149 protein-coding genes and 2 pseudogenes (1 of these 151 only partly in view) are annotated in these 164,634 nt (G+C 71.1%); 52 read left to right on the top strand and 99 right to left on the bottom strand.

All coding sequences use genetic code 11. The features are described 5' to 3' along the window. Nucleotides 1-106 precede the first annotated feature (106 nt). Nucleotides 107-625: a hypothetical protein gene (locus HNQ79_RS08785; RefSeq protein WP_185028688.1), complete on the top strand. Its 519-nt coding sequence runs from the start codon at nucleotides 107-109 to the stop codon at nucleotides 623-625. Between the two features lie 12 nt (nucleotides 626-637). Here the strand turns inward: HNQ79_RS08785 and HNQ79_RS08780 are convergent, their stop codons facing one another. Beyond that, on the bottom strand, nucleotides 638-1,405 hold the full coding sequence (locus HNQ79_RS08780; RefSeq protein ID WP_185028686.1) for a hypothetical protein: 768 nt from the start codon (nucleotides 1,403-1,405) through the stop codon (nucleotides 638-640). Nucleotides 1,406-1,679: 274 nt separating this feature from the next. Between HNQ79_RS08780 and HNQ79_RS08775 the strand changes: the two genes are divergently transcribed. From HNQ79_RS08775 to HNQ79_RS08765, 3 genes are read left to right on the top strand one after another with little or no spacing between them, the layout of a single operon-like run. Beyond that, nucleotides 1,680-2,951: a magnesium transporter MgtE N-terminal domain-containing protein gene (locus HNQ79_RS08775; RefSeq protein ID WP_185028684.1), complete on the top strand. Its 1,272-nt coding sequence runs from the start codon at nucleotides 1,680-1,682 to the stop codon at nucleotides 2,949-2,951. Beyond that, on the top strand, nucleotides 2,941-3,528 hold the full coding sequence (locus HNQ79_RS08770; RefSeq protein ID WP_185028682.1) for a DUF1003 domain-containing protein: 588 nt from the start codon (nucleotides 2,941-2,943) through the stop codon (nucleotides 3,526-3,528). The genes HNQ79_RS08775 and HNQ79_RS08770 overlap by 11 nt, the downstream gene beginning before the upstream one ends. Nucleotides 3,529-3,571: 43 nt before the next feature. Then, nucleotides 3,572-4,705, top strand: coding sequence for an Mrp/NBP35 family ATP-binding protein (locus HNQ79_RS08765; RefSeq protein ID WP_185028680.1), 1,134 nt, complete (start codon nucleotides 3,572-3,574; stop codon nucleotides 4,703-4,705). Nucleotides 4,706-4,782: 77 nt separating this feature from the next. Here HNQ79_RS08765 and HNQ79_RS08760 read toward each other — a convergent pair whose 3' ends face one another. The 5 genes from HNQ79_RS08760 to sigE form a co-directional block, all read right to left on the bottom strand. Further along, complete coding sequence (locus HNQ79_RS08760) at nucleotides 4,783-5,457, bottom strand: hypothetical protein (protein WP_185028678.1); 675 nt, start codon at nucleotides 5,455-5,457, stop codon at nucleotides 4,783-4,785. A gap of 310 nt (nucleotides 5,458-5,767) precedes the next feature. Further along, nucleotides 5,768-6,307 (bottom strand): sec-independent translocase, encoded by a 540-nt coding sequence (locus HNQ79_RS08755; RefSeq protein ID WP_185028676.1) that lies wholly within the window; start codon nucleotides 6,305-6,307, stop codon nucleotides 5,768-5,770. Between the two features lie 122 nt (nucleotides 6,308-6,429). Then, nucleotides 6,430-8,211, bottom strand: coding sequence for a S1C family serine protease (locus HNQ79_RS08750; protein WP_185028813.1), 1,782 nt, complete (start codon nucleotides 8,209-8,211; stop codon nucleotides 6,430-6,432). A gap of 124 nt (nucleotides 8,212-8,335) precedes the next feature. Next, on the bottom strand, nucleotides 8,336-9,355 hold the full coding sequence (locus HNQ79_RS08745; protein WP_185028674.1) for an anti-sigma factor family protein: 1,020 nt from the start codon (nucleotides 9,353-9,355) through the stop codon (nucleotides 8,336-8,338). Continuing rightward, nucleotides 9,352-10,152: an RNA polymerase sigma factor SigE gene (sigE, locus tag HNQ79_RS08740; RefSeq protein ID WP_185028672.1), complete on the bottom strand. Its 801-nt coding sequence runs from the start codon at nucleotides 10,150-10,152 to the stop codon at nucleotides 9,352-9,354. The genes HNQ79_RS08745 and sigE overlap by 4 nt, the downstream gene beginning before the upstream one ends. A 151-nt stretch (nucleotides 10,153-10,303) precedes the next feature. Between sigE and HNQ79_RS08735 the strand changes: the two genes are divergently transcribed. Next, a complete protein-coding gene (locus tag HNQ79_RS08735) occupies nucleotides 10,304-10,969 on the top strand; it encodes an O-methyltransferase (protein WP_185028670.1) in 666 nt (221 codons plus the stop codon). A 216-nt stretch (nucleotides 10,970-11,185) separates the two neighbouring features. Here the strand turns inward: HNQ79_RS08735 and HNQ79_RS08730 are convergent, their stop codons facing one another. Then, nucleotides 11,186-11,353 carry a DUF3117 domain-containing protein gene (locus HNQ79_RS08730; RefSeq protein WP_003966491.1) on the bottom strand — a complete coding sequence of 56 codons (168 nt, stop codon included), beginning with the start codon at nucleotides 11,351-11,353 and terminating at the stop codon, nucleotides 11,186-11,188. A gap of 300 nt (nucleotides 11,354-11,653) precedes the next feature. Here HNQ79_RS08730 and chcB point away from each other — a divergent pair, with 300 nt between their 5' ends. Continuing rightward, a complete protein-coding gene (gene chcB, locus HNQ79_RS08725; protein ID WP_185028668.1) occupies nucleotides 11,654-12,454 on the top strand; it encodes a 2-cyclohexenylcarbonyl CoA isomerase in 801 nt (266 codons plus the stop codon). A 77-nt stretch (nucleotides 12,455-12,531) separates the two neighbouring features. Here chcB and HNQ79_RS08720 read toward each other — a convergent pair whose 3' ends face one another. Next, nucleotides 12,532-13,128, bottom strand: a complete 597-nt coding sequence (locus HNQ79_RS08720; RefSeq protein ID WP_185028666.1) for a DNA-3-methyladenine glycosylase I — start codon at nucleotides 13,126-13,128, stop codon at nucleotides 12,532-12,534. A gap of 365 nt (nucleotides 13,129-13,493) precedes the next feature. After that, nucleotides 13,494-13,802: pseudogene (locus tag HNQ79_RS08715) on the bottom strand (DivIVA domain-containing protein); the annotation flags it as partial. 159 nt (nucleotides 13,803-13,961) lie between these two features. Between HNQ79_RS08715 and folP the strand changes: the two are divergent. Beyond that, a complete protein-coding gene (gene folP / locus HNQ79_RS08710) occupies nucleotides 13,962-14,822 on the top strand; it encodes a dihydropteroate synthase (protein WP_185028811.1) in 861 nt (286 codons plus the stop codon). 207 nt (nucleotides 14,823-15,029) lie between these two features. Here folP and HNQ79_RS08705 read toward each other — a convergent pair whose 3' ends face one another. Together HNQ79_RS08705 and dapE are read right to left on the bottom strand one after the other, a co-directional pair. Beyond that, complete coding sequence (locus HNQ79_RS08705; protein WP_229923312.1) at nucleotides 15,030-15,869, bottom strand: LOG family protein; 840 nt, start codon at nucleotides 15,867-15,869, stop codon at nucleotides 15,030-15,032. An 81-nt stretch (nucleotides 15,870-15,950) separates the two neighbouring features. Next, nucleotides 15,951-17,030: a succinyl-diaminopimelate desuccinylase gene (gene dapE / locus HNQ79_RS08700; protein ID WP_185028664.1), complete on the bottom strand. Its 1,080-nt coding sequence runs from the start codon at nucleotides 17,028-17,030 to the stop codon at nucleotides 15,951-15,953. A gap of 139 nt (nucleotides 17,031-17,169) precedes the next feature. Here dapE and HNQ79_RS08695 point away from each other — a divergent pair, with 139 nt between their 5' ends. Together HNQ79_RS08695 and HNQ79_RS08690 are read left to right on the top strand one after the other, a co-directional pair. Beyond that, entirely contained in the window at nucleotides 17,170-18,144 is a 975-nt protein-coding gene (locus HNQ79_RS08695; RefSeq protein ID WP_185028662.1) for a VldE C-terminal domain-containing protein, read from the top strand. A gap of 491 nt (nucleotides 18,145-18,635) precedes the next feature. Then, nucleotides 18,636-19,067, top strand: coding sequence for an ATP-binding protein (locus tag HNQ79_RS08690; protein ID WP_185028658.1), 432 nt, complete (start codon nucleotides 18,636-18,638; stop codon nucleotides 19,065-19,067). A 91-nt stretch (nucleotides 19,068-19,158) separates the two neighbouring features. Here the strand turns inward: HNQ79_RS08690 and dapC are convergent, their stop codons facing one another. Together dapC and fdxA are read right to left on the bottom strand one after the other, a co-directional pair. Next, complete coding sequence (gene dapC, locus HNQ79_RS08685; protein ID WP_373312503.1) at nucleotides 19,159-20,304, bottom strand: succinyldiaminopimelate transaminase; 1,146 nt, start codon at nucleotides 20,302-20,304, stop codon at nucleotides 19,159-19,161. 156 nt (nucleotides 20,305-20,460) lie between these two features. Further along, nucleotides 20,461-20,781, bottom strand: a complete 321-nt coding sequence (gene fdxA, locus HNQ79_RS08680; protein ID WP_030669097.1) for a ferredoxin — start codon at nucleotides 20,779-20,781, stop codon at nucleotides 20,461-20,463. A 144-nt stretch (nucleotides 20,782-20,925) separates the two neighbouring features. Between fdxA and HNQ79_RS08675 the strand changes: the two genes are divergently transcribed. After that, nucleotides 20,926-21,924 (top strand): GNAT family N-acetyltransferase, encoded by a 999-nt coding sequence (locus HNQ79_RS08675; RefSeq protein ID WP_185028655.1) that lies wholly within the window; start codon nucleotides 20,926-20,928, stop codon nucleotides 21,922-21,924. Nucleotides 21,925-21,942: 18 nt separating this feature from the next. Continuing rightward, complete coding sequence (locus tag HNQ79_RS08670; protein WP_185028653.1) at nucleotides 21,943-22,800, top strand: transglutaminase family protein; 858 nt, start codon at nucleotides 21,943-21,945, stop codon at nucleotides 22,798-22,800. A 304-nt stretch (nucleotides 22,801-23,104) separates the two neighbouring features. Here HNQ79_RS08670 and HNQ79_RS08665 read toward each other — a convergent pair whose 3' ends face one another. The 18 genes from HNQ79_RS08665 to HNQ79_RS08580 form a co-directional block, all read right to left on the bottom strand. Continuing rightward, nucleotides 23,105-25,363 carry a hypothetical protein gene (locus tag HNQ79_RS08665; protein WP_185028651.1) on the bottom strand — a complete coding sequence of 753 codons (2,259 nt, stop codon included), beginning with the start codon at nucleotides 25,361-25,363 and terminating at the stop codon, nucleotides 23,105-23,107. 195 nt (nucleotides 25,364-25,558) lie between these two features. Next, nucleotides 25,559-25,936 carry a DUF6113 family protein gene (locus HNQ79_RS08660; RefSeq protein WP_185028650.1) on the bottom strand — a complete coding sequence of 126 codons (378 nt, stop codon included), beginning with the start codon at nucleotides 25,934-25,936 and terminating at the stop codon, nucleotides 25,559-25,561. Continuing rightward, on the bottom strand, nucleotides 25,936-26,835 hold the full coding sequence (gene mshB / locus HNQ79_RS08655) for an N-acetyl-1-D-myo-inositol-2-amino-2-deoxy-alpha-D-glucopyranoside deacetylase (protein ID WP_185028648.1): 900 nt from the start codon (nucleotides 26,833-26,835) through the stop codon (nucleotides 25,936-25,938). The genes HNQ79_RS08660 and mshB overlap by 1 nt, the downstream gene beginning before the upstream one ends. A 156-nt stretch (nucleotides 26,836-26,991) precedes the next feature. After that, the gene (locus HNQ79_RS08650; protein ID WP_185028646.1) at nucleotides 26,992-27,186 is read right to left on the bottom strand and encodes a hypothetical protein; all 195 of its coding nucleotides are present in this window, start codon (nucleotides 27,184-27,186) and stop codon (nucleotides 26,992-26,994) included. Between the two features lie 525 nt (nucleotides 27,187-27,711). Then, nucleotides 27,712-28,788 (bottom strand): hypothetical protein, encoded by a 1,077-nt coding sequence (locus HNQ79_RS08645; protein ID WP_185028644.1) that lies wholly within the window; start codon nucleotides 28,786-28,788, stop codon nucleotides 27,712-27,714. 332 nt (nucleotides 28,789-29,120) lie between these two features. Continuing rightward, the gene (locus tag HNQ79_RS08640; protein WP_185028642.1) at nucleotides 29,121-30,251 is read right to left on the bottom strand and encodes an ABC transporter ATP-binding protein; all 1,131 of its coding nucleotides are present in this window, start codon (nucleotides 30,249-30,251) and stop codon (nucleotides 29,121-29,123) included. Continuing rightward, entirely contained in the window at nucleotides 30,244-31,218 is a 975-nt protein-coding gene (locus tag HNQ79_RS08635) for an ABC transporter ATP-binding protein (RefSeq protein ID WP_185028640.1), read from the bottom strand. Before HNQ79_RS08635 ends, HNQ79_RS08640 begins: the two co-directional genes overlap by 8 nt. Nucleotides 31,219-31,232: 14 nt before the next feature. Further along, entirely contained in the window at nucleotides 31,233-32,237 is a 1,005-nt protein-coding gene (locus HNQ79_RS08630; RefSeq protein WP_185028638.1) for an ABC transporter permease, read from the bottom strand. Further along, nucleotides 32,230-33,153, bottom strand: a complete 924-nt coding sequence (locus HNQ79_RS08625; protein WP_185028636.1) for an ABC transporter permease — start codon at nucleotides 33,151-33,153, stop codon at nucleotides 32,230-32,232. Before HNQ79_RS08625 ends, HNQ79_RS08630 begins: the two co-directional genes overlap by 8 nt. Nucleotides 33,154-33,202: 49 nt before the next feature. Beyond that, on the bottom strand, nucleotides 33,203-34,831 hold the full coding sequence (locus HNQ79_RS08620) for a peptide ABC transporter substrate-binding protein (RefSeq protein WP_185028634.1): 1,629 nt from the start codon (nucleotides 34,829-34,831) through the stop codon (nucleotides 33,203-33,205). Between the two features lie 131 nt (nucleotides 34,832-34,962). Continuing rightward, entirely contained in the window at nucleotides 34,963-35,544 is a 582-nt protein-coding gene (locus HNQ79_RS08615; RefSeq protein ID WP_185028632.1) for a GNAT family N-acetyltransferase, read from the bottom strand. A 119-nt stretch (nucleotides 35,545-35,663) separates the two neighbouring features. Beyond that, nucleotides 35,664-36,815: an ABC transporter ATP-binding protein gene (locus HNQ79_RS08610; protein WP_185028630.1), complete on the bottom strand. Its 1,152-nt coding sequence runs from the start codon at nucleotides 36,813-36,815 to the stop codon at nucleotides 35,664-35,666. Then, complete coding sequence (locus tag HNQ79_RS08605; protein WP_185028627.1) at nucleotides 36,808-37,869, bottom strand: ABC transporter ATP-binding protein; 1,062 nt, start codon at nucleotides 37,867-37,869, stop codon at nucleotides 36,808-36,810. The genes HNQ79_RS08610 and HNQ79_RS08605 overlap by 8 nt, the downstream gene beginning before the upstream one ends. Nucleotides 37,870-37,880: 11 nt before the next feature. Next, complete coding sequence (locus tag HNQ79_RS08600; RefSeq protein ID WP_185028625.1) at nucleotides 37,881-38,819, bottom strand: ABC transporter permease; 939 nt, start codon at nucleotides 38,817-38,819, stop codon at nucleotides 37,881-37,883. Continuing rightward, on the bottom strand, nucleotides 38,812-39,741 hold the full coding sequence (locus HNQ79_RS08595; protein ID WP_185028623.1) for an ABC transporter permease: 930 nt from the start codon (nucleotides 39,739-39,741) through the stop codon (nucleotides 38,812-38,814). Before HNQ79_RS08595 ends, HNQ79_RS08600 begins: the two co-directional genes overlap by 8 nt. Before the next feature lie 120 nt (nucleotides 39,742-39,861). After that, nucleotides 39,862-41,490: a peptide ABC transporter substrate-binding protein gene (locus HNQ79_RS08590; protein ID WP_185028621.1), complete on the bottom strand. Its 1,629-nt coding sequence runs from the start codon at nucleotides 41,488-41,490 to the stop codon at nucleotides 39,862-39,864. 487 nt (nucleotides 41,491-41,977) lie between these two features. After that, nucleotides 41,978-43,849 carry a translational GTPase TypA gene (typA, locus tag HNQ79_RS08585; protein WP_185028619.1) on the bottom strand — a complete coding sequence of 624 codons (1,872 nt, stop codon included), beginning with the start codon at nucleotides 43,847-43,849 and terminating at the stop codon, nucleotides 41,978-41,980. A 313-nt stretch (nucleotides 43,850-44,162) separates the two neighbouring features. Continuing rightward, complete coding sequence (locus HNQ79_RS08580) at nucleotides 44,163-46,556, bottom strand: ABC transporter family substrate-binding protein (RefSeq protein ID WP_185028617.1); 2,394 nt, start codon at nucleotides 46,554-46,556, stop codon at nucleotides 44,163-44,165. A 324-nt stretch (nucleotides 46,557-46,880) separates the two neighbouring features. On the opposite strand from HNQ79_RS08580, the gene HNQ79_RS08575 reads away from it, so the two are divergent. The 6 genes from HNQ79_RS08575 to HNQ79_RS08550 all read left to right on the top strand — a co-directional run bounded on the left by HNQ79_RS08575 (nucleotide 46,881) and on the right by HNQ79_RS08550 (nucleotide 54,116). Further along, nucleotides 46,881-47,174, top strand: coding sequence for an Rv0250c family protein (locus HNQ79_RS08575; RefSeq protein ID WP_185028615.1), 294 nt, complete (start codon nucleotides 46,881-46,883; stop codon nucleotides 47,172-47,174). Nucleotides 47,175-47,346: 172 nt separating this feature from the next. Then, nucleotides 47,347-48,183, top strand: coding sequence for a succinate dehydrogenase subunit SdhC (sdhC, locus tag HNQ79_RS08570; protein ID WP_185028613.1), 837 nt, complete (start codon nucleotides 47,347-47,349; stop codon nucleotides 48,181-48,183). A 19-nt stretch (nucleotides 48,184-48,202) separates the two neighbouring features. Further along, nucleotides 48,203-50,167, top strand: a complete 1,965-nt coding sequence (locus HNQ79_RS08565; RefSeq protein WP_185028611.1) for a fumarate reductase/succinate dehydrogenase flavoprotein subunit — start codon at nucleotides 48,203-48,205, stop codon at nucleotides 50,165-50,167. Next, a complete protein-coding gene (locus HNQ79_RS08560; protein ID WP_185028609.1) occupies nucleotides 50,164-50,961 on the top strand; it encodes a succinate dehydrogenase/fumarate reductase iron-sulfur subunit in 798 nt (265 codons plus the stop codon). The genes HNQ79_RS08565 and HNQ79_RS08560 overlap by 4 nt, the downstream gene beginning before the upstream one ends. 28 nt (nucleotides 50,962-50,989) lie before the next feature. Beyond that, on the top strand, nucleotides 50,990-51,853 hold the full coding sequence (locus HNQ79_RS08555; RefSeq protein WP_185028607.1) for an arylamine N-acetyltransferase family protein: 864 nt from the start codon (nucleotides 50,990-50,992) through the stop codon (nucleotides 51,851-51,853). A gap of 148 nt (nucleotides 51,854-52,001) precedes the next feature. Continuing rightward, on the top strand, nucleotides 52,002-54,116 hold the full coding sequence (locus HNQ79_RS08550) for a TPM domain-containing protein (protein WP_229923313.1): 2,115 nt from the start codon (nucleotides 52,002-52,004) through the stop codon (nucleotides 54,114-54,116). Nucleotides 54,117-54,183: 67 nt separating this feature from the next. On the opposite strand, the gene HNQ79_RS08545 is transcribed toward HNQ79_RS08550, so the two are convergent. After that, entirely contained in the window at nucleotides 54,184-55,386 is a 1,203-nt protein-coding gene (locus HNQ79_RS08545; RefSeq protein WP_185028605.1) for an IS110 family RNA-guided transposase, read from the bottom strand. A 213-nt stretch (nucleotides 55,387-55,599) separates the two neighbouring features. On the opposite strand from HNQ79_RS08545, the gene HNQ79_RS08540 reads away from it, so the two are divergent. Further along, nucleotides 55,600-56,310 carry a PspA/IM30 family protein gene (locus HNQ79_RS08540; protein ID WP_185028603.1) on the top strand — a complete coding sequence of 237 codons (711 nt, stop codon included), beginning with the start codon at nucleotides 55,600-55,602 and terminating at the stop codon, nucleotides 56,308-56,310. A gap of 136 nt (nucleotides 56,311-56,446) precedes the next feature. Here HNQ79_RS08540 and HNQ79_RS08535 read toward each other — a convergent pair whose 3' ends face one another. The 6 genes from HNQ79_RS08535 to HNQ79_RS08510 form a co-directional block, all read right to left on the bottom strand. Continuing rightward, nucleotides 56,447-58,978: a SpoIIE family protein phosphatase gene (locus HNQ79_RS08535; RefSeq protein WP_185028805.1), complete on the bottom strand. Its 2,532-nt coding sequence runs from the start codon at nucleotides 58,976-58,978 to the stop codon at nucleotides 56,447-56,449. 287 nt (nucleotides 58,979-59,265) lie between these two features. Further along, nucleotides 59,266-59,703, bottom strand: a complete 438-nt coding sequence (locus HNQ79_RS08530; protein ID WP_185028601.1) for an ATP-binding protein — start codon at nucleotides 59,701-59,703, stop codon at nucleotides 59,266-59,268. A gap of 273 nt (nucleotides 59,704-59,976) precedes the next feature. Further along, a complete protein-coding gene (locus HNQ79_RS08525; RefSeq protein ID WP_185028599.1) occupies nucleotides 59,977-60,378 on the bottom strand; it encodes a (deoxy)nucleoside triphosphate pyrophosphohydrolase in 402 nt (133 codons plus the stop codon). Between the two features lie 121 nt (nucleotides 60,379-60,499). Beyond that, complete coding sequence (locus tag HNQ79_RS08520) at nucleotides 60,500-60,679, bottom strand: SPOR domain-containing protein (RefSeq protein WP_185028803.1); 180 nt, start codon at nucleotides 60,677-60,679, stop codon at nucleotides 60,500-60,502. Nucleotides 60,680-60,961: 282 nt separating this feature from the next. Continuing rightward, nucleotides 60,962-61,714 carry a GntR family transcriptional regulator gene (locus HNQ79_RS08515; RefSeq protein ID WP_185028597.1) on the bottom strand — a complete coding sequence of 251 codons (753 nt, stop codon included), beginning with the start codon at nucleotides 61,712-61,714 and terminating at the stop codon, nucleotides 60,962-60,964. A gap of 143 nt (nucleotides 61,715-61,857) precedes the next feature. Further along, nucleotides 61,858-62,895, bottom strand: a complete 1,038-nt coding sequence (locus HNQ79_RS08510; protein WP_185028595.1) for a DUF4190 domain-containing protein — start codon at nucleotides 62,893-62,895, stop codon at nucleotides 61,858-61,860. Nucleotides 62,896-63,088: 193 nt separating this feature from the next. Here HNQ79_RS08510 and HNQ79_RS08505 point away from each other — a divergent pair, with 193 nt between their 5' ends. Next, the gene (locus HNQ79_RS08505; RefSeq protein ID WP_185028593.1) at nucleotides 63,089-63,937 is read left to right on the top strand and encodes an isocitrate lyase/PEP mutase family protein; all 849 of its coding nucleotides are present in this window, start codon (nucleotides 63,089-63,091) and stop codon (nucleotides 63,935-63,937) included. A 136-nt stretch (nucleotides 63,938-64,073) separates the two neighbouring features. On the opposite strand, the gene HNQ79_RS08500 is transcribed toward HNQ79_RS08505, so the two are convergent. The 4 genes from HNQ79_RS08500 to HNQ79_RS08485 all read right to left on the bottom strand — a co-directional run bounded on the left by HNQ79_RS08500 (nucleotide 64,074) and on the right by HNQ79_RS08485 (nucleotide 69,463). Next, nucleotides 64,074-65,936, bottom strand: coding sequence for a sigma-70 family RNA polymerase sigma factor (locus HNQ79_RS08500; RefSeq protein WP_185028590.1), 1,863 nt, complete (start codon nucleotides 65,934-65,936; stop codon nucleotides 64,074-64,076). A 276-nt stretch (nucleotides 65,937-66,212) separates the two neighbouring features. After that, nucleotides 66,213-66,440, bottom strand: coding sequence for an exodeoxyribonuclease VII small subunit (locus HNQ79_RS08495; RefSeq protein ID WP_185028589.1), 228 nt, complete (start codon nucleotides 66,438-66,440; stop codon nucleotides 66,213-66,215). 89 nt (nucleotides 66,441-66,529) lie between these two features. Continuing rightward, nucleotides 66,530-67,756: an exodeoxyribonuclease VII large subunit gene (gene xseA, locus HNQ79_RS08490; RefSeq protein ID WP_185028586.1), complete on the bottom strand. Its 1,227-nt coding sequence runs from the start codon at nucleotides 67,754-67,756 to the stop codon at nucleotides 66,530-66,532. A 207-nt stretch (nucleotides 67,757-67,963) separates the two neighbouring features. Further along, nucleotides 67,964-69,463 carry an APC family permease gene (locus HNQ79_RS08485; RefSeq protein WP_260421531.1) on the bottom strand — a complete coding sequence of 500 codons (1,500 nt, stop codon included), beginning with the start codon at nucleotides 69,461-69,463 and terminating at the stop codon, nucleotides 67,964-67,966. 50 nt (nucleotides 69,464-69,513) lie between these two features. Here HNQ79_RS08485 and HNQ79_RS08480 point away from each other — a divergent pair, with 50 nt between their 5' ends. After that, nucleotides 69,514-70,503 (top strand): 4-hydroxy-3-methylbut-2-enyl diphosphate reductase, encoded by a 990-nt coding sequence (locus HNQ79_RS08480; RefSeq protein WP_185028582.1) that lies wholly within the window; start codon nucleotides 69,514-69,516, stop codon nucleotides 70,501-70,503. A gap of 54 nt (nucleotides 70,504-70,557) precedes the next feature. Continuing rightward, nucleotides 70,558-71,295, top strand: coding sequence for a polyphosphate--glucose phosphotransferase (gene ppgK, locus HNQ79_RS08475; protein WP_185028581.1), 738 nt, complete (start codon nucleotides 70,558-70,560; stop codon nucleotides 71,293-71,295). Between the two features lie 183 nt (nucleotides 71,296-71,478). Here ppgK and HNQ79_RS08470 read toward each other — a convergent pair whose 3' ends face one another. Then, nucleotides 71,479-72,150 (bottom strand): DUF6542 domain-containing protein, encoded by a 672-nt coding sequence (locus HNQ79_RS08470; RefSeq protein WP_373312504.1) that lies wholly within the window; start codon nucleotides 72,148-72,150, stop codon nucleotides 71,479-71,481. A gap of 251 nt (nucleotides 72,151-72,401) precedes the next feature. Between HNQ79_RS08470 and ychF the strand changes: the two genes are divergently transcribed. After that, complete coding sequence (gene ychF, locus HNQ79_RS08465) at nucleotides 72,402-73,490, top strand: redox-regulated ATPase YchF (protein ID WP_185028579.1); 1,089 nt, start codon at nucleotides 72,402-72,404, stop codon at nucleotides 73,488-73,490. A gap of 209 nt (nucleotides 73,491-73,699) precedes the next feature. Here the strand turns inward: ychF and HNQ79_RS08460 are convergent, their stop codons facing one another. The 14 genes from HNQ79_RS08460 to HNQ79_RS08400 form a co-directional block, all read right to left on the bottom strand. Then, nucleotides 73,700-73,906, bottom strand: a complete 207-nt coding sequence (locus HNQ79_RS08460) for a DUF397 domain-containing protein (RefSeq protein WP_185028577.1) — start codon at nucleotides 73,904-73,906, stop codon at nucleotides 73,700-73,702. A gap of 34 nt (nucleotides 73,907-73,940) precedes the next feature. Further along, complete coding sequence (locus HNQ79_RS08455) at nucleotides 73,941-74,357, bottom strand: PIN domain nuclease (protein ID WP_185028575.1); 417 nt, start codon at nucleotides 74,355-74,357, stop codon at nucleotides 73,941-73,943. After that, nucleotides 74,358-74,585, bottom strand: a complete 228-nt coding sequence (locus tag HNQ79_RS08450) for a type II toxin-antitoxin system VapB family antitoxin (protein ID WP_185028573.1) — start codon at nucleotides 74,583-74,585, stop codon at nucleotides 74,358-74,360. Between the two features lie 609 nt (nucleotides 74,586-75,194). Continuing rightward, nucleotides 75,195-76,187 carry an ATP-binding cassette domain-containing protein gene (locus HNQ79_RS33545; RefSeq protein ID WP_229923315.1) on the bottom strand — a complete coding sequence of 331 codons (993 nt, stop codon included), beginning with the start codon at nucleotides 76,185-76,187 and terminating at the stop codon, nucleotides 75,195-75,197. Nucleotides 76,188-76,194: 7 nt separating this feature from the next. Then, the gene (locus tag HNQ79_RS33540) at nucleotides 76,195-76,545 is read right to left on the bottom strand and encodes a hypothetical protein (protein ID WP_229923316.1); all 351 of its coding nucleotides are present in this window, start codon (nucleotides 76,543-76,545) and stop codon (nucleotides 76,195-76,197) included. A gap of 167 nt (nucleotides 76,546-76,712) precedes the next feature. Continuing rightward, nucleotides 76,713-77,960, bottom strand: a complete 1,248-nt coding sequence (locus HNQ79_RS08440; RefSeq protein ID WP_185028571.1) for an MFS transporter — start codon at nucleotides 77,958-77,960, stop codon at nucleotides 76,713-76,715. Beyond that, nucleotides 77,957-79,327, bottom strand: coding sequence for a type I glutamate--ammonia ligase (locus HNQ79_RS08435; protein ID WP_185028569.1), 1,371 nt, complete (start codon nucleotides 79,325-79,327; stop codon nucleotides 77,957-77,959). Before HNQ79_RS08435 ends, HNQ79_RS08440 begins: the two co-directional genes overlap by 4 nt. Next, on the bottom strand, nucleotides 79,324-81,135 hold the full coding sequence (locus HNQ79_RS08430; protein ID WP_221507460.1) for an IucA/IucC family protein: 1,812 nt from the start codon (nucleotides 81,133-81,135) through the stop codon (nucleotides 79,324-79,326). The genes HNQ79_RS08435 and HNQ79_RS08430 overlap by 4 nt, the downstream gene beginning before the upstream one ends. Continuing rightward, a complete protein-coding gene (locus HNQ79_RS08425) occupies nucleotides 81,132-82,529 on the bottom strand; it encodes a lysine N(6)-hydroxylase/L-ornithine N(5)-oxygenase family protein (RefSeq protein ID WP_185028567.1) in 1,398 nt (465 codons plus the stop codon). Before HNQ79_RS08425 ends, HNQ79_RS08430 begins: the two co-directional genes overlap by 4 nt. Beyond that, the gene (locus tag HNQ79_RS08420; RefSeq protein ID WP_185028565.1) at nucleotides 82,526-84,217 is read right to left on the bottom strand and encodes a pyridoxal phosphate-dependent decarboxylase family protein; all 1,692 of its coding nucleotides are present in this window, start codon (nucleotides 84,215-84,217) and stop codon (nucleotides 82,526-82,528) included. Before HNQ79_RS08420 ends, HNQ79_RS08425 begins: the two co-directional genes overlap by 4 nt. Beyond that, nucleotides 84,214-85,548 (bottom strand): diaminobutyrate--2-oxoglutarate transaminase family protein, encoded by a 1,335-nt coding sequence (locus HNQ79_RS08415; protein ID WP_185028563.1) that lies wholly within the window; start codon nucleotides 85,546-85,548, stop codon nucleotides 84,214-84,216. Before HNQ79_RS08415 ends, HNQ79_RS08420 begins: the two co-directional genes overlap by 4 nt. 136 nt (nucleotides 85,549-85,684) lie before the next feature. Next, a complete protein-coding gene (locus tag HNQ79_RS08410; RefSeq protein WP_185028561.1) occupies nucleotides 85,685-86,545 on the bottom strand; it encodes an ABC transporter ATP-binding protein in 861 nt (286 codons plus the stop codon). Further along, on the bottom strand, nucleotides 86,542-87,654 hold the full coding sequence (locus HNQ79_RS08405) for a FecCD family ABC transporter permease (RefSeq protein WP_185028559.1): 1,113 nt from the start codon (nucleotides 87,652-87,654) through the stop codon (nucleotides 86,542-86,544). The genes HNQ79_RS08410 and HNQ79_RS08405 overlap by 4 nt, the downstream gene beginning before the upstream one ends. A 26-nt stretch (nucleotides 87,655-87,680) precedes the next feature. Then, nucleotides 87,681-88,760: a FecCD family ABC transporter permease gene (locus HNQ79_RS08400; protein WP_185028557.1), complete on the bottom strand. Its 1,080-nt coding sequence runs from the start codon at nucleotides 88,758-88,760 to the stop codon at nucleotides 87,681-87,683. Nucleotides 88,761-88,816: 56 nt separating this feature from the next. Here HNQ79_RS08400 and HNQ79_RS08395 point away from each other — a divergent pair, with 56 nt between their 5' ends. Continuing rightward, nucleotides 88,817-89,830 (top strand): ABC transporter substrate-binding protein, encoded by a 1,014-nt coding sequence (locus HNQ79_RS08395; protein ID WP_185028555.1) that lies wholly within the window; start codon nucleotides 88,817-88,819, stop codon nucleotides 89,828-89,830. Nucleotides 89,831-89,928: 98 nt separating this feature from the next. Here the strand turns inward: HNQ79_RS08395 and HNQ79_RS08390 are convergent, their stop codons facing one another. Continuing rightward, the gene (locus HNQ79_RS08390; protein ID WP_229923318.1) at nucleotides 89,929-90,729 is read right to left on the bottom strand and encodes a (2Fe-2S)-binding protein; all 801 of its coding nucleotides are present in this window, start codon (nucleotides 90,727-90,729) and stop codon (nucleotides 89,929-89,931) included. A gap of 233 nt (nucleotides 90,730-90,962) precedes the next feature. On the opposite strand from HNQ79_RS08390, the gene HNQ79_RS08385 reads away from it, so the two are divergent. Further along, complete coding sequence (locus HNQ79_RS08385; RefSeq protein WP_185028551.1) at nucleotides 90,963-91,553, top strand: malonic semialdehyde reductase; 591 nt, start codon at nucleotides 90,963-90,965, stop codon at nucleotides 91,551-91,553. Between the two features lie 75 nt (nucleotides 91,554-91,628). On the opposite strand, the gene HNQ79_RS08380 is transcribed toward HNQ79_RS08385, so the two are convergent. Next, nucleotides 91,629-92,207 carry a DUF4245 domain-containing protein gene (locus HNQ79_RS08380; protein WP_185028549.1) on the bottom strand — a complete coding sequence of 193 codons (579 nt, stop codon included), beginning with the start codon at nucleotides 92,205-92,207 and terminating at the stop codon, nucleotides 91,629-91,631. A 193-nt stretch (nucleotides 92,208-92,400) separates the two neighbouring features. Between HNQ79_RS08380 and glpX the strand changes: the two genes are divergently transcribed. Beyond that, nucleotides 92,401-93,432: a class II fructose-bisphosphatase gene (gene glpX / locus HNQ79_RS08375; protein ID WP_185028547.1), complete on the top strand. Its 1,032-nt coding sequence runs from the start codon at nucleotides 92,401-92,403 to the stop codon at nucleotides 93,430-93,432. Nucleotides 93,433-93,505: 73 nt separating this feature from the next. Here the strand turns inward: glpX and HNQ79_RS08370 are convergent, their stop codons facing one another. Both HNQ79_RS08370 and HNQ79_RS08365 read right to left on the bottom strand, forming a co-directional pair. Next, nucleotides 93,506-93,889: a WhiB family transcriptional regulator gene (locus HNQ79_RS08370; RefSeq protein WP_185028545.1), complete on the bottom strand. Its 384-nt coding sequence runs from the start codon at nucleotides 93,887-93,889 to the stop codon at nucleotides 93,506-93,508. A gap of 126 nt (nucleotides 93,890-94,015) precedes the next feature. Next, nucleotides 94,016-94,720 (bottom strand): DUF1707 SHOCT-like domain-containing protein, encoded by a 705-nt coding sequence (locus tag HNQ79_RS08365; protein ID WP_185028543.1) that lies wholly within the window; start codon nucleotides 94,718-94,720, stop codon nucleotides 94,016-94,018. 198 nt (nucleotides 94,721-94,918) lie between these two features. Here HNQ79_RS08365 and HNQ79_RS08360 point away from each other — a divergent pair, with 198 nt between their 5' ends. Continuing rightward, the gene (locus tag HNQ79_RS08360; protein ID WP_185028541.1) at nucleotides 94,919-96,589 is read left to right on the top strand and encodes a fumarate hydratase; all 1,671 of its coding nucleotides are present in this window, start codon (nucleotides 94,919-94,921) and stop codon (nucleotides 96,587-96,589) included. A gap of 78 nt (nucleotides 96,590-96,667) precedes the next feature. Here the strand turns inward: HNQ79_RS08360 and HNQ79_RS08355 are convergent, their stop codons facing one another. Beyond that, on the bottom strand, nucleotides 96,668-97,576 hold the full coding sequence (locus tag HNQ79_RS08355) for an NAD(P)-dependent oxidoreductase (protein ID WP_185028539.1): 909 nt from the start codon (nucleotides 97,574-97,576) through the stop codon (nucleotides 96,668-96,670). 77 nt (nucleotides 97,577-97,653) lie between these two features. Between HNQ79_RS08355 and HNQ79_RS08350 the strand changes: the two genes are divergently transcribed. After that, the gene (locus HNQ79_RS08350; RefSeq protein ID WP_185028537.1) at nucleotides 97,654-98,031 is read left to right on the top strand and encodes a winged helix-turn-helix transcriptional regulator; all 378 of its coding nucleotides are present in this window, start codon (nucleotides 97,654-97,656) and stop codon (nucleotides 98,029-98,031) included. 344 nt (nucleotides 98,032-98,375) lie between these two features. On the opposite strand, the gene HNQ79_RS08345 is transcribed toward HNQ79_RS08350, so the two are convergent. After that, nucleotides 98,376-99,905 carry a ricin-type beta-trefoil lectin domain protein gene (locus HNQ79_RS08345; RefSeq protein ID WP_185028535.1) on the bottom strand — a complete coding sequence of 510 codons (1,530 nt, stop codon included), beginning with the start codon at nucleotides 99,903-99,905 and terminating at the stop codon, nucleotides 98,376-98,378. 106 nt (nucleotides 99,906-100,011) lie between these two features. Between HNQ79_RS08345 and HNQ79_RS08340 the strand changes: the two genes are divergently transcribed. The 3 genes from HNQ79_RS08340 (at nucleotide 100,012) to HNQ79_RS08330 (ending at nucleotide 104,499) form a co-directional block, all read left to right on the top strand. Beyond that, complete coding sequence (locus HNQ79_RS08340; RefSeq protein WP_185028533.1) at nucleotides 100,012-101,451, top strand: class II fumarate hydratase; 1,440 nt, start codon at nucleotides 100,012-100,014, stop codon at nucleotides 101,449-101,451. Between the two features lie 89 nt (nucleotides 101,452-101,540). Further along, nucleotides 101,541-102,233 (top strand): cytidylyl-2-hydroxypropylphosphonate hydrolase, encoded by a 693-nt coding sequence (gene fomD, locus HNQ79_RS08335; RefSeq protein WP_185028531.1) that lies wholly within the window; start codon nucleotides 101,541-101,543, stop codon nucleotides 102,231-102,233. Nucleotides 102,234-102,378: 145 nt separating this feature from the next. Further along, on the top strand, nucleotides 102,379-104,499 hold the full coding sequence (locus HNQ79_RS08330; RefSeq protein WP_185028529.1) for a SpoIIE family protein phosphatase: 2,121 nt from the start codon (nucleotides 102,379-102,381) through the stop codon (nucleotides 104,497-104,499). 182 nt (nucleotides 104,500-104,681) lie between these two features. On the opposite strand, the gene HNQ79_RS08325 is transcribed toward HNQ79_RS08330, so the two are convergent. Then, the gene (locus tag HNQ79_RS08325; RefSeq protein WP_185028527.1) at nucleotides 104,682-107,030 is read right to left on the bottom strand and encodes a transglycosylase domain-containing protein; all 2,349 of its coding nucleotides are present in this window, start codon (nucleotides 107,028-107,030) and stop codon (nucleotides 104,682-104,684) included. Nucleotides 107,031-107,494: 464 nt separating this feature from the next. On the opposite strand from HNQ79_RS08325, the gene HNQ79_RS08320 reads away from it, so the two are divergent. The 5 genes from HNQ79_RS08320 (at nucleotide 107,495) to HNQ79_RS08300 (ending at nucleotide 112,339) form a co-directional block, all read left to right on the top strand. Beyond that, a complete protein-coding gene (locus tag HNQ79_RS08320; protein ID WP_229923354.1) occupies nucleotides 107,495-108,388 on the top strand; it encodes an SPFH domain-containing protein in 894 nt (297 codons plus the stop codon). Then, the gene (locus HNQ79_RS33195) at nucleotides 108,385-108,684 is read left to right on the top strand and encodes a type II toxin-antitoxin system antitoxin (protein WP_229923320.1); all 300 of its coding nucleotides are present in this window, start codon (nucleotides 108,385-108,387) and stop codon (nucleotides 108,682-108,684) included. The genes HNQ79_RS08320 and HNQ79_RS33195 overlap by 4 nt, the downstream gene beginning before the upstream one ends. 87 nt (nucleotides 108,685-108,771) lie before the next feature. After that, complete coding sequence (locus tag HNQ79_RS08310) at nucleotides 108,772-109,296, top strand: PadR family transcriptional regulator (protein ID WP_185028521.1); 525 nt, start codon at nucleotides 108,772-108,774, stop codon at nucleotides 109,294-109,296. After that, nucleotides 109,293-110,021 carry an ABC transporter ATP-binding protein gene (locus HNQ79_RS08305; RefSeq protein WP_185028519.1) on the top strand — a complete coding sequence of 243 codons (729 nt, stop codon included), beginning with the start codon at nucleotides 109,293-109,295 and terminating at the stop codon, nucleotides 110,019-110,021. The genes HNQ79_RS08310 and HNQ79_RS08305 overlap by 4 nt, the downstream gene beginning before the upstream one ends. Next, nucleotides 110,018-112,339 carry an ABC transporter permease gene (locus HNQ79_RS08300; protein ID WP_185028517.1) on the top strand — a complete coding sequence of 774 codons (2,322 nt, stop codon included), beginning with the start codon at nucleotides 110,018-110,020 and terminating at the stop codon, nucleotides 112,337-112,339. The genes HNQ79_RS08305 and HNQ79_RS08300 overlap by 4 nt, the downstream gene beginning before the upstream one ends. 105 nt (nucleotides 112,340-112,444) lie before the next feature. Here HNQ79_RS08300 and HNQ79_RS08295 read toward each other — a convergent pair whose 3' ends face one another. Beyond that, nucleotides 112,445-113,407: a hydrogen peroxide-inducible genes activator gene (locus HNQ79_RS08295; RefSeq protein ID WP_185028515.1), complete on the bottom strand. Its 963-nt coding sequence runs from the start codon at nucleotides 113,405-113,407 to the stop codon at nucleotides 112,445-112,447. A 226-nt stretch (nucleotides 113,408-113,633) separates the two neighbouring features. On the opposite strand from HNQ79_RS08295, the gene HNQ79_RS08290 reads away from it, so the two are divergent. Together HNQ79_RS08290 and HNQ79_RS08285 are read left to right on the top strand one after the other, a co-directional pair. Then, nucleotides 113,634-114,188 (top strand): peroxiredoxin, encoded by a 555-nt coding sequence (locus HNQ79_RS08290; protein ID WP_185028513.1) that lies wholly within the window; start codon nucleotides 113,634-113,636, stop codon nucleotides 114,186-114,188. A 55-nt stretch (nucleotides 114,189-114,243) separates the two neighbouring features. Next, on the top strand, nucleotides 114,244-114,777 hold the full coding sequence (locus HNQ79_RS08285) for an alkyl hydroperoxide reductase (protein ID WP_185028511.1): 534 nt from the start codon (nucleotides 114,244-114,246) through the stop codon (nucleotides 114,775-114,777). A gap of 71 nt (nucleotides 114,778-114,848) precedes the next feature. Here HNQ79_RS08285 and HNQ79_RS08280 read toward each other — a convergent pair whose 3' ends face one another. From HNQ79_RS08280 to HNQ79_RS08260, 5 genes are all read right to left on the bottom strand, one after another. Next, a complete protein-coding gene (locus HNQ79_RS08280; protein WP_185028509.1) occupies nucleotides 114,849-115,571 on the bottom strand; it encodes a hypothetical protein in 723 nt (240 codons plus the stop codon). Further along, nucleotides 115,568-116,995: an AI-2E family transporter gene (locus tag HNQ79_RS08275; RefSeq protein WP_185028507.1), complete on the bottom strand. Its 1,428-nt coding sequence runs from the start codon at nucleotides 116,993-116,995 to the stop codon at nucleotides 115,568-115,570. The genes HNQ79_RS08280 and HNQ79_RS08275 overlap by 4 nt, the downstream gene beginning before the upstream one ends. A gap of 142 nt (nucleotides 116,996-117,137) precedes the next feature. Next, nucleotides 117,138-117,881, bottom strand: coding sequence for an aggregation-promoting factor C-terminal-like domain-containing protein (locus HNQ79_RS08270; protein WP_444545292.1), 744 nt, complete (start codon nucleotides 117,879-117,881; stop codon nucleotides 117,138-117,140). A 405-nt stretch (nucleotides 117,882-118,286) separates the two neighbouring features. Further along, the gene (gene phoH2, locus HNQ79_RS08265) at nucleotides 118,287-119,609 is read right to left on the bottom strand and encodes an RNA 5'-3' helicase PhoH2 (protein ID WP_185028505.1); all 1,323 of its coding nucleotides are present in this window, start codon (nucleotides 119,607-119,609) and stop codon (nucleotides 118,287-118,289) included. A gap of 316 nt (nucleotides 119,610-119,925) precedes the next feature. Next, complete coding sequence (locus HNQ79_RS08260) at nucleotides 119,926-120,687, bottom strand: isoprenyl transferase (protein ID WP_185028504.1); 762 nt, start codon at nucleotides 120,685-120,687, stop codon at nucleotides 119,926-119,928. Nucleotides 120,688-120,851: 164 nt separating this feature from the next. Between HNQ79_RS08260 and mgrA the strand changes: the two genes are divergently transcribed. Continuing rightward, nucleotides 120,852-121,892 (top strand): L-glyceraldehyde 3-phosphate reductase, encoded by a 1,041-nt coding sequence (gene mgrA, locus HNQ79_RS08255; protein WP_185028502.1) that lies wholly within the window; start codon nucleotides 120,852-120,854, stop codon nucleotides 121,890-121,892. A 444-nt stretch (nucleotides 121,893-122,336) separates the two neighbouring features. Here the strand turns inward: mgrA and HNQ79_RS34440 are convergent, their stop codons facing one another. Beyond that, on the bottom strand, nucleotides 122,337-123,446 hold the full coding sequence (locus tag HNQ79_RS34440; protein WP_185028500.1) for a baeRF3 domain-containing protein: 1,110 nt from the start codon (nucleotides 123,444-123,446) through the stop codon (nucleotides 122,337-122,339). A 235-nt stretch (nucleotides 123,447-123,681) separates the two neighbouring features. Beyond that, on the bottom strand, nucleotides 123,682-124,641 hold the full coding sequence (locus tag HNQ79_RS08245; protein WP_185028498.1) for a prepilin peptidase: 960 nt from the start codon (nucleotides 124,639-124,641) through the stop codon (nucleotides 123,682-123,684). A 139-nt stretch (nucleotides 124,642-124,780) separates the two neighbouring features. Here HNQ79_RS08245 and HNQ79_RS08240 point away from each other — a divergent pair. Continuing rightward, a pseudogene (locus tag HNQ79_RS08240) lies at nucleotides 124,781-125,128 on the top strand (DUF192 domain-containing protein); the annotation flags it as partial. Between the two features lie 48 nt (nucleotides 125,129-125,176). After that, the gene (locus HNQ79_RS08235) at nucleotides 125,177-125,407 is read left to right on the top strand and encodes a DUF4287 domain-containing protein (protein ID WP_185028795.1); all 231 of its coding nucleotides are present in this window, start codon (nucleotides 125,177-125,179) and stop codon (nucleotides 125,405-125,407) included. Nucleotides 125,408-125,434: 27 nt separating this feature from the next. Here the strand turns inward: HNQ79_RS08235 and HNQ79_RS08230 are convergent, their stop codons facing one another. Continuing rightward, nucleotides 125,435-126,049: a DUF1707 SHOCT-like domain-containing protein gene (locus tag HNQ79_RS08230; RefSeq protein WP_185028495.1), complete on the bottom strand. Its 615-nt coding sequence runs from the start codon at nucleotides 126,047-126,049 to the stop codon at nucleotides 125,435-125,437. A 95-nt stretch (nucleotides 126,050-126,144) separates the two neighbouring features. Here HNQ79_RS08230 and HNQ79_RS08225 point away from each other — a divergent pair, with 95 nt between their 5' ends. The 3 genes from HNQ79_RS08225 (at nucleotide 126,145) to HNQ79_RS08215 (ending at nucleotide 128,465) form a co-directional block, all read left to right on the top strand. Beyond that, on the top strand, nucleotides 126,145-126,783 hold the full coding sequence (locus HNQ79_RS08225) for a hypothetical protein (protein WP_185028493.1): 639 nt from the start codon (nucleotides 126,145-126,147) through the stop codon (nucleotides 126,781-126,783). A 121-nt stretch (nucleotides 126,784-126,904) separates the two neighbouring features. Further along, entirely contained in the window at nucleotides 126,905-127,483 is a 579-nt protein-coding gene (locus HNQ79_RS08220; protein ID WP_185028491.1) for a GNAT family N-acetyltransferase, read from the top strand. A gap of 169 nt (nucleotides 127,484-127,652) precedes the next feature. After that, entirely contained in the window at nucleotides 127,653-128,465 is an 813-nt protein-coding gene (locus HNQ79_RS08215) for a MerR family transcriptional regulator (RefSeq protein ID WP_185028489.1), read from the top strand. Nucleotides 128,466-128,638: 173 nt separating this feature from the next. Here the strand turns inward: HNQ79_RS08215 and HNQ79_RS08210 are convergent, their stop codons facing one another. From HNQ79_RS08210 to HNQ79_RS08200, 3 genes are all read right to left on the bottom strand, one after another. After that, complete coding sequence (locus HNQ79_RS08210; protein WP_185028487.1) at nucleotides 128,639-129,004, bottom strand: hypothetical protein; 366 nt, start codon at nucleotides 129,002-129,004, stop codon at nucleotides 128,639-128,641. Nucleotides 129,005-129,037: 33 nt separating this feature from the next. Continuing rightward, nucleotides 129,038-129,562 (bottom strand): hypothetical protein, encoded by a 525-nt coding sequence (locus tag HNQ79_RS08205; protein ID WP_185028485.1) that lies wholly within the window; start codon nucleotides 129,560-129,562, stop codon nucleotides 129,038-129,040. A 252-nt stretch (nucleotides 129,563-129,814) separates the two neighbouring features. Then, a complete protein-coding gene (locus HNQ79_RS08200) occupies nucleotides 129,815-130,366 on the bottom strand; it encodes a hypothetical protein (protein WP_185028483.1) in 552 nt (183 codons plus the stop codon). Between the two features lie 325 nt (nucleotides 130,367-130,691). On the opposite strand from HNQ79_RS08200, the gene HNQ79_RS08195 reads away from it, so the two are divergent. Both HNQ79_RS08195 and HNQ79_RS08190 read left to right on the top strand, forming a co-directional pair. Further along, nucleotides 130,692-133,544: an ABC transporter substrate-binding protein gene (locus HNQ79_RS08195; protein WP_185028481.1), complete on the top strand. Its 2,853-nt coding sequence runs from the start codon at nucleotides 130,692-130,694 to the stop codon at nucleotides 133,542-133,544. A 354-nt stretch (nucleotides 133,545-133,898) separates the two neighbouring features. Then, the gene (locus HNQ79_RS08190; RefSeq protein WP_185028793.1) at nucleotides 133,899-134,258 is read left to right on the top strand and encodes a VOC family protein; all 360 of its coding nucleotides are present in this window, start codon (nucleotides 133,899-133,901) and stop codon (nucleotides 134,256-134,258) included. Between the two features lie 198 nt (nucleotides 134,259-134,456). Here HNQ79_RS08190 and HNQ79_RS08185 read toward each other — a convergent pair whose 3' ends face one another. Both HNQ79_RS08185 and HNQ79_RS08180 read right to left on the bottom strand, forming a co-directional pair. After that, on the bottom strand, nucleotides 134,457-134,843 hold the full coding sequence (locus tag HNQ79_RS08185) for a VOC family protein (RefSeq protein ID WP_185028479.1): 387 nt from the start codon (nucleotides 134,841-134,843) through the stop codon (nucleotides 134,457-134,459). A gap of 200 nt (nucleotides 134,844-135,043) precedes the next feature. Further along, a complete protein-coding gene (locus HNQ79_RS08180) occupies nucleotides 135,044-135,484 on the bottom strand; it encodes an ATP-binding protein (protein ID WP_185028477.1) in 441 nt (146 codons plus the stop codon). A 329-nt stretch (nucleotides 135,485-135,813) separates the two neighbouring features. Here HNQ79_RS08180 and HNQ79_RS08175 point away from each other — a divergent pair, with 329 nt between their 5' ends. The 3 genes from HNQ79_RS08175 to HNQ79_RS08165 all read left to right on the top strand — a co-directional run bounded on the left by HNQ79_RS08175 (nucleotide 135,814) and on the right by HNQ79_RS08165 (nucleotide 138,862). Continuing rightward, complete coding sequence (locus HNQ79_RS08175; protein ID WP_185028475.1) at nucleotides 135,814-136,665, top strand: helix-turn-helix domain-containing protein; 852 nt, start codon at nucleotides 135,814-135,816, stop codon at nucleotides 136,663-136,665. An 11-nt stretch (nucleotides 136,666-136,676) separates the two neighbouring features. After that, a complete protein-coding gene (locus HNQ79_RS08170; protein WP_185028473.1) occupies nucleotides 136,677-136,868 on the top strand; it encodes a hypothetical protein in 192 nt (63 codons plus the stop codon). 776 nt (nucleotides 136,869-137,644) lie between these two features. Then, nucleotides 137,645-138,862: a hypothetical protein gene (locus tag HNQ79_RS08165; protein WP_185028471.1), complete on the top strand. Its 1,218-nt coding sequence runs from the start codon at nucleotides 137,645-137,647 to the stop codon at nucleotides 138,860-138,862. A gap of 288 nt (nucleotides 138,863-139,150) precedes the next feature. Here HNQ79_RS08165 and HNQ79_RS08160 read toward each other — a convergent pair whose 3' ends face one another. The 16 genes from HNQ79_RS08160 to HNQ79_RS08085 all read right to left on the bottom strand — a co-directional run bounded on the left by HNQ79_RS08160 (nucleotide 139,151) and on the right by HNQ79_RS08085 (nucleotide 153,744). Next, the gene (locus tag HNQ79_RS08160) at nucleotides 139,151-139,522 is read right to left on the bottom strand and encodes a hypothetical protein (RefSeq protein WP_221507459.1); all 372 of its coding nucleotides are present in this window, start codon (nucleotides 139,520-139,522) and stop codon (nucleotides 139,151-139,153) included. Nucleotides 139,523-139,624: 102 nt separating this feature from the next. After that, the gene (locus tag HNQ79_RS08155; protein ID WP_185028467.1) at nucleotides 139,625-140,008 is read right to left on the bottom strand and encodes a hypothetical protein; all 384 of its coding nucleotides are present in this window, start codon (nucleotides 140,006-140,008) and stop codon (nucleotides 139,625-139,627) included. Nucleotides 140,009-140,104: 96 nt separating this feature from the next. Further along, nucleotides 140,105-140,431: a hypothetical protein gene (locus HNQ79_RS08150; protein WP_185028465.1), complete on the bottom strand. Its 327-nt coding sequence runs from the start codon at nucleotides 140,429-140,431 to the stop codon at nucleotides 140,105-140,107. Nucleotides 140,432-141,340: 909 nt separating this feature from the next. Then, on the bottom strand, nucleotides 141,341-142,021 hold the full coding sequence (locus HNQ79_RS08145; protein WP_185028463.1) for an OmpA family protein: 681 nt from the start codon (nucleotides 142,019-142,021) through the stop codon (nucleotides 141,341-141,343). Between the two features lie 3 nt (nucleotides 142,022-142,024). After that, nucleotides 142,025-142,627 carry a hypothetical protein gene (locus tag HNQ79_RS08140; protein ID WP_185028461.1) on the bottom strand — a complete coding sequence of 201 codons (603 nt, stop codon included), beginning with the start codon at nucleotides 142,625-142,627 and terminating at the stop codon, nucleotides 142,025-142,027. Nucleotides 142,628-142,659: 32 nt separating this feature from the next. After that, nucleotides 142,660-143,274, bottom strand: a complete 615-nt coding sequence (locus HNQ79_RS08135; protein WP_373312517.1) for a pilus assembly protein TadG-related protein — start codon at nucleotides 143,272-143,274, stop codon at nucleotides 142,660-142,662. Then, complete coding sequence (locus tag HNQ79_RS08130) at nucleotides 143,271-143,483, bottom strand: hypothetical protein (RefSeq protein WP_185028458.1); 213 nt, start codon at nucleotides 143,481-143,483, stop codon at nucleotides 143,271-143,273. Before HNQ79_RS08130 ends, HNQ79_RS08135 begins: the two co-directional genes overlap by 4 nt. Nucleotides 143,484-143,698: 215 nt before the next feature. Further along, nucleotides 143,699-144,688: a response regulator gene (locus HNQ79_RS08125; RefSeq protein WP_373312505.1), complete on the bottom strand. Its 990-nt coding sequence runs from the start codon at nucleotides 144,686-144,688 to the stop codon at nucleotides 143,699-143,701. Nucleotides 144,689-144,794: 106 nt separating this feature from the next. Continuing rightward, nucleotides 144,795-146,333: a sensor histidine kinase gene (locus tag HNQ79_RS08120; protein WP_221507458.1), complete on the bottom strand. Its 1,539-nt coding sequence runs from the start codon at nucleotides 146,331-146,333 to the stop codon at nucleotides 144,795-144,797. A 1-nt stretch (nucleotide 146,334) separates the two neighbouring features. Further along, nucleotides 146,335-147,243, bottom strand: a complete 909-nt coding sequence (locus HNQ79_RS08115) for a DUF5936 domain-containing protein (RefSeq protein ID WP_185028454.1) — start codon at nucleotides 147,241-147,243, stop codon at nucleotides 146,335-146,337. 15 nt (nucleotides 147,244-147,258) lie between these two features. Further along, entirely contained in the window at nucleotides 147,259-148,212 is a 954-nt protein-coding gene (locus HNQ79_RS08110) for a type II secretion system F family protein (protein ID WP_185028452.1), read from the bottom strand. A gap of 8 nt (nucleotides 148,213-148,220) precedes the next feature. Beyond that, the gene (locus tag HNQ79_RS08105) at nucleotides 148,221-149,564 is read right to left on the bottom strand and encodes a TadA family conjugal transfer-associated ATPase (protein WP_185028450.1); all 1,344 of its coding nucleotides are present in this window, start codon (nucleotides 149,562-149,564) and stop codon (nucleotides 148,221-148,223) included. A gap of 93 nt (nucleotides 149,565-149,657) precedes the next feature. Then, nucleotides 149,658-149,996, bottom strand: coding sequence for a TadE family protein (locus HNQ79_RS34435; RefSeq protein ID WP_229923322.1), 339 nt, complete (start codon nucleotides 149,994-149,996; stop codon nucleotides 149,658-149,660). Between the two features lie 236 nt (nucleotides 149,997-150,232). Further along, the gene (locus HNQ79_RS08095; RefSeq protein WP_185028446.1) at nucleotides 150,233-151,873 is read right to left on the bottom strand and encodes a CpaE/TadZ family protein; all 1,641 of its coding nucleotides are present in this window, start codon (nucleotides 151,871-151,873) and stop codon (nucleotides 150,233-150,235) included. 199 nt (nucleotides 151,874-152,072) lie between these two features. Beyond that, nucleotides 152,073-152,792, bottom strand: a complete 720-nt coding sequence (cpaB, locus tag HNQ79_RS08090; protein ID WP_185028444.1) for a Flp pilus assembly protein CpaB — start codon at nucleotides 152,790-152,792, stop codon at nucleotides 152,073-152,075. A 100-nt stretch (nucleotides 152,793-152,892) separates the two neighbouring features. Then, nucleotides 152,893-153,744 carry a zinc ribbon domain-containing protein gene (locus HNQ79_RS08085; RefSeq protein WP_185028442.1) on the bottom strand — a complete coding sequence of 284 codons (852 nt, stop codon included), beginning with the start codon at nucleotides 153,742-153,744 and terminating at the stop codon, nucleotides 152,893-152,895. 423 nt (nucleotides 153,745-154,167) lie between these two features. On the opposite strand from HNQ79_RS08085, the gene HNQ79_RS08080 reads away from it, so the two are divergent. Further along, nucleotides 154,168-155,205: a chitinase gene (locus HNQ79_RS08080; protein ID WP_185028789.1), complete on the top strand. Its 1,038-nt coding sequence runs from the start codon at nucleotides 154,168-154,170 to the stop codon at nucleotides 155,203-155,205. A gap of 93 nt (nucleotides 155,206-155,298) precedes the next feature. On the opposite strand, the gene HNQ79_RS08075 is transcribed toward HNQ79_RS08080, so the two are convergent. The 5 genes from HNQ79_RS08075 to HNQ79_RS08055 form a co-directional block, all read right to left on the bottom strand. Further along, complete coding sequence (locus tag HNQ79_RS08075) at nucleotides 155,299-156,636, bottom strand: Nramp family divalent metal transporter (protein WP_185028440.1); 1,338 nt, start codon at nucleotides 156,634-156,636, stop codon at nucleotides 155,299-155,301. 197 nt (nucleotides 156,637-156,833) lie between these two features. Beyond that, a complete protein-coding gene (locus HNQ79_RS08070; protein WP_229923323.1) occupies nucleotides 156,834-158,357 on the bottom strand; it encodes a GntP family permease in 1,524 nt (507 codons plus the stop codon). Nucleotides 158,358-158,481: 124 nt separating this feature from the next. After that, nucleotides 158,482-158,898: a RidA family protein gene (locus HNQ79_RS08065; RefSeq protein WP_185028438.1), complete on the bottom strand. Its 417-nt coding sequence runs from the start codon at nucleotides 158,896-158,898 to the stop codon at nucleotides 158,482-158,484. Nucleotides 158,899-158,960: 62 nt separating this feature from the next. Continuing rightward, nucleotides 158,961-159,731, bottom strand: coding sequence for an IclR family transcriptional regulator (locus HNQ79_RS08060; RefSeq protein WP_185028436.1), 771 nt, complete (start codon nucleotides 159,729-159,731; stop codon nucleotides 158,961-158,963). Then, complete coding sequence (locus HNQ79_RS08055; RefSeq protein WP_268253548.1) at nucleotides 159,728-160,966, bottom strand: sugar kinase; 1,239 nt, start codon at nucleotides 160,964-160,966, stop codon at nucleotides 159,728-159,730. Before HNQ79_RS08055 ends, HNQ79_RS08060 begins: the two co-directional genes overlap by 4 nt. An 81-nt stretch (nucleotides 160,967-161,047) precedes the next feature. Here HNQ79_RS08055 and HNQ79_RS08050 point away from each other — a divergent pair, with 81 nt between their 5' ends. The 3 genes in view from HNQ79_RS08050 to HNQ79_RS08040 are tightly spaced (at most 54 nt apart) and all read left to right on the top strand, a layout consistent with a single transcriptional unit that may run on beyond the window. Further along, a complete protein-coding gene (locus HNQ79_RS08050) occupies nucleotides 161,048-162,385 on the top strand; it encodes an alanine racemase (protein ID WP_185028434.1) in 1,338 nt (445 codons plus the stop codon). A gap of 14 nt (nucleotides 162,386-162,399) precedes the next feature. Next, nucleotides 162,400-164,013 carry an N-acyl-D-amino-acid deacylase family protein gene (locus tag HNQ79_RS08045; protein ID WP_185028432.1) on the top strand — a complete coding sequence of 538 codons (1,614 nt, stop codon included), beginning with the start codon at nucleotides 162,400-162,402 and terminating at the stop codon, nucleotides 164,011-164,013. Between the two features lie 54 nt (nucleotides 164,014-164,067). After that, nucleotides 164,068-164,634: the 5' portion of a hypothetical protein gene (locus tag HNQ79_RS08040; protein ID WP_185028430.1), read on the top strand. It continues 1,176 nt past the right edge of the window; the window shows 567 of its 1,743 coding nt (coding positions 1-567); the start codon lies at nucleotides 164,068-164,070; its stop codon lies beyond the right edge, outside the window.

Genomic DNA, 164,634 nt, shown 5'->3' with positions numbered 1-164,634 from the left:
CGCCGCTGGCATCTGGCACAACTGGACCACCGACGCCGCAGTCAAACGCTCCCTGATCGCCTACGACCACTGAAGACATCGGACTCATTCATCTAGGCTGAGCCCCATGTCGTCGTCGCAGACCCCCCTCCTCGACCGGGCCCTCGTCGAGGAGGCCACCAAGAAGTCCGGCCTCGTCTGGGTGCGGGGTTCCGGGCCCGCCCGCCCCCTGTGGCACGTCTGGCTGGACGGCGCCGCCCACCTGGTCGGCGACGGTCCCGGCGAGCAGCCCTTCCCGGGCCTCGCGGACGGTACCGCCGCCCACGTCACCGTCCGCAGCAAGGACAAGGGCGGCCGGCTCGTCGCCTGGACGGCCGTCGTACGGGAGCTGACGCCGGGTACCGAGGAGTGGGACGCCGCCGTCGCCGAGCTCAAGGGCAAGCGGCTCAACGCCCCGGACGCCGAGCAGATGACCGACCGCTGGGCCCGTGAGTGCCGGGTGCTGCGGCTGACGCCGCAGGGGGACCTCGCGCCGCTCCCGGCGGACTCGCTGTCGGCGGCGCCCCTGCCCACCTCGGCGACGACCCGCCGGCCCGTCCCGGCCGCGCTGCCGAAGCTGCTCCTGCGCCGCCGGAAGAAGGCGTAGCGGGCCGGCGCGCTAGTCGCTCGTCCTCGGGAGCTTCCGCCCGTAGTCGACCGTCAGGTCCTTCGGCGGGCGGGTCAGGGGGAAGTCCTTCTCCCAGTCGGTGAGCTGGACGATTCCCGCGCCGCCCGCCCGGACGAGGCGCAGCGGGTAGGGCTTCTGCTCCAGGGAGACGTCCAGCGCCCCGCCCTGCCCGTCCGCGCCGCCGACGACCTTGATCGTGCGCAGGCCCGCGACCCGCTCGCGGTCGCCCTTGACGGGGTCGCCGTTGAGGCCGAGGAGACCGTCGAGGAGGACGGCCTTGTCCGTGAAGCCGCGGAACTGTTCGTACGCGGGGTCGCCCTTGGGGACCTTGACGTAACGGTCCTCCAGCTTGTCGGCGGCCTCCGCGTCCTCCTTCTTGAAGTCGGCACCCGGCTTGGTGGCGTCGTGCCGCCAGAAGTCGGCGCCCGCCTTCATGAAGAGTTCGTCCTCCACGCGCAGCAGTTCGAAGGTGGAGTCCTTGGTGGTGACGGAGCCGGTGCCACCGGTGTTCTTGAGGCGCATGTTCAGCTTGTACGTGCCGCCCCTGCTGACGAAGGTGCCGGTGAGCCGCACCGACCGCGCCGCCTTGGCGGTCGTGCGCGCCTTGTTCTCGATCTCCGCGGCGGTGAGCCTGCCGACCCCGTTCGTGCCCTCGTCCGGGTCCTCCGCGCATCCCGTGAGGCCGGCCGCGAGTCCGGCGCAGACCGCACCGACGAATACGGCCCTGCGTGCGCGGGCGGCCGGGGGAAATGCGGTCACGGGCGGCACTCTGCCTCTCCTGCGGGGATTCGGGGGAACGCGGGCGTTTTCGGGGTACGGGGTGCTCGGGTGTCCGGTCGGCAGAGGGCAGCGTACCCGGGCCGGCCACGTGGGGGGACGGAGAGCCGTCCGGACGCCCGCCGGAGCGTCGGTGATCTCCACGGGCTAGCCTGAAGCCGGTGTCCGGCCCACGCGCAGACGAGTTCCTCGCAGTCGGTGAGCGCCGGCAGTACCTCATCGAGAGCCAGCAGCACTTCAAGAGGAGGCGGTCAGGATGGCGGCAGGCGCGCCCCGCGTCTTCGTTTCGCACCTGGCGGGCGTGCCCGTCTTCGACCCCAATGGCGACCAGGTCGGCCGGGTCCGTGACCTCGTCGCCATGATGCGGGTCGGCGGACGGCCCCCGCGGCTGCTCGGCCTGGTCGTGGAAGTGGTCAGCCGCAGGCGCATCTTCCTGCCGATGACCCGGGTGACGGGCGTGGAGTCCGGCCAGGTCATCACCACCGGCGTCGTCAACATGCGGCGCTTCGAGCAGCGGCCGACCGAGCGGCTGGTGCTGGGCGAACTGCTGGACCGCCGGGTGCGGCTGGTGGAGGACGGTGAGGAGGTCACCGTCCTCGACGTGGCCATCGCGCAGCTCCCGGCCCGCCGTGACTGGGAGATCGACAAGGTCTTCGTACGCAAGGGCAAGGGCGGCGCGCTGCGCAGGAAGGGCGAGACGCTGACCGTGGAGTGGTCGGCGGTCACCGGCTTCTCCCTGGAGGAACACGGTCAGGGCGCCGAGAACCTCATCGCCGCCTACGAGCGGCTGCGCCCCGCCGACCTGGCGAACGCCCTGCACCACCTCACTCCCAAGCGCCGCGCCGAGGTGGCCTCCGCCCTGGACGACGACCGGCTCGCCGATGTACTCGAAGAGCTGCCCGAGGACGACTCGATCGAGATCCTGGGCAAGCTGAAGGAGGAGCGTGCCGCGGACGTGCTTGAGGCGATGGACCCGGACGACGCCGCCGACCTGCTGTCCGAACTGCCGGAGGCGGACAAGGAACGGCTGCTGACCCTGATGCGGCCGGACGACGCCACCAACGTGCGCAGGCTGCTCTCGTACGAGGAGCGGACGGCCGGCGGTCTGATGACGACCGAGCCGATCGTGCTGCGGCCGGACGCCACGGTGGCGGACGCGCTGGCCCGCGTACGGCAGCAGGACCTCTCCCCCGCGCTGGCTGCCCAGGTCTACGTGTGCCGCCCGCCGGACGAGACGCCGACGGGCAAGTACCTCGGCACGGTGCACTTCCAGCGGCTGCTGCGGGAGCCGCCCGGCACTCTGGTCAGCTCGGTGGTGGAGTCCGACCTTCCGCCGCTGTCGCCGGACACCGCGCTGCCCGCCGTGACGAGCTACCTCGCGGCGTACAACATGGTCGCCGCGCCCGTGGTGGACGAGGGCGGGGCGCTCCTGGGGGCCGTGACCGTCGACGACGTACTGGATCACCTCCTGCCGGACGACTGGCGGGAGACGGAGTTCAACCCGGGGGGTGTCGTCGGTGGCCGGTGAGCGCGGTGGCGAGGGCAAGGAGCGTACGCGGTCCACGACCGGCGCGAACGCGGCGGCGCGCGCCTCACGGGTGCGTCTGGATCAGCCGAAAGCGCCCCGCAAGCGCCTGCTGCCCGAATGGGACCCCGAGGCGTTCGGGCGGTATTCGGAGCGGATCGCACGGTTCCTGGGGACGGGCCGGTTCATCGTCTGGATGACGGCGGCGATCATCGTGTGGGTGCTCTGGAACATCTTCGCGCCCAAGGATCTGCGGTTCGACGAATTCCCTTTCATCTTCCTGACCTTGGCGCTGTCGCTCCAAGCCTCGTACGCCGCGCCGCTCATCCTGCTCGCGCAGAACCGGCAGGACGACCGGGACCGGGTCACCCACGAGCAGGACCGGAAGCAGAACGAGCGTTCCATCGCCGACACCGAATACCTCACACGGGAGATCGCGGCGCTGCGCATGAACCTCGGCGAGGTCGCCACCCGCGACTGGATCCGTTCCGAACTCCAGGACTTGGTCAAGGAGTTGGAGGAGCGAGGAACCGTATTCCCGGCCGGGCCGGCGAACCGGAGTGACGAAGGCGACCGTTGACCGGCCTTCCCGGTCGCCCGCCCCACCGCCGTACTATCGGAGCATGGCTACGGAAGACGCGGTGCGTGAAGCACTGGCGACGGTGAACGACCCAGAGATCCACCGACCGATCACAGAACTCGGCATGGTCAAATCGGTCGAGATCGGGGCGGACGGCGCGGTCGCCGTCGCGGTCTATCTGACCGTCTCCGGCTGCCCGATGCGCGAGACCATCACCTCCAATGTGCGCGAGGCCGTCGAGCGGGTCGAGGGCGTCACCGGCGTCACCGTCGAGCTCGACGTGATGAGCGACGAACAGCGCAAGGAACTGGCGGGCGCCCTGCGCGGCGGCACGGCGGAGCGCGAGGTGCCCTTCGCCCAGCCCGGCTCGCTGACCAGGGTGTACGCGGTCGCCTCCGGGAAGGGCGGCGTCGGCAAGTCCTCGGTGACGGTGAACCTGGCCGCGGCGATGGCGGCGGACGGCCTCAAGGTCGGCGTCGTCGACGCGGACATCTACGGCCACAGCGTGCCCCGCATGCTGGGCGTGGAGGGCAAGCCCACCCAGGTCGAGAACATGATCATGCCGCCGTCGGCGAACGGCGTGAAGGTCATCTCCATCGGCATGTTCACCCCGGGCAACGCGCCCGTCGTGTGGCGCGGCCCGATGCTGCACCGCGCGCTCCAGCAGTTCCTGGCGGACGTGTACTGGGGCGACCTCGACGTCCTCCTGCTCGACCTGCCGCCGGGCACCGGCGACATCGCGATCTCGGTCGCGCAACTGGTCCCGAACGCCGAGATCCTCGTCGTCACCACCCCGCAGCAGGCCGCCGCCGAGGTCGCCGAGCGGGCCGGGTCGATCGCCGTGCAGACGCACCAGAAGATCGTCGGCGTCGTCGAGAACATGTCCGGCATGCCGTGCCCGCACTGCGACGAGATCGTCGACGTGTTCGGCACCGGCGGCGGCGAGCGCGTCGCCGAGGGTCTGACCAGGACGACCGGCGCGACCGTTCCCGTCCTGGGCTCCATCCCCATCGACGTACGGCTGCGCGAGGGCGGCGACGACGGCCGTCCGGTCGTGCTGACCGACCCCGACTCCCCCGCCGGATCCGCGCTGCGGGCCATCGCGGGGAAGCTGGGCGGGCGGGCCCGCGGGCTGTCCGGGATGTCGCTGGGAATCACACCGCGCAACAAGTTCTGAGACTCCGGCGCACCCGCGGGTGCGCACACATGGGTGAGGGGCGGCCTCCTGGAGGCCGCCCCTCACCCATGTGCCGGTCAGGCGTACGCCTGGATGTCCTTCACCACGGAGAAACCCAGTCCGTACGCGCTCATGCCGCGCCCGTACGCGCCGAGGTGGACCCCCGAACCGGTGGAGCCGGCGAGCACCCAGCCGTACTCGGACTCGCGGTAGTGGAAGGGGGTGGGCACCCCGTCGACCGGCAGCGAGAGCGACGACCAGTCCTCGCCCTGGAGGTCGTCGGCCAGGTCGAAACAGACCTCGGTCTGCTGGGCGAGCCAGTTGTCGCGCATCGAGTGGTCGAGCTGCGCGGGCCAGGTCTGCGACAGCAGGCCGGAGCCGGCGAGCCAGGCCGCGGAGGAGACCGAGGTGGCCTCCAGCGTTCCGGTGCCGTCGCCGCTGCGGCGCACCGGGTTGGCGGCGACGGTCACGACGACCGCGAAGCGCTCCTTGTCCAGGCCGTCCTCCGCGGCTGCCCGTATCGTCGGCTCGTCGCCGTGGCCCACCGCACCGTGCTGGACGGTGCCGTCGGCGGCGGCGGTGACCTGCATCAGCCAGCGCGGCCCGGTGAAGGCCTCGTCCAGCCCGTACCAGGGAAACGGGGCGCTCAGATAACCGTCGACCGTACGCCGGGCTGCCGGCCCCCCTCCCGCGGTGGACCCACCGGGCGCACCGGTATCCTCCTGCGCCCCTGCCCGACTCGTCGTCTCCATCTGCCCGGCCGCCTCCTCTGATCGTCAGCGTCCGGAGCGGCCCACCCCCCTCGGGCGTCCTGCACCCGGACAGTTGGAGGATAGCCCGCGCCCCCCGACCCCCCGGGGCAACGGGGCCGCACACCGTGCGCCCCTTGGGCGGCGGGGCCGCCCCCCCAAGGGCGCGGGGGTCCCCCTGCACGAGCGAAGCCGAGTGCTTGGGGGAGGACGGGCAAGGGGGCGACTGCCCACCGCGAGGTGCATGCCCACCCCACGCCCCGCTACCGCTCAGCGCAGTTCCTGCCCCGCTCCACGCCGCCCCGGCGCCCACTCACGTCGCGTCCGGATCAAAGGCCGGCCGATCGTCCTTCCGCAGATTCGCCGCGCCGGCAGCCGGCCCGGCCTCGTCCTTGCGCAGGTTCGCCCGCGCACCGCCGGCCGACCCCTCGCCCTTGGTCAGATCCGCCCGAGCCCCAGCGTCTGCACCGGTCCCCGCTCCCGAGTCCGCCACGTCCGAAGGCGTCCGCGCCGTCGGCCGGGCCCGCCCGTTCACCACATCGGTGACCTCGCTGAGTTCTCCCCGCAGGTCGAAGCTCTCCCGGATCTCCTTCAGCCCGAGGTCGTCTCCCCCGTGCTCCGCCAGCTGCTTGCGGACGAAGGCCTTCGGGTTGAGGTCCTCGAACTCGAAGTCCTTGAACTCCGGGCCCAGCTCGCTACGGATGTCCTGCTTCGCGCTCTCCGAGAACTCGCGGATCTTGCGGATGGTCCGGGTGGCGTCCTGGATCATCTTCGGCAGCTTGTCCGGGCCGAAGATGAGCACGGCGAGGACCGCGAGCATCAGCAGCTCAAGTCCGCCTATGTCTGTGAACACCTTGCAGCTCCTTGAATTCTCCGGGCGCGTTCCACGGTACCCGCCCCAGCTGTCCGGACGGTACCTTCAGGTGACACCTGTCTGCCGTTCGCGCGTCCCCCGCACGTCCCTCCGGCACCCGGTCAGCGGTCCCCCGCCGAGCCGAGTCTGAGGGACACCTCGCGCTCCGTACCGTCCCGGCGCAGCGTGAGTTTCAGCAGGTCACCGGGTTTGCGCGCACGGATCTTCACGATCAGTTCCTCGCCGCTGCGCACGCGTCGGCCGTCGACACGGGTGATGACGTCGCCGGGCTCGACGCCGGCCCGGGCACCGGGGCCGCCGGGGGTGACCGAGGGAGCGCCGCCCGCACCCTTCGCGCCGACCTTGGCTCCGTCGCCCGGGTACTTCATGTCGAGGGAGACGCCGATCACCGGGTGGGTCGCCCTGCCGGTGTTGATGATCTCCTCGGCGACGCGTTTGGCCTGGTTGATCGGGATCGCGAAGCCGAGACCGATGCTGCCGCCCCGACCGCCTTCGAGGCCGGTGCCGCTGTCCGGGCCGCGGATGGCGCTGTTGACGCCGATGACCCGGGCCTGGCCGTCGACGAGCGGACCGCCGGAGTTGCCGGGGTTGATGGGGGCGTCGGTCTGGAGCGCGTCGACATAGCTGACGTCACTGCCGTCGCCCTTCTCGCCGCCCGCGGTGATGGGCCGCTGCTTGGCGCTGATGATGCCCGCGGTCACCGTGTTCTGCAGGTCGAAGGGCGCCCCGATCGCCACCACCGGGTCGCCCACGCGGACGTCGTCGGAGTTGCCCAGCGGCAGCGGCTTGAGACCGGAGACGCCGACGACCTTGACGACGGCGAGGTCGTACCCGCTGTCCTTGCCGACGAGTTCGGCCTTCGCGCTCTCGCCGCTGCTGAAGGTGAGGGAGATGACACCGGAGGATCCGGCCGGATCCACCACATGGTGGTTGGTGAGGATGTGGCCCTTGTTGTCGAGGACGAAGCCGGTGCCGGTGCCCTTGCCGCTGCCTCCGCTGACGTGAAAGGTGACGACGCTGGGCAGGGCGCTGGCCGCGATGCCCGCGACGGTGTCGGGGGCGCGGTCGCGCGGCGCGCTGTCCGCCTGCGGGAGCCGTACGGGGCCGCGCAGCCCGTCGTTGCGCTCGACGTACGCCCCGACGCCGCCGCCGACGCCGCCCGCGACCAGGGCGATCAGCAGGGCGCCGACGAACAGCCCGGCGCGCCGCGGCTTTCTGGGGGCACCGTGGTCGTCGCCGTACGACAGCGGCTGCTGCGGCGCGGCGCTCCACGGGTCGTACTGGAGCCACGGGGAGGGCGGGTACTGCTGCCGAGGCGGCGAGTACGGCCCTCCGGGGTACTGCGGCGGTACGGGTGTGCCGTGCGCCGGGGTCGGCATCTGCACCGGCGGTGCCGGGGCCCAGGGGCCGGGGCCTCCGTAGGGGGGCGTGTTGTACGGGTCGGGGTCGTGCAGCGGCTGCGGCCTCCCCTGCCCGCGGACCTCGCCGACGGTGTCCTCGGCGCCCGCCGGGTCCGTGCGGTCCTTCGCCGGTGCACGGTCCGCCACGTGCGCCGCCCGGTCAGCGGACTCCGGCGGTTCCACGGGCGCAGGCTGGTTCCTGGGCGAGGGCAGGTCCACCGGCGGGGGCGGGCTCCCCGGCGCGGACGGAACCCCCGACGAAGGCGGGTCCGCCGGCGGGGGCGGGTCCACCGGCGGGGGCGGGTTCCCGGGCGACCGCGGGTTCATCGGGGGAAGCGGAGTGTCGGGCTCCGCTGCCGAGGCGCCCGGTGCCGGGTTCGAAGCCGGTTCGGCCGGGTGGGGCTCGGACGTGGTCGCAGACGCCCCCCGCCCGGCACGGCTCCACCACTTCGCCCGTGGCCCGGCGGGCTTGCCCTCGTCCATGCTCTCCCCGCAACTGCCCTTGGCCCGTACGAGAAGTCCCGGAACCAGCCTCCGCGCCCGTGTGGCGGGCACCCCTTCCCTGGATTCAACCAGGTTTGCGATTGCGCGCGCAGAGTACCCGGGGTCAGCGTCCGCGTGAGACGGAGAGTTCGGGAGCCGGGGGTACGGCCAGGTGGCCGCCGGCGGTCGGCGCCGAGGGGGACGCAGTCGGTACCGACTGCACCGGCCCCGGCGGCGCGGACGTGGGGGAACCGGTGGGCAGATGGGCCGGGAAGGGCCGTATCGCGTGGTGCCGAAGCGGTCCGGTGCCCGACCCCGGCCCGTGGTTCGCCTGATCCCGTGGCGGCAGCGAGATCGGGAAGACCTTCAGGCCCTCCTGGTAGGGAACGGGGGGTGCCGTGGCGGCCCCGGCACCGACTCCGGCGGTCGCCGAGAGCACGCTCGTACCGCCGCCTGAGGAGCTGCCGCTCCCGCTGTCCCCGCGGACGCTCGACGCACCGCCCTGACGGCGGCTGTTGTCCGTACCGCTCGCCGGGGTGGCGGCGCGGGCGGGGGTGAAGCCGCCGGACCGCTCGCCCCTGTGGGAAGGGCTGCTGGCGCTGTCCGCGGGAAGGGCTCCGCCGAGGGCGATCGCGGCCAGTGAGACGGCGCTCGCCGCGGCGAAGGCGAACCTGCTCGGCCTGCGCCCGCCGGGCCGCTCGCCCTCCGGACGGCCCACTTCGTGGATGCGGAAGCCCCGGTCACCGGAGCCGCCGGGGAAGACCGGGCCGTGCGCGCCGGTCGGCTCGTACCCGATCCGGCTGCCGAACCTCAGGGTGTCGTCGGCGGAGAAGGCTCCAGGAGCTCCGTCCCCGAATCGTCCGCGGCCGAACGGCCCGCCGTCTCCGGGGCCGTCCTCGTCCCCGGAACCTCCGGGCAGACCCTGGAGGCGGGCCAGGAAGCCCGCGGAGGGGGCGGGGGACGCGGTGTGCGCGAAGACGTCCTTGAGCCTGCGCTGCGCATCGGCCTCGGCCTTGCACTTGGCGCACGTCGCCAGATGGGCCAGGACCCGCTCGCGCGAGTCGTGGCCCAGTTCGCCGTCCACCAGCGCGGCGAGCCGGTCCCCGAGGTGTTGCTCCGCCGGGGTGGGTCGAGATCCGCTCACCCGATTCCGCCCTCTCCGACCGCCGCCGGGAACCCGAGACCCGTGGCCGCGCCCACGGGCGCCATGGCGCGCTGCTCGGCGCGGGCCTCGGGGGAACGGTGCTTGAGCGCCTTGCGCAGGTGCGAGCGACCGCGGTGGATGCGGCTGCGCACGGTCCCGAGCTTGACGCCGAGCGTGGCGGCGATCTCCTCGTACGAAAGACCCTCGATGTCGCAGAGCACGACGGCGGCACGGAACTCGGGCGCCAGGGTGTCCAGGGCCTGCTGCACGTCCGCGTCGAAGTGGGTGTCCTGGAAGACCTGCTGGGGCGACGGGTCGCGGCTGGGCAGCCGCTCGGCCGCGTCGTCGCCGAGGGAGTCGAAGCGGATGCGCTGCTTGCGGCGCACCATGTCCAGGAAGAGGTTGGTCGTGATCCGGTGCAGCCAGCCCTCGAAGGTGCCGGGCGTGTACGTCGACAGCGAGCGGAAGACCCGGACGAAGACTTCCTGGGTCAGGTCCTCCGCGTCGTGCTGATTGCCGGTCAGGCGGTACGCCAGGCGGTAGACACGGGTGCTGTGCGTGCTGACGATCTCCTCCCAGGTGGGAGGGGTCCACGCCTCCTCCGCCTCGGAGAAGTCGGCGAAGGTGGCCGTCGCGGGGACGGAACGGGCGGTGGAGGCGGAACGGTCAGCGGTGTCGGTCACGGATTTCGGCTCGCCCGCAGACCTGAGAAAGCGCCGGAGCACTCCTCCCCGATCACCGGCCGCAGCCGCACCTCCCCTGTCGGCTCTGGTGGTGTCCAGTGGAGCCCCTACCATAACCACCTCGCCCGTTAGCTCCGGATAAGACTCTTTGCGTGAATTTTGGACCCGTTCCCGGGTCTGCCGCCTGTGCTCCATCCATCCCCCTGTCCCCTCACAACGACCGGTCCCATCTGCGAGTTCCCGACGCCAGCGGATACAGTCACGGTTGCGCCAACTACGGGGACAGGAGAGGGTCATTACCGCTGACCGGCAGACGAGCTGGGCGTTCGCCGACGCCTACGTCGCCGAGGACGACACTCTGCACTGGGCCCGGGACCGGGCCCGGGACGCGGGCGTCCCCTCGGTGTCCCCGGGTACCGGCGCCGCACTGCGGCTGCTGGCCGGAACGGCGGATGCCAAAGCCGTCGCCGAAATCGGCACGGGCACGGGCGTGTCCGGCATCTACCTCCTGCAGGGCATGCGCCCCGACGGCGTACTGACCACCGTGGACCTGGAGCCGGAGCGGCAGACCTTCGCGAAGCAGGCGTTCCGCTCGGCGGGCTTCGCCGGCAACCGGGCCCGTTTCATCCCGGGACGGGCCCTGGATGTGCTGCCCCGGCTCGCGGACGGCGGCTACGACCTCGTCTTCTGCGACGGCGACCGCCTGGAGTCCCTGGACTACCTCGCTGAATCGTTGCGGCTGCTGCGGCCGGGCGGTCTGGTCTGCTTCGAGGGAGTCTTCGCGGACGGCCGCACCGTCGACTCCGCCGCCCAGCCGGCCGAGGTGATCCGCCTGCGCGAACTGCTGCGCACGGTGCGGGAGTCCACGGAACTGGTGTCGTCGCTGCTGCCGGTGGGCGACGGCCTGCTGTGCGCCGTACGGCGGGGCTGAGTTCGCTCCGATCCTTACGGCCGGGCACTTCTGCCGTATGCCGCCCCGGCCTGGGTCCCTCCGTACCGCACGGCATGGGTCCTGTGTGTGCGCACGGCCGGGGTCTGCTGTTGTGTGGCGCACGGCCGGGGGCCTTGCGCACACACCACTGCCCCGGTTCACGCTCGCGCGTGGCCGGGGCAGTGGAGAGATAAGAGCGCTATCCGCCTTCAGGCGTTAACCGACGACCTTCTTCAGGGCGTCGCCGAGTGCATCGGCCTCGTCCGGAGTCAGCTCGACGACAAGTCGACCGCCGCCTTCGAGCGGAACGCGCATGACGATACCCCGCCCCTCCTTGGTCACCTCGAGCGGGCCGTCGCCCGTCCGCGGCTTCATGGCCGCCATGCTCGTTCCCCTTCCTGAAACCAGCTCACGCAGCCGACAACCCAGGTGTCACCGGCATCGAACACATTGCTTCCAGGCCATTATCCCGCATCGATGGACCCAATGACCAACATCGGTCGGCATCGCTTGTGCAACGCGCAGCCGCAAAACCACCTAATTCGGTGATCGGCCTGCGATACTTCGCCGCTTCGCACCCGCCGCAGGGGCGGATTTCTTTGACGCAGGTCACATGGGCAGAGCCCAAGATCTCCGACATGCTGGCCTGTGCATGCCCAATTTCGCTCTGTGAGGGGACCGACGATGGCCGACACCGTGCTCTACGAGGTGACCGACGGGCTCGCGACGATCACGCTCAATCGTCCCGACGCCATGAACGCGATGAACACCGAGGCCAAGGTCGCCCTCCGGGAGGCGGTTCAGGCCGCGGCCACCGATGCGGCCGTACGGGCGGTACTGCTGACCGCAACCGGCCGGGCGTTCTGCGTCGGCCAGGACCTCAAGGAGCACATCACCCTGCTCGCCGCGGACCGGGAGAACGGCACCGGACGGACGATGAGCACCGTGCGGGAGCACTACAACCCGGTCGTACGGGCGCTGACGGAGATGCCGAAGCCGGTCGTGGCAGGGGTCAACGGGGTCGCGGCCGGGGCCGGTTTCGGGTTCGCGCTGGCCGCCGACTACCGGATTGTCGCCGACACCGCCGCTTTCAACACCTCCTTCGCCGGCGTCGCACTCACCGCCGACTCGGGCGTGTCCTGGACGCTGCCGCGCCTGATCGGCCACGGCCGGGCCGCCGACCTGCTGCTCTTCCCTCGCTCGATCACCGCGCAGGAGGCGTTCGAGTTCGGCATCGCCCAGCGCGTGGTGCCGGCCGCCGCGCTCGCCGCCGAGGCCACGGCCGTCGCCCGCGCGCTGGCGGAGGGCCCGACGGTCGCCTACGCGGCGATCAAGGAGTCCCTGGCGTACGGGACCGAGCACTCGTTGCGCGAGACGCTGGAGAAGGAGGACGAGGTGCAGACCCGGGCGGGTGCCTCCGAGGACCACTCCATCGCCGTGCAGGCCTTCGTCGACAAGGCCCGGCCGAAGTACCTGGGCCGCTGACCCGCGGGTCCTCCGGCCGGTGACCGGCCGGCCCTCCGGCCGGCGGTCCGCAGGCCCCGGCCGGTGAAACCGCCCCTCTACCGGCCGGCGCCCCGGGCGACGCAGTCCGCGAGGTGGTCGTCGACGAGGCCGCAGGCCTGCATCAGGGCGTACGCCGTGGTGGGGCCGACGAAGCGGATGCCGCGCTTCTTGAGGTCCTTGGCCAGGGCGGACGACTCCGGGGTGACGGCGGGTACGTCCCCGAGCGTCCGGGGTACGGGGCGGACCGCAGGGTCGGGGGCGTACGACCAGATCAGACGGTCGAGTTCACCCTGCGGCCACTCGGCGAGGACCCTCGCGTTGGCGAGGGTGGCCTCGATCTTGGCGCGGTTGCGGATGATGCCGGGGTCGGCGAGCAGCCGGGCCGCGTCCGCCTCGGTGAAGGCCGCCACCTCGGCGATCACGAACCCCGCGAAGGCGGTACGGAAGCCCTCCCGGCGGCGCAGGATCGTCAGCCAGGACAGTCCGGACTGGAACGCCTCCAGGCAGAGCCGCTCGTACAGCGCGTCGTCCCCGTGGACCGGACGGCCCCATTCCGTGTCGTGGTAGGCCGTGTAGTCCTCGGTGGTGGTCCCCCACGGGCAACGCAGAGCGCCGTCGGGACCGGGGACGGCGGAACCGGGAGCGTCGGTCATCGTCCGGGGCCCTCCTGGGCACTGCCCGTGCCGGGACGCGGCGCGTCCTCGGGGGACGGTGCGTCGTCGGGAAGCCCGTGCCCCCCGGTCTCGTGACCGAGCCGGCCTCCTGGGCCGGACGCGGACGGCGGCTCCTCCCCGTCCCTGGCGGGTCGCTCGGTGGCCGGGCCGGCGGGGGCGGGGGCGTCCGGGCCGGGAACGGTTGGTGCGGTCGAGGCAGGAGTGGGCGCAGCCGGTGCCTCGAAGGCCGGAGTGGGCTCGTCCGGTTCGCCGGCGGAGCGGGTCGGCGCGGTCGGTTCCCACAGGGGACGGGGCGCGGCCCAGGAGCGAGGGGCCGGGTCGGCCGGGAGGGCGGTCCGGTCGTCGTGGGCCGTCCTCGTACCGGCCCCGGCGAGGGCCGCCTCCAGTTCGGCGATACGGGCGTCCCGTTCCGCGAGTTCGGCGCCCACGCGGCCCAGTACGTCGTCCACGTCGGCCATCCGGTAGCCGCGGGGCGCCAGCGGCAGGCGCAGCGCCTCGATGTCGGCGCGGCCCACCGGGCGGGTCAGCGGCAGCGGATCCGTCAGGTGGTCGGGGCCGGCCTCCGGGAGGGTTCCCTCGTCACCGCCCCCGACGACGGCGAGCGTCACCGCGGCGACGACCACCACCATCGCCAAGAGCAAGAAAAAGAACATCAACACGAGCGTCTCCCGGGGCGCGCACTCGGACACAAACCTACTGGCCCTGATCGTGCCATGCGGGTGTGACAGCTAAGGTCGCAGACGGTCCGCCGGAGGACCGGCAGGGGACCGTGAAAGGTCCGGCAGGGGTCCGTGACGAGGAGGAATCAGCAGATGCTGCGGCTGGGACGGCGTGTTTTCGAGACCCACGAGCCGGTGATCATGGCGATCGTGAACCGCACCCCGGACTCCTTCTACGACCAGGGGGCCACCTTCCGCGACGAGCCCGCGCTGGCCCGCGTGGAGCAGGCCGTGGCGGACGGGGCGGCCGTCATCGACATCGGCGGGGTCAAGGCGGGCCCCGGCGAAGAGGTGAGTGCCGAGGAGGAGGCGCGGCGCACGGTCGGTTTCGTCGCGGAGGTGCGGGCGCGGTACCCGGATGTCGTCATCAGTGTGGACACCTGGCGTCACGAGGTCGGCGCGGCGGTCTGCGAGGCGGGCGCGGACCTGCTCAACGACGCGTGGGGCGGGGTCGATCCGAAACTGGCGGAGGTCGCGGCGCGGTACGACGTGGGACTGGTGTGCACGCACGCGGGCGGCGCGGAGCCGCGGACCCGGCCGCACCGGCGGGAGTACGAGGACGTCATGGCCGACATCCTCGACGTGACCGTCGGGCTCGCCGAGCGGGCGGTCTCGCTCGGCGTGCGACGGGACGCGATCATGATCGATCCCGGCCACGACTTCGGGAAGAACACCCGGCACAGCCTGGAGGCGACGCGGCGGCTCGGGGAGATGGCGGCGACGGGGTGGCCGGTGCTGGTCTCGCTCTCCAACAAGGACTTCGTCGGGGAGACGCTGGACCGGCCGGTCAAGGAGCGGGTCATCGGGACGTTGGCGACGACGGCGGTATCGGCGTGGCTGGGGGCGCAGGTGTACCGGGTGCACGAGGTGGCGGAGACGCGGCAGGTGCTGGAGATGGTGGCGTCGATCGCGGGGTGGCGGGCGCCGGCGGTGGCGCGGAGGGGGTTGGCGTAGGGGCGGGGTGCGGGGCGGGTGCGACGAGGCTGGGGCGGGCGGGGGGGCGACGTCCGGTGGGGGCCGCCCCCTTGCCCGCCCTCCCCCAAGCACTCGGCTTCGCTCGTGCAGGGGTACCCCCGCGCCCCCCGGCGGGCGGGCCCCGCCGCCCAAGGGGCTAAGGCGCGCGGCCCCGCCGCCGAGGGGGGCTGCCGGGGGGTGGGCCGGTTACTTTCCTGTTTCTTTGGTGACCAGGGCGACCGCTTCCTCCACGTCGTCCGTGACGTGGAAGAGGAGGAGGTCCTTGGCGGAGGCCTTGCCCTGGGCCACGACCGTGTCGCGCAGCCAGTCGACCAGGCCGCTCCAGTACTCCGTACCGAAGAGGACGATCGGGAAGCGCGTCACCTTCTGCGTCTGGACCAGCGTGAGCGCCTCGAAGAGCTCGTCGAGCGTGCCGAGGCCGCCGGGCAGGACCACGAAGCCCTGCGCGTACTTCACGAACATCGTCTTGCGCACGAAGAAGTAGCGGAAGTTGACCCCGATGTCGACGTGCGCGTTGAGTCCCTGCTCGAAGGGCAGCTCGATGCCGAGGCCGACGGAGACGCCGTTCGCCTCGCGCGCACCCTTGTTCGCCGCTTCCATGGCGCCCGGACCGCCGCCGGTGATCACCGCGAAGCCCGCTTCGACGAGTGCGCGGCCGATCTGTACGCCCGATTCGTACTCCGGGGTGCCGGCGGGGGTGCGGGCCGAGCCGAACACGCTGATCGCGTCGGGCAGTTCGGCCAGCGCACCGAATCCCTCGACGAATTCCGACTGGATCCGCATGACCCGCCACGGGTCGGTGTGCACCCACTCGGAGTCGCCCTCGGTGTCGAGGAGACGCTGGTCGGTGGTGCCGGGCTGGACCTGGTCCCGGCGGCGCAGCACCGGACCGAGGCGCTGCTCCTCGGGCGCGCGGCCGTGCGGCGACCGGTCGTCGGCCGGTCGTCCCCCGGCCGGCCCTCGGTCCGGCGTCCGCCCGTCCGGCGTCACTTCCTCGGGCGTCCGTCCCTCTTCGGGATGCGTCATGCCGTACTCCCTCCGCTGCGGTGCACGGTGGCGTGCATTGTTCGGTCAGATTAGGTCCACAGATGTGACGAACGGTGAAATTCAGGTTGTCAGCCAGGCGTGGAGTCGCTCCTCGCAGTGGTGGATCTTCGCCACTTCGACGTGCTCGTCCCGCTTGTGGGCGAAGATCGGGTCGCCGGGGCCGTAGTTGACGGCCGGGATGCCGAGCGCGCTGAAACGCGCCACGTCCGTCCAGCCGAACTTGGGCTTCGGGCTGCCGCCGACCGCCTCCATGAAGGCCGCGGCGGCCGGGTGGGAGAGGCCGGGCATGGCCGCGCCCGAGTGGTCGTCGACGACGAACTCCGCGATGTCGCAGTCCGCGAAGACCTCCCGTACGTGGGCGATCGCGTCGGCCTGCGAACGGTCGGGGGCGTACCGGAAGTTGACGGTGACGGTGCAGGCGTCCGGGATGACGTTGTTGGCGACGCCCGCCTCGACGCGTACCGCGTTCAGACCTTCCCGGTACTCCAGGCCGTCGATCACGGTCCGCTTGGGCTCGTACGCGGCGAGGGCCGCCAGGATCGGCGCCGCCTTGTGGATCGCGTTGGAGCCCATCCAGCCGCGTGCGGAGTGGGCGCGTTCGCCGCTGGTGCGCAGGAGCACGCGCAGAGTGCCCTGGCAGCCGCCCTCCACCTCTGCGTAGGTGCCCTCCAGCAGGACGGCGAAGTCGCCCTCCAGCCAGTCGGGCCGGGCGTCGGCGATGTGGCCGAGGCCGTTGAGGTGCGCCGCGACCTCCTCGTTGTCGTAGAAGACGAAGGTGAGGTCGCGGTTGGGCCGGGTGACGGTGGCGGCCATGCGCAGCTGAAGGGCGACGCCGCCCTTCATGTCGGTGGTGCCGCAGCCCCAGAGGATGCCGTTGTCGTCGAGCCGCGAGGGGACGTTGTCGGCGATCGGGACGGTGTCGATGTGCCCGGCGAGGATCACGCGCTCGGCCAGCCCCAGTCGCGTACGGGCGACGACGTTGTTGCCGTACCGGTCGACTTCGAGGTGCGGCAGGGTGCGCAGCGCCTGCTCGATGGCGTCGGCGAGGGGCTTCTCGTTGCCGCTCTCGGAGGGGAAGTCGACGAGCCGGGCGGTCAGGGCTGCGGCGTCGAGGCTGAGGTCAAGCGGTGCGTCGGTCATGCGTCCGACCCTAACGGGGCGCCGACGGCGGAGGCCGGCCGAGCGCAGGGCGACGGGGGATCCGGCGCGGGTGGGTGCCCTGTGCGAAAGCGGGACCGGTGCGGGCGGACTGTTGTACGGGCTCCAGTACCGTGACTGTGTGCTCCAGCTCCCCCCTCACTCCCCCTTTCGCGGCCGTCCCCTCCGCATCGTCGCGGGTGTCGTCGTCCTGCTGGCGCTGGCCGGGTACGTCGCGGCGCATTTCCTCTCCGGCGGCCCGGCCAACACCCGTTGCGTCGTACGCGGTGGCGACGGTGCCCAGGGCGGCGGCGCGCGGTACGAACTGACGGCCGAACAGGCCGTCAACGCCTCCGTCATCTCCGCCGTCGGCACATCGCGGGGCATGCCGGAGCGCGCCGTCACCATCGCCCTGGCGACTGCGCTCCAGGAGTCCGCGCTGCGCAACATCGAGCACGGCGACCGCGATTCGCTCGGCCTGTTCCAGCAACGGCCCTCGCAGGGGTGGGGAACCGCCGATCAGATCCTCGACCCGGCCTACTCGGCCGGTCGCTTCTACCAGCACCTCAACGAGGTGCCCGGCTACTCGCGGCTGCCGCTGACGGTGGCCGCGCAGCGGGTGCAGAAGAGCGGCTTCCCGCAGGCGTACGCGAAGCACGAGACGGACGCGGCCCTGCTGGCCTCGGCGTTGACCGGGCGCACGCCTGCGTCTCTTTCGTGTGAGGCGAGCCAGGGCGGTACGGACGGGAGGGGCGGCGATCCGGCCGAGGTGCGCAAGCAGCTGACGGCGGCCTTCGGACCGGACGTGCTGCCCGCCGTACGGGGGGCCGGGGGGCCCGCGGCCGGGGGTGCCGGGGCGGCCGGGAAGACGGTTGTCGTGCCGGTGCCGGGTGCGTCGGCGGGGGACGGGCGCGAAGGGGCCCGTGGGGCCGGTGCGCAGCGGGGCTGGGAGGTGGCGCACTGGGCGATGGCGCACTCCGTGGAACTGCGGATCGCGCGGATCGCCTACGCGGGGCAGGAGTGGCGGGCGGACCAGGGCGACCGGGGATGGCGGCGGGTGCCGAACGCGGGGTCCGGGACGGATTCCGCGGAGGTCCGGATCACTACGGCCGGCTGACGGGGCCCCGGCGGGCGGGCCTCCCGGGGCGGGCGAGGCGGGGACCCGCCGGCGCCGTCGCAGCAGCGGGTCGGCCCCCCGGCCGCCGTCCCTGCGGCAGAGCCGCCCGCAAGCTCACACCCCGGCCATCCGGTCGATAACGGACGGATCACCTCCGGGTCACCGGACGATCAACGACCGCTCACCCGTCCGACCGTTCCCTCGAAAGGGGCAGGGCGGCCTTCGGAGCGGCCATCGGGGCGTCCGTCCCACCGGCGTCCTGTCGCACACCCGCAACACCTTGCGGCACAAGGGAAGCGGGCCCGCCAGGCCCCTGGTCGGCCCCCGGCGACTGCGGCTCCTTTGCCCGGTTTTTTCGCCCCGGATCATGCCCCGCCTTGCGAACTCTTTACCTTGGCCGACCGAAACCTCTCCCGCCCTCCGAGCGGTTGTCATGGTGTCCGATCGCCGGACAGACAGCGTTTCCTCGTCTTTTCCCGCTAAGGAGCACCATGTCCCTCCCCCTGGCTCGTCGGATCGCCCGCGCCGCCCTCATCAGTGCGGCAGGCGCCGCTTCCGTGATCGGTGCGACCGGCTCCGCCAGCGCGGTCGACCTTCCGCCGACCTCCAACCTCGGCAACCTGAGCACGCTGGACGGCGCGGGTCTCGGAGACACCGTCGACAGTGCGTCGCAGCAGACTTCGAACATGGCGGGCAACACCGGCGGCGCTGCCGTCAAGACGGCCGTTCCGGCGGCCGGCAAGACCGTGGGCAAGGCCGGAAAGACGGCCACCCCGGCCGCCCAGAAGGCAGCCGGCGACGTCGCGGGCAACGCCGGTGACGTGCTCGGCGAGACCGCCAAGTCCGCGACCGACAGCGGCCTGCCCACCACCGGCCTGCCGACCGGCGGCGACCTGCCCGTCAAGGCCCTGCCCCTCGGCTGAGCAGGTACTCGTACGCCACCACGTGGAGGGGCCCCGGGAGCACACGCTCCCGGGGCCCCTCCACGTGGTGGCAGGCCCGCGGCCGGAGGGATCAGCCGGTCAGCCGGGCGGCGGCCGCCGCCACCCGCTCGTCGGTGGCGGTGAGAGCCACCCGTACGAACTGCTGCCCCGCCTCCCCGTAGAAGTCACCGGGCGCCACCAGGATGCCGAGCGACGCAAGGTGGCCGACGGTGTCCCAGCAGTTCTCGCCGCGGGTCACCCACAGGTAGAGGCTGGCCTCACTGTGCTCGATGCGGAAGCCGTGCGCCAGGAGGGCTTCGCGCAGGGCGGTGCGCCGGGCCGCGTACCGGGCGCGCTGCTCGGCCACGTGCGTGTCGTCACCGAGGGCCGCGACGGTGGCCGCCTGGACCGGCGCGGCGGTCATCATCCCGCCGTGCTTGCGGATCTGGAGCAGGTCGCCCAGGACGGCGGAGTCGCCGGCGACGAAGGCCGCGCGGTAGCCCGCCAGGTTGGAGCGCTTGGAGAGGGAGTGGACGGCGACGAGGCCGTCGAAGCTGCCGCCGCAGACGTCCTCGTGGAGCACGGAGACGGGGTCGGCCTCCCAGCCCAGTTCCAGGTAGCACTCGTCGGCGACGAGGAGGACGCCGTGCTGCCGTGCCCAGCGGACGATCCGGATCAGTTCGTCCTTGGCGAGGACGCGACCGGTCGGGTTGGAGGGCGAGTTGAGCCAGAGCAGCTTGACGCGGTCCGGGTCGAGGTCGGTGGTCGGGTCGTCGTAGACGACGGCCTCCGCGCGGGCGAGGCGGGCGCCGACCTCGTACGTGGGGTAGGCGAGCCGGGGGTACGCGACCTGGTCACCGGGGCCGAGGCCGAGCTGGGTGGGCAGCCAGGCCACCAGTTCCTTCGAACCGACGACCGGCAGGACGTTGACGTGCGCCGCGTCCCGCGCGCCGAGCCGCCGCCGTACCCAGTCCACCAGCGCGTCGCGCAGCTCGGCCGTGCCCCACACCGTCGGGTAGCCGGGCGAGTCCGCCGCCGCGACGAGGGCCTTCTGGATCAGCTCCGGGACCGGGTCGACAGGGGTGCCGACGGAGAGGTCCACGAGTCCGCCGGGATGGGCCGCGGCCGTCTTGCGGTACGGCTCCAGCTTGTCCCAGGGGAAGACGGGCAGGCGGTCGCGCGGCGACTCGACGGAAGGGCGGCGGACGGCGGGCGGCGGGTCGGTGACTGGGGACACGGTGCGGTTCGCTTTCTCGTGGCTCTCTCGAAGCATTTCGTACGTACGAGGACGGATCGGGCGCCCGGACCCGGTACCGGAAAACGCCTCGGTCCCGTACGGCGGCAGAGGCCGTACGGGACCGGGGCGGCACCAAGTGCCTGGCGCGCGTACCGCTTACTGGTTCTGCGGCGGCAGTGCGGCGATGAAGGGGTGGTCGCGCTCGATCAGTCCGAGCTTGGAGGCACCACCGGGCGAGCCGAGCTCGTCGAAGAACTCGACGTTCGCCTTGTAGTAGTCCTTCCACTCCTCCGGGGTGTCGTCCTCGTAGAAAATGGCCTCGACCGGGCAGACCGGCTCACAGGCACCACAGTCGACGCATTCGTCCGGGTGGATGTACAAGGACCGCTGGCCCTCGTAGATGCAGTCGACCGGACACTCCTCGATGCACGCCTTGTCCTTCACGTCGACACAAGGCTGCGCGATGACGTAGGTCACGCTGTCGTTCCTCCTCGATAGGGCGCGGCGGGCCGAGCTATTCCGGCTCCGTCCACGGGCGCGCGGGAGCGCGGCGTCGTGCGATGCCCGCACCTAGTATCTCCGTTCCCGGGCACGATCCGAACAGGAGGGGTGGGCAGAGCCGTGGAATTCACTACCGGCGGACGACTTGAGGTGCGGCTGACGCCGGACGACGTGGGCAAACGGGTATCAGTCCGGCGTCTGACCGGGGACCGTGCGGCGGGCGAGCGGTTTACGGACGTGGTCGGCGTTCTCACATCGTGGGACGACGACGTGCTGTCGATCACACGAAGGGGTGGCGAGACGGTACGAATCGGCGCCTCGTCGCTCGTCGCCGCGAAGGTGGTGCCCGCGGCCCCCGCCCGGCGGCGCGGACCGGCGGCGGACTTCGCGGAGCTGGCGGCGGTGACGGCACGGGCCTGGCAGCCGGTCGAGAGCGAGCGGCTCGGCGGATGGACGCTACGGGCCGCGAACGGGTTCACGCGGCGTGCCAACTCCGTACTGCCGCAGGGCGAACCCGGGCTGCCGCTCGACGAGGCGCTGTCGTACGTACGGAAGTGGTACGCGGACCGGGGCCTGCCGGCATACGTCCAGGTGTCGACGGGCGCGCAGGGCACGCAGGAGCTGCTGGCGGCCGAACTCGCCGGGCGGGGCTGGGAGCCGACGGCGTCGGCGGAGGTACGGACCGGGGCACTGGCACCGGTCGGTGACCTGGACGCGGGCCGCACGGAGGTGACCCTGACGCGGTCGGCGGACGCGGCGTGGATGTCGCGGTACCAGCGCTTCGAGACGCCCGCCCCGGAGGCGGAGAAAGTGCTGTCCAGCGGGCCCTCGGTGTGGTTCGCGACCGTGCCGGGCGAGGACGGGGCGTCGCCGGCCGCGATCGGCCGGTGCGTGGTGGACGGCCGGTGGGCGGGATTCATGGCGGTGGAGGTCGGCCCGGCCTGCCGGCGCCGGGGGCTGGCGACGGCGGTCATGGCCGTCCTGGCCCGCCGGGCACTCGACGAGGGGGCGTCGGCGGCGTGGCTCCAGGTGGAGCACGGCAACGACGGAGCGCGTGCGCTCTACGACGGGATGGGCTTCACGACCCATCACCACTACCACCACTACCGCCGCGCGTAGCGCGGGTACGAGGCAGACATGAACGAACTCCCGGACAACCGCGAACTCTCGGACTGGCACAAGCAGTTCGCCCTGGAGGCGCGGTCCGAGCAGCCGGACCTGGCGACGCTGTGCCTGCTGATCGGGGCGGTGGCCGATCCCGGTCTCGGCCAGGCGGGCATCGACGAGGCGCAGATCGAACTCGACCGACTGGCCGGCCTGTTGCCGTTCCGTCCGGTCGGCCCGCGCTCGTGGGCGAGGGCGCTGGCCGAACTCCTCGGCGGGCAGTGCGGGTTCGAGGGTGCGCCCGGCGACTACCGCAGGCTGGAGTCCTCGTTGCTGCCAGAGGTGCTGCGGCGCAGGAGGGGGCTGCCGATCCTGCTGTCGGTGGTGTGGATGGAAGTGGCGAGGCGGGCGGGGGCTCCGGTGTACGGGGTGGCGCTGCCGGGCCACTTCGTCGTCGGCTTCGGGCGTCCGGGCGGGGCGCCGGAGGAGCAGGTGCTGGCGGACCCCTTCGACGCGGGGCGGCTGCTGAGCGGCCCGGACGCCCAGTTGCTGGTGGCGGGCGCCACCGGGGAACCGCTCGACCCCGCGATGCTCCGGGCGGCGGACCCGCTGGACATCGTGCTGCGCGTCCTGAACAACATCCGTGCGTGGGCGACGGCGCGTCCCGAGCGCACCGACGTTCGGCTGTGGGCCGTGGAGCTGTCCCTGCTGCTGCCCGCCCACCCGGCGGGACTGCGCTACGAGAGGGCACAACTCCTCGTCGCGCGCGGCGACTTCCTGGGCGGCGCGGCGGAGATGGAGACGTACGCGGAGCTGGTGGAGAAGGTGGAGCCCAGCACGGCGGAGACGATCAGGGGGCGGGCCAGGGCGGCCAGGGCGCGGCTCAACTGAGGGGGCGGACGGCCGCGTCGGCCGTACCCCGGTTGCTCGGGCGGTACTTGCGCGCGGGGCCGCTGGAGAGGCGCGTGCGGGGATCGGGCGGGGTGTGCCGGGGACGCCGGCATCCGCCCGCCCGATCCCGCGGCGGCTGCCCTGGATACGGATCGCTCCCTCGGCCCACGGCCCCAGCGCGGGCCGAGGGGTCGGCGGTGCGCCGACGAACGGGCGCGGGGCCGTGGTGCGCCGACGAACGGGCGCGGGGCCGTGGTGCTCCCCGGCCGGCCCTCGGAGGGCCGGCCGGTGACTGTCCCGCCCCTCAGGACTCCTTGAGGGGGATCGTCCGGGTCCGCTCGGTCTGCGTCGTGCCGACGAGCGCCTTGCTCATCGCTTCGCGGACGTCCTCCATGGTGACGGGGCTCTTCGTCCCGTCCGCCCTGGTGATCATGACGCTGTCGAAGGCTCCGTCGCACAGCTCCTTCAGCGCGGCCAGGTCGTACTGCGGGACCAGCTTTCCACCGCTCGGCTTCATGGAGAGGATCTTCGGCAGCGACTTCGCCGGGCCGAACGGGATCGACTTGCCGCCCGCCTGGATCGTGATCACGTCCGACATGGCCGGCTTCGCGAACTCGTTCATCGCCCGGTCGAGTTCGGCCTTGCTGATCGTCGGCTCCTTGGCGACGACCGGCAGCTGGATCGGCACTGCCTTTCCGCTCGCGACCTGCGCCCGGTAGGCCTCCTGCACCTTCGCCATCGACGCCTTGACGTCAAGCGCCTTGCCCGTCCTGCCGGGTACGGCGACGGCCTTGCCGGGCTCGAAGGCGATGGTCCCGTCGGACGCGGTGCCCGACGTGCCGGCGAGCGAGGTCAGCGCGACGGTCAGCTTCTCCTCGTCGACCGGGATGACCGGCTCGGCGACCCGCTCGCCGCCGAAGAGGGAGCCCACCACGGACACCGGGTTGTAGTCGCTGCCGGACGCGCCGCGCACCGTCTCCTGGCTGTCCAGGGTCAGTCCCGCGTTGGCGGGGGCCAGTTCCGTCTGCTTGCCGTCGACGGAGAGCTGCAGCGGCAGGACGGCCCGCTTGCCGAGGGCAGCGTCGAGCTTGACGACTGCTTCGTCCTTGGTGCCGCCGCCGATGTCGACGCCGAGGACCGTGGTCCCCTTCGGCACGTCCGAGTGGTTGAGCAGCAGCCCGGCGCCGTACACACCGCCTGCGGCGACGATCGCGGCCACGGCCAGCAGGACCAGCTTGGAGCGGCCCTTCTTGGCAGGCGCGGCGGGCTTCGGCGCGGGGGCGGGCTCGTTCCGTACGGGCTCGGGGTGGCCGAAGTCGGCGGCGCCCGGCGGGCCCGGCAGCCGGGGCGTGAGGTCGGGCCCGCCGGGGAACGGCGTGCGCGGCCCCTCCGGCTGTACGACCGGCACACCACTGGTCAGGGTGTCGCCCGAGACGTAGCCGGGCGGCGTCATCGGCCCCGCCACGGGCCCGGGGGCGGGGGCGCCGGGGCCCGCGCCCGGCAGGTCGTCGCGGGGGTCGGTCTGCGGGGTGAGGACGGCGGTGTCGTCGGTCGTGCCGACCGCACCGTTCGCCCCGGCCATCGGGCGCGGAGGCTCCGTACCGTACGGCGAACCGCCGCCTGCCCGGCCGGGCTTCACCTCGCGCCACGGGCCCGAACCGGAACCCTGGGCGGAGGACGGGGAAGATGTGCCGGGCGCCATCGGGCCGAGCGTGCCGCTGCCCAGGGCGGGGCCCGCCGTCGGCCCGGTGGGGGCGGCTGCGCCGGTGGGGCCGTGCGGGCCGTTGGCTCCGGTGCCCACGGCGTCGGCGACTCCCGAGCCGTCCGTGAAGAACGGCAGGTCGTCCCGGCTGCCTCCCGGCTCTCCCGCGCCGGGTGTGCCGGACTGCGCGGCGGGCGGGGGCGGGGGGGTGACGGGTGCCTTGCGCGGCGCGAACCAGTCGCTGGTGGCGGTCTCCTCGCCGGAGCCGGAGCCCGCGGCCGACCCGGCGCCCGGTACCGGTCCGGAAGCGGAACCGGAGGCGGAACCAGTCGCTCCGTCGCCCAGGTTGTCCCGCACGGTCGCCCCCTGGACACGCGTCGGCAGCGGCGGATGTCCGGACCCGCTCGACGGCGCCCCGGAGGCGCCGGACCTCGCGGAGGGCGCCGGACGTGCCGAGGACGCGGAGCGGGCAGCGGAGCCCGCGGCCACGGCGGAGGGCGCGTTGGACAGCGGTTCGGACGGCGGCCACACCGTCTCACCGGTGGTCGGCCCCTCGCCCGGCGCCCCGTCGGCCTCGGCGTCCGCACCGTTCATCGGTTTACGCATGACGACCGGCGGAATCGGCCGCGATCCGGGGATGTTGATCCGGATGCGGGTCGTCAGCGTCGTCTCGGTTCTGGGCTCGTCGGACTCCACGGCCGCGGTGGGCTCGTCGTCGGCCTCCGCGCCGGCGCCGTCCCGGCCGTCCGGGGGCAGCGAGGCGTACGGGCTGCTGGATCCGTACGGCGGCGTTCCCGAGGGGTACGCGGTTCCACCGCGCCCTTGCGCGCCGGAGGACGAACTGTCAGTTTCACGACTCAAGGCAGGTTCTCCCGGTTGGCTCCACCGCCCGTTCTCTTAACCTGTGCTGCGGGCGGCTCGGCGGCGCGCACCACCATACTGGCCGCGGCCGACGCGCACCCCCTCGGCCGTGGGAAGGGCACCTCTCCCACAACTGCCGGGCGTGGCAGACGTCACGGACACACAAAGGGATTCACGGGTGGATTTCCGGCGCAATCACCTGTCGGTCCTGGCGGCGGGAAGGCCCGTGGGCGACAGCCTCGGCAGGGTGGCGCAGATCATAGCCAGTGCGATGCCGCCCAGCAGGAAGACGCTCGCCACCGTGCCGCCGCCGATCAGAATGTCCCCTTCCGTGCGGCCGGACGCGCCCAGCATGACGGTGGCGACCCAGCCGATCCCGGGTGCCAGCGCGCCGCTTCGGGTGCCGAGCGCGTACGTACCGCCGTAGAAGAGGGCCCCGGCGCCGAGCAGGCCGAGCAGCAGACCGGCCGGGACGAGTGCGGCGGAGACGAGGGAACCAGCCAGCCCGGTGAGGGCGCCGACGACGAAGAGCAGCAGGTACAGCGGGGCGCGCTTCCAGTCGATGTCGCTCATCACGCGTCCTCGATCCCCTCGAAGAGGTCGCTCTCGCGGATGTCCTCGTCGGCCTCCTCCTCGGTACGGGGCGGCAGCACCCGCTCGTAGTACTCGGTGGCGAAGACCGGCTGGGCCAGCTCGTTGGAGAGCAGGAACCAGGGTTCGTGGACGCTGATCTGGGTGGCGTGCGCGCGCATCGCGGCGGTCTTGGCACCGGCGTACGCGCTGCCGTCGATCTCCGTGGTGATGTGCTCCTCGTCCACCACGCCGGGGACGTCGTCGACCGACGCGATGCCCGGGAATCCGGGGTCCTCGGCGCGCAGGTGTGCGAAGGCCTCGTCGGCGACAGGACGGGGGACGCGGTTCCAATACACCTTCTCGACGGCGTGCGGAAGACCGAAATCCGGCCGGTAGGTGGGCTCGGCGGCGAGTTCGGCGGCGCGCATCGCGACGCGGTGCGCCTGGATGTGGTCGGGGTGGCCGTAACCGCCGTCCGGGTCGTAGGTGATCAGGACCTGGGGGCGCACTTCGCGGAGCACGGTGACGAGGTACGAGGCGGCCGCGTCGACCTCGGCGTGCCAGAAGGCGTCCTCGCGGTGGTTCTGCGGGGCGCCCATCATGCCGGAGTCACGGAACCGGCCCTGCCCGCCCAGGAAACGGTGGTCGGCGACGCCCAGCTCCTTCATGGCGGCGGCCAGTTCGGCGGCCCGGTGCGGGCCGAGGGTGTCCTCCCGGTCCGCCGCGAGGTGGGCGAGGGCGGGCGGGATGATCTCGCCCTCCTCGCCCAGGGTGCAGGTCACCAGGGTGACCTGCACGCCCTCGGCGGCGTACTTGGCCATGGTCGCGCCGTTGTTGATCGACTCGTCGTCGGGATGGGCGTGGACCAGGAGCAGGCGGCGGGCGGGGAGCGAGGTCATGGGGACAGCGTACGAGGTGGGGGCGCGAACGGGCCGTTGCGCACCCTCCCGCGCCCTCCCCACCTGCCTCGCGCCCTCCCCACCTGCCTCGCGGCTGCCCCTGTGCCCCACAGCGGCCCCCGCCCGCCTCGCGCGCTCCGCGGTCGTTCCGCTCCGTCAGAAGTGGAAGCCGCCCAGTACGCCGGCCACGTTCGTGGTGACGTCCTTGATCGTGGGCGCGAAGGACGAGCTGGCGAGATAGAACCCGAGCAGCATGCAGACCACCGCGTGTCCGGCCTTCAGTCCGGATTTCCGGACCAGCAGGAAGACGACGATCGCCAGCAGCACCACCGCCGAAATCGAGAGTGCCACGGCGGTTCACCTCCACTTGAGTACGGTCGGAACGACGGGTTGGGTACGGGCAGCACTACGGGTACCAGCGGGTCTATACCCACCTAGCGCTACGGATCATAACTATCCGCATCCACGCATTGATCGGTGCACAGCAGCACGAGGGGCGCACGGGGGCGGCCAGTTGAGAATCTTGGCCGAATTTCGCCGGTACGCACAAGGCAGTTGAAGCACCCCGGCCCACCAGCCCACCCCTACGAGCCCCCCCCATAGCCCCCGCAACCCCCTGGGCGGCTAGGTCACCCGCCGGTCGTCCCCTTGGACGGCAGGGCCACCCGCCAGCCGTCCCCATGGGCGGCGGGGCCGCCCCCGGGGGCGGAACGGGCGGGCAAGGGGGCGGCCCCCAGCGGAGGTGCACCCCCGCCCTACGCCCCGCCCACCCGCCATTCGCCCCGCCCACCCGACGTACGCCCCCTACACCCGCCCCAGCCGTACATCCGCAACGGGCCACCCGCCCCAGCCCCCACACCCGCTGGCCCCCCGCCCCTACCACCCCGGCGGACGCGAAGCCGGCGGCGGCGGCCCGAAGGCCCCCGCCGCCGGCTCCGACCCCCCGTACCCGCCCCCGCGGCCCTCGCCGCCCCCGTACCCCCCTGCGCCGTCCCCGCCCCCGTACCCGTCGTAGACGTTCGGCGCCAGCCTCGGCGGCCCGCCCGCCGGGATCCCGCGACGCCCCAGCACGAGGACCAGGACCACCCCCGCCACCAGCCCGAACGCCCACCACCCGACCATGAGCTGCTCGACGGCGTCCAACCGGCCGAACGCGGCGAAGAGTTCGGCGCGGACCGCCACCGACACCCCCGCCGCCCCGCCCGCCCCGACGAGGACCGCCGCCACCAGCCCCAGCGGCCGCGAGTGCACGGCACCCGCGAGCGCCCCCACGGCGGCCGTCAGGCAGACGGCCGTGAGGAGGAGGGAGAGCCATCCGGCGGGCATGCCCAGGAGTTGGAGCGCTCCCCCGCTGCCGGTGAAGCGTTCCGCGTAGAGGGAGGAGGAGCCGGGGTTCTGGCGGAACCAGTGGATCTCCCACGCCGCCGCCGACGCCCCGGCCGGGCCGAGCAGAAGGAAACCGGTGAGGCGGGCGCCCCGGCCGGGCCGGGTGGGGGCACGCCCCGGGTCGCGCACCGGACGGCGGCCCGCCGCGACCACGATCAGCAGGACGGCGGCCAGCCCCAGCGCCACGAAGGTGCTGACCATCGCCCGCATCCGCAGACCGTGCGGATACACCTCGGCAAATCCCTCGACCCACAGAAGGGGCGCGCGCACGGCCAGCGTGACGAACGCGGTGACGGCGAGGGCCTGGGCGGCCACCGGCGAGCGCGGGACGACGAGTGCGACGACGACGTACACGCAGAGCAGGATGAGGTCATAGAGCGTGCTCGCGGTCAGGAAGCGTTCCGGGCCGCTGCCCGCCCAGGCCCACCACAGCCGGGCCGGGTCGTCGACGAGACGGAGGTCGCGGACGACCCAGAGCGCGGTGAGGGCGGCGAGCAGCAGGCACACCCCGCTGCCTGTGAAGCGCGCGCCGCGCGCGAGTGACTGAGGCTGACCCGTCGGTCCCATGGGTGAATGCTCCCCCGTGGTACGGGAGTTGAACAAGAGGACCAGGTTCGGCCGCACCGCCCCGGGGGGACGTGGTGCGACGGGCGGGGGGCGACCGGCCGGAGCGCATTGCTTCGCCCCGGCCGGTCCACGGCACCCGCACGGCCGCACGCGGTCCAGCTTCGCGCGTACGTATATCGGCGGCGGGTCGGCCCGGTTGCCCCGCTGTTACAGGTCCGCGTACAGAGCCCCGCTCGGAGCGCCGTCGCCCGCCCGTACCCCGCTGTCGGGTGCGGGCGGGCGCCCGCCCCCTCACCGTTTTGTTGCGGGCGCCCGCCCGTATCCCCGCCGCTTCAGTGCGGTACGACCGCCTTCTCCTCGGCGAAGTGGCATGCCGAGTCGTGCGCCGCCGGGGTGTCCACGCCCCGGAAGACGCTCGGCACCGCGAGCAGCGGCACCTCCTGCGCACACCTCTCCTGCGCCTTCCAGCAGCGGGTGCGGAACCGGCAGCCCGAGGGCGGGTTGGCGGGCGAGGGAACGTCGCCGGTGAGAATGATCCGCTCGCGGTGCTCGCGCGCCGTGGGGTCCGGGACGGGGACGGCGGACAGCAGCGCCTGCGTGTAGGGGTGGGTGGGGTGTTCGTAGATCTCGGTGTCGGTGCCGATCTCGACGATGCGGCCCAGATACATCACGCCGACCCGGTCGGAGATGTGCCGGACGATGGACAGGTCGTGCGCGATGAAGAGGTACGAGAGGTTGAACTCCTGCTGGAGGCCGTCGAGCAGGTTGATGACCTGGGCCTGGACGGACACGTCGAGGGCGGAGACGGGTTCGTCGGCGACGATGATCTCGGGGTTGAGGGCCAGGCCGCGGGCGATGCCGATGCGCTGGCGCTGACCGCCGGAGAACTGGTGCGGGTAGCGGTTGATGTACTCGGGGTTGAGCCCGACGACGTCCAGGAGGTCCTGCACCTTGCGCCGGCGGCTGCCCTTGGGTGCGACCTCCGGGTGGATCTCGTACGGCTCGCCGATGATGTCGCCGACCGTCATGCGCGGGTTCAGCGAGGTGTACGGGTCCTGGAAGACCATCTGGATGTTGCGGCGGACCGCCTTGAGCGCCCTGCCGGACAGCTTGGTGATGTCCTCGCCCTTGTAGCGGATGGCGCCCGCGGTGGGCTGTTCCAGCTGGACGAGCATCTTGGCGACGGTCGACTTGCCGCAGCCGGACTCCCCGACGATGCCGAGCGTCTCCCCCGCGCCGAGGTCGAAGGAGACGCCGTCGACGGCCTTGACCGCGCCGACCTGCTTCCTGCGCATGATGCCCTGCGTGAGGGGGTAGTGCTTGACCAGGTCACGGACTTCCAGGATGGTCTCGCCGCCGCCGGTCGCGGGGTCAACCGGAACGGCCCACGCCCCGGCCTCGGTGGCGCCCGCCTCCTCGTGCTCCGCCCGCGCGTGGGGGGAGGTTCGGATGATCTCAGCCATCGAGCGTCTCCTTCCAGAAGTGGCAGGCGCTCTGACGGCCCGCGGCCACGTCGTACAGCGGCGGCACATGGGTGCGGCAGACGTCCTGGGCCCTCGGGCAGCGCGGGTTGAAGGCGCAGCCCGGCGGGATGTTCAGGAGGTTGGGCGGCAGGCCCTTGATCGCGTACAGCTCCTGGCCCTTCTGGTCCAGGCGCGGGATCGACTCCAGCAGGCCCTTGGTGTACGGGTGGGCGGGGTTGCGGTAGATGTCGTGGACCGGGGCGGTCTCCACGATGCGGCCCGCGTACATGACGGCGATCTTGTCCGCGACGTCGGCGACCACGCCCAGGTCGTGGGTGATGAGGATGAGGCCCATGTGCAGTTCGCGCTGGAGTTCCGCGAGCAGGTCCATGACCTGGGCCTGGACGGTCACGTCGAGCGCGGTGGTCGGCTCGTCCGCGATGATCAGCTTCGGTTCCAGCGCGAGCGCCATCGCGATCATGATGCGCTGGCGCATGCCGCCGGAGAACTGGTGCGGGTACTGGCCGACCCGTTCCTTCGCGGCGGGGATGCGTACCCGCTCCATCAGTTCGACGGCCTTCGCCCGGGAGTCCTTCTTCGACATGCCGCGGTGGACGACGAACATCTCGCCGAGCTGCTCGCCGACGGAGAGGACCGGGTTCAGGGAGGACAGCGCGTCCTGGAAGATCATGGCCATGCCCGCGCCGCGGATCTTCCGCCGCCGGTCCTCCTTGAGTTTCAGGACGTCCTGGCCCTCGAAGAGGATCTCGCCCCGGGGGATGCGGCCGGGCGGCATGTCGAGAATGCCCATGACGGCCTGGGCGGTGACGGACTTGCCGGATCCGGACTCGCCGAGCACGGCGAGCGTCTCGCCCTCGTCGACGCTGTAGTTGACTCCGTTGACGGCTTTGGCGATGCCGTCCCGGGTTTTGAACTCCACGTGCAGGTCGCGTACTTCGAGCAGCATGTCAGCAGCACCCTCTATCGCAGCTTGGGGTCGAGGGCGTCGCGCACCGCGTCGCCGAGCATGATGAACGCGAGCACCGTGAGGGCGAGCGCACCGGCCGGCCACAGCAGCATGTGGGGCGCGTTGCGGACGTAACCCGAGGCGGAGGAGATGTCGATGCCCCAGGAGACGGTGGGGGCCTTCAGGCCGACGCCGAGATACGACAGGGTCGCCTCCAGCGCGATGTACGTGCCGAGCGCGATGGTGGCGACGACGATGACCGGGGCGATGGCGTTCGGGGTGATGTGCCGCAGCAGCATCCGGGAGTTGCCCGCGCCGAGCGCACGGGCCGCCTGCACGTAGTCGTTCTGTTTGGCGGTGATGACGGAGCCGCGGGCGATACGGGCGATCTGCGGCCAGCCGAGGAGAACGATGAAGGTGATGACGGGCCACACGGTGGTGCCGGGGACCACGGACAGGAAGACCAGACCGCCGAGGACGACGGGGATCGCGAAGAAGACGTCTGTGATGCGGGAGAGCAGCGAGTCGAACCACCCGCCGAAGAAGCCCGCGAGCCCGCCGAGGAGGCTGCCGAGCAGGGCGACCCCGAGGGTGGCGCAGACGCCGACGGTGACCGAGGCCCTGGCCCCGTAGACCGTGCGCGTGTAGACGTCGCAGCCCTGCCCGTTGAAGCCGAAGGGGTGGCCGGGCTGGGAGCCCTGCTGGGCCTTGGCGAGGTCGCAGGCGAGCGGGTCGCCGGACGCGATCGCCGACGGCCACAGCGAGATGAACACCAGGAACGCGATGATCAGTCCGGACACCAGGAAGACCGGGTTGCGGCGCAGGTCGTGCCAGGCGTCGGACCACAGGCTGCGGGCCCGGTCGCCGCCGCTCCGGCCGGGCTTCGGCGGCTTCTCCAGGCTCGCGCCCTCGGCGACCGCGAGATCCATGGCTCCGCCGGAGCCGCCGAGCGCGGAGATCGCGCCCTCGTCGTGGGGATTGCGCCCCTGCGGGTTCTGCGGGGTCGTGGGCTCAGGCATACCGGATCCTCGGGTCGAGAACGGCGTACAAGAGGTCGACGATCAGGTTCGCCACCAGGAAGACCAGCACCAGGACGGTCACGAAGCCGACGACGGTCTGCGAGCTCTGCCGGACGATGCCCTGGTAGAGCTGGTAGCCGACGCCGTGGATGTTGAAGATGCGCTCGGTGACGATCGCGCCGCCCATCAGGGCGCCGATGTCGGTACCGATGAAGGTGACGACGGGGATCAGCGAGTTGCGCAGCAGGTGCCGGGTGATGATCCGGCGGCGCGGCAGCCCCTTGGCGACGGCGGTGCGCACGTAGTCGGCGCGGGCGTTCTCGGCGACCGAGGTGCGGGTGAGGCGGGTGACGTATGCCAGCGAGACGGACGCCAGCACGAGTCCGGGGACGAGGAGTTCGTCGACCGTGGCGGCCGGGGAGACGGCCGGCTTGATGAGTCCCCACTTCACGCCGAGCAGCAGCTGGAGCAGCAGACCGGTGACGAAGGTGGGGACGGAGATGACGACGAGGGTGAGGATCAGGACCCCGCTGTCGACGGGGCGGCCCCGGCGGAGCCCGGTGAGGACGCCGAGGCTGATGCCCAGGACGATCTCGAAGACGATCGCCACCAGGGTGAGGCGGGCGGTGACGGGGAAGGCGGTGCCCATCAGTTCGGTGACCTGCTGGCCGTTGAAGGCCTTGCCGAAGTCGCCGGTGAACAGGTTTCCCATGTAGGTCAGGTATTGCTGCCAGACCGGCTTGTCGAGGCCGAAGTCCGCCTTGAGCTGTGCGGTGGTCGCCGGGTCGCAGGTGCGGTCGCCGCACAGCCCCGAGACGGGGTCGCCCATGACGTTGACCATCAGGAAGATCAGCAGCGTGGCGCCGAAGAAGACCGGGATCATCTGGAGCAGACGCCGGATCACATAACGTCCCATGAAGGGCTCCCGTGGTCGTCGTGACGGGTCGACTGGGCCTGGGCGGGCGTCAGCCGACCTTGACCTCGTTGTAGACCGGGATGCTGAACGGGTTCAGCGCCACGTTCGAGGTGCGCTCGGAGTAGGCGGCGGAGCCGTTCTGGTACCAGAGCGGGATGGCGGCCATCTCCTCGGCGACGACCTTCTCGGCCTCCTGGAACTTCGCGGTGGCCTTCGTGGTGTCGGGCTCCGCGTTGGCCTCCTTCAGCAGGCGGTCGAACTCCTTGTTGGACCACTTGCCGTCGTTGGAGGAGGCGCCCGTCGCGTACAGCGGCTCCAGGAAGTTCTGGATCAGCGGGTAGTCCATCTGCCAGCCCGCCCGGAACGGGCCGTCCAGCTTCTGCTGGGTGACCTGGTTGCGGTAGTCGGCGAAGGTGCCGACGGGGTTGCCGACGCAGGCCTTGTTGTCGCCCAGCGCCTTGTTGATGCTGTTGCAGACCGCTTCGACCCACTCCTTGTGGGAGCCGGTGTCCGCGTTGTACGAGATCTTCATCTGGCCGCCGGGGATGCCGCCGCCTTCGGCGACCAGCTTCTTGGCCTCGGCCGCGTTGTACTTGCAGGCCGCCCCGCACAGTCCGGCCTGGTAGCCGCCCGCCTCGCCGAGCACCGGGGAGGTCCAGTCGGTGGCGGGGGTGCGGGTCTTCTCGAAGATCGTGTCGGTGATCAGATCGCGGTTGATGGCCATGGACAGGCCCTTGCGCACCTTCTCCGAGCCGGGCTTGTTCCAGTCGGCGTCGTAGAAGGGGAAGGCGAGCGTCTGGATGATGCCGGCCGGGGTGTTGAGGTAGCGGCCGCCGACGTCGTTCTTGACGTTCTTGAGCTGGGCGGCGGGCACGTCGTCCAGCAGGTCGAGGTTGCCGGCCGTCAGGTCGGTGTAGGCGGTGCCGTAGTCGGTGTAGACCTTGAGGTCCACGCCCTCGTTCTGCGCCTTGTCGTCGCCCGGGTAGTCGGCCCACTTGCGCAGGCTCATCGCCGAGCCCTTGTCGTACGACTTCACGGTGTACGGGCCGTTGCCGACAGGCGTCTTCAGGAACGCGTCGTGGTCGTCGAAGAACACCTTCGGCAGCGGGGCGAACGCGGCGTAGCCGAGGGTCTCGGGCCAGGTGGAGAACTTCTGCGTGAGCTTCACGGTGAAGGTCTTGTCGTCCTTGACGACCAGGCCGGACATGGTGTCGGCGGTGGCCTGGCCCTCTTCGGGGTGGACCTTGTCGTAGCCCTCGATGTAGGCGAAGAAGGGGGCGTTCTTCTGCTTGTTCTTGACGTGTGCGCCGTAGTTCCAGGCGTCCACGAAGGACTTGGCGGTGACCTTCTCGCCGTTGCTGAACGTCCAGCCGTCCTTGAGGGTGACGGTGAAGTTCTGCGAGTCGGTGGTGTCGATCTTCTCGGCGAGCATGTCCTCGGCCGCGCCGGTCTTCGGGTTGTAACGCTTGAGGCCGCGGAAGATCATCTCCAGGACCTTGCCGCCCTGCACCTCGTTGGTGTTGGCGGGTTCCAGCGGGTTCTGCGGGTCACCCCACGACGCGCTCAGCACGCCCGCGTCACCGCTGCCGCCGCCGCTTCCTCCGCCGCCGCATGCGGTGGCGGCGAGAGCGACGGCTGTCGCGACTGCGGCCCACTTGGCGTGCCTGGCTCCGCGCATGGAGTGCCTCCTAGAGTCCCAAAGACGACTTAAGGCCTCATACCACCCCAGATAGGACACAGTTGCATCTTCACCGCACCCATCTGCGGTCCGGCATTACGCCACTTCGCCCCGCACCCTGCCCGCCCGCCTCACCGGGGCGCCGGGTCGGTCGCCAGCCGGGCGTGCACGTGCACGTCGTAGTGACCGTCCGGCTCGACCGCAGGCAGCGCGCCCCGCGCGACGCCCTCCGGCAGGTAGCCCGCACGCACGGCGACCCGGCACGACGCCTCGTTCTGCACCACGTGGTCGAGCTGGACCCGGTAGAGACCTGCCTCCTCGAAGGCCCAGCGGGTGCACAGCTCCACCGCCCGGGTGGCCACCCCCCTGCCCCGCGCCGCGGGCAGCACCCAGTACCCGATGCCGCCGGTCCCCCGCCGGGGGTCGATCTTGTGCAGGCCCACTCCGCCCAGGGCCTCGCCGGTGCCGGCGTCCTCGACGCAGAAATGGGCCTCGTCGCCGCGGTCCCACCCCTCGGCACGGGACCGCAGGTACGCCCGCGCCCCCGCCTCGTCCAGCGGCTCGCGCAGGGACGCGTTCCAGCGTCGCACGGCGGCATCGTTCATCCCCCGCAGAACCGGGTCCAGGTCCTGCGGCGTCCATATCCGCAACCGCAGCCCGGAGCCGGTGGGCTCGGTGCGGGGCAGCGGCGGCCGGTTCGCGTCGTCGCTCACGAGGGCTCCTCTTCGTACGCGGGGAGACGGCGGCAGGGATACGACCGTACGGGAACACGACGCCGCCCCCGGCCCGAGGGACTCGGAGCGGGGGCGGCGGGGAGGCGCGGGGCGCGCGGTCAGACCGCGCCCACCACGTCCTTCTCCTCGGCGAAGTGGCACGCCGACTCGTGGGCGGCCGGGGTGTCCTGGCCCTTGAACCGCTCGGGCACCGCCAGCAGCGGCACCTCCTCGGCGCACTTGGCCTCGGCCTTCCAGCAGCGGGTGCGGAAGCGGCAGCCCGACGGCGGGTTGGCCGGCGAGGGGACGTCGCCGGTGAGGATGATGCGCTCGCGGCCCTCGCGGGCGGACGGGTCCGGCACCGGCACCGCGGACAGCAGCGCCTGAGTGTAGGGGTGCGTCGGGTGGTCGTAGATCTGCTCGTCGGTGCCGATCTCCGCCATCTTGCCGAGGTACATCACGCCGACCCGGTCGGAGATGTGCCGGACGATGGACAGGTCGTGCGCGATGAAGAGGTAGGACAGGTTGAACTCGTCCTGGAGCTTCTCCATCAGGTTGATGACCTGTGCCTGGACGGACACGTCCAGGGCGGACACCGGCTCGTCGCAGATGATGATCTCGGGGTTCAGGGCCAGGCCGCGGGCGATGCCGATGCGCTGGCGCTGACCGCCGGAGAACTGGTGCGGGTAGCGGTTGATGTACTCCGGGTTGAGCCCGACGACGTCCAGGAGGTCCTGCACCTTGCGCCGGCGTTCCCCCTTGGGAGCCACCTCGGGGTGGATCTCGAAGGTCTCGCCGATGATGTCGCCGACCGTCATGCGCGGGTTCAGTGAGGTGTACGGGTCCTGGAAGACCATCTGGATGTTGCGGCGGACCGCCTTGAGCGCCCTGCCGGACAGCTTGGTGATGTCCTGGCCCTTGAAGAAGACCTCGCCCGCCGTGGCCGTCTCCAGGGTCATCAGCAGCTTGGCGACGGTGGACTTCCCACAGCCGGACTCGCCGACGATGCCCAGGGTCTCGCCCTGGTACAGGTCGAAGGAGATGCCGTCGACGGCCTTGACCGCGCCAACCTGCTTCTTGAAGAGGATGCCCTGGGTCAACGGGAAGTGCTTGACCAGGTTGCGGACCTGGAGGATCGGCTCCCCGCGCCCGGCCGGCTTCTCGACCGCCGCGACGGCGGCCGTCTCGGTGGCCGCGTCGACCTTGTCGACACCGGTCGTGCGGGGAGTCGCGTCGGCCACGGCCTCGCCGGACTTCTTGAACTCAGCCATGGATCTGCTCCTTCCAGAAGTGGCACGCGCTGCCGCGGCCGGGCAGTGCGCTGCCGTCCCGCTCGGTGACCTGCACCAGGGCGGGGATGTCCGTACGGCAGATGTCCTGCGCCTTGGGGCAGCGCGGGTTGAACGCACAGCCGGGCGGAATGCGGGTCAGGTTGGGCGGCAGACCCTTGATCGCGTACAGCTCCTGGCCCTTCTGGTCCAGGCGCGGGATCGAGTCCAGCAGTCCCCGGGTGTACGGGTGCGCCGGGCGGCTGTAGAGCTCGTGCACCGGAGCGGTCTCCACGATCCGGCCCGCGTACATGACCGCGATCTTGTCCGCGACGTCGGCGACCACGCCGAGGTCGTGGGTGATCAGGATCAGCCCCATGTTGTATTCGGTCTGGAGCTCCGCGAGGAGGTCCATGACCTGGGCCTGGACGGTCACGTCGAGCGCGGTGGTCGGCTCGTCCGCGATGATCAGGTCGGGCTCCAGGGCGAGCGCCATCGCGATCATGATGCGCTGGCGCATGCCGCCGGAGAACATGTGCGGGTAGTCGTTGACCCGCTCCTTGGCGGCGGGGATGCGCACCCGGTCCATCAGGTCGATGGCCTTGGCCTTGGCGTCCTTCTTGGACAGGCCCTGGTGGACGCGGAACATCTCGCCGAGCTGGTAGCCCACGGAGAGCACCGGGTTCAGCGAGGACAGCGCGTCCTGGAAGATCATCGCGATCTTCCGGCCGCGGATCTTCCTGCGCTCCTCGTAGCTCATCTTGAGCATGTCCTGGCCGCGGAAGAGGATCTCACCCTGCGGGATCCGGCCGGGCGGCATGTCGAGGATGCCCATGATGGCCTGCGCGGTGACGGACTTGCCGGACCCGGACTCGCCGAGGACGGCGAGGGTCTCGCCTGCGCTGACGTTGTAGTTGACGCCGTTGACGGCCTTGACGATGCCGTCGCGGGTCTTGAACTCCACGTGCAGGTCGCGGACGTCGAGCAGCGGTCCGCTGCCGTCGTCGGCGGGGCCCTTGGGGGCGGGAGCATCCGCTGTTGTGTCGATGATGGTCATGTACGCCTCCCTCAGCGCAGCTTGGGGTCGAGGGCGTTGCGTACCGCATCGCCGAGCATGATGAACGCGAGGACGGTGACCGACACCATGAACGACGGGATCATGAGGATGGAGGGCTGATTGCGCAGCTGCTCCTGACCCGAGGAGATGTCGACGCCCCACGACACGGTGGGCTCCGCGAGGCCGATGCCCAGGAAGGACAGGGTGGCCTCGGCCGAGATGTAGCCGCCGAGCGCGATCGTGGCGACGACGATCACCGGGGCGATGGCGTTGGGCACGATGTGCTTGAGCAGGATGCGCGGGGTGGAGGCGCCGAGCGCCTTCGCCGCCTGCACGTAGTCCGCGTTCTTGATGGTGAGTACGGAACCCCGGGCCACACGGGCGATCTGGGTCCAGCCGAGGAACGCGAGGGCCAGGATCACCACGTACAGCGCACGCACCTCGAAGGAGGTGAGGACGACCATGGCGCCCAGGATGAACGGGACGCCGAAGAAGATGTCCGTGATCCGGGAGAGCAGGGTGTCGATCCAGCCGCCGAAGTAGCCGGCCAGCATGCCGACCACGGTGCCCAGGAGCGTCACGATGGCGGTGACCGCGACGGCCACGGCGATCGAGGCACGGGCGCCGTAGATGACACGCGCGTAGATCGAGCGGCCCTGGACGTCGTAGCCGAGCCAGTCCTTGTCGAAGACGTTGCCCCACTTGGGCTTCTGGAGGTAGTAGTCCAGGTTCGCGTAGCGGGGGTCCGCGCTGGTGAACAGGCCCGGGAAGAAGGCCATCGTCAGCAGCAGCGCGATGAGGACCGCGGAGGCCACGAACAGCGGGTTGCGGCGCAGGTCGTGCCAGGCGTCGGACCAGAGGCTGCGCGGCTTGGCGGCCTTCTCGGGCGCGGGGGCCGCGGCCGTCGGCTCGGTGGCCTTCTCGTCCTTGACGGTGAGTGCCTCAGGCATAACGGATCCTCGGGTCCAGGACCGCGTAGAGCAGGTCGACGAGCAGGCTGGCGACAAGGTAGATGACCACGATGAGGGTCACGATGCCGACCACGGTGGAGCCTTCACGGCTCTTGAGCGCGCCGAAGACGGTGTAACCGACGCCCTTGACGTTGAAGATGCCCTCGGTGACGACGGCGCCGCCGAGCAGGGCACCCAGGTCGGTGCCGAGGAAGGTGACCACGGGGATGAGCGAGTTGCGCATCAGGTGGACGCCGATGATGCGGCGCTTGGGCAGACCCTTGGCGACCGCGGTGCGCATGTAGTCCGAGCGCAGGTTCTCCGCGACCGAGGTACGGGTCAGCCTCGCCACGTAGGCCAGGGAGAGGGAGGCCAGGACCGTCGCCGGGAGGATGAGTTCGCCCCAGGGGGCGGCGTCACTGACGTTGGGGTCGACCCAGCCCAACTGGTGGGCGAAGAACGACTGGGCGACGAGGCCCAGCACGAAGGAGGGGACCGAGATCAGGAGCAGCGTCAGGATGAGCAGCCCGCGGTCCCGGAGGGTGTCGGCTTTGAGACCGGCGAAGATGCCGATCGAGATGCCGGCCACCACGACGAACGTGAAGGCGAACAGGGCGAGCCTGATCGTGATCGGGAACGCCTCCGAGATGATCTCGGCCACCGGCCGCCCACTGGCGATCTGGGTGCCGAAGTCGCCCTGGAAGAGGTTCACCAGATAGTTCCAGTACTGGTGCCAGAGCGGAAGATCGAGCCCGAGGTCCTTCTTCAACGCGGCGATCTGCGCCGGGTCGACGGTCTGTTCGCCTGCGAGGGCGCGCACGGGGTCACCGGGCAGCGCGTACATCATGCAGAAGACCAGCAAGGTCGACCCGAGGAAGACCGGGATCATCTGGAGCAGTCGCCTCGCGACATAGCGCCCCATGTGTGCCTCCGTGTGAATACTGCGGCCCAGGGGCCGCTCCCGGTCGGGAGCGGCCCCTGGGCCTGCCGCCAGATGCGGTGGCGGGTAATGGCCGAGTGAGGGTGGCCCGCAGGCTGGGGGCTACTTGGTGGTGACGTCGGTCAGGACGTACTCACCGTGGAAGTCGAGGTCGACGTTCGCGACTTCCTTGGAGTGACCGCCGTTGGTGCGGTACTGCCACAGCGGGATCGCCGGCATCTTCTCGACGAGCATCTTCTCGGCGTCCTGGTACAGCTTGATGGACTCTTCCAGGGTCTTGGCGTTGTCACCCTTGCGGAAGGCCTCGTCGACGGCCTTGTCCTTGAAGCGGCCATTGTTCGACTCGGCGTTGCTGTCGTACAGCTCGCGCAGGAAGTTGACGTTCAGCGGGTAGTCCGCGATCCAGCCACCGCGGTAGGCGCTCTTGACCTTGTCGGCGTCGCGGGCCTCCAGGTCGGTCTGGAAGTCCGGCTTCGGGTCGCCGATGCAGTCGACTCCGGTCGCGTTGCGGATCGACTCGCAGACGGCCGTGACCCACTCCTTGTGGCCGCCGTCGGCGTTGTACTGGATCCACATCTTGTTGCCGGGGACGCCGCCGTTGTCCTTGACGAGCTGCTTGGCCTTCGTCGGGTTGAACGTGAAGACGTCCGTGTCCAGCTCCTGGTAGCCCTCGACGCCCTTCGGCGTGAAGCCCTTCAGCGGGGTACGGGTGTTGTTGAGCACCGTCTTGGTGATCTGGTCACGGTTGATCGCCATGGACAGACCCTGGATGACCTTCGGGTCGATGCCCTTGAAGGTCTTGCTGTAGAAGGCCGGCACCAGCGTCTGGACGCCCGCGAACTCCTTGTCGACCACCCGGTCACCGAGGTCCTGGTGGTACTTCGGGAGGTCCTTGGGGCCGACCTGCCTGATGATGTCCAACTTGCCGGACAGCAGGTCCTGGTACGCGGCCTCGACGGTCGAGTAGTTCTTGAACTGGATGCCCTTGTTCTTGGCCTTGTTCGGACCCTGGTAGTCCGGGTTGGCCTTGACCTGGATGAGCTTCTTGTGGTCCCACTTCTCGAAGATGTAGGGACCGTTGCCGATCGGCTTCTGGGCGAAGCCCTTCGGGTCGTTGTAGAAGACCTTGGGCAGCGGCGCGAAGGTCGAGTAACCGATCTTGTACTCGAAGTACGGGACCGGCTTCTCCAGCTCGATCGTGAACGTCGTCTCGTCGACGACCTTCAGGCCCTCCATCTTCTCGGAGGTGGCCGTCTTGCCCTCGCCCGGGTTGACCGACTTGAAGCCCTTGATGTCCGAGAACCAGGGCGCGTTCTGCACCTTGTTCTTGGCAGCGGCGTACCAGTTCCAGGCGTTGACGTACGACTCGGCGGTGACCGCCTCGCCGTTGTGGAACTTCCAGCCCTTCTTGAGCTTGACGGTCCACGTCTTGCTGTCGTCCGACTTCACGGACTCGGCGTTCGTGTAGACGATCTTGCCGGCCTCGTCGAACGTCAGGAGCTGCGTGAACACCGAGCGGATGACGTACGCGCCCTGGGACTCGTTCGTGTCACCCGGGTTGAGCGGCTTCTGCGGCTCCGTCAGGTCCATGGAGATGTAACCGGCGGGCTTGGACTTGTCCTTGCCGGTCGAGCCCGTGTCACCGCCGCCGTCCGAACCGCCGCAGGCCGTTGCCGAGAGAGCGACGACTATGGCACCTGCAACCCACTTGGCACTCTTTGCACCGCGCATGGGTTCCTCCTCATGAGTCCACTGATCACTTAAGAGGGGGTACAGGAGGATCTCGCCGACACCCCTGACGACGAAGGTTCCCGCACCCCGAGTGTGCTCGTGAGTCGGCGCTCCCCACAGCGCGTGACCCATTGACCCGAGCTCAATGGAGCCAACTATTAAGTACGCCCGGACCGTAAACCACACTTAACGGGTCTCGTTTTGACAACATCACTTACCACCGAGTGCCCGAAATACGGACAAAGCGAGCGTAGACAGACACCCCCGAAACGGACTGTTAACGCAACTTCCGGAGAGTGTGGACCGATATCCGGACACTCGGGTCATGAAAACGACTTGACCGACGGCGCGGATCGTCGACGTGAGCCCGTCCGGGCGTACGGAGGGCCCGGCACCCCTCGGGGTACCGGGCCCTCCGTGCATGGCGGGCGAAGCGGTCGGCCTGTGACGGCCGGTGCTCGGCGGCTGCGCGTGGCGCGCGGGACGCTTAGCGCTTGGCGCGCGAGGCGGTGCGGCCGCGCTCCTTGGCGTCCAGGACGACCTTGCGGATACGCACGGTCTCCGGGGTCACCTCGATGCACTCGTCCTCGCGGCAGAACTCCAGGGACTGCTCCAGGGAGAGCTTGCGGGCCGGAACCACGTTCTCCGTGGTGTCCGCGGAAGCCGCACGCATGTTGGTGAGCTTCTTCTCCTTGGTGATGTTCACGTCCATGTCGTCGGCCCGCGAGTTCTCACCGATGATCATGCCCTCGTACACCTCGGTGCCGGCCTCGGTGAAGATGACACCGCGCTCCTGGAGGTTGACCATCGCGAACGGCGTGACCGAGCCCGCGCGGTCGGCGACCAGCGAGCCGTTGTGACGGGTGCGCAGGTCGCCGAACCACGGCTCGTGGCCCTCGAAGATGGAGTGCGCGATGCCGGTGCCGCGGGTCTGCGTGAGGAACTCCGTACGGAAGCCGATGAGGCCGCGGGACGGGACGATCCACTCCATGCGGACCCAGCCGGAGCCGTGGTTCGTCATGGTCTCCATGCGGCCCTTGCGGGTCGCCATGAGCTGCGTGATGGCGCCGAGGTGCTCCTCCGGCGAGTCGATCGTCATGCGCTCGATCGGCTCGTGCTTCTTGCCGTCGATCTCCTTGGTGACCACCTCGGGCTTGCCGACGGTCAGCTCGAAGCCCTCGCGGCGCATCTGCTCGACCAGGATGGCCAGCGCCAGCTCACCGCGGCCCTGCACCTCCCAGGCGTCGGGGCGCTCGGTGTCCAGGACGCGCAGCGAGACGTTGCCGACCAGCTCGCGGTCGAGACGGTCCTTGATCTGGCGCGCGGTGACCTTGTGGCCCTTGCCGCCCTTGCCGACCAGCGGCGAGGTGTTGGCACCGATGGTCATCGAGATCGCCGGCTCGTCGACCGTGATCAGCGGCAGCGCGATCGGGTTCTCGGGGTCGGCCAGGGTCTCGCCGATCATGATGTCCGGGATACCGGCGATGGCGCAGATGTCGCCCGGGCCGGCCACCTCGGCGGGCTTGCGGGTGAGGGCCTCGGTCATCATCAGCTCGGTGATGCGGACGTTGGACATCGTGCCGTCGCGCTTGATCCAGGCCACGGTCTGGCCCTTGCGCAGCTCGCCCTGCTCCACGCGGCAGAGCGCGATGCGGCCGAGGAAGTTGTCGGCGTCGAGGTTGGTGACGTGCGCCTGAAGCGGGGCGGCCTCGTCGTACTCGGGTGCCGGGACGTGCTGGAGGATCGTGGTGAAGAACGGCTCCAGGTTCTCGCTGTCCGGCGGGACGGTGCCGTCCTCCGGCTTGGTCAGCGAGGCGACGCCGTCACGCGCGCAGGCGTAGACGATCGGGAACTCGATCTGGTCCTCGTCCGCGTCCAGGTCCAGGAACAGGTCGTACGTCTCGTCGACGACCTCGGCGATCCGGGAGTCCGGGCGGTCCGTCTTGTTGATGCAGAGGATGACCGGCATCTTCGCGGCCAGCGCCTTGCGCAGCACGAAGCGGGTCTGCGGCAGCGGGCCCTCGGACGCGTCGACCAGCAGGACGACCGCGTCGACCATCGACAGGCCGCGCTCGACCTCACCACCGAAGTCGGCGTGACCGGGGGTGTCGATGATGTTGATCGTGATGACGTCGCCGCCATCCTTCGGGTGGTACTTCACCGCGGTGTTCTTGGCCAGGATCGTGATGCCCTTCTCACGCTCCAGGTCGTTGCTGTCCATCATGCGGTCGTCGAGCGACTCAGCGGCGTGCGCGGCGAAGGCGCCGGCCTGCTTGAGCATGGCGTCGACCAGGGTGGTCTTGCCGTGGTCGACGTGGGCGACGATGGCAACGTTACGGATGTCGTGGCGCGTGGGCATAGGTGGCTTAACGCTTCTCTCGATCGGGGGATGCGGCGTCTCGTTCCTCGTACGCCCACCGGGCGGACGCGCCACGGCTTACCCCATGGTACGGGGCTGTCGCGGGACGGGCTTCCCGGGCCGATCGTGAGGGGGTACCGCGGGGGTGGGGTGGGGGTCCCGCGAGCTGGGGGGGGAGGCTGGGTTCCGGGTCAAGGAGTCAGTGACGACCTTGCCCGCCGGAATCCCGGCGGGCAAGGAAATTGAGCCGAAACTGAGCTGATTCTCAGATCCCGAGACGCATGCTGACCTGCAACTCCGCCCCTATTTGCGGTTACTTGCGCGCATCTTTGGCCGAATCGGGCTTCTTGAATCCGATGTCCTGGTAGCGGGGCGAGGAGAACCCGAAGGCGCCCGCGTTCACGAGGTTCGGCCTGACGGCGACCAGCTCGGGACGCTGGTAGAGCGGAATGGACCCCGCCGCCGCCCAGATCCGCTGGTCGGCCTTCCTGACCAGCTCGCGGGCCGCCTCCTCGTCGAGCTCGGCGGCGGCCTGGTCGAAGAGCTGGTCGATGTGGTCGGTGCCGACCCGGGTGTAGTTCTGCTCGACGAGCAGCGAGCCGTCCGCGGCGGGCTCGGGCTTGGCGAAGATCGGCCGCCCGTCGGTCGCGGGGTAGGCGGTGCCCGGCCAGGAGTAGAGCGCCAGGTCGAAGTCGCCGGAGGCGATGTGGTCCTTGAAGTAGCTCGCGTCCTCCACCTTGGTGATCTCGGTGCGTACGCCGATGGTCTCCAGCATCCGCGAGATCCGGGCGCCCACGGTGCGCAGCGCCGCCGAGCCGGGGTCGGCGGGCAGTACGAAGCGCAGCGACAGCGGTTTGCCGTTCTTGCCGACGAGGAGGGGCGCCTTCGCGGAGCCGGCCGCCGCGTCGCCCTCTCCGGCGGCGCGGGGGGCCGCCGTGCCGCGCGGGGCGTAGGCGCCGGCCATCCCGCCCTTCTTCTCCTGTGCCTCGGTCTTGCTGTCGGTGCGGTCGTCCTCCGCGTACGGGGCGCGTTGCCACTGCGGGGCGGCGAGGGTGTCGCGGCGTCCGGGCGCCGGGGCCAGGACGTAGGTCCCGGACCGGACGCGGAAGGGGTCGTCGCCGCTCTTCCCGTCGCCGCTCTTCCCGTCTGCGTCCCTGCCCGTGTCCTCGCCGCTCTTCCCGTCGTCCCCGACGATGTACATCCCGTCGTCGGACGCCGCGTCGCCGTCCTTCTTCGCCTGCTCCGGCTTCTTCTTCTGCTCGTCGGAACGGCTGCCCGCGCGGCCGGCGTCCGCCGTGCGGGCGGCCCCGTCCCGGGTCCAGCCCGCCTCGGCGAGCAGGGTCTGCGCGGCGCCGGTGTCCTGGCTGCCGAGTGCGTCGCTGCCGTCGGCGTACGAGTCCTGCCCGGCGAGGGCGAGGTGACTGCCGAGCGCGGCGGCGGGCAGTCCGAGCGGTTTCAGGACGGTCTCGGCGATCTCCTGGCGGTTCAGCGCACGGGCCACGGCGCGGCGCACCCGCTCGTCGGCGAGCGGACCGGAGGCGCCGTTCAGGGCGAGCTGGGTGTACGCGGGCTCCAGGGACTTCCGTACGGTGAAACCGCGCAGGGCGCGCTGCTCGTCCTCGTACTGCCGGCGGGCCGTACGGGCCTTCGCGCGAACCTCCTGTTCGGCCTCGGCCTCCTCCTCGTCGACGGCGCCGTGCGCCCGCGCCCAGGAGCGGAGCGCCTGGGCGGGCGTGGTGGAGGAGCCGGGACCGTGGGTCAGGCGGGCCTTGCCGCCCTCCTTGGCCGCGCGCTCGATGCGTTCCAGGGCGCTCGGGTCGATCTCGGCGATGTCGAGGCGGCCCGCGGCGAGCGCGGAGGCGCGCTTGTCGCGGGGGACCTCGCGCAGTACCAGTTTGTCGAGCTTCGCGGGCTTCCCCCACCAACGCGGGTTGCGTTCCAGGACCACGGAGCCGTCCTCGCGGTCGGGGTTCGCCGGGCGGAAGGGGCCCGCGGTCTGCTTGAGGCCGGCGCGCGAGCCGTCGTTGAAGGCGTTGGGGGTGCCCATCACGGCCTTCGGGTACAGCGGGGTGAACAGGGAACGCCAGTCGGCGTACGGCTTGGCGTAGGTGACCTTCACCTCAAGGTTGTCGGCGCCCTTCTCGATCTTCTCGATGCGCTCGTAGCCCGCGTTGCGCGCGGTCCAGAACGCCGAGTCCTCGCCGCGCAGCGCCCGCCACTGGGCGACGAAGTCGGCTGCCCCGATCTCCCGGCCGTCGCTCCACACCGCCTGCTGGTTGATCTTGTAGAGGACGACCTGCTTGGGTTCGCGCTCGATGATCGAGGCGTCTTCCAGGAAGTCCGGGTTGCGCTGCGGCCTGCCCGCCTCGTCGAGCACGAACAGGGACGGCAGCACCGCGCCCGCGACGCGCGCGGTGGTGGCGTCGGCGTCGGCCTGGAAGGCGTTGTAGGTGGGCGGCATCGAGTCGACGGCCCAGTCCAGGGTGCCCCCGTCGGCGACCTGCTCGCGCTGGGCCGCGGCGAGGTCCGCCGAAACCGCCGTCACCCCTCCCGTCGCCTCCTCGTCCTCGGATCCGCCGCACGCGGCCAGTGCGGGGAGCGCGAGCACACCGCTGGTGAGGAGCGCGAGCCCGCGGCGGGCGCGCGAGGACCTCCGGGGACTGAACCGGCGGCTGGGGCGCCCGCTGGGGAAGCCGACGTCGGACATGGCTGGACCTCCAGGCTGACCCGGTCCATTCCTTGCGGAATGGGCCGTTGCATTCGCGTTCGGTGGGTTATGAGCTGATCACATTTGTTCGTGCTGCTGGCCCACTGAAAGGGACCTCGCGCGGGCGGCGGCGACGACACGTCGGGCATCCGGGGAAGCCCACCCGTGCGGCCCAACGGGGCGGGCGGCGGGGCGTCGGCGGGGGCGCGCGGGACGGATGCGCTCCGCGCGGCGGCGTACGCACTCTTCACAAGGAGGGATGTGACGCGCGACACTCCAGGCGCGGATGCGTTGCCGACCGCACCGCGGAAGCGAGGGCAATTCATGTCCCTGAAAGACGAGTTGACGGACCTTCAGCAGTGCCTTGACCGACTGGACCGGACGGTCCTGCGGGTGGCGGCGGAGGTGGGCGACAGCCTGGAGATCCGCCGGATCCGCACGGACGCGGCACACCTGCGCGAGAGCGTGGCGCTGCTCGGGGCCCCGACGCCCGCAGCGGGTGCGGGCGGACCGCCACGGGTCGAACTGATCACGATCCCGGACGCGCCGTACGACAGCGCACTGTGGACGGACTCGGACGACGAGGGGCTGGGGGCTCGGGACCGGCACGCGCCGTGAGGGGGTGCGGCGGGGTGAGCGCGCGGCTTCGTCGCCCCGTGGCCCCCGAGGCGCGCAGCGTGCCCGTGTCCCCACGGGACTCGGGCGACAGCCCCCGTGCTCCCGCGCGCCCAGCCGTCCCGGCGTAGCGCCCGCCCGTATCCGTGACCGTCCCCGACCCCTGGAGCCCCCGTTGGCCACAGGCACCGATCCCGCAGCCCGTTCGCCGCGCACACCCGGCACGGGCGTGCGCGGCGCGTCCCGCGCCGCCATTTCCGCCCGCCACCTGCGCACCGACCGGTGGTGGCTGAGTCCGGCCCTGACCGCGGCCGGGCTGTTCGCCTTCGTCGTGTACTCGACCTGGCGGGCCTTCGCCAACGGCGACTACTACGCCGCCCCCTACGTCTCGCCCTTCTACTCCCCCTGCCTCGCCGAGAACTGCATCCCCATGAAGGGCGGGCCCAACTGGGAGATCTTCGGCAGCTGGTGGGGGCTCTCGCCCGCGCTGCTCATCCTCATCTTCCCGCTCGGATTCCGGCTGACCTGCTACTACTACCGGAAGGCCTACTACCGGGGGTTCTGGGCCTCGCCCCCCGCCTGCGCGGTCGCCGAGCCGCACAAGAAGTACTCCGGCGAGACCCGCTTCCCGCTGGTACTGCAGAACATCCACCGCTACTTCTTCTACGCGGCGGTGCCGGTCGCCGGAATCCTCACGTACGACACGGCGCTCGCCTTCCGGGACGAGAACTACGAGTGGGGCCACATGGGGCTCGGCACGCTCGTCCTCCTCGTCAACATCGCGCTGATCTGGGCGTACACCCTGTCCTGCCACTCCTGCCGGCACATCGTCGGAGGGCGGCTGAAGCACTTCTCCAAGCACCCGGTGCGTTACCGGCTGTGGGGCTGGGTGGGCAGGCTGAACGACCGTCACATGCACTTGGCGTGGGCGTCTTTGATCAGCGTGGCGGCCTCCGACTTCTACGTCTACCTGCTCGCTTCCGGCGCCTTCGAGGACCCGCGCTTCTTCTAACACTTGGAGCCTTCTCACAATGACTCAGCTGGAGCGGCAGGAGTGGGACGTCGTCGTGGTGGGCGCGGGCGGGGCCGGGCTGCGGGCCGCGATCGAGGCGCGCGAGCAGGGCGCCCGTACCGCCGTGATCTGCAAGTCCCTGTTCGGCAAGGCGCACACCGTGATGGCCGAGGGCGGCATCGCCGCGTCCATGGGGAACGTGAACTCCAAGGACAACTGGCAGGTGCACTTCCGCGACACCATGCGCGGCGGAAAGTTCCTGAACCAGTGGCGGATGGCGGAGCTGCACGCCCGTGAGGCACCGGACCGGGTGTGGGAGCTGGAGACATGGGGTGCGCTCTTCGACCGGACTCCGGACGGGCGGATCTCGCAGCGGAACTTCGGCGGCCACGAGTACCCGAGGCTGGCGCACGTCGGCGACCGTACGGGCCTGGAGCTGATCCGCACCCTTCAGCAGAAGATCGTGGCACTCCAGCAGGAGGACTTCCGGCAGAGCGGCGACTACGAGGCGCGCCTGAAGGTCTACCAGGAGTGCACGGTCACACGGGTGCTGCTCGACGAGGAGCGCGTCGCCGGCACATTCTGCTACGAGCGCGAGTCGGGGCGCTTCTTCGTCCTGGAGGCCCCGAGCGTGGTCATCGCCACCGGCGGCATCGGCAAGTCCTTCAAGGTGACGTCGAACTCGTGGGAGTACACCGGCGACGGCCACGCGCTGGCCCTGCTCGCGGGGGCGCCGCTGCTCAACATGGAGTTCGTGCAGTTCCACCCGACGGGCATGGTCTGGCCGCCGTCCGTGAAGGGCATCCTGGTCACCGAGTCGGTCCGCGGGGACGGCGGCGTACTGCGCAACTCCGAAGGCAAGCGGTTCATGTTCGACTACGTGCCGGACGTCTTCAAGGACAAGTACGCGCTGACCGAGGAGGAGGGCGACCGCTGGTACGAGGACCCGGACAGCAACCGGCGTCCGCCCGAGCTCCTCCCCCGCGACGAAGTCGCCCGTGCCATCAACTCCGAGGTGAAGGCGGGGCGCGGCACCCCGCACGGCGGGGTCTACCTGGATGTGTCGACGCGGATGCCCGCCGAGACGATCCGCCGCCGGCTGCCGTCCATGTACCACCAGTTCAAGGAACTGGCCGACGTCGACATCACCGCCGAGGCGATGGAGGTCGGGCCGACCTGCCACTACGTGATGGGCGGTATCGCCGTGGACTCCGACACGGCGGCGACCCGCGGCGTGCCGGGCCTCTACGCGGCCGGAGAGGTCGCCGGCGGTATGCACGGGTCGAACCGGCTCGGCGGGAACTCCCTGTCCGACCTGCTCGTCTTCGGACGCCGGGCCGGGCTGCACGCCGCGCAGCACGCGTTCGAGCACGCCGGCGCGCTGCGGCCCCGGGTGGACGAGGCCCAGGTCGACGCGGCGGCGGCCGAGGCGCTGCGGCCGTTCAGCGCGGAGGGTCCGGAGGCGGGCGCGGCGGAGACGGGGCGCCCGCCGGAGAACCCGTACACCCTCCACCAGGAACTCCAGCAGACGATGAACGACCTGGTCGGCATCATCCGCAAGGAGGGCGAGATGGCCCGCGCCCTGGAGAAACTGGCCGAGCTGCGGGTCCGGGCCCGGCGCGCGGGCGTCGAGGGGCACCGCCAGTTCAACCCGGGCTGGCACCTGGCGCTGGACCTGCGGAACATGCTGCTGGTCAGCGAGTGCATCGCCCGCGCCGCCCTGGAACGCACCGAGAGCCGCGGCGGCCACACCCGCGAGGACTTCCCCGCCATGGAGCGGTCCTGGCGGCCGGTGAACCTGCTGTGCCGGCTGACCGACCCGGCGGCCGGGGCGGTGGCCGCCGATCCGGCGCCGGTGGACCCCGCGCGCGGCCAGATCGAACTCACGTCGACGACCACCGAGCCCATCCGCCCGGACCTGCTCGCCCTCTTCGAGAAGGAGGAGCTGGTCAAGTACCTCGCCGAAGAGGAGCTTCACGAGTGACCACTTCTGCCTCTGCCAAGTACGTCGCCGACTTCAAGGTGTGGCGCGGGAATCAGGAGGGCGGCGGACTGGAGGACTACAGGGTCGCCGTGAACGAGGGCGAGGTCGTCCTGGACATCATCCACCGCCTCCAGGCCACCCAGGTGCCCGACCTGGCGGTGCGCTGGAACTGCAAGGCGGGCAAGTGCGGTTCGTGCAGCGCGGAGATCAACGGGCGGCCCCGGCTGCTGTGCATGACCCGGATGTCGACCTTCACACCGTCGGAGACCATCACGGTGACGCCGCTGCGCGCGTTCCCCGTCGTACGGGACCTGGTGACGGACGTGTCCTTCAACTACGCGAAGGCACGGGAGGTACCCGCCTTCGTCCCGCCCGAGGGGGTGGAGCCGGGTGCGTACCGGATGCAGCAGATGGACGTGGAGCGGTCGCAGGAGTTCCGCAAGTGCATCGAGTGCTTCCTGTGCCAGGACACCTGCCACGTGGTGCGTGACCACGAGGAGAACAAGGAGTCCTTCGCCGGGCCCCGTTTCCTGATGCGCATCGCCGAGCTGGACATGCATCCGCTGGACGCGGCGCACGAGGCCGGGCTCGACCGCAAGCGCACGGCCCAGGAGGAGCACGGGCTCGGCCTGTGCAACATCACCAAGTGCTGCACGGAGGTCTGCCCGGAGAACATCAGGATCACGGACAACGCGCTGATCCCGTTGAAGGAACGGGCCGCCGACCGCAAGTACGACCCGCTGGTCTGGCTGGGGAACCGGATTCGCCGCCGTCCGGCCGGGCGGACGGAATAGCTCCGGCAGCGGACACGCTGCACAGGGCATGTGGAACAGTGACGAACTCGACCTCGACGGCTACCTGACGCGGCTGGGGCACGAGGGGGACCGCTCCCCCACCCCGGCCAACCTGCGCGCCCTGCACCGCGCCCATGTGCTGAACGTCCGCTGGGACAACCTGTCCGCGTACCTCCACGGAGACGTTCCCCTGGACCTGGCCGCCCTCCAGCGGAAGATGGTCTCCGGCCGGGGCGGCGGCTACTGCTTCGAGCATGTGACGCTGTTCGCCGCCCTGCTCGAAGCCCTCGGGTACCGCTTCTTCGTGGTGCAGGGGCGGGTCGTCATGGGCAGTACGAAGATGCTGCCGACGACGCACGCGATGCTGGTCGTCGGGTTCGACGACGGGTCCCGGTGGCTGTGCGACGTGGGCTTCGGGGCGAGCATGCTGGAACCGGTCGAGCTGGTGGAGGGGCCGGAGGGCGTCGAGGTGGCGCAGGACGCGTGGACGTACCGGCTGCGGCGGCAGGAGGTCACGCCCGGTGCGGTCGGCTGGGCGATGTACCAGCCCGCCCAGGGCCCGGACACCGACGACGGCACCGGGTGGATGGTGCGGCACACGGTGACGCTCGACCCGCAGTACCCGGTCGACCTCCGCACCACCAACTTCTTCGTGGCGCTCAGCCCCCATTCCCCCTTCAGTCGCCGCCTCTTCGTGCAGCGGGTGCTGCCCGACCGGCTGCACGTCCTGGACCACCTGGAGCTCACGTCCAGCCACCCGGACCCGTCGCTGCCCACGGAGACCCGCGAGCTGGAACCGCACGAGGTGCCCAAGGTCCTGGCGGACGTCTTCGGCATCGAGCCGAGCGAGGAGGACGCGGCACTGCTGGTCGAGAAGCTGACCGCATCGTAGGCAGGCGGCCGGGGCGCGGCGCCGCGGGGGCCGTCCGTACGGGCACGCCTGCCCCGCGCCCGCGCGCACCCGGCTCGGGTCTCTCCGTGCCCCCACACGCGCCCGCACCCGGCTCGCGCCGGTCCGGGGCCCGTCATAGCCTCCCCCTGTGACGCTTCCCGAGTGCCGTTCCCGGATACCCGGCGCGGTCGGCAGCCTCCGGCCCGCCGCCCTGCTGGCCGTTCTCCTGGCCGTGGCCGCCTGCTGGCTGGCCGTCCCGCGGACCCCCGCACACGCCGTGCGCGCCGAAGGCCCCGTCCGTCTCTCGGACGGCCAGATCACCGACAAGGCCGGCGCCCTCGGCAACAGACGCGGCGAGGTCGCCGAAGCACTCGACCGGCTGTACGCGGACCACCGCATCCAGCTCTTCGTCGTCTACGTCCGTGACTTCTCCGGCAGGTCCTCGCAGAGCTGGGCCGACACCACCGCCACCCGCAACGGTCTCGGCCGCGACGACGTCCTCCTCGCGGTCGCCACCCGCGACCGCCAGTACGCGTACTCCGTGGACGACGCGTCCCGCCTCACCGACGCACAGCTCGCGGAGGTCTCCGCGAACGCGGTCAAGCCGGCCCTGCGGGAGAACGACTGGGCGGGCGCCGCCATCGGCGCGGCCAACGGGTACGCCGCCGTGCTCGTCGGGCAGGCCGTCCCGACACCCACCCTCGTCCCCGGCACCAGCGACCCCGGCGCCGAGGACGGTGCGGCCGGGGACCTGGTCCTCCCGGTCGTCGCGGTCGGCGGCGCGGGTGCGCTGGCCGCGTACGCGTACAGCAGGCGCAGGAACCGGAAGCGGAAGGACGGGACGGGCGTGGACGCCGCCGGGCGGGCCCCCGCTCCCGCCGCCACCCCGTTGCCCGAGCTCGACGGCCGCGCCAAGCAGGCGCTCGTCGAGACCGACGACGCCGTCCGCACGAGCGAGGAGGAACTCGGCTTCGCCACCGCCCAGTTCGGGGAGGAGGCGGCCCGCCCCTTCGCCGACGCACTCGCCTGCGCGAAGGGCGAGCTCACCGCCGCCTTCCGCATCCGCCAGCAGCTGGACGACGCCTGGCCCGAGGACGATCCGACGAAACGCAGGATGCTCGACGAGATCCTCGCCCGCTGCGCCGAGGCCAACCGCCGCCTCGACGCCGAGTCGGAGGGCTTCGACCGGCTGCGCGAGCTGGAACGCAACGCGCCCGCGGCCCTGGACGCCGCCGAGGCCGCCTTCCGGGAGCTGACCGGCCGTACGAGCACCGCCGAGGCCACGCTCGCCGCGATGTCCGGCCGGTACGCCGACTCCGCCGCCGCGCCGGTCGCCGGGCACGTCGAGCAGGCCAAGGACCGCCTGGTCTTCGCGACGGAGAACCTGAACCTGGCCCGGCAGGCGCTGGTGGCCGACGACAACGGCAGGGCCGCCGTCTTCGTGCGGGCCGCCGAGGGAGCCGTCGGTCAGGCGGCCACCCTGGTGGACGCGGTGGAGCGGCGCGCCCTCGAACTGGCCGAGGCGGTGGGTCACCTGGAGGGCGCGCTCACCGAGACCGACACCGATCTCGCGGACGCCCGCGGGCTGCTGGACGGTACGGCTCCGGGCGCGGGGACCGCAGACCTCCGGGGCCGCATCGCCCGCGCGGAGGCCGTCGCCGGGAGCGTTCGTGAGGAAGTGAGGGCGGGGCGGTACGACCCGATCGACGCGCTGCGCCGGGTCGAGGAGGCGGACGCCGCCCTCGACGCGGCCCTGGCCGGGGCGCGCGAGCGGGAGAGCACGGGCCGGCGGGCCAGGGACCTGCTCGGACAGGCGACGCTGACCGCGCGTGCGGCGATCGGCGCGGCGGCCGACTTCATCACCACGCACCGGGGCGCGGTCGGCAGTCAGGCCCGCACCCGCCTCGCGGAGGCCCAGCGCCACCTGGAGCTGTCCACCGCGCTGGCGGGGCAGGACAACGCACCGGACGCCCTCGCCGAGGCCCAGCAGGCGGACGCCCTCGCCCGGCAGGCCCAGGGCCTGGCCGAGCAGGACGTACGCGGGTACGGCGGCGGCTTCGGCGCCGGCGGCATGGGCGGCGGACAGGGCGGCGGCCTGAACGGCGCGGTCCTCGGCGGCATCATCCTGGGCGGGATCCTCAACGGCGGACGCGGCGGAGGGGGTTACGGGGGCGGTTTCGGCGGCGGCGGATTCGGCGGCGGCCCCGGCAGCTTCGGCGGCGGGGGCACGAGGGGGCGCAGGGGTGGTGGCGGCCGGTTCTAGACACGTACACGCACCACGTCACCTCCCCCAGCACCCGCGGAACCCCGAAGGAGTCTTAATGACGAAGTCAAGCCGCCTGCGTGACCGGCGGAGTGGAGGTGAAGATCCGTCCGTCACGCAGCAGTGCCCACAACACGCTCGCCCGTCGGCGGGCCAGGGCGATGACGGCCTGGACGTGTTTGCAGCCCTCGCCCCGCTTTTTGAGGTAGAAGTCCCGGTTGGGCCCCTCGCGGATGATGCTGGTCTGCGCGGACATGTAGAACACCCGGCGCAGGCGGCGGCTGTAGCGCTTGGGCCGGTGCAGGTTGCCCGTGCGGCGGCCGGAGTCGCGCGGGACGGGCACCAGTCCGGCCGCCGAGGCCAGGTGGCCGGCGTCGGTGTATGCCGACAGGTCGCCCGCGGCGACAACGAACTCGGCACCGAGTATCGGGCCCATGCCGGGCAGGGACTCGATGATCTCCGCCTGCGGATGGCTGCGGAATGTCTCGCGGATCTGCTTCTCGATCCGCTTGAGCCGGTCGTCCAGGGCCAGGATCTGCGCCGCCAGGTCGGCGACGATCTGAGCGGCGACATCCTCTCCGGGCAGCGCGGTCTGCTGGGCCTGCGCGGCCTCCAGGGCGGTCGCGGCAACCGTATCGGCACCCCGGACACTGCGGTTGGCCAACCACGCCGTAAGCCGAGCCCGCCCGCGGCGACGGATGGCGGCCGGGGTCTGGTAGCCGGTCAGCAGGACCAGGGCGCCCTTGTGCGCGCTGTAGTCGAAGGCCCGCTCCAGGGCGGGGAAGACGCCGGTCAGCACGTCGCGCAGCCGGTTGATCATCCTCACCCGGTCGGCCACCAAGTCGGATCGGTGGGCGGTCAGCAGAGCCAGGTCGGCGGCCAGCCGGGCTGGCACGTCGATCGAGGCGAAGTCGTTGCGGTGGCGAGCGGTTTCGGCGATGACGTAAGCGTCGCGGGCATCGGTCTTGGCCTCGCCCCGGTAGGCGCCCGACATGCGGTTGACAGTCCGGCCGGGCACGTAGACGGCCTGCTGGCCGTGGGCAGCCAGCAGGGCCAGCAGCAGCGCGGAGGACGTGCCGGAGATGTCCACCGCCCAGTGGACCTCGTCCGCCAGGCCCAGGATTTCGCCAAGCGCTGTGAGGATCGCCGACTCGTCGTTCTCGATCTTCTTCGACCACAGGGTCGCGCCGGTCCCGTCGACCACCGCCGCCCAGTGATGGCCTTTCCCCGCGTCGATGCCGGCCCAGACCTGGGCGTGCCGCTTACTCACTTGCCCCTCCTCGTTCCGCACAGCATGCCGTCAGCCCGAGGAACACCCCGCCGTCATCTCCGTAATCAGCGACCGCACACAGCGCGCACATCTCAATCAGCAGCCAGGGTGCCCCGGAGAGCCGGACGGCCACTCCTTCGGAGCCACAACTGGCAAGACCCGATCAGCCACATCCGGCCCTCCCGGGCCGCCCAACAACTTACGGAGCACCCGATGTCCAAGCAGACCGTACTCGGCCGTGTCACCCAGCTCGCGAAGGCCAACATCAACGCCCTCCTCGACCAGGCCGAGGACCCGCAGAAGATGCTCGACCAGCTGATCCGCGACTACACCAGCAACATCGCGGAGGCCGAGGAGGCCGTCGCCGCCACGATCGGCAATCTGCGGCTGCTGGAGCAGGACCACCGCGAGGATGTCGACGCGGCCCGGGAGTGGGGCGCCAAGGCGCTGGCCGCCAGCCGGAAGGCGGACGAGCTGCGGGCGGGCGGTTCGGCCCCCGACGCGGACAGGTTCGACGACCTCGCCAGGGTCGCCCTGCAACGGCAGCTCCAGGCGGAGAAGGAGGCGAAGACCGCCGAACCGACGATCGCCGCACAGACCGAGGTGGTGGCCGGTCTCAAGGACGGGCTCACCAGGATGAAGGCCAAGCTCGCCGAGCTGACGTCCAAACGGGACGAGCTGGTGGCGCGTGCGAAGTCCGCGCAGGCCCAGAACACGATGATGGACGCCGTCAAGAACATCGACGTCCTGGACCCGACGAGCGAGCTGAGCCGTTTCGAGGACAAGGTGCGGCGCGAGGAGGCGAGGGCGCTCGGCAAGCAGGAGCTGGCGGCGTCGTCGCTGGACGCACAGTTCGAGCAGTTGGACAGCCTGGGCGACGACGCGGAGATCGCGGCCCGGCTGGCCGCCCTGAAGAACACGTAGCGGGGACCGTCCCCCGGCACGGACGGCCGGGCGGCCCCGCCACCGCCCGGCCGGTGCCCGACGGCCCCGCCGCCCGGCCGCGCCCGACGGCCTTGTGGACCCGCATGCCCGGCCCGCACCCGGGGGCGCCGCGGCCTCAGTACATGCTCAGCAGCTGCTCCACGCTCAGCTCGGCCGCGTTCGGGGACTCGCCGTCCGGCAGGGCGAGTTCGAACCACACCGTCTTGCCCCGGGGGGTCCGCCGCGCCCCCCAGGCGGCGCTGAGCAGTCCGACCAGCTGGAGGCCGCGTCCGCCCTCGTCGGTGTCGCGGGCGCGCCGCCGCCGGGGCTGGACCAGGCCCGCGTCCCACACTTCGCACACCAGGGTGCGGTCGCGCAGCAGCCGCAGTCTGACCTCGCCCTCGCCGTACCGCAGTGCGTTCGTGACCAGTTCGCTGACCAGCAGCTCCGTGGTGTCGACCAGTTCTTCGAGGTCCCAGGACTGGAGCTGCGCACGGGCCAGTTCACGGGCCCGGCCCACCGAACGCGGCTCGCGCGGCAGCCGCCAGTCGCCGACGGCCTCCGCCGGGAGCCCCTGGATGCGGGCCATGAGGAGCGCGATGTCGTCCTCGCCGTGCCGGGTGTCGAGCGTGGTCAGTACGTGGTCGCAGACGTCCTCCAGAGGACGCACGGGCCCGCTCAGGGCCGTACGGAAGTCGCGCAGGCCCTCGTCGAGCGGGTGCTCGCGGGACTCGACCAGGCCGTCCGTGTAGAGGGCGAGCAGGGACCCCTCGGACAGCTCCACCTCCACCTCCTCGAAGGGTTCGCCGCCCACGCCCAGCGGCATGCCCGGCGGGACGTCCAGGAGCAGCGGCTCCTCCCCCGGCTCGACCACCACCGGCGGCAGGTGCCCCGCGTTGGCGAACGTGCAGCGGCGGGTGACCGGGTCGTACACCGCGTAGACGCAGGTCGCGAGGTACACCTCGGAGAGGTCCGCCTCGCGGGACTTGTGCGCGGCCCGGGACGCCTGCTGGGCCCCGCTCGGAGTGCCGAGGCCGCGCGCGATCTCGTCCAGCGCGGAGAGCACCTCGGCGGGTTCCAGGTCCAGGAGGGCCAGGGTCCGTACGGCGGTGCGCAGTTCACCCATCGCGACCGCGGCCCGCAGTCCCCTGCCCATGACGTCCCCGACCACCAGTGCCGTGCGGTGGCCCGGCAGTTCGATGACGTCGAACCAGTCGCCGCCGACCTCGGTCGCCGTGTTCCCGGGCAGGTAGCGGCAGGCGATGTCGAGTCCCGCCGCCTCCGGGTCCCCCGGCGGCAGCAGGCTGCGCTGGAGGATCAGGGCGCGTTCGTGCTCCCTGCGGTAGAGGCGGGCGTTGTCCATGCAGACGGCGGCACGCGACGCCAGTTCGGTGGCCAGTGCCCGGTCGCGCTCGCCGAAGGGTTCGCTGCCCTTCGTACGGGAGAACTGGACGAGTCCGATGACGGTGTCGTGGGCGACCATCGGCACGGCGAGCGTGGAGTGCACGAGGTCGCCCTCGTCGCCGTTGACCGCGCGGGCCCGGCCGGTGCGCAGCGCCTTCGCGCAGGGGGTGCCGGAGGGGTAGCGGTGGACCGAGCCCACCGTGATCTCGGCGGGGTCCTCGCCGGGCCCGACACAGCCGGGCATGGCCAGCGGGGCGTCGGAGACTGCGCTCGCGAAGGCGACCCGGCGCAGTTCGGCACTGCCGTCCGTGACGCCGGGCGGGGCCTCGTCGCCGGTGAGCAGCCCCTGGTAGAGGTCGACGGAGGCGAGGTCGCAGAAGCCGGGGACGGCCACGTCGAGGAGTTCGCGGGCGGTGGTCTCCAGGTCGAGGGAGTTCCCTATCCGGGCGCCGGCCTCGTTGAGGAGGGCGAGGTTGCGCCGGGCGTCGGCGGCCTCGCGGGCGGCCCGCTGGCGGCGGGTGACGTCGGTGGCGAGTCCCGCGACGCCGACGGGACGGCCGGAGCCGCTGTGCACCCGGTAGAGGTTGACCGACCAGTGGCGGCGTTCGGTGCTGCCGGGTTCGGTGCCGGTGATCTGGATGTCGGTGATGGACTCGCCGGTCTCCAGGACGCGGGCGAGCGCGGTGTGCACCCGGTCGGCCTCGGGGGCGGCCAGGTAGTCGTGCACGGAGCGGCCACGGTGGTCGTCGGCGGTGCCGCCGAACACCGAGGCGAAGCGGCGGTTGGTGCGCTGCACCGTGAGGTCCGTCCCGAACAGCAGGAAGCCGAAGGGAGATTGACCGAAAATTGCCTGCGAAGCAGCGAGGTCGGTTTCGATGCGGCGCAGGTCGGTGACGTCCACCACGAGACAGAGCGCACCGCGCTCCCCTTCGGGGGTCTCGCTCGGCATCACATAGATTTCCGCGATCCCCTCCGCACCGCGGGTGTCGCCCGCCGCGTTCGGGGCGTCCGGCATCCGGAACGGGACGAGCCCCGTCCACTCCTTGCCGTCCAGGATCTCGGCCACCTGCCGGTGCCCGTCCCCGCGGTGCCGCTCGGGCACGAAGACCTCGACCGGGTCGCGTCCCACGACCTGGCGCGCGGAGAGCCCGAAGAGTTCCTCGGCCCGCCGGCTCCACTGCTCGACCAGCCCGTCGGCCCCGAGCGAGAAGGACGCGAGCCGGATGTAGTCGTAGACGGACCCGGGCGGACTGCTCTGCCACAGGGCGGTGCCCGTCACGGCGCCCGCGAAGGCGTCCCGGGCGTCCGCAGCACCCTGCGTACCGCCTGTCCCCGCGTCGGGCTGACGCCCCTCCGCCGGTATCTCGTTCACACGACCGTCCCCTCCAGCTCACCTCACCGGAACCGGCCCGACCCGCAGTATTCAGCACTACGGGCCCGGGCGGCACGGCGTTCACGATCGCGACGTTCTCCCGGCTCTCTCCCGGCCCTTTTCGGCCGTCCTGGCGCCGCGCAGTCCGTGCCGTCGTGATCGAAAGTCCCTTCAGACTTCTAACCGGGCAGGGCCAGCTCGAACCACACCGTTTTCCCTGTCTTTCCACGCCGGGTGCCCCAGCGCCGTGCCGAGCAGGCCACCAGCTGCATCCCGCGCCCTCCCTCGTCGTCGGGGCCCGCTGCCCGTGCACGGGGCGGATCCGAGAGCGGATCCGAGACCTCCACCCGCAGGACGGCGCGGGCGGGCCCGGCGGTTCCGGCGGTGGGGGCCGGGGTGTCGAGCCTCACCAGCCGGACACCGATGGGCCCGGACGCGTGCTGCAGGGAGTTGGTCACCAACTCGCTGACCAGCAGTATGCTCACATCGGCCAGTTCGTCCAGCCCCCAGTCGTGCAAGGCGTCGCGGACGGCGTGCCGTGCGGTGCGCACCGCGTCGGGCTCGGCGGTAAAGGTCCAGTCGGCGCGGGCGCCTTCGGTGTCGAGCACGCCGACCACATCCCAGAGCAGCAGCAGCGGACCCCCATGAGGAACGTCCCTTTTTCGGGGGGTTAATCAGCACATACCCGATATCGGGCGCCCTCTATCCAGGGAACGGGTGCACTGTGGCACGAACGGCGTACGGTACGGCCCGCGCGCCGCATCCCGTTGCCCCGCTCGGCCCTCCGCGCGCCGGGCGCTGCCGGCCCGTGCGCCGCCGGAGAAACGGCCCACCGCGGTGCGGTGCGCCCGGGCGGCGCACACCCGCGCACGGACGCCGCCCGATACCCCCTACACCGGCGTCGTACGCAGCAGGCGCACGGCCTCGGCGACCGCCGGGCGGTCCTGGTCGAGCCAGTCCACCGTGTCGCCGTCCTCGGGGCCGAGCCAGCGCAGTTCGTCGTGGTCCTCCAGGGGGCGGGGTTCGCCGGACAGCAGCCGGGCGGTCCACACCTGGAAGACGTACCCGGGCTTCAGCGGCCACTGGCCCGGGATCCGCTCGACCGGCTCGATCTCCACGCCCAGTTCCTCGCGCAGTTCGCGCACCAGCGCCTGCTCGGGCGTCTCGCCCGGCTCGCACTTCCCGCCGGGCAGCTCCCAGCGGCCGGCCAGTTCCGGCGGGGAGCTTCGGCGGGCGGCCAGCAGCCGGCCGCGATGAAAAAGGGCTCCGCCCACGACAAGTCGTTCCGTCATGGGCGGAGCCTACGGGTGGAAGGCCACGTCTCGGTAAATTGATCGGATCCACCGAGGCGCATCGCCGCGCCCGCTCTCTCTCATACGCTCCTGCAGCCGGAGCGGTTCCGTGCTCGCTGGTTCAGGACCTTTTCACCCCGGCCTGTTCGATCAGATACAGCTGCTTGTGTCCGCGACTGTCGAGTTGGTCGGCCCGCCGCTCGGCCTCCGCCCGCGTGGCGTACGCGCCCACGCGGTAGCGGTTGCCGTTGTCGTCCTGCCGGACCACCAACCACGGAAGCCGGTCACCGCCGTCGTTCACCGCGTGATTCATCACGTGCCTCCGTCCGCCGGCGCATGCGCCGACAACGCCGTCAAGGATCCCCAGGAAACCTCAGTACGCATATGCCCGACCCTACGCCTGACCTTCACGGACCGGATACGCCTTTGCACAAAGAGGCACCGATCTGGCCAAGAAGCGCAGGGGAGTTGACGCAAGAAAGGGGGGCGCATCCATGTGGATGCGCCCCCCAGAGGTCCCAACCTGCTTGCAGGGGACAGCAGTTGACGAAGCGCTCAGTTCACCGGGGCCCGTCGTGCCGAGTCACTTCACCGGCAGACGGTAGGCGACCCGGTAGCGGTCGGCAGGCACCACCAGGTCCGCCGTCTCGACCGCCCGCCCGGAGGCGAAGTACGTCCGCTCGATGGTCAGCACGACGTGCCCCGGCACGCCGCCCAGCTCGGCCAGCTCCTCCGCGAGTCCGGGCCGCGCACCGACCTCCTCCGTCACGTTGTCCACCACGACGTCGATGGCGGCCATCCGCTCGACCACTCCGCAGCCGCCCAGCGGACCCTCCTCGGGCAGCATCACCGGCGTGCGCCCGGTCACCGCGAGGGGCTCCCAGGAGGTGGAGAGCATCAGCGGCTCCCCCGCGTCCCGGAAGACGTACCGGGTGCGCATCACACGGTCGCCCGGCTCGATGCCCAGCCGGGCGGCGATCCCGCCCGGCGCGACGGTCTGCTCGCTGCGCGACTCCCAGGTCCCACGGGTGCCCTCGGCCGCCTGCTCCTGACGGAAGGGCGTGGAGGTGCCCACCGCACGGTAGGCGGAGCGGGTCACGCTCCGCGGCACCGGCCGCTCCCGCACATACGTCCCCGAACCCGAGCGCCCCTCCACCAGGCCTTCCGCCATCAGGACCTTGCGTGCCTCCAGGGCGACCGTGTCCGACACGCCGTAGACCTCGCGGATGCGGGCCTGCGAGGGAAGGCGGGTGTGCGGCGGCAGCTTTCCGTCGGCGATCTGCCTCCGGAGATCCTTCGCCACGCGCAGGTAGGCGGGCTGCTCACCGAATGTCACTGGCCACTCCCATCAGGTTGACAGACAGCAACAGCGTGGCAACCGTGGGTCGACGGACACAAGCAAAGGCCAGGGTTTCACTCGAAGTGATGATTTGCCGTTACGCAGGCATGTTTCCGCGAGTAAGGCCACGACACCCCGGGTCAGACCTCCTCACCCTGGACGTCGTCCGTCCCATCCGTACTGTCCGCCCCACCCGTGCCACCCGAATCTCCGCTGCCGGTGCCGCGGAGGGAGCCGGTGAGACGGTCGCCCGACTCGTCGCCGAAGACGCAGGTGACCCCGCGGTCGCCGAGCCGCCAGCCGCGCGGGTCCGGCATCAGGTAGTACGAGTCGACGTCGGCCGCGCCCCCGCCGGTGTAGCTCTTCTCGGCGATGGCGCAGCGCTGGTCGGCGACCTTGCTGATCTTCTCGTCGCCGGGGTACGCCTTCGCGTCCGCGAGGTCGAAGGTGCCGAACACCTCGGCGTCGTGCGGCTTGTCGCAGCCGACGACCTCCACGTCGTACGTGGTGCCCTCCAGCGACCCGTCGGGAGTGTTGAAGCACTGCCCGATCCGCAGATCCTCCACGGACCTGTTGCTGCCGCTCGCCCCCTTCCGCAGCTCGTCGCCGAGCGAGTTCAGCCCGCCGGTGAGCAGGCCGACAAGCACCAGGACGACGCTCAGCGACGACAGCACGATGCCGGTGACCGCGAGCCCCTTGCCGGAGTCGCCGCGCTTCTTGATCTGCGCCAGGGCCATGAGGCCCAGGATCAGGCCGAGCGGCGGCACGCAGCAGACGATGCCGGTCACGAGGGAAGCGACGGCCAGCCCGTTGGCGGCGGGCGGCGCGGGTGGCGGACCATAGGGGTGGGCGGCGTACGGGGGCTGCCCGTAGGAGGGCTGCGGGTACGGGGACTGGCCGTACGAGGGCTGGCCGTACGAGGGCTGGCCGGGGGCCGGAGCACCGAAGGGGGGCGCGCCGTACGCCTGGGGCGGCGGGGCGTGGGGGGCATGCGGAGCGGTCGGGTCCTGCGGGGGCTGCGCGTCCTGCGAGCTCTGCGGGGCCTGTGCGCTTTGCGGCCCGTGGGGGCGATGCGGGACGGCCGGGGCCTGCCGGATCTCGGTGTCGTGCGGGACCTGCGGGGACGGCTGCCGGGGCCGGTCCCAGGGCTGTTCCGGGGGCGGCGGGGGTATCGCCATGGATGCGGAGCTCCTCGTCGGGGCGTTGCGGGGGTGCCGCGCGCATCGTACGCGGCACGGCCGAAAGCGGTCGTGCCACTTCTCGCGCACGCGCCCGGACCGCACGACGGGGGTGCGGACGGCGGGCGCGGCAGGCGCGGGTGAGGTCGGAAAATCACCAGCCTCCGGGCCCGCGAAGTGCTCCACTGTGCCCATGACTTCTGCGATTTCCCACACATCCGGCGGCCGGGCCGCCGGTCAGCGCGAGAAGGCCGAACTTCTCCACGCCCTGCACCACATCCCCGGCTCCCCGCTCCTGCTCGCCAACGCCTGGGACGTCGCCAGCGCGCTGGTCGTCGAGGCGGCCGGAGCGAGCGCCGTGGCCACCAGCAGTGCGGGCGTCGCCTGGAGCCTGGGCGCCCCGGACGGTGACGCACTCGACCGGGAGCGGGCGCTCGAACTCGTGGCGCGGGTGGCCGACGCGGTGAAGGTACCGGTGACGGCCGACATCGAGGGCGGCCTCGCGGACACCGCGGAGGGCGTCGGCGAGACGGTCGCCGCCGTGATCGCGGCGGGCGCGGTCGGCGTCAACCTGGAGGACGGGCACCGTACGCCCATGGAGCAGGCGGGCCGCATCGCCGCCGCCCGCAGCGCCGCCGACAAGGCCGGCATTCCCCTCTACCTCAACGCCCGCATCGACACCTATCTGTTCGGCATCGGCGAGGAGTCGGGCCGGCTGGAGGAGACGATCGGCCGGATGCACGCGTACGTCGGAGCGGGCGCCAGTGGCGTCTTCGTCCCCGGCGTCACCGACCCGGAGACACTCGCGGCCCTGGTGGCGGCCGTCGACGCACCGCTGAACGTGCTGGCCGGGCCGGGGTCCCCGGCCGTCGCCGAGCTGGCCGCACTGGGCGTGGCACGGATCAGCCTGGGCGGAAAGGTGGCGGGCGCGGCATACGCGGTGGCGCGCCGGGCCACCGAGGAGCTTCTGACGTCGGGGACGTACGACTCGGTGGCGGGCGCGGTCCCGCACGACGAACTCAACGCCCTCTTCGAGAACTGACGGGCGCCTTTCCGAGGCCGGGCCCCGCCCAGGGGGACGCCCACGCGCGCCCCCGCGGGCCGGCACCTCGGGCTCGCGCGGAGGTGCCGCGGGCCGGCGGGCCGGCGCACCCGGGTCCGCGGGGATCCGCGGGCGCCTACCGCGCGCCGAACACCTGCGTCCAGCGGATGCCTCCCGAGGCGTCCGCGATGCCGATGCCGACCTCCTTGAACGCGCAGTTGAGGATGTTGGCGCGGTGCCCGGGGCTCTTCATCCAGGTGTCCATGACGGCGGCGGGGGTCGCCTGCCCTGCGGCGATGTTCTCCCCGTACGTACTCCACTTGTACCCGGCGGCGGTCACGCGTTCGCCGGGACCGTCGCCGTCGGGGCTGATGTGGTCGAAGTAGCCGCGGGCGATCATGTCCTCGGAGTGCCGCTGCGCCGCGGTGCGGAGCAGGGCGTTGCCCCTGACCGGGCCGCATCCCGCCTTCGTCCGCTCGGAGTTGACCAGGGCGATCACCTCCTGCGCGGGCCCGGCGGGCGGTGCGGGCGGTGCGGGCGGCGGGGCGGGGCGCGTGGGCTCGGCGGCGCGGGTCGGCTTGGCGGGCGGCGCGGCGGCCTCGGACTTCGTCGGGGCGGGGGTTCTGTCGGGCGTCCTGCCCGGGGTGGCGGATTTGGTGGGCGACGCGGTCGTGGGCGAGGGCACGGCACTGCTGGGCGCTCTGGATGCGGTCGCGGTCGCGTCCGTCCCCGTGCCGGACAGGACGGGCCCGCTCGTCCGGGCTGCGTCCGCGACGGAGGTTCCGGCCGCGGCGTCGTCCCCGCCGGCGAACCACTGCACTGCCCCGATCCCGCCGCCGACGACCGCCAGCACGGCGACCGCCACCACGACCTGCCGCCTTCGCTGCCGGGTCCGGCGCCGGTCGCTGCGCGAGGGGCCGTCACCGACGGCGCTGCCGCCGGGCGTGCGCTTCCCGAGGTCCCCGCCCGGCCCGTCGGCACCCGCGCCCGCGCCGACGAGCGGCTCCGTCCCGGGGGTCCGGTCGGTCGCGGGGAGGGAGGTCGCGTCCGGATACGGGGCCGTGCCCGGGTCCGCGTGGGAGTACGGGTCCGCGTGCGGGTAGGGGACCGCGGTCGGTATCGGCTGGGTGTGTGCCGCGGATGCGGCGTCCGTCGCGTACGACACGCCGTACGCGTCGTACGCCCCGGTTGCCGCTGCGGGCCCGCCCCCGTTCCGTACCGCCAGGCTCACCAGCTCCACCAGTGCCCCGGCCACCGGCACCAGCCCGAACCCCGCCAGCAGTCCCTCCGCCGGGACGAGCCCGGCGCGGTGGCCCGAGCACGTCGCACAGTCCTTCGCGTGCCGCGATATTCGCTTCCGCCACAGCGCGGACGGTGTCCCGTCCCAGGCTGCGAGCACCTCCCGCAACTGCCCGCACAGCGGCACGGCGGCCAGTGCCCGTACCACCACCCGGGCCGCCTCCAGCTGGGACTTCATCCGCTGTACGCGTACGGCGGTGTGCTCCGGCGCGAGTTCCAGCGCCGTCGCCACCTCGGCCCGGGTCAGTTCACCTGCCGCCTCCAGCCACCACAGGGACAGCAGGGCCCGGTCGTCGCCGTCCAGCCAGCGGGTCGCCTCGACGGTCTCCTTGCGCTGTCCGGTCAGACCCATCCGGACGATGGTCAGGCCGACGAAGTCGGCTCCGGGGTCGGCGGGCTCGCGCTCCCCGGGCGCGGGAAGGCCGAGGGGCTGCTCGCGGTGCCAGTGCCGCCGCACCTCGTTCATGGCGATGGCCACCAGCCAGGACCGGAAACTCTCCGGGATACGGAGGGTCGGGAGGTTGGCGAGGGCACGCAGCATGGTGTCCTGCACGACGTCGTCGACATCGGCGTGACCGTCCAGCGCACGGCCGACGATGTTGTAGACGAGAGGCAGGTAGGCGGCGACAAGGGCGTCCTGCGCCTGCGGGTCACCGCTCTGCGCCGCTACGACTGTCGCGACTCCGTGGTCCCTGGTCACGGTTTCCCGCCTCTCTCACACCTGCTCGGCCCGTACACGCGTACGTACGGCACGCACACGCATCTTGCTCCACGGAACAGGAGACCGGGGCCGGGTTCCCGGATAACAGAAACCCGTTGACGAACTTCCCCCGTCCCGCGGAGGCGGGCGATCCGGCGCATCCGGATGTGCCTGCCGGCCCTCACGGGCCTGCGGCAGGACGCACCGGGGCGGCGGACACCCGGCCCCCGCAACCGAGTCCGAGGGCATGCCAGAGCTACGGTCCGGGCGCGGGGGTCAGCCCTCCCGCTGCCCCTCCGCCAGCGCCGCGTTCAGCCGAGCCCGAGCCCCTTCGAGCCACCCCCTGCACACCTTCGCCAGCTCCTCCCCGCGCTCCCACAGGGCCAGTGACTCCTCCAGCGTCGTACCGCCCGCCTCCAGGCGTCGTACGACCTCGATCAACTCGTCCCGAGCCTGCTCGTAGCCCACCTCGGCTCCGGCACCGGCTTCTTCCGTCTTGGCCATGCGATCCACCCTATGTGCGAGGTCCGACAACGACAGTGCAGCTCACCCGCCCCCCAGCGGCCCTCCCCGCTCCCCGTCAGCCGCCCCTGTCATTCCCCCTCGTCGCGCGCCGCCGCGACCCGTACCGCGAACTCCCCCTCGAAGACCCGCGCCCGCAGTTCGTCCCCGCCCGACACGTCGTCGGGCGAACGCACCACCGCCCCGTCGCCCCGTTGCAGCACCGCGTACCCCCGTTCCAGCGTGGCGGCCGGCGAGAGCGCCACGACCCGCGCCCGGGTGTGCGACAGCTCGGAGTCGGCCCGGTCCAGCAGGTGCCCCAGCGTCCGGCGGCTCCGTGCCACCAACGCGTCCACCTCCGCCTCCCGGTCCTCGACCATCCGTTGCGGCCGCTCCATCACGGGCCTGGCCAGCGCGGAAGCGAGGCCGCGCTCCTCCCGGTCGAGGAGACCCTGCACGATCCGCAGCGCCCGGTCGCGGAGCGCCTGGACCCGGTCGAGCTCCTCGCCCACGTCCGGTACGACCTTCTTCGCGGCGTCGGTGGGCGTGGAGGCCCGTACGTCGGCGACCAGGTCCAGCAGCGGCGAGTCCGGCTCGTGCCCGATGGCCGACACGACGGGCGTACGGGCCGCCGACACCGCCCGTACCAATTGCTCGTCCGAGAACGGCAGCAGGTCCTCGACGCTGCCGCCGCCGCGCGCCACGATGATCACGTCGACGTCCGGGAGGGCGTCCAGCTCCTGCACGGCCTGAACGACCTGCGGGACCGCGTGGACGCCCTGGACGGCCACGTTGCGCACCTCGAAGCGGACGGCGGGCCACCGCCGCCGCGCGTTCTCCAGGACGTCACGCTCCGCCGCACTGGCCCGCCCTGTCACCAGCCCGACCAGCTGCGGAAGGAACGGCAGGCTCCGCTTCCGGTCGAGTGCGAAGAGGCCCTCCGCGGCCAGGGACTTCTTCAGCTGCTCCAGCCGGGCGAGCAGTTCCCCGATGCCCACCGGTTTGATCTCGCTCGCCCGCAGCGACAACTGCCCGCGCGGCGCGTACCACTCGGGCTTGGCGTGGACGACGACGCGCGCGCCCTCCGAGACGACGTCGGCCACCGCGTCGAAGACCTGCCGGTAGCAGGTCACGGCCACGGAGATGTCGTTCGACGGATCACGCAGCGTCAGGAACACCACCCCCGCGCCCGGCCGCCGTGACAACTGTGTGATCTGCCCCTCGACCCACACGGCGCCGAGCCGGTCGATCCATCCCCCGATCAACCGGGAGACCTCACCGACCGGAAGGGGCGCGTCCGCTGACGTGTTGAGAGCCATGCCCCGAGGCTAGCCCGCAGCACCGACAACGGGGCCGCTTGCCGAGGAGCACGGCCTGCCCGGCGGCGAGCCGCACGGTCTCGCGGTGCACCCGCTCGGATCGACGTGGCCGTACGCACCTCGGGCCCGGACGTCGTGGCCGACCGGTGGCCGTCCCGCCGCCCCACGCCCCGCACCCGGCCCGGCCCCGACCACCCCGCGCCCCCTCTACCGCCGAACCGCCCGCCCCCGTTGGGCGAACAGGACCACCAGCCCCACCAGGAGCCACGCCGCGCCCACCACCTGCGCCGCCCGGCTCGCCTCCACGATGACGGCGACCGCGATCAGCGCCCCCAGCACGGGGGCGACGACGTGCCGCCACCACACCGGCGCCCCCGCCTTGCGCCGAACGGCGAACCACCCGATCACCGAGGCGTGCAGCAGGACGAAGGCGGTCAGCGCACCGATGTCGACGACCGACACCAGATGGTCCATGCCGTCCCCCCGCCGGGCCGCCCACACCGCCGCCACCAGCGTCACCACGGCCGCGAGCCCGAGCGCCACCCTCGGCACCCCGGACTTCGCGTCCACCCGCGCCAGCACGCCCGGCAGCCGCCGTTCCCGTGCCATCGCGAACAGCAGCCGCCCCGCCGCCGCCTGTCCCGCCAGTGCCGCGAACGCCGCGCCGATCGCCTTGCTCACCGCCACCAGGTCGTGCAGCCACGCCCCCACTGCCCCGTCCACCGCGTCGTAGAAGGCCGTGCCCTGTTTCGACGGGTCGGCCGCCAGCTCGGCCGCCGTCACCGGCGACAGCAGCGCCACCAGGTACGTCTGTACGACGAACAGCACGCCGACCAGCGCCAGACACATCAGCACCGCGCGCGCGACCCGTGCCGAGCCTCCCGTCACCTCCTCCGCGAACGAGGCGATCGCGTCGAAGCCCAGGTAGGACAGCACCGCCACCGACACCGCGCCGAGCACCGCCGCCAGCGAGAACGCCCCCATCGACCCGTCGCCGGTCAGCGGCGACAGCCAGTCGCGCTGGGCGCCGTCCCGCAGCAGCACCACGAGTGCGGCCACCACGAAGACCAGCAGCACCGCGATCTCCAGCGCCAGCACCGCGAACCCGACCCGCGCCGCGGCCCGTACGCCCGTCATGTTCAGCGCGGTGGTCACCAGCACGGCGAGCGCCGTCCACACCCACTGCGACACCGACGGGATCAGGGCGTTCAGCGCGATGCCCGAGAACAGGTACGCCACGGCCGGGATCAGCAGGTAGTCGAGCATCGCCATCCACCCGGCGACGAACCCCGGCCCCTCGCCGAGCCCGGCGCGCGCGTAGGCGAAGACGGAACCCGCCTGCGGGACCACCCGCACCATCTGCGCGTAGCTGAAGGCGGTGAACGCCATCGCCACCGTCGCGACGACGTAGACGAGCGCGACGGCGCCGTGCGACTTGGCGTCGAGGGTGCCGAAGACACCGACCGGGGCCATGGGCGCGATGAACAGCAGGCCGTAGACGACGAGATCCCGGAACCCGAGGCTCCTCCTGAGCTGCGGCCGCCCACCGGGCCTGCGTCCACGCGGCCCAGCGGCCTCGCCTGACCCGGCGGGTCCACCGGCACCCGCGGCGTCGGCGGCCTCCGTCGCCCCTGTCGTACCGGCCGTACCTTCGGTCCCGTCAGGACTCCCCGCCATCGTTCCTCCGTACGCGAGCCGGTCAACCATCCCAGTGTTCCCCCGCGGGCGATCTTTGGCCTCCCGGACACGGCCTTACGATGGGGTGCATGACTTCCTCCCCTGCCCGCCGTGTCCTGCTTGCCGCCCCCCGTGGCTACTGCGCGGGCGTGGACCGCGCCGTCATCGCCGTCGAGAAGGCCCTTGAGCAGTACGGTGCGCCGATCTACGTCCGGCACGAGATCGTCCACAACAAGTACGTCGTGCAGACCCTGGAGAAGAAGGGCGCGATCTTCGTCGAGCAGACCGCGGAGGTCCCGGAGGGCTCCATCGTGATGTTCTCCGCGCACGGCGTCGCCCCGACCGTCCACGCCGAGGCCGCCGAGCGGAAGCTCGCCACGATCGACGCCACCTGCCCCCTGGTCACCAAGGTGCACAAGGAAGCCGTCCGGTACGCCAAGGACGACTACGACATCCTGCTGATCGGCCACGAGGGCCACGAGGAGGTCATCGGCACCTCCGGCGAGGCCCCTGACCACATCACCCTGGTCGACGGCCCACAGGACGTGGAGAACGTCACCGTGCGCGACGAGTCGAAGGTCGTCTGGCTCTCCCAGACCACCCTGTCCGTCGACGAGACGATGGAGACGGTCGACGCCCTGAAGTCCAGGTTCCCCAACCTCCTCTCCCCTCCCAGCGACGACATCTGCTACGCCACCCAGAACCGCCAGATCGCGGTCAAGAAGCTGGCCGAGGACGCCGAACTCGTCATCGTCGTGGGCTCCAAGAACTCCTCGAACTCGATCCGGATGGTCGAGGTCGCCCTGGACGCCGGAGCCCCCGCCGCCCACCTGGTCGACTTCGCTGCGGAGATCGACGAATCCTGGCTGGAGGGAGTGACGACGGTCGGCCTCACCTCGGGCGCCTCCGTACCGGACGTCCTCGTCGACGGCGTCCTGGAGTGGCTCGCCGAGCGCGGCTACGCGGACGTCGAGACGGTCAGGACGGCCGACGAGTCGATCACCTTCTCGCTGCCCAAGGAACTCCGCCGCGACCTGCGCGCGGAGGCCGCCGCCCTCGGCAGCAGGTAGCCCTCCGCAGGACTCTCCGCCCGGTTGTCGGTGGTGCGTCGTACGGTGGTGTCCATGAACGTGTTCGGAGTGGACATCGGCGGTTCCGGCATCAAGGGCGCTCCCGTGGACCTGGCGCGGGGCGACCTTGCCGAGCCGCGGCACAAGGTACTGACCCCGCACCCGGCCACGCCGGACAGCGTGATCGACGGCGTGAAGGAGGTCGTCGACCACTTCGGCTGGTCGGGGCCGGTGGGCATCACCTTCCCCGGCGTCGTCACGGACGGCGTCACCCGTACGGCCGCCAACGTCGACAAGGGCTGGGTGGACCTCAACGCCCAGTCCGTGCTCGGCGAGCGCCTCGGCATGCCGGTCACCGTGCTGAACGACGCGGACGCGGCGGGCGTCGCCGAGATGACGTTCGGGGCGGGCGCGGGCCGCCAGGGCACGGTCTTCCTCCTCACCTTCGGCACCGGCATCGGCAGTGCCCTCTTCCTCGACGGCAAGCTCGTCCCCAACACCGAACTGGGCCACCTGGAACTCCACGGCCGCGAGGCCGAGAAGCACGCCTCCACGAAGGCCAAGGAGGACGAGGACCTGAGCTGGGAGCACTGGGCGAAGCGGGTCACCAAGTACTTGGCGCACCTGGAGATGCTCTTCTCGCCGTCCCTGTTCATCATCGGCGGAGGCGTCAGCCGCAAGGCGGACAAGTTCCTGCCCCTCATCGAGGGCATCCGCGCGGAGATCGTCCCGGCCCAGCTCCAGAACAACGCGGGGATCGTGGGCGCGGCCATGGCAGCCGCCAAGCGCTAGCTCCGCCGCCCCGCCCGCCCGGTCGCGGTGCGGGGGCGGCGTGCACGGCGAACGCGGGGTTCAGGCGCCGCGCGCGGGGATCCGGGACGCTCGGTCACCGCGCAGGAGACGGCACTTTCAGGCGCGAGCGGGAAACGGCGGCGGGTAACGGCGCCCCCGTCACCGCGCGGGGAGCTGTGCTCCTCAGTCGCCGTGCGGCGGCCGCTGAGGCTGTACGCCAGGCCGCCGCCGTACCCGCGGAGGCCGTGGTGCGCCCGGCGCCTGCGACCGTGCGACGGCGGGGGCGACCGGCACGGCGGCGGAACCCTCCCGCGCCGCGGCACGCTTGCCCGCCATCTGCCGGATCTTCCGCACGCTCGCGATGAGACCGGCCACCAGCGTGCCGCCGTAGAGCCAGCCCGCGTGCACGGCGAGTGCCGTGACGACCGCCATCAGCCGGCCGCCCACCCCGTCGGACCCGCCGGCGATGGGCAGCAGCCCGCAGGCGAAGGCGATCGGCACGGCGATCGGCGCGGTGACGAGGTCCGCGGTCCGCACCCACAGCGCGGTCAGCGCACAGACCGGCAGGAAGAGCACCCCGTAGACCACCGGCGAGCCTCCGAACAACAGCCTGTCCAGACACCCCAGCACGAACATGATCACGGAGGCGAAGAGCCCTCCGCCAAGGCCGGTCAGCCGGGGATTGGGCAGCCGTCGCAGCGCCGACACCACCGGCGCGACCGGCCGCTCGGGGCGGCCGGCCCCCCGGTACACGGGCGAGGTCTCGGCGGTGACCTCCTCCACGGCGATGCGGTGCGGCCTGCGCTGCGAGGGGCGCGGGCCGCCGGGGCGGGGTCGGGTCCTGGGTTGCTCCACCGGACCAACGTAGGTCGCCGGACTCATGAATTCGCGGCTTGGACACGCGTTTTGGCCGACCTTGGGGTTGAGTTCGACGGCATACGGCCGGGGGCCGGGCGGCCGGCGCCCCCGCGGAGCCCGGCAGCGTACCCAAGCGCCGCCCCTCCTCCCGTACGACACCCCCGCACCCCGCCCGTAAACTGGGAGACCGGTCGGCCCGCCCCGGGCCGCAACCAGCTCCTCTCTCTCCGCTACGGGAAGTCGCCAACGTGTCGCTCACGATCGGAATCGTCGGCCTGCCGAATGTCGGCAAGTCGACCCTTTTCAACGCCCTGACCAAGAACGACGTGCTGGCGGCCAACTACCCGTTCGCCACCATCGAGCCGAACGTCGGCGTCGTCGGCGTCCCCGACCCCCGCCTCGCGGTCCTCGCCGGCATCTTCGACTCCCAGAAGGTCCTGCCCGCCACGGTCGACTTCGTCGACATCGCGGGTATCGTGCGCGGCGCTTCCGAGGGCGAGGGCCTGGGCAACAAGTTCCTCGCGAACATCCGCGAGTCCGACGCGATCTGCCAGGTCATCCGCGCCTTCAAGGACGAGAACGTCGTCCACGTCGACGGCAAGGTGTCCCCCAAGGACGACATCGAGACGATCAACACCGAGCTGATCCTCGCCGACCTCCAGTCCGTCGAGAAGGCGGTGCCCCGCCTCACCAAGGAGTCCCGCCTCCAGAAGGAGAAGGTCGCCGTCCTCGCCGCCGTCGAGAAGGCCAAGGCCATTCTCGAAACCGGCCAGACCCTCTTCTCCGCCGGCATCACCAAGGGCACCGAGCAGGGCGACCTCCTGCACGAGCTGCACCTGCTGACCACCAAGCCCTTCCTCTACGTCTTCAACGTCGACGAGGACGAGCTGGTCGACGAGGACTTCAAGAACGAGCAGCGCGCACTCGTCGCCCCCGCCGAAGCGATCTTCCTCAACGCCAAGATCGAGTCCGAGCTCATCGAACTCGACGACGAGGAAGCCCTGGAACTCCTCCAGTCCATGGGCCAGGAGGAGCCCGGCCTCGCCACCCTGGGCCGCGTCGGCTTCGCCACCCTCGGCCTCCAGACCTACCTCACGGCAGGCCCCAAGGAGACCCGCGCCTGGACCATCCCGAAGGGCGCCACGGCCCCGGAGGCGGCCGGTGTGATCCACACCGACTTCCAGAAGGGCTTCATCAAGGCCGAGGTCATCTCCTTCGCCGACCTGGTCGAAACCGGCTCGGTCGCCGAGGCGCGCGCCAAGGGCAAGGCCCGCATGGAGGGCAAGGAGTACGTCATGCAGGACGGGGACGTGGTGGAGTTCCGCTTCAACGTGTAGGGCACGCGTTGGCGTGGATCACGCGAACTGGTCAAGTTCGCAGGTCAGACGGGGTCGGCCCGAGTGGGGGTCGGCCCCGTTCGCGTACCCGTGGCTGGATTTCGGCTGGACGACCTGACGCTCCGTCACCTGTCGTCATGCCTGGATGTCCGTACCGGTGCTGGATCTCTGTTGTACAGCCCCGGGGCGACGGCGGACGTGCGGGAGGTTCAGGGGGCAAGCGTTCCATCCCTGACGGCCGTGATGAAGGTGGTCCATCCGCCGGCCGGGACGAGGAGCGCGGGGCCATGCGGTTCCTTGGAGTCGCGGACGGGGACGGCCCGGGGAAATCCGTCGGCGATCTCGACGCACTCGCCGCCTTCGCCGTTGCTGTAGCTGGACTTGCGCCAGGTGGCGATGACATGGCCCGGAGCCACGCCGTCGTCGAATCCGACGGTGGAGCACGGTGCGTCAGTCGGCCGTTCCCGGCTCCACGACCCACTGGCAGCGCTGCCCGGTGATGCCGACGATCATGTCGTAGTCGGCGTCATGGTGGAGGACGATTGCGCCGCTCAGCTCGGCAGTCGCGGCGACGAGCAGATCCGGGAGGGACAGCGCGCGGTGGAAGCCGCGCTCAACAGCGGCACGCTGAACCTCCAGGGCACGATCGAAGACCCGGTCGTCGCCATAGAGGTAGTCGAAGCCCCGGAGCCACGCCGCGACGGCGGGGGCCTCGCTCTTTCCACGAATGCTGTACATGAGTTCGTACTCGACGGCGGGACAGATCGCCAGCAGCCCTCGTTCGTGGAGCGGGTCGAGAGCGGCGCCAACCGGCGGCAGGTGCCAACGGGCGAGGGCCGACTTGTCGACCAGGAACGGAGCAGTCACTCAGACTGCCCTCGCGTCCCGTCCGGCGTCCGTCACCTTCGTGTTCTCGACGATCTCCCCGAAGTCGAGCTCCCCCGCTTTGACGGCGTCGATGAACTGCTGGCGGAGACGACGCTTCACGGCATCCTCCACAGCCGCACGCACGGCGGCCGCCTTGGTCTTCGTGCCGTAGATCTCCTTGGCCTGCGCAACCATCTCGTCATCCAGGTCGATCATTGTCCGGGACATGCGCGGCTCCCCTCAGAGAAACAGACGACACCAAAGGGTAGCAGTAAATGGTGTCGTTCTCGCCGGGAGCCTTGGCGCAAGGGGCGGGCAGCCGCCAGGAACGGCCGGTCGTCGACCCGTCGTTACCGGCGGCTGGATCGTGGCTGGATCCGCACCGGCGCTCCGGTGTTTCCGCAGGTCAAAAACCTGGTTCCACTGTTTCGCTGCAACGCGTTGGGCACGCGAACTGGTCAACTTCGCAGGCCAGACGGGTCGGCCCGAGTGGGGGTCGGCCCCGTTCTCGTACCCGTGGCTGTATTTCGGTTGGACGACCTGACGTCCCGTCACCTGTCCGGCCGGGACGGTGGCGGACGCGCTGGAGGTTCAGGGGGTAAGCGTTCCGCCCCTTGACGGCCCCGCGCTCCTCGTCCCGGTCGACGGATGGACCACCTTCATCACCGATCAAGACGACGGTGGACGTGTACGGCCACCTCGTCCCCGCCTGCTGGGACCGCTGCCGAACGACCGTGCAGAACGCGCTACGGCCCGACACCCCGCCCACCGCCCCCCGTGGGGCAGCCGGGACCTCCGGCTGTTCTGGGGCCCCGGGGGAATCACCCATCACATCCGTCATGAACTGTCGCGTCCACATGAGGAGGTAAACCGGTCACCACACAGGACCTCCAACCGGATCCTGTTCGATCTGAAAGCGTGAACGCAGTTCCAACGGGGGGACGAGCAAGGAGCACCTGTGTGCATTCCCTCCTGCCCTGACCAATCAGGAGACGGTATGACGCACTTGAGCCGGATCTCGCCAAACTTCGCACAAATCATCCCTCCCGCCCCTCTGGCCGGCGACGGGAGTCGGACACCGGAGCTTTCTCGGCTCACCATCGGTGCCCCCCTCACGCCGTACCGGTGGGAGGCCTTCTGTTGATCCACACCCCACGGGCCGGTCTCCCCGACGGTTCCACCCCCTACACCGTGTGGAAAGAACCAGGGCTCGCCGCCCTCCCCACCCAGGCGACATCGGCCGACGCCCCCACTGAAGGACCTGATCCGTGCTTCGGCATCCTCGGGCAGTTCAGCGAGATCCTCTGGGACGACCCGCCGGTCTCGGCCACCGCGAACCTCCGCAGCCACGTGACCCGCGTCGCGCACGGTGCTCAGGTGGTGTGCGATGACGATGCGGGTGCAGTCGAGCTCCGAGAGGTTCTCGTGCACGATGGCCTCGGTGGTCGCGTCCAGGTGGCCGGTGGCCTCGTCCAGCAGCAGGACCCTCGGCCGGTGCACGACGGCCCGGGCCAGGGCCACGCGCTGTCGTTGCCCGCCGGAGAGGCCGTTGCCGCCCTCACCCAGGATCGTCTCGTACCCCATCGGCATGTGCGTGATGTCCTCGTGGACGGCCGCGAGGCGGGCCGCCGCGACGACATCGTCCAGGGTGGCGTCGGGCATGACCAGCGCAATGTTGGTCAGCACCGAGCCGCTGAAGATGTCCGCGTCCTGGGTGACGACACCGCACTGGCGGCGCAAATGACCGAGGTCGAGTTCGGTCAGCGGGGTGGAGCCGTAGGTGACCTCCCCGCCCGTCGGGTCGTGGAGCCCGAGGATGAGCCGGGCCAAGGTCGACTTACTTACCCGAACCGCTGCTGCCGACGATGGCGATCTTCTCGCCCGGCCGGACGGTGAGGGAGATGCCGGGCAGGGCCTCCGGTCCGTCCCCGGAGTAGCTGAAGCTGACGTCGGTGAGGGTGATCGGCTCGTTCAGGTCCACCTTCTCAGCGCCCTGCCCCAGGGACTCCGGGGGCTCGTTCAGCACGTCGCGCAGCCTGTCGAGGTGGACCCGGATGGTCTGGAACGTCTCGATGCTGCGGCCCGGTTGGGCCACCGGGGCGAGGGCGGCCACGAGGTCGACGACGGCCGAACCGAGAACCGCCCTCGTCACCCACCCGCGGGCCCTCTGCCCGCGCTGCACGCCCATCGGGAGCCCACCTCGTCCCGGAACGCCGCTCACCTGCGCAGTCTCGTTGCAGGTCCCGCCGGTGCGCCATGGATCTCTCCGCCCCGGCACTTGGGGCCAGTCCGCAGCACACCCATGAACGGCCGTCGGAGATCAGCCGGGGGCGGCTCCTCCAGGGGAGGATCTGCTCAACGCCGGTTCCCCGTCCCCCCGATCAGTGCCGTGGCGGCGCAGCACGCCGTCAGGGCGATGGCCGCTGCCGCTGTCGCTCCCCAGCGGTCGAGTACGGCTCCGGCCACGGGGTTGGCCACCGCGGAGGCGGCGGTGGTCGTGGCGGCGATCCAGCCGAAGGCCTCGGCACGGTGTGCGTCGCCCGCGAAGTCGGCGACGCTGTCGTAGAGGGCGGCGAGGGCGGGCGGGATGACGGTGCCGCCGAGGGCGAGGGCCGCGGCGACGGTCCAGGCGGTGCCGCCGCCGAGCCGTTCGGAGAGGGCGGGAAGCAGCAGGGCGACACCGACGGTGACGAGGACGAGGCGGCGCCACAGTACGGCCGCGCCGGTGAGCCAGAACGTGGCGGCGAGACCGCCGGCGGCCGAGGCGATGGCCCACACGCCGGTGAGGAGGCCGCCGAGTTCGGGCGCCCCGCGGGAGTGCGACCAGGAGATCAGGACGAAGTCGACGACCGAGAAGCCGGCGATGAGGACGGTGACGGCGGCGATCGCGCGTACCGCCGCCGGGTTGCGCAGCAGCGAGCTGCGCCCGGGCGGGGTCTCGCCGTCCGGCGCGGTGACGGGAATACGCACGGGGGGCGCGTCGACACCGGCGCGGCGTACGGCGCGCGCGAGGCCGAGCCCGCCGAGTGCGGCGAGCGCTCCGCAGACGGCGACGGAGGCGCGCGCGCCGACGAGGGCGATGCACAGGGACGCGGCTCCGGGGCCGGTGACCAGGACGAGTTCGTTGACGGTGGCCTGGAGGTTGTACGCGCGCTGCCGCAGGGTGCCCGCGGCGAGCTGGGCCACCTTGCAGCGCGAGACCTGGGTGGACGGTGGGCAGGCCAGGCCGACGACGAAGGCGACACCGGCCAGCGTCTGCCATCCGGCTGCCTCGGGTACGGCGGCGAGGCCGACGAGTCCCGCCCCGTACAGCAAGGAGGTCCAGACGAGGATGCGGGCGGCGGGGCGGCGGTCGACGGTACGGCCGCGGATCGGTCCCGTGATGCCCTGGCCGAGGACGAGTGCCCCGGTGACCAGGCCGGCGGTGGCGTAGGAGCCGGTGTTGTCGGCCGCGACGACGAGGAGCGCGACGAGGGTCGCCGACAGGTGGAGGCGGCCGACGAGGCTCCAGCCCAGCAGGGACAGCAGGGCCGGGGCCCCGGCGAGCTCCTTGAGGGGGCTCGCCGGGCGCTCCGGTACGGGCGTGGGGGCCGCGGCGGTCATGACCGCAGGGCGCCGCGCCTGCGGTGCCAGTCGGTGACCGCCTCGCACCAGGCGTCGAGTTCGGCGCCGAACAGCGCCGCGTAGTGGGCGACGAACTCCTCGCCGAGGAGGCGGGCCGGCAGCTTGGACGTGGAGAAACGTTCCAGCGCTTGCCAGGGGGTGGTGGCGAGGTGGTCGAGCGTCTCCCCGGCGGGCGGTGCCGGAAGGTCGTCCTCGATGCCCGACAGCCCGGCGGCCAGCAGCGCCGCGACGGCGAGGTGCGGCTGTGCGTCGGCGCCCGGGAAGCGGCATTCCAGGCGCAGCGACGGCCCGCTCCCGACGAGGCGTACGGCGGCCGTGCGGTCGTCGGCGCCCCAGCGGACCCGGGTGGGCGCGAAGTCCCCGGTGCGCAGCCGGACGTAGGAGTTGGTGGTGGGCGCCCAGATCGGGGTGAGGTCGGCGGCGGCGCGCAGCACCCCGGCGAGGAACGAGCCCAGCAGGCGGCTCGGACACCGCGGGTCGGTGCCGTCGGCGCCGAGGTTGTCGCCCTCCGGGCTGTTGAGGGAGAGGTGGACGTGGCACGAGCTGCCCTGTCCCGGTCCTTCGGCGGCGAGGTAGGAGGCCTGGACGGAGTGCCGGGCCGCCGTCTGCCGGACGAGGGTCTGCTGGATCATGGCGTCGTCGCAGGCCGCCAGTGCGTCGCGGTGCCGCAGGACGATCTCGTACTGTCCCGGGTGGCATTCGGCGCGTGCGGACTCCACGCCGAGGGCCGCCTCGCGGAGGGTGGCGCGCACGTCGCGCAGCAGCGGGGCGAGGGGTTCGGTGCCGCCGAGCGCGTAGTCGATGCCGTGCGCGGTGAGCGGTGTTCCGTCCGCACGGTAGAAGGTGACTTCGTGTTCGAGGCCGACGGAGGGGACGATGCCGAGTTCCTCGGCCGCCGTCAGCTGCGTGCGCAGGGCGGTGCGCGGGGCGACGTCGACGGGGGAACCGTCGGGCCAGGCCGCGTCGCAGACCACGTACCAGCTGCCGTCCTCGCCGGGCTGGGGCGTGAGGGTGGCCGGGTCGGGGTGGAGGACGAGATCGCCGTACGCGTCGTAGTAGCGCTGGAGTTCGGGGGCGGCCACGGTGCCGCGCTCGACGGTCCAGGCGTAGAGGTAGGTGCACGCGCCGTAGCCGTTGTCGAGTACCGAGTCGAGGGCGAATCCGCCGTCGAGGTCGACGGCAGCGAATCGGCCGTGCGGGTCCGGTGCGAGCAGGGTGAGCCGGTCCGGCGCCCGGCCGGCGAGTGCCGCACGTATGCGGTCGGCGGCCCGGCTGCGGTCGGCGAGGGTCCTGGGGCCGGCCGGCCGCTGCCAGAAGGCAGCGGCCGGCTGCTGGGCGTCGTTCACCAGGCGCCCTCCGGATCCGGTGCGGAGAGCGGGTTGGGGACGCGGCCGAAGCGGACGTCGAACTCCTCGTCGCGGTCGACTCGTTCGAAGCCCTCGCCCGCGAGGTGCTCGCGGTTCAGGCAGACGCGCTCGACGTCCGGGGCGAACAGGTCCAGGTCCGGGTAGCGCTTGGCGTCCTCGGGGAAGCGGTCGGCGTACGCGCGGATGACGGTGCGGACCTGCTCCCACATCTCGGCGCGCGGGTAGCCGAAGTCGTCGTGGGCGATCTCGGCGAGGAAGCGGATCTGGCCGGAGAAGACGGACGAGAACAGCGACTGGGCCATCAGCGGGGCGGGCCAGCGCAGCATGTCCTTGCGGGCCTCCTCAGCCAGCGTGTCGTGGACGGGCAGGTCGGCGTCGACGAGGTCCACGCCCTGCGCGAAGTCCTTGATCATGACGCGGAGGGGGCGGCCGTCCGGGTCGGTGATGAGGACGAGGTTCTGGCTGTGCGGGCAGTAGGCGACGCCGTAGCGGTACAGCCAGTGCAGCAGCGGGGTGAGGATGAGGTCGTACAGCTTGCCGAACCACTCCTGCGGGGACATGCCCGAGGTGGTGATCAGGTGCGCGACGACACTCCGGCCGTCGTGGTCGCGGTACGGGAGGGTGGCGAGCGAGATGGCCCGCTCGTTCTCGCCGACCCGGGTGCGCAGCGGCTCGCGCCACAGCACGCCGAGCGTCTCGTGGAAGCGGTAGGGCAGCTCTTCGAGCGAGCCGAAGAGCGGGTGGGTGACGGAGACGGCGGCGACCTCGCCGAGGAGGTCGAAGCGGTACTCGTCGCGCAGCAGCGCGTCGCTCTCGTGGATCGACAGCAACCACTCCGTGACGGCGGGTCCGGCGAGCGTGGCGGCGGAGTTGAGCCCCCGGTAGACGAGGGTGTTCCGCACGGAGCAGGCCGTCTTGACGTCACGCCGGGTGGGGTGTGTGACGTTCGCGAGGGTGCGCACGGTCTGGTGGGGCACGTAGGTGTCGGCCGAGTCACCGAGGAGCACGATGCGGCCGGTGGCTATCTCGGCGGCGTAGAGAGTGCCGACGATCTCGTCCCACTGCCAGGGGTGGATGGGCATCCAGACGTAGTCGGCCAGGTCCGCGCCGGTCGCCGCGAGACGCTCGGCGAACTCCTGGCGGGTCGCTTCGCCGAGCTCCTCCGCGAGCAGCGTCTGCTCGTCGAGACCGGCGACGGAGCGGAAGCTGGCGAGGTCGCGGTGGACGGCGGTCCAGCGGACGGCGAAGGGGTTGCGTGCCTCGGGGGCGAGGCGGGCCCGGTCGGCGGCGGAGAAGCCGACGCGGCCCTTGTTGACGACGATGCGGGGGTGGCCGGTGAGGTGGCCGTCGGCGAGGTCGTACGGGAGGGCCGCCAGCTCGGCCGCCGTGATGGGCCGCTCCAGGCGCATCGCCTCGTTGGCCACGGTGGCGGTGAGCTCGCTGAGTACGTCGGCGAGGCGCATGCCGCTGAGGCCCAGGACGGTACGGGCGTCCGTGACCAGGATGCGCGGGTCGTCGGCCGGGGCGTGCCCGTCCGCGGTGTGGCGGGTGGCGGAGCCGGGGGTGACGACCCAGCAGCGGAAGGCGCCGTGACGGGCCCGGAAGCGGTAGGTGACGTCACCGGGCAGGTCGAGACGCCAGGCGGGGTCGGCGCCTTCGGTGACCGGGCCGGTGTCGGCGACCGGCTCGAAGAGGTACTCGTAGGAGAGTTCTCCGAGCATCTTCTCGGTGATCAGGCTTCCGGCCCGCTTCCAGGCGGCGGCCTGCGGTGATGTCTGCACGGTCACGAACGTCCTCCGACGGTGGTGCTTGCGGTGAGCTGGTGGTCGCGGCCCCCGGCGGAGGTGCCGCCGAGGCCGAAGGTGGTGAAGGCGGTGCGCCGGGGCAGCGGGTAGGTGTCCCGGCCGGTGAGGGCGTTGAGGATGACGGCGCTGCGCCAGGCGGCGAGGCCCAGGTCGGGGGCGCCGACGCCGTGGGTGTGGCGTTCGGCGTTCTGCACGAAGACGGAGCCGGTGACGCTGCTGTCGAGGACCAGGCGCTGGTGCTCGTCGACCTGGTGGCGTCCGGCGCTGTCGTGGGCGATGTACTTCGCCAGCGGGGAGAGCAGCGCGTCGACGGGCCGCTCGCGGTAGCCGGTGGCCAGGACGACGGCGTCGGTGGTCAGGTGGGCGCGGGTGTCCTGCTCGCCGTGCTCCACGGCCAGTTCGATGCGTCCGCCGACGCGGGAGCCGCCCTGGACCGCGACGCCGGGCGTCAGCGTGACGTCGGGCCAGCCTCCGTCGACGGTGCGCCGGTAGAGCTCGTCGTGGATGTCACCGAGCGTCTCCTCGCTGACGCCCTTGTAGAGCTGCCACTGCGCGGGCAGCAGCCGGTCGCGGGTCTCCTCGGGCAGGCCGTGGAAGTAGCGGGTGTAGTCCGGGGTGAACTGCTCCAGGCCGATCTTCGAGTACTCCATCGGCGCGAACGCCGGGGTGCGGGCGAGCCAGGTAAGCCCCTCCGCGCCGCGCGGCCGGGCCCGCAGCAGGTCGAGCAGGACCTCGGCCCCGGACTGGCCGGAGCCCACGACGGTGACGTGGCGTGCGGCGAGCAGCCGGTCGCGCTGGGCCAGGTAGTCGGCCGAGTGCAGGACCAGTGCGCCGGGGTCGGCCGCCAGCTCGCGCAGCGGCTCGGGGATGTGCGGCGCCGTACCGACGCCGAGGGCCAGGTGGCGGGCGTACGTGCGGCCCACGGCCTCGGCGTCGCCCGCCGCGTCGAGTCGGGTGAAGTCCACTTCGAACGCACCGAGTTCGGCGTCCCAGCGGACGGTGTCCACCTGGTGGCCGAAGTGGCAGGAGGCCAGTTGCCCGCTGACCCAGCGGAGGTAGGCGTCGTACTCGGCCCGGTCGATGTGGAACTTCTCGGCGAAGTAGAACGGGAACATCCGCTCGCCGGTCTTGATGTAGTTGAGGAAGGACCAGGGGCTGGTCGGCTCGACGAGGCTCACCAGGTCGGCCAGGAACGGGACTTGGAGGGTCGCGCCTTCGATGAGCAGGCCGGGGTGCCAGCGGAAGGAGGGCCGCTGTTCGAGGAAGGCCGAGGTCAGGCCGGGCACCCCGTCGGCGAGGGCGGCCAGGGACAGGTTGAACGGCCCGGTGCCCACCCCCAGCAGGTCCAGGGGTGCGGTCTCGGCTCCGGGGATCATCTGGGTCCTCCGTGGGGACGTAGGGGGGCGGCCTGGCCGGGGAACGTCTGCCGGTGGGTGCCGTGGCCGCCGGCGTCCCGGCTGTCGGGCGTCGGGCCGACGGCGACGTTCCGCAGCAGGGGTTCGAGGTCGGCCGGCCGGGTCCGGGGGTGGAGCAGGGTGGCCTTGAGCCACAGGCGGGGTGTGCCGTCCGCGTCCTCGGCGACCGCCCGTCCGAGCACGGCCTGTCCGTCGAGCAGGAGGCGCCGGCGGATGCCCGCGACGAGCGCGTCGCCGTCCTCGTCCGGCAGCGCGTCGGCGGCGACCGGCCTGAAGAGCACCGTGCTGATGCCGATGTCGCCGGGGCGGCGGCGCAGCGCGGGGTCGGCGTCGATGCGGCGCGCCAGGTGCCCGGCGGTGTCGACGCAGTGCTCGACGAGAGCGCCGAGTCCGTCGCGGCCGAGGGCGCGCAGTGTGGCGGCGATCTTCAGCGCGTCGGGGCGGCGCGAGGTGCGGATGGACCGGCCCAGCAGGTCGGGCATTCCGGCCTCGGTGTCGTCGTCCGCGTTGAGGTAGTCGGCGGTCAGCGACAGCGGCCGGAGCGTGTCGGTGTCGGCGACCGCGAGGACGCCTGCGGCGACCGGTTGCCAGCCGAGCTTGTGCAGGTCGAAGGTGACCGACACGGCGGACTCGATGCCGTCCAGCCGGGGAGCGAGCCTGTCGCTGAACAGCAGAGGCCCGCCGTAGGCCGCGTCCACGTGCAGCTCGGCGCCGTGCGAGGCGGCGACCTGGGCCAGTTCCGGCAGCGGGTCGATCAGTCCTTCGTCGGTGGTGCCGGCGGTGGCCACCACGAGGGCGGGGGTGCCGGCGAGGCCGACCAGCGCCCGGTCCAGGGCCGCGGGCACCATGCGTCCGGCCCGGCACTCGACGGTGACCGGTGCGGGCAGGCCGAGGATCCAGGCGGCGCGGGCGATGCTGTGGTGGGCGTTGGTGCCACAGAGCACCTGCACGGGCCGTGCGCCCCTCGCGCGGGCGCGTTCCCGGGCCAGCAGCAGGGCCACCAGGTTGGACTCGGTGCCGCCGCTCGTGATCAGGGCGTCGGGTGCGGCCGCCCCGGGGTAGACCAGCGCGGCCAGTGCGGCGGTGGTCCGCTCCTCGACGACGGCGGCGGCGGGCGCCTGGTCCCAGGAGTCCATCGAGGGGTTGAGCGCGGAGGCGGCCAGGTCGGCGGCGGCCGCGACGGCGAGCGGCGGGCAGTGCAGGTGGGCGACGCAGGCGGGGTCGGCGGGGTCGGCGGCACCCTCGGCGACGGCGCGGACGAGCCCGTACAGGGCCGCCTCGGCGCCCACGCCCCGTTCGGGCAGCAGCGGGGTGCACACGGCCAGGACCCGCTCGGTCACCGCTTCCGGGCCGCCGGGCGGCAGCGGTCCGCCGCGTGCGGCGGCCCCGTCCGCGAGCGCGCCGAGCACGACGGTGGTCAACGACCGCAGGGCACCGGGCCCTTCGGTGCCGCCGGCGACCGCGGTGGAGAGGCGGTCCGCGGCCTGCTGACGGGCGGTGGCGTGGCCGTCCGGGGTGAACAGGCCCGCCGGGGAGTGGCCGTCCGGGGTGAGGTCCTCCGTGCCGTGCTGGGCCGCGGTGGCGTAGCCGTCCGTGCCGTGGCGGTCCTTGGCGTGCTGGTCGACGGTGGTCCGTCCGGGAGTGGTCATGCGGCGTGCTCCGTGTCGCGCAGGGCGTCGGCGATGCGCGCCAGTACCGAGTCGGCCTCGATGTCGCTGAGGATCAGCGGCGGCAGCAGCCGCAGCACGGTGTCGTCGCGACCGCCGAGCTCCAGGATCAGACCGTGGTCGAGGCAGGCGGCGCGCAGGGCCTTCGCGAGGGCCGGGTGCGGGGGGAGGGATCCCAGGCGGTCGGGTGCGCCGTCCGGGTCGACGAGTTCGACGCCGATCATGAGGCCGCGGCCCCGGACCTCGCCGAACACGGGGTGGTCGGCGGCCAGTTCGCGCAGTCCTTGCCGCAGGCGTTCGCCCAATTTCTCGGCGCGTTCGGTCAACTGCTGCTCGGCGACGGTCCGCAGGGTGATCTCTCCGGCCACCATGGCGAGGGTGTTGCCGCGGAACGTGCCGGTGTGGGCGCCGGGCTGCCAGGTGTCCAGATCCGAGCGGTAGGCGATCAGCGCGAGCGGCAGGCCGCCGCCCACCGCCTTGGACGTGACGAGCACGTCAGGGGTCACGCCGGCCCGTTCGCAGGCCCAGAAGTGCCCGGTGCGGCCGACGCCGGTCTGCACCTCGTCGACGATCAGGAGCACGCCGTGCGCGGCGGTGATCCGGCGGACTTCGCGCAGCCAGGCGTCGGGGCCTTCGACGACGCCGCCTTCGCCCTGGACGACCTCCAGGATCACCGCGGCGGGCTTGTCGACCCCGCTGCTCGGGTCGGTGATCAGGCTCTCCAGCAGCCGGGCCGAGAGCACCCCGGCCTGTTCCGCGCCGACGCCGAACGGACAGCGGTAGCCGTACGGGTAGGGCAGGCGGGTGACGGCCTGGGAGTCCGCGGGGCCGCCCGCGCGCATCCCCTCGGGGCCGGACACGGAGGCCGCGCCGAGCGTCATGCCGTGGTACGCGCCGGTGAAGGCGACGACGCCGCGCCGACCGGTCGCCTGGCGGGCGAGCTTCAGCGCCGCCTCGACGGCGTCGGTCCCGGCCGGGCTGCAGAAGTGCAGCCGGGCATCGTCGCGCAGCTCGCCGGGGAGGCGGCCGAGCAACTCGGTGCTGAACGTGTCCTTCTGCGGCGTGATCATGTCCAGGCTGTGCAGCAGGGCGCCGGAGCCGAGGGTCGACTGGAGGGCCGCGACGACCTCGGGGTGGTTGTGCCCGAGGGCGAGCGTGCCGGCGCCCGAGAGGCAGTCGAGGTAGGTGCGTCCGTCGACGCCCGTGACGACGGCTCCGGCTGCCTTGGCCGGCGCCACGGGCAGGTTGCGGGCATAGGTGCGAGCAGAGGACTCCCGCCGTGCCTGGCGGTCGAGAAGTGTGGCGCGCAGCATGGCAGTCGTGCCCTTCGTCGTATGCGGAACGCGGTTAGGTTAGCCTAACCTTCATATTTCGTGAAGAGCTGTTCCGGACGTCGTGCTCGCCGCGCGGGTCACGACCCCCGCGGCGAGCACGGCACTTGAGGCGACGTCACACAGTGGCCTCCAGCCGGTCGCGGTCCCGGCCGAGCGGGATGACGAGCAGGGAGCCGCTCTCCTCGTCCCGTCGCACACGGGCACGCAGCCCGAAGACCTCCCGCAGCAGGTCCTCCGTCAGGACGTCCTCGGGCGCCCCCTGGGCCACGATCCGGCCGTCCTTCATCGCCACCAGCCGCTCGGCGTACCGCGCGGCCAGGGCCAGTTCGTGCAGCACCATCACGATGGTCCGCCCGGTCTCCCGGTGCAGCTCGCCGACCAGCTCAAGGACGTCGATCTGGTGGGCCAGGTCCAGGTGGGTGGTCGGCTCGTCGAGCAGCAGCATCTCGGTGTCCTGGGCCAGCGCCATGGCGATCCACGCGCGCTGGCGCTGACCGCCCGACAGTTCGTCCAGCGTGCGCTCGGCCAGCTCGTACGTGCCCGTCCGGCGCAGCGCCCGTTCGACGGCCTTCTCGTCCTCGGAGGACCAGCGCCGGTACCAGGTCTGGTGCGGGTGCCGGCCGCGTGCCACCAGGTCGGCCACGGTGAGCCCCTCGGGCGCCGTCGGAGACTGCGGCAACAGGCCGACCAGCGCCGCCACTTCCCTGGTGGGCATGGCGTGGACCGAAGTGCCGTCCAGCAGCACCTGTCCGCTCATGGGCTTGAGCAGCCGGCCGAACGAACGCAACAACGTCGACTTCCCGCATCCGTTGGGACCGATCACCGCGGTGACCGAGCCGTCCGGGATGTCCAGGTCGATGCCGTGGACGACCGTGCGGTCGCCGTAGCCCAGAGTGAGCCCTTCGGCCCGCAGCCGCACCGCGGGCTGTCCGGGTCCCGGCTCCGCGAGGTCCTTGATGTCGACCGTCTCCGTCATGTCCTTCTGGCCTTTCCGCTCCGGGCGAGCAGGTAGAGGAGGTAGGGGGCGCCGACCGCCGCGGTGAGAATGCCGACGGGCAGCTCGATGGAGCCGAAGGCGGTACGGCCCAGCACGTCGGCCCACACCGTCACGGCCGCGCCCAGCAGGGCCGAAGCGAGCAGCGGCGGTGTGCCGGTACGCAGCAGCCGCACCGCCAGCTGGGGGCAGGCCAGCGCCACGAAGGCGACCGGCCCCGCCGCGGACGTCGCGGTCGCGGTGAGCAGTACCGCGGTCACCAGCAGCGCGGCGCGCGCGGCGTCGATCCGTACACCGAGTCCGCGGGCGGTGTCGTCGTCGAAGTTCAGCGCACCGAAGGGGAAGGACAGCACCAGCGCGACGGGCAGCAGTACGAGCAGCGCCCAGCCGACCGCACGGGCGTTGTCCCAGGTGCTGGCGTTGAGGCTGCCGGTCAGCCAGAGGATGGCCCGTCCCGCGTCCACGATCGAGGCCTTCACCAGCAGCCAGGAGATCAGGCTGGAGAGCACGGCCTGGACTCCGACGCCGACGAGCAGGACGCGGTAGCCGGACAGCCCGCGCCGTACGGCCAGGGCGTAGACGAGGACCGCGGCCAGCAGCCCTCCGAGGACGGAGGCGGCCGGTACGCCGATCTCGGCGAGCGGGCCGCTGACGCTGCCGTACTCCCCGCCGAGGACGATGACCGCGACCGCGCCGGTACCCGCGCCCGCGGTGATGCCGAGAATGTCCGGACTGGCCAGCGGGTTGCGGGAGATGCCCTGCACGATCGCCCCGGCCAGCCCGAGCGCGGCGCCCACCAGCGCGCCCACGACCGAGCGCGGCATACGGAATTCCAGCACCACCATGCGGGAGGCGGAGTCACCGCCGCCGAACAGCACGTCGACGACTTCCGGCACGGAGATCGGGAAGTCGCCGCGGCCGGTGTTGACCACGACCGCCGCGAACAGCGCGAGAGCCGCGGCGAGGGGGACGAACACGTCCCGCGCGCGCCACACCCCGGAGACGGGGCCGACTCTGACGGCCTTGCGGCCCGGGACGGACGACGGCTCGCGGGATCTGCGCGCGGTGGGCTCGACGGACGGTTTCAGCATCGACGGTGTCCCCTGGTTCGCGTCGTTCACAGTCGCACCGGCTTGCGGCGGCGTACGAGGTAGATGAAGACCGGTGCGCCGATGAACGCGAGCATGATGCCCACCGGCAGCTCCCCGGGCTTGGCCACGACCCGGCCCAGGACGTCCGCGCCGACCATCAGCACGGCCCCGAGCAGCCCCGCGTACACGAGCACCCACCGGTAGTCGGGTCCGGTGTACGCGCGGCCGATGTGGGTGGCCATCAGGCCGACGAACCCGATCGGCCCGCAGGCGGCGACCGCGACACCGGTGAGCAGGGTGATCGCGGCCATCCCGGTCAGCCGGGTGAGGGCGATCCGCACTCCGAGGGCGCGCGCGATGTCCTCGCCGAGCGAAAGGGCGTTCAGCCCGCGTGCGTTGGCGGCGGCGAGGAGCAGCCCGACGGCGACGAACGGCAGCATCTGGAGCGTGATGTCCGCCGGCCGTCCGGCGACCGATCCGACGGTCCAGAACCGGTACGTGTCCAGGGCCTGCTCGTCGAGGACGAGCATGCCCGCGGTGAGGGCGGTGAACAGCGCGTGGATGGCGGCGCCGCCCAGCGCGAGGGTGACCGGCGTGGCGCCGCCCCGCGCGTACGTGCCGACGAGGTAGACGGCGGTGGAGGCGAGCAGCGCCCCGGCGAAGCCGAACCACACGTACCCGTACAGCGTGGTGACGCCGAGGAAGAAGATGGCCCCGGCGACGAACATGCCGGCGCCCGCGCTCACGCCGAGCAGTACCGGGTCGGCGATCGGGTTGCGGGTGTGACCCTGCATCAGCGCTCCGGCGACGCCGAGAGCGCAGCCGGCGACGACGGCGAGGGCGGTGCGCGGCAGCCGCAGCGAGCGGATGATGATGTCGCCCTCGGTGCCGGTCGCACTCCACAGCCCGTGCCAGACCTGTTGCAGGCTCAGGGACTTGGTGCCGAAGACGATGCTCAGCAGGATCGCCACCACCAGCGTTGCGGACAGCACGAGCAACCCCAGCCAGTGCCTCCGGGCATGACTGAGCGCCACGCCGCGTGGTGCCTCCGTGGACGGGGGCGCAGGTAGCGCTTGGGTCACGATCTCCTCCGTGGCCGAAAACATTTAGTTAGGTGAGCCTATCCTTGCATCGCTCTGGTCAGTGAAGAAGGGATCCGCCCATGAAAACCCGTTGGGTCAGCCGTTTCAGCCGTACAGCCACCGCCGCAGCCATCGCCGTGGGTCTGCTCGCCACCGCCGCCTGTGGCGGCGACGCGGACAAGAAGAACGACAGCAAGGACGCCAAGACCCCGGCCGCTTCGGACTCCGCGTACCCTCGCACGGTCACGCACGCCATGGGCTCGGCGGAGCTGAAGGCGCAGCCCAAGCGGGTCGTCGCTCTCGACATGACTTTCGTGGACGCCTCCCTCGCGCTGGAGGCCGAGGTCGTGGGATTCACGACCCTGTCGGGCGGCGGGGACAAGCTGCCGGCCTACTTCGGCGCCGACTCGCAGAAGTTCGCGCCGAAGGCCACCCCGGTCGGCACCCTTGAGGAGCCCAGCCTCGAGAAGATCATCGCACTGAAGCCCGATCTCATCCTTTCGGCCAAGGTCCGCCACGAGAAGCTCTACAAGCAGCTCAGCGGTATCGCTCCGACGGTCTTCTCGGAGACCACCGGCGGCACGTGGAAGGACAACGTCCAGCTCGTCGGCAAGGCCCTCGGCAAGGAGGACCTGGCCAAGCAGAAGGTCCAGGACTTCGAGAAGCGCGCGAAGACGATCGGCGACTCGGTCCGCAAGGCCAAGGGTGCCAACCCCGAGGTGTCGGTGGTCCGGTTCGTCGACGGGCCGACCCGCATCTACAAGGAGGACACCTACACCGGCGTGATCGTGAAGGACCTCGGGTTCGGCAAGCCGGCGGCCGCGACCGGCACCGGCTTCAACACGGAGATCTCCGACGAGGAGATCAAGAAGATGGACGCCGACGACATCTTCATCTCCCTGTACGCCGACGAGGCGGGCCTGAGCAAGAAGACCAAGGAGAAGTTCCAGGCCAACCCGCTCTGGAAGCAGCTCAAGGGTTCCATCCACGAGGTCGACGACAAGATCTGGATGAGCGCCGTGGGCCTGTACGGCGCGAACGCGGTCCTGGACGACGTCGCCAAGACGTACAAGGTGGACGCCGCGAAGGCGTAACCGCCGCACGGAACACGGGCTGTGCGGCCGGGTGATGTCCGGCCGCACAGCCCGTGTTCCGGTTTCTGCGCCCGCTTCCGGGCAGGGCCGGCGGTCCGTCAGCGGGAGAGCCGCGGGCAGGTGTCGCAGACCTCGTCGGGGCGGATCGTGTAGAAGAAGCAGCAGCCGGCCCGGGTACGGGTCGCCTCTCCGTTCGGGCCCTCGGGGGTACGGAACCCCGCGCGGCCAAAGTACGGAGCCGTGCCGCCGGGCAGCAGTGCCTCGGCGGCCCCGACGGCGGCGCGCTGATCGCCGAGCACACGCCCCAAGTGCCAGATGCCCTCGGCGAGTTCGTCGGTCGCCATGCCCCACAGCGCTCGGGCCCCGCGGCGTATCACCGGCCGGAACGCCTCCAGGACGGGCGCCAGGTGATCGGCCACGGCGGCGCGCAACTCCGCGCGCAGCGACTCCTCGTCGGCCACCGTACGCACGCCGGGCGACTGCGCGGCGGGATCCCCCGGCAGACAGCTCACGCCTTCCGCCCCGGCCACCGAGATCGCGCGCGTCCGCCAGTCGTAGGCGACGGCGTCCGGGGTGAGCCGCGGCACCCTGCGGTCGAGGTACCAGGGGCCGCTCATCGCGAGCACAGCGGTGAACGCGTAGCGGTGCAGCACCCAGGTGGCGGCGACGTCACGCCTCGCGCGCACCCCGTAGACGTCCCGGATGCGCAACTCCTCGGCCGCGACGAGCAGCTCCAGCACACCCTGGTCCTCGGCCAGTCGCCGCCCGGTGATCCAGTCGCCGTCCGGCCCGGGAAGCCCCGCCCCGATGTTCAGCAGCGGGGAGGCGGCACGCAAGCGGCGGTAGACGTCGGCAAGCAGCGCGGTACTTCGCATGGGGGAGGTGACTGCGAGTGGCATGCGCATCCCTAATCATTAGGTAAGCCTTCCCTCATTATTACCAGCTGCCACGCCACGGCAAGTCAGACCCGCCCGCCTCGCGCGCCCCAGGGGAAGTCCACCTGCCGCGACCAGCGCGGCACCGCCGCACGTGACCCCCGTCACGAAGAACCGGTTTAGTTGAAACTTAACCTAAAACGGGGTTACGGTGTCCGGTATCGCTTGATCCCACGCACGTCCGGAAGGCACCACGCATGTCCCTCGTTCTTGACCCCGCCGCCCAGGACCTCCTCTTCCGCGAGGCCCGCACCGCCAACACGTTCTCCGACGAGCCGGTGACCGAGGAGCAGGTCCGGGCGATCTACGACCTGGTCAAGTACGGCCCGACCGCGTTCAACCAGTCGCCGCTGCGCATCACCCTGGTCCGCTCCCCCGAAGCCCGCGAGCGCCTGGTCGGCCTGATGGCCGAGGGCAACCGGCCGAAGACCGCGACCGCCCCGCTGGTCGCCATCCTGTCCGCCGACAACGAGTTCCACGAGGAGCTCCCGGCGCTGTTCCCGCACTTCCCGCAGGCCAAGGACGCCTTCTTCGCCGAGCGCCCGGTCCGTGAGCAGGCCGCCCTGGTCAACGGCACCCTCCAGGCCGGCTACTTCCTCATCGGCGTCCGCGCCGCCGGTCTGGCCGCGGGCCCGATGACCGGCTTCGACTTCGCGGGCGTCCAGAAGGAGTTCCTGGACGACGACCACACCCCGCTGATGGTCGTCAACATCGGCAAGCCGGGCGAGAACCCCTGGTTCCCCCGCTCCCCGCGCCTGGCCCACGACGAGGTCATCACGACCGTCTGAGCACGAGCAATACGCAGGGGCCGTAGCACCGAAGGGTGCGGCGGCCCCTTCCCGTACCCGGGGCCGCTCCGCGCGCTAGGACTTCTTCGGTTCCGGGGACCCCGTCGGCTCCGGCTGCTGCGGCTTCAGGGCGGCGGCCATCTCCGCCAGCCGCTCGTCGGACGCCGTGCCGAGGACGACCGTCGTGGCGTTCTTGTCGGTACGCACCAGGGCGTCGTACTTCTCGCCCTTCCAGACCTGCCACGTCACGCCGCCGGCCTGCTTGGTCCGCCCGCTGTCCTTCGCCGAGAAGGTGACCTTCGGCACGTACTTCGCGGGGTCGGCGGTGGACTGCTCGACCGCGACGTACTCCGTGTCCGGGTCCAGGAAGCCCAGGTGCCAGGCCTTGTCCTCGTTGCCGCGGTACGTCACCGAGGTCGCGCGCCACCCCTCGGGCAGGCCCTGCGGGGCGAGCACCGGGTACGGGGCGGAACGCTGCGCCGTGGTGACTTCGACGCGGTAGTCGACCGTCTTGAGGGGGTCGGCGTCCTCGTCGTGCGGGACCGCGGTGTAGACGACGGCGACCACACCGCCGATGACGGCCATCGAGAGCACCATGTCCCGGATCTTCTGATTGCCACGCTTCGCTGCTGCCACGCCCCCATGGTCCCCCATCGCCCGGCGGACCCCGCCATCGGGCGGCCGTCGGCGGGACGTGCCGGACATGCCGCTCATACGTGCCCCGCTCTGCTCATTTTGTCGATGTACGGATAGAGTCACATGACCGTCCTCATCCTGGTTTCCGGGTCCTCCCCGGTACCTCCACCGGCCGTCGCCGCCGTAGCCCGTACAGAAAGGTGCGCACCCGATGACCGAGCACCAGCTCCCCTCACCGCTCGATGTTCCCGCCGAGGCCCCCGACCGCAACCTGGCCCTTGAGCTCGTCCGCGTCACGGAGGCCGCCGCCATGGCCGCCGGGCGCTGGGTCGGCCGCGGCGACAAGATCGGTGCGGACGGCGCGGCGGTGAACGCCATGCGCACCCTCGTCTCGACCGTGTCCATGAACGGCGTCGTCGTGATCGGCGAGGGCGAGAAGGACGAAGCGCCGATGCTCTTCAACGGGGAGCGGATCGGTGACGGCACCGGCGCCGAGGTCGACATCGCGGTGGACCCGATCGACGGCACGACGCTGAACGCGAAGGGCATGCCCAACGCGATCGCCGTGCTGGCGGCGGCCGACCGCGGCACGATGTTCGACCCGTCGGCGGTGTTCTACATGGACAAGCTGGTCACGGGCCCCGAGGCCGCCGACTTCGTCGACATCAACGCGCCCGTGTCGGTCAACATCCGCCGCGTGGCCAAGGCCAAGAACTCCACCCCCGAGGACGTCACGGTCGTCATCCTGGACCGGCCCCGTCACGAGGGGATAGTGAAGGAGATCCGGGAGACCGGCGCCCGCATCAAGTTCATCTCGGACGGCGACGTCGCCGGTTCGATCATGGCGGTACGGGAGGGCACGGGCGTCGACCTCCTGATGGGCATCGGCGGCACCCCCGAGGGCATCATCAGCGCCTGCGCCATCAAGTGCCTCGGCGGCACCATCCAGGGCAAGCTCTGGCCCAAGGACGAGGCCGAGCGTCAGCGGGCCCTGGACGCCGGCCACGACCTGGACCGCGTGCTGCACACCGCCGACCTGGTCAGCGGCGACAACGTGTTCTTCGTCGCGACCGGCATCACCGACGGCGAACTCCTGCGCGGCGTCCGCTACCGCTCGGCGACCGCCACCACGCAGTCGCTCGTCATGCGCTCCAAGTCCGGCACGATCCGCCAGATCGACTCCACGCACCGTCTCTCGAAGCTGCGCGCGTACAGCGCGATCGACTTCGACCGCGCGAAGTAACCCGCCACGCACCACTCGGGGCGGCCACCTCTGCACAGAGGTGGCCGCCCCGACCGGTGTGCGCGAAAAACGTTCAGCCCGCTATGCGTTGGTCGCCGGCGCCGGGCACCGCCTTCAGCTCCATCTCGCGCCTGCGCCGGCGGGCGAGCACCACGCGCCGTTCGGCAGCGGTGAGGCCGCCCCAGACGCCGTACGGTTCCGGCTGGAGCAGGGCGTGTTCCCGGCACTCGATCATCACCGGGCAGCGGGCACAGACCCTCTTGGCGGCCTCCTCGCGGGCCAGCCGGGAAGCGGTCGGCTCCTTCGACGGGGCGAAGAACAGCCCGGCTTCGTCCCGGCGGCACACCGCCTCCGTGTGCCAGGGGCCGGCCTGGTCCCGCTGATCACGGACCGGTACCGGCGCGCGCTGCGCGGGCACGGCGGCGACCTGCAAGGACTGATGCGGCGGTTGCAGCACGGTCTACTCCTGACGACGGCTTCGCGAGCGAGCGACGATGCGCAGTCCCTACCCGCTGTGCCGACGCCTATGCACAGGGTTTCGAACCATGTCCAGTACGCGTCAAGAACGTCGTCGTCCCGTTTGTCAGTGCCCGAGGTGTTTGCGCAGACGATCCTGCAGGTCGGCGGTGAGCTTGCCGCGCTTGGGCTTCGCCTCGATGTTGCCGAACACGGCGTACCCGTTGACGACCACGACGGGGGCCTCGGGGTCTGCGGCCTCCAGTGTGCGGACCTCGAAGTTGCCGAGGATCCCGTTGCCGTTGCCGCGCAGCGTGATGTTCTCCGGCACACGGACCTCGACGTTGCCGAAGACCGCGGTGGCGTCGATGGTGGTCAGGCGCTGGGAGAACAGGGCCTCGGTGAGGTCGATCTCGATGTTCCCGAAGAACGCGAAGGCGCGCGTGCGGGGCGCGATGCGCCAACGGCCCTTGCGGGTCGAGCTGCTGAGCACGGCGACGAGACTGTCGGTCACCGGCAGGCCGTCCGCCCCTGTTCCGTGCGGGTCGTACGCCGCGGTGGGGGCACCGCCCGGCGAGGTCCGGTGGCCGTCGCCGGGGGCGGGCAGGTCCCGTACCAGTGGCTCCAGTTCGGCCTGCGTCTTGGCCCGGTAGACGGCGTCGACGCGCTCGCTGTGCTCCTCGGCGTCGAGACGGCCCTCGGCCATGGCGTCCCGCAGGATGTCCGCGACGCGGTCCCGGTCGGCGTCGGAGGCGCGCAGCGGGGTCCGCTGCCCCGCGGGGGCGGACGCGTTGGACTGAAGGGGCGGCTGCGGCTTCTTTTCGAGGTCCACCTCCCCACCGTACCGAAACGCGATAGATCGCGACTAGGGGGCGGAGGGGTCCGGCTTCCGTCCCGCCCGGCCGGCCCCGGGCGCAGGTGAGGCCGACCTCACCCCCGGCCCGGCGCCCGCGCGTCATACGCTGGTGGGCGCGGTGCGCCAACGGAGGCGTGGGCCGCTGTCCGCCTGCCTAGTGAGGGATTGGCCGTAATGCCAGAGTTCGAGTACTCCGATCTGCTGCCGCTGGGAGAGGACTCCACGCCGTACCGGCTGGTGACCTCCGAGGGTGTCTCCACCTTCGAGGCCGACGGGCGTACGTTCCTCAAGGTCGCGCCCGAGGCGCTGCGCACCCTCGCCGCAGAGGCGATGCACGACATCTCGCACTATCTGCGCCCCGCCCACCTCGCCCAGCTGCGCCGCATCATCGACGACCCGGAGGCGTCCGGCAACGACAAGTTCGTCGCCCTGGACCTGCTGAAGAACGCGAACATCGCGGCCGCGGGCGTCCTGCCGATGTGCCAGGACACCGGCACGGCGATCGTCATGGGCAAGCGCGGACAGAACGTGCTCACCGAGGGCGGGGACGAGGAGGCGCTGTCGCACGGCATCTTCGACGCCTACACCAAGCTGAACCTGCGGTACTCGCAGATGGCCCCGCTGACCATGTGGGACGAGAAGAACACCGGCTCGAACCTGCCCGCGCAGATCGAGCTGTACGCGACCGACGGCGGCGCGTACAAGTTCCTGTTCATGGCGAAGGGCGGCGGGTCCGCCAACAAGTCGTTCCTGTTCCAGGAGACGAAGGCGGTGCTCAACGAGGCCTCCATGATGAAGTTCCTGGAGGAGAAGATCCGGTCGCTGGGGACCGCCGCCTGCCCGCCGTACCACCTGGCCATCGTGGTCGGCGGCACGAGCGCCGAGTTCGCCCTGAAGACCGCGAAGTACGCGTCCGCGCACTACCTGGACGAGCTGCCGTCCGAGGGCTCGCCCACCGGGCACGGCTTCCGGGACCAGGAGCTGGAGCAGAAGGTCTTCGAGCTGACGCAGAAGATCGGGATCGGCGCCCAGTTCGGCGGCAAGTACTTCTGCCACGACGTGCGCGTGGTGCGGCTGCCGCGGCACGGGGCGTCGCTGCCGGTGGCCATCGCCGTCTCCTGCTCGGCGGACCGCCAGGCCACCGCGAAGATCACCGCGGAGGGGGTCTTCCTGGAGGAGCTGGAGAAGGACCCGGCGCGGTTCCTGCCGGACACGACGGACGAGCACCTGTCGTCGTCCGACGAGGGCGTCGTACGGATCGACCTCAACCGGCCCATGGACGAGGTCCTCGCCGAGCTGACCAAGTACCCGGTCAAGACCAGGCTCTCGCTCACCGGCCCGCTGGTCGTCGCGCGCGACATCGCGCACGCGAAGATCAAGGAGCGGCTGGACGCGGGCGAGGAGATGCCGCAGTACCTCAAGGACCACCCGGTGTACTACGCCGGCCCGGCGAAGACGCCCGAGGGGTACGCGTCGGGATCGTTCGGGCCTACCACGGCCGGGCGGATGGACTCCTACGTCGAGCAGTTCCAGGCGGCCGGCGGGTCGAAGGTGATGCTCGCGAAGGGCAACCGCTCCCAGCAGGTCACGGATGCCTGCGCCGCGCACGGCGGCTTCTACCTCGGGTCGATCGGCGGGCCCGCGGCGAGGCTGGCGCAGGACTGCATCAAGAAGGTCGAGGTCGTCGAGTACGAGGAGCTCGGGATGGAGGCCGTGTGGAAGATCGAGGTCGAGGACTTCCCGGCGTTCGTCGTGGTCGACGACAAGGGCAATGACTTCTTCACGGCGCCGGCGGGGGCGCCGCTGGTGACGAGTATTCCGGTGCGGGGGCCGGGGATGGCGTAGGGGTCGGGGGTCACCGGGGCTACCGGGGGGTGGGCCTCCCCTCCCCGGTAGCCCAAGGGGACAGACGGAGGGCGCGTGTCAGGGGGTGGGGCGGGTTATCGCGGCCAGCATGCCGAGCATGTTGTCTTGGCCGTGGCCCGCTGCGACCGCCCGGTCCGCGACGTTCTGGGCCGCCCGCAGCACCGTCGCGTCCAGTCCGGCCTCCTCGGTGGCGTGGGCGATATGGGCCATGGCGGTGGCTGCCGAGGCCAGGTCGCTCTCGTCGCCCGGGTACTCCCCCGAGTCGGCGTCCTTCGCCAGTTCGTCGACGAAACCGGTGACGAGGTTGCCGATGTCCTTGGCGAACGGGGCCAGGTCGGTCGCGGCCACCCCGTACGCGCGGGCGAGCGCGAAGCTGTGCACGAGTCCGCTGATCGACGTCCACCACAGGTCGAGGAGGGCCACCTCGTGGGAGGCGGCGCGCGTGGGGTCCGGGCCGAGGTGGGTCGCGGTACCGCCGAGGGCACCGAGGGTGGCCCGGTGCGCCTCGTACGCGTCGGCCGGTCCGCTGTGGAGGAAGACCGCGTGCGGGGTGCCGATGGTGCCGGTCGGGGTCATGATCGCCCCGTCGAGGTAGGTGACCCCGCGCGCCTGCGCCCAGTCCGCCGCCTCGCGGGCGCGGACGGGGGTGTCGGCGGTGAGGTTGACGACCGTACGGCCCTTGAGCGCGTCGCCCGCGGTGTCCAGGATCGCGAGGGCCGCTTCGTGGTTGAGGACGCAGACGACGACCAGGCCGGAGGCGTGCGCCGCCTCGGCGGGGGTGGCGGCACGTACGGCCCCCGCGGCGACGAGGGAATCGGCGCGGGAGGGGGTGCGGTTCCATACGGTGGTGGGATGTCCCGCCACGAGGAAGGCACGGGCGAGGGCCTGCCCCATGGGGCCGAGCCCGAGGACGGTGACGGCCGCCCTCACGGGAGCGTCGACGGCGTTGTCGGTGGTGGCGTTCATGATGGATTCCAGACGTGGCGAAGGCATGCGTGGGCAAGGCGTGCGGGCATGCGGGGACGAGGGGCGGGTGTGCTGAGTTGAAGAAGCTGCCGTATCAGTGCGGGCTGGACGCGGCGATCGACGTCGTCGACGGCAAGTGGAAGGTGTTGATCCTGTGGGCGCTGCACGAGGGGCCGCGCCGTTTCGGGGAGACCCGGCGGGAGCTGCCGGGCATCAGCGAGAAGGTGCTCACCGAGCAACTGCGTGAGCTGGAGGCCGACCTGGTGGTGCACAGGGAGGTGTACGCGGACACGGCGGTGCCGCGCGTCGAGTACTCCCTGACGGAGTTCGGACAGGAGTTGAACGAGGCACTGGGCCCGTTGGGCGCGTGGGGTCAGCGTCGGCTGCTCAAGCTGGCCGAACTGGAAGAGGCCGAAAAGGAGTTGAGCGGGGTGGCGTCCTCGGCTGCCGGGTAGGGGGCGGGGATGTCTCCAGCCTCCACCCGGCGGACGGGGCGATCAAGTACGCACAAAGAGGTGGGTGGTTACCCGTATGTAAGGACGCGCGGCGACCGGAGCATCCGTGTCCGTCCGCGCCTCCGCGCCTGGCGCCGGGATCCGTCGCCGTTGCCGCGTCCGCGCCCCCGTTCCCCTCGCGACCGCCTCCCGCGCCCGGTCAGCGGTCCGCGTACCACGGCGAACGGCCCCGGCGTCCTCCCCGCGTGGGGTGCGGGGAGGACGCCGGGGCCGCAGGGCGCCGGGTCGCGGTGAGGGCCGCGACGGTCACCGGTGCTGTTCCGCTGCTGCTCCGGCGGCAGGGGCTACGCGAACTGCTGGCCCGCCGAGCCGTCGCAGGTCCGCAGCCTCAGCGGGTCCTTGGCGGCGGACAGGGTGACGCACAGGCTGCTCGCGGCGGCCGGACGCAGCGTGCTGCCCTGCCGTACGAACTGCTGGTTGGCGGCTCCCGAACAGTTCCAGACCACCAGTCCCGCGCCGGGCTCGTACTTGGCGCCGGGTACGTCAAGACAGCGGTCGTGGCTCAGCTCGGTGCGCAGCGACTTCTGGGCGGTGTCGTACCACCAGCCCTGGTTGCGTCCGCCGTGGCAGTCCCAGCCGCCGACGGCCGTGCCGTTGCGGGTGACGGAGGCGGGCACGTCGACGCACGCCCCGGTCCCGGTGTTCCTCAGCGGTTTGTACGCGTCGTCCCACGCGCCCGGGGTGAGGACGGCGTTGCCCGTGGACGCCGGGTCGGCGCAACCGGCCTCACGCAGACCGGAGTGGTAGAGCTGGGTGAGGCAGGAGGCGAAGGCGGCGTGGCCGCGGATGTTGGGGTGGAAGGACTGCCGGACGGAGTTCTCGTCCGGGAGGCCCGGCTTGGAGAGGTCGATGTAGAGGCCGCGCGCCCAGGCGTCGTCCATGCAGACCTCGTGGCCGTGGAAGAGGCGCGAGTTGTCGAGGTAGGTGGCGCCGGTGGAGGACGCCGCCCTGCGGATGCCGCGCTCGAAGGCGGGGACGGCGACGTTGCGGCCCCAGGCGGTGTCGGAGTCGTAGCCGAGACCGCCGCAGGCGACCTTGCCGGGGAAGCGGGGGTTGTCCTTGAAGTCGGGGCCGATGGGGCTGGGGTAGCTCATCACGACGAGCTTGTAGTCGGAGTCGGCGTATCCGGCGCCGGTCATGGTCGTCCGCAGGTCGCGGACGGTCTGCTCGACCTTGGGCACGAGCCCGTCCACGCGGGCCTGCCAGCCGGCGGCGTACTTGCTCTCGCACGGGCCCTGCAGGGTGAGGTACCGCGTCACGCAGTCGGTCATGACGGGGCCGAACTGGAGGTCGTCGTTGGCTCCGGCGACCAGCAGCACCATCTTGATCTTCGTATTGCGGGCCTTGATGGCGAGGCTGTCGCTCTGTACGAGCTCGTCGGCGTACTGCTTGGTGCCGCCGATCCTGATGTTTCCGGTCGCACCGCCCGAGCAGGAGACGTTGTACGTCACGTCCGCGGGGATGGAGGTCCGGTGGATCGCGGCGTCCGGCGAGCGGTGGCACCAGTTCGTGGGCCCGTTGGTGGGCGGTTCGTACGTGCCGACGCCCTCGCCGGAGATCTCGCTGTCGCCGAGCGAGATGAGTCCGGTCCTGCGCTGGTCCATGGGCCGTTCGGCGGGGCTGCCGTACAGCTTGGTCGCCTCCGCGGCGCGGATGGCCTCCAGCTCGGGCGGAAGGGGGGTGGAGGGTGCGGCTGCCCTGGCCGTGCCGTCGTCGGCCGCGGCGGCGGTGGTCGCCGTCAGACCGCCGACGGCTACCGCGAGTGCGGCGGTCATGGCGAGAGTGCTGCGGAATCTGTACCTGGTGCGCGGCATTGCGCCTCCCCGGGTGTGGTTACCCGAGGTATTTACTGGCCGGTAGCCCAGATGGGAATACCCAGGACAGGACAACCGCTCAACTTTCACAGGAGGTACGACGACGATGACGACCGACGACGCACAGGATTTCCGGATCGAGCACGACTCCATGGGTGAGGTACGGGTCCCCGCCCACGCCAAGTGGCGTGCGCAGACACAGCGGGCCGTGGAGAACTTCCCCATCTCCGGCCAGCGCCTGGAACGCGCCCACATCGAGGCCCTCGCCCACATCAAGGCGGCGGCCGCGAAGGTCAACGCCGAACTGGGCGTCCTGGACAAGGACGTGGCGGAGGCGGTCGCCGATGCGGCACGGGAGGTGGCGCGCGGCGACTGGGACGAGCACTTCCCGGTGGACGTCTTCCAGACCGGCTCCGGCACGTCCTCGAACATGAACATGAACGAGGTCGTCGCCACCCTCGCGACCGAGCGGCTGAAAAGCGCCCACGCCTCCCTCGGCCAGGCGGACTCGTCCAGCGGCTCCGTCCACCCCAACGACCACGTCAACGCCTCCCAGTCCTCCAACGACGTGTTCCCGTCCTCGATCCACATCGCCGCGACGGCCGCCGTCACCCACGACCTGATCCCCGCCCTCGAACACCTCGCCGCCGCCCTGGAGAGCAAGTCGGCCGAGTTCGCGGACGTGGTGAAGTCCGGTCGTACGCACCTGATGGACGCCACCCCAGTCACCCTCGGCCAGGAGTTCGGCGGCTACGCGGCGCAGGTGCGGTACGGCGTCGAGCGCCTCCGCTCCTCCCTCCCCCGGCTCGCCGAGCTCCCGCTGGGCGGCACGGCCGTCGGTACGGGCATCAACACCCCGCCCGGTTTCTCCGCCGCCGTCATCGCCGAGGTCGCCCGCACCACCGGCCTGCCCCTCACCGAGGCCCGCGACCACTTCGAGGCCCAGGGCGCCCGGGACGGCCTCGTCGAGACGTCCGGCCAGCTCCGCACGATCGCCGTCTCCCTCACCAAGATCGCCAACGATCTGCGGTGGATGGCCAGCGGCCCGCGCACCGGACTGGCCGAAATCAACCTGCCCGACCTCCAGCCCGGCTCGTCGATCATGCCGGGCAAGGTCAACCCGGTGGTCCCCGAGGCGGTCCTGATGGTGGCGGCCCAGGTCACCGGCAACGACACGACGGTCGCCGTCGCGGGCGCGGCGGGCAACTTCGAGCTGAACGTGATGCTCCCGGTCATCGCCAAGAACGTCCTGGAGTCCGTCCGTCTCCTCGCCAACTCCACCCGCCTGCTGGCCGACCGCACCGTCGACGGCATCACGGCGAACCGCGAGCGCGCCCTGGAGTACGCGGAGTCCTCCCCCTCCGTGGTGACCCCCCTCAACAAGTACCTCGGGTACGAGGAGGCCGCGAAGGTCGCCAAGAAGGCGGTCGCCGAACGCAGGACGATCCGCGAGGTCGTCGTCGAGGGCGGCTACGTGGAGCGCGGCAACCTCACGGAGGAGCAGCTGGACGCCGCCCTGGACGTGCTGAGCATGACGCGGCCGTGACGCCGGACGAGCCGGGGCGGGCGGGGGCGCGGCGGCGTCCCGTGATCCAAATCGCTGCGCCACCGCCCCCGCCCTCCTAAAATCCGTTCATGACAGAGCACGTGGACGTGGACACGAACGGGGCCGGGGCGGTCGGCGGCAGGTGGGCCGCCGGGGACCGGATCCTCTGGCGGTACCGGGACAACGCCTCCGCCGGCCTGCACATCTGCCGTCCCGTGACGGTGGTGCAGGACACGGACGAGCTGCTCGCGGTGTGGATGGCGCCGGGGACCGAGTGCGTCAAGCCCGTGTTGCTGGACGGCACTTCGGTGCATCAGGAGCCGCTCGCGACGCGGTACACGAAGGCGCGGACGACGACCACGTCGCGGTGGTTCGGCACCGGGGTGCTCAAGCTCGCGCGGCCCGGCGATCCGTGGTCGGTGTGGCTGTTCTGGGAACGCGGATGGCGGTTCAAGAACTGGTACGTGAACCTGGAGGAGCCCCGGTCGCGGTGGTCGGGCGGGGTGGATTCGCAGGACCACTTCCTGGACATCGCGGTCGCGCCGGACGGGCGCTGGATGTGGCTGGACGAGGACGAGTTCGCCGAGGCGCTGCGGGTCGGGCTGATGGACGAGGAGCAGGCCGCACGCGTACGGGAGGCCGGGCGGGCGGCCGTGCGGCAGATCGAGACATGGGGGACGCCGTTCCGTGACGGCTGGGAGGACTGGCGGCCGGATCCGCGCTGGGGCGTGCCCGAGCTGCCGGACGACTGGGACCGCACCCCGGCCCGCATGGCGACGTGAGACTCTTGATGCGCCCCCGGGGTCCAAACGTAGGATCGTCCTCCGGAAGGCCGCGCACGCAGTGGTCGGATGCTTCAACTACCGGGTGTGGAGCACCACCTGACCGTATGTCACCACAGGGGGGTGGTTCTGTGAACCTGCACAAATGTGCGTGCGGTTCTGTAACGTTCACAGGCCACCGTTCTGTCGACGCCGCCCGCAGAGCGGGTATACCGCAGGCAGCGATTGCATCGCACGAGCTCCCCGGACGGACGGAACCCCACGCGTGACGGAGCAGCAGTCCACCTCGCACGAAGGCCGGCAGCCGTTGGCTGCCGGGCCGCAGGAACGCGCCCGGCCACGGCAGGAGCCGCAGGAGGAGGGCGCGCGGCCGACGACGGCCGCGGTGCCCGCCCCGGCAGGACCGGCGGCCCCGGGCGGACCGGGCAAACCGGGCGCCCCCACGGGCCCCGGCGGTCCGGGCGGCCCCACCGGCCCCGGCGGCCCGGGTGCCCCCGGCGGTCCCGCGGGGCCCGGCGGGCACAGCACGCCCGCCCAGCCAGCCCGTACCGAGGGCGACCGGCTCCGGTTCGTCGGGGCCGCGACCCGGCGGATCGCCCGCGGCATCGACCTGGACGAGATCGTGCTCGGGCTGTGCCGGGCGACCGTGCCGACGTTCTCGGACGCGATCCTGGTGTATCTGCGCGATCCGCTGCCCGTCGGGGACGAGCGGCCCGCCGTGCCCTTCATGCTGCGGCTGCGGCGCACGGACCGGCTGCGGCCCGGTGACCTCGGCGAGTCACCGGAGGCCGTCGAGGAGCTGGACGCCGTGGTCGGCGACGGTTCGCCCGCGCAGCAGCTCTGCGAGGTGCTCAGCGGCGGCGCGCTGGCCGAGGTGCTGCGCGGCGTGCGGCCGGTGTTCGGGGACGCGTCGGCGGCCCGGATCGCCCTGCCGGAGCTGCTCGGCCGGGAGTGCGCGCTGCCCGACGGGCGGCGCGCGATACTCGCCCCGCTCCGGGGCCGCCGCCGGGTGATCGGTGCGGCCGTCTTCCTGCGCAGGCCCGAGCGGTCCGCGTTCGAGACCAATGACCTGCTGGTCGCGGCGCAGTTGGCGACGCACACCGCGCTGGGCATCGACAAGGCCGTTCTGTACGGGCGCGAGGCGTACATCGCGGACGAGTTGCAGCGGACGATGCTGCCGGACTCGCTGCCGAAGCCGACCGGCGTCAAGCTCGCGTCGCGCTACCTCCCGGCCGCCGAGACCGCTCGGGTGGGCGGGGACTGGTACGACGCGATTCCGCTGCCGGGCAGCCGGGTGGCGCTGGTGGTGGGCGACGTCATGGGGCACTCCATGACCTCGGCGGCGATCATGGGGCAGTTCCGTACGACGGCCCAGACCCTCGCCGGACTGGACCTGCCGCCGCAGGAGGTGCTCCACCACCTCGACGAGCAGGCGCAGCGGCTCGGCACCGACCGCATGGCGACCTGCATGTACGCCGTGTACGACCCGGTGTCGCACCGGATCACCATCGCCAACGCCGGGCACCCGCCGCCCATCCTGCTGCACCTGGGAGGGCGCGCGGAGGTGCTGCGGGTGCCGCCGGGGGCGCCGATCGGGGTCGGCGGCGTCGACTTCGAGGCCGTGGAGCTGGACGCTCCGGCCGGCGCGACGCTGCTCCTGTACACCGACGGCCTGGTCGAGTCCCGGCTGCGGGACGTGTGGACGGGCATCGAGCAACTGAGGGAACGCCTCGCCGCCACCGCCCAGTTGACCGGCCCCGACCACCCGCCGCCCCTTGAGGCGCTCTGCGACGACGTGCTCGACATGCTCGGGCCCGGTGACCGGGACGACGACATCGCGCTGCTGGCCGCCCGGTTCGACGGGATCGCGCCGAGCGACGTCGCGTACTGGTTCCTGGAACCGGAGGAGCAGGCTCCGGGGCGGGCGCGGCGTCTGGCCCGGCGCGCGCTGGAGCGCTGGGGCCTGGAGGAGCTGTCGGACTCGGTGGAACTGCTCGTCAGCGAGGTCGTGACGAATGCGGTGCGCTACGCGGAGCGCCCGGTGACGCTGCGGCTGCTGCGTACGGACGTGCTGCGGTGCGAGGTCGGCGACGACTCGCCGCAGCTGCCCCGGCAGCGGCGGGCACGGGACACCGACGAGGGCGGGCGGGGCCTGTTCCTGGTGAACCGGCTGGCCCGCAAGTGGGGCGCGACCCGCTTGAGCAGCGGCAAGGTCGTGTGGTTCGAGCTGGGGCTGCCGGGGTCGGCGGCGGAGCCGCCGCACTGAATGCCCGCTCGCCGCACCCGGCGGGCGACGGCACGGACAACCGCGGGGCCCGTCCTGGTACGCACAGGACGGGCCCCGCCGTCGTACGGGATCGAGCGGAGTGCCGCACGGTACGGAGGCGGCGGGCCCCGCCCCGGGTCGGGGTGGGGCCCGCCGTCGTCAGCGCCCTGCGTGCGGGCCGGCTACGGCTGCGGGGGCCACTGCCCGTCGCCGCCGTTGACGTTGCCGCCCGGTTTGCCGACCGTGTCGCCGCCCTGGTTGGCGCCGCCGGGCTGGCCGGTGCCCGGGTCCGGATCGGTGCCCGGGTCGGGGTCGGGCGGGGTGCCGCCGTTGTCGCCGCCGCCCTCGCCTCCGTTGGCGTTGCCGCCACCGTTGCCGTTGCCGCCGTCGCCCGGCGGGGTGCGGGTCGGCGGGGGCGTGTACTTCGGCGGCTCGGGTGTGTCGGTCACCGGCGGGGGCGTCGTCGCCTCCTGGGTGGGCGTCTCGGTGGCCGGCGGGGGCGTGGTGGGCGGCGGCGGGGGCGGTGTCCGGAAGTCGGCGCCCGCCCTGACCTCCAGGTCGAACTGGGCGGCCTTTTCCTTGCTGCTGAGCGCGCCCAGCGTGTAGTCGCGCCAGATTCGGGCGGGGAAGCCGCCGCCGTTGGCGCGGCCCGCGCTGGCGGTGCCGGTGAGGGAGACCTGGCGGCCGGTCTTGGGGTCCTGGCCGAAGAGGGCGACGGCGGTGGCGAGCCTGGGGGTGTACCCGGCGAACCAGGCCGCCCGGTTGTTCTCGGAGGTTCCGGTCTTGCCCGCCGCGTTGTACTCGCCGCTGTCGGCGTTCACGCCCGAGCCCTCCTTCATCACGTTCTGCAGGACGGAGGTCACGGTGTCGGCGGTCTCCCGCTGGAGGCCCCCGGCGTCCTTGAGCGCCTCGGGCCGGATCTTCGCGAGGTCCTTGTGCTCGGCCTCCTTGATGATCGAGGGGATGATCTTCTTGCCGTGGGCGGCGAGGGAGCCGTACGCGCCCGCCATGTCCATGGTGCTGGCGCGCATGGTGCCGAGCGACATCGCGGGGACCTCGCCGAAGTCGCCCCGCTCGCGCATGCCGGCCCGCAGCGCGACCTCCTTCGTGAGCTTGGGCCCGACGTCCACGATCATCTGCGCGAAGACGGAGTTGACGGACTTGGCCATCGCCGTCTGGACGGTGATGTCGCCGTAGCTCTCGTTGTCCTCGTTCTCCGGGGCGAACGGGATCTCGCTGCCTTCGACGGGACGCTTGCTCTTGCCGCTGTAGACGGTGTTCGCCGTGATCGGTTCGCCGTCCTGCGTCTCGGAGTTGTTCTCCAGTGCGGCGGCGAAGATGAACGGCTTGAAGGTGGAGGCGGGCTGGTAGTCGGTGCGGGTCGCGTTGCTGACCTGGTGCGTGAGGAAGTCCGCTCCGCCGTACAGCGCGACGACGTTGCCGGTCCTGGGGTCCACCGAGGTGGCGCCCGCCTGGACGGTCGAGTCGACCTTGTTGCCCTTGCGGTCGAGCTTGGACTCCAACTGGCGCTGAACGGCCTTCTCCAGGGCCTGCTGCCGCTTCTTGTCGATGTTGAGGGTGATCTGCCAGCCGCCGGCCGCGAGCTGCTTCTCGTCGACCTTCTCGCGCACCTTCAGCTGCTGCTCGGCCGCCTGGACGAGGTAGCCGGTCTGGCCCTTGAGCCCGGGGTCGGCCCGGACGGGCTCGGGCATCGGGAACTTCATTCCGGCCCGGTCGGCCTGCTTCAGCTCGCCCATCTTGACCATGTTGTCCAGGACGTAGTTCCAGCGGTCCATGACGAGCTTCTTGTTCGTCGGCGTCGCGTTCAGCACGTCGTAGCTGCTGGGCGCCTGGAGCAGGGCCGCCAGGTAGGCACCCTCCTCGACGGTGAGCTTCTCGGCGTCCTTGCGGTAGTACGCCTGGGCGGCGGCCTGGATCCCGGCGGCGCCGCGCCCGTAGTAGCTGGTGTTGATGTACCCGAGGAGGATCGTGTTCTTGTCGTACTTGTTGTCGACCTTGAGGGAAATCACCAGCTCCTTGAGCTTGCGGCTGACCGTCTGCTCAGGGGTGAGGTAGTAGTTCTTCACGTACTGCTGGGTAATCGTCGAACCACCCTGCTTGCCCTTGCCGGTGAGGGTGTTGAGCACGCCTCGGGCCGTGCCCTTGAAGTCGATGCCCTCGTCCTCGTAGAACGACATGTTCTCGGCGGCGACGAAGGTCTTCTGGACCTTCTCGGGGATCTTGTCGAGCGAGACGTTCTCACGGTCGTACGCGCCGTCCTGGCCGGTGCGTGCGAAAACCTCGCCGTCGCTGTACTTGTAGACGTTGCTCTGGACCTTCGCCGCCGCGTTGCCCGCGGGGATCTCGGTGAGCATGTAGAGGGCGACGAAGCCCGCCATCCCGAGCAGGCAGAGTCCGACAAAAGTACCGAGCACCTTCTTCCAGGTGAAGAAGCGGCGTATGCCGGTCCTCTCCGTCTGCGCCCGGCGCGACCCACGCTGCCGGGCCTTTCGCGCATCCGCACGGCCCATTGGTCAGTTGCTCCGCTTCTCAGTCATCGCTCGCATAGCTCGCCCATACTCACCGAACTATCGCCGGATCAGCTCAGAAAGCTAACACCGTCGACTTGGACAAATAGCCGCAGATCACGCCTTTTGCGGACGTGACAATCAGCACCTCCCCCCAAGGAACCGACGAACGGGGAGCCTCAAAGGTTGCCAGGAGTGAGCGAAGTTGAGGAAACGAGTCCGATTCACCTCCTGATCCTTCCGGACGGGGGCGGCACACCTCTGGGCAGGCACGGCGGGACGCGTTAAAGTGATATCACTTTGCTAGCTCAGCAGTGACCGTGGCCGGCAGAGCGACGCCCATGCGTGAAGTGCTTCAGAGAACGGGGAACCGCATGACCCACACAGCCAACGGACCGTCCCACGACCCCTCCGACCCCACCCGCCCCACCGACAGCTCCGACACCCGCTCGCCGGACCTCCCGGAGATGCCCGCACCCCGCGTCACCGAGTTCCCGGCGCACAGCATCCCCGGCGGGCTCGCCCTGCTGCTGGGCCTGCTCGGCGTCGTCGCGGCCGTGGCACTGGTGGTGCTCGGCGCCTCGATCGCCGCCGCCGGCGGAAAGTTCGCCCTCATCGGCATCGGCATCCTGCTCTTTCTCGGGTCGCTGCTCGCCATGAGCGGCCTGAACATGGTCGCGCCGGGCGAGGCCCGCGTGGTCCAGCTCTTCGGCCGCTACCGGGGCACCATCCGCACCGACGGACTGCGCTGGGTGAACCCCCTCACCACCCGCAACAAGATCTCCACCCGCGTCCGCAACCACGAGACCGCCGTCCTCAAGGTCAACGACGCGTACGGCAACCCGATCGAGCTGGCGGCGGTCGTCGTGTGGCGGGTCGAGGACACCGCCCAGGCCCTCTTCGAGGTGGACGACTTCCTGGAGTTCGTCTCCACCCAGACCGAGGCGGCCGTCCGGCACATCGCCATCGAGTACCCGTACGACGCGCACGAGGAGGCCGGGCTCTCGCTGCGCGGCAACGCCGAGGAAATCACCGAGAAGCTGGCCGTCGAGCTGCACGCGCGCGTGGAAGCGGCGGGCGTCCACATCGTCGAGTCCCGCTTCACCCACCTCGCGTACGCGCCGGAGATCGCCTCCGCGATGCTCCAGCGCCAGCAGGCGGGCGCGGTGGTCGCCGCCCGCAAGCTGATCGTCGAGGGGGCGGTCGGCATGGTCGAGCAGGCGCTCGCCCGCATCACCGAGCAGGACATCGTCGAACTCGACGAGGAGCGCAAAGCGGCGATGGTCAGCAACCTGCTGGTCGTGCTGTGCGGAGACCGCGCCACCCAGCCGGTCATCAACACGGGGTCGCTCTACCAGTGAGCGACGACGCGGGGCCGGAGCGGGCGGACGCGGCGGCCGAGGACCGGGCGGCCGGAGCGCGGAACTCCGCGCCCGGGCCACGGCGCGAGGCCCGCAAGCAGGTACTGCTCCGGCTCGACCCCAAGGTGTACGACGCCCTGGCGCGCTGGGCCTCCGACGAGCTGCGCAGCACGAACGCCCAGATCGAGTTCCTGCTGCGCACCTCGCTCTCGGACGCGGGACGCCTTCCCAGGCACACGGGCCCGCTGCCGCGACGGGGCCGCCCGCCCAAACGGCCGCCAGAGGACGAGAACTAGCAGGTGGGGACCCTTTTGCGAGGGTCCCCACTCCTTTTTTCCGACTGCTATGCACTGCATGTATACACGCCGTGTACAGTGCTCGACATGTCCATCGGTCACACCCTGCTCGGCCTCCTGGAGGCCGGCCCACGCCACGGCTACGACCTCAAGCGGGCCTTCGACGAGAAGTTCGGCCACGACCGCCCCCTGCACTACGGGCAGGTCTACTCCACCATGTCCCGCCTCCTGAAGAACGGCCTCGTCGAGGTCGACGGCACCGAATCCGGAGCCGGCCCCGAACGCAAGCGGTACGCCATCACCGACGCGGGCATCACCGACGTCGAACAGTGGCTGGCGGAGCCCGAGAAGCCCGAGCCGTACCTCCAGTCGACCCTCTACACCAAGGTCGTCCTCGCCCTGCTCACCGGCCGCAGCGCCGACACCCTGCTGGACACCCAGCGCGCCGAACACCTGCGCCTCATGCGCATACTCACCGACCGCAAACGCGGCGGCGACCTCGCCGACCAGCTGATCTGCGACCACGCCCTGTTCCACCTCGAAGCGGACCTGCGGTGGCTGGAACTGACCGCCGCCCGCCTGGACCGCCTCGCCACGGAGATACGACGTTGAGCAATCAGCCCCCGCAGAACAACACCCCCGGCCACGCCCCCGCGGGCTCCCTCCTCACCGCCACCGACCTGCGCAAGACGTACGGCACCACCGCCGCCCTGGACGGCGCGCACTTCTCCATCCACCCCGGCGAGGTCGTCGCCGTCATGGGCCCCTCCGGGTCCGGCAAATCCACCCTGCTGCACTGCCTCGCCGGAATCGTCACCCCGGACTCCGGCACCCTCACCTACGACGGCCGCGACCTGTCCGCCATGTCCGACCGCGAACGCAGCGCCCTGCGCCGCAGCGAGTTCGGCTTCGTCTTCCAGTTCGGCCAGCTCGTCCCCGAACTGACCTGCGTCGAGAACGTCGCACTCCCCCTCCGCCTGGCCGGCACCCCCCGCAAGGACGCCGAACGCACCGCCCTGTCCTGGATGGAACGCCTGGAAGTCGACGATCTCGGCCCCAAACGCCCCGGCGAGGTCTCCGGCGGCCAGGGCCAGCGCGTCGCCGTCGCCCGCGCCCTGGCCTGCGGACCCCGCGTACTGTTCGCCGACGAGCCCACCGGCGCCCTGGACTCCCTCAACGGCGAACGCGTCATGCAGCTGCTCACCGAGGCCGCCCGCTCCACCAACGCCGCCGTCGTCCTGGTCACCCACGAGGCACGGGTCGCCGCCTACTCCGACCGCGAGATCGTCGTACGGGACGGCACATCGCGCGACGTCAGTATGGAGTTCACCCGATGAGCGCACTCGACGACCTGCGCCTCGGGGTCAAGTTCGCCGTCAACGGCGGACGCGAGGGCTGGACCCGCACGCTCCTCACCGCCGTGGGCGTCGGCCTCGGCGTCGCCCTGCTGCTGATCACCTCCGCCATCCCCAACGCCCTGACCGCCCGCGACCAGCGCAGCGCCGCACGCGGCGAGTTCGGCGGCCACTCGGTCGAGAAGGCCGGGCCGGACACCCTCCTCGTCGGTTCCTTCTCCACCGATTTCCTCGACCACCCGGTCCAGGCCCGCATGCTGCGGCCCGAGGGGCCCCGGGCGCCCCTGCCACCCGGCCTGACCGCCTTCCCGAAACCGGGCGAACTGGCGGTCTCCCCCGCCCTGAAGGAACTCATGGAGTCCGGTGGGGGCGAACTGCTGCGGAAGCGGCTGAACGGCCCCGTCACCGCCGTCATCGGCGACGAAGGCCTCCTGGGACCCCACGAACTCCTCTACTACCAGGGCAGCGACGACCTCGCCCACCGCCCGGGATCGACCCACCGCATCTCCTCCTTCCAGGGCGTGGAACAGGAGGGTCTGGACCCGGTCCTGCTGCTCCTGGTACTGGTGGCCTGCGTCGTCCTGCTCGCCCCCGTCGCCGTCCTCATCGCCGCGGCCGTGCGCTTCGGCGGCGACCGACGCGACCGGAGGCTCGCCGCACTGCGGCTGGTCGGCGCCGACGGAAGGATGACCCGGCGGATCGCGGCGGGCGAGGCGCTGGCGGGCGCCCTGATCGGACTGGCGGTCGGTGCCGGACTGTTCTTCGCGATCCGCTCCACGGCCGGACTGATCACCCTGGAGCGGATCAGCGTCTTCCCCGCCGACCTCGTGCCGCTGCCCTGGGTGGTGCTTCTGATCTGCCTCGCCGTGCCCGCGTCGGGGGTCCTGGTGACACTGCTCGCGCTGCGCGGCGTCGTCATCGAACCGCTCGGCGTGGTCCGCACCACGAAACCGGTACGCCGTCGGCTCTGGTGGCGGCTGCTGCTGCCGGCCGTCGGACTGGCCCTGCTGCTGCCGATGTTCGGGCAGGGCGGCGACGGCGGCGACTTCAACCGCCCACAAGTCATCGGCGGCACCGCACTGCTGCTGATCGGCGTCACCGCACTGCTGCCCTGGCTGGTCGAAGCAGTCGTCGCCCAACTCGGCAGTGGACCTGTCTCCTGGCAACTCGCCGTGCGGCGCATGCAGTTGAGCAGCGGAACCGCAGCACGCACGGTCAACGGCATCGCGGTCGCGGTCGCCGGAGCCATCGCCCTCCAGATGCTCCTCAGCGGCATCACCGGCCGCTACACCGACGACACCGGGGCCGACACCTCCCGGGCGAACATGTCGTTAAACCTCCGCCCGGACAGCCGGGCCCATAACAAAGCCGGCGAACTGACCGAACGGCTCGCCGGCATCCCCGGAGTGGCCCGCGCCCTCGCCGTCGACCAGGCGTTCCTGGGCGGCAGCTCCGAAGCGTCGGACGTATTCTCCGAACTGACCGTGGGCGACTGTACGGCCCTGCGCGAGTTCGGTGCCGTGACGTCCTGCAAGGACGGCGACGTCTTCCTGACACGCGGCAACGAGACGGACGGCACCAGCACACCCGCGGGCTTCAGGCCCGGCGGTCGCTACTACATCGACCCCACGGTCGGCCCGACGACCGGCCTGGCCCTTCCGTGGACCCTGCCCACCGGCATGCCGACCGTCGAGAGCAAGGAAGGCCCGGAGGGCTACCGGCGCGGCGGCATCCTCGCCACCCCCGGCGCGGTCCCCGCGGCGGCCCGCGAGGCCTACGTCCGTGCCATCTACGTCAAGTTCGACGGCTCCGTGCCGGACGCACCCGACCTGGTGCGCAACGCCGTCTACACGGCCGACCCGCTGATCCACGTCTCTGTCCTGTCGGAGACGAGGACCGCGAATCGCTTCGAGCAGATCCAGCGCGGGATGTTCGCCGGGGCGGCGTGCGTGCTGCTGCTGATCGGCGCGAGCCTCCTGGTCTCCCAGCTGGAACAGCTGAGGGAACGCAAGAAGCTTCTCGCAGCCCTGGTCGCGTTCGGCACCCGGCGCTCGACGCTGGGCTGGTCGGTGCTGTGGCAGACAGCGGTGCCGGTGACCCTGGGCCTGGCCCTGGCGATCGGGGTCGGCGTGGTCCTGGGCATGGTGCTGCAGAGGATGACGGCCGTGTCGGTCGGCATCGACTGGGGCCCGATCGCGATCATGTCGGGCATCGCGGGAGGCGTGGTGCTCCTGGTAACGGCCCTGAGCATGCCGGTCCTGCTACGCCTCATGCGCCCCGACGGCCTCCGCACGGAATAGCCCCCGGCAACCCCTTCGGGCGCCCCGCCACCCGCGTCCCCCGCGGGCGGCGGGGCCGCATGCCGTACCCCCGTAGCCCCCCGTGCCCGCCCGACCCCACCTCCCCTAAAGCATCCGCACCGGCAACCCCTCCAACGCCCCCCTCAACGCCCCCGCGAACTCCGCGAACTCCTCCCCCCGCGCCGCCCCCGCCCGCATCACCAACGCCACCCGCCGCGACGGCGCCGGATCGGCGAAGTAGCCGGTCACCAGCGCCGGATTCCGCCCCGCCTCCACCTGCACCGCCGTCCGCGGCAGCAGCGTCACCCCCAGCCCCCCGGCCACCAACTGCACCAGCGTGGACAGCCCGGCCGCCGTCGTCGTGACCGGCCCGCCGTCCTCCCGCCCCGCCTCCCGGCACACGTCCAGCGCCTGGTCCCGCAGACAGTGCCCCTCGTCCAGCAGCAGCAGATGCAGATCCCGCAGCGCCTCGCGCGGAATGTCCTCCCGCCCCGCCAGCCAGTGGTCGTCCGGCATCACCAGCACGAAGTCCTCGTCGAACAGGGGGAGTTCCACCACCCCCTGGACCCCGAGCGGCACCGCCAGCAACAAAAGGTCCAGCCGCCCGGCCGCCAGCCCGTCCACCAGCGACGACGTCTGCTCCTCGTACACCTGCAGATCCAGCTCGGGATAGGCGCCCCGCACCAGCCGCAGCACCGTCGGCAACAGGTACGGCGCGACCGTCGGAATCACCCCGAGCCGCAGCACCCCCGTGAACGGCGCCCGCACCGCCTCCGCCTCCTCCAGCAGCTCCCCCACCGCCTCCAGCACCACCCGCGCGCGCACCGCCAGCCGCTCCCCCGCCGCCGACAGCAGCACCTTGCGCGTGGTCCGCTCGACGAGCTGCACACCCAGCGTCTCCTCCAGCGCGGAGACCGCCCCGGAAAGCGCCGGCTGACTCATCCCGATCGCAGCCGCCGCATCCCGGAAGTGCAAGGACTCCGCCACCGCGACGAAGGCCCTGAGCTGGGCCAGGGTGGGCTGCTTCTTGGCGCTGTTGGCGGCGATGACTGTGCTCCGTATCGGCATCTGGCGGTGCGGGGTCCGGGCTTCTCTCCCCGGAGGGGGGATGCGACGGCAGTCGATCCGGACCTCCGCGTGCGCGTCGACGAGCTCTAGATCAATAACCCTCGTCGATCAAAGTCTACACTTCACCCGATTTCACTGATCAGTGACTCCATGGCAGGCTGATCAAAGTCCAACCCCCCAGAAATGCTGCGAAAGCGGCCTTTCCTCTCCGTCCAAGAGGAGCCCCATGCTTACCGTTGGTGACAAGCTTCCCCCGTTCGAACTGAGCGCCTGCGTCTCTCTGGAGAAGGGCAAGGAGTTCGAGCAGATCACCCACAAGTCGTTCGAGGGTCGCTGGCTTGTTCTGTTCGCCTGGCCGAAGGACTTCACCTTCGTCTGCCCGACCGAGATCGCCGCGTTCGGCAAGCTGAACGAGGAGTTCGCGGACCGCGACGCGCAGATCCTGGGCTTCTCCGGCGACTCCGAGTTCGTGCACCACGCCTGGCGCAAGGACCACCCGGACCTGACCGACCTGCCCTTCCCGATGCTCGCCGACTCGAAGCACGAACTCATGCGCGACCTCGGCATCGAGGGCGCGGACGGCTTCGCCCAGCGCGCCGTCTTCATCATCGACCCGAACGGCGAGATCCAGTTCACCATGGTCACCGCCGGTTCCGTCGGCCGTAACCCCAAGGAGGTCCTCCGGGTCCTCGACGCGCTGCAGACGGACGAGCTGTGCCCGTGCAACTGGACCAAGGGCGAGGACACCCTGGACCCGGTCGCGCTGCTCTCGGGCGAGTAAGAACCCCCGACACCAGCACGCCCGCGCACGGACCACGGAACGGAACCCATCTGACATGGCACTCGACGAACTGAAGTCCGCCGTACCGGACTACGCCAAGGACCTCCGCCTGAACCTGGGCTCGGTCATCGGCAACAGCGACCTCCCGCAGCAGCAGCTCTGGGGCACCGTCCTCGCCTGCGCGATCGCCTCGCGCTCGCCGAAGGTGCTGCGCGAGCTGGAGCCGGAGGCGAAGGCGAACCTCTCCGCCGAGGCGTACACGGCCGCCAAGTCGGCCGCCGCCATCATGGCGATGAACAACGTCTTCTACCGCACGCGCCACCTGCTCTCCGACCCGGAGTACGGGACGCTGCGCGCGGGCCTGCGGATGAACGTGATCGGCAACCCCGGCGTCGAGAAGGTCGACTTCGAGCTGTGGTCCCTCGCGGTCTCCGCGATCAACGGCTGCGGCCAGTGCCTGGACTCGCACGAGCAGGTCCTGCGCAAGGCCGACGTCTCCCGCGAGACCATCCAGGAGGCCGTCAAGATCGCCTCGGTGATCCAGGCGGTCGGCGTCACCCTCGACTCCGAGGCCGTACTGGCCGAGTAGTGCCGAGTACGTACGTGTGAAGGGGCCCACCGGCTGTTCGGACAGCCGGTGGGCCCCTTCACGTATACCCGCTACTTCTTGAGCATCGTCATCAGCTCGCGCATGTCGCTCTCCAGGAGTTCCGGCACACCGGCGTAGGTGGGCGTGACCTCCTCCCCCTCACCCTCGAAGTCGACGCTGCCGTCGATCGAGAGGACGAGGACGACGCCGCCGTCCTGCACCACGAGTTGCCTGTCGTCCTGGACGTAGTAGTCCTCCGTGAACGTCAGGTGGAAAGCCCGGTCACCCAGCCCCTCCACCGGCGTCACGTCCGGCTTGGTGCCGTACTCGCCGGCGGTGAGCCGGGCCTCCAGCTCCGGCCCCGGGTCGGTTCTGCGGTGCTGCTCGATGACGAGCCCGGCCCGATAGGTGGTCGGCCAGCCCTGGGTGTGCTGGTCCGTCGACTTCAGGCCTATCTGGCAGACCGACCGGTCGTAGGCCGGGTCCTCGAACCGCTCGGAGCTGTCGGCGGGCCGGTCCCGTGCGCCGAACCGCTCGGTGATCGCGCTCAGCGGCGCCTTCTCACAGGTTTCCGCCGTGACCCCGTAGCCCCGCTGGTCGGGTCCCCCGTCGCGTTCGAAGGCGTACAGCCCGCCCGCCCACAGCGCCGACGCGAGCACGGCCCCGCCGACTGCCCACAGCCAGGGCCGGCGCGGTTCCTCCTGGGTGCGCGGAGCGGGGTCGCCGCCCGAGTGGAGGGTTTCGAGCGGTGGCGACACGTCCGCTCCGCCGACGAGTTCGGGCTCGGATATCACCGGGTGTCGCCGTCCGGCGCGCCCGGGGAGGGCGGTGCCGGGGAGGGCGCGCCCGGTGCCGGTGTCGGCCCCGCGCCCGGTGTCGTGATCGTCGCGGTCGGGGCCGGTGTCGGGGTCGGTGTCGGCGCCACGTCGATCGCTGTCGCCCCGTGCGGCTTCGGCGCGGCCCGCAGGGCGCTTTCCTTGGCGTGCGAGCGCAGGTAGCCGATGGCCGTGTTGAGGACGGCGACTATCGGTACCGCGACCACCGCTCCGCCGATCCCGGCGACGAGGCCGCCTGCCGCGACCGAGAGGACCACGGCGAGCGGGTGCACCCGTACCGCTCGGCCCAGGATGAACGGCTGGAGGATGTGACCCTCGATCTGCTGCACCGCGAGGACCACGATCAGCACCATGAGGGCGATGAACGGCCCGTTGGTGACGATCGCGACGACGACCGCCAGCGCGCCGGAGATGACCGCGCCGACCAGCGGGATGAACGCGAACAGGAAGATCAGGACGGCGAGCGGCACCGCCATCGGCACGTCGAGGAAGTGCAGGCCGAGCCCGATGAAGATGGCGTCGATCAGGGCGACGATCACCGTGCCGCGTACGTACGCGGTGAGGGTGCGCCAGGCGCGCGGGCCGGCGCCCGCCATGCCGGGGCGGGCCTGGGTGGGGATCAGTTTGAGCGTCCACTCCCAGATCCGCTTGCCGTCGTACAGCAGGAAGAGGGTGGAGAACATCGCGAGCAGCATTCCGGTCATCATCTCGACGATGACGGTGACGCCCTGGAGTCCCGCGCTGGTGATCTCCTGGGTGTTGGTGCCGATGGCGTCGCTGAGGTTCTTGGTGATGTCGTTGATCTGCTGTTCGGTGACGTGGAACGGGCTGTTCAGCAGCCAGGTCCGCAGGTCCTGGAGGCCCTGTTGGACCTGTGCCGAGAGGTCTTCGGCGTTGTCCATGATCTGCCAGACCACGAACCAGCCGATCAGGCCGATCACGACGAAGCCGAGGATCGCGGTGAGCGCGGTCGCCAGTCCCCGCGGCAGGCCCACCCTCTTCAGCGCGGCCACGGTGGGCTGGAGCAGTGCGGTGATCAGGAGGGCGCCCATGAAGGCGAAGGCGACCAGCTGGACCTGGCTGATGATCTGGCCGAGTACCCAGATGGTGCCCGCGAGGACCAGCAGCCGCCAGCCGGCTTCGGCGGCGACCCTCATGCCCCAGGGGACCGCGTCGGCGGGTTCGGGCCTGGCGCGGACGGCGGGGGCGTAGTCCGGGGGCGGCGGGACGTGTTCGAGGTCGTGGTGGTCGGGTACGCCGTTCTCCGGGACGGCGACCGCGTCCGGGTCGGCGTCGGCCTCGGCGCGGCGTTCCTCCAGCCGGTCTCCCATGTGGGTCAGCCGCGACCCGAGCCCGCCGAGCCATCCAGGCGTCTTCGACATGATGTTTCCTCTTCCCACCCCGACGCCCCACGGCGAATTTGGTCGGACCCGACCGTACACGTGCGGAGCCCCCCACCGTATGACGGTGGGGGGCTCCGCGGAGTTGAGTGCCCGGGTGATCGAGTACCCGTATTCGGCGCTGTCAGTACCAGCGGTTGTCCTGCCAGAAGTCCCAGGCTCCGCAGGGGCTGCCGTAGCGCTCGTTCATGTAGTTGAGCCCCCACTGGATCTGGGTGGCCGGGTTGGTCCGCCAGTCCGGGGCGACCGAGGCCATCTTGGAGCCCGGGTTGGACTGGACGAGGCCGTAGGCGCCCGAGGAGGGGTTCACGGCCTTGTAGTTCCACGTGGACTCGTGGTTCACGATGGTGCTGAAGCACTGGAACTGGCCGGCCGGGACGATCTGGCGGGCGATCGCCTTGACCTCGGCGACGGTGTAGGAGGTCTGCGGCTCGAAGGAGGAGGCGTCGCGGGATGCCGAGCGGGAGGCGACTTCGCCCTGCTCCTGGCGCTCCTTGGCTTCCTTCTCGGCCTTTTCGGCCTTCTCCTTGGCCGCCTTCTCGTCGGCGGCCTTCTTGTCGGCCGCTTCCTTCTTGGCCTTGGCGTCGGAGGCGGCCTGGATGCGGGCCGCTTCCTCGGCGTTCTTCTTCGCGGCTTCGTCGACGGCGGCGGCCTGGACGTCGGCCTGCTGCGCCAGGGAGGCGGTCGCCACCTGCGCGTGCTGACCGGCGGGGATTTCCGCGAGGAGAGTCGTGTCGGCGGCGGCTGCCTCGAAGTTGTTGTCGCTCGACGACTGCGGGTCGCCCGATGCGACGCCCACGACGGCGCCGACTGTGGTGACTGCGGTGGCGGAGGCCACTGCGAATCCCCGAACCGAGATCCGGCTCACACGGTTTCCTTCCAGCAGCGTCCGAACCGGTGACCCTCGCGGACGCAATCGCACCCCTGGCGCTGGCACTCCCTTTTGGTACGTCACGGGAGGCGCGGACCCGGTGGGCAACTCCCGTGGGAGTGCTCCGTGTTACTCGGGCGGCATACGGCGCAATCTGTTGAATTAGGTGGTGTTGCACCTCTGGAGGTGCGGGTGTGCCGTATGCGGGGCCTGACGGAAGCAAGACTCTGCCGGAAGGGCATGCCGGTAATCAATTCTTGGTTGCGTGTGAAACGTCACATCGATTTTGTGGCTGTTGTTTCAGGGAAGTACTCGCGTCGCGCGACGCCGCCCGGCTAGGATCTCGCGCTTCTCGCGAGTCCGGCCGGGCGGCGCAACTTCCGTGCGTTTATGCCTTTTCGGTCAGATCTGGCGGTCCTCCAGCATTTCGGTCACGAGGGCGGCGATCTGCGAGCGCTCGGACCTGGTGAGGGTGACGTGGGCGAACAGCGGGTGTCCCTTCAGCTTCTCCACGACGGCGACCACCCCGTCGTACCGGCCGACCCGGAGGTTGTCTCGCTGGGCCACGTCGTGGGTGAGGACCACCCGCGAGTTCGCCCCGATCCTGGACAGGACCGTCAGGAGGACGTTCCGTTCCAGGGATTGGGCCTCGTCGACGATGACGAACGCGTCGTGCAGCGAGCGTCCCCGGATGTGGGTGAGCGGCAGGACCTCCAGCATGCCGCGTCCCAGTACCTCTTCGATGACTTCCTTGCCCGCGACGGCCGAGAGGGTGTCGAAGACGGCCTGCGCCCACGGTGACATCTTCTCGGACTCGGAGCCGGGGAGGTAGCCGAGTTCCTGCCCGCCGACCGCGTACAGCGGCCGGAAGACCATCACCTTCTTGTGCTCCTGCCGCTCCAGTACGGCTTCCAGGCCCGCGCACAGGGCCAGGGCGGACTTTCCGGTGCCGGCCCGTCCGCCGAGGGAGACGATGCCGACCTCGGGGTCGAGCAGCAGATCGAGCGCGATGCGCTGCTCGGCGCTGCGGCCGTGGATGCCGAACGCGCCTCTGTCGCCCCGTACGAGACGGACCTGACCGTCCGGGGTGACCCGTGCCAGGGCCTTGCCGCGCTCCGAGGAGACGACGAGGCCGGTGTGGACGGGGAGGTCGGCGGCCTCGGGCACGTAGAGCCGTTCCTCGGTGAAGAGGAGGTCCACCTGGTCGGCTTCGAGGGTCAGTTCGGCCATTCCGGTCCAGCCGGAGTCGGTGATGGCCAGTTCCGCGCGGTACTCCTCGGCGAGCAGACCCACCGAGGAGGCTTTGATGCGCAGCGGGAGGTCCTTGGAGACGACGGTGACGTCGAACCCCTCGGCCTGGAGGTTGCGTGCGACGGCGAGGATCCGTGAGTCGTTGTCCCCCAACCGGTAGCCGGCGGGAAGGACGCCGGGATCGGAGTGGTTGAGTTCGACGCGCAGCGAACCGCCGAGGTCCCCGATCGGGATCGGGGCGTCGAGACGGCCGAACCGGATGCGGTAGTCGTCCAGCATGCGCAGGGCCTGCCGGGCGAAGTAACCGAGTTCCGGGTGGTGCCGCTTGGCCTCCAGTTCGGTGATGACGACGATCGGGAGCACGACTTCGTGCTCTTCGAAGCGGGTCATCGAGCTGGGGTCGGCCAGCAGGACGCTGGTGTCGAGAACGTAGGTGCGCCTGTCGGGAAGGCGGCGCTTAGAGCTGTTCACCACGGAAGGACGTACCCCCTCGGACTGAGGTCGGGGTGCGACGACGTCGCGGGCGGAAGGGACCGGTTCCGGCCGCTCTGCGCGGGCCGGTGACCGGCCCTTGCCACCACTACCGCGTCATTTCTGGCGTGGTCGTCCTGGTGCAAAGGGCCTCCCGGGCGGGCGGCATCGAGCCGTCCGCTGAGATGCGGCGTCCGTGGACCGGACGCCGACCTGGAGGGGGTATTCCCTCGAACATGCGCGGCCATGCCTGGTCATGGCCAAGGCATATGACGTCTCTTCGCGCATGTTCGGTACGCCGAGGGGGTACGGGCAGCGGTCAGGAACCGTAACGCCGGTGCCTGGCCGCGTAGTCGCGCAGGGCGCGCAGGAAGTCGACCTTGCGGAAGGCGGGCCAGAAGACCTCGCAGAAGTAGTACTCCGAATGAGCGCTCTGCCACAGCATGAAACCGGACAACCGCTGCTCACCGCTGGTGCGGATGACGAGGTCCGGGTCGGGCTGGCCGCGGGTGTAGAGGTGTTCCGAGATGTGCTCGACGTCGACGATCTCGGCGAGTTCCTCGAAGGAGGTCCCCTTGTCGGCGTGTTCGAGGAGCAGCGAGCGGACGGCGTCGGCGATTTCCTGGCGGCCGCCGTAGCCCACGGCGACGTTGACCAGTATTCCCTTGTTGTCCGCCGTCGACTGCTCGGCCTCCTTCAGTACACCCTGCGTTCGGGCGGGGAGGATGTCCATGGTGCCGACGTGGTGGACCCGCCAGCGGCCGTCGGCGGCGAGAGCCTTGACGGCGCCCTCGATGATGGAGAGCAGGGGGGTGAGTTCGGCCTCGGGCCGGTCGAGGTTCTCGGTGGAGAGCATCCACAGGGTGACGACCTCGACGTCCGTCTCCGCGCACCAGCCGAGAAGTTCCTGGATCTTGCTCGCGCCGGCCTTGTGCCCCTGCTCCGTGGTGCCGCCGGCTGCCTTCGCCCATCGTCTGTTGCCGTCGAGGATGACGCCGATGTGCTTGGGCACCTGGGCGTGGTCGAGACGGCCCTCCACGCGGCGTGCGTACAGCCGATACACCAGGTCGCGCAGGTTCACAGCGTTCCACCCTCTCGTCTTCCCGGGCGCCCGGACCTCTGGGGGTCGGCCGGTATGTGCTCCGGTGCTGTTTTCCGGGGGCCCGAGCGCGTCACATTACTGCGCGCGGGTCCCGGCGGCCCAACCCGGTCTGTCACAAGTGCGTACGTGATAGGGAGGTGATCGTGACTGACGACTCTCTGCACTACCGCGCATCCGACGACCGCTACGACACGATGCAGTACCGGCGCTCCGGCCGCAGCGGCCTCAAGCTCCCGGCCGTCTCGCTGGGCCTGTGGCACAACTTCGGCGACGACCGCAGCCTCGACTCGCAGCGCGCCATCCTGCGCCGCGCCTTCGACCTGGGTGTGACCCACTTCGACCTGGCGAACAACTACGGCCCGCCGGCCGGCTCGGCGGAGTCCAACTTCGGCAAGATCTTCGCGCAGGACTTCGCGCCGTACCGCGACGAGTTGCTCGTCTCGACGAAGGCGGGTTACGGGATGCACCCCGGCCCGTACGGCGAGTGGGGCTCCCGCAAGTACCTGCTGTCCTCACTGGACGCGTCGCTGAACCGCATGGGTCTCGACTACGTCGACATCTTCTACTCGCACCGCTTCGACCCGGACACTCCTCTTGAGGAGACCATGGGAGCGCTCGCATCGGCCGTCCAGCAGGGCAAGGCGCTGTACGTGGGCGTCTCGTCGTACAACAGCGAGCAGACCGCAGAGGCCGCGCGGCTGCTGCGTGAGATGGGGGTGCGCCCGCTCATCCACCAGCCCTCGTACTCGATGATCAACCGCTGGACGGAGGACGACGGCCTGCTCGACACCCTGGAGGAGGCGGGCATGGGCTGCATCTCGTTCGTGCCGCTGGCGCAGGGCCTGCTGACGAACAAGTACCTGAAGGGCATCCCGGAGGGCTCACGTGCCACCCAGGGCAAGTCCCTGGACCCGGGTCTGCTGAGCGAGGAGGTCCTGCGCCGTCTCAACGGCCTGAACGACATCGCCTCGCGGCGTGGCCAGTCCCTCGCGCAGCTCGCGCTGTCGTGGGTGCTGCGGGACGAGCGGATGACGTCGGCGCTCATCGGGGCGTCCAGCGTGAAGCAGCTGGAGGAGAACGTGGCGGCGCTCGGGGCTCCGGCGCTCACGGACGCGGAGCTGAAGGAGATCGACTCCTTCGCGGTGTCCACGCCCGGCACGAACATCTGGGCCGACCGGGGCTGACACGCCCGGGGGGTGCGGCTGCGTGGGAAGGGACGTTCGGCGCGTTACGGGTCCTTTCGGAACCGTGGGGCGCCGAACGGAGACAAAAAACGGGCCGGTCCGTGGGGGGGATACGGACCGGCCCGAGGGGGGGTTTCCACCATAACCCTTCGTAAGTGATGCTGCGCACCAGGACGCCGAATAATTACTCTCCGGAGTTGCCGGTGTGCACCCCGCAAGGGGCGGAATCCCTTGTGGCAGCTGGCATCCGGGCGCCTTTCGGCCGCTCGGGCGGGCGGTCGGACTTCCACCCGTCGGGGGTGTCGCCAACGTCGCGGGATTGACGTTTCTGCTCCCGCTCGGGGATTTCCGCCCCGCCCGCCGGCTCAGGCACCCGTGCCCGGCGGCTCCGGCACCCGTGCCCGGCGGCTGCGGCGCCCACGCCGGACCGTTCCCGCGCCCGGCTCAGTAGCGCAGGGCCGCCGCGATCCCCCCGGCCTCGCCCAGCGCGCCCTCCGGTACGAACGTCACGTCGCCGTCCGCCTCCAGCACCAGCTCGACCAGCGAGTCCACGATGTCGTCCTCGGCCCCTTCGGAGTCGGGCCCGGTCAGGACCAGGGAGGCCCGTGGGGCCCCTTCGACCTCTTCCGGCCGCGCGGAGACCCGGAACGTCTCCTCCACCACCAGGTGCCCGATCCGCCCCTCGCGGGCCGTCTGCCAGCAGTCCTGGACGCCGGCGGAGTAGCGCCGCCCGCTGCGTGCCGCGTCCAGCGCCTTCAACGCCTCCTCGGCGTCGATGGCGGCGAGCGCGGACCGCGCCGGGGCGAGCTGCTCGACGAGTTCGGCAGCAGTCGTCTGGAGCAGTCCGCCCACCTCCAGGTCCGTCGCCAGCACCGCCCCGTGCCGGGACAGCTCGCGGAAGGTGGCGATGTGCTGCCGCAGCCCGACGAGCACCACCGGAAGCGCCGCTTCCTGGAGCAGCGGGGTGAGCTTGCGGTCGGCTTCGGCGAGCATGTTGCGGAAGTCCTGTTCGGCGGCGTGGTCGCCGCTCCTGGTGGGCGCGCCGTCGCGTTCCGCGCCGGAGGAGACGACCGGGAAGCCCGCCTCGTCGTGGTCGAGTTCGTGCAGTTCGTACCCGACGCCGTGCCACAGCCGCACTTCCCCGGTGCTGAGGATCAGCGCGAGGTACGGGATCTGCCGCGCGGAGGCGGCCACCAGGTTGCGGGTCAGGTACGAGTCGCCGATCACGATGCGCTCGGGCACCTCCGCGCTGACCAGGTACGTACGGGCCTCGTCGGCGGCGGCGAACAGCACCAGGCCTTCCAGGAAGTGCTCCGGGTCCAGCTCGTCGACGGCTTCGGTCAGCTGCCGCACGACGGCGGCGGCCTGCTCGCGGCTCACCTCCGGGTCGTCGGCCAGCCGCTTCTCGACCTCACCGAGGAGGTTGCGCAGCCGGATGTGGTCCTGCTGGTTCTCCGGCCGGTGGCGGTGGGTGGGAAGGGTGACGGAGACCGCCGGGTAGGGGCGGGGGCGGCGCAGTTCGGCGAGCAGGTCCGACTCGTCCTCGTCAGTCATGAACTCTCACTCCACTCGGTGGAACTCGGGGGCACTCGGGATGGTCGCGGAAGAGGGGCGCAGAGCGGGTGCCGCGGATGCGACGCGTACGGCGCATGCGGCGCGTGCACGGCGGCCGAGGCCGCCCGCCGACGCCCCGGGGCCGACCCTCCTTCGCAATTTCTCACGAATGGCCGCGGTTCGCCCCCTCGCGGAGACTTCCGCCGCACGCGTCCCCCGGGCTCTCTGTCGACTTTCAGCCTGCCGCCCCCAGGCCCCCCAGCAGCAGTCCCGCCCACGCCCCGGCCAGCATGAACGGCCCGAACGGAATCGCCGTCCTGCGCCCGCCGCGCCGCGTGAGGATGAGCCCGAGCCCGTACAGCGCCCCCAGGACGAACCCGGCCATCGCCCCGGCGAAGAGGACGGACCAGCCGTACCAGCCGAGCACAGTCCCGATGCCCAGTGCGAGCTTCACGTCCCCGAAGCCCATACCGGCCGGATTGATGAGGAACAGGACGAAGTACATGGCGCCGAGACCGGTCCCGCCGAGCAGCGCGCCGAACCAGGACCCGCCGTCGCCGGGCAGCAGCCCGGCCACCCCCAGGAGACCGGCCGCGGCGCCCGCCAGCGGCAGCGTCAGCACGTCCGGCAGCCGGTGCACCCGCCGGTCGACGACGGCGAGAAGCAGCGCGAAGGGTGCGAGCAGCAGCCACACGGCCAGTTCGGGCCGGGGGCCGGTGGCGAAGGCGAGGGAACCGCAGACGATGCCCCCGAGCAGCACGAAGCGGAGGGTCTTCTCGTACGGGGGGCTGCAGGGGGCGTCGGGCGGGGCAGCGGGCGGGGCGTCGCGCGGAAGGGCGCCCGGCGGGGTGCGGGGCGGGAGGGAGCCCTTGCGGGTGCCGGGCGGGAGGGGCCCACTCCGGGTGCTGGGTCGGCCCCCGGGAGGGAGGGGGCCACTGCGGGTGCCGGGCGGAACGGGCCCAGGTGACGGTCGCGCGCGCCCCGCCGCCACTCTCGCCGCTCCCACGCAGTCCACGCAGCGCACGGTGCCCAGCCAGCCCCCGGCGACCCCGGTGAAGGGGTGTCCGGCGGGGCAGACGGCGCGCCAGGGTTCGTCGGGCTCGACGGAGAGCCGGTGGGCGGCGCGCGGCACGAGGAGCCCCGCGGCGGCCCCCCACAGGACGGCGGCCGTGGTCAGGGCGACGGTGACGGACACGCGTCAACCCTAGGGCCGGGGGCGGCGGTGGTCATGGGCCCGTGGACCCATAGCCGCCTGCCCCACGCCTATTTGGCCACACGCCTGCTGAGCCCACGCCCCCTTGGCCCCCGCGTCCGAGCGCGCCTACGCTCCCGCCATGCGTCCGCCCGAAGTACCGGCTCCCGGAATCCTGACCGTCGGGGCCGACACGACACCCGTTCCCCTGGAGATCGCCGCCACCCGTCGCACCCGCGCACGCGGCCTTCTCGGCCGGTCCGGTATCGAGGGGGCGATGCTGCTGACGCCCGCGCACAGCGTCCACACGTTCGGGATGAGCTTTCCGCTCGAAGTTGCCTACCTGGGACGTGATTTGCGCGTACTGGCGGTACGGACGATGCCCACGGGGCGGCTGGGCATGCCGCGACTGCGGGCGCGGCACGTACTGGAGGCGGAGGCAGGGGCTCTGACCCGGTGGGGCGTGCGGCTGGGGGTCCGGGTGAGGATCGATTCCGTTCCGGAGGTCGTTGTCAGTGGTGGGTGCCAGGATGCGTCCATGACCGAGAACACACACGCCAAGCCGGCCGTCAAGGGCCCCGCCAGCTACTTCCCTTCCATCGAGGCGAAGTACGGCCGCCCCGTCGCCGAGTGGCAGGACATGGTCCGCAGCTCGCCGCTGACCAAGCACATGGAGCTGGTCGCGTGGCTGAAGTCCGAGCACGGCTTGGGTCACGGGCACGCGAACGCCCTGGTGGCGCACACGTTGGCGGAGGACAAGGCCAAGTAGACCGGCCCACCGACGCGCCCTTCGGCCTCAACTACCCAGCTGCTTGCGCAGCTTCCGCCGTTCCCAGGGGCCCGGGTGGCGGGCGGTCACACCTGCCGCGCCGCCCGCGCCGACGAGCCGGATCAAGGGGGTGCCGGGACGGCGTTCTCCCGTGACCTTGTTCCGCATGCCGCCCAGGCCCGGGTCGACGCCGTCGCTGTCCACGGCCCAGCCCTCGGGGACGACGACGGTGACCCCCGCCATCTCTCCGTAGACCTCCACCTCGACCTCCGCCAGCCGCACTCGGGTGCGGGTGAAGTCGAGCTTGACGCCGCCCATGCCGCCGCGCGCGACGATCTTCGACGGGACGTTCCAGCCGCCGACCCGCGAGACGCCGTGGACGCCGCCCTTGAGGACCAGCGGGTCGGCCGCGACCAGGGCGCCGCCCGGCGGCCCGTCCGGTACCAGGTCTTCGGTGAGCGGCCCGAGTTCGGCGACGGTCTTGGCGGTGAGGGCCGCTTCCAGCCGCTCGTCCAGTTCGTCGAGGTCGAGCCGGCCCTCGGCGGCCGCCTCCCTCAGCAGTTCGACGGTGGCGTCGCGGTCGGCGTCGGAAGCGCGCAACGGACGGCGACGCGCGGGGGTACCTGCGGACTCGGCAGTCATGCGTCCGATGATACGAAGCCGTCGCACGGGGTGGCCGACACCTGTGTAGGTTGCCCGTTGTACGCATGTGAGGCAGAGATGAAGAGGTACGTGTGATGGGCTCCCGGCGAATCTGGGTGGGCACGGCGACGGCAGCCCTCCTGCTGGCCATGTCGGCATGCAGCGGTACATCCGACGAGCCCGGCGCCGAGGACGGCAAGGGCGGCTCCCAGCTCCAGTCGGAACAGCCCCACCTCCCCGACCCTGCCACGTCTTTCAAGGACGCCAAGGCACTCGCCGCCGTCCTCCTCCGCGGCGAGGACCTGCCCACGGGCTGGACGGAGGACGCCGAGGGCGACAACGGCGGCATCACGGCACAGCCCGCCTCCTGCGAGGGCCCGTGCGAGGGCCTGACCTTCGAGGGCGTCGGCAACTACACGGACAGCTCGGGGGCGCTGGTCGGTACGAGCGTCAAGGCGTACGGCAGCAAGGACGCGGCGGTCACCGGGTACACCCGGCAGACCGAACTCGCGGACGACGCGCGCCGGGAGGACGGGCCCCCGGTCGGGAACGCGTACACCTATGTGAAGGCCGGCGAGGACGACACCAACGCTCTGCGCGTCATCCACTTCCGGGTCGGTACGACGGTGGTCGCGATCTCGCAGGAGTACCGGAGCGAGGACGCGGAGGGCCTGCAACACTTCGCGGAGGACCAGGCGAAGCGCGTCGAGAAGGCGCTGGCGGGAGGCCAGTAGCACCCGGCCCTCGCACCCGCGGCCCGCGCCTCCCCCGGCCCCCGCTCCTCCCCCGGCCCCCGCTTCACCCTCGTACCCGAATCCACTGGCCTCCCCTCTTCGCTCCCGCGAGGATCGCCGTATGCAGACCGTGCCCTTCCTGACGACCGACCGCCTCGTCCTGCGGCCCTTCACGGACACCGAGGCCGACCTCGACCACCTCGTCGCCCTCGACAACGATCCCGCCGTGATGCGCTTCATCAACGGCGGCGAACCCACCGCCCGCGAGACGATCCGCAGCCGCTCACTCCCCCGCCTGTTGCACACCCATCCGTGCACGGGCGAGCGCGGGTTCTGGGCGGCCGAGGAGCGGGCCACCGGGGCCTTCCTCGGCTGGTTCGAGTTCCGGCCGCTGTCGGACGACGACGCCACCGTCGTGGAGCTGGGCTACCGGCTCAACAAGACCTCCTGGGGCCGCGGTTACGCGACGGAGGGTTCGCGCGCACTGATCGACAAGGGCTTCACGGACCTCGGCACGGAGCGGGTGACGGCGAACACGATGACCGTGAACACCGGCTCCCGGCGCGTGATGGAGAAGTCCGGCCTGACCTTCCTGCGGCACTTCACCGGGGAGTGGCCGGACCCCATCGCAGGCTCTGAGCAGGGCGAGGTCGAGTACGAGCTGACCCACGGGCAATGGGAACAGCTGCGACAGCGGTGAGCGGAAAGGCTCCGCGGCCCGCCCTCACCTACCGGCACGTTGGCCTCCTACCGGCACGGTCGGCGGCAACGGCTCGAAGTCGGCCACCCCCGCGCCCTCTTGACCGAGGGCCGGACCTGCCCGGCGGCTTGACTCTCACACCGTGTCAGGCGGTCAGCTCGGAGACATCATGTTCACCATCGGAGACTTCGCCCGGCTCGGGCGGGTGTCGGTCCGGATGCTGCGTCACTACGACGCGACCGGCCTGCTGCACCCCGCCCGGGTCGACCCCGCCACCGGCTACCGGCACTACACCGCCGCCCAGCTCGCCCGTCTCAACCGGGTCATCGCGCTGAAGGACCTCGGCTTCACCCTGTCGCAGGTCCGGGAGATCCTGGACGAGAAGGTCACCGTCGAGGAACTGCGCGCCATGCTGCGGCTGCGGCAGGCCGAGCTGGAGGCGGCGATGACGGCGGCGGCGGACAGGCTGACGCAGGTCGAGGCGAGGCTCCGGTCGATCGAGAGCGAGGGGCACATGCCCACGAACGATGTCGTCGTGAAGAGCCTGCCGAGCATCCGGATCGCCGAACTCAGGGGCCTGGCAACGGGGTTCGACAACGTCGCAGCGGTCATCCAGCCGCTGTACGAGGAACTCTTCGCGCTCCTCGGCGAGGCGGGCATCACCCCGTCCGGACCCGGCGTCACGTACTACGAGGACGTTCCCGGGAGCGGCATCCTCGTCCACGCGGGCGTGCAGGTGGCGGTTCCCGTACGGGACGACGGCAGGTTGCGGGTCGTGGACCTGCCGCCCGTGGAGTCGGCGGCGACGATTGTGCACCGGGGGCCGATGGCGGCCGTCCTGACGCCGGTGCAGACGCTGGGCCGCTGGATCGACGCCCACGGCCACCGCTCCGCCGGCCACCCCCGCGAGGTCAACCTGGAGTGCCCGGCGGACCAGAACGACTGGGTGACGGAACTCCAGGCACCGATCGCCCGGTCCTGACCGGGCCCGACGGACCGACAGGCAGGAACGGACATGGGACCCCGCACGCGTACTGGCAGGCCGAACGGCGTCTCACCAACAGCGCGCTTCCGCCGCGGAGTTCAGACCCTCGCCGCATCCACGTGACACGGCGATGCCCCCAGGACCGGGCCCGGTCCTGGGGGCATCTTCGTTCAGCGCCGGCCGGAGCCGCCGAGGTGCTTGATCTTCTCGAAGGGGTACGCCCCCACGATCACCACGACCAGGCCGTAGAGGGCGAAGACCGCGAGGCCCCAGGTGGAGACCGACTTGCCGCCGTCGCTCAGGATGACGCTCCCGATCGGTACCAGAGGAGCGAAGCTGAGGGCCGCGGCCCCGGTGCACCAGAACGCCACCAGGCTGTTCGCCCGCTTCCGCAGCGCGGGATCGGACTTCACCTCGGCGGGGACCTCGTACCCGTCGGACCTGTCGCAGACGGTTCCCCGGTACCCCACGCGCGCCGCCAGCGAACTGACTACGCCCAGCAGGAGGAAGCAGCCGAAAATGAACATGTAGGCCATGCTTACCTCATGAGCTCGTCGTGCCGGGCGATGCTAGCGGATGTACTTGATGATGAAGGCGATCACCATGTTGATGGCCTTGTTCTTCACCCAGCCGGGCAGGAACTTCCAGACGACGCCGCCGATTTCGCCGCCGATGCAGCCGATGATGGCGTTCCGGACGTAGGTCTTCTTGCTGGACGCCTTGCCTGCCGCGATGTCGCTGAGGACCGACGTCGGGATGCTGGCCAGAGCGCCCTTCGCGCACCAGGCGGCCGCACCGATGGCGACGGCGGCGATCGGGAACGCGCGGGTCTGGATGCCGCCGGACGGGTTCTGGCTCATCCCCTTCTCGATTTCGGCGAGGGCCTCCGGGCCCATCCCGTCCTCGATGAACCGGCGCTGCTCGGCGGTGATCGCCGGCGTCTGCGCGTCGGCGGCCACGGCCGCCGTAGTGGTGTTCCCCCGGGTGGTGCGGTCGGCGGCCATGGCATTGGGAGCCACGGTGGCGAGCATGGCGGCGCTGGTGACAGCGGCGATTCCGGACAGCGCTATACGACGTGTGGTGGTCTTGCGCACGTGTGTTTTCCCCTGTTGTTCGATACCTCGCCCCCGGGTCAGGGAGGCGAGTTCGTGGTCCGCCCCCCTGGTCGGGGAGGGCGATGACACATGGACCCTCACATCCCGGAGCGCGGGTGGAAAAGGGTGATCACGTGTGAAAGAGATCACGTGCGTCGGCTGAACCCGCACCTCGCGTCGGCCGTGCCTTCTGGGAGAAGAATTCCCGTTGACGGTGGCCCAGTCCGCCTGTTTTCCTCAGCCGGGGGGTGATCAGCGGTAGTCGTCCGGGTGTCCCTGCATCCACGTGTTGATCTTGTCGCGGGTGCCGAGCAACGAGGTCTTGTGCTTCGTGAGGTTCGCCGTCCCGCGGTCGGTGCCGAGCTTCGCGTCGAGCGCCTTGATCCAGGCGAGGGGCTCGGAGAAGTGGCCGGGGCCCTTGGGGTCGGCCTTCATCGACGCCTTGAGGCCCATGAGTTCCTCATTGACGCGCCCCAGGAAGTACCCGCAGCCGCCCGGCGTCTCGCACGAGTCGTTGAGCGTCGCCTGGAGTCCGGCGAAGGCGTCCCGTACTCGTTCGGGTCCGGGCGTCACCGCGGCCTCTGCCCCGGTGTCGGGCACTGCCCCCTCACCGGCCGCGCGGTCGCCCCCGGCACTCGGGACCTCGGACGGCGAACCGGCGTCGGACGGTGCCGCTGTGGCCGCGTCGGCCGAGGGCGCTGCGGTCGCCGACCCTTCCGGCGAGGACGTGGGTCCGCAGGACACGGTGAGCGCGGCAAGGGCCGCGCCGAGGACGGCGGCGCGACGGACAGTGGCTATGAGCATGGTTTCCCCCGGAATCAGTGAGTCGCCCGATCCTAGCCAGCCATCGGCCGAGCGGCGGGAGCCGGTCCCGGAGGCCCGCGCCGCTCCTGGGCGGGTGCGTCACCGACGGCCGGTCGTGTATCGAGTCGTGATCGGTTTGCGGGATTCGCCCTCCTGTCGGGGACGGATCCGGTAATCCGTTGTGCAGCGCCCGGCGGTGGAGCACCGAGCGGGAGAACAGGGGACGGGGACAGGCACGTTCAGGGGGTGCACAGTGGGCAGGTGCGCGTTCCCACCGACGGACGTGGTGGAGTGCACGTTCCCACTGGCGGATGAGGGCGGGTTGATGCGGGGCTCGGTTCTGGACGGGCGGTACGCGCTGGTCGAACGTGTCGGTGCGGGAGGCATGGGTGAGGTGTGGCGGGCCGAGGACGTGCGCCTGCGTCGACAGGTCGCCGTCAAGGTCCTCAACATGCCGCCCGGCACGTCGCCCGCCGAGGGGCAGCGGCTGCTCGCGATGTTCGAGCGGGAGGCACGCGCCGCCGCTGCTCTCGACAGCTCGTACATCGTGCCCGTCTACGACCACGGGACGGCGGACGGCGTCCCGTACCTGGTGATGCCGCTGCTGTCCGGCCGGACCGTGCGGGATCTCCTGAGGGACGCGGGCCCCCCGCCGCTCGTCCGGGTCGCCGCGATCGGCGCGCAGGTCTGCCGCGCACTGGTCACCGCCCACCGGGCCGGCATCGTGCACAGGGACATCAAGCCCGCGAACGTGGTGGTGACGGACGAGGGCACGGCCAAGGTCCTTGACTTCGGCATCGCCAAGTTCCTCGACGCCACAGCCGGGGCCGGGTATCTGACCGGGACTTCGGACGCTCCGGTGGGAACGTTGCACTACATGGCACCGGAACGTTTCACCCGGGCCTCGGACGACGGCCGCTCCGACGTGTACTCGCTCGGCTGCATGGTCCACCAACTGCTGGTCGGTGAGCCGCCGTTCGACACCGGTTCGGCTGCCTCGCTCATGCACTGCCACGTGTACGAGACCCCGCAGGCCCCCTCGGTGCGCCGCCCGGACCTGCCCCCCGCATGGGACGAACTCGTCGTGCGGATGCTGGCCAAACAGCCGCGCGACCGGCCGGACGCCCAGCAGGCGCTGGAGGCCTTCGAGTCGCTGGGCGGCGCGTCGGCCCCCGCCGGGCCTCCCGCACCGGTACCGGCACCTGCTCCGTCCCCCGACACCGACTCCTTCCGCCTCGCCCCGCCGCTGCCCCCGATGCCCCAGGCGCCGCCGGCCCCCGCGTCGTCGCCGCCCGCCGCGTTCCCCCGCACGATCTCGCCGCCGCCGACCGTGACGGCACCCACCGCACCGTCCTCCGCCACGTCCCGGGACCCGGGCTCCGTCGACCCGCCGCCCCCGCAGCGCGGTTCGCGCACCAGGGCCCGGTGGGTGGGCGCGGGCGTGGCGGTGGCCGTCGGCGCGCTGGTGGCGACCCTCGTGGTGGTCGACCCGTTCAAGGGGGGCACGGGCCGAGGCGGTGGCGGCAGCGCTTCCGACGCGGCTGCTCCCGGCGCCAGTGTGTCCCCGGTGGCAAGGACCAGGTACCTCAGCATCGGCTCCGCGGACGACTCCCAGGGTCCCGCCCCCGTCGTCGACGGAGCGCGCAAGGGAGGCACAGTCACCGTCCTCGAACCGAACGCCCTCGCCACGATCGATCCGGGCCGCATGGCACCGGGCACCCACCAGCAGGTGGCCGACCTCCTCCATCGGCGTCTCACCGCCTTCAAGACCGACGAGAGCGGGTACGTGAAACTCGTCGGCGACCTCGCGACGGACGCGGGCCGTTCGACGGACGGCCGGGAGTGGACGTTCACGCTCAAGCCCGGTCTCGTCTACAGCGACGGAACCCCCGTACGCGCCAGGGACTTCAGGTACGCCATCGAGCGGACCACCAGGCCGGAGCTGTCGGAGGGCGACCGTACGGTACGGGACTTCCTCTACGGCCCGAAGACGGGCGCGGTGCGGCGCGGTGCGATCGAGACGCCGGACGACCGCACCGTCGTCTTCCATCTCGACGATGCGCGTTGGGACTTCAACGTCGCCCTCGCGAGTCCGACGGCCGCGCCGATGCCCGAGGGGGCCGCCGATTCCGGGCAGGACGCGAAGGCCGGCGCCGGGCTGCCGAGCACCGGCCCGTACCAGGCCGCGGCCTTCACCGCCGGCAAGGCCCTCACCCTCACCCGCAACCCCCGTTGGCAGCGGAACACCGATCCGGTCCGCACCGCGTACCCCGACGGCTACACGGTGGAGACGGGAATCCCCCTCCCGCAGCTCCGCTTCCGCCTCGCCGCGGAGTCGGCGAAGGGCAGGGCCGTGGCGACCTTCAGCGGCTCCGACGAGCCTCTCTTCACGGCCGGACAGGCGGGCACCGAGGGCGGCGCGCTGAAGTCCGTCCAGGGCCCCACCTGGTACGTCCAGTCGTACGTGATCAATGCCGCCCGGGTGAAGAACCACAAGGCTCGGCTGGCCATCGCGGCCGCGCTCCCCGCCGAGGACGTCCGCCGCGCCAGTGGCGGGAACGGCACTCCGGCCGAGGGCCTGGTGCCGCCCGACGTCGTCGGGGCGCCCGGACACCGGCTGGGCGGATGGGGCCCGAACGGCAGCCCCGCCGAGGGCCGGAAGTTCCTCATCGAGAGCGGTCTGACCGGTCTCCGCCTGACACTCGCCCTCCGGGACGACAGCGTCGCCGACGCGCACCGCGCCGAGGCGGTCAAGGCGGGGCTGAAGAAGGCCGGAATCGACGTGACCATCAAGAAGGTCGGCAGAACCGAGTTCTGGGACGGCATCCGCGACGGCAAGTACGACCTGTACCGCATCGCCGTCGGCAGCGGGCTGCCCACCGCGTCCACCTTCCTGCCCGACTACTTCGACGGCCGCCACCCGCCCTACCCGGCATCGAGCAACTACGGCCGCTTCAACAACGAGGAGGTCAACGAGAGGATCGACGCCGCCCGGAACGTGGAGTCCCTCAGCGACGCGGGCAGCCAGTGGTCCTACGTGAACGAACTGCTGCTGGCACAGGTGGCGGCCGTCCCCGCGTACGTGCCGACACGCACGTACCTCCACTCGGCGAAGCTGCGGGGTCTGCAGGTCAGCATGACCGGCCTCTCCCCTCTGAGGGCCTTCGTGGCCAAATGAGACCCCACCGCCCCCTGCGGCCCTGCCCTCCGGTGTCTCGCGGCCGGGCGTCAGACGAGCAGGCGACGACGGTGGCCCTCAGACGAGCAGGCGACGACGGTAGCCCTCGGCCACCGCCGAGGCACGGTCACGCACGCCGAGAGGTATCCGACCGCGCCCACCTCGATCGCCGGCAGTACGTCGCTCTCGCTGTCGAAGGGGGTAAGGATCAACACCCGGGTGTTCGGCGCCCGCTCGCGCAGGGCCGCGGGCGACGTGCTGCCCGTAGCGCTTGCGCAGATGTCGAAAGACAGCTGCCTTAAGGTGTGTGCCACGAAGATCCGTCAGCGGCCTGGAGGCGACGCGTCCATGCAGATGAAGTTGAGTGCGATAACCCTCGACTGCCCTGATCCGCCGGCCCTGGCGACCTTCTATCAGCAGGCCACCGGCCTCGCACCGCACCCGAAGTCGAACGCCGACTTCGCGAGTCTCCACCGGGAGGGTCACGTCCTCGTCGGCTTCCAACGGGTCGACGGCTACCGCGCTCCGAGCTGGCCCGACCCGGACGTCCCGCAGCAGCTCCATCTCTGCTTCGAGGTCGAGGCGGACCTGGACGAGGCCGAGACCCGCCTGCTGGAGCTGGGGGCGAAGAAGCCGGATCAGCAGCCCCACCCGGAGAGGTGGCGGGTCCTCACCGACCCGGCCGGGCATCCCTTCTGCATCGTCAGAGGCTGAGACCGCCTCCCCGCCGGGGCCGCAGCCGTTGTGCCGCAGGTCAGGCTTGCGCGGCGTTGCCTGCCCGTGGCGGGCGCACCATGAAGACGTCGGTCGGATCCTGGGCCTCCACGAGAAATCACTGCCTGCCTTCGGACGCTGTACGGCGACGACGCCGTGGTGTGTGACGATCAGCCGCCGCTCGTCGACACCGGAGTGTCAGGACGTCTCCTTGTGGACGGCTTCGATGTTGTTGCCGTCCGGATCACTGACGAACGCACAGTAGGCGCGGTACTCCCCCCACGCGCGGGGCGCGTGCCGGGAGACTCCCCCGGCCGCCACCGCAGCCGCATGGAAGGCGTCCACGGTCTCGCGGCTGTCGGCCGTGAACGCGAGGTGCACCCCCGTGGTGACGGTGTTCCTCGCGCGTTCCAGGGACAACGACGGCGTGTCCCGCTCCGGACGCCAGTACTCGGTGACGCCGTCGGCCCGGTAGCCGACTCCGACCCCCAGAGCTCCCAGCGCGGCGGTGTAGAACCGTTCGCTGGCCTCGAAGTCCGAGGCGAACACCCCGAGGTGATGGACGAAGGACGCCGTTGTCTCCATGACCGCCGAGCCTACGGAACAACAGCTCGCGCGGCCGCTCCGACGCTCGTCGCCGCTCCGGATGACCTCCCGGTCACGGTGCCGGTACCAAGGTGCCGCCGCCTCGGGCGTCCCGGGTGCGTCCGTAGCATCCGTCGGGCGGCGCCCGCGCCGGGGCCCGTCCCGTCCCAGGGAGCACCGTGCGGTCCCTGCGCCCCACGTCAGCGTGGCAACGTCACCCAGGACTTGACGCCCCGGTGCGGTGGCAGCGCCTCCTCCACGCCCCAGTCCCCGCCCCAGTCCTCGACCGCCTCCGACGTGAGCCACAGGGCACGTCGCCGCCGTACGAAGCACAGCGACGCCGCGTCCGGCTCCGCGTGTGGCGGATGCTGGTCCCAGACGACCAGGCGCAAGGAACCGTCCCGGTGTCGCAGGGAGACGTACAGGTCCGCGCGGTCCGTCAATCTGCAAGCCGCGGCGATCAGTTCGGTGACCGCGAGCGTCGCCACCAGCCCGTACCGGTCCAGGCCGTGGGCGTGCAGGGCGGCGTTCATGGCTGTTCGTACGATCCCGGCACTGCGGGCCTCGCCCGGGACGGTCAGGCTCAGCGCGAGGCCGTCGGCCTCCGCGTGAGTGGTTCTGGCCGGGGCAGTGTCCGGCATGGCGGCCACCGGACAGAGAAGCGGGTTCGACGTCGTCGACGTCATCATTGGACTCCCTTGCTGGGCATGGGTGTTGCGCGTCGCCCCGGTACGTCGTCGAGCAGTGGCCTGTCTCCCTGGCGCGAGGCTGCCCCTCCCAGGGATGGAGGTTCGGGCAGGCTCGCGCGATGCACTTCCAACTCGGTCGCGTAGTCGGTGCGTTACTGACTGTAGGGCATCTCACGGTACATGTACCGTGGAATGGCAAATACTCTCCGTACGTAAGTGGACCGGCCGAGCGACGCCGAGGCAGACTGAGCCAGACTTTTATGCCTGACAAGAGGGGGCTCATGTCGCCGAGAGGAACACCCACCGAGCGCCAGCGACGCGTGGGTTCCGAACTGCGGAAGATGCGGATCGACGCGGGCATGACCGTGGAGTTCGCTGCCGGACTACTCGGCGTACCTCGCACCAACGTGCCCAACATGGAATCCGGGCGGGTGGGTGTCAGCGCCGTGCGGGTGCGCACCCTGGCGGCCAACTATGGCTGCTCGGACCAGGACTACGTCGAAGCGCTGGTACGCATGGCGACCACTCGCGGAAAGGGCTGGTGGGAGTCGTACCGGGGACAACTGCCGGCCGCGATCCTCGACATCGACGAGATGGAGTGGCACGCGCGCCGTCTCCGTATCGCCCTGTCAGTACACATGCCTGGCCTGCTGGACACCGAGGAGCACGCCCGCGCGGTGTTCGAGCAGGTCATCCCTCCGATCCCGCGCCGTGAGATCGATATCCGAGTCGCCCATCGGCTGGCCCGCCAGCGCGCGCTGGACAAGCCCGACCCTCCTGCTGTCGACCTGGTCATTCACGAGGCTGCTCTGCGCATGGAGTTCGGGGGCCCCAAGGTCGCGAGGAGGCAACTCGAACACGTACTGAAAGTGTCGGAGCGAGACAACGTGACCGTCCAAGTGGTGCCCTTCAAAGCGGGCGGCTTCCCCGGCGCGGGGCAATCTGTCATCTACGCGGAGGGTGAGGTCCCACAACTGGACGTCGTGGAGTTGGACAGCACGCACGGGCCCGAGTTCCTCAATTCGGACATGCAGCTCCGGAAGTACCGTGCCCTGCTGGACCGGATGCACGAAGTGGCCCTCAGCCCTCGCGAATCACACGCCTTCGTCCGTACCATCGCCGACCAGCTCTAGGAGATTCCGGCATGCCGACCATCCACTGGGACGAAGCCTTCTGCGGTGAAGGCGCGAACTGCTTCCGTATAGGGACCGACGACGCCGACAACGCGTACATCGCCGTCCTCGGACAGGAGGACACCCCTCTCACCGACACCCGCGAAGCTCTCCGCAACCTCATCCTCGACATCAAGGCCGGCAAGGCCGACCACCTCCTCTGACGCGCGCCGCCACGACTCCGCGAACTTCGCGTGCGAGGGAAAGGCTTCGGGCAGCCCGCCCCGCTGGCCCGGAGTCGCGGCGACTCCGGTTCCGCCCGAGTGCCGACGACCCGATGAGAAGCCGGTGTCATCGACGATCAAGGCGGTGACGCTCGATCAACTACCGCAGCCCGGCCGAGGCGGCCCTCACATCAGCCGCCCTGGCATGGGCTGGAAGTGATGGGCCCTCCCCCAGCCGCAGCCCGCGCAAATACCCCCAGCAACACCGGTCCGCCCGCGCAAGCATCTCGCACTGTTCCGCCACGCAGTCCTTCGGATACCACCGGACCACGGCCAGCTTCGGCACGCCGCTCGGGAACAGGACACACCCACGTCCACGGAAGCCCTCGGAGAACCCACACGAAACGGCGCGTCGGAGATATCCCTGCCCGAAACCGGAAAAAGTGGGTGCAGTGGTGGGGCTATCAGGAGTTCATTGACCAGTCGATCATCCTGGCATACGATCGGCGCCGATCGGGTGGAACTGCTCTGCGCTTTGACGGAGTTAGCTATTCCGAAACTCCGCAGAGAAGGCAGGAAAAGCCCCTCGGGTCCGTTTGCACGCACAGCTGCGACTGGTGTCGCTGTCGCTACGACATTCCTCGCTACGACGTCTGCAATTCGGCGCAACATGGGCTGTGGACTGGGAAGACAGACATAGGGCCATCTGCATCGCAAATAACGATGGCGGCGACTCCGAATGCATTGGCCACTCTGCCCCCTTTGAAGGTACCGAAGTGAAATTTGATCAGGCGACCCCCGCGACCTCCGAGGAGAGCGCCCCTCAGGTACCCCCGTCCAATGGCAGCAACAAGCGGGAACAGCGGCCGTCGCGCCGCGGGGCGTATGTTGCGGCAGGCATCGTCGCAGCGGTCGTTGCAGCAGCGGCAATTGCCGTGACTCTGACCATGGGCGGCAACGGCGAACAAGGGCAGCAATCCAGCGCCAAGTCCGCCGGCCCGGACGTTACGGCCCGTCCGGATCAGTCACCGCCGCGGGACCTGATCGCGGCGGGAAAGATTGCCCTCTCGGCCTACCACACCACAAAGGATGTGAAGCAGCCGAACGGGGACGTCATTCGCACGTACAACTGGCGGTTGCTCAATACGAACACCGGGCGGTACGAGGAAACCGATTGGGCCTGGCTCTCAGTTGCTCCCGGGATGCAGACAGCCGCCGTGCTGGAGCGGGGGCTGCCTGCGAAGCGCGTTGGGCTGTTGAGCCTGGCCACCGGCAAGGTGACGCGCTGGATCGACGTCGACAAGGGTGTCGGTGGCGTGCAGTTCTCACCGGACGGCAAGAAACTGCTGGCAACGGCATACGGCCTCAACCCGGACCGGATGTTCATGGACACGCCTCAACAGGTGAACGGGAAGAAGCAGCCGGGGCCGAAAGCGAGCCGCACCGGCTTCTACGCCATCGACGTCGCTACCGGCAAGGCGGACTTCGCCGATCGACCGGCCGACAAGACCGCGGTGCTGATGCCGGGCGGTGGGCGCAAGGACTTCCGCTGGAGCCATGACAGCAAGCTGCTGTGGGAGTACCGGACCGACAATCCCGGCAGGATCTTCTACACCCTGAAGGGCAGCGAGACCCAGGCTCCGAAGGCGGAGGCGCATCTGGACTACGCGGAGGCGGGTCTGTCTCCCGATGGGAATCTGGTGGCCGGCTCGTTCGCGGGGAAGAAGGGTCAGATCATCTCCGAGGTGCTGGATGCCAGGACCGGTAAGCGAGCCGCACTGGTACCCGGGCAGCAGTTGCTCGCGTGGGCGGACGACAAGCACCTCGTTGCCTGGAGCTGCGATCCCGAGCAGTGCGACCCCGGCCGGGGGGAGTTCCGCAACCAGCTGATCCTGGTCGGTCCGGAGGACGAGACCGTGACGCCGCTCTCCGGTTTCCGCGAGGCGAAGCTCCACTACGACGGCCGCTGGAATCCGGTGTTCACGAGGCGCTGAGCTGCGCAGCACCGGCTACTGCAAGGGTCCTTGCCCTCGGTCGTGCGGGTCAGCCCGCCGCCCGGGCACCGGCACGCAGCGCCGTCCGCCCACCGTGGCCGAAGGGAACCGGGCCGGGGCCTGGACAACGCGGCCTTCGCGAAAGCGCGGTTGACGACCGTGTCCCGCTGGACTCCTGCTCAGGAGGGTCGCTCTGGTCGACCCACCTCCCGGGCAGGAGTCCTCCCCGGTCTCACAACAACGGCTCAGAGCCGCGGTTGTTTTCCGGTCAAGCGGCCCGCGGCCGATCTACTCGTTGAACCTTCCGGACTTGCGGACGATGCCGTCACCCGACCACCAGAAGTGCATCACGTAGTAGTTCGCGCCGATGTCGTACCCCTTCTTGTCGCAGCCTTTGTCGCCGCCGTCGTCGAGGTACAGGTAGGTGGTGCCGGTGAAGTAGTCGACCAACTGGCCTTCCACACCGTGCCCGTCCGCATTGGTGTCACAGATCTCGAAGACATCCCCGTCATCATGGAAGAGCATGTAGCCGCGACTGCTCTTGACGAAGATGTCGGTGTTACTGGCGCGGGAGGCACCCGCCTCGCCCGCCTCGACGGCGTGGGCCGGCGATGCCACTGTGCCGAGCACCGTGGCGAGCGCGGCAGCGCCCACAGCCAATCGCCTGAATGAACTGCTCAACGAATCTTCCCCTTGGAATGCGCTGACCCGAAAGAACGGGTCCCCTCTGATCGACGCCAAACTTTCTGGGACGCAGGTGCGCTATTCCCGGAACGACTTCGACGCCAACGTGCCGCCACCACCATTCCAGTGGAGCCTCATCTGATAGGTGTACGATGGGGACTTCTGGACGTCGTGACCCTTCTTGTCACAACCGGCGTCGCCACCGTCGTCAACCCGGAGAATCTCGCCGAATCCCGGCACAGGGCTGTTGTCGTTGTTCTCCAGCAGCACGCCCGTGACGCCGTGGCCGTCCGCCTTGGTGTCGCAGACCTCGAACACGTCGCCATTGTCGTGGTAGAGGAAATAGCCGTGCTGGAACTTCAGGATGATGTCGGAGTCGGCCAGGGCCGGAGTCGCCGTAGCGGCTAGCAACGTGGCGGCGGCTGCGCCGGTGACGGCTACGCGGGTGAACGATCTACGCATTGCTTCCTCATTCTCTACTGGACTGCCCGGCAGCCCAATGGAAGACGCACTTCTTGTCGAGCGGAGAAGGACGCAGGGCAGACTGCGTCGGCAGGCCTACTCGCTGAAGTACCTGGAGTACTGGACGGGGCCGCCACCGTCCCAAAAAAAGCTCATACGGTACTGCGCGGAGTCCACGTTGTAACCCTGCTTGTCGCAGTTCTCGTCACCACCGTCGTCGATGTGCATGACGTTCCCCGTGCCCGTTTTCGTCAGAAGTCCATGGACCCCGTGGCCGTCGGGGTTCATGTCGCAGATCTGGAAGACGTCCACACTGTCCTTGTACGTCATGTAGCCACGATTGCTGTTGAGCGTGATGTCGGAGTCGGCCAGAGCCGGAGTCGCTGTCGCGACGAGCGTCGCGGCAACAGCCGCTCCTGTCACAGCTATACGAGCAAAAGTCTTCTTCACTTGTTCTTCACTTTCCCCACGTGACTGCAGAATATTTTGAGAGAGCTCGGGAAAGTTCCCCCGGTGGGCGCTGATCATAGGTGAGGGAAATCAAGTGGTAAAGGACGGGTCGAGCTCGCTGGTGCATTCACTCGCAGAGGGTGACAGAGGTGGGGGGAATCAAATTGGACCATGAATCCGACATGAGCCAATAAGAGGTGCCAGGGCGAGTGGGAACATCGCATGCGTGCACACGGTGGGTAGCGGCCAGGCGCCCCTGTGATGTGCGTCACGGCATGCAAGGTTCTGTGCTTTGGGGGCAGGTGAGCCTGTTTCGGTGTTTCCGAGAGCCGCGACAGGCCCAGCGCGACTGCTGGCGTGCGACTGGCCGGGTCCGGGGAGCACAGGACGAACGCACCGTGACCTGCGGCGAGGGGAGTTCTTCGCGTTGAGTGCCTTCTCGCGGGCCTTCGCCCGGGGCGAGTTCGCCGACTGAGATCGTCGGCCGGAAGTGCACCTGCCGCCTGGCCGGGGGCGTCTGGACTGGTCGTCGTTGCCAGGGTTCTGCGCGAGGGGTGAGCGGGGCGGGGTCGCCGACAGTGACGCGTCCGCGGTCTCCGGGGTCATCGAGCCCGTGCGGCCACGGGCTCGGTCGGGCCGGTCCCTGCCTCTGTTCCGTACTGGTGGTCCGTGGCACCGGACGGTGGCCGGGTCGCGGTCCTGGGCGGTATAAGCGCTCTGCGGCGCGCTCCTTCGTTCTCTTGCTGTCGCTCGTACAGCGGCGGCCGGCACGGTGCATGAACGGGGCGCTCCGAGGCCGACTTGGTGACCTTCCTGTTCGCCTGCGGGGCGCTCGGGCCGGACGACCGGCTGCCGTCGGGCCGCTCGTCCGGCCGGTGAGCCTCAGGTGCCGGTACCCGCGCCGGAATCGGTGTTGGCGTTCGGGCCTTCGCCGCGCGGGAAGGAGACTTCGACGCGTCGGTTTTTCTTGCGGCCCTCTTCGTTGCTGTTGTCTGCGATCGGGTAGTCCTCGCTGTAACCGCGCACCTCGAAGGTGACGTTGGAACCGAGGGTTCTGTTCAACTCGATCTGAACCATGTCGGCCCGCTTCTTGGACAACACCTTGCCGTGCTCGTAGGAGCCGAGGTTGTCCGTGAACCCGAAGACGCGGACCTTCGTCGCCTTGTTCGCCTGCGCCTCCTGCGCGATGGCCTTGATGCGGGCGGAGGCCTCGGGCATCAGCTTGGCGCTGTCCTTGGGGAAGAGGACTTCGGCCTGGAGGGCGAACTTGACGTCCGAGTTGGTGTCTTCACGGCGCTCTTCGCCGCCGAGGTCTTCGACGACGGATTTGATGTCGATGACTCGGGCGGGGGCTAGAGTGCCGCCGTCGCTGATCTTGAGGCCGGGGGCGTTGGCATCGACCTTGGGGGGTTCTTGGGTGGTCGTGCTGCCGGGGGGCTGGCTGGTGTCGGGGGTGGGTTCGGCGTAGGCGTTAGCAGCCCAAACAGTTGAAATTACCAGAGCCGTCGCGAGCGTCGATACCGTCAGCGGGGCTGGGCGACTTCGCGCGAGAGGAAACGGCATTGGTTACTCCCCCTCGGAGATTTCGATGGCAGCGGGGGGCAGGTCCGCAATCTGGAAGTCTACCTTCGTAGTGGTTGCCGGTGGAGCTGGGAACTGCGCGAAGAACGATTTTTCCTCACCAGCCTTGAAGCCGCCACCAAACTTGGTGCACAGACAACGACCATCAGTGTCCCGAAGGACTAGGTACTTCTTCTTTCCGACCCCATCCACCAATGACGCGCCGGCCATGGAGGCGGAATTTCCAGAAAGCTCTTTCTCCGTTCCTTTCCAATCCGCCGGATTCCAGAAACCGCCTTTTCCGTTCTTTACCTTGCCGCTGATGGTTACAAACCCACCGGCATCACGAACGGCTGAGTTGATAGTGAGAGTGTGGTTGTCACCACCCTTGACCTCAGCCAGCACCGCGTCACTCGTAGGCGGTTGCGGAGTGACCTCCTCAGGCTTCTGGTCAGGCTGCTCGCCGGGCCCCTGAGACGGCGAGCTGGCAGTCTTCGGCTTGTCCCCTCCCTCATCACCACCGCATCCGGCCACCGAGAAACCCAAGCCAGTCGTGATCGCCACCGCGGTCAGTGCCCTTCGGGCCTTCATGGTGCGCCGCATACTCATCAACAGTTATTCCTTTGCTTGTCGTTCGCTCGCTACTTGACCAGATGAACGTTGAACAGGTCTTTCGGCTCCGGCAACAGGCCCGGCAGGTCCACGACCTTTTTCGGGTCGACCTCCCAGATCATTTCGTCCTCACAGTGGACGAAGACCAACTTAAGTGGATCACTTTCCGGGCCGATGAAGCAGCGGGGCTCAATCACCGCAGTAGCTTCGGCCTCGGCCGTGCTGGTCTCGATATCGGGGATGACCGAGTCACCGCCCGTAAAACGGGTCTCGATTCTCACCTGCCGAGTAGGAGAATTGTCCTCGAACCCTGAGTTCGGCCCGGCAATCACATCCGACTGGTTCTGGTTGGCAAGTGCTGTTGCTCCGTCCGCACCGTTGGTCACATCGCCCTGGCCTCGCAGCCATTGGCCCCACGTCCCTGGATCGGCGATATCGCGGAAGAAGTTTTCGGCGTACTCGTCCCGAGCTTCCTGCGCGGCCGCAAGTGCTGACGCGTCGGCAGCAGACTGGCCGCCACTGCGGGCAGAGGCGGCCTGGGCGAAGACGAAGAGGGCAAACGCGACAAAGAGCAGGAGCCCCACCGACATGATGTAGATGGGGAACGCCTGCCCTCGGTCGCGTTGCTTGCTAGCGACTGTCAGCCACCGCCAGTGATGTCGGCAACCGCCTCGCCGATTGCCGTCGAGATCGTCGTATCCAAGTTCAACGCATTCACCGCCACCACGATCAGCGCGATGATCACCACCAAGCCCGCGTACTCCACCACGCTCGCGCCCTCGTCCGCGCGCTCCCGCATCTTGCTGACGACCGTGTTGCGCCACGTGTTGATGGCGACCAACGTTTTCTGCATGCGGTGCCCCTCCGGGTCCCAAGGTCTCTCGGCCAGTAGCGCCGCTCGCGTCCCCGCTCGTCTCCCGGGCCGTCTCGCTCGCGACGTACGGAACGTATGCCGGGAGGCGGGTCCCGGCGCAGGGTCCGTGGGCCCAAATGCGGGCCCAAAGCGTGTGGTGGGCCGGGCCCGGGGTGCGGGGCGGGAGTGTGTGCAGGCCCGTATCGTTTCTCGGTTCAGCCATGACCGATCACCCCTCCCCCGCTGCCGATGCCGCCCGTCGCCGTACGGGTCCCGATCCACGTCGCGATGGCTTCGCTGCGGCTGGCACTGTGCAGCTTCGCGAAGATGCGGTTGATGTGGTTCTTGACCGTTTTCTCGCTGATGAAGCAGGTGACGGCGATTTGCTGGTTGCTCATACCGGCCGCAATCAGGTCCATGACCTCCACCTCCCTCGAACTCAGGCCAAACTGCCGCTTGTTGACCGTGCTCCTCGTATGCCTCGACGAATAATGTGCCACAACCGGTTGCACCTGCGAAGCGGTTTGGCGGGATGACTTAGAACTTGAGACAGGTGGCTCCCAACCGTGGCCTCCGCTGTTCTGTGCAGTCGTGGTGCGCCCGCCGTGCGGGACGGCCGTCGTGTATGCCGTGCCGAGGCCGTCCGGGAGGGGGTGGGCGCCTGCCGTCGCCGTGCCGCCTTCGTGCCGGTCGGCTCGCATGTGGGCGAGCAGGGCGTTCTGGGCGGAGGTCGTGAAGTAAGCCCGACCGGCCTGTAAGTCACGCACCGCGGCGACCAGTTGGTCGGCGGTGAACTCGCCGTGGACCACGTAGCCACCGGCGCCCAGGCGGAGGGCCTCCTGCACGACCTCGTTCTCGCTGCTGTACGTCAGCATCATCACCGGGGCGACCTTCGCGAGGTGCGGGAGGGCGGAGATGCCGTCGACGCCCGGCATCCGTACGTCGAGCAGGACCACGTCCGGGCGGGAGCGTTCGGCGGCGGCGAGGGCCTCTTGGCCGTCGGTGGCCTCCGCCACCACGTGGATGTCCTCGCGGGCGTCGAGGAGGGCGGTCAGGCCGGCCCGTACTACGGGGTTGTCGTCGGCGATGAGGATGCGGAGGGGGGTTGGGGAGGTGGGCATTGGGGCCTCCTCTCGGGGAGGGGGTGCGGGGTGGGCGAGCGGGGGGCGTACGTGGGGTGGCGGGGCGTGGGGTGGGGGGTGCACCGTCCGGTGGGGCCGCCCCCTTGCCCGCCCGTTTTGCCCCCGGGGGGCGGCCCCGCCGCCCAAGGGGCTACAGGGGTAGGGCGGGCGGCCCCGCCACCCAAGGCGACTACGGCGGGAGGGCCGCCAGGGGGAGCTCCAGGCGGACTTCGGTGCCGGCGGGGGAACGGCCTCGGCCGATGCGGAGGCGGGCGCCGATGCCTGCCGCGCGTTCCACCATGCCAAGCAGGCCGAAGTGGCCCGACTTGCGCAGGTCGTCCAGGCTCAGGTCCTTCGGCAGACCCGTGCCGTCGTCGCGGATGCTGATGCGCAACACGTTGTCCAGGGCGGCCAGCTCGACGGTGACGTGCTGTGCTCGCGCGTGGCGGTGGCTGTTGTCCAGGGCCTCGGTGGTGATGGTGACGAGCTGGCGGGCCACCGCGTACGGGACGGAGAGCGTTCCGGGCTCGGGGAGGCGGTTGAGGAGGGCTGTCGGGACGCCCGTGCGGGCCTCGAAGTCCTTGGTGCGGGCCGCGAGTTCCTCCCGTAGGTCCACTCCGGAATCGTTGGGGTCCGTGCGGCGGCGCAGGTCGGAGAGGATCTCGCGGGACTCGGCCGCCGCGCGGCGGGCGGAACGGGCGACCAGGCCCGCCTGGTGTTTGACCGTACGGGCGTCCATGCGGTCGGCGGAGGCGGCGAGGCCGTCGGCGGCGAGGGCCACTCCGTGCAGGGTCTTCGCCACCGAGTCGTGCATCTCGCGGGCCAGGCGCGCGCGCTCCTCGCCGACGGCGTCCGTGACGGCGAGGCGGGCCTTGACCTCCGAGAGGGCGACGGTGGCTTCGCCGAAGCGGAACACCAGGTTGCGCAGCGTCACGCCGACCACCCCGGCGGCCACGCAGAAGCCGCTGATGAGGAGCGTGCTGGCCGGGCCCGACATGCGGGCCGCCCAGGCCGCGTACACCGCGAGCAGGATCAGGATCTGCACGGCGGCGAAGATGCCCGCGCCGCGCCAGCCGTAGAGCAGTCCGGCGAGCAGGGGCGTGCACACGGTGGCGTAGCCGAGGGCGGAGTCGGGGGACGCGGTGAGGAGCAGGACGGAACCGAAGACGAGGTCGGCGGCCATGAGCGAGCGGTACTTGATGAGGAGGGGTGCGAAGGTCTCCCAGTCGCGGAGCATGGCGTAACTGCCGACGACCGTGACGATGACGGCTCCGCCGACGAGGTATGTGCCGAAGGGGCCCTGGGCACGGCTCAGGGCGAGGGGCGCACCGAGGGCGATCATGGCCAGCCGGAAGCCGAAGAGCTGGCGGCAGAGGGCTTGCAGGGCGTTGATCTGGATCGGGAGGGAGGGGGCGGGTGCGTCGTCGGCGAGAGCGGATGCGGCGAGGGCGTCTCCGACGAGAGCAGAGGGCGCGGGGGCGCCGTCGGCGAGAGCGGAAGGGCCGGGGAGCGGGGCGGGGCCGGTGGGGGCGTTGAATCCCCGGAGAGCGGAGGCGGCCGGAGGGGAGGGCTCGGGGTGGGTGGCGGGGTCGGTGGGAGCGCCGGGCCCCGGGAGGGCGGAGGCGGCCAGGGGGCGGCGTTCCGGGCGGGTGGCGGGGTCGGAGGGCGGGGGAGGTTCTGGAGGGCAGGGGGGCTCCGGGAAGCGGGGTGGTTCGGCGGGGGCGGGCATGTCAGCCTCCGAAGATGGAGCCGAAGTCCGCGCCGGAGCCGAGGAACATGTTGGCGACGATGAGGAGCAACGTCGCCGGGACCATGAAGGTGAGGGTCACCACGGTGGTTTTCGGGATCGCCTTGGCGGCCCGGCGGCGGGAGTTCTGGGCGTCCGTGCGGCGCATGTCGTTTGCGATCTGGATGAGGGTGTCGGCGATGGGTGCGCCGAGTTCCTCGCCCTGCTGGAGAGCGGTGACGAACTGGGAGACCTGTTCGGACTCGTTGCGCCTGCGCAGTTCCTCGAAGGCGATGCGGCGGCTGACGCCCATGTCCATCTGCCGCAGGGTGATGCGCAGTTCGTCGGCCCAGGGGCCTTCGTACCGTTCGGCGACCCGGTCGAGGGCCTGCCGGAAGCCGAGGCCGGCGGAGACGACGACGGCGAGGACGTCGAGGAAGTCCGGGAGGGTGCGTTCGATGACGTCCTTGCGGGCGCGGATCGCCTGCCAGATCAGCGCGTCCGCCGCGAACCACCCGTACGCCAGGCAGAACACGGCGAACAGCGTGAAGCCGTTGACCAGGCACAGGAAGGCGGTGACGCCGCCGAACAGGCCGTACGCGGCGCGGCGGGCGGCGTAGCGGTCGATGGTGAGGCCGCCGGGGTTTCCGGCCGTGTCGATCTTGCGGCGCTTCTTGTCGACGAGGGTGGGGCCCATGGCGGAGAGGACCGCCGGGGCGAAGCGCATGCCGAAGCGGTCGATGACGGATTCCGTCGCGGAGACGCGGGAGGCGCCCACTTCCAGGGCGACGGCGAGGTCTCCGGGGACTTTGGCCTCGGCGCGGTAGAGCTTGATGCCGTACGCGATCCCCGCGACGCTCAGCCCGACGGCGAGGGCGAGGAGCAGGCCGGTCAGGCCGCTGAGTGGTGACATGTCGGGCGCGCCTCCTCAGACGTCGATCTTGCCGAGTCGGCGCATCGCGATGAAGCCGAGGGCGTAGAGGCCGACGGCGACCGCGACGACGATCTGGCCGACGGGGCTGCCGGTCATCTTCGCCATCGAGCCGGGGGTCATGGTGTTGAGCATGATCATGGCGCCGAGGCCGAGCAGCGGGACCGTGTAGGCGGTCGCGTTGACCTCGGAGAGCATCGTGCGGACCTCGCGCCGGGTCTCCTTGCGCTCCTCCAGGGTCTCGGTGAGGTTGCGCAGGGAGCCGACGACGGTGCCGCCCGCCCGGTTGGACAGGACGAGGGTGGTGACGAGGACGACGAGTTCGCGGGAGGGCAGGCGTTCGGCGAGTTCACCGAGGGCGTCGTCGATGGAACGGCCGACGGACAACTGGTTGGCGACGGTCGCGAGTTCCTCGCCCGCCGGTGCCTCCAGCTCCTCCGCCGCCATGCTCAGCGCCGTACGGAGGGCAAGGCCCGCTGCGGTGGCGTTGGCGAGGATGCGGGAGAGGTCGGGGAGCTGGTTGATGAACGCCTCGATGCGCTTCTGACGCTGCCAGTTGAGGAACGTGGACGCCGCCCAGATCGCCACCAGACCCGCGATCGGTCCGAAGAAGGGCGCGAGAACGGAAGAGGCGATCAGCCACAGCGCGACGACGCCCCCCAGTACGTACACGAAGAACTCGCCGGGCGTGACGTCCAGTCCGGTGGCGGCCAGCCGGTGCTGGAGACGCTTGCCGAGAGCCGTCCTGCGCAGCCGGCGGTCCAGGCCGCGGAAGTTGCGGCGGCGGCCGGTGTCGTGTCCGGTGGTGAGCGCGAGGCGGTTCTCCAGGGCGGCGCGCTGGGCCCGGCCGGAGGTGTACGAGTGCACGCCGATGGTGGCGAGCACGCAGGCGAGGAGCGTGGCGCCGACCGCCAGGAGGGCGGGGTTGCTGAGGTTCGGATCGATACCCATGGCCGTACCTACTGGGCCTCTCGGACGTAGAGGGAGTCTTGGAGCGGGTCGTCGACCACGCCGAACGCGGGCGGGATCGGCTCGCCCGCGAGGTAGAGGCGCTCCGCGACGCGGCGGGGCAGCGGGAGGTGCTCGAACCGGCCGTGGACCACCCGGTCGGGGCTCATCGCCTGGGCGAGGAAGCGGGAGACCGTCGCGATCTGGAACTGCTCGCGGCCGTGGCTGACGAGGATGACGATCTCGCTGATCTTGCGGGTGCCGTCGGCCATGCGGCTGAGCTGGACGATCACGTCGATGGCGCTGTTGATCTGGTCCTTCAGGGCTTCGAAGGGGATCTCCACCTCCGACATGGAGCCGAGGGTCTGGAGCCGCATCAGGGCGTCCTCGGCGCTGTTGGAGTGGACGGTGGCGAGGGAGCCGTCGTGGCCCGTCGACATGGCCTGGAGCATGTCGAGGGTCTCGCCGCCGCGGACCTCGCCGACGATGATGCGGTCGGGGCGCATGCGCAGCGAGTTGCGGACGAGGTCGCGGATGGTGATCTGGCCCTTGCCCTCGACGTTCGGCGGGCGGGTTTCCAGGCGGATGACGTGCGCCTGCTGGAGCTGCAGTTCGGCGGCGTCCTCGACGGTGATGATGCGCTCGTGGTCGGGGATGAGGCCGGAGAGGGCGTTGAGGAGGGTGGTCTTCCCGGAGCCGGTGCCGCCGGAGACGATCACGTTGAAGCGGGACCGTACGAACGCCGACAGGAGCATCAGCATCTGGTGGTCCAGGGTGCCCAGGCCGATCAGCTCGTCCAGGCGGTAGGCCTTGGGGAAGCGGCGGATGGTGAGGGTGGGGCCGGTCAGCGACAGCGGTGGAATGATCACGTTGACGCGCTCGCCGGAGGGCAGGCGGGCGTCGACCATCGGATTCGACTCGTCGACGCGGCGGTTGACCGTGGAGACGATGCGCTCGATGGTCTGCATGAGCTGCTCGTTCGACGCGAAGCGCATCGGGAGCTGCTCCACGCGGCCGGCCCGCTCGACGAATATCGAGTCCGGGCCGTTGACCATGATCTCGGTGATGGAGGCGTCTTCGAGGAGCGGTTCGAGGACGCCCAGGCCGAGGGCTTCGTCGACGACGCGGCGGATCAGCTGGGAGCGCTCGGAGGTGGAGAGGACGGGGCCCTCGCGGCTGATGATGTGGCCGAGGACGCGTTCGAGGCGGGCGCGGCGTTCGGCGGCAGCGAGGGAGGACATCTCCGCGAGGTCGATCTCTTCGAGCAGCTTTCCCCGGTAGGTGGCGACCAGATGGCCGTCCTCCCGGCCCCCGCCGGACTCCTCGGGGGCGGCGATGCGTTGCCGCAGGCTCATGGGGGGCTCCTCGGGTTTTCGCGGTGTGGTGCGGGGGTGCGGGGGCGGGGGCTGGTTCCTGGCGGGGTGGGTGGGGTGGGAGTGCTGGTCCTTTTACGGGACGTCGTCGGAGGGCATGGCGACGGACTTCTCGATGGGGCCGAAGGTGAAGCCGGGGATCAGGGACGGGACCGGGACCGTCGCGGTGGCGGTGACGATGTCCCCGTCACTGCACGTGACAGTGCCGCCGCGGGAGACCAGCCAACCGCTCATGGCTGCCTCGCCGGCAGCCGTGCACTGGCCCCGGTAGGCCTCCTGGGACTCGATGCGGGCGCCGGCGCGGGCGGCGGAGTTGGCCTGGAGGGAGGCGTATCCGGCGATGCCGAGCTGGATGGCGGCGAGGGCGACGAGGAGGAGGATGGGGAGGAAGCCGGCGAATTCGATGGCGGCCACGCCTTGGTCGCGGGGCGCTCGGGGGTGGGTGGGGGCGGGGGTGGCGGACGTGGGCGTACGGGGGTGGCGGGGCGTACGGCGGTGGGGTGCACCTCCGGTGGGGGGCCGCCCCCTTGCCCGCCCGTTCCGCCCCCGGGGGGCGGCCCCGCCGCCCAAGGCGGCTACCGGGGAGAGGGCGTGCGGCCCGAGGGGGCGGCAGCGCCGTCCAAGGCGGCGGGCGTAGGTGTGGGAATGCATTAGTTGTCTCCCTCCAGGGCTGCGCCTGCTTCGCCTTCGCTTTCCCAGCCGAAGTTGCCCACGCCCGGGAAGAGGATCGGGGTCGTCAGGGTGACCTTGGCTTTGTAGAGGTTGCCTGCGGGGTTGCAGTCGGTGTTCGCGACCTCCCAGTTGCCCGGGAGGTGGCGGCGGATCGCTGCCTCGCATTCCGCGTTGCCGGTGCCTCCCGCCCCGTACGCCGCCGTGCCCGCCCGCGCCCCCTCGTCCGCCGCGTTGCCCGCCAGGGAGTACGTGTAGCCCCAGACGGCCGCCTGCCACATGATCACCATCACGAGCAGGATCAGCGGGAACATCCCGGCGAATTCGGCGGAGACGGCCCCCTTGTCGCCGTGCGGGCCGCGGGCCCGTTCCTTGCGGCCGAGGAAGCCGATGGAGCCCCGGTCGTTGGTGCGGGCGGCGCGGCTCCCTCTGCCGCCCGACGACGTTTCCGCTGCCTTCACGAGCCCCAGCTCCCCTGCGAGTGCCCAGATGCTCTGCTTGACGGTGCTGCGGCTGTCCAGGTCCTGGAGGCGGCCCGCGTCGGCCGCCGACTGGAGTTCCTTGTAGTGGGAGGGGATCGCGCTGCGCGCGACCTTCGTGCCGGTGATGCGTTCCACCAGGGGTGGCTGGATTTCGGTGTTGCGGGTGTGACGGTTGACGACCGTCACGGTCTCCTCCGCCTTGCGGATCTGGAGGCGGTCCCAGAGCCGGACCATGCGCTTGGCGGCGCGTACGGCGATCACGTCCGGGGTGACGACGAGCAGCGCCTGGTCCGCCATCTCGACGGCGGCGGCGTTCGCGCTGTTCATCTGGGTGCCGCAGTCGACGACCACGACCTCGTACCGGTTGCGCAGGGCGCTGACGACCTGGCGGGCCACCCGGTCGGTGACCTCCTCGCCGCGTTCGCCCTCCGCCGGGGCGAGCAGCAGGCCGATGCCGGTGGCGTGGGTGAACAGGGCGTCCTGGAGGACGCGCGGCGAGATGTCGGAGATCCCGGCGAGGTCGACGATCGAGCGGCGGAACTGTACGTCGAGGTAGGAGGCGACGTCCCCGGACTGGAGGTCCAGGTCGACGAGGGCGACCGTCTTGCCGGACGCCCGCGCGGCGAGGGCGAGTTGGACGGAGATCAGGGTGGCGCCCATGCCGCCCTTCGCGCCGGTCACCGTGACGACGCTGCCGCCCGGCCCGCTGAAGACGTCCGCCCCGGCTCCGAGGTGGCGTCGCACCCCCACCGACCAGGACGCCGCGTTCTGCACGCGGACCGCCAGCTCCTCGTAACCCAGCGGCAGTCCGACGAGCCCTCTGGCCCCCGAGTCCATCGCGGCGGTGAACAGGTGCGGGCTGGTGTCGGCGGAGATGAGGACGACGCCGACCGCCGGGAAGCGCAGGGCGACCTCGCGGATCACCTCCAACGCCGGTACCGGGCCGATGCGTTCGTGGACGAGGACGACCTCGGGCAGCTCGTCGAGGGACTCCGAGGCCAGTCTCGCGAGGGTGTCCAGGAGCGAGGTGGAGTCGGGCGCCGGGGAGGCCGGCTCGGCGTCGGGGAGCTGGCTGAGGAGCGTGGTGATGGCGCGGGCGGCGTCCGGGTCGCCCACCGCCGGGAGGATACGAGTCGTCATGCGGGCGTCCTCACTACTTGTCCGCAAGTCACTGCCGGTACGTCCTGCCCGTGCGTTTCCGCCGGGGGTTCCTGCCCGCACGTCACCGCGGGGATGCCCTGTCCCCGCGTCCACGCCGGGGCCACGTGCTCCCGCGTCCGCGCCGGGACCGACCGCCCGCGCGTCGACGCCGGGGTGCGGGACGGTGCCTGGGGCCAGGTCACGACCTGTCCCCGGGGAGGTCGTAGATCCGGTCGCGCGGGGTGACGTTCGGGTCGCTGCCGTCGGGGATGCGGGCCAGCCGTACGTGCTCGGCGAACGTCTCGGCGTAGGCGATGCGCTGGGCGTCGCGGGTGTTGAGCGCGAAGGTGATCGGGACGGCGTCCTTCATCTTGCGGTTGCGGTCGTCCTTGCCCGGCTCCAGCGGGGTGATCTTGCCGACGTCGATGACACGTGCTCCCGTGACGATCACCCAGGACTCGTTCACCGCTTTCTGTGCCTTCGACTCGTCGCCCTCGAAGGTGGCGTACACATTGACCTTCGAACCCGGGGTGATCTTGCCCGCGACGCCCGTCTCGGCGTCGATCATGATGGCGATCTCCTGTTCGCCCGCCTGGAGTTCGGGCTTCTTCACCAGCATGTCGGTCTGGAGCAGGGAGCCCGCTTTGAGCTGGGTGACGGCGATCTTGCCGCGGATCTCGGAGATGTCGGTGACCGCGTTGTCGGAGAGCCACCGTTTGGGCATCTCGACCTTCTCGAACTGCGCCTCGCTGAGCTTGCGGTACGGGGCCACGTCCCCCTTGAGCCGGTACGCCGTCACCTCCGGGCCGACCTTCGAGTTCACGTCGCGGATCACCGAGAGCACGCCGACGAACGCGCCGACGGCGCACAGGACCGACAGGAGCAGCAGGATGATGCCGCGACGCTGACGTGAGTTCATGTGGCGTGCTACCTCGATCAGGAACGTGGGACCCGGTGCGGATCGACGGACGGTGAGCGTGGTGGTGCGCGTGCGGCGGGGCGGGAGCGGTACGGGAGGTCTAGGTGGGCCCGCGGTGGAGGACACCGACGGCGTGCGGATGGTTCTCGTTCGGGGCGACCGGGGCGGAGCAGAATCCGCAGCGGTCCCCTATCAGCTGTATGCCGCACCAGTGGCACTGCTCGCGCCGTACGGAGGACACCAGCTGGTACAGGACCGAGATCTCCGGCAGGAAGGCGGCGAACTCGACCAGCTTGGTCGTCCCCCACCAGGCCGGGGAGGCGGCCGGGAGGTCGACCTCCTGGGCGCGCTGGACCTGCCAGCCGGGGGCGAGGGTCTCGGTGACCCAGTCGGAGGCCTGCTGTCCGCGGGCGAAGGCGAGCTGGGTGGCGAACTCGGGGCCGGACAGGGTGGTGTCCTCGCCGCCGAGCTTGATCAGCTGCGGTTCCGGGTTCGCGAGTACGGCGAACTGGCTGCCCGGCATCCACGACTTGGCGTGCGACTTGAGGCTGACCGGGATGCGGTCGAGCTTGGCGACGGAGGAGAGCAGGGCGCCCGCGTACACGTAGTGGGACAGCAGGCGGGCCGCGGAGGCGACGACACCCGCACTGAAGTCGCACACGGAGAGCTGGCGGAGCTGACGGGCGAGGACCGCGATGCCGAGCGGCGGCAGGTCGATCTTGAGGAGGGCGATGCGGTCGGTCTCCATGACCGAGCGGACCGCGTGCATGCGCCGCTCGTGGGCGGCGGGGATCGACGCCGGGTAGAGGGCGACGACGTGGCCGTGCCGCTCCAGCAGCACGTTCATGTCGGCGAGGGCCTCGTCCAGGGACTGGGTGCCGGGGCCCTGGAGGACGGCGGCCGTCGGGGTCTGCGGATCGGTCGGGGGCAGCACCAGGTCCGCGCTGGTCACGGCTATCGCTGTCGGCACGTCGCTGACCCCGCTCCCCCGTTGCCCGTCCGTTCCGGTACCCGCACCTGTTCTCGTTCACTCATTCGCTCAGCACAGGGTGCCTCAGCACTTTAACCACGTCATACGTGGCAGAGAACAGGTTCCATCGATCCCGCACGTCACTCGAACTGCCCCCGATCGCCGAAGAGTTGATCTTGATGCGCTTGGGTTTTCGTTCCGTTTGCTCGTTGTGGAACCTGGCGACCGCACGTCACTGCGTTACTACCGCTTGTGATCATGCGTTCCGTTTGGGGTTCGCGGGAGAGGGTTTCGGGCCAAGTTTCGACGCCGGGGCGCGATGCAGCCGACAATGGGGGCCGTGATCCGTCCGTGACGACCTGGAGGCAGAACGTGCCGAGCACCACCCGAACCCGCCGGCTCACGATGGGTGCGGCGGTGGTCGCCCTGTGCACCGGGGCCCTCGGGGCGTGCTCGTCCCCCGGCGCCCCGAACGACGCCGGCACCTCCGGCAGCAGCGCGCCCGCCTCGAAGCCCGTCCCGGATCCGGCCGGGCGCAAGGCCCTGGGGGCGCCGCAGGTCCCCGCGCACGCCCTCACCGGCTACTGGCAGAACTTCGCCAACGAGTCGAAGGTGCAGAAGCTGAGCGAGGTGCCCGACGCGTACGACATCATCGCCGTCTCCTTCGCCGACCTGGCGGGCGAGCGCGGCGAGGTGGGCTTCAAGCTGAACTCCAAGGCGCTCGGCGGATACACCGTCGAGCAGTTCAAGGCGGACATCGCCGCCAAGCGCGCGGCCGGCAAGTCGGTGATCATCTCGGTGGGCGGCGAACACGGCAAGGTCGAGGTGGACGGCGGGGTGGCCGCGCAGCGCTTCACGGACTCCGTGCACAAGCTGATGACGGAGTACGGCTTCGACGGCGTCGACATCGACCTGGAGAACGGCCTCAACGCCGAGTACATGACGCGGGCCCTCAAGGCCCTGCACCGGAAGGCCGGCCCCGAGCTGGTCGTCACGATGGCTCCGCAGACCGTCGACATGCAGTCCAAGGACAGCGACTACTTCAAGACCGCGCTCAACATCAAGGACTTCCTCACGGTCGTCAACACCCAGTTCTACAACTCGGGTTCGATGAAGGGCTGCGACGGCAGGACCTACCAGCAGGGCACCGTCGACTTCCTCACCGCGCAGGCCTGCATCCAGCTCACCGGCGGCCTCGACCCGTCCCAGGTGGGCCTGGGACTGCCCACCAACAAGGGCAACAAGGACGCGGGGTACGTCGAGCCCGCCGTGGTCAACCAGGCGCTGGACTGCCTGACGCTCGGCACCGGCTGCGGGAAGTTCACCCCGGAGAAGAAGTACCCGACCCTGCGCGGCGCGATGGCCTGGTCCACGAACTGGGACGCGGCGTACGGCAACGAGTGGTCGCGGTCGGTGGGCGCGCGGGTGCGCGCGATGCGGTAGCGGCACCGGCCGGACGGGACGGCGCCGGGACTTCGTACGGTACGGGTCCCGGCGGTACGGAGGCGGGGGTGCGGGCCCCGCCTCCGTCCCCCGCTACTTGTTGAACACCTCGATGATCTGCTGCACGCACAACACCACGAACAGCAGCCCGCTCGCCGCCAGCAGTACGTTGCTGAGGATGCCGTTGCGCCACTCGCCGGGTGTGCGCGAGGAGTTGAGCAGCCACAGCAGGGTCAGAGCGAGGAACGGCATGAAGAACGCGCCGAGCACCCCGTAGACGACGACCAGCCCGAACGGCTGGTCCAGCCACAGCAGTGCCATCGGCGGGAACGTCAGCCACAGCAGGTACCAGCGGAAGTACTTCGACTTCTCCCGCTTGCCCTCCGCGACCTCCGCCGCCGTGCCCAGCTCGACCGGTGCGCCCTCGCGGTCGCGGCGGAAACGCTCCACGAAGTCCGCGAACATCAGGCTCACGCCGTGCCACACCCCGATGAGGGAGGAGAAGGAGGTGGCGAAGAAGCCGACGAGGAACAGCTTGGACGTGACCGTGCCGAACCGGTCCTCCAGGACCTTGCCCAGGTCGATCAGCCCCCGGTCGCCCTTGGTGAGCGCCAGGTTCGCGGAGTGCAGCAGTTCCGCGCCGACGATCAGCATGGCGATGACGAAGATGCCGGTGGTGAGGTAGGCGACCCGGTTGTCCAGGCGCATCACCTTCATCCAGGAGGAGTTGGTCATGCCCTTGGCGTTCACCCAGTACCCGTACGCGGCCATGGTGATGGTGCCGCCGACGCCACCGATCAGGCCGAGCGTGTAGAGCAGCGAGCCGTCCGGCAGGACCGGGGCCAGGCCCGCGAAGGACTTGCCGACGGACGGGCCGACCCGGATCGCCACGTACACGACCACTACGAACATGATCCCGACCAGGACCGTCATGACCTTCTCGAAGACGGCGTACCTGTTGAACCAGACGAAGACCAGACCGGCCAGCCCGCAGACGATGGCCCAGAACTTCAGGCTCGGCCCGTCCGGGAACAGCGCCACGACGGGCAGGGCGGACGAGGACATCGCCGTCGCCCCGTAGATGAAGCCCCAGATCACGACGTACACCGCGAAGTACCAGGTGGTCCACTGGCCGAGGCTGCGCCAGCCCTCGAAGAGGGTGCGGCCGGTGGACAGGTGCCAGCGGCCGGTGGCCTCGGCGAGCGCGATCTTCACGACGCAGCCGATGACGGCCGCCCACATGAGGGTGTACCCGAACTTGCTGCCCGCGATCAGTGTCGCGACCAGGTCACCCGCGCCGACGCCGGTGGCGGCGACCACGATGCCGGGGCCGATGTACTTCCAGCTCGACTTGCGGGGACGGGACGCCTCGCCCGCGTCCGCTCCCGGCGGCACTCCGGTGCTGCCGCTGCCCTGCACGCTGTCGGCCATGGTGCGTTCCTCCCGCTCGTCCCCCTGATGATCTGGATCACCTAAAGGGGGACGGGCGGGCCCGCGCAAGGGGGCGGCGGGATTCGTCGCCTTATCGCAGCACTGGACGGCACGTGGCGCGCGTACCGCCCCGCGGACACCGCGCCACGTCAACTGACGTGCGGGAGGCAGCGGTTGCGGGCGCGCGGGGCATCCGGCTAGATCACCAGGCTCAGCAGCGCCGCCACCGCGAAGCCCGCGACGGACAGGACCGTCTCCAGGACCGTCCACGACTTCAGCGTGTCGCGCTCGGAGATGCCGAAGTACTTCGCGACCATCCAGAAGCCCCCGTCGTTGACGTGCGAGGCGAAGATCGAACCCGCCGAGATCGCCATGATGATCAGGGCGAGGTGCGCCTGGGACAGGTCCTGGCCGTCGACCAGGGGGACGACGATGCCGGACGTGGCGACGATGGCGACCGTGGCGGAGCCCTGGGCGACGCGCAGGACCACGGAGATCAGCCAGGCCAGCAGGATGACGGGCAGACCGACGTCCTGGAAGGTGTCGGCGAGCGCGTCGGCGATGCCGCTGCCCTTGAGGACGGCACCGAACACCCCGCCCGCGCCGACGACCAGCAGGATGTTGCCGATCGGCTTGAGGGAGGCGGTGGAGACGCGTTCCAGGGACTTGCGCGACCAGCCGCGCCGGATGCCGAGCAGGTAGTACGCGAGCAGCAGGGCGATCGTCAGGGCCACGAACGGGTTGCCGAAGAACTCGATGACCGAACGCGGCGTCGACTCGGACAGGGTGATCGAGGAGAACGTCGCGCCCAGGATCAGGACCAGCGGGGTGCCGATGATGGCGAGGACCGTGACGAGGGAGACGGGGTGCTCTGGCGGAACGACGCCCGCCTCGCGCTGCTCTGCGGCGACCGCCTCCTTCGCCTCCTGGGCCGCCTCCAGCATGTCCTGCGGTACGGGCACGAAGAGGCGGCGGCCGATCCAGGCCGCGTACGCCCACGCGGCGAGGACCGCCGGGATGCCCACCACGACGCCCATCAGGATGACCCAGCCGAGGGAGACCTCGAACAGGCCCGCCGCGGCGACCGGCCCGGGGTGCGGGGGCAGGAACGCGTGCGTCATGGACAGACCGGCGAGCAGTGGCATGGCGTACAGGACGATCGACTTGCCCGAACGCTTGGCTGCGGCGTAGACGATCGGGGCGAGCACGAAGATGCCGACGTCGAAGAAGACCGGGACGCCGAAGATCAGGCCGGTCAGGCCCATCGCGAGCGGTGCGCGCTTCTCACCGAAGAGGGCGAGCAGCTTGGAGGCCAGCACCTGCGCGCCGCCGCTGACTTCGAGGATGGCGCCGAGCATCGTGCCGAGTCCGATGATGATCGCGACGTGACCGAGGATGCCGCCCATGCCGGATTCGATGACGGAGGGGATCGCCGACTTTTGCACGGTGCCGAAGAGTTCGGTGACCGAGAGGCCGGCGCCGAGGCCCACGGCGATGGAGACGGCGAGCAGCGCCACGAACGGCTGGATCCTGACCTTGATGATCAGGAGGAGGAGCAGGGCGATGCCGAGGACGGCGACGGTCAGCAGACCGGCCGTACCGTCGATGAGGTGCAGGAGGCCCCCGGTGTGCGGGACCTCGGCGGGGGCCGCGGCCGGTGCGGCGAGGGGCGGGCGGAGGGGGTGGGCGAGGGGTATCGGGAAGGCTGCGGCGAGCTGCATGTGCGGTCGACTCCGGTCGGTCCTGAGGGACTTCGGGGCAGGGTGGAGCGCGGCACGGCGCGCCCGCCGGGTGGCGGGGCGCCGTGCCGGAAAGCACGTGGGGGGCGGAGTGGGGGTGCAGGATTCAGCCGAGGACGGCGAGCGCGTCGATCTCGATGAGCAGGCCCGCCGGCAGGCCCACGTACACGGTGGTGCGCGCCGACGGGGCTTCCTTCAGGTCGGCGAAGTACTCGTTGTAGAGGTCGTTCAGCTCGGCGAAGTGCGCGGTGTCGGTGAGGTAGACGCGCATCATCATCACGTCCTCCCAGCTCGCGCCGCCCTCCTCCAGGATCGCCTTGACGTTGGCGAAGGTCTGCAGGGTCTGCTCGCGCAGGGTGGGTCCGGCGGGCGTCGGCGCCCGGCCGTCGGCGGCGGGCAGGAAGCCGACCTGGCCGGCGACCTGGAGGATGTTCCCCTTGCGGACTCCGTGCGAGAACCTCGCGGGCGGTGCGGTGTGGGTGGGCGGGGTGAGGGCGGTCTTGGTGAGCTTGGCTTCGGACATGGACTTGCTTTCTCCTAAGGAGTGTTGGGGCCGCCCCTCGTGTGGGTGGCGGGGTCGGGCTCCTACGGGGCGGCGGTGGCCGCCGGGGGCTCTCCGGTTCCGGAGTACTCGCGGCTGATGGCCTCCGCCGTACGGCGTACCAGCGGGAGCAGGGCGAGCAGTTCCTCCGCGGTGACGACGACGTTCGGCGCGGAGACGGACATGGCGGCGACAACACTGCCGTCGGTGCCCCGGATCGGAGCGCCGACACAGTTGATGGACTCCTCGTGGCCGCCGAGGTCGGTGGCCCAGCCCTGCTCCCGTACGAGCGCCAGCTCCCGCAGGAAGGCGGCCGGGTTGGGGGTGGAGCGGGCGGTGTACTGGGGGTAGTCCAGCTGCTCGGCGATCTCGCGGCGCTCCTGCTCCGGGAGGTCGGCGAGGAGGAGTTTGGCGACGGCGGCGACGGTGATCGCGACGGGCTTGCCGATCCGGGAGTACATCCGTACCGGGTAGCGGCTCTCGACCTTGTCGATGTAGAGCACCTCGCCCTCCTCGCGCACGGCCAGGTGCACGGTGTGCCCGCACTCGGCGTTCAGCTCCTTGAGGTACGGGTGCGCGATGTCCCGTACGTCCAGGTTCTCCACGGCTTCCTGGGCGAGCGCGAACAGTCGCGCGCCGAGCCGGTAGCGCTGGTCCTGCTGGCGGTGCACGAGGCCGTGCTCGTGCAGGGTGCGCAGCAGGCGCAGGGCGGTCGACTTGTGCACATCGAGGCGCGCGGCGACCTGGCCGAGGTCGGCGGGGCCCTGCGCGAGCAGGGGAAGAATGCTGAGCGCGCGGTCGACGGTCTGGCTCATGCTCGTGCCTCCTGAGGTCTCCCCGTCCACCCGGGGCCGAGACGAAGTCTCCCCCAGGCGTCCGGGCCGAGCGCCGCGAGCTCGTCGGCGTACTCGCGCGGCGGCGGTACGGCGACATCCCCGGGCACGGTGAGGGCGGCGGCGGCCATCAGGTGCCCGTGCCGCAGCCGCAGCGGTACGTGAAGTCCGCGCAGGGTCGCGGACAGGAACCCGGCGGCGAAGGCGTCGCCGGCTCCGACGGGGGCGACCGGGGTGACGAGGGGGGCGGGGACGTGGTGGGTCTCGGTCTCGTTGCCGGCCGCGCGCACGAACGCGGTCGCGCCCGCCGCGCCCTGCTTCACCACCAGTACCGCAGGTTCCGGCAGCGCCGCGCGGATCGCCGCGGGCCCGCCGCGGATGCCCCAGGCGTCCGCCGCCTCGTCCTCGCCGACGAAGACGAGGTCCGCGCCGCGGGCCAGTTCGAGGAGGACCGGCGCGCCGTCGTCGCCGGAAGCCCACAGCCCGGGGCGGTGGTTGACGTCGAAGGACAGGAGGGGCCGGTCGGTGGAACGGGCGCACAGGGTGCGCATCAGGGCCAGGCAGCCGGGCGACAGGGCCGCGGTGATGCCCGACAGGTGCAGGACGCGGGTCGCGCGGAGGTCCGCGAGCGGGACGGTGTCGGGGGACATCGCGGAGGCCGCCGAGCCCGCCCGGTAGTAGACGACCTCGTGACTCGCGTCGGCGCGGTCGTCCGCGGTGCGGAAGTACACGCCGGTGGGGCGGTGCGGGTCGCGGACGACGGAGCGGACGTCGACCCCGTACGCGGCGAGGGCGTCCAGCAGGTGCGTGCCGAAGCCGTCCGCGCCGACCCGGCCGACCCACTTCGCGGCGTGCCCGGACAGGGCCAGCGCGCAGGCAACGTTGGACTCCGCGCCCCCGATGGCACGGTGGAACGACGGCACGTCGGCGAGGGGCCCGGGGCCGGAGGGCAGGAAAGTCACCATGGACTCGCCGAGACAGACGACGTCGGCGAGCCCGGCGGCACCGGAGACTGCGGGAACACCCGCGGCCTCGGGGACATCCGTAGCCGCGGGGACACCCGTGGCCGCGGGGGCGGTGGCCGGTCCGCGTGCTCCGGCTGCTGCGGGGGACCCGGCGGGCCGTACGTCGGCGGGCGCGGGCGTCCCGGGGGCGGCGGCCTCGGCGGGGCCGGGGGCGTCGGCGGTTTCGGGTGGCTGGGGCTGTTGTGCGGGCACGGCTCGGATGTTAGACATCGGTGAGCGATATACGCAATGGTCGTTGCACTCTTCGCAACGACTCGAAGAAGGGAGCCCGTCATGGGAGTTGACCAGGGACCGTCGGACTCGGGGCGACAGCCGTCCCGCAAACCTGCCGACGCCCTCGCGTCCCTCGCGCGGGAACCCGTGACCTTCCGCTTCAAGGGGCTCCCGCCGGACGCCGAAGCCGCCGGTCTCGACGTCGGCGCGCTCGCCGCCCAGCGCCGCAACCTCTTCGACGGCGGCTTCACCACTCCGCTGCTCGCCCTGTCCGCAGAGTCCCTCGACCACAACCTCGCGCTGCTGGGGCACTACGCCGAGCAGCACTCCCTCGCCTTCGCCCCGCACGGCAAAACCTCCATGTCCCCGCAGCTCTTCGCCCGCCAGCTGGAGCACGGGGCATGGGGCATCACCGCCGCAGTCCCGCACCAGGCGCGGGTCTACCGGGCGTACGGCATCCAGCGGATCTTCCTCGCGAACGAGGTCGTCGACCCGGCGGCCCTGCGCTGGATCGCGGGCGAACTGGACGCCGACCCCGATTTCCGGCTCGTCGTGTACGTGGACTCCGTGCGCGGCGTCGAGCTGATGGACCAGGCGCTGCGGGACGCCGGGGCGCGCCGGCCGCTGGACGTGGTCGTGGAGCTGGGCGCGGGCGAGGGGGCGCGCACCGGCGCCCGTACGGCCGCGGACTGCGCGGCGGTCGCCGACGCGGTGGCCGCCACGGGGACGCTGCGGCTGGTCGGCGTCGCCGGGTACGAGGGCGAGGTGCCGCAGGCCGACGAGCGGCGGGTCCAGGCGTGGCTGCGCCGGCTCGTGGAGCTGGCAGCGGAGTTCGACCGGGCGGGCCGGTTCGCCGGGTCGCTGGACGAGATCGTGGTCAGTGCGGGCGGCAGCGCCTGGTTCGACGCCGTCGCGCTCGTGTTCGCGGAGATCCCGGAGCTGTCCCGTCCCGTGCTCAAGCTGCTGCGCTCCGGCGCGTACGTCTCCCACGACGACGGCCACTACCAGGAGCTGACTCCCTTCAACCGGGTCCCCGACGAGGGCGCGCTGCGGCCCGCGTTCCGGCTCTGGGCGCAGGTCGTCTCGCGGCCCACCCCCACGCAGGCCTTCGTCAACGCGGGCAAGCGCGACGCCGCACACGACCTCCACCTGCCCCGGGCCCAGGTCGTACGGTCCGCCCGCGACGGAAAGATCCGCCCGGCCGACGGCATCACCGTCACCGGGCTCTCCGACCAGCACGGCTGGCTGCGCACGGACGAGCCGGCCGCCGCGCTGGAGGTCGGCGACTGGGTGGGGCTCGGCCTCTCCCACCCCTGCACGATCTTCGACAAGTGGCAGTTGATCCCGGTCACCGACGCGGACGGCACCGTCGTCGACTTCGTCCGCACCTTCTTCTAGAGAGGCCCGCACCCATGGATCTCGCGATACGCGGCGCCCGGGTCGTCGACGGCTCGGGCGGCCCCTCCTACCGGGCGGACGTCGGCATCACCGACGGCCGCATCAGCACGATCAGCACGGCCGAACGCCTCACGGCAGCGCGGGTGCTGGACGCCGACGGCCTCGCCCTCTCCCCCGGCTTCGTCGACATGCACGCCCACTCCGACCTCGCCCTGCTCCGCGACCCGGACCACAGCGCGAAGGCCGCGCAGGGCGTGACCCTGGAAGTCCTCGGGCAGGACGGGCTGTCGTACGCCCCCGTCGACGACCGCACCCTGGCCGCCGTCCGCACCGCCATCACCGGCTGGAACGGCGACGGGTCCGACATCGACTTCGACTGGCGGACGGTGGGCGGGTACCTGGACCGGCTGGACCGGAACTTCGGCGGTCAGGGCATCGCCGTCAACGCCGCGTACCTCGTCCCGCAGGGCACCGTTCGGATGCACGCCGTCGGCTGGGACGACCGGCCCGCCACCGCCCGACAGCTCGACCGGATGCGGCAGCTGGTGGCCGAGGGGCTGGAACAGGGCGCGGTCGGCATGTCGTCGGGGCTGACGTACACGCCCGGCATGTACGCCGACGACGCCGAGCTGACGGAGCTGTGCCGGGTGGTCGCCGCCCACGACGGCTACTACTGCCCGCACCACCGCTCCTACGGGGCGGGCGCGCTCGCCGCGTACGAGGAGATGGTCGCCCTGACCCGCAACGCGGGCTGCGCGCTGCACCTCGCCCACGCGACCATGAACTTCGGCGTGAACAAGGGCAGGGCCCCCGACCTCCTCGCCCTCCTGGACGACGCCCTCGCGGCCGGCGCGGACATCAGCCTCGACACCTACCCCTACACCCCCGGCTGCACCACCCTGGTCGCGGTACTGCCCAGCTGGGCGGGCGAGGGCGGGCCGGACGCCATCCTGGACAGACTCGCGGACGACGCGACCGCCGAGAGGATCCGCCACCACCTGGAGGAGATCGGCTCGGACGGCTGCCACGGGGTACCGGTCGAGTGGGACACCATCGAGATATCCGGCGTCACCTCGGACGAGCTCGGCGACTACGTCGGGCGGACCGTCGCCGCCTCGGCCGCCGCGCGCGGCGAGGCCCCGTGGACCACCGCCCGCCGCCTGCTGCTCGCCGACCGCCTCGGCTCGACGATCCTCCAGCACGTCGGGCACGAGGAGAACGTACGGACGATCATGCGTCACCGGGTCCACACCGGCGGCAGCGACGGCATCCTCCAGGGCGACAAGCCACACCCCCGCGCGTACGGGACCTTCCCGCACTACCTGGGCCGCTACGCGCGGGAGCTCGGCGTCCTCACCCTTGAGGAGGCGGTCGCCCATCTCACCTCCCGGCCGGCCGCCCGGCTCCGCCTCGAGGACCGCGGTCTGGTCCGCGAGGGGTTCGTGGCGGACCTCGTCCTCTTCGACCCGGAGACGGTCGCCGCCGGTGCCACCTTCGACGCCCCGCGCACGCCGCCCGTCGGAATCCCGCACGTACTGATCGGCGGGAAGTACGTGATGAAGGACGGCCGGCGCACGGACGTCCTGGCGGGCCGGTCGATACGGAGGACTCCCCGTACCGGACAGTGAACACCCGCGCACACAAAGCGCCACCAAAAGGGTGCATAGCGTAACTTTCCGAACATGACTGGATCCCCTTCGGCGCTCCTCTCCCGCCCCGCCCCTCCGTCACCGCCCCGCACCCCCGCCCCGGCGCCCGGCGCCTCCCGGCTCGGGCGCCGCCCCGCTCCCGTCGAGGCGGCGGCCGTCGCCGTCGGCACCGCTCTCACGGCCCTCCACGCCTCCCGGCTCGGCCACTGGCTGGTGGACGACGCGGCGATCACCTTCGCGTACGCACGGAGCATCGACGAGGGGTACGGGCCCGTCCAGCAGCAGGGCGCCGAGGCGGTGGAGGGGTACTCCAACCCGTCCTGGCTGCTGCTCCTCGTCCTCGGGCGCCGCCTGGGCCTCTTCGACAGCGGGACCTCGGTGCTCGGGGTCGCCGACCTGGTCTGGTATCCCAAGCTCCTCGCCCTGGCCTGCGTGGCGGGGATGCTTCTCGCGGTCACCTGGGCGGCCCGTGCCGTCTTCCGCCCACGGGTCGTGCCGGTGGTCACGCTCCTCGCGGGGGCGGCCGTGGCGGGGAACTTTTCCCTGGTGGCCTGGCTCTTCTCCGGGCTGGAGAACCCGCTGTACGCGCTGGCGGCGACC

Origin of the sequence: Streptomyces candidus (genome assembly GCF_014207445.1) — a bacterium.
In the GTDB taxonomy this organism is placed as follows: Bacteria; Actinomycetota; Actinomycetes; order Streptomycetales; family Streptomycetaceae; genus Streptomyces; species Streptomyces candidus.
Note: the sequence above shows the minus strand (reverse complement) of the source record. Positions and strands in the feature narration are given on the sequence as shown.

Coding starts and splice junctions, on each gene's coding strand:
- HNQ79_RS08555 (WP_185028607.1), top strand. CDS start 50,990: ATGTGGAACAGTGACGAACTCGACCTCGACGGCTACCTGACGCGGCTG.
- chcB (WP_185028668.1), top strand. CDS start 11,654: ATGGCCGACACCGTGCTCTACGAGGTGACCGACGGGCTCGCGACGATC.
- HNQ79_RS08540 (WP_185028603.1), top strand. CDS start 55,600: ATGTCCAAGCAGACCGTACTCGGCCGTGTCACCCAGCTCGCGAAGGCC.
- HNQ79_RS08050 (WP_185028434.1), top strand. CDS start 161,048: ATGGGAGTTGACCAGGGACCGTCGGACTCGGGGCGACAGCCGTCCCGC.
- HNQ79_RS08720 (WP_185028666.1), bottom strand. CDS start 13,128: ATGACCGACGCTCCCGGTTCCGCCGTCCCCGGTCCCGACGGCGCTCTG.
- fomD (WP_185028531.1), top strand. CDS start 101,541: ATGACAGAGCACGTGGACGTGGACACGAACGGGGCCGGGGCGGTCGGC.
- HNQ79_RS08360 (WP_185028541.1), top strand. CDS start 94,919: ATGCCAGAGTTCGAGTACTCCGATCTGCTGCCGCTGGGAGAGGACTCC.
- HNQ79_RS08320 (WP_229923354.1), top strand. CDS start 107,495: ATGCCCGCACCCCGCGTCACCGAGTTCCCGGCGCACAGCATCCCCGGC.
- HNQ79_RS08775 (WP_185028684.1), top strand. CDS start 1,680: ATGGCGGCAGGCGCGCCCCGCGTCTTCGTTTCGCACCTGGCGGGCGTG.
- HNQ79_RS08495 (WP_185028589.1), bottom strand. CDS start 66,440: ATGGCCAAGACGGAAGAAGCCGGTGCCGGAGCCGAGGTGGGCTACGAG.
- HNQ79_RS08175 (WP_185028475.1), top strand. CDS start 135,814: ATGTCGCCGAGAGGAACACCCACCGAGCGCCAGCGACGCGTGGGTTCC.
- HNQ79_RS08705 (WP_229923312.1), bottom strand. CDS start 15,869: ATGACGCATCCCGAAGAGGGACGGACGCCCGAGGAAGTGACGCCGGAC.
- HNQ79_RS08300 (WP_185028517.1), top strand. CDS start 110,018: ATGAGCGCACTCGACGACCTGCGCCTCGGGGTCAAGTTCGCCGTCAAC.
- HNQ79_RS08660 (WP_185028650.1), bottom strand. CDS start 25,936: ATGAGCGACATCGACTGGAAGCGCGCCCCGCTGTACCTGCTGCTCTTC.
- HNQ79_RS08620 (WP_185028634.1), bottom strand. CDS start 34,831: ATGCGCGGAGCCAGGCACGCCAAGTGGGCCGCAGTCGCGACAGCCGTC.
- mshB (WP_185028648.1), bottom strand. CDS start 26,835: ATGACCTCGCTCCCCGCCCGCCGCCTGCTCCTGGTCCACGCCCATCCC.
- HNQ79_RS08140 (WP_185028461.1), bottom strand. CDS start 142,627: ATGAGTATGCGGCGCACCATGAAGGCCCGAAGGGCACTGACCGCGGTG.
- HNQ79_RS08415 (WP_185028563.1), bottom strand. CDS start 85,548: ATGCTGCGCGCCACACTTCTCGACCGCCAGGCACGGCGGGAGTCCTCT.
- HNQ79_RS08330 (WP_185028529.1), top strand. CDS start 102,379: ATGTGCGTGCGGTTCTGTAACGTTCACAGGCCACCGTTCTGTCGACGC.
- HNQ79_RS08595 (WP_185028623.1), bottom strand. CDS start 39,741: ATGGGGCGCTATGTCGCGAGGCGACTGCTCCAGATGATCCCGGTCTTC.
- HNQ79_RS08640 (WP_185028642.1), bottom strand. CDS start 30,251: ATGGCTGAGATCATCCGAACCTCCCCCCACGCGCGGGCGGAGCACGAG.
- HNQ79_RS08485 (WP_260421531.1), bottom strand. CDS start 69,463: ATGGTTGACCGGCTCGCGTACGGAGGAACGATGGCGGGGAGTCCTGAC.
- HNQ79_RS08105 (WP_185028450.1), bottom strand. CDS start 149,564: ATGAGCCTGCGGCAACGCATCGCCGCCCCCGAGGAGTCCGGCGGGGGC.
- HNQ79_RS08060 (WP_185028436.1), bottom strand. CDS start 159,731: ATGAGCCAGACCGTCGACCGCGCGCTCAGCATTCTTCCCCTGCTCGCG.
- HNQ79_RS08385 (WP_185028551.1), top strand. CDS start 90,963: ATGTCCCTCGTTCTTGACCCCGCCGCCCAGGACCTCCTCTTCCGCGAG.
- HNQ79_RS08605 (WP_185028627.1), bottom strand. CDS start 37,869: ATGACCATCATCGACACAACAGCGGATGCTCCCGCCCCCAAGGGCCCC.
- HNQ79_RS08340 (WP_185028533.1), top strand. CDS start 100,012: ATGACGACCGACGACGCACAGGATTTCCGGATCGAGCACGACTCCATG.
- HNQ79_RS08310 (WP_185028521.1), top strand. CDS start 108,772: ATGTCCATCGGTCACACCCTGCTCGGCCTCCTGGAGGCCGGCCCACGC.
- HNQ79_RS08220 (WP_185028491.1), top strand. CDS start 126,905: ATGCAGACCGTGCCCTTCCTGACGACCGACCGCCTCGTCCTGCGGCCC.
- HNQ79_RS08285 (WP_185028511.1), top strand. CDS start 114,244: ATGGCACTCGACGAACTGAAGTCCGCCGTACCGGACTACGCCAAGGAC.
- HNQ79_RS08070 (WP_229923323.1), bottom strand. CDS start 158,357: ATGCAGCTCGCCGCAGCCTTCCCGATACCCCTCGCCCACCCCCTCCGC.
- HNQ79_RS08095 (WP_185028446.1), bottom strand. CDS start 151,873: ATGACGACTCGTATCCTCCCGGCGGTGGGCGACCCGGACGCCGCCCGC.
- HNQ79_RS08130 (WP_185028458.1), bottom strand. CDS start 143,483: ATGCAGAAAACGTTGGTCGCCATCAACACGTGGCGCAACACGGTCGTC.
- xseA (WP_185028586.1), bottom strand. CDS start 67,756: ATGGCTCTCAACACGTCAGCGGACGCGCCCCTTCCGGTCGGTGAGGTC.
- HNQ79_RS08145 (WP_185028463.1), bottom strand. CDS start 142,021: ATGCCGTTTCCTCTCGCGCGAAGTCGCCCAGCCCCGCTGACGGTATCG.
- HNQ79_RS08325 (WP_185028527.1), bottom strand. CDS start 107,030: ATGGGCCGTGCGGATGCGCGAAAGGCCCGGCAGCGTGGGTCGCGCCGG.
- HNQ79_RS08355 (WP_185028539.1), bottom strand. CDS start 97,576: ATGAACGCCACCACCGACAACGCCGTCGACGCTCCCGTGAGGGCGGCC.
- HNQ79_RS08290 (WP_185028513.1), top strand. CDS start 113,634: ATGCTTACCGTTGGTGACAAGCTTCCCCCGTTCGAACTGAGCGCCTGC.
- HNQ79_RS08225 (WP_185028493.1), top strand. CDS start 126,145: ATGGGCTCCCGGCGAATCTGGGTGGGCACGGCGACGGCAGCCCTCCTG.
- HNQ79_RS08295 (WP_185028515.1), bottom strand. CDS start 113,407: ATGCCGATACGGAGCACAGTCATCGCCGCCAACAGCGCCAAGAAGCAG.
- folP (WP_185028811.1), top strand. CDS start 13,962: ATGCTGCGGCTGGGACGGCGTGTTTTCGAGACCCACGAGCCGGTGATC.
- HNQ79_RS08080 (WP_185028789.1), top strand. CDS start 154,168: ATGGGTGCGGCGGTGGTCGCCCTGTGCACCGGGGCCCTCGGGGCGTGC.
- HNQ79_RS08420 (WP_185028565.1), bottom strand. CDS start 84,217: ATGACCACTCCCGGACGGACCACCGTCGACCAGCACGCCAAGGACCGC.
- HNQ79_RS08480 (WP_185028582.1), top strand. CDS start 69,514: ATGGGGTGCATGACTTCCTCCCCTGCCCGCCGTGTCCTGCTTGCCGCC.
- HNQ79_RS08200 (WP_185028483.1), bottom strand. CDS start 130,366: ATGCTCATAGCCACTGTCCGTCGCGCCGCCGTCCTCGGCGCGGCCCTT.
- HNQ79_RS08275 (WP_185028507.1), bottom strand. CDS start 116,995: ATGTCGAAGACGCCTGGATGGCTCGGCGGGCTCGGGTCGCGGCTGACC.
- HNQ79_RS08405 (WP_185028559.1), bottom strand. CDS start 87,654: ATGCTGAAACCGTCCGTCGAGCCCACCGCGCGCAGATCCCGCGAGCCG.
- HNQ79_RS08110 (WP_185028452.1), bottom strand. CDS start 148,212: ATGGGTATCGATCCGAACCTCAGCAACCCCGCCCTCCTGGCGGTCGGC.
- HNQ79_RS08670 (WP_185028653.1), top strand. CDS start 21,943: ATGAACGAACTCCCGGACAACCGCGAACTCTCGGACTGGCACAAGCAG.
- HNQ79_RS08180 (WP_185028477.1), bottom strand. CDS start 135,484: ATGCCGGACACTGCCCCGGCCAGAACCACTCACGCGGAGGCCGACGGC.
- HNQ79_RS08190 (WP_185028793.1), top strand. CDS start 133,899: ATGAAGTTGAGTGCGATAACCCTCGACTGCCCTGATCCGCCGGCCCTG.
- HNQ79_RS08235 (WP_185028795.1), top strand. CDS start 125,177: ATGACCGAGAACACACACGCCAAGCCGGCCGTCAAGGGCCCCGCCAGC.
- HNQ79_RS08765 (WP_185028680.1), top strand. CDS start 3,572: ATGGCTACGGAAGACGCGGTGCGTGAAGCACTGGCGACGGTGAACGAC.
- HNQ79_RS08630 (WP_185028638.1), bottom strand. CDS start 32,237: ATGCCTGAGCCCACGACCCCGCAGAACCCGCAGGGGCGCAATCCCCAC.
- HNQ79_RS08155 (WP_185028467.1), bottom strand. CDS start 140,008: ATGCGTAGATCGTTCACCCGCGTAGCCGTCACCGGCGCAGCCGCCGCC.
- cpaB (WP_185028444.1), bottom strand. CDS start 152,792: ATGAACTCACGTCAGCGTCGCGGCATCATCCTGCTGCTCCTGTCGGTC.
- HNQ79_RS08590 (WP_185028621.1), bottom strand. CDS start 41,490: ATGCGCGGTGCAAAGAGTGCCAAGTGGGTTGCAGGTGCCATAGTCGTC.
- HNQ79_RS08380 (WP_185028549.1), bottom strand. CDS start 92,207: ATGGGGGACCATGGGGGCGTGGCAGCAGCGAAGCGTGGCAATCAGAAG.
- HNQ79_RS08565 (WP_185028611.1), top strand. CDS start 48,203: ATGACTCAGCTGGAGCGGCAGGAGTGGGACGTCGTCGTGGTGGGCGCG.
- HNQ79_RS08525 (WP_185028599.1), bottom strand. CDS start 60,378: ATGACGGAACGACTTGTCGTGGGCGGAGCCCTTTTTCATCGCGGCCGG.
- HNQ79_RS08510 (WP_185028595.1), bottom strand. CDS start 62,895: ATGGCGATACCCCCGCCGCCCCCGGAACAGCCCTGGGACCGGCCCCGG.
- HNQ79_RS08625 (WP_185028636.1), bottom strand. CDS start 33,153: ATGGGACGTTATGTGATCCGGCGTCTGCTCCAGATGATCCCGGTCTTC.
- HNQ79_RS33540 (WP_229923316.1), bottom strand. CDS start 76,545: ATGGGCGTGCAGCGCGGGCAGAGGGCCCGCGGGTGGGTGACGAGGGCG.
- HNQ79_RS08425 (WP_185028567.1), bottom strand. CDS start 82,529: ATGATCCCCGGAGCCGAGACCGCACCCCTGGACCTGCTGGGGGTGGGC.
- HNQ79_RS34440 (WP_185028500.1), bottom strand. CDS start 123,446: ATGACTGACGAGGACGAGTCGGACCTGCTCGCCGAACTGCGCCGCCCC.
- HNQ79_RS08580 (WP_185028617.1), bottom strand. CDS start 46,556: ATGTCCGACGTCGGCTTCCCCAGCGGGCGCCCCAGCCGCCGGTTCAGT.
- HNQ79_RS08045 (WP_185028432.1), top strand. CDS start 162,400: ATGGATCTCGCGATACGCGGCGCCCGGGTCGTCGACGGCTCGGGCGGC.
- HNQ79_RS08785 (WP_185028688.1), top strand. CDS start 107: ATGTCGTCGTCGCAGACCCCCCTCCTCGACCGGGCCCTCGTCGAGGAG.
- HNQ79_RS08345 (WP_185028535.1), bottom strand. CDS start 99,905: ATGCCGCGCACCAGGTACAGATTCCGCAGCACTCTCGCCATGACCGCC.
- HNQ79_RS08730 (WP_003966491.1), bottom strand. CDS start 11,353: ATGGCGGCCATGAAGCCGCGGACGGGCGACGGCCCGCTCGAGGTGACC.
- dapE (WP_185028664.1), bottom strand. CDS start 17,030: ATGACCGACGCACCGCTTGACCTCAGCCTCGACGCCGCAGCCCTGACC.
- HNQ79_RS08065 (WP_185028438.1), bottom strand. CDS start 158,898: ATGTCCGAAGCCAAGCTCACCAAGACCGCCCTCACCCCGCCCACCCAC.
- HNQ79_RS08400 (WP_185028557.1), bottom strand. CDS start 88,760: ATGTTTTCGGCCACGGAGGAGATCGTGACCCAAGCGCTACCTGCGCCC.
- HNQ79_RS08440 (WP_185028571.1), bottom strand. CDS start 77,960: ATGACCGCCGCGGCCCCCACGCCCGTACCGGAGCGCCCGGCGAGCCCC.
- HNQ79_RS08210 (WP_185028487.1), bottom strand. CDS start 129,004: ATGGCCTACATGTTCATTTTCGGCTGCTTCCTCCTGCTGGGCGTAGTC.
- HNQ79_RS08610 (WP_185028630.1), bottom strand. CDS start 36,815: ATGGCTGAGTTCAAGAAGTCCGGCGAGGCCGTGGCCGACGCGACTCCC.
- HNQ79_RS08750 (WP_185028813.1), bottom strand. CDS start 8,211: ATGGACGAGGGCAAGCCCGCCGGGCCACGGGCGAAGTGGTGGAGCCGT.
- HNQ79_RS08390 (WP_229923318.1), bottom strand. CDS start 90,729: ATGCCACTCGCAGTCACCTCCCCCATGCGAAGTACCGCGCTGCTTGCC.
- HNQ79_RS08230 (WP_185028495.1), bottom strand. CDS start 126,049: ATGACTGCCGAGTCCGCAGGTACCCCCGCGCGTCGCCGTCCGTTGCGC.
- HNQ79_RS08600 (WP_185028625.1), bottom strand. CDS start 38,819: ATGCCTGAGGCACTCACCGTCAAGGACGAGAAGGCCACCGAGCCGACG.
- HNQ79_RS08185 (WP_185028479.1), bottom strand. CDS start 134,843: ATGGAGACAACGGCGTCCTTCGTCCATCACCTCGGGGTGTTCGCCTCG.
- typA (WP_185028619.1), bottom strand. CDS start 43,849: ATGCCCACGCGCCACGACATCCGTAACGTTGCCATCGTCGCCCACGTC.
- HNQ79_RS08645 (WP_185028644.1), bottom strand. CDS start 28,788: ATGGGACCGACGGGTCAGCCTCAGTCACTCGCGCGCGGCGCGCGCTTC.
- glpX (WP_185028547.1), top strand. CDS start 92,401: ATGACCGAGCACCAGCTCCCCTCACCGCTCGATGTTCCCGCCGAGGCC.
- HNQ79_RS08395 (WP_185028555.1), top strand. CDS start 88,817: ATGAAAACCCGTTGGGTCAGCCGTTTCAGCCGTACAGCCACCGCCGCA.
- HNQ79_RS08120 (WP_221507458.1), bottom strand. CDS start 146,333: ATGCCCGCCCCCGCCGAACCACCCCGCTTCCCGGAGCCCCCCTGCCCT.
- HNQ79_RS08075 (WP_185028440.1), bottom strand. CDS start 156,636: ATGGCCGACAGCGTGCAGGGCAGCGGCAGCACCGGAGTGCCGCCGGGA.
- HNQ79_RS08505 (WP_185028593.1), top strand. CDS start 63,089: ATGACTTCTGCGATTTCCCACACATCCGGCGGCCGGGCCGCCGGTCAG.
- HNQ79_RS08450 (WP_185028573.1), bottom strand. CDS start 74,585: ATGTCCCGGACAATGATCGACCTGGATGACGAGATGGTTGCGCAGGCC.
- sigE (WP_185028672.1), bottom strand. CDS start 10,152: ATGGTAGGGGCTCCACTGGACACCACCAGAGCCGACAGGGGAGGTGCG.
- HNQ79_RS08195 (WP_185028481.1), top strand. CDS start 130,692: ATGCGGGGCTCGGTTCTGGACGGGCGGTACGCGCTGGTCGAACGTGTC.
- HNQ79_RS08635 (WP_185028640.1), bottom strand. CDS start 31,218: ATGCTGCTCGAAGTACGCGACCTGCACGTGGAGTTCAAAACCCGGGAC.
- ppgK (WP_185028581.1), top strand. CDS start 70,558: ATGAACGTGTTCGGAGTGGACATCGGCGGTTCCGGCATCAAGGGCGCT.
- HNQ79_RS08215 (WP_185028489.1), top strand. CDS start 127,653: ATGTTCACCATCGGAGACTTCGCCCGGCTCGGGCGGGTGTCGGTCCGG.
- HNQ79_RS08690 (WP_185028658.1), top strand. CDS start 18,636: ATGTCCCTCCCCCTGGCTCGTCGGATCGCCCGCGCCGCCCTCATCAGT.
- HNQ79_RS08170 (WP_185028473.1), top strand. CDS start 136,677: ATGCCGACCATCCACTGGGACGAAGCCTTCTGCGGTGAAGGCGCGAAC.
- HNQ79_RS08575 (WP_185028615.1), top strand. CDS start 46,881: ATGTCCCTGAAAGACGAGTTGACGGACCTTCAGCAGTGCCTTGACCGA.
- HNQ79_RS08760 (WP_185028678.1), bottom strand. CDS start 5,457: ATGGAGACGACGAGTCGGGCAGGGGCGCAGGAGGATACCGGTGCGCCC.
- HNQ79_RS08410 (WP_185028561.1), bottom strand. CDS start 86,545: ATGACGGAGACGGTCGACATCAAGGACCTCGCGGAGCCGGGACCCGGA.
- HNQ79_RS08115 (WP_185028454.1), bottom strand. CDS start 147,243: ATGTCACCACTCAGCGGCCTGACCGGCCTGCTCCTCGCCCTCGCCGTC.